Genomic DNA, 199,710 nt, shown 5'->3' with positions numbered 1-199,710 from the left:
GCGGGGTGGGTGGCAGGTGCGGGAGTTCCGAGCAGCGCGGGTGGGCTCAGCGCAGCGCCGAGAGGACCTCTCGACCGAGCAGTTCCACGGTCCGCAGCGCCGCGTCGTGGGACAGGCCGTTCACGTCCACGCGCACGAGCACCCGATCCAGCTCCAACGTCTCGCGCATGGGCCCGCAGCTTGGTGACGACGTCGCTCACACCGCCCACGAGCAGCGCACCCTCCGGCCCGCACTGTTCGCGGAACTCCTCCGGTGTCCACGCGGGTTCGTCGGCGCTTGCGGCGCCGAAGGTTCTCGTGCTGGCGGCGAAGTGGGGATAGGCGAGGGTGAGGGCGTCGGGGGAGCGGGCGTCGTCGTCGTCGGACACCACGAGGCCCGGCAGCAGCAGGCCCACCGCGCCGCGCGTGGAGTGCCTGAAGCCGCGCAACGCCTCCCGGTACGCCTTGACGTACGGCACGAGCTGGTCCCAGCGGCCTTCCATGACGTTGAGCATCACGCCGATCCCGTGTCCCGCGGCCCGCAGCTGCAACGGATCCGGGTTGACGTGCTCCGCCCCGTGGCCCTCACCGACGGCCACGATGTCCAGGCCCACCCGGTCCGCGGTGCGGGCCAACTCGGTGAGCTGCAGGAACCCCTCCCGCGGACTGGGAAGCTCACCCGTGTCGGGGTGGGGAGCGCGTTCCCCCCACGTGGCGATACCGAGTCTGAAGGTCACGGGTGGCTCCTCACGGGTGATTCCTGGGAATGCCGACGGCGCGGCGCCCAGGGCGTTCCTTGTGCCCGCAGTGAACGTTCTGGAGCCCGGCGGAACGGAGTCCTACGCTGGTTTCATGGCTACTGTAGACATCACCCAGGACACCCTGGGCCAGACCATTTCTGACAACGACATCGTGTTGCTGGACTGGTGGGCGGACTGGTGCGGACCGTGCAAGCAGTTCGCACCCACCTACGAGGCCGCCTCCGAGAACAACCCCGAGATCGTATTCGGCAAGGTGGACACCGAGGCCGAGCAGGGCCTGGCTGCCGCCGCCCAGATCTCCTCGATCCCCACGCTCATGGCGTTCCGCGAGGGCATCATGGTGTTCTCGCAGCCCGGCGCGCTTCCCGCATCCTCCCTCGAGCAGGTCATCGACGCCGTCAAGAACCTGGACATGAACGAGGTCCGCGCGGAGGTCGAGAAGCAGGCCGCCGAGGCGGAGACCGGCGCCGCGGGGGATCAGCAGAACTGATCCTGAGTTCCACGGCGTATGTAGACCCGGTAGTGGCGCGCACTTCTCGTCATACACAGATGATGTGATCCCCGCGCCACACGGCACACGCCCATGAAACACGGAGGGCGGCTCCCGAAGGAGTCGCCCTCTCCGTATATCCGGTCTGAATGCCCGGGCCGCTTGTCCGGCGGGATGTGGGACCCCCGCCGCCCGTCAGTCGTTCTTCATGCGGCCCGTCACGCCGCGGAAACCCCCAGCAGGGAACCGATGAGGAAGGTCGCACCCAGGGCCAGCGCACCGCCCACCACCACGCGGGTCGCGGCACGGGCCACGTGCGGGGTGTCACCCAACCGGGCACCGAGCGTCCCTGTGAGCGCGAGCGCCACGAGCACGGCCACGAACGTGACGGGGATCCGCCATGGGGCGGGCGGGAGCAGGATGGCCAGCAGCGGCAACAATGAACCCAGCAGGAACGCCACCGCGGAGGAGATCGCGGCACCCCACGGGCTGGGAATGTCATCCGGGTCAATCCCGAGTTCGGCATCCAGGTGGGCACGCAACACGTCCTTCTCGGACAGTTCCACCGCGACCTGTCGGGCCGTGGTCTCGCTCAACCCGCGATCCCGGTAGATCTGCGTGAGTTCGTCGAGCTCGGCCTCCGGCATGGCCTGTAGCTCCCACTTCTCCTTCTCGATGAGAGCTTCCTGCGAATCCTTCTGACTCGACACGGACACGTACTCGCCCAGCGCCATGGACAGTGCGCCGCCGATCACGGCGGCCGAACCGGCCACGAGCACGGGCGTCGTGGCCGCGGTGGCCCCGGCCACGCCGACGACGGTCGCGGCCACGGACACGATGCCGTCGTTCGCGCCCAGGACCCCGGCGCGCAGCTTGTTCATTTTCTCCCCGGACTTGGTCGCGTGCGGTTCCACCGCGGTGTGCTGTGCCATGCAGATAGTTTGCGTCGCACATGGAAACCCCGCCAGGCAGGCAAGCCAAACCTCAGTCGGGCTGTCATCCGCGGGAGAGCAGCACGCGTGGCACGCGACATCATGCCCCGCCCGCTCTTTGGGGCGACGCCGCTCTGGAGTAGCCCGTTCGCCGCGGCGGCGCCGATCCAGGGGCGGGCCCATCAAACCCCGTCAGTGGTGACGATGATCCTGGGGTGTGAGGCGGGGTCCGAACGCGGGTTTGCGGTGCCCACTGGCCTTGATGAGCCGCACGACCCGCTGCCGGTGACCTCGCCACGGTTCGAGCAGTTCGAGCATGCGCTCGTCCGATCCGGGGGCGCCGTCGAAGAACCAGCACACGTAGTCGGCCAGGTGGAAGTCCCGCACGCTCACGCCGTCCGGGTCTGCGTGGGTGCACTGGGTAATCTCCGCGGCCGTCCACACACCGATCCCGCTGATCGATTGCACTGCGGCCCGCACCCGCGCCGGATCCGGCTCCCGGCCAAGGCGCTCCAGGGCCGACGCCCGCTGCACCGTGCGCATGACCGTCGCGGAACGGGCGGGGTCCACGCCCGCCCGGTGCCACTGCCAGGACGGCACCCTGCGCCACTGCTCGGCCGTGGGCGGCACCCGCATCCCGCGCGGAGCGGGCCCGGGTGCCTCCTCACCGATCCAGCGCAGCAGCGCCCGGTACGCCCGCACGGCCTCGATCGCCGTGACACGCTGTTCCAGGATGGAGACGACGGCGCGGTCCAGGACGGTGCCCGTGGCCGGCAAGCGCATCCCCGGGTGGTCGTGGCGCGCCCTGACGAGCCGGTGCGGCAACTGCGCAAAACCCGCCGAGGATTCGAACTCCTCCCACGAATCGTCGTGGCCCACCCACCGGGGCGCGGACGGCAACCACTGCTGCGCGCCCGGACCCCACGCGTCCACGACGACGTCCCGGTCTAGGGGGTTCTCACCCGCGACGCGAGGTGGGCGGGAGAACCGCGCGCTCACCGGCAACCCGCTCGAGCGCGTGGTGATCCACACGCAGTCCTCGTTCAGGATGCGCACCGTGGGATCGTCCGCACCGCGCCCGAGCACCCGCAGGGTCTGGCCCAGGTGCACGGGCCCGGGTGGCGTCCAGCGCAACCGGGCGGGGGAGTCCCCCGAACCGGTGACTCGCGCTGTCCGCACCGTGGTGGTCATGCGCAGATGATGCCACGGGTCTCCGACACCCTCGCGCGCACCCGGCTGGCATACTGGGTCCGACAACCCCGCCGCCCGGCACAGGCACCCCGGAGGGAGGACCGTGGCCCGTTCCCCCGCATCGGCCGACCCCGGGCGGACTCGTCCCGCATGGTTGCTACCCGTCCTCGTGGGAGCGTTCACGACCGCGGTGTACTGCGCGTTCTCCTGGAGCCAGTGGATCCGCTGGGACGTCCCCTCGTGGGACAACGCGATCTTCACGCAACTGCTCTCCGCGTACGCCTCCGGACACGCACCGATCGTGGACATCAAGGGCCACGGGTTCAATCTCCTGGGGGATCACTTCCACCCGCTGCTGATCGTCCTGGCACCGATTTACGCCGTGTTCCCCTCCGCGCTCACCCTCATGATCCTGCAGGACGTCCTCTTCGGGAGCTCCGCCGCCGTCGTCACGCGGTGTGCCCTGCATGTCCTGCGCCCCGCCCCGGCCGTCGCGATCGGCGTGGCGTACGCGGCGAGCTTCGGACTGCAGAACGCGGTCGCGGTGCAGTTCCACGAGATCGCGCTCGCCGTGCCGCTGCTCGCGCTCGGTTTGTGCGCACTGCGGGAACGGCGGTGGCGCGCGGCCGCCCTGTGGAGCGCGCCCGTGGCCCTCGTCAAAGAAGACCTGGGGGTCACGGTCGCGGCGATCGGGGCGCTCATGCTCGGTCACGCGCTGGTCCCGTTCGCGCGTGGGTGGAGCCGCGCGGTACGACGCCGCTGGGCCGAGTTCCGCGCCTACACCCACCGCGGCGCAGGGCGCAGTGCCGCGCACGTGCACGGCACTGAGGATCGTGTCACCGCGGATGCCCGCCACGATGGGGACCGCGGCGCCGGACAGACATCGGCGGATCCCGCGAGAGCGGTCCTGCGGGATCCGGCCGCGCGGTGGGGCGCAACACTCATGGTGTGGGGCGTCCTGGCCTCCGCGCTCGCGGTGGGGGTGATCCTGCCCGCGCTCAACCCCGCGGGGGAGTTCGCGTACTCGGACAAGATCGACCTGGCACTCCTGCTGCGCGATCCCGCCTCCGTGGTCGTGCTGCAGGTCGTCCCGGTTGAGAAGCTCGTCACGTGGCTGCTCCTGCTGCTGATCGGCGCCGTGGTGGCGGTGCGCTCACCCCTCGCGCTGGTGGCGCTGCCCACGCTCGCGTGGCGCATGCTGTCCCCCAACCACGGCTACTGGGGGCCGGGGTGGCACTACAGCGCGGTGTTGATGCCCGTGGTCTTCGTGGCGCTCGTGGACGCCATCGATCGGCTCCGCAACGATGCGGATCGCGCGCGGAAGGCGGGGAGCGACGTCACCGTCCGAGACGGCCCGGCGCGCCGAGGAACCGCGGGGGATCATGCCGGGAGCGGGGCCTCGAACGGACGCCTCACCCGTGACCGCTTACCGTTCCTCCCCGGCGAGGGTGCGGTGCTGCGCACCATGGCGCGCGCGGCCCCGTGGGCGGCGCTGGTCGTCGCGCTCGCGGTGGGCACCCAGCAACCGCTCGCGCAACTGGCCACCGCCGAGGCATGGCAACCCGATCCGCGTCACAACGCCAAGGCCGCCGCGGTGGAGCGCATCCCGCACGGGGCGAGCGTGGCCACGGACCTCTCGCTCATGAACGGGCTCGTGAGCACCACCCGCGTGCACTGGATCGGCAACGGGGACGATCCCGCCCCCGAGTACGTGGTCGTGGACCGGCTCGGCGGGACGTGGAGCGGCGAGCCACCGGCGGACGTCACGGGCTACGCGCGGGACATGTACGGCGCGGGCTACACGGTCGTGAGTGACGAGGCGAACATCGTGGTGGCCCGCAGATCGGCCTGACATGGCCCGGCCGTGCGGTAGGCTAGTGGTTTATCATCCCGGTTTCTTGTCTGTCGTAACCGTTTCGCCGTAGCGGGCATGTCGGTCCAGGACTTCAGCGGTAGTACCGCGCGCACCGGTGACAATCACTCCATTCCACCGAAGCGAGGTTCTTCCGTGTCCACTGACTCCCTGTCCCAGAACGAAAATCCCCACAACGAGACCCCCGAGCACGACGCCGCTCCCGCCGTGACCGACGCCCCCGACAACCACGACGTCGTCGTCGACGCGCAGCGCACCGACAGCGGCGAGGCAACCGAGCCCGCCGACCAGCCTTCCGAGACCGAGCAGACCGCCCGGGACGACGACGCCGCCGAGCCGGCGGAGCAGCCCGTCGAGAACGACTCTGCCGAGAAGCGCGCCGAGAACAGCTCCGCGGAGAAGCCCGCCGACGCCGAGAAGTCCGAACCGAACCCGCCCACGTTCGCCGAACTGGGCGTGGACGCGCGCGTACTGGCGGCACTGGACGAGGTGGGCTACGAGTACCCCTCGCCCATCCAGGCCGCGACGATCCCCGCGCTGCTGAGCGGCCGCGACGTCGTCGGGCTCGCGCAGACCGGTACGGGCAAGACCGCCGCGTTCGCGGTGCCCGCACTGTCCAAGCTCGCGGAGCTGTCCGACCTGCACGGCCCGCAGCGCAGCACGCGCGTGCTGGTGCTCGCGCCGACCCGCGAACTCGCGCTGCAGGTCGCCGAGGCCTTCGGCTCCTACGCGACCCACCTGGACGACTTCACCGTGCTGCCCGTGTACGGCGGCTCCTCGTACGGTCCGCAGCTCGCGGGCCTCAAGCGCGGCGCGCAGGTGGTCGTGGGAACCCCGGGGCGCGTGATCGACCACCTGGCCAAGGGCTCGCTCAACCTGGACGACATCGCGTACGTGGTGTTGGACGAGGCGGACGAGATGCTGCGCATGGGCTTCTCCGAGGACGTCGAGAAGATCCTGGCGCAGACCCCCACGGAGAAGCAGGTGGCTCTGTTCTCCGCCACTATGCCCAAGGCCATCCGCCGGATCGCGCAGCAGTACCTGCACGACCCCCAGGAGATCACGGTCAAGGCCAAAACCACCACGGGCAGCAACACCCGGCAGCGGTACATGCAGGTCATGGGCCCGCACAAGCTGGACGCCATGACCCGCGTGCTCGAGGTCGAGGACTACGACGGCGTGATCGTCTTCGTGCGTACCAAGGCCGCCACGGAGGAGATCGCGGACAAGCTCAAGGCCCGCGGCTACACCGCCGCCGCGATCAACGGTGACATCCCGCAGAACCTGCGCGAGCGCACCGTGGACTCGCTGCGCGACGGCAAGATCGACATCCTCGTGGCCACGGACGTTGCAGCCCGCGGTCTGGACGTCGAGCGGATCTCTTTGGTGGTCAACTACGACATCCCCCACGACACCGAGTCCTACGTGCACCGCATCGGCCGCACCGGCCGCGCGGGGCGTAAGGGTGAGGCCATCTTGTTCATGACCCCGCGCGAGAAGTACCTGCTGCGCGCGATCGAGAAGGCCACCCGCCAGCCTGTCGAACAGATGCGCGTGCCCTCCACGGACGAGGTCAACCAGACCCGCAAGGAGAACTTCGCGCAGCAGATCGAGGAGACCATCGACTCCGAGGACCTCTCGCTGTTCCGTGAGCTCGTGAAGCAATACGAGTCCGAGCACGACGTCGACGCCGTCGAGGTCGCCGCTGCGCTCGCCGTGATCGCCCAGAACGGCCGTCCGTTCCTCCTGGAGGACCTGCCCGAGCTGCCGCAGCGCAAGCGGGACCGCGAGCGCCGTGACGGCGACGGCCCCCGCAATCGCCGTTCCCCGGGGGACGAGGCCGGGATGAAGACCTACAAGCTGGCCGTGGGGCACCGCGATCGCGTAGTCCCCGGCGCCGTGGTGGGTGCCCTCACGCACGAGGGCGGTCTCAACGGTTCGCAGATCGGTGCGATCGACATCCGCCCCACGTTCACGCTTGTGGGTCTGCCCGAGAACCTCCCCGCGGGAACCCTCGACAAGCTGGCCAACACCCAGATCAACGGTTCGCCCATCCGGATCCAGGAGGATCGCGGACCCGGTGGCGCGCGCGGGGGCAAGCCCTTCCGCGGCGGTGACCGTGACCGTGGACCCCGCAACGACCGGGGCGGGTACCGCGGGGATCGGGGCCCGCGCAACGACCGCGGGGGATACCGTGAGGACCGGGGCGGTTACCAGGATCGCGGTGGGTACCGCGAGGATCGTGGCGGTTACCGCGACGATCGCGGCGGCGGCCGTTCCCGTGGCGGGTCCTACCAGCAGGACCGGCCGCGTCGGAAGAACCGCCCGGACAACGGCGGCTACTCGGGTCGCTGATTAGTCGGTTCACTGCCTCACCGTGAGCCGCTGACTCGCGGATTCGCCGGTTCGCTGCGAGCCACTGAGCCGGCCGACTGAGCAGGGCCTGCTCAGCCGGGACGGTCGCTAACGTGGTCGGTCATCGGCGTGGCCGGTGAGTGACAGCACAAAGGGCCGTGGCCGGGACGATCGTCCCGGCCACGGCCCTTTTCTGCTTCTCATGTTCCCGTGAGGTGTGAGGTGCGCTGACGCGTGCGGCTCAGGCCACCGTGATGATCTGCAGGTCCTGCCCCACGGTCACCGCGCCGTCGTAGCGGCGGCACGCCAGCCGGTGCCACTCCACGGGATCGATGGTGCCGCCCGTGTTCTCGATGTGCGAGAGCACCAGGTGGTCCACATGGGAGGCCTGCACCACGGGTCCCATGTCCTCAACCATCACGTGGGCGGAGTGCGGGGGCATGATCTCGTTGACGGCCACGAGGGAGTCGTAGTCCCGGACGTCCTCGTCCCGCATGAAGATGTTGTTCGTGTAGGCGAACGCCCGCAGCAGGTGCGCGGTCATGGACTTGGTGCCCGGTGTGGGTTCCTCCGGGCTCGCGATCCCCACCGGCCGACCCCCGAACGGTTCCGGCAGACCGCCCGCGGGCCCGGGACCGTACACCGCGAGCTGGCCGGGGATAACGTCCCCGTTCTTTCGGCCCGTCGTGGACGCCATCATGAAGTCGTTGAAGTAGTCGGCCACGGGATCGGCATGCAGATGGGTCAGGAAGATCCCCCGCAGGGACGCGAAGCTCAGCCCCGCCTTGTGGAACTGGGTCACGCAGGCGCGTCCGCAATCGACCAGGTACGTGTGCCCGTCCACGATCGGTGCGGACGAGATCCCGGCGCGGTCCGCAGCCATGGGCGGGCCCGCCTTGGTCCCCACTTCTCGGGGTCACTCGTGACGCGGTGCGCGAGCTCCGCCTCGGTGATGCTGCAGTGGTGGTTCTCGTGCCTCAGCCGAAGAGCTACAGCCCCAGGGTCGGGCTCATGACCAACAGTCCCAGGGCCATGATCAGGCTCCTTCCGTGAGCAGTTCGCCCCGGGCGGGGGCGTTCTGGGCGTAGGGTGCATCCCTTGCGGGGGTGCCCAGGATGCTGTGCAGCGCGGCGCGCAGTTCGGCGGTGGGATCCGCGAGGTCCTGTCCCGCACCTATGCCGTGGACGGCGATCTGCAGACCCAGTTCCTCGCCGACGACGCGAACGGCCTCGCGCCACGGCGCCCCGCCAATCCCGGTCAGCAGGGTGAACCGCCCGCGGCCCACCAGACCGATCGTGGAGACCCGGCGGCCGTCCTGGGTCAGTTCGAGCAGTTCGGTGCCGAACCGGATGCTCGCCCCGTGGCGCTCGCCGGCGGCCGCAGGATGGGCTCCAGATCGTGCTGGCCGATGTTGCACATGGACGAAGGGCTCGCGGTGTTGTACTCGACCCGCAGGTCGTCGCGCCCGCCCCACGCCTTGCGGCGCGCGATCTCGGTGCCCGGGAAGGACCTGGCCCACACGTTGTTGGCCATGAGCTCGTGGGAGGCCCCGGACCCGGTGGCCTTCGTGCGCTCCAACTAGCAGTTGCACGCGAGGATCGCCCGGATCAGTCCCAACGAACTGCTGCGTTCCATCTACCTGAGCCTGTTGGACGTCGTGGAGGTGCGCACCGCCTCGGTGCAGTCATCCCTGGAGATGCCCCCTGGACGAGTACATCCGTTTCCGCCTGGACCTGCACAGGGACCTCGTGGAAGCGGTCGGTCGGGCGGACGCCCCCGAGGCCCGCTGGCTCATCAAGGAGCACACCATGGAGGGTGAATCGGCGCGGCTTGTGGGGTGAGGTGCTCGTTTTTGCGATCCGCTCATCTCCTGTTAGAGTATTCCGCGTTGCCCCGATAGCTCAGTGGTAGAGCGCCATCTTGGTAAGATGGAGGTCCCGGGATCGATTCCCGGTCGGGGCTCTCATGATGAGAACCTGCGGCTCTTTGCGAACCGTGGGTTTCATCCATGATGTGGCGGTGTAGCTCAGCTGGTTAGAGCGCACGACTCATAATCGTGAGGTCGACGGATCGAGCCCGTCCACCGCTACCGTTCAGGCGCCGTTCCCCTCGGGGAGCGGCGCCTCCGTCGTCCCCGGGCACAATTGGTCCGGGACAGCCGGTCCCGCACCACCCGCTGCTGAGCAGTCCGGGAACGGGCGACCTCCTCGCCGATCGCTGAGCCACCCGTCCGTCAGGTCGACTCGCGGACGAGCCCGATTCACCTCGCGGCCGCTTGGCCCTGTTCCACTCGAGGAACAGGGCGCCGCACTCCGGAGCAGCCTCCGGGGCGGGCGGGCACAATCGGACGTCGGAGGGGCGAGGCACCATGTCGGGTAGCGGATCAACGCTGGCACAGCGACCCACCGAGAAGGACGCGCAGTCGGGTCCCGAGAAGGACGAGCAGACACCCAACATCTTGGCGCGGCTGCCGGTCTCCGAGCGCACGCGCAACGTCCTCGAGTGGTTCCTGGTGACGTTCGGCATCTATGTCCTAATCACCGCGGTGGGGTGGATTGGTGACGGTTTCAGCGCCGCCACGGGTGGGCGCGCGGAGGAGCTGTTCAGTGTCGCCGAGAACCCGTTCGTTGGTCTGGCCATCGGCATCCTGGCCACCGTGCTCACGCAGTCCTCGTCCACGACCGCCTCGATCGTGGTGGGCATGGTCGCGGGTGGCCTGCCGCTGGGCACGGCCATCCTCATCCTGATGGGCGCCAACGTGGGTACAACCGTGACCTCTACACTGGTCTCCCTGGGTGCGGCCGGTGACCGGGAACAGTTCCGGCGCGGTTTCTCCGCGGCGTCCGTGCACGACATGTACAACCTGCTGGCCCTGGTGATCTTCCTGGCGATCGAGATGATGTTCGGCACGTTCGGGACGTGGTCTCCACGATCACGGATCCCGGCGCGGACCTGATCGGCGGCGCCCTGACGTCCTTCTTCCCCGAGGTCTGGGCGGGGATCGGCATGATCCTCGTGGGCGTGGCACTGATCCTGCTGGTGATCCGCATGATCTCCAAACTGCTCAAGCTGCTGCTGGTCGGTCACGCCGAGAAGATCTTCCCCTCCGCGCTCGGCCGAGGCCCGGTCTCCGGCATCCTGGCGGGCCTGCTGGTCACGGTCTTGGTGCAGTCGTCCTCCACCACGACGTCGCTCGCTGTGCCGCTCGCGGCGTCCGGCACGTTCTCACTGCGCCAGATCTTCCCGTTCACGGTGGGCGCCAACATCGGCACGACCATGACGGCGATCATCGCGGCGTTCGGTTTTTCCGGGATCGAGCGCACGGCCGGGATGACGGCGGCAACCGTGCACCTGCTCTACAACGTCTTCGCGATGGCCGTGATCATGGGGATCCTTTTCCTGCGGCCCATCCCCGTCAAAGCCGCCGCGTGGCTCGGGAACCTGGGCGCCGAGAACACGCTCTACGTGGTGATCTGGGTGCTCGGTGTGTTCGTCGCCATCCCGGGCGTGATGATCCTGCTGACCTCCGTCTTCTGATCGCGAGCCACATCGAGCGCCGAGGAGAGCGACCGCATGAACCCCGGACACCCGTCCACCTCGACGGACGAACGAGAACTGCTGCAACTGATCGTCGACGCCGAGGAACGGGTGGCCCGGCTGCGAGAGGAGCTGGAGCGGCGCCGGCAATGGCGCGAGACGTCCCAGGAACTGGAGGCCCAGCACCGCGAGATCGACAGGTTGGCCACGTTGCTCGAGGAGGCCCGGATCGACTGGCGGGCGGTGGGCGCGTTCGTACGCGGCGCGGTGCGTGAACAGCGTGCCGGCAGGCCGTGGGACGAGCGGGCGGACGACGCCGCGGACGGGGGTGCCGCGAGCACCGACCGGGAAGCGGGGGAGAAGCGATGGCCGTGCGGGAATCGGGCACGAACGCGCAGATCTCGTCCGAGGGCAGCAACAACGGGTTCGAGAAGTTCTGCGCGGGTGAATCGGACATCAACAACGCCTCGACCCCCATCCCGGGCCCCGAGGACCCCGTGGACTTCCGCGCGGCGTGCGCGGACAACGGCGTGGAGTACGTGGAACTGCCCATTGCCCTGGACGCGATCGTGCTGATCGCCAACGAGCAGAACGAGGCCGTCCGGGACATCATGATGGCGGAGCTGCGGCGGATCTGGGAACCGGGATCCTCGGTGGACACGTGGTCGGACCTGCGGGAAGGCTGGCCCCACGAGCCCATGGACCTGTTCGGTCGCAACCAGGGGTCCGGGAGGTTCCTCGATTTCACCCAGAAGGTCAACGGGGAACCCGGGGCCATCCGCGAGGACTACGAGCACAGTGCGGACCTCGCGCAGGTCGCGCACTGGGCCGCCGAGGCACCGTACTCCCTGGCCTTCATGGGGGTCGACAACTACCTCGCGGCACCCGAGGAGGTCGCAACCGGATCACCACGCTGTCTGTGGACGGCGTGGCATCGGACCGGGAGTCCGTGGTCTCCGGGCGCTACCCGCTCGGCCGTGAACTCTACGTCTACGTCTACGTCTCGCGCACCGCGCTCGATGAGAACCCCGCGGTGGAGGACTACGTCCGTCACCTGCTGGACCACGGCCCCTCGATCGTGCCGCGGGCGTTCTTCTACCCGCTGTCCGAGGACGCCTACGCGCAGGCCCGGGCGCGGCTGGACGAGCGCGTGCACGGCCCCGGTAGTTCGTGCGGGCCCGCTCGCCCAGTACTCTGGGAGAAATTCTTCCCAGCGATCGAGGAGAGTCATGGCCATATCCGCCGACGTAGTGGGCAGGACCTACCCGTCCATCCCCCCGTACCTCGTGGGCCGCGAGAAGATCCGCGAGTTCGCGAGCGCCGTCCACGCCACGGATGCCGCCCACCATGACGTCGCCGCGGCGCGCGCTGCCGGGTACGCGGACCTCGTGGCCCCGCCCACCTTCGCGATCATTGTGTCCCAGCGGGCCGACGCCGCCCTGGTCAACGATCCCGAGGCCGGGATCGACTTCTCGCGCGTAGTGCACGCGGACCAGCGGTTCACGCATCACCGCCCCGTGGTCGCCGGGGACGAGCTGACCGCCGCGGTCACGGTGGACAACGTGCGTCCCCTGGGATCCGGGGCCATGGTGACCTCTCGCGTGGAGATCACCACGGTGTCGGGGGAGAAGGTGGCGACCACCGTGTCGTCGTTGTTGGTACGCGGGGAGGACCAGTGAACATCACGTTCGACGAGCTCGAGAAGGGTCAGTCCATCGGGGAGCGCCGCGTGGAGGTCTCGCGCGCGGACCTGGTGCGTTATGCGGGCGCGTCTGGTGACTTCAACCCGATCCACTGGAACCAGGATTTCGCGCAGGGCGTGGGCTTGCCCAACGTGATCGCCCACGGGATGTTCACCATGGGTGCGGCCGTGGCGCTGGTGACCGAGTGGGCTGGCGATCCCGGCGCCGTGGTGGACTACCAGACCCGGTTCAGCAAGCCCGTGGTGGTCCCCAACGCGTTCGAGGACCGCGTGGTCCCGGGCACCGCGCTGACCGTGAGCGGGGTGATCGGAGTCGTGGATCCCGAGGCGCGTACGGTGCGCGTGGACCTCACCGTGACCGCTCCGGACCTCTCCGAACCGGACACGGATCCGGCCGAGGCCAAGGAGCTCAAGGTGCTCGTCAAGGCTCAGGCGGTTGTGCAGTTCCCGCACTAGAGTGGTGCCTCATGAACGCAGCACGCCTGTCCCACCTCACGACCACGGCCGTGGGGGGCCCCGCCGAGAAGGTCGTGGAGGTGACCACGGAAGTGGAACTCGTCGACGCGGTCTCCCACGCCGACGACGCCGGTGAGCGCGTGTTGATCGTGGGCGGCGGCTCCAACATCCTCGCCTCCGATCAGCCGTTCGCAGGAACCGTGGTGCACGTGGCCACGCGCGGGATCACGGTCACGGACGAGGACGGCTCGGCCGACCGCGACTCGGAGACGGCGCTCGTGGACGTCGCCGCGGGAGAGCCGTGGGAGGACACCGTTCGGGAGACGGTGCAGCGCGGGCTTGCCGGTCTGGAGACCCTGGCCGGGATCCCGGGCACCACGGGTGCCACGCCGGTGCAGAACGTGGGCGCGTACGGCGCGGAGGTCTCCCAGTGCATCGTGCGGGTGCGGGTGTGGGACCGGGAAGCCCGGAAGGAGCTCACGTTCGGTTTCGCGGACCTGGAATTCTCCTACCGTGACTCCCTGCTCAAACGCAGCATGACTCACGGTTCACCGCGCTACGTGGTGTTGTCCGTGACGTTCCGCCTGCGCAGGCAGGAGCAGTCGATGCCCGTGCGCTACGCCCAGTTGGCCGCCGCTCTCGGGGTCGAGACGGGCCAGAGCGCACCGCTCGCGACCGTGAGGGACACCGTGCTGCGACTGCGAGCGGGTAAGGGCATGGTCCTGGACCCCGAGGACAGGGACACGTTCAGCACTGGGTCCTTCTTCACCAATCCGGTGGTCCCGGAGGACGAACTCACGGATCGGATCCCCGCGGACGCCCCCCGCTACCCGGTCCTGGACGCCACGGGACAGGAGGTTCCCGGTGCGGTGAAATTCTCCGCGGCGTGGTTGATCGACCACGCCGGTTTCGGCAAGGGATTCGGGCTGCTGGGCACCCGAAACGAGCTGTTGGACCTGGACGGCGGGGAGGTCGCCGGAGGACGCGCGGCGCTGTCCGGCAAGCACACGCTGGCCATGACGAACCGGGGCACCGCTTCCGGGGAGGACGTCGCCGCCGTCGCGAGCACGGTACAGCGCGGCGTGGAACAGGTCTTCGGCGTACGACTGGCCCCCGAGCCCGTGCTGATCGGGCTGTCGCTCTGACGAGCGCGACCCATGGGACGAACGGAGCAGTCGTGATGATCGGGGCGAGCGGCGCCGGCGCGTCGCACCACCTGAGTGGGACGCGCGCATGAGTTCCGAGCTGCACGAGGAGATCGAGCGCGGCGAACGCGGGGGCCGGGTGCACCGGGCGGTGCTGCGGCTGCGCGCGTGGTCCGAGCGCCACCCCGTGCTGCGGGTCCTGCACAAGGCCACCGTGATCGTGCTCGGCGGGGTGTTCGTGCTCGCGGGGATCGTGATGCTCGTGACGCCCGGGCCCGGGTGGCTTGCGATCTTCCTGGGGCTGGGGATCTGGAGCACCGAGTTCGAATGGGCCCACCGGCTGAATCAGCGGATCAAGCAAGTCGCGCTGCGTGCGTGGCGGTGGTGGGCCAACATCATGGCGCAGTGGCGCTACCGGCGTGCCCGGGACAAGCCCCACACCATGGTGCAGGGGCCGCGGCACATGCGGGCCACGACCCCTGATGATCCTCGCTAGGTCCGGGAACCCCACCAAACGCGCGGATCAACGCGCGCACCGAAACGCCCGGATCAGAACCTCATGATCAGAGGGTTCCCGTGGCGATCTTGAGCATGCGCCGCACGGGCTCCGCCGCGCCCCACAGCAACTGGTCGCCCACGGTGAACGCGGAGATGTACTGCGGACCCATGGACATGGTGCGGATACGACCCACCGGGATCTGCAGGGACCCGGAGGCGGCCACCGGCGTGAGGTCCCGCATGGAGTCCTCCTTGGTGTTGGGCACCACGGTGGCCCATTCGTTGTCCGCGTCCAGCAAGCGCTCGATCTCCGCGACGGGGACCTCCTCGCGCAGCTTGACGGTCAGCGCCTGGGAGTGGGAACGCATCGCGGCGATCCGCACGCACAACCCGTCCACCGGGATGGTCCGGTCCCCGGAGCGGCCCAGGATCTTGTTGGTCTCCGCCTCGGCCTTCCACTCCTCGCGGGACTGGCCGTTACCCAGATCGGCGTCGATCCAGGGGATCAGGGACCCGGACAGCGGGACCCCGAACTGGGTGGTGTCCAGCTCACCGCCGCGCTGCTTGGCGAGCACGGCGCGGTCGATCTCCAGGATTGCGGAGGCGGGATCCGCCAACGGGTCGGCGACGCTCGCGTGGATGTCCCCGAACTGCTGGATGACCTCGCGCATGTGGCGCGCACCGCCGCCGGAAGCGGCCTGGTACGTCATGGACGTGGCCCATTCCACGAGCTCGTTGCGGAACAGCCCGCCCAGCCCCATGAGCATGCACGAGACGGTGCAGTTGCCTCCCACGAAGTCCTTGACGCCGCGGTCCAGGGCGGCGTCGATGACGTCCCGGTTGACGGGGTCCAGCACGATCACGGCGTCGTCGTTCATGCGCAGCGTGGAGGCGGCGTCGATCCAGATGCCGTCCCAGCCGTTCTTGCGCAGCTCACTGTGCACGGCCTTGGTGTAGTCCCCGCCCTGGGTCGTGACCAGGATGGGCAACTTGGAGAGTGCCTCGAGATCGTGGGCGTCCTGCAGCACACCAGGATCCCCGGCGCTCCCGACCGAGGGGGCCGGACCCCCCGCATTGGAGGTGGAGAAGAACACGGGATCGAGCTGGGCGAAATCGTTCTCGGCGCGCAGGCGGTCCATGAGCACGGAGCCCACCATGCCGCGCCATCCGATGAAACCTACGGCGGCGGGTTGTGAAGTCATGCCCCCCAGTCTAGCGAGGCACCGTGTTCAGCCCCGAGTCCGCGGGTCCGGGGTGGTGGCCAGCAGCTCCCGGTAGGACGGGAAGCGACGCATGTAGTCCTGGATGTAACTGCACGTGACCCGGACCTTGAGGCCGCGCTGCCGGTAGTCGTCCAGCACGCGCGTGACCAGTGTCCGCGCGTATCCGCGGCGGCCGAAGGCCTCCGAGATGATCGTGTGCTGCAGGTCCACGGTGCCGTCCTCGAGCACCTCCACGCCCAGGAACCCGATGTACTGCTCCCCGTCCCACAATTCGTAACGTGAAGCGTCGTGGTTGGGGACGACCTTCAGGTCTGGGCTGTTGTTGATCTGCGGTGTGGGTTCAGTCGTCACGGTGGGGACCTCCATCTCGAGCTGTGTGTCCCATCACGCTATCCCATCGCCCCTGGTCACGGTCCCGGTCGCGGCACCGCGCGTGTATTCGTCGATCCGGTAACGGACCCCCTTGGCGGACTCGGCCCAGCCCGCGACCTCGCGCCGCGCCCACTCGTCGTCGAGGTGTGGGGCGTGGGTGTCGCCGGTGACGTCCAGCTCGATGGTGGTCACGAGCGCCCGGGTCAGGGGCAGCGGAGCGTACGCGGCGGCCTCGCGCCACACCCCCGGGCCGCCGATCACCCAGATCTCGCGCGCGGTCCCCGGCACGAGGGATGGCCCGTCCGAGGAGGCAGCGTCGGTGCGCGACGAGGTCCCGGCGGGCGCGGCATCATCGGCGCCGGGGGCCGGGGGCAGCAGGCGCAGCGCGAGGGCCACGGCGGCGTCGTACGAGTCCACGGCCCACACCCGCGAACCGTCCGCGGGCACCGAGTCCGGACGGGAGGTGATCACGATGTTGGGCCGCCCCGGCAGGGGCCGGAAACGCTCCGGGAAGGACTCCCACGTGCGCCGACCCATGATCACCGGGTGCCCCACGGTGGTGCGGAAGAAGAACCTCAGGTCCTCGGGCACGTGCCACGGGATGCTGCCGTCCGCCCCGATCACGCCGTCCGGGGACTGCGCCCAGATCCCGCCCACGGCGACGTTGCTCCCGCCGTTCGGGCGCCGCTCACCCTTTGCGGGAGCCACGATCGCGGCGAGTGCGTCCGAGCCTCGCCCGTTCACGACGTCCCCGTTCATACCGCCACCGGGGCCTTGATACCGGGGTGGTGCTGGTAGTCGAGCACCTCGAAGTCCTCGAACTCGTAGTCGAAGATCGACTCCGGGTGCCGGCGCAACTGCAACCGGGGGTACGGGTAGGGCTCACGCGCGAGCTGGGTGCGCACCTGCTCCAAATGGTTGGAGTAGATGTGGCAGTCACCCCCGGTCCACACGAACTCACCCGGGACCAGATCGCACTGCTGCGCGATCATCACGGTGAGCAGCGCGTAGGACGCGATGTTGAACGGCACGCCCAGGAACAGGTCCGCCGAACGCTGGTACAGCTGGCAGCTCAGGGCGTCCGGACCGTCCTCGCGCGGCTGCACGTAGAACTGGAATAGCGCGTGGCACGGGGGTAGCGCCATCCGGTCCACCTCCGCGGGGTTCCACGCGGTGACCATGTGCCGGCGCGAGTCCGGAGTGGTGCGGATGGACTCGACCACGCGGGCAATCTGGTCGATCGTCTCCCCGTGCCCGGCGGGCCAGCTGCGCCACTGCACGCCGTAGACGGGCCCCAGGTCCCCGTTCTCATCCGCCCACTCGTCCCAGATGCTCACCCCGCGCTCCTGCAGCCAGCGCACGTTGGAGGAGCCAGAGAGGAACCACAGCAGTTCGAGCGCCACCGAGCGGAAGTGCACGCGCTTGGTGGTCAGCAGGGGGAAGGAGCTGCCCAGGTCGTAGCGGATCTGGCGTCCGAACACCGACAGCGTCCCCGTGCCGGTGCGGTCCGTCTTGGGGGTCCCGTTCTCAAGCACGTCCCGCAGGAGGTCCTCGTAGGGAGTGGGGATGGGCATGGGTCTCCTCTCACGACGCCGCTGCGGTGGCCTCCGCGCGGCGCGCACCTCACGAACGGTCGGGGCGCGCCCGGGTGGGGACAGCGGCGTCGGCGTGGGCATGAACGCGGGCCGGGGGCCCGGCGGTCGGGGTGGTGTCAGTCGTCGAACGGGGAAATGATCTCGAAGCCCACGGCGCGGGCGCTCTGCGAGGCCCGGGGCATGTGCAGCACGATCATCTGACCGGGGCTCAGGTACGGGTCCGCGTCCGGCAGTTGCGCTGCGAGCGCGGGCGGCAGGTGCTTGGCGAGCACCTTCAACACGGTGGGCAGCACGGGGCGGTGGGTGCACAGCACCACGGGACGCTCGGTGTCGAAGAGCTGCTCGGTGACCTGGGCCGCGCGCTTGGGATGGCGCTTGTGGGCGGCCTCCGTCAGCTGTGAGCGCTCCTTGACCTTGATCCCGTACTTCTTGGCGTAGGGCACCACGGTGGAGATGCAGCGCAACCACGGGGACGTCACCACGCGCTTCGGTTGCCACGCGGCGAGCAACCGGGTCACGGCGAGCGCCTGACGCTTGCCCGTGGCGGCGAGCGGGCGGTCCCCCTCGGCGCGCTGCCAGGAGGAACGCGGCTTGGCCTTGGCGTGGCGGATCACGATCACGGGGCGGGTGGCCAGGGAGGCCCGCGCGTACAGGCGGGCGAGTTCGTCCAGGGGAGCGGTGTCGTCCTCGTTGGTCAGGATCGAGCGGGCCCGGGCCACGGGCAACCAGCTCATCCGGTCCACCTCGTCGTCCTCCGGGGACGTGTGGGCGAACGGGGAGACCTCCGCGGCCCAGTAGCGCACGAGCTTGTCATGACCGCGGACGGTGTACTCGGTGTCCGCGAGGTGGACTCCCAGGGTGATGTGCAACCCCGTCTCCTCGCGCAGCTCGCGCACGGCCGTCTCCGGCAGCGTCTCGCCGTCGTCCTGCTTGCCCTTGGGCCAGGACCAGTCGTCGTAGCGGGGGCGGTGGATGACCAACACCTGGAGTTCGCCGTCCACCACCCGCCAGCACACACAGCCGGCGGCGAGGATGTCGTACTTGCTCAGGGTCTTGTTCTTCGCCATGACCTGCTCTCCGTAGTCGGACGCTCGACTCGACCGCGCGGCGCGGGCGGGGTTCGGTAACGATCGTAGCCGTCGTCAGCTGCGGTACATGACGTCCACGTGCCAGCGCTCGAAGCCCAGGGATTCGTACAGCGCCATGGCCGCGGGGTTGTCCGCGTCCACGTACAGCATGACCTCGTCCAGCCCCTGTTCGGCCAGGTGGTTGATGCCCGCCGCGGTCAGGGCGCGGCCGAGTCCGTGGCCCTGGTGGTCCGGGGCGATCCCCACGGCGTAGACCTCACCGATGGCCGCGGCGTCCCCCGAGGCCGGGTGCACCTTGGTCCAGTGGAAGCCCGCGACGTCGTCCGGGTCGTCCGCGGCGACCGCGAGCAGGAAACCCCGGGGATCGAACCACGACTCGTTCTCGCGTTCCTGCAGATCGGCGAGCGTCATGCGGCCCTGTTCGGGGTGCTCGGCGAACGCCGCGGCGTTGACCCGCAACCACGACTGCTCGTCCCGGCCCACCTCGAACGCCCGGATCTCGAGATGTTCCGGTAGGTCCACGGGCAGGGGGACGTCCTCGGCGCTGGCCACGGCGCGCTTGAGCTGGTAGAGGTCCCGCACGGCCTCGAGGCCGTGGAGCTCGGCGAGGCGTTGCGCGGCCACGTGGTTGCCGTGGGCCCAGGCCTCAACGGTGCCGTCCAGCTGAGCGCGCAGCTGCCCCGCGATCGCCGTGGCCACACCCCGGTTGCGGTGCTCGGGGTCCACCACGAGCTCCACCGTGTACGTGGACGCGCGATCCGGCTGCGGCACGACCACCGCGGCACCCACGAGGCGCTCGCCGTCGGTGGCCGCGACGCACGTGACCCCCGCACGGCCGGAGCGCACGTCCACGAGGGTCTGGTCGGAGAACGGCGGTTCGCCGTCCGCGGCGTGGGCGCGCTCGGCGAGCGCCACGAGGTCGTCGGGGAACGGGATGTCGCCGTGGGCGGTCACGGTCACGGACATGGGATGCCTCCTCGGTGGGTCATGGCGCGCGATCAGGGCGTCTGGTCCCTGCCCGCGGTGTAGCTGTACCCCACGTTACGCACCGTGGTGATCAGGTGCTCGTGATCCGCACCCAGTTTGGCTCGCAGCCGACGGATGTGGACGTCCACCGTGCGCGTCCCGCCGTAGTAGTCGTAGCCCCACACCTCGGAGAGCAACTGGTGGCGCGTGAACACCCTGCCCGCGTGCTGGGCCAGGAACTTCAACAGCTCGAATTCCTTGAACGTGAGGTTCAGGGCCCGCCCGCCCAGTTTCACGGTGTAGGAGTTCTCATCGATCACCACGGCCCCGGCGCGGATCACGGCGTCGTCGTTCTCGAGCGCGTTCGTCCCGGCGTCTGCGAGCGCGAGGCGCAACCGCGCCTCGATCTCGGCGGGTCCCGCGGTGTGCAGCAGGACGTCGCTCACGCACCATGACGGCGCCACGGCCGCCATCCCGCCTTCGGTCACCGTCACGAGCACGGGCAGCGGGCGTTCGAGCCCCGACAGGGAGACGGCCGTGTTGCGCGCCGTCACGAGGTTGCGGGTGCCGTCCACGATCACCACGTCCGGGCGCGCGGACCCGGTCAGTGCACTGCTCTCGTCCGGGGCGTGCACCCGCACCCGGTGCGGCAGCAGCTCGAGCGCGGGCAGCGCGGACTCCACGGCAGGGGAGGCGGTGCTGAGCAGGGCGATGTGGGTCACTGTGGGATCCGCTCGGATGCGAGGTGACCGCTCCCGCGCGGGCACGGCCGATGACCGGGCCAGTATAGGCGGGCCCCGTGGACGTGCGGGGGTACACGTGACCCGCCGCGAGGCCCGCGCCGGTTACGCTGAAACGGGTACGCACCACACCGCCCGCCCTCGGCCCCGAAGGAACCCCGCCATGAAGTACGCGCGCATCATCGTCGCCGCCGTGGTGGCGCTCGTCCTCGCGCTCACGGCGGGCGTGATCGGCTCGTGGGCGCCGCTGCTCGTGTCCGTGGCCATGGCCGTGACGATCGGTGTGGGGTGGCCCGCCGCCGCGGGGATCCAGGCGCGGCGCCGGCACAACGTACTCATCGCGGTGGCCGGCACCCTCGCGTGCCTGCTCGTACAACTCGTCCCGTCCCAGCGCCTCGTGTGGTTGCCCGCGATCATCGGTGTGTCCTTCATGGCCGTGTGCGTGGCCGAACTCGTGCGGGGGGAGGGTGCCAAGTACCGTCTGGAATCCGCGCTGGCCTCCGCGACGGGGGTCCTGGCCGCGGTTGCCGCCTCGGGGTGGATTGCGTTCTCCCGCGTGGCCCACGACCAGGGACTGAGCAGGTGGCTCACCGTCGCGGGCGTGGGCGCCCCGCTGACCATCATCCTGGTGGTCGCCGGTGCCCGCGTGATCTCCGCGGCCCCCGAGAACCTGCGCCGCAGGGGCATGATCACGCTCGGTGTCACACCCGTGGCACTGTTCGGTATGGTGGCCGTTTTCGCGACCCAGCTACTGGCCGCCGTGGTAGCGTGAAGCCATGCTTGCTCTCGAAATCTTCTACCTCGTTCTGCTCGGCCTCGCGGGCCTGTGCATCCTCGGAATCTCCTTGAAGGTCGTGTTCAGCCTCTTCAAGGGCCAGCTGTAACTCGTGCCCGTCGAGATCCCCACGGACCTGACCCCCGAACTCGTTCCCTTCGCATGGCTGTTGGGCACGTGGGAGGGCAACGGCTTCATGGGATACGGCGACGCCGAACAGCGTGCCTTCCGGCAACGCGTCACGTTCGCACAGACCGGCTTACCGTTCATGATCTACCGCGCGCAGACCACGCTGCTCAACGAAGAGGGCGAACCCCAGCGCGAGGCCACGTACGAACAAGGGTTCTGGGAGCTCGCCCGTCCTCGTGAGGACGGCGACATCGGACCCGGGATGCTCCCGCCGGACCCCGTGCCCGTGCTCAAGTCCGCACAGGACGTCGAGGACCTGCGCAACGCGGACGGCGGCTTCGACATCTCCGTGACGATCGCCCAGCCCGGCGGCGTCGCCGAGCTGTACCTGGGCCAGATCAAGGGCCCGCGCGTGGACCTCAGCACGGACGCCGTGATCCGCGCCCGCGGTGCCAAGGAGTACGTCTCCGGGACCCGGCTCTACGGGCTCGTCAACAACCACCTCATGTGGGCGTGGGACATGGCCGCGCAGGGCCACGAACTCGCTACGCACGCTTCCGCCGAACTGAGCAAGGTCGAACCCCAGAAGTGACTGACACCGCACCCTCATACTCCTCCGTCCTGTTGCACCGCCACGGTGCCGTGACCGCGGAAGCGCTGGACGAGGGGGTCGCGGCGCACTACGGCGCCCCCGTGCACGAACAGCGCGCCCTGGCCCGGGGGAGGGCCGTGGTGGACCAGTCCCAGCGCGGCGTCGTGACCGTGAGTGGCCCCGATCGACTGAGCTGGCTCACCACCTTGTCGTCGCAGGTGCTCACCGGACTGACCCCGGGAGTCAGTACCGAAACCCTCTTCCTGAGCATCCAGGGCCGCGTGGAATTCGCTCCGCACGTGGTTGACGATGGCGGGACCACGTGGTTGATCACCGAGGCCCGGGAGGCCGCAGGGCTCGCCGACTGGCTGACCACCATGCGCTTCGCCCTGCGGGTGGAGATCGAGGACGTCAGTGACCGCTGGGCGGTGCTCGTCGCCACGCGGGACCTTCGTGAGCTGCTTTCCGCCCAGACCAACCCCGTGCTGGTGTGGCATGACCCGTGGCCGGGCGTCGGCGCGGGCGGTCACGCCTACGCCGTGACCGAGGACCACCCGGGTGCCGCGCGCTCGTGGTACGAACACCTGATTCCGCTCGCGTCGTTGGAGACCGCGGTCGCGGCTCTCGAGGAACAGGGGTACTCGCTCGCCGGTTCGTGGGCCGCGGAGGCCCTGCGGATCGAGGCCTGGCGGCCGCGCTGGGGCGCGGACACGGACGAGAAGACCATTCCGCACGAACTGGACTGGATGCGCACCGCCGTGCACCTGGCCAAGGGCTGCTACAAGGGCCAGGAGACCGTGGCCCGCGTGCACAACCTGGGCCACCCGCCGCGCCGGCTCACGTTCCTGGACCTGGACGGTTCCCAGCACACGCTCCCGGGCCCCGGGGCCACGGTCGAGCTGAACGGCAAGGTCGTGGGTCGCGTGACCGCGGCCCAGTTGCACCACGAGGCCGGCCCCATCGCGCTCGCCGTGCTCAAACGCTCGGTCGCCCCGGACGCGGTGCTCACCGTGCGGGACACCGTCGTGCAGGGCTCGGGGGAGGCCGCATCGAACGGCAACGGCGCGTCCGACGACGCCGCGGGCGGCACGTCCGCGGACGCACCCGCCGAACAGTGGGCCGCCGCCCAGACCGTGGTGGTCCCCCCGGATGCCGGGTCCGTGGTGGGCCGGGCCCAGGGGCTCATGCGCGGTCCGCGCGGCGGTGGAATGCGGCTCTGACCTAACACGACTGACTCGTGGTGACGCCCCGTTCCCCTCCGAGGGGAACGGGGCGTCACCACGAGTCGGGGCTCAGCGACCGAACAGCACCTTGGCCTCGTCGTAGCGGTCCTGCGGTACCACCTTGAGCCCGTCGAGCGCCTCGGAGAAGTCCACGCGCACCACGTCCGTGCCGCGCAGCGCGCACATCTTGCCCCACTGCTTCTCGGTGGCCATCCCCACGGCGGCGATCCCCAGTCGCGTGGCCAGGACACGATCGAAGCCGGTGGGCGCGCCACCGCGCTGGATGTGACCCAGGATCGTGTTGCGGGTCTCGATGCCGGTGTTCTCCTCGATCTCCCGCGTCACGAAGTCCCCGATGCCCCCCAGCCGCGGGCGCCCGGACGCCTCGGTGCCCTTGCCCGCGATGGCCTCCTCGCGGTCGTCGGGGATGAAGCCCTCCGCCACGACAACGAGCGGTGAGCGGCCACGCTCGTGGACCTCACGGACCCACTCGGAAACCTGCTCCATGGACTCCCGGAATTCGGGGATCAGGATGGCGTGCGCGCCGGCGGCCATGCCGGAGTGCAGCGCGATCCAGCCCACGTGGCGGCCCATGACCTCCGCGACCATGCACCGGTGATGCGATTCGCCGGTGGTGCGCAGCCGGTCCATCGCATCCGTTGCGATCGAGACCGCGGTGTCGAAACCGAACGTGAAGTCGGTGGCCTGCAGGTCGTTGTCGATGGTCTTGGGCACGCCCACCACGGGCAGCCCCGCATCCGCGAGCCGCTTGGCGCCGGCCAGGGTGCCTTCGCCGCCGATCGCGACCACGGCGTCGATCCCGTGACGCTCCAGGACCTTGGCGATGTTCTCGGGACCGCCCTGGGGGCCGTCGAAGGGGTTGGTGCGCGAGGTGCCCAGGATGGTCCCGCCCTGGCGCGCGAGGCCGCGTACACTCTGCCGCGGCAGGTCGATGATGTCCCCTTCGACGACGCCGCGCCAGCCGTCCCGGAAGCCCACGAACTCGTGATCGAAGGATTTGATGCCGTGCAACACCGCGCCGCGGATCACCGCGTTGAGTCCGGGGCAGTCCCCGCCGCTGGTCATGAGCCCGATTCGCATGTGTGCCTCAGTTCCCCTCTGTCGTGTCGTGTCGTTGTTCCCCTTCCATCCTAGTGACGCGCGCTCGGCGTTGCCCGGGACACCGGATGAACGGACGCGCGGCACATGGTGGGTCCCGTCCACCCGTGGTTAATGTGGACAACTAAGATCGGGGGAGGATCCGTGAACACGCCGTTCGCGATGTCAGGCCACCAGGAGGACGTTATGACCGCCCAGCAAGAACCGGCCCGGGAGAACCTGCGCGAGTTCATCGACAAGCTCGTGGACCAGGGGTACACCGTGCGGGACGGGCAGTCCCCGGACCCCGATCTGATCGACCCGGGTGGAAGCGCGGTGGAGACGTGGCGTGAGGGGTACCCGTACGACGAGCGGATGTCCCGCGAGGACTATGAGCTCGAGAAGTACCAGTTGCAGATCGAACTGTTGAAGTTCCAGTACTGGGGTCAGGACAACGACCTCAAACACGTGATCGTGTTCGAGGGCCGGGACGCCGCGGGCAAGGGCGGGACCATCAAGCGTTTCACCGAGCACCTCAACCCCCGCGCCGCCCGCGTGGTGGCCCTGAACAAGCCCTCGGACCGCGAGCAGGGCCAGTGGTACTTCCAGCGCTACATCCAGCACCTGCCCACCAACGGTGAGATCGTGCTGTTCGACCGCTCGTGGTACAACCGCGGCAACGTGGAGCGCGTGATGGGCTTCTGCACGGACGAGCAGTACGAGAGCTTCATGCTGCAGGCGCCCGTGTTCGAGAAGATGCTCGTGGACTCGGGGATCCACCTGACCAAGTTCTGGTTCTCGGTGACGCAGCACGAGCAGCGCACGCGCTTTGCGATCCGCCAGATCGACCCGGTGCGCCGCTGGAAGCTCTCGCCCATGGACCTCGCGTCCCTGGACCGCTGGGAGGACTACACCGTGGCCAAGGAGGAGACCTTCCGCCGCACGGACACGGACCACGCCCCGTGGATCACCATCAAGTCCAACGACAAGAAGCGCGCCCGCCTCAACGCCATGCGCTTCTTCCTCAACCAGTTCGACTACGAGGACAAGGACACCTCCGTGGTGTACCCGCCAGACCCGCTGATCGTGCGCCGTGGCCGCGACGCCGTGGACGACTGATACCCGGCTCCTCCCACCGTCCCCCGGAAGCGTCCATGGTTGGTTCCACCCCCGTGAGCCGCCCGGCCTGATTGATTCGTGGCTGGGCGGCCGCTGGCGTATCCACCCTGTGCGAGGCCACGTCCCACTACGCGGTGGACCCGAACCCGCCGAACATGGCCCTCCTGACGTTGACCCTCTCGATCGCGGGGCTCGTGTGCGTGCTTCTCGCCGGGCGGCGTCTCGGCGCCGTACGAACCGCGTGTGCCGTGGCGCTGAGCCAGGTGCCCTTCCACGCGCCGTTCTCGCTGGGCGGTCATGCCGCGGGGCCGTCCTCCCACGTGATCGGGACGGCCTACGCCCAGGGTCACGCCCTGCGCCCCGTCCCCCTGCCCCCGCGCGCGTGGTCACCCGTGCGCATCATCTCCCCACGCGGACCGCCGGCTCTCTCCGTCTGAGCCGCTTTCCTTTCGAGCACACCCCGGGCATTCGCCTGCGGGGTGTCCTCACCACATGCCGTCGAGAGGTACGTCATCATGTCCGCAACACGGAACGCACCGTCGTCCGAACGTGCCTGCGAGGGTGCGCGCCCCTCCCACGCCTGGTTCATGGCCCTGCTGCAAAGACTGCACTCTGCCGCTGCGCACCACGATCGACCGGTTGCGCCGGGACCTGCTGGTGGGTGAGCCCGGGCGGCTCTACAGCGAACTCGCGGCCTCGTGGCTGGGTGTCATGGCCGTGAGCAGGATCGTGCTCATGGTGCTGCACCGACGCCGCGTGGGGCGGGGCCGCTGCGCCCGGGTCACCCTGGTCCCGCGCCCGGGGGAGGCCAATGCGTATCGCCGGACTCGGTCGTGCCACACGGCCACGGGCGTGTGGCTGGCCCTAGATTTCCTGTTTCTCGCGTCGTCGGGACTCACGTGGTCCGCGCACGCGGGGGGGGGGTGCCTCTATGGTTTTCGTCAAGCAGCCAGGGCCACTGATGACGCGGTCTGAGGGTCGGTGGGGTCTTGGTAGAGGGTGCCGTCACGCAGCATCGCGAACAGGACGTCGGTCCGCCGGCGGGCCAGGGCGATGATTGCCTGGTTGTGGCGTTTGCCCTGGGCGCGTTTCCGGTCGTAGTAGGCCCGCGACGGGGCGTGGTGGATCTCGCGGTCGCCGTCGTCGCAAACGCCGCTCGGCCCGGGAATCCGCGCACTGATCATCCGTGCGGACGGCGCTCCCCGAACGGGCCGTACGGCCTGAACGGGCCGCGCCGTCTGAACGGATGTCGCTCCCCGCACGAACAGCGCCCCTGAACGAGCAGCACCCCCGACAGCGGTCATCCGCCATCGGGGGTGCGTGCGCTGGGGAGGGTGCGTCCGCGCGGGGGCCTCAGGCGGTCTCGCCCCGGAAGTTGTGCCGGTCCACGAGCGCCCACGACGCCGCGGCGTTGACAGCGGCCACGGTGAACACCGAGGGCCACGCGCCGATCTTCTTGGCCAGCGGGTGGGACAGTCCGAACCCGGCGAGGTACAGTACGCTCAGGCCCGCGGTCGTGGCGGGTCCCGCGGAGCGGTACCACGTGCGCCCGGCGACCACGCCCTTCGCGAGCAGGACCGCGCCGCCCAGGGCGCGCACCCCCGTGAAACGGGCCACCGCGTAACCGCCGATCAGTCCGCCGGCCACCACAGCCGAGCTGGGCAGGGCCACGGCGGAGGGCAGCAATTCGTCCAGCTCGTGCAAGGTCTCTTTGACGCTCATTCGGTGCCTCCCAGGAAGTTCTGCAGACGGGACAGGCCCTCGGCGAGATCGTCGTCGCCCAGGGCGTAGGACAGGCGCAGGTACCCGGACGGGCCGAAGGCCTCACCCGGGACCACTGCCACCTCGGCCTTCTCGAGGATCAGTTCCGCGAGCTCCGCGCTCGTGGTGGGCGTGACGCCCGCGAACTCGCGGCCCAACAGCGCCGTGATGTCTGGGTACGCGTAGAACGCACCGGTGGGGGTGGGGCACACCACGCCGTCGATCGCGTTGAGCCCGTCCACGATCGTGCGACGACGCCGGTCGAAGGCCTCGCGCATGCGCTCCACCTGGTCCATGGGCCCGTTCAGGGCGGCCAAGGCCGCGCGCTGGGCCACGTTGTTCACGTTGGAACTCAGATGCGACTGCAGGTTGGTCGCGGCCTTCACGACGTCTGCGGGACCAACCAGCCAGCCCACACGCCAACCGGTCATCGCGTAGGTCTTGGCCACGCCGTTGAGCAGGATGAGGTTCTCGTGCAGCTCGGGTACGGCGCGGGCCATGGAGGTGAACTCCACGTCGTCGTACGTGAGGTGCTGGTAAATCTCGTCGCTGATTACGAAGATGCCCTTGGCCGCGGCCCATTCACCCACGGCCCGGGTCTCCTCGGCGGTGTAGACCGCACCCGTGGGGTTGGAGGGCGAGCAGAACAACAGGGCCTTGGTGTGCTCCGTGTATGCGGCCTCAAGTTGTTCGGGCGTGACCTTGTACTCCTGGTCCGCACCCGCGAAGACCTCCACGGGGTTGCCGCCGGCCAGTCGGATGGCTTCAGGGTAGGTGGTCCAATATGGGGCGGGCAGCAGGACGTCGTCGCCGTCGTCCACGACCGTCTGGAACGCCTGGTACACGGCCTGCTTGCCGCCGTTGGTCACGAGCACCTGGGAGGGCTCCACGGCCCATCCGCTGTCGCGCTGCGTGGCTTGCGCGATCGCTGAACGCAGCTCGGGCAGTCCCGCGGCGGGGGAGTAGCGGAAGTTCTTGGGGTCCTGGAGGGCCTCGGCGGCGGCATCCACGATGTAGTCGGGGGTCGCGAAGTCCGGTTCACCCGCGCCGAAGCCGATCACCGGCCGCCCCTCGGCCTTGAGGGCCTTGGCCTTGGCGTCCACGGCGAGGGTCGCGGACTCCGCGATCGCCGAGATCCGATGCGAGATGCGCTGCTGCGCTGGTGACATGGTGATCATTTCTCCTGGGCTGACTGGGCTGCCTGGACTGACCGGGTCGTCCCGGCGGGCGGGCCTCTCACTGGCCCGCGCACGGATCCGTACGGGAACCTGACGGGCCCGGGGTCCAACCGGGGACGCGGACATCGCTCCCAGCTTAGGTGGCCGGACCCTTGCTTTGCACGGGACGCGGCGGGCGCGTACCATGGTCTGTTGGTGCCGCCACCAGTTCGGTGCGCTCTGCCCCGGGATGGACTCCCGTCGGCGGGATGATGGGCCGATGATAGGCTCGGGCACCGGATTTCGTGTCGCGCACGGCTGCGGCACGGTGTCGAAGGGCAGTGGCGCAATTGGTAGCGCAGCGGTCTCCAAAACCGCAGGTTGCAGGTTCGAGTCCTGTCTGCCCTGCTTCAGGACCCACAACGGCACGCACACCACCGCCGAGAAGTTGCTTCACGCAGGGGAGAGCCGATGTCGCACACCGTCACAGGACAGACCCCGGGTCAACCTGCCGGTTCCGATCACAAACGTGGGATCTTCGGCCGGATCTGGCTGTTTATCCGTCAGGTCGTGGGAGAACTCAAGAAGGTCGTCGCCCCGTCCCGCCGGGAACTGGTCAACTTCGTCCTGGTCGTGCTGGCGTTCGTGGCGTTCATGATGGTGTTGATCTCCCTGTTGGACCTGGGCTTCGGTCAGGTGGCCATCTGGCTGTTCGGGAACGGCGACCAGGCCCAGTAAGTCCTTCCACCACTTCCAGACGTCCACAGAAAGCAGGAATCCCCGGTGACCGATCACGAGCTCGATAACGACGACACCCAGCCCGCTCAGTTCGACTCCCTGATGGCGGACGCTGCGCGGGACGAGTCGGCGCAGAGCACGTCCGAGACCACCGAGACCACGGATCCGCAGCAGGACTCCGACGAGCGCACCGTGCAGGAAGCCGACCTCGACGCCGCCGAGGGTAACGGCGAGGCCGTGCCCGTCCCCACCGAGGACGCCGCGGCCGCGGCGGAAGCCGCCGAGGACGACGTCGACCCCGCGGTGGAATTTAAGGCCAAGCTGCGCCGCCAAGAGGGCGACTGGTTCGTGATCCACACGTACGCGGGGTACGAGAACCGTGTGAAGACCAACCTCGAGACCCGCATCCAGTCCCTCAACATGGAAGAGGACATCTTCCAGATCGAGGTGCCCATGGAAGAGGTCGTGGAGATCAAGAACTCGCAGCGCAAGACCGTGCGCCGCGTGCGGATCCCCGGGTACGTGCTCGTGCGCATGAACCTCACGGATGCCTCCTGGGGCGCTGTGCGCCACACCCCGGGTGTCACGGGCTTCGTGGGCCAGGACGCCTACAACCCGGTGCCGCTGCGCCTGGACGAGGTCTTCGACATGCTCGCCCCCACGTTCGAGACCCCCGAAAAGGCCAAGGGCCTGGGCGAGACCGCCGGTTCCGGCGCGGGTGCCCAGGGTGGCGCCCAGCAGGTCACCGTGGACTTCGAGGTCGGCGAGTCCGTGATCGTGAAGGAGGGCCCCTTCGAGACCCTCCCGGCCACGATCTCCGAGATCAAGGTGGAATCCCAGCAGCTCGTGGTACTGGTGTCCATCTTCGAACGCGAGACCCCCGTGACCCTCGGTTTCGACCAGGTCACCAAGATCTAGTCCCATCAGGTTTCGGAATCCGGCCTCGGATGTGCTTTGGTCCGGGGTGTTTCCGTTCGGTCGCCGCGCCACGGCGACCACTCGCCGTCGTACGCTCCTGTGCGGCGGTACGCACAGCTAGAAGAAGGACCATCACATGGCTCCCAAGAAGAAGGTCGCAGGCCTGATCAAGCTGCAGATCCAGGCGGGCGCCGCCAACCCGGCTCCCCCGGTGGGTCCCGCGCTGGGTCAGCACGGCGTCAACATCATGGAATTCTGCAAGGCCTATAACGCGGCCACGGAATCCCAGCGCGGCAACATCGTGCCGGTCGAGATTACCGTGTACGAGGACCGCTCGTTCACGTTCGTAACCAAGACCCCGCCGGCCGCGCAGCTGATCAAGAAGGCCGCCGGCGTCGCCAAGGGCTCCGGTGTCCCACACACCAATAAGGTCGGGAAGATCACCATGGACCAGGTCCGTGAGATCGCCGAGACCAAGAAGGAAGACCTCAACGCCAACGACGTCGAGGCCGCCGCGAAGATCATCGCCGGCACCGCCCGTTCCATGGGCATCGAGGTCAACTGAGCTCTTCCGAGCTCGTACCGAAGACAACCATCGTGGCAGGGCCGAGCGCGGCCCGCTGACCACAACTGCACAAGGAGAACAAGCAGATGGCACAGCGCAGCAAGGCATACCGGGCAGCTGCCGAGAAGATCGAGGCGGGCAAGTTCTACGCTCCCGCCGAGGCGGTCGCCCTGGCCAAGGAACTGGCCGAGAACAGCAAGTCCGATTCCACCGTCGAGGTGTCCATGCGCCTCGGTGTGGATCCCCGCAAGGCGGACCAGATGGTCCGCGGCACCGTGAACCTGCCCAACGGCACGGGCAAGACCGCCCGCGTGGTCGTGTTCGCAACCGGTGACAAGGCCGCCGCGGCCGAGGCCGCCGGTGCGGACTTCGTGGGTTCCGACGACCTGATCGCCAAGGTCCAGGGCGGTTGGACCGATTTCGACGCCGCCGTGGCCACCCCGGACATGATGGGCAAGGTGGGCCGCCTGGGCAAGATCCTGGGTCCCCGTAACCTCATGCCGAACCCCAAGACCGGCACCGTGACGATGGACGTGGCCAAGGCCGTGTCCGACATCAAGGGCGGTAAGATCGACTTCCGCGTGGACAAGCACTCCAACCTGCACTTCATCATCGGCAAGGCGTCCTTCGACGCCCAGAAGCTGGCCGAGAACTACGGTGCCGCGCTGGAAGAGGTGCTTCGTCTGAAGCCGGCCGCGTCCAAGGGCCGTTACATCACCAAGGCTACCGTGGCCACCACGTTCGGCCCGGGCATCCCTGTGGACCCGAGCGCCACCGAGGTCACCACCCAGGCGTGATCGCGGGTACGTAACGAGGGAACGCTCGCATTCCCTGCCGTCGAGGGAAGGGTCCGTGCCGTCACCGGCCGGACCCTTCTTTCGTGGGACGATGGAAACACCGTTACGAATTCTTGATGTACTTGAGGCCGGGTTCCGTGGACGGGGCCCGTCGCCCGGGTGCCGTCCCGGCCGGGCGGCGCGGAAGGAGATCACTGTGACGGAGCCGTCACCGGTACGCATCGAATTGTTGTGCATCCCCGACACCTTCGATGACGAGGCGCAGCGGGTCCTGGGGCGCGTGGCCGCGCTCGTGCAGTCCTCCCGGCGACACGTGTGGGGCACCGGTCAGCTCAGCAACGGCGCCCACGACATCTTCCGGGACCTGCACGACCCCTACGAGCGCGTGAACGTCCTGTGCGCGTACTTCGACGACCGTCTCGTGGGGCGCGCCGAGGTGCGGATGCCCCTGATCACGGACACCGACATGGCGCAGATCGCGGTGGACGTGGCCCCGGACGAGACCTCCGAGGGGATCGGGCGCGCTCTTCTGAGTGCTGCGGAGCAACTTGCGCGGGGTGAGTCCCGCCGGTTCATCCGCCTCGTGACCGAGCACCCCGCGTCCGAGGCGCGCGATCCCTCCGGCCCCGGGGACGGCAGCGCGGACGGCACGGCCGACGGCGGTGCGAGCCCCGTGGCTCCCGTCCCATGGCTCGACGCCGCCGATGGTTCCGGGCGCCTGCCCGCGAGCCACCGCCAGACCCGCTTCGCCCAGCACGCCGGGTACACCCTGCGCACGGTCAGCAGTTTCGCGCTCCTGCCCGTGCCGCTGGACGAACAGCGCGCCGCGCGCATCCACGAATCCCTCGAGGCCGTGCCCTTCGCGGACCACTACCGCCTGCACACGTGGGTGGGGGAGGCCCCGGACGAGCTCCTGGCCCCGCTCGCGCAGCTGCACGCCAAGATCCCCACGGACTCGTTCGTGCGCCCGATCGTGGCGGACCCGGACCCGTGGGACAGCGCGCGGGTGCGCCGCACGGAACAGCTGCGTCAGGAGGACGGCGACCGGTCCCTGATGGCCGTGATCCAGGACGTGCGCACGAGCGAGCTCGTGGGGATGACCGAACTGATCCTCGCGCAGCACCGCCCGGCCCTGGCCCTGCAGGACGAGACCCTCGTGGTGCGCACCCACCGCGGGCACCGGTTGGGGATGCGGCTCAAGCTCGCCAACCTCGAGCAGCTCGCGAACGTGGCCCCCGAGGTCCGGACCGTGTACTCGTGGACCCACAGCGGCAACGACCGGATGAACTGGGTCAACGCCCAGCTAGGCTTCCGGGACGCCGGTCAGTCCGCGATCTGGGAGCAGGACTTCAGCATCCACTGACCGCCGGGGCCGGTCACTCACCACGGCAGGGGCAGCACCACGGTCTCCTGTCCGCGGGCCAGCCCGTCCCGGGGCACGGACAGCAGCCCTTGCGCCGCGGCGAGTCCGCGCACCATGTTGGAGCCCACCGCGCGGCACGGCACCCAGCCGTCCTCGTGCCGCCGGGCCGGTAGCAATCGTTCGGAGCGGGCGTCGGCCAGATCCTCCCCGGCAATCGCGGGGGCGAAAGGTTGGGCATCGCGGCCCAGGTGGCCGGCCAGGAACGCCCCACCCAGCAGCAGGAACGCCACCATGGCGCCCAGGGGATTGCCGGGCAGCGCGAGCACGGCGGTGTCCCGCGCGGCTGCGAACAATGTGGGGTGACCGGGCATGAGGTCCAGCTGGTCCACGAGCACGTGGCACTCGTCCTGCACCAGGGGACGCACGAAGTCCGCGTGCGAGCGGGACGTGCCACCCGTGGTGACCACGAGGTCGTGCTCGGCACTCAGTTCGCGGAGCAGGCAACGCAGCGCCGCGGCGTCGTCGGGACCGCGGCTCACCGTGACCGTGCGCCCGCCGAAGGCCTTCACCATGGGCGGCAGGGACATGCTGAACGCATCGCGCACGTACCCGGGAGCCGGGAGCCCGCTGGTGCGCACCTCGGAACCCGTGAGCAGCAGGGCCACGCGCGGGACGGTACACACGGGCACGTCGTCCCGTCCGGCCACGGCCAGGAACGCCGCGTGCGCGGGGGAGAGCACGGCGCCCGCCCGCACCACGGTCTCGCCCTCGGCGCATTCCGTTCCGGCCGGGCGAATGTGCCTGCCCGCGAGTTCCGTGCGCGGGCTGCCGGGGGACAGCTCAAGGAGCTCGCCGCGGCGGGTTGCGAATTCCTCGCGGATGACCGTGGTGGTGCTGTCCGGGATCACGCCGCCCGTGACCACGGGGACGGCCGTGCCGGGCGCAAGCGTGACCGCGGACGCGGCACTCGGCAGCGGCGCGGACGGCGCAGCGCCGTCGGCCAGGTGATCATCCAGTCGCCGTCCGTCGGATGCCCCCGCACGGGAGCCCGGGGCGACGACGCGCCACGGTCCCGGTCCGTGGACCGCGTACCCGTCCATCGCGCTCGAGGCGTAGTGCGGGACGGAACATGCCGCGCGGACGTCGTGGGCCGCGGTGCGACCCGCCGCCTGGTCCAGGGGGACGATCTCGATCGCGCCGCCGGGCCGGGAGTCCGCGAGCACCGAACCGGCCCGGTGTGCGAGGGTCCGGGCGGCGTCACGCGCCGCGTGGTGCAGGGGTTCGAGACCGCTACTCCACGCGGGTGGGGTAGGACCAGGCATCCGATCAGCCCCCCGCGAAGGGCGGGAGGACGTCCACCGTGGCGGCCGGGGCCAGCGGGGACTCCTGGTCCCGGGCGGCCACACCGTCCACGAGCCACGAGCATTGCGGCAACACCTGGGCCAACGTGCGTTCGCCCGGTGGGGCCACGGGGTGGAGGGTGACCAACAGTTGCTGCAGCTCGGAGCGGGTCAGCGCCGTGGTGGTCTCCACGTGCTCTTCCTCTGTCCCGGCCGCGGCAGCGGCCGCCGCGAAATAACGCACGAGCACGGTCTCAGCCCCCGATCGCGCTCATGCTGCGGTCGGGCTGGACGTAGTCCCCGGAGTCGAGGCCCGCGTGGTCCATCCCGTGGGCGCGCGGCTTGACCCACATGGCATCGCGCCAGCGTTGAGCGATGTCCCGGTCGGTTGCGTTCGAGCGCAACAGGTGCATCAGATCCGTCTCGTGGTGGGAGAACAGACACGAGCGCACGTGGCCGTCCGCGGTGATCCGAGTGCGCGTGCAGTCCTCGCAGAACGGTTCCGTGACGGACGCGATGATCCCCACGGTCCCCACCACGGTGTCCTGACCGCGTTCCCGCACGAGGTACTTCTCCGCGGGGGCGCCCGCGCGGGGTGCGGTGTCCGGGGTGATGTCGAAGTCCCGGGACAGGGACTCGCGGATCTCGGTGGCCGTGACCATGTTCTTCCGGGTCCAGCCGTGGTCCGCGTCCAGGGGCATCTGTTCGATGAAGCGCAGGGCGCAGTCGTGGTCCAGGGCCCAGCGCAGCAGCGCGGGCGCCTCGTGGTCGTTGATCCCGCGCATCAGGACGGCATTGAGCTTGACCGGGCTCATGCCCGCGTCCTGGGCGGCAGCCACGCCCTCGAGCGTTTGGGTGAGCCGCCCGCGGCGGGCGAGCTTCTCGTAGGTGTCCGCGCACAGGGTGTCCAGGGAGATGTTCACGCGGGTCATCCCGCCGTCCGCGAGGGCCTGGGCACGCCCGGCGAGTCCGATGCCGTTGCTCGTCATGGACACGGGGATCCCCGGCATGCGCTCGGTCAGGGCGGCCACGAGCTCCTCGAGATCGGGGCGGATGAGCGGTTCCCCGCCCGTGAGTCGGATCTCCCGCACCCCGAAGTCCGAGACGGCGATGGCGGCCAAACGCACGATCTCCGGGACCGTCAGCAACGATTCACGCGGCAGCCACTGCATGCCCTCCGCGGGCATGCAGTACGTGCACCGGAGGTTGCACTTGTCCGTGAGGGAGATGCGCAGGTCCGTGGCGGTACGTCCGAAGCGGTCCGTCAACGGCCCCTGCGTGGGCACCCCGCGAACGGGGAGGACATGGGGATTACCGAGGAAAACGGACATACCGTCCAGTGTAGGTGCTGCCCCCAGCACGGGCGGAACCCCCGGCGGGGTGGCTACCCTGGAGCCATGTCCCGCTGTATCGAAACGCACCAGCGCACGCTGGTCGAGTTGCTCAACTCGGCGTCACACGACGACGCCGCACTCCTGCCCCTCACGCGCGCCGCGGGACGCGTGCTCGCCCGGGACCTCGTGGCGGAGGCGGACCTGCCACCGTTGGCGAACTCGCAGATGGACGGGTTCGCGGTGCGCGTGGCCGATCTGACCCCCTCCGTCCCGCCCCAGCCAGGGGATGTTGAAGGGATCGAACTGCCCGTCGCGGACGTGCGGCCCGCGGGTGCCCAACCGGCGCGGCACACACCCGGTACCGCGACCGCCGTGATGACCGGGGCCGTGCTCCCCGAGGGCGCGGACGCGGTGATCCCCGTGGAACGGGTGCGTCCCCCGCGCTTCGACGTCCCGGCCGTGACGATCAGCCCCGACGTCGCCCGGTCCGTCACCGAGGGCACCTTCGTGCGAGCGGCCGGGAGCGACGTCGCCCGCGGCGCCGTGGCGCTGCCCGCCGGAACGCGGCTGGGGGCTGCGGCGCTCGGTGCGTGCGCCGCGCTCGGACTGGGCCCGGGAACCGAGGTGTCCGTGCGCACCGGACCGCGTGTGGTCGTGGTGAGCGGAGGGGACGAGATCGCGCCCGACGGGCACGCGCCGCGCCCCGGGATGTACCACGACGCCAACGGCCCCTTGCTGGCCGCGTGGTTGTCCGAGGCGGGCGCCGAATCGGTGACCCGGGTCCGTGTGGACGACGACCCGGACGCCTTCGTGCGAGCCCTGGATCACGTTGTCACCGAGGCACGACCCCACCTCGTGATCACGAGCGGCGGGATCAGCGCGGGCGCGTTCGAGGTCGTGCGCCAGGGCCTCGAGCGGGAGGGCCGGGACACGTGGTTCGGCCACGTGGCCATGCAACCGGGAGGCCCCCAGGGACACGGCACGTTCCGTGGCGTGCCCGTGATCTGCCTGCCCGGTAATCCCGTGAGCACGTGGGTCTCGTGCGAGGTCTTCGTGCGTCCCGCGCTCGCGGCCGCGTGGGGGTGTTGCCCGTCGCCGCGGTGGTTCACGGCCGAATTGGGCGAGGCGGTTCGACCGCTGGACACCAGGACCCAGCTGCGCCGCGGGAGTATGGAACACCCGGGGGACGGAACGGTCCCGCGCGTGCGTCTCGTGGGGGGAGCGTCGTCGCACCTGCTGAGCGCCGCCGCCCGTGCGGACGTCCTGGTGCGCATCCCGCCCGGGAAGCACGAACTCGCTGCCGGGACGACCGTGGCGGTACTGCCGGTGGACGGCGGCGTGCTGCCCGCGGACGACGACCCGGTGCCCGCGGGCGCAGCAGACGGAACGGAACGAACAGGAGAGCCAGCGTGAGCGAACGAGAGCCGGAGCCCGGACAACAGCACCTGACACACGTGCGGGAGGACGGCACGGCGCACATGGTGGACGTGAGCGAGAAGACGGTGACCTCGCGCGAGGCCACCGCCCAGGCCGTGCTCATGACCCGCCCGGACGTGATCGACCTGCTGGCCTCGGGGGGGCTACCCAAGGGGGACGCGCTCGCCGTGGCGCGCGTGGCCGGGATCATGGCCGCCAAGCGCACCCCGGACCTCGTGCCCCTGTGCCACCCGCTGCCCCTGAGCAAGGTGACCGTGGACCTCACCCCGGGCGAGGACCGCGTGGTGATCGAGACGACCGTGCGCACCCGCGGTGTGACCGGCGTGGAGATGGAGGCCCTCACTGCGGCGAGCGTGGCCGCGCTGACCCTGTACGACATGATCAAGGCCGTGGACAAGGCCGCCACGATCACCGACACCCGCGTGCTCGCCAAGTCCGGCGGCAAGAGCGGCGATTGGAGCGCCCGATGAGTGAGCACGCGGATCCGGCCCACGGCCGTCCCTCCCGTCGACACGAGGTGGGCGACACCCACCTGGAGGGGCGCGGCGCCGTGGTGGTCGTGGTGTCCAGCTCGGCGGCGTCGGGCACGGCGGAGGACCGCTGCGGGCCGCTACTGCGGGACTGGTTGCGGGGCCGCGGCCTGGACGTGACGCTGCGCGTGATCCCGGACGGGCCCGAGGTCCTCGAGCTGCTGCGCAACCTCACATCGGCGTCCGGGCCTGCCGCCCCGCGGTTCGTGATCACGACCGGGGGCACCGGACTGAACTCGGACGACGTCACGCCCGAGTCCACGGCCCGGGTGCTGGAGCGCGAGTCGCCGGGGATCATGCACGCGCTGTGGAGCGCGGGGCTGCAGAAGACCCCCACGGCCGTGATGAGCCGCGGGGTCGCGGGGCACACCGGCCAGACCTTCATGGTGAACCTCCCGGGCTCGCGCGGGGGCGTCAAGGACGGGATGACCGTGCTGGACCCCCTGCTGGACCACATCAGCGCGCAGCTCGAGGACGTGCACGGTCACGGGGAGGACCGCTCCGTGACGCGCTCCGCGCAGGGGGAGGTCGTCCCCGCGGCGGTCCCGGACTCCCCGGGCCACGCCGAGCGCACGGACGTGCCCGGCCATGACGCCGCCCCCGCCGCGGGCACGGTCGGCGCGCGGGTGCCCGCAGCGGCGGCGTCGTCGTCCGACGACGACGACGCGCCGGGCGCCGAGCCCTCGGCGGGCGAGGTGCTGCTGGCGCTCGTCACGACCGACCCCCTGGATGCGGCCGAGGCGCAGCGTGCGGTCCAGCATCCGCGGTGCGGGGCGGTCGTCGGGTTCAGCGGCGTGATCCGCGACCACGACGGCGGCAAGGACGGTGTCACGGCGCTTGAGTACAGCGCCCACCCCAGCGCGGGCGAGGTCATGCGGGACGTGGTCGGTGAGATCGCGAGCGCCCACCCGGACGTGCGCTTGTGGGCCGCGCACCGGATCGGCGCGCTCGCCGTGGGGGACAGCGCGCTCGAGGTGGCCGTGGCCGCGGGACACCGTCGCGAGGCGTTCGAAGCGTGCGCGCAGCTCGTGGACCTCATCAAGGAACGCGTGCCCATCTGGAAGCGGCAGAGCTTCGAGGACGGGCAGCACAACTGGGTGGGGCTGGACGCCTGAGATGGCCGCTCGGATCATCGTCCCCGCCCGCGTGCGCACGTTCGACGCCCACGGGGAAGTGCGCGCGGGTCCGGACCGGCTCGCGGGGGAGGAACCCCTGGAGATCCGGCTGAACGGGCAACAGTTCACCGTGACCATGCGCACGCCCGGGGACGACTTCGAACTCGTGACGGGGCTGCTGCTGAGCGAGGCCGTGATCACGGAGGTCTCGCACATCGTGAAGATGGACTACCGCTCGGGCGTGGACCAGGACGGGCACCGCACGTACAACGTGGTGGACGTCCGGCTCGCACCGGCGGCCCCGGGGCCGCGCGCGGACGCCCAGCGCCAGGTGTTCACATCCTCGTCGTGCGGGGTGTGTGGCACGCCGTCGTTGGACGGGGTGGTCAAGTCCTCCGCGTACCCCGTGGCGCACCCGCGTCCACTCGTCACCGCGGCGCGGCTCGTGTCCCTGCCGGATGAGTTGCGGGAGCACCAGCGGGTCTTCTCCGCCACGGGCGGGGTGCACGCGGCGGCGCTGTTCCCCGTGGGCCGGGACGAACCCCTCGTGGTCCGGGAGGACGTGGGCCGGCACAACGCCGTGGACAAGGTCATCGGGTGGGCGGTGCAGCGAGGACTGCTGCCGCTGCACGAAGCGGTCCTGCAGGTCTCCGCTCGGGCGTCGTTCGAGCTTGTGAGCAAGGCCGCCATGGCCGGGATCCCCGTGCTCTCCGCGGTCAGCGCACCCTCCGCACTCGCCGTGACCCACGGGCGGGAGCGCGGGGTCACGGTCGTGGGGTTCAACCGCAAGGGCCGGTGCAACGTCTACACCCACCCGGAGCGCATCACGGGGGAGTGAACCGGGCCCTGACGATTTGATGGGCACCCGCGCCCCGCTGATTTGGTGGGCACCGCGCCCTGGGGTACGATGGATGTACCAAAGACCGCCGGTCATCACGCGTGCCCCGGTACGCGCGATCTAAGAGGTTCCCGGAAACGTGAACCGTCCAGCGCAGGTGAACCAGCACGAATCCCGCTCCTCAAAACCGCATCTTCATGCGTGTGATCAGGACGTGGTCTCGAGCCCCGGGCATCTGCGCGGGGCTTTTTTCGTGTCCTCGTACGGGACGCGGGCCGGCACCCACATGTAAGGAAGGAGCACCATGGCGAATCCTGAAAAGGCTGCCGCGGTTGCGGAGTTGAAGGAATTCTTCTCCAACTCGCACGCTGCCGTCCTGACGGAGTACCGCGGTCTCACCGTGGCTCAGCTGAAGACGCTGCGCCGTTCCCTCGGTGAGAACGCCGAATACGCCGTGGTGAAGAACACGCTCACCGCCATCGCGGCTCGCGAGTCCGGTATCGACGCGTTCGAGGGCAAGCTCACGGGCCCCTCGGCCATCGCGTTCGTCTCCGGTGACGCCGTCGAGGCCGCCAAGAGTCTGCGTGACTTCGCCAAGGACAACCCCCAGTTGGTCGTCAAGGGCGGTTACCTGGATGGCGTCGCGATGGACGAGTCCGAGATCAAGAAGCTCGCGGACCTCGAGTCCCGCGAGGTTCTGCTGGCCAAGGTCGCCGGCGCCGCCAAGGCGTCGATGTCCAAGGCTGCTGCGCTGTTCCAGGCCCCGCTGTCCAAGACCGTGCGCACCGCCGAGGCCCTGCGCGCCAAGCTGGACGAACAGGGCGAGAACGCCGCCTGATCCCTTCGGGGACCCGGTTGCGGGGTCCCGGGCGAGCGCCCGGGAAACACCCGTGTTCTTCCCACGCACACCTCGCCGGCGCCACCAGCACCGGCACCACGTACAAGTAAGGAGCCAATACCATGGCTAAGCTGACCACCGAAGAACTCATCGAGGCCTTCAAGGAACTGTCCCTCATCGAGCTGTCCGAGTTCGTGAAGGCGTTCGAGGAGACCTTCGACGTCACCGCTGCCGCCCCCGTGGCCGTGGCCGGTGCCGCTCCCGCCGGCGGCGACGCCGGTGGGGCCGAGGAGGAGAAGACCGAGTTCGACGTCATCCTCGAATCCGCCGGTGACAAGAAGATCCAGGTCATCAAGGAAGTTCGCGGCCTGACCTCCCTGGGCCTGAAGGAAGCCAAGGACCTCGTGGACAGCGCTCCCAAGGCCGTCCTCGAAGGCGCCACCAAGGAAGCCGCTGACAAGGCGAAGGAAGCCCTCGAGGGCGCCGGCGCCTCCGTCACTGTCAAGTGATCCACGGCGCCTCGTGCGCCCGCCGTGTCCCGTGACGTGACCCCCGGGTCCGTCCGGCACGACATCCCCGCGAAACCCCGCACCGATCATCGGTGCGGGGTTTCGCGCATTCCCCGTAGCGGTGTGATGTGCGAAACTGTGTGTGACCATCTGGCCGTCACCGTACGGCGGGAGAGCATGGCGGATCCTCGTGAGCCGGAACCACGTGAACCGGTACCGCGGGCATCGCGCCATCGCCGAAGGAGCAAACCCTCCCCGGGAATCTCTCAGGCACCCGTACCGCCGCACCGGGCCACTCTGAAGAGCTCACCCCTGTCACGGGGAGAGCACCGACGGGGCAGGTCGACGGGCGCGAGTTGCTGCGCCCGCCGGCGAAATCTCTCAGGTTGCGATACAGAGCGGGGAGGACTCACCGGGCCCTCGCGCGCCCACAAGCAGCCCAGGAGACCCTCGTATGTCCTTCCTGTCACGCCACATCGGCCCCGACGCCGATGACATGGCCGTCATGCTCCGCACCGTGGGGGTAGCCAGCCTCGACGAACTGATCGACCGCGCCGTCCCCGAGAGCATCCGTGTCCGGGACGCCCTGGACCTGCCGGAACCCCTCGACGAGCCCGAGGCCCTCGCGGCCCTGCGCTCGATCGCTGCGCGCAACACCGTGATGCGCCAGATGATCGGGCAGGGCTACCACGACACCGTGACGCCCGCCGCGATCCGACGCAACATCCTGGAGAACCCCGGGTTCTACACGTCCTACACGCCGTACCAGCCCGAGATCTCCCAAGGCCGGCTCGAGTTGCTGCTCACGTTCCAGAACGCGGTGATCGACCTCACCGGCCTCGAGGTGGCCAACGCGTCCCTTCTGGACGAGTCCTCTGCCGTGGCCGAGGCCGTGCTCATGATGCGCCGCGCCAACCGCCGATCCAAGAGCCTGCGCGTGCTCGTGGACAGCCGCAGCCTGCCCCAGACCCTCGCCGTGCTCACGGGCCGCACCCGTGCCGCGGGTATCGAGCTTGTCACGGCGGACCTCGGTGATCCCGACGCCGCCGCGCGGGCGGTCTCGGAGGGTGACGTCTTCGGCGTCGTCGTCGCGCAGATCGGTGCGGACGGGGACGTCACGGATCCCACCGCGGTGATCGACGCCGCGCACGAGGCGGGCGCGCTCGTGACCGTGAGCACCGACCTGCTCGCCTTGACCATGCTGCGCAGCCCGGGTGAGCTGGGCGCGGACATCGCGGTCGGCTCGGCCCAGCGCTTCGGGGTGCCCCTGTTCTTCGGGGGCCCGCACGCCGCATTCATGGCGACCCGCAAGGGTACCGAACGCTCCTTGCCGGGGCGCATCGTGGGGGTGTCCACCGATTCCTCGGGCGCACCCGCGTACCGGCTCGCGCTGCAGACACGTGAGCAGCACATCCGACGCGAGAAGGCGACCTCCAACATCTGCACGGCGCAGGCCCTGCTCGCGATCGTGGCCGCGGCCTACGCGGTGCACCACGGTCCCGTCGCACTGCGTGCCCTCGCCGAGCGGCTGCACGGTCTCGCCGCGGAGCTCGCCGCCGGGTTGCGGGAGCGCGGGATCGACGTCGCCCACGAGCGGTTCTTCGACACCGTGACCTTCTCCGCGCCGGGCCGGGCGGACGGCATCGTGGCCGCGGCCGCGGACCGCGGGATCAACCTCCGTCGCATCGACCAGGACACGGTGGGCGTGAGCTTCGGTGAACCCCATACGCAGCGGGACGTCCAGGACGTGCTCACCGCGGTGTCCGAGGCGTGCGGCGCGCGCACCTCGGACTCCGGGGAAGCCGCGAGCGCGGACGCACTGCCGGACGAGTGGCTGCGCACGGACGAGTACATGACCCACCCGGTCTTCCACACGCACCGCTCCGAGACCTCGCTCATGCGGTGGCTGCGCGAACTCTCCGACAGGGACCTGGCGCTGGACCGCACCATGATCCCGCTGGGCTCGTGCACCATGAAGCTCAACGCGGCGGCGGAGATGGAACCCATCTCGTGGCCCGAGTTCGCGAGTATCCACCCGTTGGCCCCTGCGGATCAGACCCGGGGCTGGACCGAACTGATCGAGCAGTTGCAGACATGGCTCGCGGAGATCACCGGCTACGCGGCGGTGTCCGTGCAGCCCAACGCCGGTTCGCAGGGTGAACTCGCGGGTCTGCTGGCCATCCGGCGGTACCAGCTGGCCCGCGGCGAGGGTCAGCGCAAGACGATCCTCATCCCGTCCTCCGCGCACGGGACCAACGCGGCGTCGGCCGTGCTCGCGGACCTCAAGGTCGTGGTCGTGGCGACCGCCGCGGACGGCACGATCGATCAGGCGGACCTCGCGGCCAAGATCGAGGCGGTGGGGGACGAGCTCGCGGGCATCATGGTCACCTACCCCTCGACCCACGGCGTCTACGACACGGACATCACCGAGGTGTGCGCCGCGGTACACGACGCCGGTGGTCAGGTCTACGTGGACGGCGCGAACCTCAACGCGCTCATGGGGCTGGCACGGCCCGGCCGCTTCGGCGGGGACGTCTCCCACCTGAACCTGCACAAGACCTTCTGCATCCCGCACGGCGGCGGCGGGCCCGGTGTGGGTCCCGTGGCCGTGGCCGAACACCTCGTGCCGTACCTGCCGGGCAACCCGGCGGACGCGGACCTGGACGAGCACGGCGCGGGCTTCCCCGTGGCGCAGGCTCCCTACGGTTCCGCGGGGGTTCTGCCCATCACGTGGATGTACATCGCCATGACGGGCGCGCAGGGGCTGACCGAGTCCACGCGCACCGCGGTGCTCGGGGCCAACTACATCTCCCGCGCGCTCGCGGACGTGTTCCCCACGCTGTACACCGGGGACGGCGGGCTCGTGGCCCACGAGTGCATCCTGGACCTGCGGCCCATGACCAAGGCCTCCGGCGTCACGGCCGAGGACGTGTGCAAGCGCCTCGTGGACTTCGGATTCCACGCGCCCACGCTCGCGTTCCCGGTCGCCGGGACCCTGATGGTCGAGCCCACCGAGTCCGAGGGCCTCGAGGAGCAGGACCGGTTCATCGCCGCGATGCGCACGATCCACGCGGAGATGCAGGAGATCGCGGACGGCACCGTGTCCCTCGAGGATTCCGTGATCCGCAACGCCCCGCACACCGCCCAAGTGCTCACCGCGGACGAGTGGCAGCGCGCCTACCCGCGCTCGCAGGCCGCCTACCCGGTCGCGTCCCTGCGCCGGGTCAAGTACTGGCCCCCCGTGGGCCGGATCGACAACGCCGCGGGGGACCGCAACCTCGTGTGCGAGTGCCCGCCCATCGAGGCGTTCGACGCCGCGTACAACACCGCGGCAGTAGCACAGGAGGAGACTCGATGAGCGAGCAGCACACCGCACTGTACGAGGACCACGAGCGGTTGGGGGCGCGGTTCACCGACTTCGGTGGCTGGACCATGCCCGTGCGCTACGCGAGCGACACCGCCGAGCACCACGCGGTGCGCCGCGGCGCCGGGATCTTCGACCTGTCCCACATGGGGGAGGTCTCGGTCTCGGGTCCGCAGGCCGGCGCGTTCCTGGACTACGCCCTCGTGGGTGTGCTCTCCGGGCTCACGGTGGGCCGCGCCAAGTACTCGATCATCGTGGACGAACAGGGCAGGATCCTGGACGACCTCATTACCTACCGTACGGACGAGGACGAGTACCTCGTGGTGCCGAACGCGGGCAACCAGGAGACGGTCGTGCGTGCGCTCCAGGAGCGCGCCCAGGGCTTCGACGTGCGCGTCACGGACAACGGTCCGGCGACGTCGCTGATCGCCGTCCAGGGTCCGCGCGCCCTCGAGGTGCTCGAGGCCACGCGCTTGGAACCGGCCGAGGACGTCGCCGCGCTGAAGTACTACGCGTGCGTGCGCGCACGCTGCGCGGACGTGGCCGTGCTCGTGGCCCGCACCGGGTACACGGGCGAGGACGGTTTCGAACTGTACTGCGACAACCAGGACGCGCCCGTGCTGTGGGACGCGCTCCTGACGACCGCGGCCGAGCTCGGCACGGAGGAGGCCCCCGTGGGAGCGGCGGGTCTCGCGGCGCGCGACTCCCTGCGGCTCGAGGCCGGGATGCCGCTGTACGGTCACGAACTGTCCACGGAGATCACCCCGGTCGAAGCGGGACTCGGCAAGCTCGTGGAGATCGCCCTGCGCAAGAAGGCGGAGGCCGGCACCACCACGGTCGGCGAGGAGGTGCTCGCGGCGATGCTGGAAGGCACGCCCGAACGCACCCTCATCGGTCTGGAGGGCCTGGGTCGCAAACCCGTGCGCGCGGGCTACACCGTGCACGTGGGGGAGCGCACCGTGGGTGAGGTCACGAGCGGGCTGCCCTCGCCCACGCTGGGCAAGCCGGTGGCCATGGCGCTCGTGGCCACGGACGCCGTCGACGGGATCGACGCCGGTGAGGTGAGCGTCCAGGACGCACGCGGGCGCGCCGTGGAGGTCACGCGCACCGCGCTGCCCTTCTACAAGCGGTCCTGAAGGGTGGTGTGGGGAGCGAGCCGCCCGGAGTAGTCTCTAGGCAGGCCCGCTCCGCCGTGCACGTTCCGAGGACCGCGCGGGCCGGTGAGGGTCCCGCCCCGTGTGATCGGGGCGGGACGGACAAGGAGAACGACGTGTTCCTGCGCGACGCCGCCCCCGGGATCCATATGATCCAGAACCACAACGTGAACTGCTATGTCCTGGAGGACTCGGACGGCCTCACGGTCGTGGACGCCGGTCTGCCCAGGGTGTGGAACGAACTCGGGTGGGCCGTGCGCGAACTCGGCCACGCCCCAGAGGACATCAAAGCGCTCGTATTGACCCATGCGCACTTCGACCACGTGGGGGTCGCCGCGAAACTCGTGGACCGGCTCGGGATTCCCGTTTACGCCCACCAGCGGGACAAGCACCTCGCGGCACACCCTTACAGCTACGCGCACGAGAACCCCACGGCCGTCTACCCGCTGCGTCACCCGCGCGCCGTGCCGATCCTCGCGTCCATGATCGCCGGTGGCGCCGCGATGGTGCGGGGCGTGACCGTGACCCGCGAGCTGACCGCGGGGGAGACCGTCCCCGTCCCGGGCCGCCCGCGGGTCGTGTTCACCGCGGGCCACACGTACGGGCACTGCGCGCTGTACGTCCCCACAGCGGACGCCGTGATATCGGGGGACGCGCTCGTGACCCTGGACCCCTACTCGGGTCTCACGGGCCCCCGCATCGTGGCTCGCGCCGCCACCGCGGACAGCGCGATGGCCGTGGAATCCCTCGCCGCACTCGAGGTCACGGGAGCCACCCTGGTGCTGCCCGGACACGGCGACCCGTGGCGTGAAGGTGTGGGACGCGCCGTCGAACTGGCCCGGGAGAACGGGATCGCCTGAGGGTGCGCCGCCCGAGGGGCGGGCATCTTACGGCCCGGACGGGATTTCGTCCAGCACCGGTGTGGACAAACGGGCGCAGTTCGCCTAAACTGGTACTTTGCGTTGTCCCTTATACATGCGTGCCTTCATATAGCGGTGGGCGCCGCAGGGGCGGTTGTCGACGAGCATCGAAAACCGGCCCCTTTTTCTCTCCCCGGGAACCTCGCGTATTCACTGCATGTCTGTGGAAGGATCACATCTTGGTCGCCTCGAGCACCGATACGAACGTCTCCGCCAACCACCCCACGAGTGATAACACTCCTCGCCGCGTTTCCTTCGCGAAGATCCACGAACCGCTGGACGTCCCCAACCTGCTCGCTCTGCAGACCGACAGCTTCGATCGGCTGGTCGGCAACGAGCGCTGGCAGGCACGCGTGGTCGAAGCCCAGGAGACGGGTGACACCAGCGTTCCCACGACCTCCGGTCTGTCCGACATCTTCGAGGAGATCTCCCCGATCGAGGACTTCCAGGGCACCATGTCCCTGTCCTTCTCCGAGCCGGAGTTCTACGACCCCAAGTACACAATGGTCGAGTGCAAGGACCGCGACGCGACCTTCTCGGCCCCGCTGTACGTCAAGGCCGAGTTCATGAACAACAACACGGGCGAGATCAAGCAGCAGACCGTGTTCATGGGCGACTTCCCCCTGATGACCGACAAGGGCACGTTCGTGATCAACGGCTCCGAGCGCGTCGTCGTCTCCCAGCTCGTGCGTTCCCCGGGTGCCTACTTCGAGAAGGGCCAGGACCGCACGTCCGACAAGGACATCTACTCCGCCAAGATCATCCCGTCCCGCGGTGCGTGGTTCGAGCTCGAGATCGACAAGCGCGATCAGGTGGGTGTGCGCCTGGACCGCAAGCGCAAGCAGTCCGTGACCGTGCTGCTCAAGGCGCTGGGCTGGACCGAGTCCAAGATCCTCGAGGAGTTCGGCGAGTTCGACTCCATCCGCGCGACGCTGGAGAAGGACACCACGGAGACCCGTGAGGAGGCGCTGCTGGACATCTACCGCAAGTTGCGCCCGGGGGAGCCGCCCACGGTGGACGCCGCCCAGTCCCTGCTGGACAACATGTACTTCAACCCCAAGCGCTACGACCTCGCCAAGGTGGGCCGCTACAAGCTCAACCGCAAGCTCGGTCTGGACAAGCCGTTCACGGACTCGGACGCCTCGGTGCTGTCCCTCGACGACATCGTCGCCATGATTCGCTACCTCGTGACCCTGCACGACGGCGGCTCCACCATGCCCGGTACGCGTGACGGCGAGGCCCGTGAGATCCACGTGGACGTGGACGACATCGACCACTTCGGCAACCGTCGCATCCGCGCGGTGGGCGAGCTGATCGAGAACCAGATCCGCACGGGTCTGTCCCGCATGGAGCGCGTGGTGCGCGAGCGGATGACCACCCAGGACGTCGAGGCGATCACGCCGCAGACCCTGATCAACATCCGCCCGGTCGTGGCCGCGATCAAGGAGTTCTTCGGGACCTCCCAGCTGTCGCAGTTCATGGACCAGAACAACCCGCTCGCGGGCCTCACGCACAAGCGTCGTCTATCCGCGCTGGGTCCCGGTGGCCTCTCCCGCGATCGCGCGGGCATGGAGGTCCGTGACGTGCACCCCTCGCACTACGGCCGCATGTGCCCGATCGAGACGCCGGAAGGCTCGAACATCGGTCTGATCGGTTCGCTCGCGACCTACGCGCGGATCAACCCGTTCGGTTTCATCGAGACGCCCTACCGCCGCGTCGTGGACGGCACCGTAACCAACGACGTCGTCTACCTCACCGCGGACGACGAGCGCGGGCTCACCATTGCGCAGGCCAACGCTCCGTTGACCGACGACGGTCGCTTCGCCGAGGACACCGTCCTCGCGCGTGCCTCCGACGGCTCGGGTGAAGCGGTGCTCGTGGCCCCCACGGACATCGAGTTCATGGACGTGTCCCCGCGCCAGATGGTGTCGGTGGCCACCGCCCTGATCCCGTACCTCGAGCACGACGACGCCAACCGCGCGCTCATGGGCGCCAACATGCAGCGTCAGGCCGTGCCGCTGCTCACGTCCGAGGCGCCACTCGTGGGCACTGGTATGGAGCGCTACGCGGCCCTGGACGCCGGCGACTCGGTGCTGGCCACCAAGTCCGGCGTGGTCGAGGAAGTCTCCGCGGACCTCGTGACCGTCCTGAACGACGACGGCACCACCAAGCTCTACCCGATCAACAAGTTCGTGCGCTCGAACCCGGGCAACACGTACAACCAGCGCGTGATCGTCTCCGAGGGCGACCGCGTGGAGCCCCGCACCGTGATCGCGGACGGGCCCTCCACCGACCACGGTGAACTCGCACTGGGCAAGAACCTGCTGATCGCGTACATGTCCTGGGAAGGCCTCAACTACGAGGACGCCATCATCCTGTCCCAGCGCATGGTCTCCGAGGACGTCCTGACGTCCATCCACATCGAGGAGCACGAGATCGACGCCCGCGACACCAAGCTCGGTGCCGAGGAGATCACCCGTGACATCCCCAACGTGTCGGAAGAGGTGCTCTCCGCCCTGGACGAGCGAGGCATCATCCACATCGGTGCCGAGGTCCAGGCCGGTGACATCCTCGTGGGTAAGGTCACGCCCAAGGGCGAGACCGAACTGACCCCGGAGGAGCGGCTGCTGCGCGCGATCTTCGGTGAGAAGTCCCGCGAGGTCCGTGACACCTCCCTCAAGGTTCCCCACGGCGAGTCCGGCACCGTGATCGGTGTGCGCGTGTTCGACCGCGACGACGAGGACGACGACCTCCCGGCCGGCGTCAACCAGGTCGTGCGCGTGTACGTGGCGCAGAAGCGCAAGATCACGGACGGCGACAAGCTCGCCGGTCGTCACGGCAACAAGGGCGTCATCTCCAAGATCCTGCCCATCGAGGACATGCCGTTCATGGAGGACGGCACCCCCGTGGACGTGATCCTGAACCCGCTGGGCGTGCCCGGTCGTATGAACCTGGGCCAGGTGCTCGAGGTCCACACCGGCTGGCTCGCCAAGCAGGGCTGGAACATCGAGGGCGACCCCGAGTGGCTGCACGGTCTGAGCAACTTCCCGAAGTCCACCGGTCCCACTAACGTGGCCACCCCGGTGTTCGACGGCGCTCGCGAGGACGAGATCTTCGACCTGCTGGACCACACCAACCCCACGCGGGACGGTGACCGCTTGATCGGGCGTTCCGGCAAGGCCAAGCTCTACGACGGCCGTTCCGGTCAGCCGTTCCCGGACCCCGTGTCCGTGGGCTACCAGTACATCTTGAAGCTCCACCACCTGGTGGACGACAAGATCCACGCGCGCTCCACCGGCCCGTACTCCATGATCACCCAGCAGCCGCTGGGCGGTAAGGCGCAGTTCGGCGGTCAGCGTTTCGGTGAGATGGAGGTGTGGGCGCTCGAGGCGTACGGCGCGGCCTACACCCTGCAGGAACTGCTCACCGTCAAGTCGGACGATGTCCACGGCCGCGTCAAGGTGTACGAGGCGATCGTCAAGGGCGAGAACATCCCTGAACCGGGTGTGCCCGAATCCTTCAAGGTGCTCATCAAGGAAATGCAGTCCCTGTGCCTGAACGTGGAGGTCCTCTCCGCGGACGGTAACGCGGTGGAAATGCGTGATTCCGAGGACGACAGCTTCCGGGCTGCGGACGAACTCGGTATCGACCTCTCCCACTCCGAGCCCAGCTCGGTCGAAGAGGTCTGAGACCCCTTTCGTTCATCGATCAGCCCGAACACACTTCAGGATTTTAGAAAGAGGGACAGGACCTTATGTCCAACGATTCTTCACTGGGCCTCATGCGTATCGGCCTCGCGACCGCGGATCAGATCCGCGGCTGGTCCTACGGCGAGGTCAAGAAGCCCGAGACCATCAACTACCGCACGCTCAAGCCTGAGAAGGACGGCTTGTTCTGCGAGAAGATCTTCGGCCCCACCCGGGACTGGGAGTGCTACTGCGGTAAGTACAAGCGTGTGCGCTACAAGGGCATCATCTGCGAGCGCTGCGGCGTGGAGGTCACGCGCGCCAAGGTGCGTCGTGAGCGGATGGGTCACATCGAGCTCGCCGCTCCCGTGACCCACATCTGGTACTTCAAGGGCGTGCCCTCGCGCTTGGGATACCTGCTGGACCTCGCCCCGAAGGACCTCGAAAAGGTCATCTACTTCGCGGCGTACATGATCACGTCCGTGGACGAGCAGGCCCGTCACGACGACCTGCCCAACCTGCAGGCCGCGATCGACCGTGAGAAGAAGCAGCTCGAGGACACCCGCGACGCGGACATCAACGCGATCGCCCGTGACCTCGAGAACGATCTCGCGCGCGTCGAGGAAGAGGGTGGCAAGGCCGCCGAGAAGCGCAAGCTGCGCGACTCCGCGGACCGCCAGATGGCAAACGTGCGCAAGCGCGCCGATCGCGAGATCGACTACCTCGAGAAGGTCTGGGACCGCTTCAAGAACCTCAAGGTCAACGACCTCGAGGGCGACGAGGCCCTGTACCGCCAGATGGTGGACCGCTACGGCATGTACTTCGAGGGCTCCATGGGCGCCGAGTCCATCAAGAAGCGCCTCGAGACCTTCGACCTCGCTGCCGAGGCCGAGGCCCTGCGCGAGACCATCGCCACGGGCAAGGGCCAGCGCAAGACGCGTGCGCTCAAGCGCCTCAAGGTTGTCAACGCGTTCCTGACCACGGACAACTCGCCGCTCGGCATGGTCCTGGACGCCGTCCCGGTCATCCCGCCGGAACTGCGCCCCATGGTCCAGCTGGACGGCGGCCGCTTCGCGACGTCCGATCTCAACGACCTCTACCGTCGTGTGATCAACCGCAACAACCGCCTCAAGCGGCTGTTGGACCTCGGTGCCCCCGAGATCATCGTGAACAACGAGAAGCGCATGCTCCAGGAGGCCGTGGACTCGCTGTTCGACAACGGCCGCCGCGGTCGCCCGGTCACGGGCCCCGGCAACCGTGCGCTGAAGTCGCTGTCCGACATGCTCAAGGGCAAGCAGGGCCGCTTCCGTCAGAACCTGCTGGGCAAACGCGTGGACTACTCCGGTCGTTCCGTGATCGTGGTGGGCCCGCAGCTCAAGCTGCACCAGTGCGGGCTGCCCAAGCAGATGGCGTTGGAGCTGTTCAAGCCCTTCGTGATGAAGCGCCTCGTGGACCTCAACCACGCGCAGAACATCAAGTCCGCCAAGCGGATGGTGGAGCGCTACCGCCCGCAGGTGTGGGACGTGCTGGAAGAGGTCATCACGGAGCACCCCGTGCTGCTCAACCGCGCACCGACCCTGCACCGTCTGGGCATCCAGGCGTTCGAGCCGCAGCTCGTGGAGGGCAAGGCCATCCAGCTGCACCCGCTCGTGTGCGGCGCGTTCAACGCCGACTTCGACGGTGACCAGATGGCCGTGCACCTGCCGCTGTCTCCGGAGGCGCAGGCCGAGGCGCGTGTGCTGATGCTGTCCTCGAACAACATCCTCAAGCCCTCGGACGGCAAGCCGATCGCCCTGCCCTCGCAGGACATGATCATCGGCCTCTACCACCTCACCACCGTGCGTGAGGGTTGGGCCGGGGAGGGCAACAGCTACTCCTCCGTGGCCGAGGCCATCATGGCCGCGGACTCCGGTGAGCTGCACCTGAACTCGCGCTGCAAGATCGAGCTCGAGGACTTCGTGCCGTACGCCGGGTGGGAAGCGCCCGAGGGCTGGGAGCAAGGTCAGCCCGCCGTCGTGGAGACCACGCTCGGTCGCGTGCTGTTCAACGAGACGCTGCCTGCCGACTACCCGTGGGACGAGAACGTCGCGGACAAGAAGCACCTGTCCGCGCTCGTGAACGACCTCGCAGAGCGTTACCCCATGACCCAGGTGGCCAAGACCTTGGACAACCTCAAGGACGCCGGCTTCCACTGGGCCTCCCGCTCGGGTGTCACCGTGGCCATCTCGGACATCGCCACCCCGCCGGAGAAGCCCGCCATCATGGAGGGCTACGAGGCGCAGGCCGCGCGGATCCAGGGCCAGTACGACAAGGGTCTGATCGACGACGACGAGCGCCGCTCCGAGCTCATCGACATCTGGTCCAAGGCCACCGACGAGGTCGCCGAGGCCATGCGCAACAACCTGACCGCCGGGAACACGATCAACCGGATGGTCTCCTCCGGTGCACGTGGTAACTGGATGCAGGTGCGTCAGATCGCGGGTATCCGTGGTCTGGTGGCAAACCCCAAGGGCGAGATCATGCCCCGACCGATCAAGTCCTCCTACCGTGAGGGCCTGTCCGTGTTGGAGTACTTCATCGCGACCCACGGTGCGCGTAAGGGCCTCGCGGACACCGCTCTGCGTACCGCCAACTCGGGTTACCTGACCCGTCGTCTGGTGGACGTCTCGCAGGACGTGATCGTGCGAGAGTCCGATTGCCAGACGGTGCGCGGGTTGACCCTGCCGCTCGCGGACATCACCGACACCGGTGTGCGCACGCTGCACGAGGACATCGAGAACACGGTGCACGGCCGCGTGCTGGCCAGCGCCGTGGCGGACGAGAACGGCGAAGTGCTTGCCGAGGCGGGCGCGGACATGTCCGACGCCATGATCAACAAGCTCTACAACGCCGGTGTGGACCAGGTGCGCGTGCGCTCGGTCCTCACGTGCGAGTCCGCCGTGGGCGTGTGCGCCGCGTGCTACGGTCGTTCGCTGGCCACCAACCAGTTGGTGGACATCGGCGAGGCCGTGGGCATCGTGGCCGCCCAGTCCATCGGTGAGCCCGGTACCCAGCTGACCATGCGTACGTTCCACACCGGTGGTGTGGCGTCCTCGGACGGTGACATCACGCAGGGTCTGCCCCGTATCCAGGAGCTGTTCGAGGCCCGCACGCCCAAGGGTGTGGCCCCAATCTCCGAGGTGGCTGGCCGAATCCGCATCGAGGACACGGACAAGTCGCTGAAGATCGTGGTGGTCCCGGACAACGGTGACGAGGAGTTCGCCTACCCAGTGCTGCGCCGCGCCAAGCTGCTCGTCGCGGACGGCGATCACGTGGAGGTCGGTCAGCAGCTCGTGACCGGAGCCGTGGACCCCAAGGAGGTACTGCGTATCCGCGGTCCTCGCGAGGCGCAGAAGCACCTCGTGGATGAGGTCCAGGGCGTGTACCGCTCCCAGGGCGTGGGCATCCACGACAAGCACGTGGAGGTCATCGTGCGCCAGATGCTGCGGCGCGTGACCATCATCGAGTCCGGCGACACCTCGTTGCTGCCGGGTGAGCTGGTGGACAACGTGCGCTTCCTCGAGGCCAACCGCGCCGCGGTGGCGGAGGGCAAGCGTCCCGCGGCCGGGCGTCCGGAGCTCATGGGCATCACCAAGGCCTCCCTGGCCACGGACTCGTGGCTGTCCGCCGCGTCCTTCCAGGAGACCACCCGTGTGCTCACGCAGGCCGCCATGGAGGGCAAGTCGGATCCGCTGCTGGGTCTGAAGGAGAACGTGATCATCGGTAAGCTCATCCCCGCCGGTACCGGTCTGGAGCGGTACAACAGCGTGGACGTGGAGCCCACCGAGGAGGCCAAGGCCTCCATGTTCACGGATCCCTCCGCGTTCACCGATTTCAGCTACGCCGAGGAGAACGCCGGGGGGCTCGGTTCCGAGTTCCATGCGATCCCCCTGGACGACTACGATTTCGGCGGTCACTGAGCCGAGTAGGCGTGTGATCTGAGAGCCCGGGTGGGCTTCCCTTCGGGGAGGGCCACCCGGGCTCTCGCGTACCCGGACCCGTTCCGGACGACGGCGCGGTACCCGGCCACCGCGCCCCGGTTGCGACCGACCCGAACGCGTTCGTCCCGGTCGCGGCCACCCTCGCCGCGGCTTCGTGCCGGGAGAGGCACGGCCGCGGGGTCGTAGGCTGAAGCGGGCAAGGATCCCGCGGTTCGGCTTTCGCGGGAGCCATGAACGGAGGCGAAGCATGGCCAACTCGGCGTCCGGTGAATCACTGATCACCCGGTTCGATCGCGTCCTGGACGCGTTCGGCCCCGCACGTCCCGAGCTGACCTTCCGCGAGATCTGCGCGGCCACCGGGTTGCCATCCTCCACGGTGCACCGGATCCTGGGGGACATGAAGCGCGCGAGGTGGCTCGAGTCCGGTTCCGCGCAGACCTACCGGGTGGGGACCCGGTTGTGGGAGCTCGCGTCCCGCGCGGCATCCGCCGAGAACCTCGCAGCGGTCGCGATCCCGTTCATGTCGGACGTGCACGCGGTGCTGCGCCAACACGTGCACGTGGGGGTGATCGAGGGCCACGACGTCCTGTTCGCCGAGCGGATCGCCGCGAGTGACTCGGCGGTCCCACTGCGCTCGATCGTCGCCGGACGCCTTCCACTGCACCGCTCGGCCACGGGTCTCGCCCTGTTGTGCCACTGTTCGGACGAGTTCATCGCGCAGTACCATGACGCCGCCGCGGCGCGGGCGGTCGCGGATGAACCGGGCGGTGCCCTCGTGGGCAGGGAACGCTTCGCGGCGGACCTGCGGGTCTTCGCGCAGCGCGGTTATGCGATCCAGCGCGAACGCATCGACGAGGGCAGTGGGGGAGTGGCGGTCCCGCTCAAGGTCCCCCCGGGGCACCGCGCAGCGGCCCTCGGAGCGGTGCTGCCCCTGAGCGACATGCGAGATCCGGACGTCTCGGCCATCGTGCAAACGTTACGGGTTGCCGGCCACGGGATCTCCCGCGCCCTGGGGGCATTCTGACAACCCCTTGTGGGTGATCTTCGCGGGAAACACCTCCGCCCAAGTCGCAACGGGGAGCCGCGTACCGGCCGCAGCGATGTCGTACCCCGCGTCACAGGCGCGGCCCCCGTCCCATTGAACGGAATCAATGAGATACGCGCCATGTGGCTCCAACATAATGTGACCCACGACGTGCGCAAGGAGGACACATGCTCGAGGAGCGAACGATCATCGACACCCAGGTGGCCATCGTGGGGGCGGGGCCCGCCGGACTGATGCTCTCCCACCTGTTGCACCGGGCCGGGATCGACAACGTGGTCGTGGAGAAACGCAGCCACGACGAGATCGCCAACACCCACCGTGCGGGCATCCTCGAAGCGGGGACCGTGCAGATGCTCGCCGAGACCGGCGTGGACGGGCGCGTGCTGTCGCACGGCCACGAGCACGAGGGCACCGTGCTGCGCTTCGAGGGCGAGAGCCGTCGCATCGACTTCCAAAAGCTCGTGGGTCAGTCCGTGTGGCTGTACCCCCAGAACGAGGTCTTCGTGGATCTTGCGGCGGCGCGCGAGCGCGACGGCGGTGACGTGCGCTGGGAAGTCACGGACACCGAGGTCCGGGACCTGACCACGGAGCAGCCCACGGTGCTGTGCACCACCAAGGAGGGCGAGAAGCTCGAGATCCGTAGCCGCCTGCTCGTGGGCGCGGACGGTTCCAAGGGCATCTGCAAGCGTCAGATCCCGCAGGACGTGCGCACGGACAATTTCATCGAGTACCCGTTCGCGTGGTTCGGGATCCTGTGCGAAGCGCCGCCGTCGGCACCCGAGCTGATCTACGCGAACTCGCAGTACGGTTTCGCGTTGATCTCGCAGCGCAGCGACACCGTGCAGCGCATGTACTTCCAGTGCGACCCCAATGAGAACGTGGACGACTGGGACGACGAGCGGATCTGGACCGAGTTGCAGCGGCGCATCGACGGCCCGGACGGGTTGCAGCTGCAGCGCGGGCCCATCTTCGACAAAACCGTGCTGCCGTTCCGCTCGTACGTGTGCGAGCCCCTGCGCTACGGGAACATGTTCCTGGTGGGGGACGCCGGGCACACCGTGCCGCCCACGGGCGCCAAGGGTCTGAACCTCGCGTTCTGCGACGTGCGGGTGCTCGCGCCGGCGATCATCGAGTTCTTCGGTTCCGGTGACGAGCGCGGGTTGGCCGGGTACTCCGCCAAGGCCCTGGACCGGATCTGGAAGGCCCAGAACTTCTCGTACTGGGTCACCAACCTGATGCATATCCAGCCGGGGGAGAACCCCTTCAACATGAAGCGCCGCCGGGGCGAGTTCGAGACCGTCACGAACTCCACGTACGGCTCGGGCTACTTCGCCGAGTCATACACCGGCTGGCAGGACCGCACCTGAGCACACCGGACCCAGACTCCGATCCACTCACCCAAGGAGATGATCATGACCACCGAGAACGACGACACCTTCGACCCGCCGTACGTCAAGGACGCGGACGACGCCGCCGACACCCAGAACCAGCTCAACGACGAGATGGCCGCCATCAGCAAGCAGTACGAGAAGGCCGGCACGGAGGAGACCCAGCCTCGTCTGGACTACGCCCCGTACCGCAGCTCGATCCTGCGTCACCCCACCAAGGACCCCCGCCACGCGGACCCGGAGACCATCGAGCTCTACGCGCCGGCCTTCGGCCAGCGGGACGTGCACGCGCTGGAGTCGGATCTGACAATCCAGGACGGCGGCGAGCCCATCGGTGAGCGGATCCGGATCTCCGGGCGCATCCTGGACGGCGACGGCCGCCCCGTGCGCAACCAGCTCGTGGAGATCTGGCAGGCCAACGCCGCCGGTCGCTACATCCACAAGCGCGATCAGCACCCGGCCCCGATCGACCCGAACTTCACGGGCGTGGGCCGCTGTCTGACCGGTGACGACGGTTCCTACTCGTTCATCACCATCAAGCCGGGCCCGTACCCGTGGAAGAACCACCTCAACGCGTGGCGCCCCGCGCACGTGCACTTCTCGCTGTTCGGCACGGATTTCACGCAGCGCATGATCACCCAGATGTACTTCCCGGGTGACCCGCTATTCGCGTTGGACCCCATCTACCAGTCGATCGTGGACCCCAAGGCGCGCGAGCGTCTCGTGGCGGACTACGACCACGACATCTCCGAGCACGAATGGCTGCTCGGCTACCGCTGGGACATCGTGCTGAGCGGTTCGAACCGAACCTGGACGGAGGACGACAGCAATGTCTGAGAACACTGAGCGCCTGGTGCCCACCCCGGGCCAGACCATCGGACCCTTCTACGGCTACGCGCTGCCCTACGAGGGCGGGGAGTTCCTCGTGGACCGTTCGCACCCGAACGCCGTGCGCCTGCACGGCACGGTGTATGACGGCCACGGCACGCCGGTTCCGGACTCCATGCTCGAGATCTGGCAGGCGGACGAGAACGGCCAGGTCTCGCAGGAGCCCGGTTCGCTCAAGCGGGACGGCTACACCTTCACCGGTTTCGGCCGCGTGGCGGTGGACAACGTGGGGCACTACGACTTCACCACGGTCAACCCCGGCCCCACCGAGGACGGCAAGGCCCCGTTCATCTGCCTCACGGTGTTCGCGCGCGGTCTGCTGAACCGACTGTTCACCCGCGTGTACCTGCCCGAGGATACGGACGCACTGACCAACGATCCGCTGCTGTCCTCGCTGTCCGAGGCCGAACGCGCCACGATGATCGCAGAGCGTCAGTCGGACGGCTCGTTGCACTTCGACGTGCACCTGCAGGGGGACCGCGAGACCGTGTTCCTGGCCTACCCGGGGATCTGATGATCTTCACCGGTCTTCTCACTCCGGGGAGCCACCGAGCCGCAGAGCTCGCCGACGACCGTGCCGTGGCCCGCGCGATCCTCCGTGTGGAGGACGCGTGGGCCGCGGCCCAGTCGCGGTCCGGGCTCGTTGCGCCCGACGCCGCTCGGGCGGCCCACGCCGCAGCTGAAAGCGTGGCGCTCGACGAAGCGGCCTTGAACGACCTCGCGGTCGCGTCCGAGGGCGGAGGCAATCCCGTGATCCCCCTGCTCGCGGCCTACCGTGCAGCGGTCACCGAGGAGAACGGCGCGCCGATTAGTGCGGTGCACGCCTCGTTGACCAGCCAGGACGTCATGGACACGGCCCTCGCGCTGGTGATGCGTGACGTCCGCTCGAGCATCCTCGCGCACCTCGCCCGCACGGGGGACGCTCTCGCTCGCATCGTGGCTGAGCACCGCGACACCGTGATGGTCGGACGGACCCTCACCCAGCACGCACTCCCCATTTCTTTCGGTCTCAAGGCCGCCTCGTGGCTCGCAGCGGTCGACGACGCCGTGGACGCCGTGCTCGCCGCACGGCTTCCCGTGTCGTACGGCGGGGCGTCCGGGAGCCTGGCCGCCACGATGGCCCGCTGCTCCGACGGCGCAACGTCGGAGCAGACCTTCGGGCGGGTCACCGATTTGCTGGGCCACTGGGCGGACGAGCTCGGCCTGGAGCTGCCGAACGGTGTGTGGCACACCGACCGCGTGCCGGTGCTGCGGGTCGCGAGCGGCTACGCGCAGACCACCGCCGCACTGGCCCGCATGGCCAACGACGTCCTCATGATGTCCCGGCCGGAGGTGGGGGAGCTGCGCGAACCCACCGCGGAGGGACGAGGTGTTTCCTCGGCCATGCCGCAGAAGCAGAACCCCGTGCTGAGCGTGCTGCTCAAGCGCACGGGCATCGCGGCCCCGGGGCTGCTGTCCCAGGTGTTCGCGGGTGCGAGCGCCGCGGACGACGAACGCCCGGACGGCGGCTGGCATGCCGAATGGGCCGCGTTGCGCGAGCTCGCGGTACTGGCGACCGCGGCGTCGTCGCACGCTGCCGAGCTGGCCGGGGGGCTCACGGTGGACACCGAGCGCATGGCGCAGAACCTCGAGCGCGCGGGAACGGGCGTGATGGCGGAACGGCTGAGCGCGGCACTCGCGCCGGTGCTGAGCGAGCGCGAGGTCAAGAACGCGAAGCAGCGCGTGCAGGCCGCGGTGCGCGCCGAGCCGTGGGACGCGGACGCGCTCGCGAGCGCCCTGGCGCGGGAGATCGCGGCGGAAGAGGACCCGACTCTGCCCGAGGGAGTGTCCGTCGGGGATCCGCAGTCCGTGACCCGCTGGGTCCGGAGCCTGCTGGACCCGCGCGGTTACCTGGGCGCGTCGGGCGAACTGTGTGACCGGGCCGTGGCCCGGCACGAGGAAAGGACGACGGCATGACGGTTCCCGCACCGGGACTCGTGGAATTCACCCGACCGCAGGACCTCGCGGAGGGTGCACCCCTCGTGGTGCTCGGCCCCGCACTGGGCACCTCGGTCACCCATCTCTACGCGGCCGTGGCCCCGCTGCTGGCCGAGCGGTTCCACGTGATCGGCTGGGACCTTCCGGGCCACGGGGTCAGCGATCCCGCGCAGGAATTCACGCTCGGAGAACTCGCCCGCGCCGTGGCGGACGCCGTCACCGAGCACACCGGTGCGCGGTCGTGGCACATGGCGGGGACCTCGATCGGGGGAGCGGCGGTGCAGCAATTGCTCGCCCAGGATCCCGAGCGGGTGGCGTCCGCGGCGTTGATCGCCACGAGCAACTACTTCCCGGACCCGCGGATGTGGCGCGAGCGCGCCGAGCTCGTCGCGAGTGCCGGCACACCCACCCAGGTGATCGAGTGTGCCAAGGCGTGGTTCGCCCCCGATTTCCTGGCCGAGCACTCGGAACGCGGGACCCCGTTGCTGCACGACCTGCAGGGGACGGACCGGTTCAGTTACGCCGCGGCCTGCCGTGCGCTGGGTGGTTTCGACCTGCGGGAGCGCACGCGCCCCGCGCCCGTCCCCACCGCAGTCGTGGCCGGTGCGCAGGACGCCATGGTGGGGCCCGACGTCGCCCAGGGTCTCGCGGACGCGCTGCACGCGCGCTGCGAGGTCGTTGACGACGCCGCCCACCTCGTACCTGTGGCCGCACCCGAGCTCGTGGCCCACACGATCGCGGAGCTCGTGGCGGCCGCGCGCTGACGCGGTCCACGCGCGCTCGATCGATCCGCGGCACCCGCGGGGAGCCGCGAGCGCACGAGACACGGATTCACGGGACGCGGCATGACGGGCCACGATCTCGGGAACGACGACACGAACCAGCACGAGACCAGGAACGAGGAACAAACATGAACCCACGCTCGCAACGCACCGAAGCACAGGCCCTGCAGGACGGGATGACCGTGCGCCGGGAGGTGCTCTCGGACGCCCATGTGGACCGCGCGGAGTCCGGCAAGACCGAGTTCACGGAGGACTTCCAGGACTTCATCTCGCGCTACGCGTGGGGTGAGATCTGGACCCGGCCCGGCCTGGACCGCCGGATGCGCAGCGCGTGCGTGTTGACCGCGCTGATCGCCGCCGGTCACTGGGAGGAGTTCGAGATGCACGTCAAGGCGGCGTTGCGCAACGGGCTGAGCACGGACGAGATCAAGGAGATCCTGCTGCAGTCCGCGATCTACCTCTCCGTCCCGTCCGCCAACAACGCGTTCAAGCACGCGCAGAAGGCGCTGTCGGAGTACTCGGGCTGACCGGAATTGTTCGTCATGCGAACAAGTGTTCACATGGCGAGCACCGCGCTCTAGACTGAACATATGCAACGCGGTGACCGGACACCCGAGCCCGGCGCCGCCCCGGCCGCGGCCGGGTGAGCTACCACGGTGAGGATCCCCATGAACCACGCATACGTCTACGACGCCATCCGTACCCCGTTCGGGAAGGTGGGTGGCGCGCTCGCGAGCCACCGTCCCGACGACCTCGCGGCCCTCGTGGTGCGCACGCTCGTGGAACGCGCACCCGAGCTGGACCCCGCCACGATCGACGAGGTCTACTTAGGCAATGCCAACGGCGCCGGTGAGGAGAACCGCAACGTGGCGCGCATGGCCACGCTGCTCGCGGGTCTGCCCGTGTCCGTTCCCGGCTCCACGATCAACCGGTTGTGCGGTTCGTCCCTGGACGCCGCGATGATGGGCTCCCGTCAGATCGAGGTGGGGGAAGGGGACTTGCTGCTCGTGGGCGGCGTCGAGTCCATGTCCCGCGCGCCGTGGGTGCTGCCCAAGACCGAGCGGCCCTACCCCATGCAGAACCTCGAACTCGCCAACACGACCCTGGGCTGGCGCCTCGTGAACCCGGACATGCCGAGCGAGTGGACGGTGTCCCTCGGTGAGGCCACCGAGCAGTTGCGCGAGAAGCACGGCATCTCGCGCGAGGACCAGGACGCGTTCGCGGCCACCTCCCACCAGCTCGCGGCCAAGGCGTGGGACGAGGGCAAGTACGACGACATCACGGTCAGCGTGGCCCCCAACACCAAGAAGGGCGTGGAGCTCACCCGGGACGAAACCGTGCGCGGGGACTCCACCCCGGAGACGCTCGCCGGTCTGCGCACCGTGTTCCGCAGTGGTGACAACGCGACCGTCACCGCCGGTAACTCCTCTCCCATGAACGACGGCGCGTCCGCCGTGTGGCTCGGCAGCGAGCGCGGTGCGCAGCTGCTCGGTCGCGAGCCCATCGCCCGTATCGCCGGCCGCGGTGCCGCCGCCAACGAACCACAGTTCTTCGGTGAGGCGCCCGTGGAGGCGGCCAACATCGCCGTGCGCCGCGCGGGGATCACGTGGGACGACGTCGCCGCCGTGGAACTCAACGAGGCCTTCGCCGCGCAGTCGCTCGCGTGCCTGCGCCAGTGGGGTGTGGACCAGAGCATCGTCAACCAGTGGGGCGGGGCCATCGCGATCGGCCACCCGCTCGGCGCCTCCGGGACCCGCGTGTTGGGGACCCTGGCCCGCCGGTTGCAGGAGAGCGGGCAGCGCTGGGGTGTGGCCAGCCTGTGCATCGGCGTGGGGCAGGGCCTCGCGGTGGTGCTCGAGAACGAGAACGCCCAGGGCTGAGACCCCTCCAACCTTTTCGAGAAAGGCACACCATGCTCAACATTGCAGACAGCGCCGCGGCGGCCGTGGAGCTCATCCACGACGGTGCGTGCGTGATGATCGGCGGCTTCGGTGTGGCCGGTCAGCCCGTGGAACTCATCGACGCCCTGATCGAACACGGCGCCAAGGACCTCACGGTCGTGAACAACAACGCCGGCAACGGGGACGTGGGTCTCGCCAAGCTGATCCAGCTGGGCCGCGTGCAGAAGATCATCTGCTCGTTCCCGCGCCAGTCGGACTCGTGGCACTTCGATGAGAAGTACCGCGCCGGTGAGATCGAGCTCGAGGTCGTCCCGCAGGGCAACCTCGCCGAGCGGATCCGCGCCGCCGGTGCCGGGATCGGGGCGTTCTTCACGCCCACCGGTTACGGCACGCCCCTGGCCGAGGGCAAGGAGGTGCGCGAGCTGGACGGCAAGCACCAGGTGCTCGAGTACCCCATCCACGCGGACTTCTCCCTGACCAAGGCGTACCGGGCGGACAAGGCCGGCAACCTCGTGTACCGCAAGACGGCGCGCAACTTCGGCCCCATCATGGCTGCGGCGGCCACGCACTCCATCGTGCAGGTCAGCGACATCGTGGAGCGCGGGCAGATCGATCCCGAGGTTGTGGTGACCCCTGGGATCTACGTGGACACCGTGGTGCAGATCAACCGGCCCCAGCAGCAGGACCCGCGAGAGGAAGGTGCGGCATGAGCGTTCCGCAGAACAGTGATCACCCGTTGAGCCCGGAGGAACTCGCGGAGGTCGTGGCGCGGGACATCCCCGCCGGGGCGTACGTGAACCTGGGCATCGGCCAGCCCACCCTGGTCTCCAACTACCTCAGCGCCGAGGACGACGTCACCCTGCACACCGAGAACGGGATGCTCGGGATGGGTGCGGAGGCCCACGGGGACGAGGTGGACCCGGACCTGATCAACGCCGGCAAGATCCCCGTGGTCGAGACCGAGGGCTGCTCGTACTTCCACCACGCGGACTCGTTCGCCATGATGCGCGGCGGTCACCTGGACTGCTGCGTGCTGGGTGCGTTCCAGGTGGACCAGCAAGGCAACCTTGCCAACTGGCACACCGGTAAGCCGGACGCGATCCCCGCCGTGGGCGGTGCCATGGACCTCGCCACCGGCGCCAAGCAGACCTTCGTGATGATGACCCTGAAGACCAAGAAGGGTCAGTCGAAGCTCGTGAAGGAGTGCACCATGCCGCTCACGGGCGTGGGCTGCGTGTCCCGGATCTACACGGACCTCGGCGTGTTCCTCCTCGAGGACGGCAAGGTCACGGTGCGCGAGACCTTCGGTGTCGGCTTCGACGAACTCGCCCAGCAGGTGGATGTGGAGCTGACCCCCGCCCAGTGACCCGCGCGGTAGTCTGCCGGGTAGTGTGCCGATGGTGTCGCGCGGACCGTTCGCGGTGCCATCGCCGTGTCGATCAGTGACCCACGCGGCGTCGTGGGGGAGAGAGGGTGGTCACCACGACCGGTAGCAACGACTCCGCCCCCGGGGACGGTTTCGTGCAGTCGCTCGCGCGCGGGCTCGCCGTGATCGGGGCGTTCGACGTCGAACGCCCCGCCATGAGCCTGTCCGAGGTGGCCCGGCAGACCCAGCTGACCCGCGCGACCGCCCGCCGGTTCCTGCTCACGCTCGAGTCCCTGGGTTACGTGCGCTCGGACGGGCGGCGCTTCGAACTCACGCCCAAGGTACTGAGCCTGGGCTACTCCTATCTCTCCGCGCTGTCGCTGCCGCAACTGGCCCAGCCCCACCTGCGTTCGTTGTCGGACGAGCTCGGGGAATCCACGTCCATGTCCGTGCTCGACGGCGCGGAGATCGTCTACGTCGCGCGCGTGGCCACCCAGCGGATCATGAGCGTGAGCATCTCGCTCGGCACGAGGTTCCCGGCGTACGCAACCTCCATGGGCCGGGTCCTGCTCGCGGCACTGCCCCCCGAGGAGCTCGCGGAACTGCTCGAGCGGGCGCAACCGCGCAGCTTGACCCCGCTGACACTCACGGACCACACGCAGCTGCGGGCGCAGATCGCCGCCGTGCGTCGTGCCGGCCACGCCGTGGTGGACCAGGAACTCGAACTCGGGCTGCGCTCCGTGGCCGTGCCGGTGACGGACGGCACGGGAGCGGTGGTGGCCGCGATCAACGTGTCCATGCGCGCGGGCCTCGGATCCGGGGACGTGGAACACCTGGACCGCCGCGTGGTCCCCGCCCTGCAACGGTGCGCCGCCGCCCTGTCGGCGGACGTCGTGACCTCCGGCAAAAGCGATTTCTCCTCCTGAGACGCGAGCTGCTATGCTAAGGAAGAATTGCTCGATTCCGGGCAGTCCTCAGATGGCAAATCGGACACCGTCCTGTGGTACGCACCCTGTACCTAGATGCCATCTTTCGTCATGCTCGGACACGGTTTCGTCGCAGTCACTACTGCTGATCCGTCCCGGCGGGCCCGGGATCAATATTCCGCCATCAACGGGGGCGGCCACCACCGGTCCCGTTCCAACAGGAGGCACTGTGCCAACTATCCAGCAACTGGTCCGCAAGGGCCGGCACTCCAAGGTCGTGAAGACCAAGGCTCCCGCGCTCAAGGGCAACCCCATGAAGCGCGGCGTCTGCACCCGCGTGTTCACCACGACCCCCAAGAAGCCGAATTCGGCGCTGCGCAAGGTGGCCCGTGTGAAGCTCAACGGCGGCGTGGAAGTCACCGCCTACATCCCGGGTGAGGGTCACAACCTTCAGGAACACTCCATCGTGCTCGTGCGCGGTGGTCGTGTGAAGGACCTGCCGGGTGTCCGTTACAAGATCGTGCGCGGCGCGCTCGACACCCAGGGTGTCAAGGGCCGTCAGCAGGCTCGCTCCCGCTACGGCGCGAAGAAGGAGAAGAAGTAATGCCTCGTAAAGGTCCCGCTCCCAAGCGCCCCCTCGTCGTCGATCCCGTCTACGGCTCGCCCGTGGTCACGCAGCTGATCAACAAGGTCCTGCAGGACGGCAAGAAGTCCACCGCCGAGCGCATCGTCTACGGTGCCCTCGAGGGTGTACGCAACAAGACCAACTCCGATCCCGTGGCCACCCTGAAGAAGGCCCTCGACAACGTCAAGCCCGCCCTCGAGGTCCGCTCCCGTCGTGTCGGTGGCGCCACCTACCAGGTGCCGGTCGAGGTCAAGGCAGGCCGCGCCCAGGCACTGTCCCTGCGCTGGCTCGTGGGCTACTCCAAGGCCCGTCGTGAGAACACCATGACCGAGCGTCTGCAGAACGAGATCCTCGACGCCTCCAACGGCCTCGGTGCCGCTGTGAAGCGCCGCGAGGACACCCACAAGATGGCCGAATCCAACAAGGCCTTCGCCCACTACCGCTGGTAAAATTCGGTAGTCCTGTCGGCCCCGCGCTGCGCGGGGCCGACACCAGGGCCCGGCACTACCTTTTACGAAGGGAACCATCGTGGCACTCGACGTGCTTACCGACCTCAAGAAGGTCCGCAATATCGGCATCATGGCTCACATCGATGCCGGTAAGACCACGACCACCGAACGAATCCTGTTCTACACGGGCATCAACCACAAGCTCGGCGAAACGCACGACGGTGCATCCACGATGGACTGGATGGCTCAGGAGCAGGAACGCGGCATCACCATCACGTCCGCCGCGACCTCGTGCTACTGGCACGACTACCAGATCAACATCATCGACACCCCGGGTCACGTGGACTTCACGGTCGAGGTCGAGCGCTCTCTGCGCGTGCTCGACGGCGCCGTGGCCGTCTTCGACGGCAAAGAGGGCGTGGAGCCCCAGTCCGAGACCGTGTGGCGCCAGGCCGATAAGTACGAAGTGCCCCGCATCTGCTTCGTCAACAAGATGGACAAGCTGGGCGCCGACTTCTACTTCACCGTGGACACCATCAAGTCCCGCCTGGGCGCGACCCCGCTCGTGTTGCAGCTGCCGATCGGTGCCGAGAACGACTTCGTGGGCGTCATCGACCTGGTGACCATGAAGGCTCTCGTGTGGGAGGGCGACTCCAAGGGTGACGTCTCCCTGGGCGCCAAGTACGAGACGCGCGATATCCCGGAGGATCTGAAGGACCGCGCGGATGACTACCGCAACCAGCTCGTCGAGGCCGTCGCAGAGGCGGACGACGAGCTCATGGAGAAGTACCTCGGCGGCGAGGAGCTCACCGAGGACGAGATCAAGGCTGGCATCCGCAAGCTGACGATCACTTCCCAGGCCTACCCCGTGCTGTGTGGCTCGGCGTTCAAGAACCGCGGCGTGCAGCCCATGCTCGACGCCGTGGTGGACTACCTGCCCTCCCCGCTCGACGTGGAGGACGTGCAGGGCCACGCCATCAACGACGAGGAAGAGGTCATGACCCGCGCCGCGGACGCCAACGGCCCCTTCGCGGCCCTCGCGTTCAAGGTCGCCTCGCACCCGTTCTACGGCCAGCTCACGTACATCCGCGTGTACTCCGGCAAGGCGAAGGCCGGCGAGCAGGTCATGAACTCCACCAAGGGCAAGCGCGAGCGCATCGGCAAGCTCTTCCAGATGCACTCCAACAAGGAGAACCCGGTGGACGAGATCTCCGCCGGTCACATCTACGCGGCGATCGGTCTGAAGGACACCACCACGGGCGACACCCTGTGCGATTCGAACAACCAGATCGTGCTGGAGTCCATGAGCTTCCCCCAGCCTGTGATCTTCGTGGCCATCGAGCCCAAGACCAAGGGTGACCAGGAGAAGCTGTCCACCGCCATCCAGAAGCTCTCCGCGGAGGACCCCACCTTCACGGTGTCCCTCAACGACGAGACCGGCCAGACCGAGATCGGCGGCATGGGCGAGCTGCACCTGGACATCCTGGTGGACCGCATGAAGCGCGAGTTCAAGGTCGAGGCCAACGTGGGCAAGCCGCAGGTGGCCTACCGCGAGACCATCAAGAAGGCCGTGGACAAGGTCGACTACACCCACAAGAAGCAGACCGGTGGTTCCGGCCAGTTCGCCAAGGTGCAGGTTTCCTTCGAGCCGCTGCCGCTGGACGCGGAGGAGCTGTACGAGTTCGACAATGCCGTGACCGGTGGTCGCGTGCCGCGCGAGTACATCCCCTCGGTGGACCACGGTATCCAGGACGCCATGCAGTTGGGCATCCTCGCGGGCTACCCGGTGGTGGGCGTCAAGGCCACCCTGATCGACGGTGCCTACCACGACGTGGACTCCTCGGAAATGGCGTTCAAGATCGCCGGCTCGATGGTGTTCAAGGAAGGTGCCCGGCGTGCCAACCCGGTCCTGCTCGAGCCGCTCATGGCCGTGGAGGTGCGTACCCCGGAAGAGTACATGGGTGACGTCATCGGTGACCTGAACTCCCGCCGTGGCCAGATCCAGTCCATGGAGGACGTCGCGGGTGTCAAGCTCGTGAAGGCCCTGGTGCCCTTGTCGGAGATGTTCGGCTACATCGGTGACCTGCGGTCCAAGACCCAGGGTCGCGCGGTGTACTCGATGGAGTTCGACAGCTACTCGGAGGTCCCCAAGGCCGTGGCCGAGGAGATCATCCAGAAGAACCGCGGCGAGTGAGCCGGCGGGGCCCACGCCCCGTGATTTCAGTAAATTCGTAATCCAGAAGTAGACTTGCACAGGTTTCGACACGCGCAGCGTCTGAAGCGCTGTGGTCCCACGCTCCGTGGTCCGGAGCAGTCGAGCAAGTCTCACCTCAATGTTCTAGGAGGAACACATCATGGCGAAGGCCAAGTTCGAGCGCACCAAGCCGCACCTCAACATTGGCACCATCGGCCACGTTGACCACGGCAAGACCACGCTCACCGCTGCGATCTCCAAGGTTCTGGCCGACAAGTACCCGGACGTCAACGAGCAGCGTGACTTCGGTGCGATCGACTCCGCCCCGGAGGAGAAGCAGCGCGGCATCACGATCAACATCTCTCACATCGAGTACCAGACCGACAAGCGTCACTACGCCCACGTGGACGCCCCCGGTCACGCCGACTACGTGAAGAACATGATCACCGGTGCCGCTCAGATGGACGGCGCGATCCTCGTGGTCGCCGCGACCGACGGCCCCATGGCCCAGACCCGCGAGCACGTCCTGCTCGCCCGCCAGGTGGGCGTGCCTTACCTGCTGGTGGCGCTGAACAAGTCCGACATGGTCGACGACGAAGAGCTGCTCGACCTCGTCGAGATGGAGGTCCGCGAGCTGCTGTCCGACCAGGGCTTCGACGGCGACAACGCCCCCGTGGTGCGCGTCTCCGCTCTGAAGGCCCTCGAGGGCGACGCAGAGTGGGTCAAGTCTGTCGAGGACCTCATGGAGGCCGTGGACGAGAACGTCCCGGACCCCGTGCGTGACACCGACAAGCCCTTCCTGATGCCCATCGAGGACGTCTTCACGATCACCGGTCGCGGCACCGTGGTGACCGGCCGCGCCGAGCGCGGTACCCTGCCGATCAACTCCGAGGTCGAGATCGTGGGCATCCGCCCCGTGCAGAAGACCACGGTGACCGGTATCGAGATGTTCCACAAGCAGATGGACGAAGCCATGGCCGGCGAGAACTGCGGTCTGCTGCTGCGCGGTCTCAAGCGCGACGACGTCGAGCGTGGCCAGGTCGTGTGCAAGCCGGGTTCCATCACCCCGCACACCGACTTCGAGGCCAACGTCTACATCCTGTCCAAGGAAGAGGGCGGGCGTCACAACCCGTTCTACTCGAACTACCGCCCGCAGTTCTACTTCCGCACCACGGACGTCACCGGCGTCATCACCCTGCCCGAGGGCACCGAGATGGTCATGCCCGGTGACAACACCGAGATGACGGTCGAGCTGATCCAGCCGATCGCCATGGAGGAAGGCCTCGGCTTCGCCATCCGTGAGGGTGGCCGCACCGTGGGCTCCGGTCGTGTGACCAAGATCAACAAGTAAGACCCGTTGATCCGGTGAGGCGCTGAGTCGAACCTTCGAGAACCCCGTGGTCCGTTCAGGACCGCGGGGTTCTCGCATGTTCGGGCGGCGGCGTGCCCGCCGGCCCGAGGGAGTAGGGACGTGGCCGGTTTGCGCGCTCCCCCGGATCTCTGGCAGAATGGTCGCTGTTGTTCGCTCAGCGACGCGGGATTCCCGTGCGCCAGTCGAGCGCGTGGAGTCCATTGCGAGAACCGGGTGCGGAGCAGTCGCGCAACCGAAGCAAACGCAATGCAGCGAACTTCCACGCGGATATCACCGCGGACAACCATTTTTCAACCGGCACCGCATCATTGTGTGGACCGGGCGGCGCGCTCTTCGCGCGACACGCCCGAGTTCGGGTGCCGGGGCCCCGACAGGGTGAGGAACCCGGAAGTTTCCGGATTCAGTCTGTGCGGGGTGGCGAGCACGATCGCCGAGCACAAGGAGTCCGCGGACTCCATACAGGGAAGTACTTGAAGAAAGAGAGTCACGACGCCATGGCGGGACAAAAAATCCGCATCCGGCTGAAGTCCTATGACCACGAGGTCATCGACGTCTCGGCCCGGAAGATCGTTGAGACGGTGACGCGCGCAGGCGCCACGGTGGTGGGACCCGTCCCGCTGCCCACCGAGAAGAATGTGTACTGCGTGATCCGCTCGCCGCACAAGTACAAGGACAGCCGTGAGCATTTCGAGATGCGCACCCACAAGCGGCTGATCGACATCATCGACCCCACGCCCAAGGCCGTCGACTCGCTCATGCGTCTCGACCTGCCCGCTGACGTGAACATCGAAATCAAGCTGTAAAAAGGATCGCACCCCAATGACTACCACTTTCGAACGCCAGGTGAAGGGCCTGCTGGGCACGAAGCTCGGCATGACCCAGGTCTGGGACGAGAACGGGAAGTTCGTGCCGGTGACCGTGGTCAAGGCCGACTCCAACGTCGTGACGCAGCTGCGCAACGAGGACAAGGACGGCTACAACGCCGTGCAGATCGGCTTCGGTGCGATCGATCCCCGCAAGGTGACCAAGCCACTGGCCGGTCACTTCGCCGCTGCAGGCGTGACGCCCCGTCGTCATGTCGTCGAACTTCGTACTTCCGACGCCGCTGAGTACGAGCTGGGACAGGAACTGTCCGTCGAGCTCTTCGAGGCCGGTGCCAAGGTCGACGTCGTCGGCACCACCAAGGGTAAGGGCACCGCGGGTGTCATGAAGCGCCACGGCTTCGCCGGTGTGGGCGCCTCCCACGGTGCACACAAGAACCACCGCAAGCCGGGTTCCATCGGCGGCGCATCGTACCCCGCTCGCGTGTTCAAGGGCATGCGCATGGCCGGCCGGATGGGCAACGCCCGTCACACGACCATGAACCTGACCGTGCACGCTGTCGACGCCGAGAACTCCCTGCTGCTCATCAAGGGCGCCCTGCCGGGCCCCAAGGGATCGGTCGTCCTCGTCCGTTCCACCGTGAAGGGAGCCTGATACTCATGGCAACTGAAACCGTCAACGTCGAGCTGCCCGCTGAGATCTTCGACGCCCAGACCAACGTGGCGCTGCTGCACCAGGTCGTCGTCGCCCAGCTGGCCGCCGCCCGTCAGGGCACGCACAAGACCAAGACCCGCGCGGAGGTCTCCGGCGCCGGTCGCAAGCCGTTCAAGCAGAAGGGCACCGGCCGGGCTCGTCAGGGCTCCATCCGCGCCCCGCACATGACCGGCGGTGGCGTGGTGCACGGCCCCACGCCGCGTGACTACTCCCAGCGCACGCCCAAGAAGATGAAGGCTGCCGCCCTGCGCGGTGCCCTCTCGGACCGGGCCCGTAACGGCCGCATCCACGTGGTCGCGGATCTGGTGAGCGGCGAGCAGCCGTCCACGAAGGCCGCCAAGGAGGCGCTGCGTTCGCTCACCGAGCGCAAGAACCTGCTCGTGGTGCTGAACCGTGGCGAGGACAACGCCGCGCTGTCCGTGCGCAACCTGGTCAACGTGCACGCCGTGTACGCCGATCAGCTCAACACGTACGACGTGCTCGTCTCGGACGACGTGGTCTTCACCAAGGCCGCTTACGACTCGTTCGTCGCAGCCGCGTCCGGTAGCAAGCAGGAGGACGCCAAGTGAGCGTTATCTACAACAAGGACCCGCGCGACGTCATCATCCGTCCCGTGGTCTCCGAGAAGTCCTACGGTCTGATCGACGAGGGCAAGTACACCTTCCAGGTGGCCCCCTCCGCCAACAAGACCGAGATCAAGTACGCGATCGAGCACATCTTCGGTGTCAAGGTCGCGTCCGTGAACACCCTCAACCGTCCCGGTAAGCGTAAGCGCACGCGCTTCGGCTGGGGACAGCGTAAGGCCACCAAGCGTGCCATCGTGTCCCTCCGGGAAGGCTCCATCGACATCTTCGGCGGTCCGCTCTCTTGAGCGGAGACCACTTTAACGAGGAACTCAAAACATGGCTATCCGTAAGCACAAGCCGACAACCCCGGGCCGTCGTGGCTCGTCGGTTGCGGACTTCGTAGAAATCACGCGCACCACGCCCGAGAAGTCCCTGGTGCGTCCGCTGCCCAAGAAGGGCGGTCGTAACAACACCGGCCGCATCACCACCCGTCACAAGGGTGGCGGGCACAAGCGCCAGTACCGCGTGATTGACTTCCGTCGTCACGACAAGGACGGCGTGGACGCGAAGGTCGCCCACATCGAGTACGACCCGAACCGTACGGCTCGGATCGCGCTGCTGCACTACGTGGACGGCACCAAGCGCTACATCATCGCGCCGAACCGCCTGCGTCAGGGCGACGTCGTGGAGTCTGGCCCCAATGCCGACATCAAGCCGGGCAACAACCTGCCGCTGCGCAACATCCCCGTGGGTACCGTGCTGCACGCGGTGGAGCTGCGTCCGGGTGGGGGAGCCAAGCTCGCCCGTTCCGCCGGCGCATCCGTGCAGTTGGTCGCCCGTGAGGGCAAGTACGGTCAGCTGCGCCTGCCCTCCGGTGAAATCCGCAACGTGGACGTGCGCTGCCGCGCGACCGTGGGCGAGGTCGGTAACGCCGAGCAGTCCAACATCAACTGGGGCAAGGCCGGACGTAACCGCTGGAAGGGCATCCGCCCGACCGTCCGCGGTGTGGTCATGAACCCCGTGGACCACCCGCACGGTGGTGGCGAGGGCAAGACCTCCGGTGGTCGTCACCCGGTCAACCCCAACGGTAAGCCCGAGGGACGCACCCGTCGCCCCAACAAGGAAAGCGACAAGCTCATCGTGCGTCGTCGTCGTACCGGCAAGAACAAGCGCTAAGGAGCCTGACTAATGCCACGCAGCCTCAAGAAGGGCCCTTTCGTTGATCAGCACCTCTTCGTGAAGGTCGCCAAGGAGAACGAGAAGGGCACCAAGAACGTCATCAAGACGTGGTCCCGCCGCTCGATGATCGTGCCCGACATGCTCGGACACACGATTGCCGTGCACGACGGACGCAAGCATGTCCCGGTGTTCATCACTGAGTCGATGGTCGGGCACAAGCTCGGCGAATTCGCCCCCACCCGCACGTTCCGCGGCCATGTGAAGGACGACAAGAAGGGCAAGCGTCGCTGACCCCTCGGGGTGAGCACGTTGCACTTCTTCGACAAGACGAGAGAAGGAAAGCAATGGAAGCCAAGGCATCTGCGCGCTACATCCGCGTGACGCCTATGAAGGCCCGGCGCGTCGTCAACCTGATTCGTGGCCAGCAGGCGAATGAGGCGTTGGCGATTCTGAAGTTTGCCCCGCAGGCAGCTTCAGAGCCGGTGTTCAAGGTTCTCGAATCCGCCGTGGCCAACGCCCGGCAGAAGGCCGACCGCGAGGGTCTCGCGTTCAAGCCGGAAGACCTCGTGGTCTCCGCGGCCTTCGTGGACGAGGGACCCACCATGAAGCGGTTCCAGCCGCGTGCCCAGGGCCGTGCGTTCCGCATCAACAAGCGCACGAGCCACGTGACCGTGGTCGTGGCGACCCCGGAGAAGGAGGAGGTCCGCTAAGTGGGACAGAAAATCAACCCCAACGGATTCCGTCTGGGTATCACCACCGACCACGTCTCGCACTGGTACGCGGACTCGAACCAGCCGGGTCAGCGCTACAAGGACTACATCCGCGAGGACGTGAAGATCCGCGAGCTCATGTCCACGGGCATGGAGCGCGCCGGCATCGCCAAGGTCGAGATCGAGCGCACCCGTGACCGCGTCCGCGTGGACATCCACACGGCGCGCCCGGGCATCGTGATCGGCCGCCGCGGCGCCGAGGCGGACCGGATCCGCGGTGAGCTCGAGAAGCTCACCGGCAAGCAGATCCAGCTCAACATCCTCGAGGTCAAGAACCCCGAGACCGATGCCCAGCTCGTCGCTCAGGGTGTCGCCGAGCAGCTGGCCTCCCGTGTCGCGTTCCGTCGCGCCATGAAGAAGGCCATCCAGTCCGCGCAGCGCGCCGGTGCCAAGGGCATCCGGATCCAGTGCGCCGGCCGCCTCGGCGGCGCGGAGATGTCCCGTTCGGAGTTCTACCGCGAAGGCCGTGTGCCCCTGCACACCCTGCGCGCGAACATCGACTACGGCTTCTTCGAGGCCAAGACCACCTTCGGCCGCATCGGCGTGAAGGTCTGGATCTACAAGGGCGACCTCACCGATAAGGAACTCGCCGCCCAGCAGGCCGCTGCTCCGTCCTCGCGCGGACGCAACGACCGTCGCGGCGGTGGCGAGCGGCGTCGTCGCAATGACCGTAACGACCGTGGTGGACGCCGTGAGCGCGACTCCGCCGCAGCCCCGCAGCAGAACACCGCTGCGGAGGCGACCAACGCAGAGGGTGGTAAGTAATGCTCATCCCACGTCGTGTGAAGTTCCGTAAGCAGCACCACCCGCGTCGTCGGGGTCAGGCGAAGGGCGGAACCCAGGTCACGTTCGGCGAGTGGGGCATCCAGGCGCTGAGCCCGGCGTACGTCACGAACCGTCAGATCGAGGCCGCGCGTATCGCCATGACCCGTCACATCAAGCGTGGCGGCAAGGTCTGGATCAACATCTACCCGGATCGTCCCCTGACCAAGAAGCCCGCCGAGACCCGCATGGGTTCCGGTAAGGGTTCCCCCGAGTGGTGGATCGCTAACGTCAAGCCCGGACGCGTGTTGTTCGAGATCTCCGGCGTGAGCGAGGACGTGGCGCGTGAGGCGCTGCGCCTGGCCATCCACAAGCTCCCGATGAAGGCACGCATCGTGCGTCGCGAAGGCGGTGAATGATCAATGGCTATTGGATCCAAGGATCTGAACATGGAGAACCTCGCGGCTCTCGACACCGGTGCCCTCACCGACCAGCTGCGCAAGTCCAAGGAAGAGCTGTTCAACCTGCGCTTCCAGGCCGCGACCGGTCAGCTCGAGAGCAACGGGCGTCTCAAGTCCGTCAAACGCGACATTGCCCGGATCTACACCGTGCTGCGTGAGCGCGAGCTCGGGATCCGCGAGGACGTGGCGCCGGCTGCTGAGAAGACCGAGAAGAAGGCCTCGAAGAAGGCTGCCAAGTCTGAGGATGATGCCAAGTGAGCGAGCAGGTTAACAACGAATCGGCCGCGGCCGAGCGCGGTGACCGCAAGACCCGCCAGGGCTACGTGGTCTCCGACAAGATGGACAAGACCGTGGTCGTCCAGGTCGAGGACCGCGTCAAGCACGCCCTGTACGGCAAGGTGCTGCGCAAGTCCAAGCGTGTGAAGGCCCACGACGAGCAGAACACCTGCGGCGTCGGGGACCTCGTGCGCATCGCCGAGACCCGTCCGCTGTCCGCCACCAAGAACTGGCGGATCGTGGAGATCATCGAGAAGGCCAAGTAAGTCCTCCTCGACAGCGTCAAGGGCCCCCGACCGGTTGCGGTCGGGGGCCCTTGCGCGTGCACGACGGCGCTGCCCGGCGCCGTTCCCGCGTCCACCCGCGCCCCGGCCGCCGGCCTGTACATCGATTGGCGTTACCCGCCGGGGCGCGGTAGAGTAGATCAGTACGCGTGTCGACACACGTGTGCCCACTCTGACTTCGACCCTGCTGAGTCAGAATCCACGTCCGCCCCACGTGCGCTGTGCGCACCGTACCGGGACGGCGGCAAGCCCCACGGTGCGTCCGTGGGCGGCTCCGCGCGTTGCACGCCGCGGTTGCTGCCACAACTTGCTCGTTGATTCTGCATTCAGCCACGAATCCGAGCAGGGCAGCACGGCGAACCCGTTCGCCATCCATGTGTGAGCGATCATCGCGTACGAACTCCGCGCACGCCCCGGACCCCTCCTACGGTCACGGGGAACACCGTGGCGTGGAGCGTTCACACGACCACCGTTCCGCAAGGCTCGGCATTCAGCACCATCGGATGAGAACCAGCGCGACGACAGGAGTAAATCAGTGATTCAGCAGGAATCGCGGCTGAGGGTCGCCGACAACACGGGTGCGAAGGAAATTCTCACCATCCGTGTGCTCGGTGGATCCGGACGCCGTTACGCAGGCATTGGCGACATCATCGTCGCCACCGTCAAGGACGCCATCCCCGGCGGCAACGTCAAGAAGGGTGACGTCGTCAAGGCGGTTGTGGTCCGTACCAAGAAGCAGAGGCGCCGTCCCGACGGTTCCTACATCCGTTTCGACGAGAACGCCGCAGTGATCTTGAAGAACGACGGGGACCCCCGCGGCACGCGCATCTTCGGCCCCGTGGGCCGCGAGCTGCGCGACAAGAAGTTCATGAAGATCGTCTCGCTGGCCCCGGAGGTGCTCTGACATGGCGAAATTCAAGATCAAGACCGGCGACCTGGTTCAGGTCATCACCGGTAAGAACAAGGGCGAGCAGGGCAAGGTCCTGCGCGTGATCACCGAGACCTCCCGCGTGGTGGTCGAGGGCGTCAACGTCGTGACCAAGCACAAGCGCGCCAACGCCCAGGGCGAAGCCGGCGGCCTCGTCAAGTCCGAGGCTCCGATCCACATCTCCAACGTGATGCTCGTGGACCCGGAGACCGGCAAGCCGACCCGTGTGGGCTACCGCACCGAGACCGTGGAGCGCAACGGCAAGCAGAAGACCGTCCGCGTTCGCGTGTCCAAGAGCACCGGCAAGGATCTGTGATGAGCGAAACCACCGAAACCAAGTTCACCCCCCGGTTCAAGACCAAGTACCAGGAGACCGTCGTCCCGGCCCTGCAGGAGCAGTTCGGCTACGCGAACGTCATGCAGATGCCGCGCGTGGTCAAGGTCGTGGTCAACATGGGTCTGGGCGAGGCGGCCAAGGACTCCAAGCTGGTGGACAACGCCATCAAGGACCTCACCGCCATCACCGGTCAGAAGCCCGTGGTCAACCGGGCCAAGAAGTCCATTGCGCAGTTCAAGCTGCGTGAGGGAATGCCCATCGGCGCGCACGTCACCATGCGTGGCGAGCGGATGTGGGAATTCCTGGACCGTCTCGTCACGCTCGCGCTGCCGCGTATCCGTGACTTCCGTGGTCTGTCCGACCGTCACTTCGACGGCAACGGCAACTACACCTTCGGTCTGACGGAACAGTCCATGTTCCACGAGATCGATCAGGACAAGATCGATCGCGTGCGCGGTATGGACATCACCGTGGTCACCTCCGCCAAGACCGACGACGAGGGTCGCGCGCTGCTCAAGGCGCTCGGTTTCCCGTTCAAGACCAACTGATTCCATCGACGTCAGAAGGTCCCTGCGGGCTGCAACCGGCAGGGAAACCCTGACGAGGAAGGGCTGAAGCCCACATGACAATGACAGATCCCGTCGCAGACATGCTGACGCGGCTGCGCAACGCGAACTCGGCCTACCACGACACCGTGAGCATGCCGTACTCCAAGCTCAAGGCTCGGATCGCGGACATCCTCAAGGCCGAGGGCTACATCGCCGACTGGTCCGAAGAACCCGCCCGGGTGGGCAAGACCCTGACCCTGTCGCTGAAGTTCGGTTCCAACCGTGAGCGCTCGATCGCCGGTGTCCGCCGCATCTCCAAGCCGGGCCTGCGCGTGTACGCGAAGTCCACCGAGCTGCCCCGCGTGTTCGGCGGCCTCGGCATCGCGATCCTCTCCACGTCCTCCGGACTGCTGACCGACAAGCAGGCCGGCAAGAAGGGCGTGGGCGGGGAAGTCCTCGCGTACGTCTGGTAACCGGTAGCACAGAAGAAGAAAGGAAGAAGACATGTCACGTATTGGACGTCTCCCGATCTCTGTGCCCGCCGGTGTGGAGGTCTCCGTGGACGGTTCCGTGGTGCAGGTCAAGGGCCCCAAGGGCGAACTGACCCACACCGTGCCCGCGCCCATCACCGTGGTCGTCGAGGACGGCACCGTGCAGGTGTCCCGCCCCAACGACGAGCGCGAATCCCGTTCCTTGCACGGCCTCACGCGCACCCTGATCTCCAACATGATCCAGGGTGTCTCGCAGGGCTACGCCAAGCAGCTGGAGATCGTGGGCACGGGTTACCGTGTCCAGGCCAGGGGTGCCAACCTGGAGTTCGCTCTGGGTTACAGCCACCCGGTGCCCTTCAACGCTCCGGACGGCATCACGCTGTCCGTCGAGGGCGCCAACAAGGTCACCGTTTCCGGTATCGACAAGCAGCAGGTTGGCCAGGTCGCCGCGAAGATCCGCTCCCTGCGTCTGCCCGATCCCTACAAGGGCAAGGGCGTGCGCTACGCCGGCGAGCAGATCCGCCGCAAGGCCGGAAAGGCTGGTAAGTAATCATGGCTCTCGTAATCAAGGGAAAGTCGAAGGCTGCTCAGCGGGCACGGCGTCACCGCCGCGTGCGCAAGCACATCGCCGGAACCGCGCTGCGCCCCCGTCTGGTGGTCACGCGTTCCACCCGCCACATGGTCGCCCAGGTGATCGACGACGACAAGGGTTTCACCCTGGTCTCGGCGTCCACCATGGAAAGCGATCTGCGTGCGTCGTCCGACGACAAGACCGCCAAGGCCAAGCGCATCGGTGAGCTGATCGCCGAGCGTGCCAAGGCTGCGGGGATCGAGACCGTCGTGTTCGACCGCGGCGGCAACAAGTACCACGGCCGCGTGGCCGCGGTGGCCGAGGGTGCCCGTGAAGGAGGTCTGGCGCTGTGAGCGAGCAGAAGAACGAGAAGGAAACTCAGGTGAGCGAAGCCACCAACGGTTCCAACACGACGACCGAGGCGAACACCTCGGAGCGCCAGGGGACCGACGAGAACCGCGGTGGCCGCGGCGGTCGTAACGACCGTGGCGGTCGCAACGAGCGCGGTGGCCGCAACGACCGTGGTGGTCGTGGGGGCCGCGGCGGGCGCGACGACGACAAGGACAAGTTCCTCGAGCGCGTCGTGACCATCAACCGTGTGTCCAAGGTCGTCAAGGGTGGTCGTCGCTTCAGCTTCACCGCTCTCGTGGTCGTCGGTGACGGCAACGGCATGGTCGGCGTGGGCTACGGCAAGGCCAAGGAAGTTCCCGCCGCGATCTCCAAGGGCGTGGAGGAGGCCAAGAAGAACTTCTTCCGGGTCCCCCGCGTGGAGAACCGCACCATCCCGCACCGTGTGCAGGGTGAGGCCGCGGCTGGCGTCGTCATGCTGCGCCCGGCGACCCCGGGTACCGGTGTGATCGCCGGTGGTCCGGTGCGTGCGGTGCTCGAGTGCGCCGGTATCCACGACGTGCTGTCCAAGTCCCTGGGCTCGTCCAACCAGATCAACATCGTGCACGCGACCATCCAGGCGCTGCGTGAGCTCGAGGAGCCCGCCTCCGTGGCGGCCCGCCGTGGCCTGCCCATGGACGAGGTCGTTCCCGCGCCGTTGCTGCGTGACATCCAGAAGGCAGGTGCCTGATGAACGGAAAGCGCATTCAGGCCACCGGCGCGTCCCTGCGCGTGAAGCAGGTCCGCTCCGTGGTCGGTCAGAAGCAGAACATGCGCGACACGCTGCGTTCGCTCGGTCTCAAGCGTCCGGGCCAGGTCGTGGAGCGCAAGGCCGATGCCGCCACCGTGGGCATGATCAACACGGTGTCGCATCTCGTAGAGGTTGAGGAGGCCTGAGCATGGCTGAAAACACCGAGAGCAAGCGCCACGCTCTGAAGGTCCACCACCTGCGTCCCGCCCCCGGCTCGCACCAGGCCAAGACGCGTCTTGGCCGTGGCGAGGCCTCGAAGGGTAAGACCGCGGGCCGTGGTACCAAGGGCACCAAGGCGCGTTACCAGGTCAAGGCCGGTTTCGCGGGCGGTCAGCTGCCGCTGCACATGCGCCTGCCCAAGCTGCGCGGGTTCAAGAACCCGTTCCGCGTGGAGTACCAGGTCGTGAACTTGGACCGCCTGGGCGAGCTGTTCCCCGAGGGTGGCACGGTCACCGTCGCGGACCTGGTCGCCAAGGGTGCGGTGCGCAAGAACCAGCCCGTGAAGGTGCTCGGTAGCGGGGAGATCTCCGTGGCACTGAACATCACCGCGGACAAGTTCTCCGCGTCCGCGTCGGAGAAGATCGCCGCGGCTGGTGGGTCCACGCAGAACGCATGAACCGATCCCAGTGTTCGGTTGTAGGGTGAATCCCTGAACTGGAACGGGCCCCGCGCCGGATTGCCGGCGCGGGGCCCGTTGCGTTACCCCCACGACGACGCCCGGACCGCGTCGCCCGAATCGCTTTACCAGGATGTCGCAAGACCGACCGCCGGGGTCGCGGCGGATCCTTCGCTAGACTTGCCCGGGGTCGGAACCCACCGGGCCACCACGTTTTTGGAGGAGGACCTGTGCTCAGTGCTTTCGCACGGGCGTTTACCACGCCGGAGCTGCGCAACAAGCTGCTGTTCACACTGGGGATCATTGTGATCTACCGGTTGGGGACGTTCATCCCCGCACCGGGTGTGGACTACGGCAACGTGCAGCAGTGTCTCGCCCTGGGCAACACCACGGGTGGCGCGTACGACCTGGTCAACCTGTTCAGCGGTGGGGCCCTGTTGCAGCTGTCCATCTTCGCGCTGGGCGTGATGCCCTACATCACCGCGAGCATCATCGTGCAGTTGCTGCGCGTGGTGATCCCGCGGTTCCAGGAACTGCACGAGGAGGGTGCGCAGGGGCAGACCAAGCTCACGCAGTACACCCGCTACCTCACGATCGGGCTGGCCGCGTTGAACGCGACCACCGTGATCTCCCTGGCGCGTTCGGGCAACCTGCTCGGCAACTGCCCCCTGCCCGTCATTCCGGACGACTCCCTCTTGGTGCTCGTGATCATGATCCTCACGATGACCGCGGGCACCACCGTGATCATGTGGCTCGGTGAGCGCATCACGGACCGCGGCGTGGGTAACGGCATGTCCCTGCTGATCTTCACCTCCATTGCGGCCACGTTCCCGTCCGCGCTCGGTGACATCCTGCGCACCCGCGGTTGGGGCCTGTTCCTGGGCGTGTGTGCCGTGGGACTGGTGGTCATCACATGCGTGGTGTTCGTGGAGCAGTCGCAGCGCCGGATCCCGGTGCAGTACGCCAAGCGCATGGTGGGCCGCCGCACCATCGGCGGGACCAGCACCTACATCCCGCTCAAGGTCAACATGGCCGGCGTGATCCCCATCATCTTCGCGTCCTCCATGCTCATGCTGCCCACGATGATCGCGCAGTTCGCGATGCCCGACGACGGCAGCCCCGTTCCGGGGTGGGTCAACTGGGTCAACACGTACCTGGCTCGCGGTGACCACCCGATCTATATGACGGTCTACTTCCTGCTGATCGTGGCCTTCACGTACTTCTACGTGTCCATCACGTTCAACCCCGAAGAGGTCTCCGACAACATGAAGCGCTACGGCGGCTTCATCCCGGGGATCCGCGCGGGCCGTCCCACCGAGAACTACCTGCGCTACGTGCTCTCCCGGATTACGCTGCCCGGTGCGCTGTACCTGGGCATCGTGTCCATGATCCCGCTCGTGGCGCTCGTGCTCTTCGACGCGAACCAGAACTTCCCCTTCGGCGGCCCGTCGCTGCTGATCATGGTGGGCGTGGGTCTGGACACCGTCAAGCAGATCGACGCCCAGTTGCAACAGCGCCACTACGAGGGTCTGCTGCGCACCTGAGCCCGTGCACGGCCACGGCAGGCTGGTCCACCGCCCGGTAGAGTGGGGGAGAACCTGACGTTGACGCAAGGAGAGAACATGACCCGCATGTTGATCATTGGACCGCCGGGCGCGGGCAAGGGCACCCAGGCCGCGCGGATCTGCGAGCGACTAGGCGTTCCCGCCATCTCGACCGGTGACATCTTTCGCGCCAACATCAAGGAACAGACCGAACTCGGCAAGGAAGCCCAGCGCTACACGGACGCCGGGAACCTGGTCCCGGATTCCGTGACCAACAACATGGTGCGTGACCGGTTGTCGCACGACGACGTCCGCGACGGCTTCCTGCTGGACGGGTACCCGCGCACCGTGGCCCAGGTCCGTGAACTGGACCGGATCCTCGAGGCCAACGGGGTCTCCCTGGACGTGGTGCTGCTGCTTACCGCGGACAACGAGGAACTCGTCTCCCGGTTGTTGGGCCGCGCCCAGGACCAGGGCCGCACGGACGACACCGAGGACGTCATCCGGCACCGTCTGGACGTCTACGACGAGCAGACCGCACCGGTCGTGGAGCTGTACGAGGACCGGGGCATCGTCACGCGCGTGGACGGACTCGGCGGCATCGACGAGGTCACCGAGCGCATCCTGGCGGCATTGCCCGCCTGAGCCGCAATCCACACGAACGGCGCCGCTCGGCCGCGGCCGGGGGCGCGCCGTCGAACACCAGAACCATCACGAGCCCCCAGACCGGCGCGAAGAGTCGGTCTGGGGGCTCGCCCGTCAGACGAACATCAACCATCAGGGGAGGTCCCGAGCACCGTGTTCGGACGCCGCAAGATCCAATTGAAGTCGGACGCCGAGTTGGCGGCCATGTCCCGGGCGGGCGTGGTCACGTCACTCGCGCTCGACGCCGCGGTCGCGGCCGCCGTCCCCGGGGCCACCACCGCGGACCTCGACCGTGCATTCCGCGAGGTCCTGGACGAGTACGACGCGCAGTCCAACTTCCTGGGCTACTACGGCTACCCGGCCACGGTGTGCACCTCCGTCAACGACGAGGTCGTGCACGGAATCCCCGGGCAGCGCGTCTTGGCGGACGGTGACATCGTATCGATCGACGGCGGTGCGATCGTGGCCGGTTGGCACGGGGACTCCGCGCGCACCGTGCTCGTGGGGACCACCCACGACCCCGCCGACCAGGAACTGTCGGACGTCACGCGTGCGGCCATGTGGCGCGGCATCGCCGCGATGGCCACCGGTACCCACGTGGGGGACATCGGCCGCGCGGTCGAGGACCACGTGCGGGACACCGTGGGCGGGCGTCTCGGGATCCTCGAGGACTACGTGGGCCACGGCATCGGCACCGAGATGCACATGGCCCCGGACGTCCCCAACTACGCGGTCAGCAATCGCGGGCCCAAACTCGTCACGGGCATGGCGCTGGCCATCGAACCGATGCTCGTGCGCGGCGGGATCGAGACCCGCGTGCTCGAGGACGAATGGACGGTCGTGACCACCGACGGCTCGCGCGCGAGCCAGTGGGAGCACACCGTGTGCCGCCACAGCCAGGGCGTGTGGGTGCTCACCGCGGAGGACGGTGGCCGCTCCGAACTCGAACCCTTGGGGGTCCGCCCGGTCCCGATCCCCGCCGCCTGACGGCCTGCCGCCGCAGGTCCGATCGTCACAGCTCGTCCCGCAACGTCCACCCGACCCCTGACACCACAGAACCACCCCGAGAACAGGGAGAGGATTCCCATGACGGCACAACCCGTTGAGATCACCCCGAAACCCAAGACCGGCCAGCTCGTGTTCAAGCCCGCGCGGCGCGGCAAGCCCCCGCTGCACCTCGCGGACTTCGACATGGCCGGGCGCAAGCAGTTCCTACAGGACGCGGGCTACCCCGCGTTCCGGGCGTCGCAGCTGTCCAAGCACTACTTCGAGCGCTTCGAGGCGGACCCCGCGGCCATGACGGATCTGCCCGCCGCCCAGCGGGACGAGCTCGCGGCCAAGGCCCTGCCGCCGCTGTTGACCACCGTGCGGCAATTGCGCGCGGACCAGGGGATGACCGTCAAGTCCGTCCACCGGTTGTTCGACGGCGCTATGGTCGAGTCGGTACTCATGCGCTACGACAAGCGCGTGACCATGTGCATTTCGTCCCAGGCGGGGTGCGGGATGAACTGCCCGTTCTGTGCGACCGGCCAGTCCGGCCTCACACGCAACCTCTCCGCTGCCGAGATCGCCGATCAAGTGGTCCAGGGTGTGCGGGCGCTGCGCGACGGCGTGGTGGGGGACCCGGAGGACGTGCCCCAGCGGGTGTCCAACATCGTGTTCATGGGCATGGGGGAGGCCCTGGCCAACTACAAGGCCACCATGGGCGCCGTACATCGGATCATCGACCCCTCCCCGGAAGGACTCGGGATCTCCGCGCGCGGGCTCACCATGTCCACCGTGGGTCTGGTTCCCGGGATCCGCAAGTTCACCCTCGAGAAGCTGCCCATCACGCTGGCGCTGTCCCTGCACGCCCCGGACGACGAACTGCGCGACGAACTGATCCCCATCAACACCCGCTGGAAGGTGGACGAGGCGCTCGACGCCGCGCGCGACTACTACGACGCCACCGGCCGGCGCGTGTCGATCGAGTACGCGCTGATCCGTGACATCAACGACCAGGGCTGGCGGGCGGACCTGCTGGGGGAGAAGCTCAACAAGCGTGGTGCCGGGTGGGTACACGTGAACCCCATCCCGCTCAACCCCACCCCCGGCTCCAAGTGGACGGCCTCGCGCCGTGGCGTGGAGCAGAACTTCGTGGAGCGCTTGCGCGCCCACGGCATCCCCACCACGGTGCGGGACACTCGCGGTTCCGACATCGACGGCGCGTGCGGCCAGTTGGCCACGGACGTCTGAGCCGGCGCGGGGTCACCCGCGTCGTGAGGGGTGGGCCCAGCGAACGGGCGGCCCGGTGTCGGCCGACGGGACCAGGCTCACGGACTAGCGGGACCACACTCACGGAAGAGCACGACGGCGGTGCGGGGGGCTGACGGCGGGGCAGCGCGGCGGCGCCGTGGCGCTGCCCTCCAGCTTGCGAAGACGGGCGAAACAGCGTAGTGTCGTGCGTTGGTTGTTTGTGCTCGCAGACCGAGCCGCGCCCACCCATCCCATGACCCCCACTGCGAATCGTAGTGCGGGGTTGTTCGTCTGGGGGGACTACCGGTCCGGGCACCGCCGTCCGGTAGGACAACCGGACCCCTCGAGAAGTTAGCGGAGGATATGGCCAAGAAAGACGGAGTCATCGAGATCGAAGGCACTGTGGTCGAGGCACTGCCCAATGCGTCGTTCCGTGTTGAGCTGACCAACGGTCACAAGGTGCTCGCCCACATCTCTGGCAAGATGCGCCAGCACTACATCCGGATCCTCCCTGAGGACCGCGTCGTGGTGGAGCTCAGCCCCTATGACCTTTCCCGAGGCCGGATCGTCTACCGCTACAAGTAAGACCCAGAACCACCGTGCACGGCCGGTACCCCCGGCCCGGGCGCGGTGTCTCCGGTGCACACGCCATTACTAGTACGCGAAGGAATGCGATGAAGGTCCAACCGAGCGTCAAGCAGATCTGCGACAAGTGCAAGGTGATTCGCCGTAACGGGCGGGTCATGGTGATCTGCGAGAACCCCCGGCACAAGCAGCGCCAGGGCTGACGGGAACGCCCCCACGCAAGTGGATTGACAGAACGGGCACTGCAGCCGGCACCCACGGGTGCGGCAACCCCCGGCACGGAGGCCGGAGACCGGATGTGACGAAACATCCGGGACGCAGTGTTCAAGACCTCCGGACAGTACAAGGAGAACCGCCGATATGGCTCGTCTCGCAGGCGTCGACCTCCCCCGCGAAAAGCGGCTGGAAATCGCGCTGACCTACATCTACGGCGTGGGACGCACGCGCGCTCTCGCAACCCTGGATGCCACCGGCATCTCGGGCGACGTGCGCGTCAAGGATCTCACCGACGCCCAGCTCGTGGAGCTGCGCGACTACATCGAAGGCAACTACAAGGTCGAAGGCGATCTGCGCCGCGAGGTTGCCGCCGACATCCGCCGCAAGGTCGAGATCGGCAGCTACCAGGGACTGCGTCACCGCCGTGGCCTCCCGGTCCACGGCCAGCGCACGAAGACCAACGCTCGCACCCGCAAGGGTCCCAAGCGCACGGTCGCCGGCAAGAAGAAGTAATCGTGGTCGCCACCGCCGCCGGTGGCTGATCTACGTCGAAGATCTTTGTAGGAGAATTCATGGCTCAGAAGACTCGCGCGACGGCTGCTCGCAAGCCGCGTCGCAAGGTTAACAAGAACGTGACGCAGGGCCAGGCCCACATCAAGTCCACGTTCAACAACACCATCGTTTCCATCACCGACCCCTCGGGTGCGGTCCTGTCGTGGGCCTCGGCCGGCGGCATGGGCTTCAAGGGTTCGCGGAAGTCCACCCCGTTCGCCGCGCAGCAGGCCGCCGAGGCCGCTGCCAAGGGCGCGCAGGAGCACGGCATGCGCAAGGTGGACGTGTTCGTCAAGGGCCCCGGTTCGGGCCGCGAGACCGCGATCCGCGCACTGCAGGCCACCGGGTTGGAGGTCGGGTCCATCCAGGACGTCACCCCGTCCGCGCACAACGGCTGCCGGCCCCCCAAGCGCCGCCGCGTCTGACACGTCCCGCGTGGTCGCCCGTGCCCCCTGGGTGCGGGTGACCACGCTTCGACGCGGTGTTTCACGCCTGCTCACCGCGGCACCCACCCATTTTGTTTTCCACCACCTGCGTGCGTCATATGGCGGAGGCACGCTGAAAGGAAACATCAGTGCTCATCGCACAGCGCCCCACCCTCACGGAAGAGGCTGTGGCCGAGAACCGTTCCCGGTTCGTGATCGAACCGCTGGAACCGGGTTTCGGTTACACCCTCGGTAACTCCCTGCGCCGTACGCTCCTGTCCTCCATCCCCGGGGCCTCCGTGACCAGCATCCGCATCGACGGTGTGCTGCACGAGTTCTCCACCGTGGAGGGTGTCAAAGAGGACGTCACCGAGCTCATCCTCAACATCAAGAAACTCTCCCTGTCCTCCGAGGAGGACGAGCCCGTCACCGCGTGGCTGCGCAAGCAGGGTCCGGGCGAGGTCACCGCGGCGGACATCTCCGCCCCGGCCGGTGTCGAGGTCCACAACCCCGATCTGCATATCGCGACCTTGAACTCCAAGGGCCAGCTCGAGATCGAGCTGACCATCGAGCGCGGGCGCGGTTACGTATCGGCGTCGCAGAACAAGTCGGGTGACGCGGAAGTCGGTCGGATCCCCGTGGATTCCATCTACTCCCCCGTCCTGAAGGTGACCTTCCGCGTGGAGGCCACCCGTGTGGAACAGCGCACCGACTTCGACAAGCTCATCCTGGACGTCGAGACCAAGGAAGCCATCTCCCCGCGTGACGCGGTGGCTTCGGCGGGCACCACGCTGGTCGAGCTGTTCGGCCTGGCGCGCGAGCTGAACTCGGCTGCCGAGGGCATCGAGATCGGGCCTTCGCCCACGGACGCCGCGGCTGCCGCGGACATGGCGCTGCCCATCGAGGACCTCGAGCTGTCCGTGCGTTCGTACAACTGCCTCAAGCGCGAGGGCATCCACAGCGTGGGTGAACTCGTGGGCCGCTCCGAAGCGGACCTCATGGACATCCGCAACTTCGGTGCCAAGTCCATCGATGAAGTCAAGGAGAAGCTCGGTGAGCTCGGTCTGGCCCTGAAGGATTCCCCTCCGGGTTACGACCTCGCCGCCCACGCGGCGTCGCTCGAGGACGAGGACGAGAACAACAACCCGTTCGACGTCGATCTCGACTGACGCCCACACCACTTTCCGTGCCCCGCGGCCGCTGAGCGGACCGCACGGGCCCGATCATCAGGAGACCTACTATGCCTACCCCTACCAAGGGACCCCGTCTCGGCGCCGGGCCGACCCACCAGCGCATGATCCTCTCGAACCTGTCGCAGCAGCTGTTCGAGCACAAGCGCATCACCACCACCGTGACCAAGGCCAAGCGCCTGCGTCCCGTGGCCGAGCGCCTGATCACGTTCGCCAAGCGCGGTGACCTCGCGGCCCGCCGTCGCGTCATGCGTCAGCTGACCGACAAGTCCGTGGTGCACGAGCTGTTCACCAGCATCGCGCCCGCCATGGAAGGCCGCGACGGCGGGTACACCCGCATCACCAAGATCGGCAACCGCAAGGGCGACAACGCCCCCATGGCCGTGATCGAGCTCGTCATGGAGCCCGTGGCCAAGCGGGAGACCGTGGCCGAGGCCGAGCGCGCCACGACCAAGGCCGCCGCCGAGCCCGCCGCTCCCGTGGACACCCCCGCCGGTTCTACCGCCGAGGACGTCAAGAAGAACGAGATCCCCGCCGAAGAGCAGGCTCCGGCCATTGGCTCCGAGGAGGCCGCCGAGGTCGCCGAGGAGAACCAGGACGCCGAGTTCGCCGGTTCCCATGCGCCGCTCGAGTCCGGCGAGGCCCCCGAGGGCTTCACCGTCAAGGGCAACCGCAACTCCATGAAGTACCACGTGCCCGGTTCGCGCTGGTACTCCGGCACGACCGCCGAGATCTGGTTCGACTCCCCGGCCAATGCCGAGGCAGCCGGCTTCCAGCCCGCCGGCGGTGCCGCCGCCCAGAAGATCTCCGAGTGATCGGGACTTCTGAGTAGCACGACCGTCACGACGCCGCCGCAGGTTCCTGCGGCGGCGTCGTCGTCCTCGGGAGGAACGCACAGATGACGGGGGAGACCCTCAGACTGCGGGTGGAACTGGGCTACGACGGCGCCCCGTTCAAGGGCTGGGCCCGGCAACCCGGGCTGCCGAGCGTGCAGGGCGCGCTCGAGGACGCGCTCGAGCTGATCTTCCGCGCGCCGTGCGCCACGGTCGTGGCCGGGCGCACGGACACGGGTGTGCATGCGCGTCGGCAGACCGTCCACGTGGACGTTCCCGCGCCGTTGTGGGCCCGGTTCGCGTGCTCGCGTCCCCGCGGGCCCCTGGCAAGTGATGCCGACACCGGCGATCTCAGCGCAGGCGGTCCCGCCGACGTGCAGGACGTCGCGGCCCGCGATGCCGCCGCCGCGGGGCTCACGCGCAAGCTCAACGGCGCCCTCAACCGGGTCCTGGGTAAGGACCGTGCGGCCCACGGCTGGGACCCCGCCGTGGGTGCGATCGTGGTGCGCGACGTCGCCGTGGCCCCCGAGGGCTTCGACGCCCGGTTCTCCGCGCTCTCCCGCGGCTACACGTACCGCGTGGCGGACGCCGTGACCGGCCACGACCCCCTGACGCGCACGTTCTCGTGGTGGGTCCCCTGGCACCTCGACGTGCCCGCGATGGACCGGGCCGTGCGCGAACTGCTGGGGCTGCACGACTTCCTGAGCTTCTGCAAACCCCGCGAGGGCGCCACCACGATCCGCGACCTGCAGCGCGCGGGCGTGCACCGCGACGAGAGCGGCATGATCATAATCGCCCTGCAGGCGGATGCCTTCTGCCACCACATGGTGCGCTGCATTGTGGGCGCGGTGGTCCGCGTGGGGGAGGGGCGGTACGACGCCGCGTGGCCGGGTCAGCGGCTGCGCGCCCGGGTCCGGGACGCGAACGTCCTCATGGCACCCGCGCACGGTCTCGTCCTTGATGCCGTGCGCTATCCCGACCAGTCCCAGCTCGCCGAACGCGCCCGGCTCACGCGCGCTCGGCGCCCCGCCCAACACGACGAATAGCGCCCCACGACTGGCGGGGCGGGCGGTGATCCGGTAATATGGAATGCTGTTGTGCGTGTTCTGCCCCGGTTCACGTGTACCCGCATCGGTCGCTCATGTTGCAGAGCGCAGGGCCGTGCGGTGCACCGGGTTGTGGACGCACGGATGCCGCCCGGATCTCACCCGGGCCCCGAAGCACAGCGGAACCATCGGACACGAGCATTCGTGTCATCAGCAGACAAACGAAGGCAGATCAACGTGCGTACGTACACTCCGAAGCCCGGTGACGTCCAGCGTCAGTGGCACGTCATCGACGCCACCGACGTCGTCCTGGGTCGTCTTGCCAGCCAGACCGCAACACTGCTGCGCGGGAAGCACAAGCCGACCTTCGCTCCCCACGTGGACACCGGCGATTTCGTCATCATCATCAACGCGGAAAAGGTCGCCCTCACGGGTGCCAAGCTCGAGAAGAAGCGCGCCTACCGTCACTCCGGCTACCCGGGTGGGCTCAAGTCCACCAGCTACGCCGAGTTGCTCGAGAAGAACCCCACGCGCGCCGTGGAGAAGGCCGTCAAGGGCATGCTGCCCAAGAACAAGCTGGCCGCTCAGCAACTGTCCAAGCTGAAGGTCTACGCCGGTGCGGAGCACCCGCACCAGGCTCAGCAGCCCAAGCCCTACGAATTCACCCAGGTCGCCCAGTAATTCGGGCCAACGAATAACACATAAGGAGAATCGTGGCTCAGAACACTGAAGAGCAGATCACCGAGGACGTGGAGCTGACCAGCTACACCTCCGAGTCCACCGAGCCCGTCGCTGGTGCCGCACTGTCCGACCGCCCCGCCCTGACCGTCTCCGGCCAGGCCGTGGGCCGCCGCAAGCAGGCCATCGCCCGCGTGCGCGTGGTCCCCGGTTCCGGGCAGTGGACCGTCAACGGTCGCAGCCTCGAGGAGTACTTCCCCAACAAGCTGCACCAGCAGGAGGTCAACGACCCCTTCCGCCTGCTCGAACTGCAGGGCGCGTACGACGTCATCGCCCGCATCAGCGGCGGCGGCCCCTCCGGCCAGGCCGGTGCGCTGCGCCTCGGCGTGGCCCGCGCGCTCAACGAGATCGACGCCGAGCACAACCGCCCCGCCCTCAAGAAGGCCGGCTTCCTGACTCGTGACGCCCGCGTCATCGAGCGCAAGAAGGCAGGCCTCAAGAAGGCCCGCAAGGCTCCCCAGTACTCCAAGCGCTAAAACGAGGCAGCCCAAGCCTCGGCCGGGCGTTTTCGTGCAGGGTCCCGTTCCTCGGTTTCGGCCGGGGAACGGGACCCTGTTTCGTTGCCCGGGCGTTGCCATGCGGCCACCTGCCGCGGTGACGGACGTAACATGAAGGTGTGGAGCGAGGTCGCTCCCGCCGTACCGTCGAGAGAGGGCCCGTATGAGCAAGCAGTCGGAGCAGAAGTCGGGGAACGCCGTCGTCGAGGAGCAGCAGGCCGAGACGGAACAGCGCACAGAGCAGCGGGTGGCGGTGGACGAGGCCCTCAAGAAGGAACAGCACCGGGTCTCCGTGGTGGAGGACTACGCGGCCGAACTCGACGAGATCGCGGAGCTCGGGAAGAAACTCAGCGACGCGAGCGGGGCGGAACCGTCCACCGCGTGGAAACTGGGCTACCCGTACGACGAGAAGCTGCCTCGCAAGGACTACGAGCGCACCAAGCGGGCCCTGCAGATCGAACTGCTCAAGCTGCAGTTGTGGATCAAGGAGACCGGCCAGAAGCTGCTCATCATCTTCGAGGGCCGGGACGCCGCGGGCAAGGGCGGGGCGATCAAGCGGTTCACGGAGCACCTGAACCCCCGTGGTGCGCGGGTCGTGGCGCTCGAGAAGCCCACGGACATCGAGCAGACGCAATGGTACTTCCAGCGCTACGTCAAGCACCTGCCGTCCGGTGGGGAGATCGTGCTGATGGACCGCTCGTGGTACAACCGGGCGGGTGTGGAACGGGTCATGGGCTACTGCACGTCCCAGCAGTACTACGAGTTCATGCGTCAGGCGCCGGAGTTCGAACGGATGCTCGTGAACTCGGACACGCACCTGATCAAGTTCTGGTTCTCCGTGACGCGCGCGGAGCAGCTCGCGCGGTTCCAGTCCCGCCGGACGGACCCGGTGCGGCAGTGGAAGCTCTCGCCCACGGACGTGGCATCCCTGGACAAGTGGGACGACTACACGGAGGCCAAGGAGGCCATGTTCTTCTACACGGACACGGGGGACGCCCCGTGGACCGTGATCAAGTCCAATGACAAGAAACGCGCGCGGCTCGAGGCCATGCGCTACGTCCTCACGCAGTTCGACTACCCCAACAAGGACCACTCCGTGGTGGGCACGCCGGACACCAAAATCGTGGGTGGGGCGGCGGATCTCACGGAGGACAGCAACGAGAACCCGGACGGTTTCCCGGTGGTCCGGCCTGGGAAGGGCTGAGTCGAATGCGCAGGGTTTGCGCGGGCGTTGGTCGTAAGATGACTCTCGATGTCTAGAATCTTTGGAACGGACGGCGTTCGCGGTCTCGCGAACGGCCTCCTCACAGCAGAACTTGCCATGGAACTGTCCCAGGCGGCGGCGATCGTCCTGGGCCACGGCCACGCGGAGGCCGGGAAGCGACCCACCGCCGTCGTGGCACGGGACGGGCGCGCGAGCGGGGAGTTCCTCGGCGCGGCCGTGATCGCGGGTCTCGCGAGCTCCGGCGTGGACGTCTACGACGCCGGGATGCTGCCCACGCCGGCAGCCGCCTACCTGGTGGGGGACATCGACGCCGATTTCGGCGTGATGATCTCCGCGTCCCACAACCCCGCGCCGGACAACGGCATTAAGTTCCTGGCGCACGGGGGCAAGAAACTGCCGGACGCGATCGAGGACACTATCCAGGAGGTCTACGAGGCCAAGGATTTCCGCCGCCCCACGGGTGCGGGAGTGGGCCGCGTGACCCGCTTGTCGGACGCCGAGGACCGCTACATCCTGCACCTGGTCGGTGCCATCCCGCACCGTTTGGACGGGCTGTCGATCGTGCTCGACTGCGCGAACGGCGCGGCGTCCGGCGCCTCACCGGACGCGTTCCGCGGTGCCGGTGCCAAGGTGCACGTGATCGGTGCGGAACCGGACGGGCTGAACATCAACGACGGCGTGGGCTCCACCCACCTGGGTCCGCTCAAGCAGGCCGTGCGTGAGCTGGGCGCGGATCTGGGCATCGCACACGACGGCGACGCAGATCGCTGCCTGGCCGTGGACCACACCGGCACGGAGGTGGACGGCGACCAGATCATGTGCATCCTTGCCATGGCCATGAAGGACGCGGGCAGGCTCAACCAGAACACGCTCGTGGCCACGGTCATGAGCAACCTGGGTCTGCAACTGGCACTGGACGAGGCCGGGATCCAGCTCGTGCGCGCCTCCGTGGGGGACCGCTACGTCCTGGAATCCATGGTGGCCAACGGCTACAACCTGGGTGGCGAACAGTCGGGGCACGTGATCATGGCGGATTACGCGACCACCGGTGACGGTCTGCTCACGGGTCTGATGCTCGCCTCACGGGTGGCTCAGACGGGCATGCCGTTGCAAGAGCTCGCCAAGTCCATGACGCGCATGCCCCAGGTGATGATCAACGTCAAGGGCGTGGACAAGGCGGCGGCCAAAACGAGCGAACCGGTGCTCGACGCCGTCGCCCGCACGGAGGAGCGGCTCGGCAGCGAGGGCCGGGTGCTGTTACGCCCCTCCGGCACCGAACCCGTGGTACGGGTCATGGTGGAGGCGGCTTCGCAGGACATCGCCCAGCTCGAGGCGGAAGAGCTCGTGTCCGTGGTGGAACAGCACCTCAGCCTGTAGCGTCACCGAACGGACCAACGGCGAGGCCCCGCACCGGAAGTGGTGCGGGGCCTCGCCGTTTCCTGACGTCGAAGGGGTGGTGGGGGTCAGCGGATCGTTCCTCCGGTGGTACCGGGCTGTCCCGAGAGGCCGGTCTGCGTGCCGTCCGTGCGCAGCGCGTCGGCGTTGTGCCCGGTGAGCGCGTCGCGGATCTCGGTGAGCAGCACGGTGTTGGGATCGGCCGGCTCCTCGGTGGGCTCGATGCCCAGCCGGCGGTTGCGGCGTTCGATCATCTTGTTCATGGGCAGCACGATGCAGAAGTACACGGCGGCGGCGATGAGCAGGAAGTTCACGATCGCGGTCAGCAGCACACCGAACTTGACCTGGTTGCCGTTGAACGTGACGGCGGCGAAATTGTCGAAGTTGGGCGAACCGACGAGTCCCGAGATGGCGGGCATGAGGACGTTCTCGACGAGAGCATTGACGATCTTGGAGAAGGCGGCGCCGATGATCACGGCAACGGCCAGATCCATCACGTTTCCCTTCATGATGAATTCTTTGAAACCACTGAGCATGGCGCTCATCGTACAGTGAAAACGGGCCTGAAAATATCAGTTCTTTCGCAGCAGCACCCTGCGGATCTTGTGATCGTGGTCTTTGGAGAGGATCAGCCGGGCGCGGCCGCGTGTGGGGCGCACGTTCTGCTCCAGGTTAGGTTCGTTGATCCGCCGCCAGATGTCCGTGGCCACGTCCTGTGCCTGCTCGTCCGTGAGGTCCGCGTAGCGGTGGAAGTAGGACTCGGGGTCCGAGAACGCGGAGGAGCGCAGGGCCTGGAAGCGCTCCACGTACCAGCGTTCGATGTCCTGGGTGCGGGCGTCCACATAGATGCTGAAGTCGAAGAAATCGCTCAGCGCGAGCGCGGTGCGTTTGCCGCTCTCCAGCTTCGCGGGCGCGAGCACGTTCAGGCCTTCCACGATCACGACGTCGGGGCGGGTCACTACCACTTCCTCGTCCGGGAGGATGTCGTAGGTGACGTGGGAGTACTTGGGGGCACGCACCTCGGGTGCGCCGGACTTGATCTCGGAGACGAAGCGCAGCAGCCCGCGCCGGTCGTAGGACTCGGGGAAGCCTTTGCGGTCCATGAGTCCACGCCGTCGTAGTTCGGCGTTGGGGTAGAGGAAACCGTCTGTGGTCACGAGCTGCACGTTCGGGGTGGACGGCCAGCGGGCCAGCATCTCGCGCAGCAAGCGGGCCGTGGTGGACTTACCCGCCGCCACGGACCCGGCGATCCCGATCACGAACGGGGTGCGCGCGTGATGCTCGCCCAGGAACGAGTTGGTGGCGGCATTGAGCTGCGTGGAGGACATGTCGTACAGCGTGAGCAACCGCGAAAGGGGCAGATAGACCTCGCGGACCTCGTCCACGTCCAACCGGTCACCGAGACCGCGCAGGTTCTCGATCTCCTGCGCGGTGAGCGGGACGTCGATCTCGTGCGAAAGCCTGGACCAGGTCTGACGATCCAACTCCACGAAAGGGGAGACGCGGTGGGTTATGGGCTGTGTGCTCATGCTCGGACCAGTGTAGGCCCGGGCCCCCTCCCGCAAGGCATTAGGGCGCGTAGCGTTTCCGGTACAGTATTTTTCATGTGTGGAATTGTGGGATATGTGGGCTCGAACCGTGCTGACGGGCGACAGCACGGTGCGCTCGAGGTGATCCTCGAGGGGCTTCGTCGACTGGAATACCGCGGGTACGATTCCGCGGGCGTCGCAGTGATCGCCGACGGTGCGGTGGAGTACCGCAAGAAGGCCGGGAAGCTGAGCAACCTGATCGGTGAGCTCGAAGCGCACCCCCTGCCGGAATCGAACATCGGGATCGGCCACACCCGCTGGGCCACCCACGGAGGCCCCTCCGACGTCAACGCGCACCCCCACGTGGTCGACGGCGGCAAGCTGGCCATGATCCACAACGGGATCATCGAGAACTTCAGCGAGATCAAGCGCGAACTCAGCGCCCAGGGCGAGAGTTTCACGTCCGAGACGGACACCGAGGTCGCCGCGGTGCTGCTGGCCCGCACGTACAACGCGCAGGGCGCGGACGAGAAGGACCTCACCGTGGCCATGCAGGACACGTGTCGCCGCCTCGAGGGCGCGTTCACGCTGCTGGCCGTGCACGCGGACCACCCGGACCGCGTGGTCGCTGCGCGCCGCAACTCGCCGCTCGTGATCGGGCTGGGCGACGGCGAGAACTTCCTGGGCTCGGACGTCTCCGGTTTCATCGACTACACCAAGCGGGCCGTGGAGATGGGCCAGGACCAGATCGTGACCATCACCGCGGACGACTACACGATCGTGGACTTCCACGGCAACGCCGCCGAGGGCAAGCCCTTCGACATCGAGTGGGACGCCGCCGCCGCGGAGAAGGACGGCTACCCGTCCTTCATGGAGAAGGAGATCCACGACCAGCCCGCCGCCGTGGGCGACACCCTGCTGGGCCGCCTGGACGAGAACGGCCGGCTCACGCTGGACGAGATCAAGATCGACGAGACCGTGCTGCGCTCGATCGACAAGATCGTGGTGATCGCATGCGGTACCGCAGCATACGCCGGGCAGGTCGCGCGCTACGCGATCGAGCACTGGTGCCGGATCCCCACCGAGGTGGAGCTCGCGCACGAGTTCCGCTACCGCGATCCGATCGTGAACGAGAAGACCCTGGTGGTCGCGGTCTCCCAGTCCGGCGAGACCATGGACACCCTCATGGCCGTGCGTCACGCGCAGGAACAGGGCGCCAAGGTCGTGGCGATCTGCAACACGAACGGTTCCACAATCCCGCGCGAGGCGGACGCCGTGCTCTACACGCACGCGGGTCCCGAGATCGCGGTGGCCTCCACCAAGGCGTTCCTCGCCCAGATCACCGCGGCGTACCTGCTGGGCCTGTACCTGGCCCAGTTGCGCGGCAACAAGTTCAAGGACGAGATCTCCACCATGTTGGCCGAGCTTGAGGCCATGCCCGCCAAGATCCAGCGCGTGCTGGACGAGGTGGAGCCGCAGGTCAAGGAACTCGCGACCGGGATGAAGGACGCCGGATCCGTGCTGTTCCTGGGTCGTCACGTGGGCTTCCCCGTGGCCATGGAGGGCGCCCTGAAGCTCAAGGAGATCGCGTACATCCACGCGGAGGGCTTCGCCGCCGGTGAGCTAAAGCACGGGCCGATCGCGCTGATCGACCAGGGCCAGCCCGTGTTCGTGATCGTCCCCTCGCCCAATGGCCGGGACTCGCTGCACGCCAAGGTGGTCTCCAACATCCAGGAGATCCGCGCTCGTGGTGCCGAGACCATCGTGATCGCTGAGGAGGGCGACGACGCTGTGCGCGAGTTCGCCAACCACGTCTTCTACGTCCCCGAGGCGCCCACGCTGCTGCAGCCGTTGCTGGCCACGGTGCCGCTGCAGATCTTCGCGTGCGAACTCGCCGGGGCCAAGGGCTACGACGTGGACCAGCCGCGCAACCTGGCCAAGTCCGTGACCGTGGAGTAATCATCCGGTTCGTCCATCCGACGGCGGGTGACGCTTCCCACGGGAGCGTCACCCGCCGTCGTCGTACCCGGGCATGCCGCGACGCCCATGGGGCCCGGGCCGTGCCGCGGCGCCCGTGAGGGGGCCGGGCGGCGCCGGTAGGCTGGCGACATGATTGTGGGCACCGGCGTGGACATCGTGGACATCGCGCGTTTCGAACGACAGCTGGAGCGCACGCCGCGATTGCGGGAACGCCTGTTCGTTCCGCACGAACGGGAACTGCACCCGCGCTCGCTGGCCGCGCGCTTCGCGGTCAAGGAGGCCGCGGCCAAGGCGCTGCTGGCCCCGCCGGGGATGATCTGGCAGGACTGCTGGATCAGCAACGACGCCCACGGCGCTCCCCGTCTGCACACCGCGGGCACCGTGGCCGAGCAGGCGCGGCGCAGGGGCGTGGAAACATGGCACGTAACGATCTCCCACGACGGCGGCATGGCCGTGGCGTTCGTCGTGGCCGAGGGACAGGGAGGACACCGCGATGATTGAGGCGTACTCGGGCGAGAGCATCCGCGCCGCGGAACAGCCGCTGCTGGACGAGGGCTACGGGGACGTGCTGATGCGTCGTGCGGCCCTGGGACTGGCCCGCGGCTGCGAAGCGCAGTTGCGCCTGACCAACCGGAGAGGGTTGTTGGGTGGCACCACGGCGGTGCTGCTCGTGGGCTCGGGCAACAACGGCGGGGACGGACTGTGGGCGGGCGCATTCCTGCGCCGCAGCGGCGTGAAGGTCGTGGCCATCCTGACCGGCACGCGCGTGCACGAACAGGGCCTGCGGGCGCTGCTCGCTCGCGGCGGCACCGCGCTGCGGCTCACCGACCAGGACGGCGAGGAGCGCGAACCCTCGGACGCCGTGGCCGCCGCGCACCCGGTGGAGGTGTCCCGCGCGGTCTCCCTCATGGCCGACGCCCACCTGATCGTGGACGCCGTGCTCGGCACCGGTGCGCAGGGCGGGCTGCGGGGTACGGCCGCTGAGCTCGTGCGGGCGTTCACCGAACGGCAGCGGGATCCCGCCGCCGCGCGTGAACGGCGCTTCCCACGGATCGTGGCGTGCGACCTCGTCTCCGGCGTCAGCGCGGACACCGGCGAGGCTCCCGAGCCGGTCCTGCATGCCCACGCGACCATCACGTTCGGCGGGGCCAAGACGGGCCACGTGGTGTCCCCGGGGGAGCAGGCCACGGGGGCGCTCACGGTGGTGCCCATCGGGATCGAGGACCGGCTGAGCGACCCCGCCGTGCACCGGCTCGAACCGCGTGACGTGCTCGCCGCGTGGCCGCGTCCCGGCGCGACCGACACTAAGTACACCCGAGGTGTACTGGGCGTCGTGGCCGGCGCGTCGAGCTATCCGGGCGCGGCGATCATGTGCACCCAGGCGGCGGTCAACGCTGGCGCGGGGATGGTCCGCTTCCTGGGGGATTCGACCACGCGCGGCATGGTGCTCGCGCGCAGTCCGGAGGTCGTGTGCTCGGACGACCAGCCGTGGGACGTCCACGTCCAGGCGTGGCTCGCGGGCCCCGGCGTGGTGGGGGACGAGTCCCAGGCCGCGCGCGTGCAGGCAATCATCGAGGCCCAGGAGCCGGCTGTGCTGGACGCAGGTGCGCTCGACGCCGCCGCGCGATCCGTGGTCGACGCCGCTCTGGGCCCCCATAAGATCCTCACGCCCCACGCGGGGGAGCTGTCCCAGGTCTTCGAGTGGCTCCACGGTTTCGGGGTGTGCGATTCCACGGTGGAGCGCTCCGAGATCGAGGCCAACCCCGTGCACTGGGCCGGTGAAGCCGCGCGCCTCACGGGCGCCACGGTGTTGCTCAAGGGCGCGTCGACCGTGATCGCGTCCCCCGTGGGACGGAACGGGGACGCATGCGAGGACGGGAACGCTTCCGGGCGCGACGAATGCCTGTGCCTGAGCATCGGCCACGCGAGCCCCTGGCTGGCCACGGCGGGTTCGGGGGACACCCTCGCCGGAATCCTGGGCACGGTCGTGGCCCACGTGGCCGAGCACCCGGACGCGCTCGCGGTCCTGGGCGACTGGGCCCGCGGGGACGGTCGCTGGGCGGCCGCCGCGGCCCTCGGGGCCGGTCTGCACGCGGTGGCCTCACGGGCAAATGGGGAGGGCCCCGTCCCGCCGTCGGTGCTCGCGGAGAACGTGCGCGCGGTGCTGACCCGTCCGTGAGCCGCGACCCGAACGACTATTGTTAGTGACTGGCTGTGAGCGGGGATCCGCTCACAGCCCCACGACACGCTGAGGAGAAGTACATGGAAGTTTGGCCAGGACAACCGTACCCGTTGGGCGCCACGTTCGACGGCACGGGGACCAATTTCGCGCTCTTCTCCGAGGTCGCGGACCGCGTGGAACTGTGCCTGTTCGAGGAGGACGGCACGGAGACGCGCGTGGAGGTCACCGCCGTGGACAGCTACGTGTGGCACTGCTACCTCCCCCAGGTGCAGCCCGGTCAGCGCTACGGGTACCGGGTGCACGGGCCGTGGGATCCGTCCCAGGGGTTGCGGTGCAACCCGGACAAGTTACTCCTGGACCCCTACGCCAAGGCCGTGGAGGGCGGGATCGACTGGGACGAGTCCCTGTTCTCCTACAACTTCGGCGACGAGGACTCCGAGAACCACCAGGACTCCGCGGAACACATGATGAAGGGCGTGGTGATCAACCCGTTCTTCGACTGGGAGGGTGACCGCACCCCGCGCACCCCGTACCACAAGTCCGTGATCTACGAGGCCCACGTCAAGGGCCTCACCATGCAGCACCCGGAGGTCCCGGAGGAACAGCGCGGCACGTACGCCGGTGTGTCCCACCCCGCGGTCATCGAACACCTGCGGAAGCTGGGTGTCACCGCGATCGAACTGATGCCCGTGCACCAGTTCGTCCAGGACTCCACGCTGCTCGAGAAGGGGCTGCGCAACTACTGGGGGTACAACACCATCGCGTTCTTCGCGCCCCACAACGAGTACAGCGCGGCCTCCCACCTGGGCAGCCAGGTCCAGGAGTTCAAGGCCATGGTGCGCGCACTGCACCAAGCGGACATCGAGGTCATCCTGGACGTGGTGTACAACCACACGGCCGAGGGCAACCACATGGGCCCCACACTGTCCATGAAGGGCATCGACAACACCGCGTACTACCGCACCGTGGACGACGACCAGAAGTTCTACATGGACTACACGGGTACCGGTAACTCCCTGAACGTGCGTCACCCCCACTCGCTGCAGCTGATCATGGACTCGCTGCGCTACTGGGTCACCGAGATGCACGTGGACGGTTTCCGTTTCGACCTCGCCGCCACGCTGGCCCGTGAGTTCTACGACGTGGACAAGCTCTCCACGTTCTTCGAACTCGTCCAGCAGGACCCTATCGTCTCGCAGGTCAAGCTGATCGCCGAGCCCTGGGACATCGGTCCCGGTGGCTACCAGGTGGGCAACTTCCCGCCGCAGTGGACCGAGTGGAACGGCAAGTACCGGGACACCGTGCGTGATTTCTGGCGCGGGGAGCCCTCGACCCTGGGGGAGTTCGCGTCCCGTGTCACCGGTTCTGCGGACCTCTACGAGAACAGCGGCCGGCGCCCCTTCGCCTCGGTGAACTTCGTGACCGCCCACGACGGCTTCACACTGCGGGACCTCGTGTCCTACAACGAGAAGCACAACGAGGAGAACGGCGAGGACAACAACGACGGCGAGTCCCACAACCGCTCGTGGAACTGCGGTGAGGAGGGGCCCACGGACGATCCCGAGGTGCTCGCGATGCGTGCGCGTCAGCAGCGCAACTTCATCGCCACGCTCATGCTGTCCCAGGGCACGCCCATGCTGTTGCACGGTGACGAGGCGGGGCGCACCCAGAAGGGCAACAACAACACGTACTGCCAGGACAACGAGCTCACGTGGATCAACTGGGAGAAGGTGGACACCCCGCTCGTGGAGTTCACCTCCGTGATCACCCACCTGCGCCACGAACACCCCACGTTCCGCCGCTCGCAGTTCTTCGACGGGCGTCCCGTGGACATGGGCGAGCGTGCCGAGGGCGATCCCATGCCGGACATTGCCTGGCTCAACACGGACGGCACGCCCATGGTGCCCGCCGACTGGGACGAGCCCCTGGCTCGTGCCGTGGGCATGTGGCTCAACGGTCAGGGCATCACGGGAGTGGATATGCGCGGTCGCCGGATCACGGACGTGAACTTCATCGTGTACTTCAACTCCAACCCCGAGCCCGTGGACGTCACACTACCCCCGGCCAGCTACGGCATGAAGTGGGAGGAGATCGTGGACACCGCCGGCGAGCACGCGGACGGTGCCGTGCGCGGGCACTCCTCCACGTTGCGGATGGCAGGCAAGTCCACGGTGCTGTTGCGCGCGTGGGAGGCCCCCGAGGAAGAGCCGGACGCCTCCGTGGCCGCGTCCGTCGCGGCAGCGGTGTACGCGGCGTCGTCCGACGACGCCTGAGCGCCCCGCGGTGCGTGACCGGGCAGATCGCCCGCAGCCCGCGCCGCGCTGAACACGACTGCGGACGCGTCACCCCACACGGGTGGCGCGTCCGCCGTTTACGTCACGGTGCTCGTTGAGCGCGGGGTGACTGGCCCGAGCGCGCGCATTCGGCAAGACTGTAAGGGTGCTGACACCCACTTCAACGTACCGGTTGCAAATCACGACCCAGCAGGACCTGCATCGCGCGGCGGAACTGGTCCCCTACATCAAGCGTCTGGGGGCGGGGTGGGTGTACCTCTCGCCCATCCTGCGGGCCACGAGCGGCTCGGACCACGGGTACGACGTCGTAGATCCCACCGAGGTGGATCCCGAACGCGGGGGATCGGAGGGGCTGAAGGCACTGTCCGATGCCGCGCACGAGGCCGGACTGGGCGTCGTCGTGGACATCGTGCCCAACCACCAGGGCGTGGCCGCCCCGCAGGAGAACCCGTGGTGGTGGTCGCTGCTCGAGAAGGGGCAGGACAGCCCCTACGCGGACGCGTTCGACGTGGACTGGCAGGCCGGCGGCGGCAAGATCTTGATCCCGGTGCTCGGCGACGGTGACGAGGACCTCTCCGCGCTCACCGTCCAGGACGGGACGCTGCGCTACTACGACAACGTCTACCCCCTGGCCGAGGGCACGTACCGCGAGGGCGACGATCCCGCCGAGGTGCACGGGCGGCAGCACTACGAACTGATCAACTGGCGCCGCGGTGACTCCGAGCTGAACTACCGCCGGTTCTTCACCGTGGCCACGCTCGCCGGGGTGCGGGTCGAGGACGCCCGTGTCTTCGAGGAATCCCACGCGGAGGTCGCGCGCTGGTTCCGCGAGGGACTCGTGGACGGGCTGCGCATCGACCACCCGGACGGGGTGCGGGACCCGCAGGACTACCTCGGGAAGCTGGCCGGGCTCACGGACGGCGCGTGGACCGTCGTCGAGAAGATCTTGGAACCGGGGGAGTACCTGCCCGAACAGTGGCGCACGGCCGGGACCACGGGCTACGACTCGCTGGGCTGGATCGACCGGGTGCTCACGGACGCACGCGGGCACTACGAGCTCGCCTCACTGGACACCAAGCTGCGCGGTGGTCAGCCCGTGCGCTGGGACCCGCTGATCCACGAGACCAAGCGCCGGATGGCGGACGCTGGCCTGGCCGCGGAGGTGCACCGCCTGGTGCGCGAACTGCCGGCCGACTTCCCGCACGGGGCCGCGGCGTCGTACGACGGTCTCGCCGAGATCCTCGCCAACTTCCCGGTGTACCGCACGTACCTGCCCGAGGGTGCGCAGTACCTGCGCGACGCGGTCGCCGCCGCGCGGCGGTGGCGCCCCGAGCTCGCGGACGTGCTCGACGACCTCGCGCGTGAACTCGGCGGGGACGTGAACGGCACCCTGAGCGGAGTGGCGCAGCGTTTCCAGCAGACCTCGGGCATGGTCATGGCCAAGGGCGTGGAAGACACCGCGTTCTACCGATACCCCAAGCTCTCCTCCCTCACCGAGGTGGGCGGTGACCCCTCGGTCTTCTCGCTCACGCCCGAGCAGTTCCACGCGGAGGCGGCGCGGCGGCAGCGTGAATCGCCCTCGACCATGAACGCACTGACCACCCACGACACCAAGCGCTCGGCATCGGTGCGTGCGCGGATCACGGTGCTCTCGGAGCAGCCCAGGGCCTGGTCCGAGACCGTGGCCACGCTCGTCAATCGCGCCAAGGACGCGCAGATCGAGCTGGCGGACGGACCCGCCGTGAACCTCGTCCTGCAGGCCGTGGTGGGTGCGTGGCCGCTCGAGCGCAATCGTGCCGTGGACTACGCGATGAAGGCCGTGCGCGAGGCGTCCGTGTCCACCGCGTGGGTGGACGGGGACGAGCACTTCGAGGCGGAGCTGACCCGGTTCATCGACTTCCTCTTCAGCAACCCGCGCGCCCGCGGCATCGTGGAGGGGTGCGTGGAGCGCGTGAGCGCACCGGGGTTCAGCAACGCCCTGGCGGCCACCGCGCTGCAGCTGACCCTGCCGGGCGTCCCGGACGTCTACCAGGGGCAGGAGTTGTGGGAACCGTCGCTCGTGGACCCCGACAACCGTCGGCCCGTGGACTTCGCGGCGCGCGAGCAGATGTTGGCACGGCTCGACGCCGCTCGGCCGGGTTCCGCGGACGCCACCCCGCCCGTGGACGGCACGGGGGCGGCGCGCATGCTGTTGACCTCGCGCGCCCTGCGGCTGCGCGGCGAGCACCCCGAGCTGTTCACGGAGTACATACCGCTGGAGTTCCGGGGCGCGCTCGCCGAGCACGCCCTGGGCTTCGACCGCGGCGGCGTGGCCACCGTGGTCACCCGCTTCCCCGCGACCCTCGCCCCCGAGGGCGGCTTCACGGACGAGACCGTGGTCCTCGCGCCGGGGACGTGGCAGGACGTCCTCACGCACCGCGAGTACACCACGGACCAGGACGGCGCCGTGCGCCTGGCCGACCTCCTCTTCACCTACCCCGTGGCGATTCTGCGCCGGAAGGACGGCTGAGACATGACCCAGGACCATCGTTTCGACGTGTGGGCACCCCACGCCCGCAAGGTCACCGTCCGCATCGACGGTGTGGACCACCCCATGCAGGGCCTGGCCGATCGCCCCGGCTGGTGGACGCTGCCCGACGACGCCGACGTCCCCCGGGGCACCGTGCGCTACGGCTACCTGCTGACCAAGGTCTTCGACGAGGGCACGGACAAAGAACGCACTTCGGTGTCCGAGGTGCTTCCAGACCCGCGCTCACGCCGCCAGCCGCAAGGTGTGCACGATTTGTCCTGCACGTTCGACCCGGACGCCTTCGAATGGCACGACGCCGCGTGGCGGCCGCGTCCGCTGCGGGACTCGGTGCTCTATGAACTGCACCCCGGGACGTTCACCCCGGAGGGCACGCTCGACGCGGCGATCAGCAAGTTGGACCACCTCGTGGACCTTGGCGTGGACGCCGTGGAACTGTTGCCCGTCAACGGGTTCAACGGGGACCACAACTGGGGCTACGACGGCGTCGCCTGGTACACCGTGGATGAGTCCTACGGTGGGCCCGAGGCCTATCAGCGGTTCGTGGACGCGTGCCACACCAAGGGCATCGCCGTGATCCAGGACGTGGTCTACAACCACCTGGGACCCAGCGGGAACTACCTGCCGCTCTTCGCGGAGTACTTCAAGCCCGGGGCCTCCAGCTGGGGGGACCTGATCAACCTGGACGGGTGGGGTTCGGACGGGGTGCGCGAGTACATCCTGGACAACATCACCATGTGGCTGCGCGACTACCACGTGGACGGGTTCCGCCTAGATGCCGTGCATGCGCTCGCCGATTCCCGCGCCACGCACATCCTGGAGCAGATCGCCCAGCGCATCGCGGCGGAGTCCGAGCGCACGGGCAAGGAGCTCGTGGCCATCGCGGAATCCGACCTCAACGATCCCCGCATGATCGCGGGTACGGAGGGGCACGGTCTGGGCATGGACGCGCAGTGGCTCGACGACGTCCACCACGCCGCGCACGTGGCGTTCACCGGGGAGACCCACGGGTACTACGGGGACTTCGCATCCCTGCATGCCCTGGAGAAGACCATGCACACGGCGTACTTCCACAACGGGACGTACTCCACGTTCCGTGGCCGCTCGCACGGCCGCGAGATCGATCCTGCCGAGCAGCGGCCGTGGCAGTTCGTGACGTTCCTGCAGAACCACGACCAGGTGGGCAACCGCGCGGCCGGGGACCGGATGAACCACGGCATGAGTGTGGACCGGGCGATCGCGGCCGCCACGTGGCTGCTCACCCAGCCCTACACGCCCATGCTGTTCATGGGCGAGGAGTTCGGGGCCAGCACGCCGTGGCAGTTCTTCACGGCCCACCCCGAACCCGAACTGGGGGAGGCCGTGGCCACGGGCCGCAAGGCGGAATTCGCCGCGATGGCCTGGGATCACGCGACCGTCCCGGATCCCCAGGACCCGCAGACGTTCGAACGTTCCAAGCTCGACTGGGGCGAGGTGCACGAGGGTGAGCACCAGCGCATCCTGGACGCCTACCGAGAGCTGATCGCGCTGCGTCACGACACCCCGGAGCTCACCGATCAGAACTGGGCCACCGTGGCCACCCAGGCGAGCGACTCCGAGCAGTGGTTCGTGCTCAAGCGGATGAGCGAGCCGGAGTCCGAACACGGCGTGGTCGTGGCCGTGAACCTCTCGGACTCCGAACGCGAGCTGCCGCTCATGGGCGGTGACGCCCCGCGGGTGCTCTTCGCGAGTGGCACGGACCCTGACATTACGACGACGCCGGGCGCGGTGCGGCTCGCGCCGGAGACGGCGGTGGTGCTGCGCGTGTAGCTATGCGTGTGGCGTCGTTCTGCGCGGCGTCGGTGTGTGCGGCGAGATTCCATGGGGGGCCCGCGCGGGCCCCGCCGCGGCGTCGTCGTGCGGGCTGCTGCACCGGGCCCGGGACGTGACCGCTACCTGCTTCGAGTCAGCCCCACCCGCAAGGTGGCACACTGGACCCCATGCTGACTTTTGGTGAGAACACCGTGTGGACCGCGGCCGAGGACCGCTACGAGACCATGCCGTACCGGCGGGTGGGCAACTCCGGGCTGAAGCTGCCCGCGCTGTCCCTGGGGTTGTGGCATAACTTCGGCGATGACACCCCGCTCGCGACCATGCGGGCCACGCTGCGCCGGGCGTTCGACCTGGGGATCACGCACTTCGACCTGGCCAACAACTACGGCCCGCCCGCGGGCTCCGCAGAGCTGAACTTCGGGCGCATCCTACGGGAGGACTTCGCCCGGTACCGCCAGGAACTCGTGATCTCCACGAAGGCCGGGTGGCAGATGTGGCCCGGCCCGTACGGCGGTGTGGGCGGTTCACGCAAGTACCTGCTCGATTCCATCGACCAGTCGCTCGAACGCATGGGCCTGGACCGCGTGGACATCTTCTACCACCACCGCCCGGACCCGGACACTCCCCTCGAGGAGACCATGGGTGCCCTGCACCATATCGTGCGCTCGGGCCGCGCGAGCTACGTGGGGATCTCGTCCTACAGCGCGGACCTCACGCTCGCCGCGCAGGGGATCATGCGGGAGCTGGGCACTCCGCTGCTCATCCACCAGCCCTCGTACTCCATGCTCAACCGCTGGATCGAGCAGCCGGACGAGCACGCGGACGGGAAGAACCTGCTGGGCGCGCTCACGGAAGCGGGCATGGGCTCTATCAGCTTCTCCCCGCTGGCCCAGGGCATGCTCACCGACAAGTACCTGAACGGTGTACCCGAGCACTCCCGCGCGGCCGCTGGGAAGTCACTCAACCCGGACTGGTTGAGTGAGAACACCCTGGATCAGATTCGGGAACTGAACGCGATGGCCCGGGACCGCGGGCAGACGTTGGCCCAGATGGCGATCGCGTGGGTGTTGCGTCCGCAGGCGGAGGGACAGGTCACGACGGCGCTCGTGGGCGCGTCCTCGCCCGAGCAGATCGCCGATTCCGCCCGCGCCGTGCAGAACCTGGACTTCTCCGACGATGAACTGCAGCGGATCGACGAGCTGGTCTCGGACGCGGACATCAACATCTGGGGGGCGGCCACCGAGTCCAAGCACGTATGACCGCGGCGCAGTACGCCGCGCTGCTGGGACTGTGGATCGCGGGGATCATCTCCCCGGGTCCGGACGTCCTGGTGATTCTGCGCAATGCGTTCCTCACCACACGTGGCAAGGCCATGCTCACGGCGGCGGGGGTGATGGTCGGCAACCTCATGTGGATCACGCTCTCGCTCACGGGCGTGACGCTGGTGATCAACAGCAATCACGTGCTCAAACTCGTGATCCAGATCGCTGGTGCCCTGTTCCTGGCGCGCATGGGCTACGGATCCCTGCGCGCCGGGCTGGCCACGCGCGCGCTGAATCGCGGTGGAACGGGTCACGCGGAGACCTCGGATCCCGATGCACGAGCGGGCCTCGCCGCACGGGTCTGCACCGACGGGCAGGACGGCCCCGGCGGTTCGGCCGGATTCAGCGGACCAGTGGACCCCGACGTCGCCGCGAGCCCCGCCGCACCCACGGGCACAATCGGGGGTCCCGCGTTCTCCAAGGCCGGAGGTCTGCTCGGGACCCGCCACCTCACATCGGGCAAGGCCCTGCTCCAGGGGACGATCACCAACCTGGCCAACGCCAAGGCGATCGTCTTCTTCATCGCCCTGTTCGCGACCGTTGTCCCCGCGGACATCCTGTGGTGGGAGGGATTGATCACCCTGGCGCTCCTCATGGCCGTGGGCCTGGCATGGTTCCTGGCCGTCGCGTGGTTCGGTTCCGTCCCCGCGCTGGCGCGGCGGTTCCAAGCGCGTTCGGCCGAGGTCGAGATCGCGGCCGGGGTCGTGTTCCTGCTGGTCGCGGTGTTGTTGCTCGTGGAGGTCGTCCTGGCCGGGTGACCGTGCAGCGTGAGGGCGGCAGCGGCGTCGTCGTCACGGCGGTGCCCGGGCGAGGCACGTCCGAGCGCGTGGCTAGACTGTGGAGTCGGTTGCGTGCGGCGTGGCACGGCAGGATGCGGTGCCCACGCACGAACGCGCGAGGTGCGCGTGGCCGTCATCACCCGAGCTGAGGAGAACCGTGTCCGAAAATCCCATCCGAGTGGCCATTGCCGGTGTGGGCAACTGCGCCACATCGCTCATCCAGGGCGTCCACTTCTACCGGGACGCAGACCCCTCCGAGACCGTGCCCGGGCTCATGCACGTGCGCTTCGGTGACTACCACGTGGGGGACGTGCAGTTCGTGGCCGCGTTCGACGTGGACGCCGCCAAGGTGGGCTTGGACCTCTCCCAGGCGATCCTGGCCTCCGAGAACAACACCATGGAGATCGCAAAGGTCCCCAACCTGGACGTGAACGTGCAGCGCGGACCCACCCTGGACGGGCTGGGCCAGTACTACCGCGAGACCATCACGGAATCGGACGCCGAGCCCGTGGACGTCGCGCAGGTGCTGCGCGAACGCGAGGTGGACGTGCTCGTCTCCTACCTCCCGGTGGGTTCCGAGGAGGCCGACCGCTACTACGCGCAGGCCGCGATCGACGCCGGTGTGGCGTTCGTCAACGCCCTGCCCGTGTTCATTGCCGGGACCGACGAGTGGGCGCAGAAGTTCACGGACGCCGGCGTGCCGATCGTGGGCGACGACATCAAGTCCCAGGTGGGCGCGACCATCACCCACCGCGTGCTGGCCAAGCTGCTCGAGGACCGCGGCTACGTCCTGGACCGCACGTACCAGCTCAACGTGGGCGGGAATATGGACTTCAAGAACATGCTCGAGCGCTCGCGGCTCGAGTCCAAGAAGATCTCCAAGACCCAGGCCGTGACGTCCAACGTGCCGCACGAGATGCGGGCCAAGGACGTGCACATCGGCCCCTCGGATTACGTGGGGTGGCTTGACGACCGCAAGTTCGCCTTCGTCCGCCTCGAGGGCCACGGTTTTGGTAACGCCCCGATCTCGCTCGAGTACAAGCTCGAGGTGTGGGACTCGCCCAACTCCGCCGGTGTGATCATCGACGCGATCCGCGCTGCGAAGATCGGCCTGGACCGCGGCATCGGGGGACCGCTGACCTCGGCGTCCTCCTACTTCATGAAGTCCCCGCCCGAGCAGTTCGACGACGACACCGCCCGCGAGAACGTGGAGAAGTTCATCCGCGGCGAGGTCGAGCGCTGATCGTCTCGTAGCACCGCACGACGACGCCGCGAGGGCCGTCCGGCACGTACCGGGCGGCCCTCGGTTGCGTCCGGGGGCGCGCGTCCTGCCGCTGGCCCGGGCCCGCGGGTGCGGCGGCCCGGGTCCCTGGGGGGGGTGCGGCCCGGCCCTCGCGCGGTTCAGCGAAAGATCGCCCAGCCCCCGGCGGACGCGCGCGCCAGGTCCGCGACCGCCCGGACCCGCCGGGGCACGGTCACACCCCGCGGCCAGGCCAACACGACCGATTCCCGTTCGTTCCCCGGGGACACCGGGCGGCACACCACGGGTAGTTCCTCCCGACTCAGCTCCGTCCCCACGCCCAGGAAGTGCATCCCGTAGCCCGCACCGCGGCCCACGAGGGAGCGCATGAGTTCGACGTCCTCCGTGCGGGGCACGATGCGCGGGGTGATCCCACGCCGGCGCAGGATGTTGAGGGTGTTCTCCCCGCTCGGTGCCTCGTCGAGCAGCTCGGGTGGCAAGTTGACCGCGTAGGTGATGATCGCGTCCACGCGGGACACCGTGCTCCAGGGCGTGCACCTGCCCGCGGGCTCCAAGCTCGGTGTGTGCCTGCTCTCGGCCAACCGGGACGAGAACGAGTGGCCGCACCCCGAGCGCTTCGACCTCACGCGCCGCGACCAGGGCGCACACCGCGCGGAGCTCACGCTTGACCAGCTGCGCGAGGCCTTCGACGCCGTGGTGCTCGCGACCGGGCTGCACACGGACGAGGATCCGGGCGTGCCGGGCGGGGACCTCCCGGGTGTGCTCGGCGCGGGCGGCGCGACCCGGTGGCTCAACGGCGACCCCGGGGAGTGTGCGGGCCGCACCGATTCCGGAACCCTGCTCGGTGGCAGCACCGCGGTGATCGGGATGGGCAACGTGGCCATGGACGTTGATCCGCTTGCTCGCCAAGCGCGCCACCGATCTCGCGGGCTGGGTCATCACGGCCGTGGGATTCACGGAGGGCCCCGACGCTTTGCTCCCGCAGAGCGCACTCGACGCCGGATGCCGGGACACCAGACGCGTGGGGGACGGGCTGTACGCCGCGGGATGGCTGCGCAGGACTCCGGCGGTTCCGGTGACGGTTCGGGCGGTGTGGGGACGGCTCCCCTCACGATCCTCTTCGGCACGGAATCCGGTAATGCGGAACTCGTGGCGCAGTCACTGGCCGCTCACGTGCGGGACCGGTTCGCGGTCACGGTCCAGGACCTCGCGGACACGGATCCCGCCGCGCTGGACACCTCCCACCCGCACGTCATGGTGTGTTCCACGTACGGGGACGGCGAGCTGCCCACGTCCGCGCGGGCCTTCGCGACGGCGGTGGCCGAAGGAGCCGCGGATCTGAGCAGCGTGCGCTACGCGGCGTTCAGCCTCGGGGACCGCACGTACGGGGAGACGTTCTCGCGCGGCGTCGTCGTGCTGGACGAGACCCTCGCGGCAGCGGGCGCGTCCCGGTTCGGGGACGCGGGTCGGCACGACGCCGCCGAGGGCCGACCGCCCGCGCGGCAGGCGTGCGAGTGGCCGGACGGGATCGCCGAACTCAGCCGCGTTCCTGCCCCGCGAGCCCCGCACGGGAAATGATGTAGTCCACCACGGGGTCGTAGAGGTGCGGGGGGACGTTGTCGTCCAGCGGGACCACGACCTCCACCTGCCCCTGGGCCTCAGCGACGAAGATCCCGGGGTCGTTGCAGTCACCCATCGCGATGGTGGACAGCCCCGCCCGCGAGCCCGCGTACCCGGCCATCCCGTGATCGGCGATCACGAGGTCCGGCGCCTCGCGGCCCTGGTCCCGCAGGTGATCGAGGACCAGCTGCATGGGCTCGGGGAAGTGGGTGTGGCGCAGGCCGCCGTACTGCTCGACCATCACGACGTCCTCGATCTGGCGGACGTCCCCGTCCTCGAACGGCAGGGCCTCGTCGAAGCGCAGCACGCGCGCCCCGGACTTGCGGGCCACCCGCGCGAGGCGGGCGTAGACGGGCGCGAGGCCGGAGGGATGACCGGTCGCGAACAACAACCGCTTGCGGCCCTGCACCGCGCGGCTGAACAGCTCGGCGTAGCGGTCGAGTCCGGCCACGCACAGCTGCGCGGAAATGGAGTCCTGGCCCTCGGCGTACTCGGGGTCGTCGTTGATCCCCACGCGGTCGCGCATGAGCTCGAAGACGGAGTCGAAATCCCAGTCCCTGATGCGCTCGACCCCCATGTGCTGGTGCTGGTCCCCGTCCAGGAAACCCTGGATGTTGCGGAGGTTGGCTTCACGGGGGGTCGCGACGGCCCCGGTGATCCGGGAGCGGTCCAGGTAACGGGCAAGGGAATCACGGCTCAGGTACGCGGTGGTCACACGGGAAAGTTTAGGCGTCGTGCTCGCGCGCCGCACAGGCGAGGTAGGCCGCAGTGTGCTGCGCGGCGACGTCGTCCCACGTCAGCTCGCGCGCTCGCAGCCGAGCGGCGTGTGACATTGCTCGCCACGCGCCCGGGTCCCGGGCCGCGCGGTACAGGGCGTCCGCCCAGCTCGCGGGCTCGCGGTCCGGGACGAGCCGGCCGGTCTCACCGTCGCGCACGGCGTAGCGCAATCCGTCCACGTCCGTGGCCAGGACGGGCGTCCCGCACGCCTGGGCCTCGACCGCCACGAGCCCGAACGTCTCCGACGACGACGCCACGGCCACCGCGTCTACCCGGCCCATGAGTCGGGCGAGGTCCTCGCGGGGCAGGGAGCCGCGGAAGTCGACGGCGCTCGCCACGCCCCCCGCGTCCGCCAGCTCGCGTAGGTGGGCCAGGAAATCGGGGGAGCCCACACCGGCCAGGATCAAGCGAACGGGAACGTCAGGGTGACTGCGGTGCAACTCTCCGAGCGCGCGGACCAGGATCTGCTGTCCCTTGAGGGGTTGCATGCGTCCCGCGGACAGGACGGTGAAGGGCCCGTTCCGTAACTTGTCCCGTTCGTCCGGGACCGGCGGGTGGAAGACCTCGGGGTCCACCCCGGGCGGGATCACGACCACGCTCGCCGGATCCGCGCCGTACAGCTCCACGACCTGCCGCTGTTCCGCGGGGGTGTTCACCACGGTGCGGCAGGCGTGGGCGATCAGTTCTCGTTCGGCGGCCTCCCGCTCGGCCGGTTCGGGGGACTCGTCCGATCCGGCGCGCAGGTTCTTGGCGGCGGCGGAGGTGTGGAGGGTCAGGACGAGGGGAGCCCGGAGGAAGCTGGCCACGTGGAGCCCGGCCACGCCGGAGAGCCAGTAGTGGGCGTGCACGACGGGCGCGGCGTCGTCGGCGTAATGCTGTGCGAGGGCCTCGCCGAAGGCATAAGCGAACCGGGGCAGGCCCTCCTTGGGGACCTCTGCGGCGCCCGCGAGCGCCACGGTGAGCAGCCGCACGCCCGGGGCGAGGTCCGTCGTGCGAATGCCGGGGGAATGGGACGGATCGCGATCGAGGGTGGCCATGTCCACGGCCCAGCCCGCGTGGGCGAGCGCGTGGGCTAGGTGCCACACGTACACGTTCATGCCACCGGCGTCCCCGGTCCCGGGCTGGTCCACGGGGGACGTGTGCATGCTCAGCAGCAGGACACGGGGCCGATCGGGAGAGGACACGCGACCAGCCTACTGGGGCGGCGTACCGGGACCGCCCGCCCGGGAACGAGTGCGCGTGACTCGGGCGGGGCCGGGCGTGCCGACGGCGCAGGGCACAATGGAATGGTGAGTGCGATGACAGACCGACAGCCCCGGCAACCCAGCGAACGCAGCGCGGTGGTGGACCTCTCCGCCGTGCAGCACAACGTGCGGCGCCTCGCGGAACTCGCCCGGGGGCGCACGCTGATCGCCGTGGTCAAGGCAGATGCGTACGGCCACGGGGCGGTTCCGGTGGCGCGCGCGGTGCTCGCCGCCGGCGCCCATATGCTCGGCACGGCGCACGCGTCCGAGGCGGTGGCCCTGCGCGACGCGGGCATCACCGCCCCCGTGCTCGCGTGGCTGCACACCCCTGCCACGGACTTCGAACAGGCGCTGCGACGCGACGTCCGCCTGGGTCTCAACGGGTGGGAGCTCGACGCCGTTCTGGCCGCCGCCCGCGACACGGGCACCCCGGCCACGGTGCACCTGAAACTCGATTCCGGGCTCGGCCGCAACGGTGCCACGGTGGAGGAGTGGCCCGGGTTCGTCGAGCGCGTGGTGGCCGCTCAGAACGCCGGTCTGCTGAGCGTGGAAGGGATCTTCACGCACCTCGCCGTCGCGGACGAACCGCAGCGCGAGGCCGAGACCGTTGCGCAATTACACGCACTCAGCGATGCGGTGCGGATCGCGCGCGACGCGGGCCTGGACCCCACCCTGATCCACGCGGCCAACACCCCCGGATTATTCGGGGCACAGGACATGGCGGACCCCGATCTCGTGCTCCGCGACGCCGTGCGGGTGGGGCTGGGCCTGTACGGGCTGAGCCCGTTCGCGGATCGCACCCCCGAGGACTTCGGCCTGCGCCCGGTCATGACCCTGCGGACCCGTGTGGCCAACGTCAAAGCCGTGCCCGCGGGCCACGGGGTCTCGTACGGTTTCGCGTACCGCACCACCGGGCCAACGCACCTTGCGCTGATCCCGCTGGGCTACGCCGACGGCGTTCCCCGGGTAGCCACGGGCGCCCCCGTGCGGATCGGGGACCGGGTGTACCCCGTGGTGGGGCGGATCGCGATGGACCAGTGCGTCGTGGACCTGTCGCGGGGCGGGGAGCCCGCGGCGTCGTCGTCCGGATCGGAACCGCCCGGAGTGGACTCGTCCGCGGCGGAACCGCCCGTGCGCGTGGGGGACGAGGCCGTGCTGTTCGGGGCGGGGGAGGACCCGTCCGCTACGCGGTGGGCGGATGCCGCGGGGACGATCAACTACGAGATCGTCACGAGGATCTCGCCGCGCGTACCCCGGGAGTACGTGAACGCTCCCGATGCCGACGGCGTCGGAACAGCCGGGAGCGCGGCGGACGGTGCCGCCTGGACCGTGACTCGGCATCCCGACACCGCTCATGACACCCGGGTGCTCGCCGAGCGGGTGGCCGAGCACCTGCGGGCCGGGGACCTGGTCATGCTCAACGGTGACCTCGGCGCCGGGAAGACCACGTTCACCCAGGGGCTCGGCCGGGGCCTCGGCGTGCGCGACGGGATCATATCCCCCACGTTCGTGTTGAGCCGCGTGCACCCCAACGATCCGGACGGGCCCCGCCCGGGCGGACCCGATCTCGTGCACGTGGACGCCTATCGCTTGGACTCCGCGGCGGACGTGGACGACATCGACCTCGAGGACACCGTGGACACGTGCGTGACCGTCGTGGAGTGGGGGACCGGCAAGGTGGAACACCTCAGCGATTCCCGGTTGGTGATCGACATCGTCCGGGCGCGGGGTACGCAGGACGGGCCCGGCTCGGCGGATCCGGTGTCGGACGCGACGGGTGCGGAGTCCACCGTGGGGACCACGGACGGTGAGGACCCCGCGGATCTCAGTGGGGCGGTGCTCTCCGGCGGATCAGGTTCCGACGGAGAGGGCGATTCCCCCTCCGCGGCGGACGTGATCCGCGCCCTCAACGACGAGTGGGAATCCGCGGAGCAACTCAGCGATGAACCGCGCGCGGTGATCGTGCGCGGCTACGGACCCCGTTGGGCGGACCCCCTCCAGTTGTGACCTCGCCACGCAGTGCCGGGGCGAGGGGCGGCCGGAGCCCGGAGTGATGGCGGCGGGCGGTCGCCGGGGCCCGGAGCGGTTGCGGGGCCGGGCTTAGACTGTTCGGGTGCTTGTGCTGAGTCTGGATTCCTCGTCGATCGCGTCCGTGGCACTGTCCCGGGACGGTGAGGTCTTGAGCAGGTTCGACACCGTCGACACCCGATCCCACGCCGAGGCCCTGGCTCCCGCCGTGCACGACCTCATGGCGGAGGCGGGCCTCACCGGCACCGACCTGGACGCCGTTCTCGTGGGCACCGGTCCCGGACCGTTCACGGGTCTGCGCGCGGGACTTGTGACCGGTCGCACCTTGGGCTTTGCATGGGCCCTGCCTGTCCATGGGGTGTGTTCCCTGGACGCGGCGGCGTTCCACGTGGCCCCGGAGGCGCTCGCCGCGGGTCATGCGGAGTTCGTGGTGGTCACCGATGCGCGCCGCAAGGAGCTCTACCGCCGCGACTACCGGGTGCACGAGGACGAGCTCGGACCCGTGATCACCCCGCTGGGCGATCCCCGGGTTGGCTCCCCGGAGGACGTTCCCGCGCTGCCGTGCTACGGCTCCGGTGCGGGGCTCTACCCCGATCGGTTGTCGCACGCGGTCCCGGGATTCTCGGACCTGCACCCCTCCGCCGCAGATCTCGCCCGGGCGGCGTGGGCGATCACGAGCCGCGGTCAGGAACTGAGCACCGACACGTCCCCCCTGTACCTGCGCGATTCCGACGCCAAGGTGCCCGCATCCCCCAAGCGGGCCACACGATGACGGGCCACCCCATGACGGGAGGGCACGCGGCTGCGGTGGGAGCGGCGTCGTCGTTACCGGCGGGCTACGCGCTGCGCCCCATGCAACCTGGGGACCTCGAGGACGTGTACGCGCTGGAGACCGTCCTGTTCCCCGAGGACGCCTGGCCCCGGCACATGTTCCACGAGGAACTGACCCACCCCACACGGCAGTACTGGGTGCTCACCCGGGACCGGGAGATCGTGGGCTACGCGGGGATGATGAGCATCCCGCCGGTCGCGGATGTGCAGACCATCGCGGTCGCGAAGGACCACGAGGGCAAGGGCCTGGGCAGTGCCCTGCTGCGCGTGCTGCACGAGGCCGCGATTCGCAGCGGCGCCACCGAGATGATGCTCGAGGTGCGGGCGGACAATCCGCGGGCACAAGAGCTGTACCGCCACTTCGGCTATCACCACATCCACACCCGGGCGCACTACTACGGGCCCGGCCACGACGCGCTGATCATGCGCTGCGAACTAGTCCCCGCGAAGGAGCCCACCCGCAGCGCGGACGGAAGGACCATTCATGAACACCGCTGAACCGCTCGTCATGGGCATCGAGTCCTCGTGCGACGAGACGGGTATCGGGATCGTGCGGGGCACCGAGCTGCTCACCAACACGGTGTCCTCGTCCATGGCCGAACACGTGCGCTTCGGCGGGGTGATCCCCGAGATCGCCTCGCGCGCGCACCTCGAGGCGTTCGTCCCCGCGGTGCGTGCTGCGCTCGACGACGCCGGTGTGACCCTGGACCAGCTCGACGCGATCGCCGTGACCTCCGGGCCCGGGCTCGCCGGGGCGCTCATGGTAGGGGTCGCGGCGGCCAAGGCACTCGCGGTGGCCACGGGCAAACCCCTGTACGCGATCAACCACCTCGTGGCCCACGTGGGGGTGGGTCTGCTCGACGACCGCGGTGAGCTGCCCGACGGCCTGGGCGCGCTGCTCGTCTCCGGGGGCCACACCGAGATCCTGGCCGTCCCCGACATCACGAGTGACGTGCGGCTACTGGGCGCCACGATCGACGACGCCGCCGGCGAGGCCTACGACAAGGTCGCCCGCCTGCTCGGACTCTCCTACCCCGGTGGACCGGCGATCGACAAGGCCGCGAAGGACGGCGACCCGACGGCTTTCGCGTTCCCCCGGGGGCTGACGGCGGGCAAGTACATGGGGTCGGCCGAGAATCCCGGTCCGCACCGTTACGACATGTCCTTCTCCGGCTTGAAGACGGCCGTGGCCCGCGTGGTCGAGGCGTTCGACGCCGCCGGTCAACCCGTCCCCGTGGCGGACGTGGCCGCAAGCTTCCAGGAGTCGGTCGTGGACGTGATCGCGCGCAAGACCGTGCTGGCGTGCACCGAACACGGGATCACCACCCTTCTCATGGGCGGGGGCGTGGCCGCCAATTCCCGGTTGCGGGAGGTCGTGACCGCGCGGTGCGGTGAGCACGGGATTCCCGTGGTGATCCCGCCGCTGTCCCTGTGCACCGACAACGGCGCGATGGTGGCCGCCCTGGGCTCCCGGCTGGTGGCGCAGGGCCGTCAGCCCACCGGGATCTCGTTCACCGCGGACCCCGGCCTGCCGGTGTCCACGGTGTCGATGCCCGCGGCGTAGTCCTGCCGGGCCGTATCCGGATCAGCGTTCCGAGCGGTTGCGCTCCACGATGTCCATGACCACGGCGCGCAGGTCCCCGCCGTTCTCCCGGGCCACGCGCCGTTGGCGCTGATAGCCCACAGCCCCGCTCATCATGGTCTCCACGTGCGCGAGCTCGCGGGCGCAGCCGAGCTCGTCCGCGAGGGGTTCCAGATCGGTGAGCAGATCCGCGAGGTCCTCCGTGACCAGGCGCTCGCGGTTGCGGGTGTCCCGGATCACCACGGCCTCGAGACCGTAGCGCGCGGCGCGCCACTTGTTCTCCTGGTGGTGCCACGGGGGCATCACGGGGATCGTCCCGCCGTCGTTGAGGGAACGGGAGAAGGACTCCACCAGGCACTGCGTCAGTGCGGCGATCGCGCCCACCTCCCGCAGGGTCGAGGGACCGTCGCACACGCGCATCTCCACGGTCCCGAAGCGGGGGACGGGGCGGATGTCCCAGCGGTTCTCGGAGATCTCCTCGATCACGCCGGTCTCGATGAGGTCGTTGACGTAGGACTCGTACTCGCCCCACGTGTCGAAGTGGAAGGGCAGCCCCGCCGTGGACAGCTGCTGGAAGATCAGTGCCCGGTGGGACGCGTACCCCGTGTCCTGGCCGCACCAGTACGGCGAGTTCGCGGACAACGCGAGCAGGTGGGGGTAGTAGTTGAGCAGGCCCTCCAGGACGGGCAGGGCCTTGTCCCGGTGGTCGATGCCCACGTGCACGTGGGCCCCGAAGATCACCATCTGCCGGCCCCAGTACTGCGCCCGGTCCAGGACCTTGAAGTAGCGTTCCTTGTCCACCACGGGCTGGTCCGCCCACTGGGAGAACGGGTGGGTCCCCGCGCCGAAGATCTCGAGGGACCGAGGATCCGTGATTTCCCGGATCCGGTCCTGGGTGTCCGCGAGCTGGTCCACGGCCTCGCCCACGGTGTCGCACACACCGGTCACCATCTCCACGGTGTTCTGCAGGAACTCGCCCGTGACATGGGGGTGGTCCCCCTCCTCACCGAACTGCGGGTGCTGCGCCACGAGGGCATCGAGGACCTCCTGGCCGCGCGGGGCGAGCTCGCCGCTCTCGCGCTCGACCAGGGCGACCTCCCACTCCACACCCAGGGTGGAACGTTCGGAGCTGTGGAAATCAATCTGCACGGCGTGGTCCTCTCATGGGTGCACCGGGATCGGCGGTCGTGACCTGAACCGGGACGTCGTTGCCGACCACCGGGGTGTCGCGCGCGGTCCGAACACAGGGGTATCAGTGTACGAGGTTTACGGCGAGCACCACGCGCCGTTCCTTCCCCGCCTGCTCGAGTCGCGTCATGACCAGGGTCGCTCGCTGTGTGCCCCGGGGTGCAAGTTGCTTACGCAATTGCTCGGGGGTCACGTCCGTGCCGCGTTTCTTGATCTCCAGCGTTCCCACGTCCTGCTCCCGCACCCACTTCTTGAGGGTCTTCACGGTGTGGGGCAGCACCTCGCGCACCTCGTACGCGGTGGCCAGCGGGGTGTGCACGAGCGTGTCCGAGCTCAGGTACGCGATCGCGGGATGGATCAGCCGCGCTCCGATGCGCTGCGCGAGATCGGTCACGAGCCCCGCGCGGATCACCGCGCCGTCGGGCTCGTAGAAGTACTGCCCCACCGCGCCCAGCAGATCCCCTTCCGCCGCGGGCGACTCCCACGTCGCGGAGGTCAGTTCGGCCGCCGACGACGCCGCGGCACCGTCCCGGGATGCGTCACCGCTCCGGCCGTCCCCGGCACCCGGCGCGTCCTCACCCGGCACGAGCGTGTCGTCGGCGGCGCCGGGAAGGCGGGGCGCGCCGTCGTGCCCGAGGACCAGGGCGGCGCGTGCGACGTCCGGGCGGCGCACGGCGTTGAACCACAGCGCGGCCTCCACCACGTCACCGTGCTGCGAGATCCACTGGGCCTCCGCGGCGCGCGGGACGTGCTCGTGGGGGATGCCGGGACCGAGCTTGGCACCCACGGCGAGCCCCCGGTCCGCGAGGTCCGTGACGAAGGACAGGGGAGGGGAGAAGGCCTCGGGGTCGAACAACCGCCGCATGCGGCCGTGACCCGAGACCCGGCGCGCGGGGTCCAACCACACGCCCTGCGCGGGACCGGACTCAAGGGCGTCCAGGTCCAGGGACTGGGCGTCCGCGCACACCACCCGGGCGCGCGGCCAGCCCGTGAGGTTGACGGTCGCCACGGCCGCGGTGACCGGGTCCCGCTCGACCGCGGTGACCGTGCGCTCGAGCGCGGCCAGGGCCAGCGAGTCCGCGCCGATCCCACATCCCAGGTCCACCACGTGCTCGATCCCCGCTTGCGCGAACCGCTGGGCGTGCAGGGCGGCCACCGACCACCGGGTGGCCTGCTCCACACCGTCGCGCGTGAACACCATGTGACGGGCGAAGTCCCCGAACTTGGCGTGGGCCTTGGCGCGCAACCGGGACTGGGTGAGGACCGCGGCCACGAGCTCCGGGTCGTGGCCCTGTGCTCGCAGGGACTGGGAGAGCGCGAGCGTGGCCTCCGGGTCGTAGGGGCCCAGCGAATCCAGCAGCCGCATCCCCTGCGGGGTCAGCAGCTGGGCGAGGCTGCGGGTCTCGGCGTCGTCGGGAGCGGTGGAGGCGTTCACGCGTCCATCACATCACGGCGCGGGGAAGCCGCGGCGAACGCGCGGGCCGCGACGCCCGTCACAGAGCCATTTACATTACGATCCGCATCCCTAATTAGGTTAGGCTCACCTAGTGGCTGGCCGCCCGTAACAGACGACCCCGCGAGATTGCGAGAAGATCCATGTCCATGAACCGATTGATCCCCGGTGTGGCGCTGAGTGCCGTGGCGGCACTGGCCCTCGTGGGATGCGGTGCCAACGCCCAGAACGCCTCCGACACCCAGGCGTCCTCGGCCACCGTGACCGTCACGGACAACAAGGGCGAGCAGACCGTTCCCGCACCGCCGCAGTCCGTGGTGGCCACCGACAACCGGGTGTTCGAGACGCTCGCGGACTGGGGCGTACAGCTCAAGGCCGCCCCCAAGCAGCTGATCCCGAACGGCATCTCCTATGCGAACGACGACGCCGTGGTGGACCTGGGTTCGCACCGCGAACCGAATCTCGAGGCGATCGCCGGGGTGGACCCGGACCTCGTGATCAACGGGCAGCGCTTCGCGCAGTACTACGACGACATCAAAAAGCTCGTCCCGGACGCCGCCATGCTGGAACTGGATCCGCGCGACGATCAGCCGCTGGACGAGGAACTCAAGCGCCAGACCACGGCCCTGGGCGAGGTCTTCGGCAAGCAGGAGGAAGCCCGCCGACTCACCGACGGGCTCGACCAGGCCGCCCAGCGCGCCAAGGACGCCTACGACGGCCAGTCCACGATGGGCGTGATCGTCTCCGGTGGTGACATCGGGTACGTGGCACCGAGCAAGGGACGCACGATCGGCCCGCTGTTCGACATGGTGGGGCTGCAGCCCGCGCTGAAGGTCGAGGGCTCCGACAACCACCAGGGGGACGACATCTCCGTGGAGGCCATCGCCCAGTCCCGCCCGGAACTGCTCATCGTGCTGGACCGTGACGCGGGCGTGAAGACCTCCGAGGGTGCCAGCCCGGCGTCCGAGGTGATCGAGAAGTCCGAGGCCCTCAAGGACGTCCCCGCGGTGAAGAACGGCAACGTGGTCTACCTGCCCGCGGACACCTACACGAACGAGGGGATCCAGACCTACACCGAGATCCTCGACGACATCGCGGAGAAACTGGGAGGCCGGAGCAACTGATCCCTCCCACCCCGCACGACCACCGACGCCCCGCGGGAGCCTCCCGCGGGGCTTCGGCATGATCCAGGAAGCACACGTGATGGTCTCCACTGCACAACGTCCGACCCGCACGGGGGTGGCCCGGGACTGGAAGTTCTGGCTCGCCCTGCTGGTGGTCCTGGGACTGCTCTGGCTGTCCCTGGTCACGGGGGTCGCGGACCTTTCGGACGCCCAGGGTGAGCAGTTCCTGGGTCTGACCCGGATTCCCCGCACGGTGGCCCTGGTCCTGGCCGGTGCCGCGATGGCCATGTCCGGGCTGGTCATGCAGTTGCTCACCCAGAACCGGTTCGTGGAACCCACGACCACGGGCACCACCGAGTGGGCCGGGCTGGGGTTGTTGCTCATGATGATCCTGGCCCCGGACGCCGGGTTGAGCGCGCGGATGATCGGCGCGATCGTGGCCGCGTTCGTGGGGACCATGGTGTTCTTCGCGTTCCTGCGCCGGGTTACGCTGCGTTCCTCCCTGATCGTGCCGATCGTGGGGATCATGCTCGGGGCCGTGGTGGGGTCGATCTCCACCTACCTGGCGCTCGTCACGGACCGGTTGCAGAACCTGGGCGTGTGGTTCGCCGGCAGTTTCACGTCCGTGCTGCGCGGCCAGTACGAGACCCTCTGGGTCGTGGCACTCGTGGCGGTGCTCGTGGTCATCACCGCGGACCGGCTCACCATGGCGGGACTCGGCGAGGACATCGCGACCAACGTGGGATTGAACTACAACCGGATCATCCTGATCGGCACCGGACTCGTGGCCGCGGCCACCGGCGTGGTCACGGTGGTCGTGGGCAACCTGCCGTTCCTGGGGTTGATCGTGCCCAACGTGGTGTCCCTGTTCCGGGGCGACGACCTGCGCTCCAACCTGCCGTGGGTGTGCCTGCTCGGGATCGGCCTGGTCACGGTGTGTGACCTGATCGGGCGCACGATCATCGCGCCGTTCGAGGTCCCCGTGTCCCTGATCCTGGGCGTCGTGGGCGCTGCGGTGTTCATCGCCCTGTTGCTGCGAAGCCGGCGCCATGTCTGAGGTGACCGCGCTGCGCCACGACCGGGCGCGCACTGGATCGGGGGCCTTCGTCTCCCCAGCCCACCGCCACCGCTACTGGATCACCGCGCTGTCCTTGTTCGCGGCGGGACTCGTGTTCTGCGCGGGCATCCTCACGTGGGACAACCCCCTGCCGTTCGGCACCCCGGGGTTCTGGCGGATCGCCGAGTCCCGGGCCACGAGCGTGGTGGTGATCCTGATCGTGGCGGTGAGCCAAGCCATGGCCACGGTCGCGTTCCAGACCGCCGCGAACAACCGGATCATCACGCCGTCGATCATGGGTTTCGAGTCCCTGTACGTGCTCATCCAGACCTCGGCGGTCTACTTCCTGGGTGCGGTGGGGGTCAGTGCGGTGCAGGGGCTGCCGCAGTACGCCCTGCAGGTGAGCCTCATGATCGTGTTCGCGCTGGGGCTCTACGGCTGGTTGCTCTCGGGCAAGTACGCCAACGTGCAGGTGATGCTGCTGATCGGCATCGTCCTGGGCGGCGGGCTCGGCGCGGTGTCCACCTTCATGCAGCGCTTGCTCTCACCGAGCGAGTTCGACGTGCTCAGCGCCCGCTTGTTCGGCTCGGTGGCCAACGCGGATCCCGGGTACTTCCCGCTGGCCGTGCCGCTGTGCGTGGTGGCCACGGTGGCTCTGTACGTGCACTCCCGCACGCTCAACGTCATGGCCATGGGGCGGGACGTGGCCACGAACCTGGGCATGGACCACCGCCGGGAGCTGCTGCTCACCCTGTTCTGGGTGTCCATCCTGATGGCGGTCTCCACGTCCCTGATCGGGCCCATGACGTTCCTGGGGTTCCTCGTGGCGATCCTGGCGTACCAGTTCGCGGACACCCACGACCACCGCTACGTGTTCCCCATGGCCGCGCTGATCGGTTTCGCGGTGCTGTCCGGGGCCTATTTCGTCCTGAAGAACGTCTTCTACGCGGAGGGCGCTGTGTCCATCATCATCGAGCTGGTGGGTGGCAGTGTCTTCCTCTTCGTGATCCTGAGGAGGGGCAGACTGTGATCCAGTTGACCGGACTGGTCAAGGAGTACGGCACGGACTTGGCGATCGGGCCGGTGGATCTGCAGATCCCCGCCGGTGGCGTGACCGCGCTCGTGGGGCCCAACGGCGCGGGGAAGTCCACGCTGTTGACCATGATGGGTCACCTCTTGGGTCCCGAGGTCGGCACCGTGGAGATCGGCGGTCACGACGTGAGCAGGACGCCGCCGCGCGAACTCGCCAAGGTGGTCTCCACGCTGCGCCAGGAGAACCACTTCACCGCGCGGCTCACCGTGCGCCAGCTCGTGGCGCTGGGTCGCTTCCCCTATACGCGTGGGCGGATCACCCGGGACGACGAGCGGATCATCTCCGAGTCGATCGACTTCTTCGACCTGGGACCCCTGCAGAACCGTTACCTGGACCAGCTCTCGGGCGGTCAGCGCCAGCGCGCCTACGTGGCCATGGTGCTGTGCCAGGACACCGAGTACCTCCTGCTGGACGAGCCCCTGAACAACCTGGACATGCGCCACTCGGTGCACATGATGCATCACTTGCGCCGCGTCGCGGACGAGCTCGGACGCACCGTGCTGATCGTGCTGCACGACATCAACTTCGCGAGCCACTACTCGGACTGGATCTGCGCCGTGAAGGACGGTCGCGTGGTGGAGTTCGGCCCGCCCGAGCAGATCATGACGGACGAGACCCTCACGCGCGTGTTCGACACCCCGGTCACGTGCCACGACGGTCCCCACGGACGGCTCGCGGTCTACTACTGACGCGGCACGGACGGCTCGCGGTCTACTACTGACGCGGCACGGACGGCTCGCCGGCCACTACTGACGCGGCCGCGGGGAGGCTGGGGACAGCGGCGTCGTACCCGTGGATTGCGCCCAGAGGCGAGCGTGGCGGGCGCGCCTTGACCGCGTGCGGCCCGTCTCCCTACAGTGATGATTAGCACTCTCATGGTGAGGGTGCTAAAGGCCAGGCGCTCAATCGGCACCGCGACGACGGTTGGCACGCCAACTGGCCTGTGGCGGACGCGGTCATGGGACCCCATGACACGGCGCGTTCGCACACCGTCTCACACGCCTAGAAGAAAGGGAGAGATCGTGTCGGTCTCCATCAAGCCTCTCGAGGATCGCATCGTGGTTCAGCCGCTGGCCGCTGAACAGACCACCGCTTCCGGTCTGGTCATCCCGGACACCGCCAAGGAGAAGCCGCAGGAAGGCACCGTCCTGGCCGTGGGCCCGGGCCGCGTGGACGACAAGGGCAACCGCATCCCCGTGGACGTCAAGGAGGGTGACGTGGTCATCTTCTCCAAGTACGGCGGGACCGAGGTCAAGTACAACGGCGAGGAGTACCTGGTGCTCCCCGCGCGCGACGTGCTGGCCGTCATCGAGAAGTAATCCCCGCAACGACTTTCGTGCGCGGTGCCCGGACGTTCGCCCGAGAACGGGCCACGCGGGCACCGCGCCGTCATTTCCACACCCTTCTCGTTTCGTAAGGAGCACACATGCCCAAGCAGTTGGTGTTCAACGACGCCGCTCGCAAAGCGCTCGAATCCGGTGTCAACCGACTGGCCGACACCGTCAAGGTCACGCTGGGCCCCCGCGGGCGCAACGTGGTCCTGGACAAGAAGTGGGGCGCACCCACCATCACGAACGACGGCGTGACCATCGCCCGTGAGGTGGAGCTCGAGGATCCGTACGAGAACCTCGGCGCCCAGCTGGCCAAGGAAGTGGCCACCAAGACCAATGACGTCGCCGGTGACGGCACCACCACGGCGACCGTCCTCGCGCAGGCCATCGTCAAGGAGGGTCTGCGCAACGTGGCCGCCGGAGCGGCCCCGGGCGACATCAAGCGCGGCGTGGAAGCTGCCGTGGCCACCGTGGCCCAGCGTCTGCTCGACAACGCCCGCCCCGTGGAGGGCAAGGACGTGGCCCACGTGGCTGCGATCTCCGCGCAGTCCATGGAGATCGGCGAACTGATCGCCCGCGCCTTCGAGACCGTGGGCACGGACGGTGTGATCACCATCGAGGACGGTTCCTCCACCGAGGTGGAGCTGGACGTCACCGAGGGCATGCAGTTCGACAAGGGCTACCTGTCCCCGTCCTTCGTCACGGACCCGGAGCGCCAGGAAGCCGTCCTGGACGACACCTTCGTGCTGCTGTTCCAGGGCAAGATCTCCTCGGTCCAGGACCTCATGCCCGTGCTCGAGAAGGTGCTGCAGGCCAAGAAGCCGCTGACCATCATCGCCGAGGACGTCGAGGGCGAGGCCCTGTCCACCCTGGTGGTCAACAAGCTGCGCGGCACGCTCGACGTCGTGGCCCTGAAGGCCCCCGGTTTCGGTGACCGCCGCAAGGCGATCATGCAGGACCTGGCCGTGCTCACGGATGCGACCGTGATCACCCCCGAGCTCGGCATCTCGCTCGAGGGCGTGGACGTGTCCCAGCTGGGCAACGCCCGCCGGATCACCGTGACCAAGAACCAGACCACGCTCGTGGACGGTGCGGGCTCCTCGGAGGCCGTGGCCGAGCGTGTGGCGGAGATCAAGGCGGAGATCGCTCGCACGGACTCCGAGTGGGACCGTGAGAAGCTCCAGGAGCGCCTCGCGCGCCTGGCCGGTGGCATCTCGGTGATCAAGGTCGGTGCTGCGACCGAGGTCGAGCAGAAGGAACGCAAGCACCGCATCGAGGACGCCGTGTCCTCGACCCGCGCGGCCCTCGAGGAGGGCATCGTGGCCGGCGGCGGTTCCGCGCTGGTCCACGCCTCCAAGGCGCTCGACGGCACGGACCTCGGTCTGACCGGGGACGCGGCTACGGCCGTGACCATCGTGCGGCGCGCCCTGACCCAGCCCCTGCGCTGGATCGCGGAGAACGCGGGCCAGGACGGCAACGTCGTCGCGGCGCGTGTGGCGGACCTCGAGCCCGGCAACGGCTACAACGCCCTGACGGACGAGTACGAGGACCTGCTCGCCGCGGGCATCATCGACCCCGTCAAGGTCACCCGTTCCGCTCTGCAGAACGCGGCGTCCATCGCGGCGCTCGTGCTCACCACCGAGACGCTCGTGGCCGAGCACAAGGGCGAGGACGCCTGACGCGTCCCACCCCGCCCACCTCGGTGGGTGACCGGGAATCGGCGGTTCACTCCTCCCGGGAGTGGGCCGCCTTTTCCCATGTCGTGTCGCGTAAGGACCCGCACCGCGAACGGTTCGCATCCTGCCGCGGCGCCCCCTTGGCTGAATCAATGCCGTCCGCCCCGAAGCGCTCCTCGCACGATCCCGGGTCGAGCGCTGCCGGTTCCGTGACCGGCGCCGCGGTCGCTTCCGCGGACGACGGCGCCCACCCCCGTATCGGACCGGCGGCACCGCAGGACGCGCGCCCCGCCGATGCCGCCGCCCGGGTGGCCCGGTACTGGCTGCACACGTTCAAACGCTTGTTACCCCCTGGCCACGCTCACAATCTTGCTGACCCTCGCCGCGCTGTGGGCGTTCTTCCTGACCACGCAGATCGCCCAGTTCCGTTCGCAGGGTGTGGCATCCGTGATGTACGTGGAGAACTTGGCGCTCGCTGCCGAACAAGTGGATTACTACGCGGCGGGTTGGATCGCGTTGTGGCCGTTGCTGTCGGCGGCGGCGATCATCGTGGCGGGGCAGCCTGGGTCCCGGATCGGTTTCGACCGGTTCCTCTCGTGGGGCCCGATCGTGCGCCTGGGGGATGCAGCGTACGCGCTCTACCTGGTGCACTGGCCGCTGCTGATTACCTACCTGGTGCTCCGTGACCGCCCGGACGCCGGAGCCCTCGCGGGAACCGCCCTCGTGCTGGCCTCGGTTGCGCTCGCCCTCCTTCTCACGCGCTGGTTCGAAGAACCCCTGAAGCGGTGGTCGTGACCGGAGGCCCGGTCGTGGCGAGTCGGACTCGTGATCGCGGTGTGCATGGGGCTCGTGACGGTGACCGCCGGCGCGTGGGAACGGGCGGAGCTGCAACGCAACCATCGACTGGGGGAGAACGCGTCCGCGAACAACCCTGGCGCCGTCGCCCTGCTGCCGGGCTACGAGTTCCACGGCGACCCGACCGCGCCCGCGCTGCCGCGCCCCGAGGAACTGCCCCACAGCGCCGCAAACCTGGGCGGGGGCTGTCCCGAGGACGTCGAGCTGCCCAAGCAGTTCCGGCAGTTCTGCCGCGAGCCGGTGGCCACGGAGGACCCCGCCCGCACCGTGCTGATGATCGGCAACAGCCACATGCAGCACTGGGTCCCCGTGCTCGAACCGCTGGCCCCGCGAACGGGTGGCGCGTGCTCGCCTTCATCCAGCATGGGTGCTCCTACACGGTGGCCGCGGAACTCGAGGACGCCGAGGCGTGCGCGACCTGGTTCGAGGGCAGCGACGAGATGCTCGCCGCCGCGGACCCGGACCTCGTGTTCGTGCAGGGCACCTTCAGCGAGCCGGACGGGGAGACGTGGAAGCCGGGCCTGGAGACCCGCGTGCGCGCCCCCGTGGCGGACGGCATCCAGGTGGTGGGCATCCGGGACACCCCACGGTTCCACGACGCCTCGGCCGAGTGCGCCGCGCTGCGCAGCCTCGAGTCCTCGGAGTGCGAGATCGTGGCCCCCATGCTCGACACCCCCGACCCCCAGCGGGACCTGGGCTCCAAACTGGAGGGTTTCGCGCCCGTGGACATGACCGACGTCGTGTGTCCCGACGGCGCGTGCCGGCCCGCCGTGGGCAACATGATCGTCTACTTCGACGACGACCACCTCACCGGGATGTATGCAGCCTCAGCCTCCCACAGCTTCGCCCAGCGGGTGTCGGACGCCCTGCAGCAGGACGGGATCACGGGGATCGCGTTACCCGAGTAACTCCTTGTCAGACGGGGGAGGTCTACTATGGCCTGCGTGCTTCCCCCCGATCGAACCCCCACTCTCTCGCCCGCCCCCTGTTCACCCAGCGCCGGCACGTGGTCTGCGGTGGAGCGTCACCGCACGGCCCAGCTCGAGGCGCGGGCTGAACTCAACAACCCGGGGGCTCGGGTGCTGGAACCCGGCTACGAGTTCACGGGGGACGAGAACGCGCCAACTCTCCCTCGGCCGGAAGAGCTGGCGGACTATCACGCGGATCTGGGGTCGAAGTGCCCCTCGGACATCGACATCGACTCCTCGGTCCGGAAGTACTGCACGGAGGTCCTGGGCAACGACGACGCCGAGAAGACGGTCTTGGTCTTGGGGAACAGCCACGCCCAGCAGTGGATCCCCGCCATCAAGACCTACGCCCAGGACCACAACTGGCGGGTGATCGCGTACGTGGGGCAGGGATGCTTCTACACGGAGGCGTCGCAGCAGCCGAAGACCCAGCCGCACTGCGCCGGGTGGTTCGAGCACTCGGAGCACCTGCTCACCTCCAACGACTTCGACACAGTCTTCCTGCAGGGCACGTTCGCGAGCGTGGAGTCCGAAAGAGTGAACGAGAACCTCACGTCCGCCATCCGGCGTCTCACCGGGCGCGGAACGACGGTTGTGGGCATACGCGACAACCCTCGGTTCAAGGAGGGTCTCACCCAGTGTGCGTTGGCTCTGGACCGGGACGACCCCCAGTGCACCCAGGTGCCCCCGGCTGTGCGTCAGGACGATCCTCAGAAGGCTCTAGCCGACGGGATCGACGGGTACGTGACGGTGGACATGACGTCGTTCATCTGCCCCGGGGGATCGTGCCACCCGGTCATCGGCAACGTCTACGTGTTCGCGGACACCAACCACCTCTCCGCGCCGTACGGGGAGAGCCTCATCGATGCTTTCGGCGACCAGCTCACCGAGGCACTGAGCTGATCCGACCGCGCGTCCTGGGCGAAGCGGGGTGAACACCCGGCACAGGGCGCTCCTGCGCAGCGCGGCGGCTTTCGAGGAGGCCTGCGGCGCCGCGCAGCGGTTACGATGGCCCGCATGCTTCCCTCCGAACACCGCGACGTGCCCAGTGTGCTTGCAGACGGTGCCGACCGTTCGACCAGCGACACCGGATCACTCGGTTCGTCGACTGCGCAGCGGGTCCAGAAGTACTCGGGGTTCCGCCCCGAGGTGCAGGGGTTGCGGGCGATCGCGGTGCTGCTCGTGGTCGTCTATCACGTGTTCATGGGCCGGGTGTCCGGTGGTGTGGACGTCTTCCTGCTGATCTCGGCGTTCTTCATGACCCTGTCGTTCGTGCGTCGGATCGAGGGCGGGCGGCCTCTGGGGCTGGGCCGGTACTGGCTGCACACGTTCAAACGCCTGCTGCCCCTGGCCACGGTGATCATCCTGTTCACCCTGGCGCTCATCTGGCTCGTGTTCCCGCGCACGGACGTCGCGGAGTTCCGGTCCCAGGGCGTGGCCTCGATCCTGTACCTGGAGAACTGGGCGCTGGCGTCCAACGCGGTGGACTACTACGCGGCGGACCATTCCACGGCCTCGCCGTTCCAGCATTTCTGGTCCCTGTCGGTGCAGGGTCAGGTCTTTCTGACGTGGCCGTTGATCTTCGGGCTGGCCTGGTTGGTGAAGCGTCGGACGGGTCGCAGCAGCGTGCCGGTCCTGGCGGCGTGCTTCGGTGTGGTCTTCGCCGTGTCCCTGGTCTTCTCGGTGGTCACGACGGCCACGCAGCAGCAGTTCGCGTACTTCGACACCCGTGCCCGGTTGTGGGAGTTCGCCCTGGGGTCCTTGGTGGCCCTTGCCATTCCCTACCTGAACCTGCCCCGTGTGGTGCGGCTGGTGCTGGGCTGGCTCGGTTTTGTGAGCATGGTCCTTGTGGGCATTCTCGTGGATGTGCAGGGCGCGTTCCCGGGTTGGATCGCGTTGTGGCCGCTGCTGTCGGCGGCGGCGATCATCGTGGCGGGGCAGACGGGATCGCCGATCGGTTTCGACAGGTTCCTCTCGTGGGGTCCCATCGTGCGACTGGGGGATGCGGCGTACGCGCTCTACCTGGTGCACTGGCCGCTGCTGATCTCCTACCTGGTGGTCCGGGAGCGGCCTGTGGCGGGGCCGCGCTCGGGTGTGGCGCTCGTGGTGGTCTCGATCGTGCTGGCGCTGCTGCTGACGAAGTTCGTGGAGAACCCGTTGAAGCGGTGGAAGTGGCCGGAGGCGAGGAACTGGCGGCTCGCTCTGGTCATTGTGATCTGCATGGGTCTGGTGCTGGCGAGCGCCGGCACGTGGTCTGCGGTGGAGCGTCACCGCACGGCCCAGCTCGAGGCGCGGGCTGAACTCAACAACCCGGGGGCTCGGGTGCTGGAACCCGGCTACGAGTTCACGGGGGACGAGAACGCGCCCGTACTGCCTGCCTCGATGCAGGACCAGTGGGTGGGACTGCCCCGCGCCTGCGAGGGAGAGTACAAGAGTGCAAACCGAACGGCCCAGGGTTTCTGTCGGCAGACGGAGAAGGTGGAGAACCCGACCAAGGTGGTGGCCGTTGTTGGCAACTCCCACATGGAGCAGTACATGGGCGCGGTGATCCCGGTGGCGGAGGAGGAGAACTGGCAGCTGATCTCGGTGCTGCAACCCGGGTGCGGCTTCGGCGTGGAGGGTCAGTCGAGCACGTGCCGCGATGGAAACGAGGCCGTCATGGACTACCTCGAGGTCCTGAAACCGGACGTTGTGATGACCACTTCCACCCGCTCGGAGCTCATGGACGGGGGCGCCGAGCACGTGGTGAGCGGGCTCGAGGAGCTCACCCAGGACCTTACGGAGCAGGGCAGCATAGTGGTGGGATTCCGGGACAACCCCCGGCTGGACTTCGACCCCACCCGCTGCATCGCGGAGAAGGGCCGGGACGACGAATCCTGCCGAGTTGCACGGCAGACCGTTCTCGGGGACACGGATCCCGCCTCGAGCCTAGACAGCATTCCGGGCTTCGTGGGGATCGACCCCACAGACCTGATCTGTCCGGTGGACGTGTGTGCACCCGTGATCGGCAATGTGGCTGTGTGGCTCGACTCGCACCACCTCACGTGGGACTACACGCGCAGCATGGCCCCGCTGTTGCACGACACCCTGGTCCGCGCGGTCCAGGTCACACCGGGGGTGGCCGCGGAGTGAGCCCTCGGCGCGCGCCGTAGACTGGTGGGGACATTCTCGCGTGAAAGGGATTATTCGTGTCTGAACCCGTGCCCACGGCCCTCATGGACGACCCGTTCGGCTTCACCGGACTGACCTACGACGACGTGCTGTTGCTTCCCGGCAACACGGACGTGATCCCGTCGGAGGCCTCCACCAGGACTCGCTTGTCCCGCAGGATCACGCTGGAGGCTCCCGTGCTCTCTGCCGCGATGGACACCGTCACGGAATCGGCCATGGCCATCTCCATGGCCCGCCAGGGCGGGCTCGGCGTGATCCACCGCAACCTGTCCATCCAGGACCAGGCGGATCACGTGGACCGCGTCAAGCGCAGCGAGTCCGGGATGATCACCAACCCGGTCACGGTATCCCCGGAGGCCACGCTCGCGGAACTGGACCGGTTGTGCGGCTACTACAAGGTCTCCGGTCTGCCCGTGGTGGACGAGTCCCAGAAGCTGCTCGGGATCATCACCAACCGGGACACCCGCTACCTGCCCGAGAGCGATTTCGAGACCCGGCTCGTGCGGGACGTGATGACCCCCATGCCGCTCGTCACGGGCAACGTGGGGATGAGCCGAGACGAGGCCCACAAGCTGCTGGCCACGCACAAGATCGAGAAGCTGCCGCTCGTGGACGACCAGGACCGGCTGACCGGGCTGATCACGGTCAAGGACTTCACCAAGGCCGAGCAGTACCCGCTGGCCACCAAGGACGACGAGGGCCGGTTGCGCGTGGGTGCCGCCGTGGGCTTCTTCGGCGACGGCTACGAGCGCGCCATGGCGCTCGTGGAGGCCGGGGTGGACGCCCTGTTCATCGACACCGCCAACGGTCACTCCCAGGGCGTGCTGGACATGATCGCCCGGCTCAAGAAGGACTCTGCCGCCGCCCACGTGGACATCATCGGTGGGCAGGCCGCGACCCGCGCGGGCGCCCAGGCGATCGTGGACGCCGGCGCGGACGCCGTGAAGGTGGGTGTGGGTCCGGGTTCCATCTGCACGACCCGCGTGATCGCGGGCGTGGGCGTCCCGCAGATCACCGCGATCAACGAGGCCGCCCAGGTCACCATCCCCGCGGGCGTGCCGCTGATCGCCGACGGCGGGCTGCAGTTCTCTGGGGACATCGGCAAGGCCCTCGTGGCCGGTGCGGACTCCGTGATGCTCGGCTCCCTGCTGGCCGGTTGCGACGAGTCCCCCGGGGAACTCGTGTTCGTGGGCGGCAAGCAGTTCAAGGCGTACCGCGGTATGGGCTCGCTCGGGGCCATGCAGTCGCGCGGCAAGAACACGTCCTACTCCAAGGACCGCTACTTCCAGGCGGACGTGGCCGACGACCAGAAGCTCATCCCCGAGGGCATCGAGGGCCAGGTGCCCTATCGCGGGCCACTCGCGTCCGTGCTGCACCAGTTGGACGGTGGGCTGCGCCAGACCATGTTCTACGTGGGCGCGCACAGCATCGAGGAGCTCAAGCACAAGGGGCGGTTCGTGCGGATCACGCCGGCCGGGCTCAAGGAGTCCCACCCGCACGACATCACCATGACGGTGGAAGCCCCCAACTACAAGCGCTGATCGCGCCAGCCCCCGCGCTCTCCGCGCGGTGAAAGGATCCCTCGTGAGTTACGACATCGAAATCGGGCGCTCCAAGCGGGCACGCCGCACGTTCAGCCTGGACGAGATCGCCCTGGTGCCCTCCCGACGCACGCGCGACCCGCAGGACGTGAGCACCTCGTGGCAGATCGACGCCTACAACTTCGACATCCCCGTGGTGGGTGCGCCCATGGACTCCGTGATGTCCCCGGCCACGGCGATCGCCCTGGGCCGCTGCGGCGGTCTGGGCGTGCTGGACCTCGAGGGCCTGTGGACCCGCTACGAGGACCCGCAGCCCGTCCTGGACGAGATCGCGGACCTCAGCTCTGAAAACCTGCCGCAGGCCACACGGCGGATGCAGGAGCTGTACTCCGCCCCGATCCAGCCCGAGTTGATCAAGGCCCGGTTGGCCGAGATCCGCGAGTCCGGGGTGATCGTCTCCGGCTCCCTGTCCCCGCAGCGCGTCGTGGAGCACTACCGCACCGTGCTGGAGGCGGGCGTGGACCTGTTCGTGATCCGCGGCACCACGGTCTCCGCCGAGCACGTCTCGCGCACCCAGGAGCCCCTGGACCTCAAGAAGTTCATCTACGACCTGGACGTTCCCGTGATCGTGGGCGGCGCCGCGGGCTACACCCCGGCCCTGCACCTCATGCGCACGGGTGCGGCGGGCGTGCTCGTGGGCTTCGGGGGCGGCGCGTCCCTGCGCACCGAATCCATCCTGGGCATCCACGCGGCCATGGCCTCGGCCATCTCCGACGTCGCCGCGGCCCGCCGCGACTACCTCGACGAATCGGGCGGTCGGTACGTCCACGTGATCGCCGACGGCGGTCTGGGCACCTCGGGTGACATCGTCAAGGCCATCGCCATGGGCGCCGACGCCGTGATGCTCGGGACCCTGCTGGCCCGCGCGGAGGAGGCCCCGGGTCAGGGCTGGCTGTGGGGTCCCGAGGCCCACAACCCGCACTCACCGCGCGGTGTGCGCACCCACGTGGGGACCGTGGGTCCTCTGGGTGAGCTGCTCAACGGGCCCTCGCGCCACGTGGACGGCTCCTCTAACGTGATCGGTGCCCTGCGCCGGGCCATGTCCACCACCGGCTACTCCGAGCTCAAGGAGTTCCAGCGCGCGGACGTGGTGATCCGCAGCTGATCCCCCCGTGCCGGGCCGCGGGTGCGCCCGCGCTTCCGGCCCGGAAACCGGTGGCCGTTACGGACCCGTGACCCGTGGCCGTCCCGTGATCGGGGCTGACCGTACCCCCGCTGATTTGGGAAACGTCCAGCCCGGAGCACTAGGGTTGAGGGGTGCTCAAGACCGCCCTGCGCCCCCGCTCCCTGGCTTTCCTGGCGGTCGCGCTGATCGTGGCGGCACTGTTCGTAGTGTTGAGCATGTGGCAGTTGAACGCTTCCCTGCAGTCTTCCACGGTGGTGGATCCCGCCAAGGACCGGGTCTCGACCCTGGGAGACGTGGTCTTCCCGGGGGAAGCCACGACCGCTCAGCAAGCCGATCACATGGTATCCGCGGTCGGGCGCTACGTCCCCGATTCCACGGTGCTGGTCCCGGGACGGTTGCAGGACGGCAACCCTGGGTACTGGGTGGTCACCCAACTCGCGATCCCCGATTCGCAACAGCGCTGGGACGCCGCCGATAACGACGTCTCGATCGCGGTGGCCCGGGGCTGGGTCGCTTCCGTCGACCGGGTGCCGCGAGCGCCGTCGGACGAGATCCGGGTGATCGGCAGACTCCTGCCCACGGACTCCCCGCTACCGAGCGAGAACGTGCCGGCCGGGCAGGTCGCGTCCGTGGCGTCCGCGCAGCTGAGCAATCTGTGGGACGTACCCCTGTACTCGGGGTACGTGGCCGCGTTCGCGGAGAACCCCGCGGCGGAACCGGCGCCCGTGACCCGGGAGGGTACGCTCGCGGTGTCGGCCGGGCTCATGGGGGAGGGGCTGGAACCCCTGCAGATCCAGCAGCAACCCGCGGACACCTCCGTGCACGCCCTGAACCTGTTCTACGCGATCGAGTGGGTCGTGTTCGCGGGCTTCGCGTTCTTCATGTGGTGGCGTTTCGTGCGGGACGACTACCTGCGTCGGCAGGACCCCGAGAAGTACTTCTACTTCGACGGCGCCTACTTCTGGGACGAGGCCGAGCAGTCCTACTACTACTGGGACGCCCAGGACCAGTGCTACTACTACTTCGACGACCAACCCGCGGTGCGCACGGAATCGCGCACCCCGCCCACGAGTTCCACCCCGCGATCCCACGGAGCCAGTCATGAGTGATCACACGCCGCAGCCCGATTCCCAGCCCCGCCCGGTGCGCCGCACCGACGGCGTGCGGGTCACCGCGCCCGAGGACGCCAGCCCCGAGCGCGCGACCGTCCCGGACAGCGTGCGCGCCAAGGCCGCCGCGCTGAAACCACGACGGCGCTTCGGCGGGACTGAGGCGCAGATCCGCGGCGCGCTGACCTTCTACAAGGTGTGCGCGTGGATCTCGGGTACCTTCCTGCTGCTGCTCGTCGCGGAGATGATCACCCGCTACGGCTTCGGCTACGACCTGATCGCGGGCGGCACGGACAAGGCCACGGGGCAGAGCGTGGCCCTGGGTTGGCAGGACCTCGAGCTCGAGAACCTGGCCGGGGGCGTGAACATCTCCACGTGGATCCTGATCATCCACGGTTGGTTCTACGTGATCTACCTGCTCTCATGCCTGCGCGTGTGGTCGCTCATGCGCTGGCCGTTCGCGCAGCTGGTCGTGATGGCCCTGGGCGGTGTGGTGCCGTTCCTCTCGTTCATCGTGGAACGCAAGATCCACCGCTCCACGGAGGCCGAACTCGTGGCCAATCCGCGCGCCGCCCGGCGCTACTGAGACCGGGCGAGGGTGTCCGAGCGGTGTTCTAGACTTGTCCGCGTGAGTGAATCCCCTGACACCCTGAGCGAACTGGAGCAACGTCCGGTACTCGTGGTCGACTACGGCGCGCAGTACGCGCAGCTGATCGCCCGCCGGGTACGCGAGGCGAACGTCTACTCCGAGATCGTCCCGCACACCTGGTCCACCGAGAAGATCCTGCAGCGCAACCCCGCCGCGCTGATCCTCTCCGGCGGCCCGGCGTCCGTGTACGCGCCCGGTGCGCCGCAACGGGACGCCGAACTGTTCGAAGCCGGCGTGCCCGTGCTGGGGATCTGCTACGGCTTTCAGATCATGGCCAACGCCCTGGGCGGGACCGTTGAGCGCACGGGTGTGCGCGAGTACGGGGCCACCGCCGCCTCGACCTCCGGGGACGGCGTGGGCACCATCCTGGACGGCACCCCGGACGTGCAGACCGTGTGGATGAGTCACGGTGACTCGGTCACCGCCGCGCCCGAGGGTTTCACGACCCTGGCTACTACGGAGGGCGTCCCGGTGGCGGCCTTCGAGAACCGCGAGCGTAGGCTGTACGGCGTGCAGTGGCACCCCGAGGTCAAGCACTCCGCGTACGGGCAGAAGATCCTGGAGAACTTCCTCTTCGAGGGGGCCCAGCTCACGCCCACGTGGTCCACGGGCAACATCATCGAGGAGCAGGTGGCCGCGATCCGCGCCCAGGTGGGTGACGGCAAGGCCCTGTGCGGGCTCTCCGGCGGTGTGGACTCCGCGGTGGCTGCAGCCCTTGTGCAGCGCGCGATCGGGGACCGTCTCACGTGCGTGCTGGTAGATCACGGTCTGATGCGCCAGGACGAGGTCGCGCAGGTCGAGAAGGACTACGTGGCCGCCACGGGCATCAAGCTCCACGTGGCCCGCGAGCAGGACCGCTTCCTCGCTGCGCTCAAGGGTGTCACCGACCCCGAGACCAAGCGCAAGAACATCGGCCGGGAATTCATTCGCGCGTTCGAGGCCGCCGAGCAAAAGGTGCTCAGCGACGAGGCCCAGGACGGCCAGCCCGTCCGGTTCCTCGTGCAGGGCACGCTGTACCCGGACGTCGTGGAATCCGGCGGCGGTGAGGGTGCCGCCAACATCAAGAGCCATCACAACGTGGGTGGGCTGCCCGAGGACCTGCAGTTCGAACTCGTGGAACCGCTGCGCGCCCTGTTCAAGGACGAGGTTCGCGCCGTGGGCCGCGAACTGGGACTGCCCGAGAACATCGTGGGCCGCCAGCCGTTCCCCGGTCCGGGTCTGGGGATCCGGATCATCGGTGAGGTCACCGAGGAGCGCCTGGACATCCTACGCCGCGCGGACGCGATCGCCCGCGAGGAGCTCACGCGCGCCGGACTCGACGACGACGTGTGGCAGATGCCCGTGGTGCTGCTCGCGGATGTGCACTCGGTGGGCGTCCAGGGGGACGGTCGCACGTACGGCCACCCCGTGGTGCTGCGCCCGGTGAGCTCCGAGGACGCCATGACCGCTGACTGGTCCCGCTTGCCCTCCGAGCTGCTCGCCCGGATGTCCAACCGCATCACCAACGAGGTCGAGGAGATCAACCGGGTGGTCCTGGACGTCACGTCCAAGCCGCCGGGAACCATCGAGTGGGAGTGAACCCCACCGCGTAGAGAGCCATCGTCAGTTGCGGTGCGCCGGTCCGCCCCATCCCCCGTGGTGAGCAGACCGGCGCACTCGTGAGTAGGAGCACCATGTCGACACCCGCCCCGGACCGTTCCCGAACAACCCCCCAGGACACGGGCGCCACGGGCGAGCGCGAACACCCCCGCGTGTCCCTGCGTTCCTGGACCCAACAGATGGACGCCTACACGGGCCCGGACACCCTGCTGGACTTCAACCAGGTGGACAACGTCTGCATCGATCTCACCGAGGCCAACTCCTCGGGGCAGGCACAGTTGCTCATGGGCCGTCCCACCCGGCTGTCCACGATGATCCACCAGGACAGCCCCGCGTACGAGCGCGCCGTGCGCTCGGCCCGGGCGCTGCGCACCAAGGTCCACGAGCTGTCGGTGATGCACGGTCTGGACGCCTCCTACCTGGCCGCGGGCACGGCGTCGTGGCTCGCCGATCCCGTGGCGGACGGGTTGCGCCGGTTCATCGCCCCGGTCCTGCTCGCCCCGGTCACGGTCAAGTTGCGCCCGGACCACAAGGACTTCGAATTGCACATCGTGGGTCCCGCCCACCTCAACCCGGCACTCGTGCGTCGGCTGCGCGAGGACCACGGCGTGGAACTGGCCACGGCGGAGATGTCCCGGCTCGCGTACGGCACCCGCAAGTTGGACCCCGCGCCCGTGCTGGAGACCCTGCGCCAGCTCGCGGCCCATGTCCCGGGCATGCACGTGGAACACGAGTTGCTGGTCTCCACGTTCGCGGATCTGCACGAACGTCCCGCAGACGAGCACGTGGTTGCGCACACCCAGTTGATCGAGGACCTCGCCCGGCTCAAGAACCCCGAGGTCGGCAAACTGCCAGTCGTGCGCCCCCTGACCGATCAGGCACCCGGTCTCGACGAGCGCGACCCCGCCCAGGAGCTGCTGCTCACGGACCTGGACGCCAATCAGCAGGAGATCGTGGACCTCGCCGAACAGGGTGAGAGCTTCGTGGTCGCTACACCCGTGGGCACCGCCGCGGTGGACACCGTGGTCTCCACGGTCGGCGCGCTCGTGCACCGCGGCCGCAGCGTCCTGGTGCTCGGCGAGTCCCGCACCACGCTCGCCGCGTTCAACCGCGCGTGGAACCGCACCGGCCTGGACTCCCTCGTCCTGCCGCTGGGCTCCCACCTGAGTCCGGACGACGTCGCGGAGCGGCTCGTGCGCGCCGTCGCCCGCAACGAACGCGCCGAGCAGCCGCAGCTGGAACAGCACCTGGACGCCCTGCAGCGCAGCCGCGAACAGCTGCGGGTGCACGAGGAATCCCTGCACGCACTGCGTCCCCGCTGGCAGGCCTCGCCCTACGAGGCCATGCAGGCGCTCGCGGAACTGACCGCGCGCACCCCCGGACCGCAGACCGCCGTGCGGTTCCGCCGTTCCGTGCTGGACGCCGTGTCCCACCGCAGCGAGGTGCAGCGTCAGCTCCAGCGCGCCGCGACCCTCGGCGCGTTCGACGCTGCGGCGCTCACGAGCCCGTGGCACGGTGCGCGGCTCGTCAACGACGACGAGGCCCGTGAGGCCCACGACCTCGCCAAGTCCCTGCTGCTCGAACTGACCACCCTCAAGACGGCCATGCGCAACGTCCTGGGGGTCTCGGGGCTGCGCGTGGGCTCGACCATCGGCGAATGGGAGCAACAGCTCGAACTCGTGATCGAGGTCGGGGAGTCGCTCGAGTACCTCACACCGGACATCTACGACCGGCCTGTGACGGACCTGATCGCCGCGACGGCCTCAGCGTCCTGGCGGCGGGACCACGAGATCGAGCTGAGCGGGCTGCAGCGCTCCCGCCTGCGCAAGGCCGCCAAGGAATACCTCCGACCCGGCGTGCACCTCTCGGACCTGCACTCGGCGCTCGTGAAAGTGCAGTCCGAACGGGACAGGTGGCGCCAATGGGCCACCACGCTCGAACAGCCCGCCGTCTCGGACCGCGCCGGGGAGACCCTGCAGATCCATCGCCGGTTCCGAGAGGACCTCGAGGGGCTCGCGATCGCACTCGAGGGCTCCCGCACTGCCGCGCGCCTGGAGACGGCCGGGGTGGACGAACTCCAGGAAATCCTGGACGAACTGATCAACGACGAGGCCCACCTCGCGACCCTGCCCGAACGCACCGTGTTGCTCGACGACCTGCGGGCGCGCGGGCTGGGGGAGTTCCTGCAAGACCTCGAGACCCGCGCGGTACCCGCCGAGCGCGTGGGCGAGGAACTCGACCTCGCGTGGTGGCAGTCCGTGCTCGAGGCCATGATCAGCGGTGATGACTTCGTGGCCATGCCGGACGGTTCCGAGCTGCGCCGCACGGAATCCGTGTTCCGCCGCGCCGATTCCGCCCACATCGCGGCCGCACCGGCGCGACTCGAGTACGCGCTGGCCGAGCGCTGGGCGCGGGACACCAAGCGCAACCCCCGGGAGGCTCGCGCGCTGCGGAACATGCTGCGCAGCGGTCACGTGCGCACCGAGGAGCTGGACCGGGTCCAGCACCTCACGCCGTCGCTCGTGCCCGTGTGGACCGCGAGCCCGCTCGTGCTCACCGCCACGCTGGGGGAGGAGCAGTCCGTGGACACCGTGGTGGTCCTGGACGCCGAGTCCACCCCGCTCGCGGCCACGCTGCCCGCGCTCGTGCGGGCGGATCAGGTCATCGCGTTCGGTGACCGCAACGCCGCGGGTCCTCAGCCCTTCACGGTGGCCCCGCACGTCGCGGTCCGGGACACTCCGCAACCCGTCGCGGACATCGACTCGGCGTACGACGCACTGACCCGCGTGGTGGACTCCCGGTCCCTGACCTCGGTGCGCCGGCCCATGGACCCCCGTTTGTTCGACTACCTCAACGACGCGTTCTACGACGGCACCCTGACCCGCGTGCCGCAGGCCTCGGAACTGACGAGCGTGAGCACGGGGATGTCCGCCGAGTACGTCGTGAACGGCGTGGGCGTGCTCACCGCGGGCAGCGAAGGGGTGCAGGCACCCACCGCAGAGGTCCACCGCACCGTGGACCTGGTCTTCGCCCACGCCGAGCGGCACCCCGAGCGGTCCCTGGCCGTGGTCACCGCGAGTGCGATGCATGCCGCCCGCGTGGCCCAGGCCGTGCAGCGTCGACTGCGGGAGACCGGTGAGTCCGCCGAGTTCTTCGCCCCGGGGCGGGAGTCCTTCCGCGTGGTCGAGTTGCACCGGGCCGCGGGGATCGAGCGGGACACCGTGATCTTCTCGCTCGGCTTCGGGCGCACCACGTCCGGGCGCAGCACCCCGCAGTTGGGTGCACTGTCCGAGCGGGACGGGCGCCAGGCGTTCGTGCGCGGGATGACCCGCTCGCGTCGCCATACGCACATCGTCACGTCCATCCACCCCAAGGACACCGAGCCGCGGCGGCTGCAGAACGGCGCCAGGGACATGTACCACATGCTCGAGATCCTCTTTGGGGAGGACACCACGTCGGAGCGCGCGGGGGCTCCCGTCGAGGACACCGACGCCGCCCCGGATGCTTTGGTCGCTGATCTCGCCCGACGGCTGCGGGGCGCCGGAGCCACGGTCCACACCGGCTACGCCCACATGATCGACATGGCCGCGTACGCGGAGACCGAGTCCTTGTCCGCGGGGGCTGTCACCCAGCGTGCGGCCACGGGCGAGCCCGTACGCATCCCGGTGGCGCTGCGCTCCGACGGGTCCGAGCGCAGCCGCGCGCTGAGCGTGCGCGAACGCTCGCGGCTCATCCCGCAACAGCTCGAACGCGCGGGGTGGAACTACGTGAGCCTGTGGTCCGTGGAGGTCTTCACCGACCCGCAGACCGTGGCCGGTCTCGTCCAGCGCTACCTCGGCCTGGGGCCCGATGCGGGGTCCGACTCGGAGACCGACGCGCGGAGAGCGAGCGGTTCGCGTGACGACTGATCGCCCGGCGAACCGTCCTGAGTCCTCGCGGGACGGCTCGGACGCCGGGGACGGGCGCTCGCGGGACGAGGCGGCGCCGAAGGAGGTGGCTTCGGATCCTGCGCGGGGCCCAAGGCCCACGGATGGCGAGGACGTCCCGAGCGCAGCGGTCACCTCGTCCGAGGGCGCCCCGGATGGCGCCACTTCCGCCCAGCCCGGGGGACGACGCCGCCGCGGCCACCGCCGCGCGACGGGCGGAACCGCCCCGGACGCGGAGTGCGCGCTGCGCGCCACTGAGTGGGGTGCGGGCTCCGACGAGCTGGGCGGCGACGCCCCGGACCCCCGGGAGGCTGCCGCGGAGAGCGGCCACGCGCAGTGGTTGAAACAGCAGCGCCCGCCCCACTGGGGGTGAACCGGCTGCCGGATGGATCCGGTGGTGATTCCACCCGAGTCCGTATGACCTCGACCCGGGGCAGGGTTTTGCATGATCCCGCGTTCCCTCACGACGACACCAGGACGAGGGACACCCGACCCGTCCCGTCGAGCGTGGCCAGTTCCGCGGCGGTCTCACGGGACGCCGCCAGGACCACGAGCCCGGCATCCCCGTCGGTGCCCGACGCGGAGAGCAGGGACGAGGTGTCGGGGGAGCGTGCGGTCGCGGCCCACAGCACGGTGACCGATTGGGCCACGGTGCGACCGCGCCCGTTCGAGGCATCGTCGGTGTGGTGCACCACGTCCACCACGACACCCGGTCGGACATGTCGTAGCACCGCGGGATCGCTCACCCGCACCGTCGCAGCGGTGGTCCCCTGGGGCTGACCCGTGAGCACCCCGGGGCCCAGCACGGTGGACGGTGTCACGGGTTGCCCCGCGGTCAGGGCGATCGTGGTGGTCTGCCCCGCGGCGTCGTCGGGACTGCTGAAGGCTGACGCGGGGGTGAGGGCGGACGGGAACTCTGCGACCGTGAGGTCACCAGGCGCAAGGGACTGGCCCGCGGGGATCTCCCGGGCCGCCGTGACCACGGGTGTGGTCTGCGCGCTCGGCGGGGCGAGTCGCAGGATCACGAGCGTCAGAGCCAGGGCACACAGCGCGGCGGCCACGAGGCGGTGGCGGCGCCGCACCGCGGTGCGGACGCGCAAAGCCAGCGGATAGTGCGGACGGGATCGGGAGCGCATACCCGGACGCTAGGCGGGCGGCGTCGTCGTCCCGGAGCGGCGTGGTGGATCGGTGGAGACCGGGGGTGGGCCCAGCGCCGAACACTCACCCGTGCAGTGCGCTCGCCGCGGCGAGAGTCAGGCATGCGCCGGTCTGTCGACCCGGGTCCCGTCGTGCAGGGACGCCGCGCTGGTCCGGTCAGCAGCGGGCTCGGCGGAAGTGACCGTGGGAGCGACGTCGACTCAGGACGCGGAGGTCAACCCGCTCGCGGTCGAGGCGGAGGATGAGCTCGTGCCGCTGCCGGAGGTGGCGGACGCAGCGGTGCCGGAGTCCTTGCCTGCGCCCTTGTCCGCGGCCGGGGTCGCGGTGGCATCCGCCGATCCCGAGGGGCCGGAGGAACTCCCGCTCGAGGAGGAGTCCGAGCGCGAGTCGTTGCGGTAGAAACCGGAACCCTTGAACACCACGCCCACCGAGTTGAACTTCTTCCGCAACCGGCCGCCGCATTCCGGGCACACCGTCAGGGCGTCGTCGGAGAAGGACTGGCGGATGTCGAAAGCATGGCCGCAATCTTTGCAGGCATAGGCGTAAACGGGCACGGGTGTTCCTTCGAGGGGTGAGGGTGGTTTACCGACCTCACATCCTACTCGCCCGTCCACGGCTGCGATCACTGCCCGGAGGGCCCCAGCGGCACGACGCCGCGTTCCGTGAGAACGCTGCCGAGCGCGGCATCGTGCGCTTCGCGGGGGACGGTCCCCGCCGGCAGTACCTCGTCCGCGTAGCAGCAGGCCATGGCCTCCAGCCGGTGCTGGGTCCCCGTAACGCGCGGCAGGAACCGGTCGTAGTACCCGCCCCCGAAGCCCAGCCGCACACCGGCCTCGTCCACCGCGACCACCGGCACGAGCAACACCCGCACCGCCGTGAACACCTCCGCCCCGTGCCGTTCCCCGGCGGGTTCGAGCAGCCCGGGCAACGCCCCCTGGACCAGAGGGGCATCCGGATGCCACTGCACCCAGCTCAACTGCCGCAGGGGTTCCACCACGGGCAACCAGACCCGGTGGCCGCGGTGATGCGCCTGCGTGAGCGCGGACAGCAGGGGCGGCTCGTCCGGCAGGGGCAGGAACGCAGCCAGGTCACCCGTCCCGGTCCCGGCGAGGACGCGCGCCAGGTGCTCCGCGAACCCCGTCTCCGCCCGGTGCCGTGCGGCCGCCCCACGACGACGCCGCCGCGCCAGGATCCGTGCGCGCAATCGCGCCTTGTCCTCGGGGACCGGGGATGCGTCCGCGGGGGATGCCGTGGGGTCCATGCGTCATCGACCGTCCTTCCCTGTTCACCGTTGGGAGTACATTTCCCGAGAATTCTCGCATTCCCGGTATCACACGGGCGTTGGAACGCGGGCGCTCGCGTGCGGTCGTTTACCCTGATCCCATGAGTCGTGAAGAGACCAAGCGCGTACACAAGGCCGTCATCCCCGCCGCGGGGTTGGGCACCCGATTCCTGCCCGCCACCAAGGCCATGCCCAAGGAAATGCTGCCCGTGGTGGACCGCCCGGCCATCCAGTACGTGGTGCAGGAAGCCGTGGACGCCGGCCTGGACGACGTCCTCATGATCACCGGCCGCTCCAAGCGCGCCCTCGAGGACCACTTCGACCGCGTCCCCGCGCTCGAGGCGCAACTGGATGCGTCCGGCAAGAAGGCCCTGTTGGCCGAGGTCGAGCACGCATCGGACCTGGGCGAGATCCACTACCTGCGGCAACAGGACCCCAAGGGGCTGGGACACGCGGTGTTGCGTGCCAAGACCCACGTGGGCGACGACCCGTTCGCGGTGCTGCTGGGCGACGACCTGATCGACGAGAAGGAAGACCTGCTCGCCCGGATGATCCGCGTGCAGGAGCGCACCGGCGGTTCCGTGGTGGCCCTCATGGAGGTCCCCCGCGAGAACATCAGCGCGTACGGCTGCGCGGACGTCACCGCCGTCGAGGGGGAGGACTACGTCCAGGTCAACGGCCTCGTGGAGAAGCCCGCGCCGGAGGACGCCCCGTCCAACCTCGCGATCATCGGCCGCTACGTGTTGCACCCGGAGATCTTCGAGATCCTTGAGAACACGGCCCCCGGCCGCGGTGACGAGATCCAGCTCACGGATGCCATGCAGACCATCGCGGACCGCGGGGATGCTGCCCACGGCATGTACGGCGTGGTCTTCAAGGGCCGCCGCTTCGACACCGGGGACAAGCTGTCCTACCTCAAGGCGAACATCGAGCTCGCGTGCGAACGCGAGGACCTCGGTCCGGGCCTGCGCGCCTGGATCAAGGACTACGCCCGCGACCTCGAAGGCTGAGGTCCCCACCTTCGTGAACACGGCTGCAGAATGGCCGGTCACCCTTCAGTGGGCGCAGCTCGTGCTGCGCCCACTGGCCATGAGTGACCGCGGTGAATGGGACCGGGTGCGCTACCGCAATAAGCAGTGGCTCGAACCATGGGAAGCGAGCAACCCCGAGGCGGACGGCGCGGCGCCGTCGTTTCGTGGTTTCGTGCGCTCCATGACCAAGCAGGCACGGGAAGGGCAGACCCTGCCGTGGCTGATCACCGAGCAGGACCCCGGGACCCGGGGCCACGAACTCGTGGGGCAACTGACCGTCTCGGGCATCACCCTGGGGTCGTTCCGCTCCGCGACGTTGGGCTACTGGGTGGACGGCGCGCAAGCCGGGCGCGGGATCGCCCCCATGGCGGTGGCCATGGCCACCGACTATTGCTTCGAGCACCTGCGGTTGCACCGGATGGAGATCAACATCCGCCCGGAGAATGCCAAATCACTGCGGGTCGTGGAGAAGCTGGGTTTCCGGGACGAGGGGCTGCGCCCGCGGTTCCTGCACATCGCGGGTGACTGGGCGGACCACCGAAGCTTTGCGCTCACCGCGGAGGAGGTCCCGGAGGGGCTCGTTCGTCGGTTCACGGGCGAGGACCGGGGGATCACCGTCCGGCGCGCGTCTCGCTGACAGTCATGTGAAAAGGCCCCGGACGGCGTCATAACTGCATCGAATTACATTGATGTGAGCAACACGCGTTTGCGTTCCGGGGGATCACGGCGCGGTGTCCTACGCTGAGACGGTGGGATTGTCGTGGGTGAGCAGTTCGGCCGTATTGGCCATTATCATCGTGCTGTGCGTCGTGCGGTTCGCACCGCGCGTGGCTCGGCGCACGAACGCTCCTGTTCGTGCCCAGGTGGAGGCCCCAGATCTGCAGACCGGTGCCGTGATCCACAGGCAGGAGCGCGTGGGCGCGGAGTCCACTACAGTGCACACAGTAGCCTCATCACACGTCCACGAACGGGAGACGAAAGCCATGGAGACAACGGCACCCGCGCCGGGCGCGACCACAGTCCAGCGCGGTTCCCTGGCGGGGCTGCGGATCAAGTGGGACCGCACCATCATCTTCCTCACCGGGGTGTTGCTGCTCCTGGCCGCCGTGGTGAGCGCTCTCGCCGCACCGCTGACCGCCGTGTCCTGGGCCGTACCAGTGGTCCTGTTCCTGCTGGGCGCCGGGTGCGTGGCCGGTCTGCGCTACCTCGCCGTCACCGACCGTGAACAGCGCGCCGCCGCCCGTCCCGTCACCACGGACGTCGCCCCCGTGCAGTACGCGATCTTCGACAACGAGGACGAGGACCGCCAGGAAGCCGCTCAGCACGACCGCGAGCTGCACGCGTCCCTGGATCTGCCCGTGGACGGTGAACAGCCCGCCACCGGAACCGCCGAACGTCCCGCGGAACCCGTCTACACCGTCGCCGAGTTGCGCGCCGAGGCCCTCAAGGTCGCCCGCAGTGCGGCACCGGCCGCGTCGAGCGCCACCACGTGGCAGCCGGTCCCGGTGCCCAAGCCGCTCTACACGCAAGCGCCCGTGGTCGAGCGCAGCGAGCCAAAACCCCTCCGCGTGCCCGAGCGCCCGGCAGCCCGTTCAACGTCCCTCAAGGAAGCCGTGCGCGCCGGTGAGCAGGAGCCTGCGGCGCTGAACCTCGACGACGTGTTGAAGCGACGTCGGGCCTGAGAGCTCTGCAGAACATTCGTTGACAGCAACGCGCCGCGGCACCCGACCAGGGCCGCGGCGCGTTCCACACAGGGAGCACCATGGTCACCCAACAGGTCGAGATCGAACGCAAGTACGATGTTGCGGGGCAGCGCACCCCCAGGCTCAAGCTGCACAAGCTCAAGAACTTCACCGTGGGTGATCCCGTGGAGCACGAGATGAGCGCCACGTACTACGACACCGCCGATCTCGCGCTCGCGCACGCGAAGGTGGCCGTGCGGCGTCGTACGGGCGGCAGCGACGACGGCTGGCACGTCAAGTACCAGGCTGGGCAGGTGCGCGGGGAACTGCACTACGAGCCGCTGAAGACCTCGGCGCAGCGGATCCCCGCCGCGCTGCGCAAGGTCCTTACCGGCCTGACCCTGGGCGAGGAGCTCACCCCGGTCGCGACCATCAACACCCACCGCACGGTGTACCCGGTGCTCGGGGAGGACGGTCAGTACGCGGAGCTGTGCCTGGACGCGGTCAGCGCGCGCGACGAGCGCGGCCGGGTCACGCGGGAATGGTCCGAGTGCGAGGTCGAGCTCACGCGCGACGACCTCACCCAGAAGCAGGCGCGCACGGTGTTCGAGGCCGTGGAGTCCGTGCTGTACGCGGCGGGGGCGGCGCCGTCGTCCTCGGTCGCGAAGATCGCCCGCGCCCTGGGCCAGGACGGTGGCGACTCGGTGCGGGTCGTCGCCCCGGAGCACGCCGCAGAGGCCGGTGCCTCCGACGACGCCGCCCTCCCGGACCACGCCAGTTCCGGCACCGATGACGCCACGTCCTCGGACGGTGGTGTGAGCGAAACAGATGCCGCGAAGGCGTCGGCGGAATCGGAGCGGGGTTCGGCCACGAAGTCCGAGATGACGGGCGATGCGGAGACGGACAAGGGCTCCGGCAAGAAGCCGGGCAAGAAGGCCAAGGCCGAGAAGACCGGGAAGAAGTCGAAGAAGAAATCAGGGAAGTCCTCGGACAAGGACTCGCAGGCCCCCGCTGCTGCGGAGCCGGAGCCCGAAACGAAGTCCGAGCCGACCGGAGCGGACGTTCTCGCGGCGATGCTCGCCCGCCTGACCGGGGAGCTGCAGCGGTGGGACTTCGCCGTGCGGATCGACGCCCCGGACTCGGTGCACCAGTTGCGGGTGCGCTCGCGGGCGTTGCGGGCCGTACTGCAGGCCGCGCGTGGGTTCGTGACCGAGGACGTCGTCGCGGATCTTGAACAGCGCCTCAAGGGTGTTGCCAGGGTCCTGGGTGATGCCCGCGATCAAGAGGTCGCCCGTCAGCGACTCGACGTGTTGCTCGAGGCCCAGCCCTCCGGCGTGGTGACGGAACAGGCCAAGCAGGAACTGCGTGCCGCGGCCGACCAGCTCGGCGTGGTGGCGGGCCGCACCGTGCGCCGGGAACTCGACGGTGCCGCCTACCTGCAACTCGTGCGGGACCTGCGAGCGCTCGCGGCGGGCCAGGACATCACCGAGGACGCGGCGCAACTTTCGGCCAAGGACTTCGCCAAGACTGTGCTGGGTGCCGCGTTGAACCGTGTGCTCGTCTCCGCCAACGCCAAGGTCCCGGACGCCGATGTCGCGACCGACGTCAGCGACATGGCTGCCGAAGTGGGTCGACGCATCACCCTCCCGGGTCTGGACGCAATGCAGACCGCCGCGGCGTTCGACGTGGTCCACGAGACCCGCAAGGCCGCCAAGTCCGCGCGGTACGTGTCAGAGGCACTGGGGCACGCCCACGCGAAGGCGGGCAAGAAGCGGGTCCGTGCGGCCGTGGTGGCCAAGGACTACCAGGACGATCTGGGCGTGATTACGGACGCCGCCGTCATGGAGGAGTGGTTGGCCCGGGCCAGCCGGTCCTTCCAGCGCACGGACAAGGACCGCTACGCGGTGGGCCTGCTGCACGGGATGGAGTTGTCCGACCTGCGGGACGGGATGCTGGAGGCGCCGGAGATCCTCGCGGATCTGGTGGAGGACCTGTGCGAGGTACTGCCGTCGGAGGACTGACGAGCACCGCCCCGCCCCTGGGGTGGATCCCAGGGGCGGGGCGGTGCTGTCGCGCGGTTGCGGGCCCGTGAGGTCGGGCACTGCATTCGTGGCGGGGCCGTCTCGCCTCAGCGCCCGCCCGGTCAACGCGGAGCGGCTGGTCCCGGGGTGCGAACGGCGTGCATCACTCGGATCCCGGAGCGCTCTTTCAGGCCCGGTGGCGCGGCGCCGGGCGGCCACCGCGTCGGCCTCTGCGCGGCGGGCGGGCCGCGGTCTGCGTGGCTGCCGACGCCTGCGAGGTCTCCCGGGTTCGCGGGAACTCAGAGGCGGCACTGTCCGTCACGGTCCCCGGCTGACGAGGGGATTCTGCGGGGCGGTCCGAGGCGCCCACTGCCGCCTGCGCCTCGGTGGCGGTGGCCTCGACCGTGGAGATCTCGCCCGTGCTCAGGTCCACGCGGGTGGCCAGGGGCTTCTCCTCCACGAACAGCAGCAGCACGAACGCGAGCACCGCGAGCGGGATCATGAACAGGAAGATGGGCAGCAGGGCGTCGTTGTAGGACTGGATCACCGGGTCGCGGAACATGGCCGGCAGCCCGTGCACGCTCTGCGGGGTGAAGGAGTTGGCGTCCATCGCCCCGGCGGACTTGCCCGGGATCTTGGGCAGGTTCTCCGCCAGCAGGTCCTTCAGCCGGGAGATGAACAGCGAGCCCACCACGGCGGAGCCCACGGTGGCTCCCACCTGGCGGAAGAAGTTGCTGGAGGCGGTGGCGGTGCCCACGATCCGGTTGGGCACCGAGTTCTGCACGATGAGCACCAGGATCTGCATGCTCAGCCCGATGCCCGCGCCGAACACGGCGAGGAACACGCACATCCGCACGGTGGAGTCCGAGACTTCCAGGGTGGACAGCAGCCACAGGCCGATGCCCATGATCACCATGCCCACCAGGGGGAACAGCTTGTACCGGCCCGTGCGGGAGACGACCTGGCCCGAGACGATCGAGGTGATCAGCAGGGACGCCATCATGGGGGTCATGAGCAGACCGGCCTGGGTGGCGTCCACGCCCTTGACCATCTGGATGTAGGTGGGCATGTAGCCGATCGCGCCGAACATGGCCACGCCCACCGCGAGCCCGGACACGGTGGTCAGGGTGAAGTTGCGGTCCTTGAACAGGGACAGGGGGATCACGGGGCTGCTCGCGCGGGTCTCGGCGATCACGAAGGCGATGGCCCCGGCCAGGGTGGTGGCGCACAGCAGCAGGATCTGCGGGGAGTTCCAGTCGTACTGGGTCCCGCCCCACGTGCACACCAGGATCAGGCACGTGGTGGCACCAGCCAGCAGGATCATGCCCAAATAGTCGATGCGTTCGCGCTCCTCGCGGGGCCGCCGGGGCAGCTTGAGGAACACGGCCACCGCGATGATGGCCAGGATGCCGAGCGGGATGTTGAAGGAGAACGCCCAGCGCCAGCCGGGACCCTCCGTGATCCAGCCGCCCAGCAGCGGCCCGGCCACCGAGGACACGGCGAACACGGCGCCCATCACGCCCATGTACTTGCCGCGCTCACGGGCGGGGACCACGTCCGCGATGGAGGTCTGGGCGAGGATCATCAGACCACCGCCGCCCAGGCCCTGCACCACGCGGGCGGTGATGAGCCAGCTCATGGTCCCGGCCGCCGCACCCAGGGCGGAGCCCGCGATGAACAGCACGATGGCCGCGATCAGCACGGGCTTGCGGCCGAGGAGATCGGAGATGCGGCCGTAGACCGGCATCATCACGGTGGAAGCCAGGATGAAGCCGGTGATGACCCAGCTCATGTGGTCCACACCGCCCAGGTCTCCCACGATGGTGGGCAGGGCGGTGGAGAGGATGGTCTGGCTGAGGGACGCGAGCAGCATGACGACCATGAGGCTCGCGAACAGCAGTCCGAGGTGGGGTGGTTTCTCGTCCACAGGAGGGCTGGACGCAGCCCGGGTGGCGGTGGCGGTCATGAGATCTCCTTGAGAGCGGTGCGGAAGACGCCGATGGCGTGGTCGAGCGCGCGCTGGATGGCCGCGTCGTCGGGCGTGGTGGCCAGATGGGTGTTGGTACGGAACACGAACTTGATGACCGAGCCGGCCAGCAGGACGAACGCGTGGGTCGTCTCCTCCGAGCGGGGAGGGGTGTCGCGCGCGGAATGCTCGGTGACGGTGGAGACCACGAGGTTCTCCACCGCGGTGATGTGCATCCCGATGCGGCGTTTGAGTTCGGGGTGGGCGCACACCAGTTCACGACGGCGCGTGGCGAGCTCCGGGGGGCCTGTGGCGTCCCGGAGGACGTCTACGAACAGGCGCACGGTGCGAGCGAACTCGTCCCCGGCGTCAGGATCCGTATAGCGCTCGCGAGCGGCCTCGGACAGTCGCGGCGGGGTGAGCCCCAGCATCGCGTCCTCCTTGGACGAGTAGTAGTTGAAGAACGTCCTGCGGGAGACCCCGGCACGTTCGGCAATGGCTTCCACAGCGGTGTCGGCGTAATTCCCCGACGTCGCGAGCTCCAGCGCGGCGCGATGGATCTCCGCGAGGGTGCGAACACGGTGGCGTTCACGCAGGGAGAGATGGGATTCAGGCACGACGAAAATCCTATGCACGAGTGCAAAGTTGCACAAGTGCAACGAGTGCACGGGTGAAGTGAGTTCCGCCACGACGTGCGGGGTGTGACCGGCAGCCAACCCGGGTCCTTTAAGACGCATGCGATGCCCACCCGGGCCCTCTCGGACGCACCCGGTACCCGTGTATAAGAGACAGCCTGGCCGCCGCGGCAGCCGGACTGCACAACACCTGGGGCCCGAAAATGCACGGATTCTCGAATCCACGTATTGTTCCGGGACACAGATGTTGGGGCCGGATGGATGGCCGGGTCGATACAGTGGGGCGGTGACAGTTCCCCTCCTCGCCTGTGTGGGCCCGGCCCAGCACGGTGTCCGTATGCATGCCGAGGCACTCGCGCGGCACACCCCGGAAGCCCGATCGGTGTCCGGCACGGTCGACGAACTCCTGCCCGACCTGCTCCGCGACGACGCCCCCGTGCACCTGCACTTCACCGACCGCGTGTTCGGCGATTCCGCCACGGCCGCCGCGGACACGATCGCCCGGTTGGCTCGGGTCCGGCCCGTCTCGGTGACCCTGCACGACATTCCCCAGCCGTCGGACGGCCACGCCTTCGGGGCACGGCGTGCGGCCTACGAGCTCGTCACGGAACTCGCGCGCACCATTATCGTGAGCAGCGACTCGGAACGTCGCCAGCTCGAGCGGTTCGTCGCAGCCGATGTCACCGCCGTTTTCGTGGACCCGCTGCCCATCGATCCGCCGGAGCCGGGGGAGTGGGCGGCCGCGCGACGTCATCCGGCGAACGGCACTCCGAGCGTGGCGATGCTCGGCTTCCTGTATCCGGGCAAGGGCCACGACCGTGTGGTCGCGGCCCTCGAAGGTGTGCGCACCCCGGTTGACGTCGTGGCACTGGGCCGCCCCTCGGACGGTCACGACGACCTCGTCCCGGCCCTGAACGCCGCGGCCCGCGCGCTCGGGCACTCGTTCAGCGCCACGGGATTCCTGCCCGACGCCGCCCTGACCCGCGCCGCGCAAGAAGTCACGGTCCCGGTGGTCGCACCGTCCCACGTCTCGGCCTCCGGGTCGGTGGGCCGGTGGATCGCGAGCGGACGCAAACCCCTCGTGACGCCCCACCCGTTCTTCGAGGAACTCGCGGCGCGGGCCCCATGGGCGCTTACGCTCACCGATGACCTCCCGACGGCGCTGGCTCGCGCACTCAAGGATCCCGCCGCCACGTGGATCGATCCCGCCGCGTGGGATGCGACTCAGGTCCCCGGCACGGCTGCTGCCGCCGCAATGCAATGGGAGCGGATCACAGGGGATCGACTCACGCCTCGGCGAGGTGCGCTGTGAGCGCGCCGTCGATGAGCGTCGTCGTCCCGTACTTCGAGAACCAGCGCGGCCTGGATCGCCTGCTCGCCGCATTGGCGCAGCAGGACCACCCGGCAGAAGAGTTGGAGGTTGTGGTCGCCGACGACGGCTCCGCAGAGGCCCCCGCGATCCCGCCCGTCCCGTTCACGTGCACCGTGGTGCGCCAGGAGGACCTGGGCTTCCGCGCGGGGGCGGCGCGCAATCTCGGGGCGCGCACTGCGCGGGGTGATGTGCTCGTGTTCCTGGACGGGGACATGATCCCCGAGCCGGGGTTCGTCTCCGCGATGCTCACCGGGCTCACCCGTGCGGATGACGGCCACGGCGCGCTCGCGGTGGGCGCTCGCCATCACGCGGCGCTCGACGGCCTCAACGTGCCCGCCGTGCTGCGCTGGGTCGCGGGCGAGGACGTCCCCGGCGCACGTCGGCTGCAGGATCCCGTGTGGCTCGCGGACGGCTACGCCCGCACGGCGGATCTGGCGGACGCGGGGACCGAGGACTTCCGGCTCGTGATCAGCGCGCTGCTCGCGATGGACCGCGCACTTTTCGAGCGCTGCGGTGGCTTCGACGAGACCCTCGTGGGCTACGGCGGCGAGGACTGGGACCTGGCGTACCGCTGCTGGCAAGCGGGGGCGCGCTTCACCCACGTACCGGGGGCCGGGGCGTGGCACGACGGTCCCGACCTCGCCGGCCGCAGTGCCACGCGCGCGGTCAAGGACGCCGAAACTCTCGCCCTCGCCCGGCGGATCCCACTGCGCAGCACGCGCGGGTCGGGTGTCGCGTTCGGCCAACCGTGGGCGGTCGTGCAAGTGCACGGGCACGACGACGCCGCCGAGGCCTACCTCACCGCCGCCCACGTCCTGCGCGACACGGATGCTGGGGTGTGGTTCGTGGACCGCGCGGAGGTCCCGGACGCGCTCGCCGAGGACCCCCGGATCCGGATCGGTGCACCACCGCAGAACGTGCTCGACCGGGCCGTGGTCCTCGCCGATGTCCACGCGCCCCTCACACTGGACGTACCCCTGCGTCGGTGGAGCGAGCGCGGGGAGACTCATGTGCCGGGGCTGCTCACGGTGCGTTCCGTGCGTGCCGTGAACCGGGCAGAATCGAATCCGGTGGACGTGGACCCGGACGATCCGCAGGTCCCGGTCCACGCCGCGGACACCGCACGACGACTCGAGGACAGGGTGGGACATGACCACTGAACCGACGAACGACGCACACATCGCGGGCCGCCGGGTGCACTACGGGGACTTCTACGGGCTCAACGAGCTCCCCGATGTCCCGCTGTTCGCGGTGTACGGCAACTGTCAGGCCGAGTCCCTGCGCGTCCTGCTCCACGGCGCCCTGGCCGGTGAGTGGCACGGGGTGCGCCTGCCGCCCGTGCACGAGTTGACCGAGCAGGACCTGCCCCACTTGCATACCCTGCTGCCGCGGCTCTCGCTGTTCGTGACCCAGCCCGTGGCGGCCGGATACCGCGGCCTGCCCCTGGGCAACAACGACGTCCTCCCGCGCTTGGCCGACGACGCCCGGATCGTGCGCATCCCGGTGATGCGCTGGACCGCGCTCATGCCCACGCTTGCGATCGTGCGGGCCCCAGGCGTGGGGGACCCTCCCGTGGCCCCGTACCACGACCTGCGGGTGCTGACCGCCGCGGCCCGGGGTGAGTCCACGGTGGAGCTGACCAGCCCGACCCCGGAGGCAGTGTGGGCGGCACGGGAAGAGTCGCTGCGACAGCTGCGGGTGCGGCAGGACGCGCACCATGCCCTCGATGCCGCCTCGATCCTGGATGCCGCCGGCCCCAATGCGGTGCACGTGATCAATCACCCGGGTAACGGGGTGCTCACGGAGGTCGCTGCGGCGATCCTGGCGGAGGCCGGCCTCAGCGCGACCGTCCCCGATCCCGGGCGGGTGCTGCTGGGCGGGATCCGCGCACCGATCTACGCGAGCACGCTCGAAGTCCTCGGTCACGATCCCGACGACTTGATCGGGGGTCCGCACGACGACTGGATCATCCACGGGGAACACATCCCGGAACAGGACATCGCGGCCGAACACCTGCGCTGGTACGCCCAGAACCCTTCCGTGGTCACGGCCGGTCTGGCGCGCCACGAACAACTCATCTCCCGCCTGGGACTGGATGGGGGGCTGCGCCGATGAGCCCGGAAAAGAAGGACGCGGCGACCGCGGCGTCGTCGGGCCCCGAACGCACTGCGGACGGGCACCACATCGTGGTCAACGGGCGCACATGGCGCGCCACGGACCCGTGCATCCCTGAGAAGTTCCGGGAGGAACTCGTCCGCGAACTCATGAGCGCCCGGCGAGCCGTGAAGTCCAAGGACGAACACGCGCGCGAGCGGGTCCAGGACGCGAAGGTCGCGCTGGGGGAGCGAGGTGACCCGTGGTGGGAGACCCCCTCGGAGTCCGGACTGCGGGAACGGCGTGCGGCCACGATCCGTGCGCTGCTGCGGCACCGAGCGGGCACGACGATCTGCCCGTCCGACGTCGCCCGAACCCTGGGCGGGGACGAATGGCGGGACGACATGCCCGGGGTGCGGGCGGTGGCCCGGGAACTGGCGGACGCGGGGGAGATCACGGTGCAGCAAAAAGGTGAGACAGTGGACATCACCACAGCCCGTGGCCCGGTCCGGCTCGCGCCAGGACCGGAACTCACGGGGATGCCGGCGGACGGGGACTGAGACCGCCCGCCCGGACCGAGGAGGCCGCGTGACGTTCCTGGACGACGCGACATCACTGCGGCCCGACCTGCACACCGCTGGTCTCGTGGGCGCGGCCACACTGCTGAGCGCTCGCCGGGACGACCTGTAGGGCCACGTCGTGTTCATGTTCCAGCCCGGCGAGGAGGGACACGGCGGAGCGGCGCCCAGGCCGCGGCCCTCGCCGAACTCGCGTGGGAGCGTCTGGCGCGCGCCTGATGTTCCTGCCGGGGGCCGGGGCGGTGCGCCCCGCTCAGCGCACCCGTTCCCCGGCCTGCCACACCCCGCGGACCCGGCCGCGCAGTTGCGTGACGCCCTCGCGGTGGAGATCACCCTGGAGTAGGACCAGATCCGCCGTGGCGCCACGCTCGAGGTTGCCCAGGCATGGTTCCTCGATGAGCTGCGCGGCCGTGGATGTCGCGGCACGCAACGCGTGCACCGTGGACATCCCGTTGGCCGCCATGAGCTCGATCTCCTCGAGGTTCTCGCCGTGGGCTCCCACGCCCGCATCCGTGCCCATGGCGATCTTCACGCCAGCGTCGTGGGCCTTGGCCACGGACGCGCTGTGGGCTTGCGCCACGCGGCGGGCCTTCTCGACCACGCCCGGGGGCATGGGTACGCCCGCCTCGTGGGCCGTGATCACCGCGAGCGGGGCCTGCAGCGTGGGGACCAGGAAGGCGTCGTTCTCCAGGAGCAGCTCGATGGCCTCGTCGTCCAGGAAGATCCCGTGTTCCACGGATCGTGCTCCGGCGCGCAGGGCGTTCTTGATCCCGGGGGCACCCTGCGCGTGGGACATCACGTAGGCACCCTGTGCGCGGGCCTCGGCCACGATGACCTCGATCTCGTCCGGGCCGAACTGCGAGTGCTGCGGATCGTCGTCGGGGGACAACACACCGCCCGTGGAGCAGATCTTGATCTGGTCTGCACCGGCCCGCAGGATCTCGCGGGCCTTGCGCCGCACGCCGTCGGGACCGTCGGCCACGCCGTCGGGGCGGCCGGTGTGCGGCGCGAGCATGGGTGAGCACGCACCCGAGAGCAACCAGCTGTCCCCGTGGCCCCCGGTCTGGGACATGATGCTCACCGAGAGTTTCACGCGTGGTCCGCGGACCAGCCCGGTGGCCAGGGAATGCTTGAGGCCGGCGTCCGCACCGCCGGCATCGCGCACGGTGGTCACACCGGCGTCGAGCGTGCGGCGCATGTTGTCCACCGAGCGGTAGAACTGCGTGGAGAACGGTTCCGCGAAACCCGCGAGGGACCCCGCGTTGCTCACGGTCAGGTGTACGTGGCAGTCGATGAACCCCGGGGTGAGCGTGTGTCCCGAGCCGTTCACCGTGCGCGTGTCCTGCGAGGCCTGGATCTCACCGCGCGAGGCCACCCGCTCGATGCGTCCCTCGCGCGCCAGGACGTCCCTGGTCCCGGAGTGGAAGTCCGTGCCGTCGAAGACGACGACGTCCGTGAACAGCGTGCTGGTGGGTTCCCTCATGGTGTCCTCCCGGGGTGTGGGCGTTGCGGCGGAGTCAGGCGTGCAAAACCTCGTGGGATTCCGAATCGCGAATGTCCGCCGTTTCGATCTGGAACGTGGAGTGGTGTACCGACACGTCGAAGTGTTCCGCGACACACGTCTTCACGTCCCGGAGCAAGTCTGCCGCATGCCCATCCCGGAAGCATTCGTCCTCCACGACCACGTGCGCGCTGATGGTGGGAAGGCCCGTGGCGACCGTGGAGGCGTGAACGTCGTGCACGTCCACCACGTGGTGCAGGGCCATGATGTGCTCGCGGAACAGGTCCAGATCCAGGCCGCGCGGCGTGAACTCCATGAGCACCGCTGCGGTCTCGCGCATGATCCGCACGGCGCGGGGAAGGATGAGCGCGGCGATGAACAGTGCCGCCACGGTGTCCGCGCGCTGGAACCCGGTGGTCGCGATCACCACGGCGGCCACGATGACGCCCAGCGAGCCCAGGGCGTCGTTGACGACCTCCAGGAACGCGGCACGCATGTTGAAGTTGCTCTCCCGACTCGAGGACAGCACCAGGATGGCCACTACGTTGCACGCCAACCCCGCGGCGCCGAAGACCAACAGCTCCGTGGGCGGTACCTCGCGCGGTTCCACGAGCCGCCGGACACCCTCCACAGCGGCGAAGATCCCCACGCCCAGCAGGAGGGTGGCCTGGCCGAGGGCCGCGATCACCTCCACGCGCCGGAAGCCCCACGTGTGCTTGGAACTGGCCGGGCGCGTCATCAGGTGCGCCGCGACGAGCGCTACGAGCAGCCCGATCGCATCCGTCAAGGCGTGGACGGTGTCGGTCAGCAGGGCCAAGCTCCCCGTGATTACCGCCCCCGCCGCCTGGGCCACGACCATCCCCGCGGTCAACCCGAAGGCCACCCGCAGTCGCCCCGGGTGTCCCGTGGCCCCAGTGTGGGTGTGACCGTGTACGTGTCCGGCGCCCATTACTCGGCCTCCCATCCCGACGACGACGCCGCCCCGCCCCACACTGCAGCGGTTCCGGTGGCGGGTCCCTGCGGGGGATGACGTAAGTGAGCGCACAGCACCGCGTCGGTGCCGGTGGCATGCAGGATGTGTTCCGCGGCAGCGATCAGGGCCGCGAGTTCATGCGAGTGGGTGAGGGAATACCACGTGGCACGCCCCTCCGGCCGCGCCTGGATCAGGTGGCACTCCACGAGGAAGCTCAGGTGTTTGCTCACCGTGGACTGGGCCAGGCCCATGTGCTCCACGAGGTCCCGGACCCGGTGTTCCCCCGAGGCCAGGTGCTGCACCACGGCCAGCCGGGTCGGTTCACTCAGCGCCTGGAACAGGTGCGCGTACGCCGCGGTGGCTCGTGCATTCAACGTGGGGAGCTCACTTACTTCAATCGCCATAGAGCGATGATATCGCTGCACACCGCATGCGGGAAAGCGTGGGACGATGTGTCGCCCTGGCCGCCGGGAACGACGCCCACCTCGCGAGCCTGCCCTGCGTCGTCGAGCTCCAGAATCCTGGCTGAGTCGCGCTCGCTGACCAGGGGAGTGCCCCCGTGGAAGGCAACGGACCACGGCGCGTCCAAGTTTTCGGTCACGGTCCGGGGCTCACCCAACGACGACGCCGCCGCGACCGTTTCGCTCGGGCCGGCTCGGACGTCCGGCCGCCGTTGCACGAGGTCAGAAGGAAAAGGCCGGACACAAGGAACGCGGTGGCTGCGGGACGTGATGTGGAAACCATGCTGAGGTCCTTTCGGGGCCGTGGCGTGGATCCGGCCTACCGGGGCTGTTCAGGCCGGCTGCGATCCTGACTCGAGTGCGACGGCGTGGACAGCGGCCGCCAGTGCATGTGCGAGGTCATCGAAACTCAGCGCTGAATCCGCGGGGGCGTGATCCGGGTCGGTCTCGGCACCGATCCCCGCTGATCCTCTGGACCTGACCGCGGGTACGTGGATGAACGCGGCGGGCAGATCCGTGCGGTGCAGCGCGGTCCAGAAGACGGCGTTGCACAGGAAAGCGCCTGCGTCGTCGGAGACCTCGGCCGGGATGCCCGCGTCCCGGACGGCATGGGCGAGCGCGGAAGGGTCAATGCGGGACTCGAGGCGCTCGGGACCCTCGGCGAGGGGAGCGGCGTCGCGGACCTCGCCGTTGTTGTCCGGGATGCGCCCGTGCCCCAGGTTCCTGGCCCACCGCTCAGGGGTGATGGCCGTTCGGCCGCCCGCTTCACCCACGGCCACGACGGCGTCGGGCCGGTGTTCCTCGACGGCCCGCAGCAGCGCGGGACCCGCGCCGGACCACCTGACGGGGAGGATCGCCGTGGCGATGCGTACGCCGTCGCTCGGCGCGAACTCGCGGAGCATGTCGACGGCGACGCCGCTCGCGTTCTCCGTCTCTCCACCGAAGGGCTCGAAGCCGGTCACGAGGATCTTCATGGGCTCACAGTATCCGCGCGCGGCGGGTCAGCCTCGGAGGATCTTCTCCATGGCAGGGGCGTCGGTGAAGAAGGTCTGGAAATCGACGTCGTTGTCGAGCTGGCTCCGCAGCTGCTCGGGGGAGCATCCGGTGAGCCAGCAGATGATCTGGTCCACCTCGTCCTTGGTGCGGCTCTTCTTCCCCGCCTTGGTCACGTAGTGCGGGTACACGCTGGCGACGCTCGTCGTGTAGCTGCGGTGCTGGGGCATGGGGCCCTTCTGCCGGGGGCAATGGGTGGCGATGCACGTGTGTCCCGAAAAAACATGTCCTTGGCGAATCGCATGTCTTAACGGGGCACAGATGTTCGCGACGGTCCGGGGGTCGCGCTCCCGACTCCATCGATCGGGAGCGCGGACAGCAAAGATCCCGTGCCCTTCCGGACACGGGATCTGAGAAAATGTGGAGCTTAGGGGAATCGAACCCCTGACCTTTTCATTGCGAACGAAACGCTCTACCAACTGAGCTAAAGCCCCGAACAACAGGGAACACTCTAGCCCTCCGCGTCGGTTTTCGCACATCCGCGCGCCACGAAGCCGTACGTATCGCCCGGATGGGCCTGCACGCCCAGCTCGGACAGGCCCGGACATGGCGCACGCACGGGTGCACTTAGGGTGGGAGCATGACCGCAGCGGACACCCCGACACCCCCCTCTGAGCCCGCGGAGCCGGGCGCGTTCACCGTGGGGTACGTCCCCGGTGTCATGCCCGGCAAGTGGTTCGGCCGGTGGCGCGAGCGCAGGATGCACCCCGAGCTGCGGGACGTCCTGGTCCCGGCCGCGGAATGGCGCTCGGCGCTCCACGACGCCGCCGTCATTGCGTGCTTCGTCCGGCTCGGCTGGGCGCCGGGGGATCCCTCGCTCGAGGACCTGCGGGTCACCCACAACGCGGTGCACCTATACGACGAGCTGCAGGTGGCGGTGCTGAGCACCGACGACCTCCTGACCGTCCTCGACTCCCTCACCCTGGCGCAGCTCACCGAGGAGTCCACCCCGCAAGCGCACGGCGATATCGACGACGCCGCCATGGCCGTCGAACTCGCCGCCGCCGGCGTGGGTCCCGTGGTGCTGCCGATGTCCGTGGCGCGCCTGCATGCCCGCAAGGATGTGACCTTTAGAGAACTCACGGACGCCCCCACCGTTCCCGTGGTCCTCGTGTGGCCTCGCGGCCTGGATGACGAGGGCGAGGACACGGTGCAGCGGTTCGTGGGGATCGTGCGTGGCCGTAAGGAGTCCAGTGGCAGGGAAGCGCCGCGAGACGGCGGCCGCACCAAGGATGGGGCCCGTGACAGGGACAGGCGAGCGGCGTCATCGGCGGGGAAGCGTAGCGCAGCGAAGCCGGGACGCGGGCGGCCTTCCCGGGGTGGGGGAGTCCGCCGGAAGCGGAGCTGACGGCCCGCGCTCAGCCGTCCCCGCGGCGTTCCGCGGACGTGGTTCCCTCGCCGGACTCGTCGCGGCTGGGGGTGCGGCCGTCCGGGGTGTGGCTGTCCACGTCCACGGGTTCGGGGCGCACCGGGGTGGTGCGCAGCTTGCCGGTCGTAGGCACACGCGGCACGGGGAAGGACGTGGTGGGTGCTTCTCCCTGTGTCTCGGGCTCGGCCCCCGTGCGCACTGTGACCTGGTTGGTCAGCGGGATGCGCAGCCCGTCCCGGTCGAGCATTTTTTTGATCCGCACCCGCATCACGCGGGCCACGTCCCACTGCTCGAGGGGAGCGGTCTTGACGGCCAACCGGATCGTGATGCTCTCACCCGAGATGTTCTCCACACCCCACACCTCGGGGTCCGCGACGATGCTGGGACCCACGTCCGGATCGTCACGCACGAGCCGGGCTTCGTGTTCGATCATGTCCGCGATCAGGTCGATGTTGGTGTCGTAGGGGACGGGGATGTCCAGGACACAGCGGGCCCAGCCCTGGGACTGATTGCCCACGCGCAGGATCTCGCCATTGCGCACGTGCCACAGGGTGCCCTTCACGTCCCGGACCTGGGTCACGCGCAACCCCACGTTCTCCACGGTGCCCACGGCCTCACCGAGATCCACGGAGTCACCGATGCCCAATTGGTCCTCCGCGACCATGAAGATCCCGGAGAGGTAGTCCTTGACCAGGGACTGCGCACCGAAGGACAGCGCCACGCCCGCGATGCCCGCGGAGGCGAGCACCGGCCCGATGTTGTACCCGAGTTCCGAGATGATCATGAGGATCGCGATCGCCCACACCGCCACGGTGGACACGGACGAGAGCACCGCCCCGATGGTCCTGGCCCGCAGGCTCTGGCGTTCGGATGCCAGCCCCGCGTCCTGCACCCAGCGGGCCTGGCCGTGGTCGAAGCGCTTGATGATCCGCGATTGGGTGCCGCGTGCAATCCCCCGGGTGATCTTGCGGATCAGCAGGCGCACGAGCGCGGAGACCACCACGGCGCCCAGCAACACGAGCACCACGCGGAACGGTTTGTCGAGCCAGAATTCCCAGTTGTCCATCCCCGCCAGGGTAATGGCCCGGGATGCGTGCCCGCTCAACGCGGAGCGGGAGCGGCCTCCGAGAGGGCCGCCGGACGACGTCGCCCGCGGACGTCACCCGCCGACGTCGCCCCCGGACCGTCCCACCGTGCGGCCCGTCCGCGCCCCAGCGAACCGACGCGTTGCGCGCGTCACAACCAGTTCTTGACCTTGAATACCGCGTAGAGCACCACGGCCACGAGCAGCATGAGGCCCAGGGACATGGGGTAACCCAGGCGCCAGTCGAGCTCGGGCATGTGGGTGAAGTTCATGCCGTAGATCGAGCCCACGATGGACGGCGCGAAGAGGATCGCCGCCCACGAGGAGATCTTCTTCATCTGTTCGTTCTGCTGCATGGCGGCCTCGTTCTGCCGCGCCGTGGTGAGGGTGGAATCCACGCTCATGGCATCGGTGAGCGAGGCCCGCATGGATTCGAGCTTCCCGCTGACCTGGATCACGTGATCCAGCACGTCCCGCAACCGGTGCTGCAGTTCCTCGTGCGTACCGTACTTGGTGAAGCCCGTGAAGTAACGCTGCATCACGTGGCTGAGCGGGGCCACCCCGCGGTGGAAGTCGTTGATCTCCCGGGCGAGCTCGTAGATCCGCTGCGAGACGTTCGGCTGCCCGGCGAACAGGGCGTCCTCGATCTCGTCGATGTCGTTCTCGAGACCGTCGAGCACGGGGAAGTAGTCGTCCACGATCTGGTCCAGCAACGCGTACAGCACGCCGTCCGGACCGAAGCACAACAGCTCCCGGTCCTCCTCGACCCGCTTACGAACCCGCCCCACGCCGCTGGACTCGGAGTGACGGATGGTGATCACGAAATGGGGTCCGGTGAAGATGTGGATCTCACCGATCTCCACGGTCTCGGTCGCGTCCTGGTAGACCGCCGGGCGGATCACGGTGAACAGCGTCTCGCCGTAGCGTTCCATCTTGGGGCGCTGGTGCGCCTGGACGGTGTCCTCGACGGCGAGCTCGTGCAGGTGGAAGTGCTCGGCGAGCGAGCGGACCTCGTCCGGTTCGGGCCGGTACAGCCCGATCCACGCCACGACCGCGTCCCCGCTCTCGGACGCGGAGGGCTCCCCGGGATGCTCCAGCATCCGCTGCAGCAGGTCGTACGTCTCCTCGAGGGACCGGGGCGACTCGACCCTGCGCCCGTTGCGGTAAATGGCGTTCTCCACGATGCTCACCCGGACATTATGGGCCCCGCCCGCGCGTCGCACCGACCGCACCCTGCCGTGCCCGCACCGCCCCGGGGAAACCGGTCCGCTGTCAGGGGTCACCCGGAACGCGTCAGTAGACTGGCGCTCATGAGCAAGCCGTTCGATTCCCGCGTGGGCGCCTATGCCCTGATCACCCGCGACGAGCACGTGCTGTTGACGCACTGGAACCCCCGCCACCCGGGGTTCGACGGCGCGTGGACCCTTCCCGGCGGCGGCATGGAACCGGGGGAGCAGCCGGAGCAGACCATGATCCGGGAGGTCTTCGAGGAGACCGGTTTCCACGTGGAATCGGATGGCCTGGTGGGCGTGCACAGCTACTGGATGACCCCCGAGCAGCGCCTGGACGGTCAGCCCCGTGGCAATCACGCGTGCCGCGTCCTGTACACCGCCCACGTCACGGGCGGTGACCTGGCGGTCGAGCAGAATGGTTCGTCCGACGACGCCGCGTGGTTCCCGATCGCACGCATCGACTCCCTCAAGCGCCTGGACCTCGTGGACCAGGGCCTGCGACTCTCCGGGCTCACGAGCGCCGTTGCGGACCCGGACACCCCACCCGAGGACATCCCCGAGCAGGACGTGGCCACCGAGCCCGGCCGGGACCGGTGAGTCACGGGGTGCGGCTGCGCGCCGTCGCCGCGCTCGCGAGCGGCGCCCTCCTGCTGAACGCGTGCGGCGCGGGTGGCGGGACCGGCGGGCCGGACACGGAGACGGCGAGCCAGGCGTCGCCGTCGAACGCCACGGGGGAGCCCACCGTGAAGATTGCGACCGGCGTGGACCTGCAGACCCGCGTGCTGGCGCACCTGTATCAACAGCAGCTGGCCGCGGACGGGATCACCGCGAGCGTGGTGGACGTGGGGACCACGCGCGAACAGATCGTGGACGCCCTGCAGGCCGGCCACGCGACCATGGTCCCCGACTTCACCGGGGATCTGTACGTGTACACGCGGCAGAACGAGCGGCCTGCCTCGCCGCAACCGAGTGTGAGCCCGTCGTCCACGCGTTCCCCCGCCCCGGACACGGGCGCCCCGCGCGGGCTGCTGGACTCGCTCGGGCAGTTGCTCGGCATCACGGGGGAGACCGGGCCGTCCGACGACGACGTGTACCGCGCCCTGCCTGGGGCACTGCCGCGCGGGCTGACCGTGCTCGATTCGTCGTCCGCGCAACGTACGGACCGCGTGGTGGTCACGGCCGCGACGAACGCGCAGTACAACCTGGGGGGCCTGAACACGATCGGGGAGCACTGCCCCGAGATGGCCGTGGGGATGGCCCGTGGCTACGCAGACAGCGCCCAGGGGGAACGCGGGCTGAAGGCGTATTACGACTGTGCGCCCAAGGCCGTGCCGGAGTTCGCTACCACCGGCGAGCTCGTGAATGCGCTGCTGAGCCACGAGGTGCAGGCCGCGGTGCTGCGTTCCTCCGAACCCGCGATCGACGACGACGGGCTCGTGGAACTGGACGACCCGAACCGACTGTTTCGCCCGGAGCGCGCGGTGGTGCTCAGCTCCGAGGGCATGGACGACCGGGCGGTGGCGTCGGCGAACGCGGTCTCGGCAGATCTCACGTCGGAGGACCTGACGACCATCACCCGGCTCGCGGGCGGGTCCGGTCCCGCGATGAGTCCCGAACAGACGGCGACGTTCCTACGCGAGCAGCCGCGCTGACGTGATCCGAGAAGTGCTGACGTGCGACGGGAGGCAGCGAGCGACGTCGTGGGCCCTTGAGCTGCGGAGCACCGCCGCGTGCCGACCGAATCGGGATGGGGGCGCCGAGTATGGTGACCCCATGGCTAAGGTGAAACAGTCCGACAAACTGAAGAACGTCCTCTACGACATCCGCGGGCCCGTGCTCGAGCAGGCGGAGAAGATGGAGGCCGCGGGTCAGCGCATCCTGCGCCTGAACATCGGCAACCCCGCACCCTTCGGCTTCGAGGCACCGGACGCCATCCTGGTGGACATGATCAAGAACCTGCCGAACGCGCAGGGCTACTCGGACTCCCGGGGCATCTACTCCGCACGCACCGCGGTGGTGCAGTACTACCAGACGCGCGGGATCATGAACCTGGACACAGACGACGTCTACCTGGGCAACGGTGTTTCCGAGCTGATCACCATGACCCTGCAGGCACTGTGTAATCCGGGCGACGAGATCCTCATCCCCTCACCGGACTACCCCCTGTGGACGGCGTCGGTGGCGCTGTCCGGCGGCACGCCCGTGCATTACACGTGCGACGAGGAGAACGGGTGGAACCCGGACCTCGAGGACATGGAATCCAAGATCACCTCGCGCACCAAGGGCATCGTGATCATCAACCCCAACAACCCCACGGGTGCGGTCTACTCACGCGAGACCCTGCAGAAGATCGTGGACCTGGCCAAGGAACACGAGCTCATCCTGTTCTCGGACGAGATCTACGAGAAGATCACCTACGACGACGCCGAGATGATCAACACCGCGTCCCTCACCGGTGAGGACGTGCTGTGCCTGACGTTCTCGGGGCTGTCCAAGGCCTACCGGGTGGCCGGCTACCGCTCCGGGTGGCTCGCGATCACCGGGCCGAACTGGCGCGCGGAGTCCTACCTGGAGGGCATCAAGTTGCTCGCCAACATGCGCATGTGCGCGAACGTGCCCGCTCAGCACGCGATCCAGACGGCGCTGGGTGGATACCAGTCGATCAACGACCTCATCCTCCCCGGCGGGCGGCTCAAGGCCCAGCGGGACATCGCCCACCGCAAGCTCAACGAGATCGACGGCGTCACGTGCGAGCAGGCCCGCGGTGCGCTCTACCTCTTCCCCAAGCTGGACGTGGAGAAGTTCGGGATCGTGGACGACGAGCGTTTCGCCCTGGACCTGCTCAAGGAACAGAAGATCCTGCTCAGCCACGGCACCGCGTTCAACTGGGGCAAGCCGGACCACTTCCGTCTGGTCACGCTGCCCGCGGTGGACATGCTGGACACCGCGCTGGATCGACTCGGCGAGTTCCTCTCCGGGTACCACCAGTAGCCGGTTCCTGACCCCGACCGCGGTCCGGGCGACGTCTCACCACGGGGTGACGTGGCCGGGCCGCTCCCGGGGTTTACCGGTGACCGGACTCCACTGCGTCCGTCCGCCGACGGCGCGTCAGTCCTCCGACGCCGCCTGCTCCCGGTTCTCCTCGCGCCGGGCGCGGGCGGCGTCGAGGCGTTCGCGGGCGCCGTCGAGCCACTGCTCGCAGCGGGTGGCCAGTGCCTCGCCCCGTTCCCACAGGTGGAGGGACTCCTCCAGCGTGGTGCCCCCGGCTTCGAGCCGGGCCACGGTCTCCACGAGCTGCTCGCGGGCCTGTTCGTAGCTCAGACCGTCCACGTCCGAGAGATCGGGGCGGGTTCCGGCCGAGCCGCCGAGGCGGGAATCGTCCTGTCCGATGCTGTGCTGCTCGCTGCTGTTCTGCTGTGCCACGGTGTGTCCTTCCGGTGGGGTCGAGGAGATCGAAGGGCGGGGTTCAGTGGTCCCCGGGCTGGCGGTTGGTGCGGGAGGTGACATTCACCCCGAGTTCCCCGGCGGCCAGGCGCACGGTGAGGTCCTGCCCCTCGGAGACGTCGCGCGCATCGGTGAGGACCGAACCGTCCGGGGTCTGCACGACCGCGTAACCGCGATCCAATGTCTGCTGCGGGGACAGAGCACGCACGCGGGCGCGCATCTGGGCCACCGTGTCCTGCGCTCGCACGGTCTGGGCGTTCACCGCGGACCACGCGCGCGAACGCCAGCGATCCAGGTCCTCCTCACGGACCAGGATCATGGAGTCCGGTTGGGCCAGGGAGGGCCGGGACCGCATGGTCTCGAGTCCCTGGTGTTCGCGCTCGATCATGGTGGCCACCGCACGGTCCAGGGCTCCGCGCGCCTGGGCAATGCGAAGGCGTTCCTCGTGCACGTCCGGGACGATGCGTTTGCCCGCGTCCGTGGGGGTGGAGGCGCGCAGGTCCGCGACGTAATCCAGCAGCGGTTGGTCGTTCTCGTGGCCGATCGCGCTGACGACCGGCGTGTGGGCGGCGAACACCGCGCGCAGCACGGATTCGTCACTGAACGATAACAGGTCCTCGAACGCGCCCCCGCCGCGGGCGATCACGATCACGTCCACGGCTTCCATGGCGTCGAGTTCCGCGAGGGCTTGGACCACGGCGCGCGCTGAACCGGCTCCCTGGACCGGAACCTCGCGGATCTCGAATTGCACACCCGGCCACCGGTTGGTGGCGTTGCGCACCACGTCCTTCTCGGCATCGGAATTGCGCCCGGTGATCAACCCGACCCGGTGGGGCAGCACCGGAAGGGGTTTCTTGTGGGCGGGATCGAACAGACCCTCTTCCGCGAGCGCTCGCCGCAATCGTTCGAGGCGTTCCAGGAGGTCCCCCAGACCCACGGGGCGGATGTCCCGCCCGATCATGGACAGCCGCCCGGTCTTGACGTACAGATCCGCCTTGAGGTTAACGATCACCCGGGAGCCCCGTTCGAGGGGGCGCTCCAACCGGGACATCTCCGCCTTGAACATGGTGACGCTGACCGAGACCTCGTCGTGGAGGTCGCGCAGCGTCACGTAGGAGACGCGGGCGCGATGGTTGACCTCGATCACCTGACCCTCGACCCAGGCCGCAGGTGTGCGTTCGATCCACCCATGCAGCCCGTACGACAGCTTGCTGAGCGGCCACGGATTCTCCGGGGTGGTGTCCCGCGCCAACCGCGGCGTCTCGGCGGGGCGTCCCGGTGCGCCGGTGTCTTCGCTCGGGGGCCACGTACTCATGGGACATAAGTATCACCCGACGGGGACACGCACAGCCGGTTCTCCGTACATTGGAGTCGTGAGCTCATCTCCGTCATCCCGTCCCGCGGCGCTGCTGCGCAGCCTGTGCGCCGCCCTGTGCGCGATCCTGGCCGGTGCGGGGTTCGCCGCGTGGCTGGGGCTGACATGGATCCAGGACCATCTGCTCTCGCCCTCGGGGTTCCAGGACACCGCGGCGGCCGTGGTCACCGAGACGACCTTCCAGGACGAACTCGTGCGCACCGTCCTGGACCGCGCGACGTTCACCGCCCTGAGCGACGTCGAGGTCGGGATCGAACCCGTGGACCAGACCATCGAGCGGGTCCGGGAAACGGCGGTCACCGCCGCACAGTCCTGGCTCACCGCCCCCGAGCAACAGGGGACGTGGATCCAGGTCCTGCAGGACACCCACGACGCGAACGTACCCCTGAGCGCCGATTCCGCGGACGCGCCCGAACACCTCGTGGTGGACGCCACCGCGTTGGGCGCCGCCGTGGATCACCAGGTCGAGGACGTCATCGGGATCTCCCCGGGGATCGCCCGCAACGATCTGACCATGACGGTCCCCGGTGCCGAGACCGGTCGCGTGCTGGACGCCCTGGTGTGGCTCGCCCAATGGCGGTATGCGCTGCCGTGGCTCGTGGCGCTGCTCGCAGTGCTCGCCGTGGTGGTCAGCCCGCGGCGGTGGCTCGCGATCGCCGGGGTGGGCCTGGCCGGTGTGCTGTTCACCGGTGTCCTACTCGCCATGGTGCTGTGGGCCGCGAGCTCCGTGGTGGACGCGTCCGGTGTGGAACCCGTGGCGCACCTGGTCACGGAACAGATCATCACTCTGCTGCGAGAATCCTTCGTGGGACGCAGCGTCACGGGCATGATCGGTGCCGCGTGCGTGGCCCTGGTGGGTGTGATCGGCGCCGTGGTGCGCTCCCGTATGGTCACTTACCATTAAGGACATGTCCACTGTGGTTGACCTGTCCATGCCCACCGTTCCCCGGGTTCGTCGCACCCCCCAGGAAATTGCCGACGCCGCTCCGGTCACCGGAGAGCGCAAGGTCCTGTTGGCCGCGCCGCGCGGATACTGCGCGGGCGTGGATCGCGCGGTGATCGCCGTGGAGAAGGCGCTCGAGCACTACGGTGCCCCGGTGTACGTGCGCAAGGAGATCGTGCACAACAAGCACGTGGTCCAGACCCTCGAGGAGCGCGGTGCGATCTTCGTGGAGGAGACGGACGAGGTGCCCGAGGGCTCCCTGCTGGTGTTCTCCGCCCACGGGGTGTCTCCGGCCGTGGTGCAGTCCGCCCACGACCGCAACCTCCACACCATCGACGCCACGTGCCCGCTCGTGACCAAGGTGCACCGCGAGGCCGTGCGCTTCGCCAAGAGCGACTACGAGATCCTGCTCATCGGCCACGTGGGCCACGAAGAGGTCGAGGGCACGTTCGGGGAGGCCCCCGAACACATCCAGATCGTGAACTCCCCGGAGGACGTGGACAGCATCGAGGTCCAGGACCCGGACAAACTCGTGTGGCTGTCCCAGACCACGTTGAGCGTGGACGAGACCATGGAGACCGTGAACCGGTTGCGTGCCCGGTTCCCCAACATGATCGATCCCCCCAGCGACGACATCTGCTACGCGACCTCCAACCGCCAGGCGGCGATCAAGGAGATCGCCCCGCAAGCGGACCTGGTGATCGTGGTGGGCTCGGCCAACTCGTCGAACTCCGTGCGCCTCAAGGAGGTGGCCCTCGAGTACGGGGCCCGGCGCGCCGAACGCGTGGACTTCGCCCATCAGGTGGACGAGTCCTGGTTCGAGGGTGTCGCAACCGTCGGCGTGACCTCCGGTGCTTCGGTTCCCGAGGTCCTCGTGCGCCAGGTCCTGGATCTGCTCGCGGAGTACGGCTACGGGTCCGTGGAGGAAGTGGAGACCGCCCAGGAGGACATCCTGTTCTCCCTGCCCAAGGAACTGCGCGCCAAGCTGGCCCAGGACGGGGACACGTCCCGTCGGCTGGGCGGCCGCGGGGCCAAGCCCACCCGCTGAGCCGCGTCAGTCCTCCACGAATTCCGTGGCCGTCAGCGGCCGGGGGACCGAGTCCACGGGTTTGGTGTCCAGGGCATCGGTTCCCGTGCTCGTGGGATCCAGTTCGGCGATCTTCCGGGCAGAGGGCAGCACCCGTGATTCCAGCGACCCCACGAGTTTGTTGTACCCGTCCACGGAGCGCCGCAGTGACCCGCCCATGTCGGCCAGGTGTTTGCCCACCGCACCCATGCGGTCGTACAGCTCCCGCGACAACCGGTAGAGCTCCCGCGCGTTGTCCGTGAGGGTGGCCTGGCGCCAGCTGAACGCCACGGCCTTGAGGGATGCGAGCAGGGACACCGGGGACACGAGTGCCACGTTGTTGCGCGCGGCGTACTCCAACAGGGACGCATCCGCGTCCAGGGCCGCGGCGAGCGCGGACTCGATGGGCACGAAACACATCACGAGCTCGGGGGAGATCTCCTCCGCGGACCAGTACCTCTTGGTGCCCAGGGTGTTCACGTGGGAGCGCAGTGCTTTGGCGTGGGCCATGAGCAACTGGGCGCGGCGCTGCTCGCTCTCCGCCGCGCCGTCCGACGCGACCGCCTGGGCGTCCAAGTACGAGTTCATGGGGGCCTTGGCATCCACCACCACGGTCTGCGCACCGGGCAGGTTGACCACCATGTCGGGTCGCTGCACGCCGCTGTCCGTGGTACGCACGGACTGCTCGGCGAAATCCACGTGCCGGGTCATGCCGGCGGCCTCTACGACGCGACGCAACTGCATCTCACCCCACGCACCGCGCGCCGTGGTGGAACGCAGCGAGGATTCGAGCGAACCCGTGGCCTGCAGGAGTTGCCGGTCCGTAGTGCGGGCCGCTTCCAACGCCTGGGCGACCGCGCCGAACTGCTGGGCGCGATCCCGTTCCAACTGGTTCACGTGCCGCCCCACGGTGGAGAGTTGATCGTTGAGCGGAGCCAGGGCGCGCATCACGTTCTGGTCCTGCACCGAGCGGGCCTCCAGCGAATCCACCCGTTGTTCGAGTTGTTCGCGGGCGGAACGGTCCGCGGCCGCTTCCTGCAGTGCCGCGAGTCGCTGTTCCTGGGCCTCGTTCAGTTCGGCTTCCAGCACCCTGGCCTTCCGCGAGGCCACGAGGTACCCGAGCACCCCGCCCACCACGAGGGCGAATAACGCCCACAACCACCACACCTGAGACATCACGGAACCGTCCATGGGCTCACGATGACAAGACCGTCCGACACGCACAAGCGCACGGGTGACCGCGGCTCAGATCCACCCGTTGCGCAGGGCCAGGGCCGCGGCCTCCGACCGGTTCTGCACACCCGTCTTGCCGATCGCGGAGGACAGGTGATTGCGCACCGTACCGGGGGAGAGGTGCAGGGCCGCGGCGATCCGCTTGGCGGACGCGCCGTTCGCGGCCTCGCGCAGCACGTCCTGCTCCCGCTGGGTCAGCGGGTTGGCACCGGCCACGAGTGATTCCTCCGCGACCGCGGGGTCGATCGCGCGCAGCCCCGCATGAACGCGCCGGATGGCCTCCGCGAGCTGCTCCGCGGGCGTGTCCTTGACCACGAAGCCGCTCGCCCCGGACTCCAAGGCGCGGCGCAGGTACCCCGGCCGGTCGAATGTGGTCACGATCAGGCACCGCGTTCCCGAGCCGCCAGCTGTGATCTCCCGGGTGGCCTCGAGCCCGTCCAGTACGGGCATCTCGACGTCGAGCAGCGCCACGTCTACGTGCTGTGAGGTCACCGCGGCCACGGCCTCCCTGCCGTCGCCCACCTGGGCCACCACGCGGATGTCCGGTTCCAGGTCCAGCAAAGCTGCGAGCCCGGCCCGGACGAGCGCTTGGTCGTCGGCGATCACCACGCAGATCGGATTCATACCGGCTCCACCACGATCCGCAATCCACCGTCCGTGTCGACCACGGGCGAGGTCAGGGTCAACCGCAATCCGGCGGCCTCGGCCCGCTCCCGCATGCCCCGCAGGCCATTGCCGGGTAGTCCGTTGCCGCGCAGCACGGACGACGACGCTGCTGCCGCCCCGTTCCGCACGTGGCCCGGCCCGGTGCTGTCCCCGATCCGTCCCGACCCGGCGTCGTCGGCCGCCCCACCCGAGCCAGTGCCGGCACGCACGGGGGACATGACGACGTCGTCGACCAATGCGCGCGTGGCCGCGTCGGCGGGTGGGGCGGGTACAGCGTCGTCGTCCGTTCGTGCGAGGCCCACGCCGTCATCGGTGATGGTCAACGTGGTGGGAGTGAGCGTGACCCGGCACGAGGACGCCGCGGAATGACGCACCGTGTTGGTCACGGCCTCACGCAGGATCCAGGCGAACGCGGAACGCCGTGCTGCGTCGATCGAGGGCACGGTGTCGGGCAGGTGCGGCGTGATGCCTGCCGAGCGCAAAGCGGCGCGGGCCTGGACGAGTTGGACGCTCAGCTCCGGTTCGCGCAGTTTGCCCACGGTGGAGCGCACGTCGGTGAGGGAGTCGCGGGTCAGGACCAGGACGTCGTCGAGTTCCTGGGCGGCGCGCTGCGGATCGGTGGTCAGCAGCCGCTGGGCCAGCTGGACCTTCATGGACACCACGGTGAGGGAATGGCCCAGGATGTCGTGGACGTCGCGGCCCACCGCCTCGCGCTGCCGAGCCAGCTCCAGCTCCCGCTTCAGTTCCTCCTGGACCCCGGAGCGTTCCATCATCCACCGGGAGATGAGCAGCAGGAAGACCGCGGGCAGGGTCCCGATCAGCGGCCACCCCCACTCGTGCGGCGGTCGGGCGAGCAGCCACGGGACGCTCGCCGCGAGCACCACCACCGCCGCGGAGATCAGTGAGGCCCGCATACTGAACCGGAAGATGCACACGGCCACGAAGAACGGCGCCACGTACGTGACGGCCAGCCCCGCGGCCGGCACCACGAGAGCCAGCGGCAGTAAGAGAACGAGACACCAGAACAGGGCGTTGGCCCGTTCGCTGCGGCGCGGGAACGGGTACTCGAGCAACCACGAGACCACGTAGAGTGCGGCGAACAGGCCCAGACCGGTCAGGCCCAGCGCCTTCGTGCCGCTCGAGACGGGTGCGGAGAGCACCCCGGAGGCCGGGAAGAAGAGGAAGACCAACCACACGGACGCGTAGAGGACGTCCGGCCACGTCGATGTCCCCGGGGCGGGGTCGCTCGCGCACGCGGTACCCCGGACCGCGGGGTTCTCGGAAGTCCTGGTGGTCATCGGCGGGCCGTTGCTCTCCGGGCCGCGATCAGGGCGATGGCGCCGAAGATCGCGGCCCAGACACCCACGTTGGCCAGTAGCAGCCACACGCTGTCCTGTTCGGCCGTGCCGTCCACGGCGACCACCCAGCCTTCGGTAATCGGATAGCGGGCAAGTCCCACGATCCCATACAAGGGCGTGAAGCGGGCGAAGTCCAGCAATGCACCGGACAGCGGCATGAACACGTTGCCCAGGAATGCGAGCACCACGAGCAGACCGGACGCCGCGCTCACGGCCCCGTCCGAGCGGAACAACAACCCCGCGGCCAGTCCGTAGAGCGCGAAGACCGAGGAGCTGGCCACCACGATCCCGGCGGTCGCGAACCAGCGCCAGAGGTCGTCCAGCATGGAATTGGTGAGCAGGCCGGCCAGATACACGATGATCACCGGTATCACGGCCACGGAGACCGCCACCGTGACCTTGGTCGCGGCGTACCCGCCCGTGCCCATGGGGGTCATGGCCAATTGGCGGCCCCACCCCTGCAGCCTCTCGACCGCCGCACTGCCCGCGATGGACGTGGTGGCGGTGACGGCTCCGTACGCGGCCATGGACACCATGAGGTACGCGGAGACGTTGCCGTGGCCCGAGGATTCCCCGGACCAGCCCTGGGTGACGCCGAACATGACGAACAATGCGGCGGGCAGGACGGCGATGAAGAACATGTTCGCGACGTCCCTGACCTGGCGCCAGAAATCGTGGAGTGTGTAGGTGAGGTTCATGACGGGATCCTTCGTGGGTCGGATGAGGCGGGGACGCTGCGGTTCAGTGCTCGCCAGAGCGGTTCACGCGGGCGGCGAAGGCGTCCTCGAGCCCGCCGCGGGAGATCTCCAGCTCGGTGGCCGGGGTCTCGGTGAGCAGGACGCGGGCCAGCCGGTCCGATTCCCGGGTGTGCGCGGTGACGCGGGTGCCCGCCCGATCGAGGTGCGTGACGCCGGGAAGGTCCGGCAGCGGCGTCGTCCCCGGCCAGGAGAAGGAGACGGTCTGACGGGTGGAGGCGGAACGGAAGCTGTCGAGCGTCCCGTCGTGGTGGACCATGCCGTGGTCCATGAGCACTACGCGCCGCGCAAAATCCTCCGCTTCCTGGAGGTAGTGGGTGGCGAACACGACCGTGAGCCCGCGCTGGGCCTCGACATGCATCGTGTCCCAGAACTCGGCGCGGGACTGCACGTCCATGCCCGCGGTGGGCTCGTCCAGCACGAGCAGTTCGGGGCGGGGGAGCAGGGCGAGCGCGAACCGTACGCGTTGCTGCTGACCGCCCGAGCACCTGGACACCTTGCGGTTCGCGAACTGCGCGGCTCCGGCCCGCTCGAGCACCTCGGCCACCGGCGCGTGGTCGCGGTAGAGCGAGGCGATCATGGTCACGGTCTCGCGCACGGACAGGTCCCCGAGCAGCCCGCCCGCTTGCTGCACCGCGCCGACCTTCCCGTGCGCGACCGCGGCGCGCGGCGTCTCACCGCACACGCGCACCTCGCCCTCGGTGGGGTCGGTCATGCCGAGGACCATGTCCAGCAGGGTCGTCTTCCCGGCGCCGTTGGGACCGAGCAGGGCGACGACGTCGCCGCGCGGGACCCGCAGCGAGACACCCTTCACGGCGCGCACCGTTTCCCGGCGGGTGCGGAAGGACTTGACGGCGTCCGTCACGGTGATCGCGGGGGCTTCCCGGGGTGCTGTGGTGTTCATGACTCCACCCTCCCGCGGGCGGCCCGGGCCCGGAACCGTGGTTTGTCACGACGTGGGGGTGACAAGTGTCAGGGGTGGGCACTTCCGATAGGACCTGCTGACGCGGGGACGGAACGTGCGCGGGCGGGCCCCCGGCGGTCCGAGCACCGGTAGACTGGTCTGCCGTGGCTCTTACTATCGGAATCGTCGGTCTGCCGAACGTCGGAAAATCAACCCTGTTCAACGCGCTCACGCTCAACACGGTGCTCGCCGCGAACTATCCGTTCGCGACCATCGAGCCGAACGTGGGCGTGGTGAACCTGCCGGACGAGCGGCTGGACAAGCTCGCGGAGCTGTTCGACTCGCAGAAGATCGTGCCGGCCACGGTGTCCTTCGTGGACATCGCGGGCATCGTGAAGGGCGCGTCCGAGGGGGAGGGGCTGGGCAACCAGTTCCTGGCCAACATCCGTGAGGCGCACGCGATTGCCCAGGTCATCCGTGTGTTCGACGATCCGGACGTGATCCACGTGGACGGCAAGATCGACCCGGCCTCGGACCGCGAGACCATCAACACCGAGCTGATCCTCGCGGACCTGCAGACGCTGGAGAACGCGATTCCCAAGCTGGAGAAGCAGGTCAAGATCAAGAAGGGCTCGCCCGAGCAGCTCGCGGCGTACCAGGCCGCGGAGAAGGTGCTGGCGGAGGGCCGCACGATCTTCGAGGCCGCCGGGCCCGAGAAGCTCGACACCGACAACCTGCGCGAGCTGAACCTGCTCACCGCCAAGCCGTTCATCTACGTATTCAACGCGGACGAGGGCGTGCTGTCCTCACCCCAGCGCCAGGCCGAGCTGGAGGCGCTGGTGGCGCCCGCGCAGTGCGTGTTCCTGGACGCCAAGCTGGAAGCGGATCTGGTGGAGCTCTCCGAGGAGGAGGCCCGCGAGATGCTGGAGATGGAGGGCCAGGACGAGTCCGGCCTGGACAAGCTGGCCCGCGTGGGCTTCTCCACCCTGGGCCTGCAGACCTACCTCACCGCTGGGCCCAAGGAGGCCCGCGCGTGGACCATCAACCAGGGCGACACGGCCCCCAAGGCCGCCGGGGTGATCCACTCGGACTTCGAGCGGGGCTTCATCAAGGCGGAGATCGTCTCCTACGACGACCTCATGGCAGCCGGGTCCATGGCCGATGCGAAGGCCGCGGGCAAGGTGCGCATGGAGGGCAAGGAGTATGTGATGCAGGATGGGGATGTAGTGGAGTTCCGCTTCAATGTTTAGAACAGGGCTTTTGCCCTGTATCTACGTGGGAGTGGTGCGGGGCTGACCCGAATCTGACCCGGTGTAGTGCCAGCCGGTCCATGGCCCTGCTCACACACCCGTATGTGGCTACCCGGCGTCCCGGTCCAAACTACTCCCGACCGGCGGTTGCAGCCTAGCCGCTCTACGGGTGTGACGTCTGGCCTAAAGGTTTTAGCGCGATTGTCACATCACTCATGAGGTTGTTAGCTGCTTGCCTGGTGCGGTCCTCTGCGGATGGCCACAGGTGGCTGTAGGTATTCAGCGTGGTGGTGGCTCGTGCATGCCCGAGTGCCCGCTGAACAGTCACCACGTCGCATCCTGGAGCGATGAGCCCACTCGTGTAGAAGGGGCTGCCGCACGAACACGTGACAGTTGGGGTGTCAGGCCGCGAGGCTCACGGTCGGGTTCATGATGGTCTCGTATTCGATGGGGGTCAATCGACCGAGGCGGGCCTGTCGGCGACGGCGGTGGTAGGTCCGCTCGATCCAGGTGATGATCGCGATTCGGAGGTCTTCTCGGGTCCGCCAGCGCTTGCGATCCAGGACGTTCTTCTGCAGCAGCGAGAAGAAGGACTCCATCGCGGCGTTGTCCCCGGCAGCACCGACTTTCCCCATCGAGCCCACGAGGTGATGACGGTTCAGAGCGTGCACGAACTTCCGTGACCTGAACTGGGCGGATTCAACTGGTCGCGGGTGCTCCTGTTGCTGTGTGGATCGGAACCTTAGACAAGTCCCATCCTCACTGGTCACAGGAGCATTCGACTGTCAGGACTCACCCACCGCGCCCCTCAACATCGGCGCATCCAGGCTCAGCCCTGCCCCGAGCCCCCGCTCACCCTGGTGAGAAAACCTCGCCCTGCCACATATCTGTGCAGCGGTTTCACATCCGCACAACCCCGGAATCAGCCTTCACTTGTGCAAGTTAAGAAATTTAGGTAGCGCACCAAGCAATCGCCGCCTTAATCATTAGTTTTAGTAAGGCTCCATGCTTTTATCCACATGTTCGAAACATAATAAAACTCTCATTTTCGCAGGAAAATTCTATTCCAAAATCTCAATGATTTTACTAGAGTGCGAGTTACACAAAAACTGACTATTCATGGGACCCCTTATGGAGTGCCGTAACATTGGAAGCCAGCCCATACCGAAAAAGACAGACTAACTTTTTTCGCCCATGTCATCGAATTGCGTAGGGCGCTAGCTGGCGAAAATCCGACATTTAAATAATAATGGATCTTTTCCATAAACGCTACCGTTTCGAAAGTGTCTGGCACCGGATAAATTGAAGCAATAACCTTCCCAGCACCAGCCGACAACAACATTGCTGGAAAGCCTACATGTTCAATAGGGTTACTTTGTGCCGATCCCCCGGCAAAACAGGCAGAAAGCACGTAAGTTGACCCCATACGTACGTGTCTAGAATCGAACGATGAAAGAGGAATTACGCCTTTCACGAGCAAATAGGGGTCGAGGTCCCCTTCGTGATCGATCCAACCATGGCAAGCAAGATGCACCAAACCAGCATTACTAATACGAGAAATTACTTTAGATGGTGAGGTGAAGTGATTAGGAAGGTGCTTAATAACACGCATTCTATCCGATTTTTGAGTGGATGGAATCCAAGGTCCGCGGACCAAAAAATCGGGGTCTTTGAGCCAAACTGAAGAAACTCTCCTTGCCTCTTTTTCGACTAGGGGAATATAATTTTTTCCCTTTGAAGGATCAGCTATGACGACAACAGGAGAATATGGTATGGCGCTACTTAATGCTGGGATGATGCACAAGCCTGGGCTGGGTACAACCGTTACTGTTAAAGAATCTATATCGCCCGCAGCCAACGCTGCCGTTAGTGGCAATCTCAAACATTCTCCAACCGGGACAAAAATCACATTGTCGTTCTTCGCAAGGACGTCACGCATTGGCTCGAAGACAACTTTGGCCACATCTTCTAAAATCGCATTTATCTCCATCCTTGAAGGGCTAGCTTCCATGGCTTGGCATACCCGGGTTACGTACTCTTTTGTCAGCTTTGACAAATCAATACTGAAGGGCTCCTGCGACCAGTCCTGACCGCCGTGGAAGTATATTGCGGCACCACCTGGATTGCTGGCCGCCAGGAATATAACAGGACTGCCTGTGGATGCCGCGAGGAGAGGTGTCTCGGCTAAATAGCCCCGCGAAAGGGCCCATTGACGAAGGATATCATTGGTATTCAATGCAGCTTCCACGCCTATACATATAGACTGCCAGCGAGCCTCCGTTGGCGCCAAAGAGGCGGTAGTGGGCACCGCATTCTCGAAGCCTTCAAGAAAGTATCTGTTTACCTGATCGGTAAAATTTTTTCCAAGGTCTCCGTCGAGGGAGTTTAAAAGACCCATAACCTGAGCTGTTCGAAAATTTGAACCGAACGAAGTTTCAACAGTCTGGGAGATAGCGAGAGGTGTCCGATTTTTATGAAAGGAGTAACATATATCGTCGATATAGTACCGTAAACTTTTCGTATGATTTACAGGATACCGATCTCCGTCACGGGCATGGTCCATTTGGTATAATTGACCGACCGAAACAAGGATCAATCCGGCATGCATTAACCTCTGCCATTGTTCTAGTACCGAAGAGTAGCGGCAACATATCTCGGCAGCAGCTCCTGCAATATAGGCAAGATGAGGATCTGAAATATAAGGAGTTAATTCCTTTATAATTACCCAAGACCGGTCAGAAAAATCTTCTGCGACTTTTACTGAAATAGTAGGCGAGTTGGCGTACATGTCAATGTCAAAAGCCAGTTTCTTTAAACGGTTCACCATTAGTGTTTTATTCATTACTTATCCTGGATTTATAAATAAAATAATTTTGTTGGTTTGCAACTCTTTATGCCTGTGGTTCAGAGACTCGATTTACCGAATTCAAAAATGAGGGAACTAAGAATTCCTAATATAACTGTTTTTAAATTGTCTTTAAACCCGGAGTTGGACGTAGAACGCTCTTTAAATAGGAGCTCTAAGCCATAAGATTCATCCTCAGCATTTTTCTCAATATCAGTGGATATTAATTCCACTATTTCAGCTATGCTAAGTTTCGATGATTTGCATATAGACGATTCTATATCAGCGCTCAAAGTTGACTCCCAATCAAATAGGGGCTCACCCGTGTCGGTAATATAGCAGTTGATTAAAACGATATCCGCATTTCCTGAGTATCTCCATCGAAAATCTGATTTTATCTCGATAAATTTACGTAAAGAGTTGAATGCATTGGCATCAAAACCCCAAGAGGACGTTGAAGCGCTGGCAATCTTGAAAGAACCAGCGGTGTCAATTTGTTCCGATGCATTAAAATAACCCGGAAGGACGAGATCCCACGTTTCTCCTGTTCGAGATTTGAAATACTCTCTTCGTTTTTGTATTAATCTCATGGTTTTTGTGTCGGGGTGGGCAAAAATTAAGCAAAATAACGACGTAAAGTTGTCATTTGTTTTTGCTGGGAGGTTTTCTAAATTATCCCCTGTTTCATTTTCCGACGAATTACTCGAATTTAACCATAAGAGAATATCTCTTTTTCTTTTGCTGGGAGCAGATTCCACTTTAAGAGTTAATCGATTTTGGAAGTTTCCGCGCAAAATACTAAGGATTTTCCCGATATCGTCTAATTCATTAATTTCAAAGGGCTCGCGCATAACTAGTGATCCTATGCTGTTGTGGGCTAATTGCTTGCGATTTGACTTAGATTTCGATTCGCTGAACAAGGTTCACTGCAAGCAACGTGAGACCGATACTAATTGCAATGGTTCACTCTTGGGAAGAGTTATTGGTGCCCGTTAGGTGGCCGCAGCAGCGAGTTCGTGTGTCGGGCGGATCTCAGGGCCAGTTGGGACCTAGAGGCAACCTGGACCGCATGTGCCGAGTCGGGCCCTATAAAACGTTCGCGATGGTGTATGACGGTACTCAAGTGCAGCAGTGAGGTGGTGGGCGAAGCCCTCAGCCGGTGCAGGGTGGGGAGCCGAGAGGAATACGAATGGAGTCTCCAGGTGCAAACCGGAATGGTTTCAGTTGGTCTCATTTTTGGTACACGGTAGCCGGCGCCGTTGTCGCGGGAGTTGTGGTTTGGGCGATAACGGTTGGTCCCATAGGACAAAGGTTATTTCCTCCGGGTCCGGTGGTAAGTCAACCAACACTGGACCCAACCACTTCCAATCCAAGGCCAGGCGATACAACGTCTTCAACGGCACGGCAAACGCCCAGCTCGACGGAGTCGAATAGTGAAGATGTTGCTTCAACGGTGAAACAAAATCCAAGCGTTGGACCTGCAGGCGTTCCATTGCAACAACCCACACTCGAAAATTTCCGTATCAGTTTCAGGTCGAAAGATTATGGCGACCAAGTCGGTCCGGGCCAATTTCAGTTATCTGACCAACACGGCATGGTGCGCGTCATTTATACCTGGAAAGCGGTCATGAGTGACGGAACTGGTAATGACTCAGAAAGATGCCAGATACTGGCCTCTGTATCATGACCCCAACAAGTAGATAGCATGCGGACCAACAAATGTTCATTTCAAAGGGTTAGCACTATTGCGGCCCGGGCGGACAACGTCCAGGACTACACACAACCCGGCGAGTACGCCATTACGGTGAAAGACGAGCTCAGTGGAGCTACGGGGGAGGCTTCATTTATGGTGCGGTAGCACCTTAAGTAAGCACACATTCGCTGAGTAATCGAATCGAAGAACCGTGCTTGCCGCCTAGTTTCGCCGGACCTGACTATTGGCGTGATCTCAAAACCTGGGCAGTTGTTGCTGCCGCATGCGCAGCCCAGGCACGATACACCCATGACGGCGGTAGTACTCGGTCTGCTGGGAGCGGGCTTCTTGCACGTGCTCTACGTGACCATGCGCTCCAAATGGCCAGAGTCGTACACGTCAGTCCGCACTGGGCTAGATAAGGCTCCACGATCAAGTGCGTTGAGGTACCTACTTTTCCGTTGCTTCCCGACCTACGCAGTGGGATGCCTGCTGGCCATCACAGTGGATCGGTTGGGCGGGAACCTGCTGACCGCACTGGTGTGCATGGCAGTCCCATACGCGCTGGCGAATGACGGACGTGCCCTGTGGCGGCTGAGGCATGGGGGAGCCGGCCGAGGTCCAGTCCTGTGGTTCTACTACGTCGGCAACCTGGTTCTGATCGCCGGCATCGTCGCGCTGTCCTACTTCAGTCATGGCTGGTACACGGATTTTGTCCCCGAACCTGATGAGTTGGTCTTCGCTGTGTGGACCGCCGTTTTTGCAGCTGTACTCGCCACAGCTCTCCAGCAACTCCTGCGCTTCCCAAGTCTGAGCACTGAGCAGAAGGTAGAGGCGGCACGGCAGGACATCGGCGAAGATACCTGGGCACACATCGAAGAGGCGGCTCTCGACGCCAACTGTGACCCCATGCTGATGCGCGCCATCATTGCGGCAGAGGCACTTCAGCGCCCACGGTGGATGCGGAACTTAGAACGGGTCAAGGGGCGGATCATTCAGGAAGGCAGCTACGGGGTGGCGCAGATGACCGCGCACCGACCGTTAAGCGATATCCAATCGGTGGATGCTCTTTGCCTAGAGCATGCTGGCTACTATCCAACACGACGTTCTGGGGGCGATGTGCGTGAGGCGTTGCTCGAGGCCCGGATCGAGAAGCACAACTCCAACCCAGAGTTCGTGGCATCGGTCATGGAGTTCTATCGCCATCTGAATCCCTGGGCCATGGACCGGTCAGCAACTGTCAGCTATGACGGCCGATCCCACATCGAGGTCACCGCGGTGAGGAGGGTAGGTGATCAGTTCGAAATCGAAGGAACCGCAGTCATGGCGGATTCCCAACTGTATGTCGGCTTGGTCGAGGACGGTGAGGTGTGCGAACTGGTCCCTGTCCCCATCCACGCTCCTAAAGAGCGTCGGCAGGGGTGGACAGCCCAGATTCCGCTAGAGGCGTCGCAAGTGGCCTTTTATAAATGCTCCGGCGCCGGACTGGACGAGATCGACGACTCCGTGACCGTTGATCTGGAGTACCGGTAATCATCCTTGCCCGCGCCTAGAGGCCTGACGCCCTGCGCAACCAAACGTCCAAGCTCTTTATGGCCGCGCCCCCATGTTGATTAGCTGCAGCATATCTCTATCGTGCTGATTCAGAGCATCAACGATCTCCTTTTTAACGGTCTGCGGGTCAGCACCATTGATCGTGATGTTGAGCGTGGGCGTGTAGTTCACCGGCCGACTCGATCCACCCGTGTCCCGTGACGGGTTCAGTGGAGGCTTGGTAGTGCCGCTCCGGCGGTCGCCGGGGCGGTGTGGTGACGATAGTAGGCGTCTTCGAACTCGATCGGGGGCACGAGCCCGATCTCTCCGTGCAGGCGCCGGTGATTGAACCAGTCGACGTACTCGGCCACCGCGATCTCCAGGTCGTCGATCGACTTCCAGGGGCCCTTGTTGCGGATCAGTTCGGCCTTGAACAGCGAGTTGAACGCCTCAGCGAGGGCATTGTCGTACGAATCGCCGGTGGATCCCACCGAGGCCACCGCCCCCGCCTCGGCCAGGCGCTGGGTGTAGCGCACGGCGACATACTGAACGCCTTTGTCGCTGTGATGGACCACACCGCTGGTGTCATGGCCGTCGTGGGAGCGGGTCCACAACCCCATCTCGAGAGCGTCCAGAGCCAGGTCCGTGCGCAACGAGGTCGACAGCTGCCACCCCACCACCCGCCGGGAGAACACATCGATGACGAAGGCGGCGTAGACCCAGCCGGCGAACGTTCTGCAATACGTGATGTCGGCGACCCACAGCCGGTCCGGGGCAGCGGCGGTGAAAGATCGTTCCACCAGGTCCGGGCGGGTCTCCGGTCCGGTGCCGGCCACCGTGGTGCGCGGGCCCTTGGCGCGAATGATCCCGCGCAGACCCGCCGCCCTCATGAGCCGGTGAACCGTGCACCGGGCCACCCGGTGGCCGTTCCGGCGCAGCGCGGCGTGGACCTTGGTGATCCCGTACACCCCGTAGTTCTCCGCGTGCACCTTGGTGATGACCGCGGTCGTGGCCGCGTCGCTGACCGATCGCGCTGAGGGCGGGCGGGTCTTGGCTGCGTAATAGGTGCTCGGGGCGACCTGCAGAACCTTGCAGATCGGCTCGACCCCGTACTCGCCCTTGTGGGCGTCGATGTAGGCCACTACCTGTTGTGTGGGCGGTCGAGCTCCGCCGCGAAGAAAGCCGAGGCCGACCGCAGGATGGCGTTAGCCCTGCGGAGTTCCCGAACTTCTCTCTCGAGCTCGGCCAGCCGCTGGGCGTCATCAGTGGTGGTTCCTGGTCGATATCCCTCATCGACCTCGGCCTGTCTCACCCAGTTCCGCAGCGTTTCCGGGTTGATCCCCAGCTGCTGACCGATCCGCGCCAGCGCCCCGGCCTTCGTCGCCGGGTCCCGCCGGGCCTCCACCGCCATCCGGGTGGCGCGCTCTCGCAACTCGTCCGGGTACTTCCTCGGTGCCCCCATGACTCTCATCCTTCCGTGGAATGAAAGCCTCCAACAGACCCGTCACGGGACACCCGAAGCACTTGGCGTGAACGAGCGGGTAGCCATGTATGAACCGCGGGACTGCTGCACGGATAGGTGACATCTGATCTGTGGCGTCGAGGGACGCTGCTGGAAAGATGAACACCGTGCCCAAGCCCTACCCCAAAGAGTTCCGTGACGACGTGGTCCGCGTGGCCAGGAATCGTCAGCCGGGTCAGCAGTTGAAGCAGATCGCTGCGGGCTTCGGGATCAGCGAGTCCTGCCTGACCAACTGGCTTAAGCGGGCCGATGTCGAGGACGGGAACGCGCCAGCCAACACGAGCGAGCAGAACGCTGACCTTCGGGATGCGAAGAGAAGCATCCGTTTGCTGGAGCAGGAGAACGAGGTCCTGCGTCGAGCGGCGGCATACCTGTCGCAGGCGAACCTGCCGGGAAAATGATGTTCCCCCGCATACGGGTGGTACCCCCACCGCTCGTCCGTGAGCTGGCCGTCGACGGGATCCCCGTGATGGTGACCTGCCGGGTTCTGAAGTTCACGCGTGCGCCCTACTACCGGTGGCTCGCTCGTCCGGTGACCGAGGCCGAGCTGGCCTGGGCATACCGCGCGAACGCGTTGTTCGATGCGCACCTGACGACCCGGAGTTTGGGTACCGATACCTCGACGACGAAGCCACCGAGGCCGGAGCGGCGATGAGCCAGCGGACCGCTTGGGTGATCTGCTCGTAGCAGGGCTGGTGGTCGACCTTCGGCAAGAGGCGCTCGGCCCGGCCCCGGCCGGGACCGCCGGTGCACGATGACCGCCTCGCGATCCAGGACGAGTCGGGTCGCGTGCGGCACGACTTCACCAGCGCGGCGGCACCGAATCGGGTGTGGTTGACCGACATTCCCGAGCACTGGACCGCTTGGATTCCAGCAGTCGTCGCAACACGTTGATCACGTGGCTTTCAGTAAAGCATCCATCCGTTCGGCCGGGGTATCCCAGTCCAATGACTTTCGGGGGCGTCCGTTGAGTTCCTGAGCTACTGCTGCGAGGTCAGTGATGCTGTGTGCAGCGAGATCGGTGCCCTTGGGGAAGTACTGCCGGAGGAGGCCGTTGGTGTTCTCGTTGCTGCCGCGTTGCCAGGGCGAGCCGGGATCGGCGAAGTAGACCTCGAAGTTCGTCGCGGTGCTGAACGCGCGGTGCTCTGCCATCTCCGCGCCCTGATCCCAGGTCAGGCTGCCTCGCAGCGCCGCAGGCAGATCCCGGACGGTCGTGATGAGAGAGTCGCGGACGGCCTCCGCGGTCCGCTCTCGCCCGAGATACCCGAGCATCACGAAGCGCGTTGACCGCTCGACTAACGTTGCCATCGCAGACCCGCCGAGTGCTCCGATGATGAGGTCTCCCTCCCAATGCCCGGGAACATCACGAGCATCGACCACGGGCGGACGGTTGCTGATGGCGTTCATCGGATCGACGAATCGTGTACGTCGCGCATCGGCCCGTCGGTGTGGTTTCCGTGCAACCCTCCCGCGGCGAAGTTGCTGTCCGAGTGAACGCTTCAGTTCGCCGCGCGCATGGACATAGATCGCCTGGTAAATCGTCTCGGTGCACACCCGCATCTGCGGAGCGGCCGGGAAGTCCTTGACCAGTCGGTGGCTGATCTGCTGCGGAGACCACTTCATCTTCAGTTTCTCCTGAACGTAGGAACGAAGCGCGTCGTGGGCGAGGAGTTTCGGCTGACGCGGCCGGGCTCGCCGCTTGACCGAGAGCCGGTGCTCGGTGTGGGGCATGTATCCCCGGGCGGAGACCGTGTTGCGGCGCAGCTCCCGACTGATCGTCGACGGCGACCGCCCCATCTCCGCCGCGATCTGCCGGAGGGAGAGCCCTGAGCGGCGCAGATCCTGGAGTTGCTCTCGCTCAAGAAGGCTGACGTATCGGCCATCGATGACCTTCTCCACGACATTCAGGTCGACGCTTCCGCCGATCGCACGGGATCTTCGTTCAGGCACCTTCCCATTGTTCTGCTCGGGGTAACGCACGATGCGGCCATCGGGATAGACCCTGCCTCGGTTGATGATTGTGATGCCCTTGTCCCAATCAGCCGCTGAGCGGGCATCCGCGCCTACTCGTGCTCTGGCTTCCGAGCGCGTGAGCCCTGCCGCCCTGAGGCGCAGAAACTCCTCGCGTCGGGGATTAACCCGCCGTGCCTCGCTCGTGGAAATCCCCGCTTTCCGTGCCCACGCGTACGCGGTCGGACGATGAATGCCCAACTCGTGTGCGACGGTCGAGATGATCTGCCGCTCGCGAACGAGCCGCAGGAACTCCTCCTTCAACTCCGGCGGGTAGATGCGCGGAGTCGCCCGATGCATCGTCAACCCCGTCTTGCGCAGCCAGTTGTAACCGGCGTTCTCGTGAACACCGACCGCCCGCGCCGCCGCGCGAACGGTCCCGCCTCGATCAAGAACTCGGAAGAACTCCTCCTTCTGCTCGTCGATGTATCTCTTCTCCGCCACCGCGACACCTCTTCTGTAGGTGTTGCGACGACTGCTGGAATCCAAGCCGGCGAGGGCAAGCTCTACCTGTGCGGGATCAAGGACGCCGGCTCCGGGCGGATCGTGGGCTACAGCATCGACTCACGGATGACGTCGAACTTGGCTGTCACAGCGCTGAACTCGGCCGTCACGCGCCGCGCCGCTGACGGTGTTGATGTGGCTGAGTGCATCGTGCACAGCGACCGAGGCTCGCCATTTCGAAGGCGCCGATACGTCCACCGCCTACGGCACCACCAACTCGTCGGGTCCATGGGCCGGGTCGGCGCCTGCGGCGACAACGCGGCGATGGAGTCCTTCTTCGCGCTCCTGCAGAAAAACGTCCTCAACAGCCGCCGCTGGGACACCCGCGACGAGTTGCGGATCGCGATCGTCACCTGGATCGAGCGGACCTACCACCGCCGACGACGACAACACCGCCTCGGCCGATTGACGCCGATCTAGTACGAGACCACCATGACCACACCAGCCGACCAGGCTGCGTGACTACCCACTGTCACCTATCCGTGCAGCAATCCCCTCGCATCGGCGGGACGCTCGGAAGCACACAGCGGTGTACCGGTGGCGAGGCTGAGCCCAGACTGCTTGGTCGGCCGGGCGGACGTGGTGGATGCCAAAGTGGGCCCCCGAACGCCTCGAACTCGACCACCGCGTCAACAACCCGGCCTCCGGCGTCGTCGCGAGAAGAGCCGGTTTCCTCAAAGAGGGAACCCAGCGCCAGAAATTCCTGGTGGACGGAGAACGCCTCGACGTCGACACCTACGGGCGGTTGAAAACCGACCCGCATCCGGCCTTTGACCCCCTGCCCATGGTCACCCGATGAACGGTGACAGGAATCACCAGACCGGTCGCCTCCACATGACCAGGGAACCGTATTTCCGCTGGCCACGGGCCTAAAATTGAGGGGAGAAGAGTCTCACACCGGAGCGACACTCGGAGGCAGAAATGTCCGGCCATCAGGTTGATTCCACCCACGAATCCAGAACCATGAGTCGGGACACCCTCTCCATGCTCTGGAAGTTCGGACTGATGGTGCTGGTGGGCGCGGTGATCTTCTTCATCCCTGCACCCGAGGGCGTGGATCCCCGCGGCATGCACATGCTCGGCATCTTCGTCGCGACCATCCTGGGGCTCATCCTGCAGCCTCTGCCCACCCCGTCGGTGGCGCTGATCGGTCTGGCCACGGCCATGATCACCGGTGCCATGGATGTCAAGAGTGGGGAGGCGCTGAGCGGATTCTCCAACTCCGCGGTGCTGCTCATCGTCGCGGCGTTCTTCATCGCGGACGGGTTCCTGCTCACCGGGCTGGGACGCCGCGTGGCCCTGATGTTCCTCAGGGTCCTCGGCAAATCGCCCCTGGGCATCGCCTACGGCATGGCCGTCACGGACCTCCTGCTCGCACCGGCCACCCCGTCCAACACGGCCCGTGCGGGTGGTGTGATCTACCCGATCGTCCGCTCCGTCGCGGAGGTACAGGGCTCCACCCCAGACACCGACGGGTCCCGCAGGAAGCTCGGTTCCTACCTCACGTTCACCGCCGCCCACGTCAACGTGATCACCAGCGCCATGTTCATCACGGCCATGGCCGGCAATCCGCTGGCCGTGGCCTCCGCCGAGAAGCTCGGCGTGCACATCTCCTGGGGCCAGTGGGCCCTGGCCGCGCTGATCCCCGGCCTCGTGAGCCTGGCGGTGGTCCCGTGGCTGCTCATGAAGGTCTACCCGCCCACGCTGAAGAGCACGCCGGAAGCACCCACCATGGCGCGCAGCGAGCTGCAGAAGATGGGGTCCATGACCCGCGGTGAGATCGTCATGGCGGCCACGTTCGTGCTGCTCCTGGTGCTGTGGGTCTTCGGCACGGCCATCGGCGTCAACGCCACCACGGCGGCCTTCGTCGGCATTGCGGTGCTGCTCGTGACCAAGGTGCTCACCTGGAACGACATGGCCAAGAACGGCTCCGCCTGGAACACCCTGATCTTCTTTGCGGTCCTGGTGGGCATGGCGGAGAACCTGAACAGCCTGGGCGTCATCACGTGGATCGGCTCGGTGGTTTCCGGTGCCGTCGGCGGCATGTCCTGGCCGGTCGCCTTTGCCATTCTGGCGCTCGTGTACTTCTACGCGCACTACATGTTCGCCTCGAACACCGCGCAGATCGTCGCGATGTACGGCGTCTTCCTGGGTGCGGCCATCACCGCGGGTGCCCCGCCGATGTTCGCGGCCCTCGCCCTCGGCTACATCGGCAACCTGTTCGGCGCCATCTCCCACTACGCCTCCGGCCCGTCCGGGGTAGTCTACGGCTCCGGGTACGTCAAGGTCTCCGAGTGGTTCAAGGTCGCCTTCATCATGTCCGTGGCCATCATCATCATCTGGACCGTGGTGGGCAGCGGCTGGATGTGGATCCTCGGCGACCTCGCCATGTAGTCCGCCCGGCAAACCCTCCCCGCACGACGACGCTCGGTGCCCTCCCAGGAACACCGAGCGTCGTCGTCTGTCGACGGGGGAGCGGGTCAGTCGTCCTTGTTGCGCAGCACCTGCCGCAGCTTCTCCCGGTTGAGCCCGGCGATCGCGGTGAGCGGGATGCCCGCGGGGCACACCTCCGCGCACTCGCCGTACACCGAGCACGGGCCGAACTCCTCCTCGGCGGCACGCGTGATGCCCCTGGCCCGGCGGCTGCGCTCCTTCTGGCTGGAGGGCAGCGTGGCCAGGTGCATGGTCTTGGACCCGGCGAACAGCTGGGCGGAGCCGTTGGGGCACGCGGCCACGCACGCACCGCAGCCGATGCACGCGGCCAGGTCCAGCGCCCACTCCGCGGCCTCGTGCGAGACCGGGATGGCGTCCGCGTCCGGGGCGGTGCCCACGGAGGTGGAGACGAAACCACCGGCCTCGATCACCCGGTCCAGCGCGCTGCGGTCCACCGCGAGGTCCTTGACCACGGGGAACGCGCCGCTGCGGAACGGTTCGAGCTGCACGGTGGCGCCGTCCTCGAAGGAGCGGAGGTGCTGCCGGCAGGACGGCGTCTTCTCCTGAGGGCCGTGGGGTCTGCCGTCCACGGTCACGCCGCACGCCCCGCAGATGCCCTCGCGGCAGTCCGAGTCGAACGCGATCGGCTCCTCGCCACGGGTAACGAGGTCGTCGTTGAGCTTGTCGAGCGCCTCCAGGAGGGAGAACTCGGGTCCGACCTCTTCCAGCAGGTACTCCTCGAAGTGTCCCTCCGCGGCGCCGGACTCCTGACGCCAGACTTTCAACGTGAGTTTCACGAGGATGTTCCTCTCATCGGTAGTCGCGGGTCTCGGGCGGGACGCTGGGGAACTCCAGGGGCTCCTGGTGCCTGATGTAGCGCGGTCCCGTTTCGCCGGTCTCGCCGGAATCAGCACGCTCCCACGCGGACGCGAACAGCCAGTGCTCGTCGTCGCGCTGGGCCTCGCCGCCCTCGGTCTGGTGCTCCTCACGGAAGTGCGCGCCGGCGGACTCGTCCCGGTCCAGCGCGTCCAGGCACATGAGCTCGGCCATGTCCAGGTAGTCGGCCACGCGGCCGGCGCGCTCGAGCTCCTGGTTGAAGCCGTCCGGGCGGCCCTGCACACGCAGGTCGCTCCAAAACTGCCTGCGCAGCTCCTGGATGCCTCGCAGACCCTCGGCCAGCCCCTCGGCGGTGCGCGTCACCCCGCACTTCTCGTACAGCAGGTCGCCCAGCCGGCGGTGGAAGCGCTCCGGGCCCTGCGTGCCGCCGATGTCGACCAGCGCCTGCACGCCCGCCTCGGCCTCGGCTACCGCGGCCCGCACGACGTCGTCGTCCGGCGAGAGCTTCGGCTTGCCCAGCAGCGGTGCCAGGTAGTTGGGCACCGAGTAGGGGAGCGTGAACCACCCGTCCACGCACGCGGAGAGCAGCGAGTTGGCCCCGAGGCGGTTGGCGCCGTGGTAACCCCAGCCGGCTTCGCCGCCCACGAACAGCCCGGGGATCGACGTCATCATGTCGTAGTCGCTCCACAGCCCGCCCATGGCGAAGTGCGCGCCGGGCGCAATGCGCATGGGCTCCTCGTACGGGTCCTCACCGGTGGCGTCCGAGTACATCTCGAAGAGATTGCCGTAGCGCTCCGCGATCACCTTGCGGCCCAGGCGCTCGATGGCGTCCCGGAAGTCCAGGTAGACGGAGTTCTTCAGCGGCCCGACGCCGCGGCCCGCGTCGATCTCGGTCCTCGCCGCCCGGCTGGCGACGTCGCGGGGCGTGAGGTTGCCGAAGGCCGGGTACCGGCGTTCGAGGTAGTAGTCGCGCTCGTCCTCGGGAATCTCGTTCGGGGGCCGGTGGTCCCCGGCCTTCACGGGAACCCAGATTCGGCCGTCGTTGCGCAGGGACTCGCTCATGAGAGTGGTCTTCGACTGCCACTCGCTGGAGACCGGCAGGGCCGTGGGGTGGAACTGGATGAAGCACGGGTTGGCGAACAGCGCGCCGCGCCGATGAGCCCGGAATGCGGCGGTGACGTTCGAGTTCTTAGCCAGCGTGGAGCGGTAGTAGACGTTACCGTAGCCGCCGGTGGCGAGCACCACGGCGTCCCCGGTGACCGCCGAGATCTTCCCGGTCACGAGGTCGCGCACCACGATGCCCTGGGCGCGGCCCTCCACGACGATGAGGTCCAGCATCTCCGTGCGAGTGTGCAGGTTCACCTGCCCCGTGGAGACCTGCCGCAGCAGCGCCTGGGCGGCGGCCACCTGCAGCTGCTGACCGGTCTGCCCGCGCGTGTAGTAGGTCCGGGAGACCTGTACGCCGCCGAACGAGCGGGTGGCCAGCCCGCCCCCGTACTCGCGGGCGAAGGGCGCGCCGATCGCGTTCATGTGGTCGATGACCCGGATGCTCTCCTCGGCCAGCCGCCAGGCATCGGCCTCGCGGCCGCGGAAGTCGCCGCCCTTGACGGTGTCCTTCACGAACCGGGCGATCGAGTCGTTGTCCACCGTGCGGGCGCGTGCGGCATTGATGCCGCCTTGGGCGGCCACCGAGTGTGCGCGGCGCGGGGCGTCGTGGAAGGTGAACGACTCCACGTTGTAGCCGAGTTCGCCCAGGGCCGCCGCCGCACCTGCACCGGCGAGTCCGGTGCCCACGACGACCACGGTGAACTTCCGACGGTTGAGCGGGCCCACCATGCGGTAGTGCAGCCGCCGGTCCGCCCACATCTGGGACGGGGGCACGTCCGAGCCCAGGCCAGGGAGGTCCGAACCCACGGTGCGCAGCTCGTCCAGCAGGGCGTGCGGCTGGGTGGTCGAGGATGCTGTCATCACTGAATCACTCCCAGGAACACCAAGACGGGGATCGAGATGTTGCCCAGGCAGATGGCCATGGCGACCAGCCCCGCCACCCACGCGGCGAGCTGCCGCAGCCGCCTGCCGGTGGCGCCGAGGTCGTTGGCGGCGGTCCACGTCCCGTGGGCCACGTGCACGGTGAGCACCAGCATGGTGAGCATGTAGAAGAGGGCCACGACGGGCCGCTGGAAACTGGCGACCAGATTGGCGTACGCTGATCCGCTCTCGAACGACCCGGATGCGGCCGGCTGGACACCCAGCGTGAGGTCCAGGATGTGGAAGATTACGAACAGCAGGATCACCAGGCCGGTCCCGAGCATCGAGCGCGCCATCAAGGCGTCGCCGCGACGCAGCCCGGTGCGTTTGAACGACCCGCGGGCTCGACGGGCGCGCGTCCACAGCAGGAGCCCGCAGCCCACGTGCAGCACCAGGCTGATCAGCAGTACGACGCGCAGCACCCACAGGACACCCTCGTAGGGCATGAGCGGCATCAGGATCTCGCGCAGCCAGTGTGCGTAGTGGTCGAACTCCTCCTGGCCGCGGAAGATGTGAAGATTGCCGTACATATGCACGAACACAAATCCGACGAAAATGAGACCGGTGACGGCCATGGTGGTTTTCGCGGCGAAGTTCGACACCGGCAGCCGTGTGCGCGGCGGGGCTGACGTGCGTTGTTTTCGCTGAATGGTTGCCGTCATCGTTACCCCTCGTCAGTGGGTGAACTGAGTGCTGAACTCCGGGAGTTCATCGCCCTCAATTCTACGCTGGGAGGGGCATTGCGGGACGTGTTCCGAGGCGTTTCCGGTACTACCGCCAGAAAGGATTGTGGCGGGTGCCGAGGGCATTGAGAATAACTAAGATTTGCCAATCGTAATTTCACAGTGTGGGTCTTTTTACGGTGTCCCGTTCCCACTCGCGGGGTTCCGGACCCCCTGGGCGGCTGTACCGTTCCCCAGGGGGTCCGCAGCCGAGTGTCTCGCCTCGCACCCGTCACTCTCCGCGGAGGGTTCCCGCCCGAATTGCCCGGTTCAGGACTAGCGTTGACCCTGAGATCAAGGCGTCGCTACGGCGCGTGGCAGGTGGTGGTACGAGGGTCCGCTGGCTCCCGGAACCCGCCCCGCTGCGCGACCGGCGGCCGACGACGGCGCGCACCGCGGCGACGTCGCGAGCCCGCCTTGAAGACTGCTCACCCGCCGGACGTCGTGGAGGCTCCAATGTGGACCCAATCTCTTGACACCCTGGGCAGCCTGCCCCTCACCGCGCTCGTGGCCGCGATCCCGATAGTCGTGTTCCTGGCCTGCATGATGCTGTTCAAGCTCACGGGGCTGACATCAGGGCTCATCGCGCTGGTGGTGCAGATCCTGGTGGCACTGCTCGTGTTCCACATGCCCGTCTCCGCAGCGGCCGGTGCAGGTCTGCTGGGGCTGCTGACCGCGCTGTGGCCCATCGCGTACATCATCGTCATGGCGGTGTGGCTGTACCGGCTGAGCGTGCGCTCGGGCCGTTTCGACGTGATCCGCTCCTCGATCGCCGCGGTCTCCGCTGACCAGCGCGTGCAGGTGCTGCTCATTGCGTTCGCGTTCGGCGCGTTCCTGGAGGGCGTGGCAGGCTTCGGTGTGCCCATTGCGATCTGCGCGGCACTGCTCGTGCAGCTGGGGTTCCCGCCCGTGCGCGCCGCAGTGCTGTGCCTCGTGGCCAACGTGGCCGCCGGTGCCTACGGCGCCATTGGCGTGCCCGTGCTCGTGGGCGCGCAGGTCACCGGCATGGAGACGCAGGAACTCTCGCGAGCCCTCGTGCTGCTGCTCCAGCCGCTCACGTTCCTCGTTCCGTTCCTGCTCGTGTGGATGGTCGACGGGGTGCGCGGCCTGCGCGAGGCCTGGCTCCCGGCGCTCGTCTCCTCGGTGGTCTTCTGCGCGGTGCAGGGTGGCCTGCTGTGGTTCATGGGCCCCGAGCTGGCGGATCTCGCGGCCGGCCTGCTGGCCATGGTCGCCCTGTTCGCGGTGTGCCACGTGTGGTCCCCGAAGCGCGTGTCCCGTGCCCCTGAGGTCCCCGAGACCGCCGAGGGGAAACACCCCCTCGGCGAGGTGGTCCGCGCCTGGAGCCCCTTCTACATCCTCACCGCCGTGATCCTGCTGTGGTCCGTCCCCGCCGTGCAGAACCTCTTCACCAAGGGTGCGCTGAGCTTCACGACCTTCAAGGTGCCCATGCCCGGGCTCACCGGTCACGTGACCACCGCCGCCGGAACGGTCGTCAATGCCACCTGGACCTTCTCGATCCTTGGTGCCACCGGAACGGCCATCCTGATCGCGGTGCTCATCACGTTCTTCACCACCCCGCAGCTGCACACCAAAGAACTGGGGGAGGAGCTGGCGGGCGCACTCAAGGCACTGGGCCCGGCCATCCTGCTCATCGCCGTGATCCTGGTGCTCGCGAACATTGCCAACTACTCCGGCGGCTCCACCGCCATGGGCACCGCGCTTGCCGCGGTCGGTCCCATCTTCCCGCTCATCGCCCCGGTGATCGGCTGGATCGGGGTGTTCCTCACGGGATCGGTGGTCAACAACAACACCCTCTTCGCGCCGCTGCAGGTGGCGACGGCGCAGGGCATCGGCGCCGCCCCGTCCCTCCTCGTGGGGACCAACACGACAGGCGGCACCACCGCAAAGGTCATCTCTCCGCAGTCCATCGCGATCGCCGCCGGCGCGGTGGGTCTCAACGGGCGGGAGAGTGAGATCATGCGCGGCTCCATCGCCTACAGCCTGGGCATGCTCGCGGTGGTGTGCGTGTGGACGTTCGTGCTGGCCCTCGTGTCAGCAACCCTCGGGTGAGTGTCTGGGTATGCGTCCTCAGGCGGGCCACGACCTCCTCGCGGGTGGGCCGTTCGGTGCATCGGGTCAGCTGAGAGGTGCCGCAGGAGGAGAGCGACTGCCCCTCGGCGGTTCCGGCCGAGTGAACCCCCGTTGATCCGATATCTTGCACGCAATATGCTGATTATGTTTCGAACAATTCACGGAGGGGACCTGAGAAGCGATGGCGCACCACTCGTTCGAGCGCACCACCCACCACGGCTCCGGGAGTGGAGTCGCCACCCTTACAGAGCTGGTCGGCCGCAGCGAACCCCGTCCGGGCCGCCCCAGTGCTGCCACGGTGGTGGAGGAGGACGGCGTCAAGGTAATCGCCTTCGAGTTCCACGAGGGCGACGAGCTCCACGAGCACGCCGCACCACACCCGGCGCTGATCCAGGTGGTCCGGGGGAGCGTGGACTTCCAGCTCCCGGAGGGTCCCGTGCAGCTGCGGCCGGGCCAGGTACTGCACCTCACGGAGGGGCTGCTGCACGCCGTGAGGGCCCTCGAGCCCACGACGCTGTCCGTCGCACTGCTGCTGCACTGATCCCGCTGCTGCCCGTGCCGTTCGGTCTCATCGCCGTGGTGCTCATGCTGAGCGTGGCGGTCCTCGTGTGGCGCCAGCCGGCGGACAGGCCCATGCCCATGCACCGACCCGTCAAAGCCTGAGCGCGCAAGGCGACGTCGCGGCTGCCCTTCTCCGCCCGGTGAGTGCAGTCCCGGGAAGCCGGGGCCGTTCAGCCCTGGGGTGACGGCGCGGTGAGCCAGGCCACGAGGCCTGGCCACACGGCGTCGGCGGCGGAGCGGCGGAACAGGCCGTGGTGGCCGATGCGCGGAACGCCCAGCTGCTCCGGGGTGAACGTGCGGTGCTCCACCGCGGCGGAGGTGAGCCGCCCGGTCAGGGCCCTCATCTGCGCGGGGCTGGCCCAGGGATCGTCGGAGGCGCCGAGCGCGAGCACGTCCTGGGTGACCGCGGCCGCGCGGGCCGTCGCGTCCATGGACGGGTCGTCGAAGAAGTAGCCGGGACGCCGCGCCCACGACCCCCACTCGACCATCGCGGCTGTGGGCATGTTTTCTCCGATGCCAAGCCGATTGCCGGGCATGTACCCCAGGGTCCGGCTCAACGCCGGGCCCACGACATGCAGCATGGCGGCCACACGCAGCTGCTCCTTCCGCGGGGCGATCGTGCGGGTGTGCGCCAGGTGGGAGGAGACCACCGCGAACCGGTCAAGGCCCTCGAGCCCGTGGCCGAGGACCATGGCGTGCCCGCCGATGCTGTGACCCACGGCGTGCAGTGGAAGCCCGGGGAACCGTGCACGGGTCCAGGCAGCCACGGCGGGGACGTCCCCGCCCATCCAGTCGCGCATGCGCAGGTGCGGGTTCTTCCGGGGCTCGCCGGAGCGGCCCGTGCCGCGGTAGTCATAGGTCACCGCCGCGAGACCGCGGCCCGTCACGTACTCGGCGAACCCGGCGTAGAACCGTTCGGGCGTTGCGGTGGCGGGGTGGATGACGACGGCGCCGCGCGGCTCGCCCTCGGGCAGCCACAGCGTGCCCGCCACGGCGTCCGAGGCGACGGGAATGCTCAGGTTTTCGCGGCGGATGCCGGCTACGGGGGAGTTCCGGTGGTCAGACATAGAAGTTACTCTAGGGTATTTTCAGCGGCTCAGCCCTGGGCCGTCACGGTGACGGTGGCTCCTGTCGCACGCAGGGACGCCACGTCCGTCTCGGGGGCGGGAGAGTCAGTGACAATCGGGTGGAGCTCCGCGCGAGCGCAGCCTGAGGGACGCGCTCGGCACCTCCGCGGGCACCGCGGCCGTCGCCTGCAGTGCCTTCTCCGCAACCATGACGATCGGCCGTCTGCTGGCAGACCGGGTCGTGGAGTGGCTCGGCTCCGGGGCGGTCCTGCGCTACGGGGCGTCCCGCCCCTCGCACCCGGTGAGCAGCGTGACGGCCAGTACGGCCAGGGTCGCTCCTCGGCCCGCGGTCGTGGTGCGTGGCTCAGCGGATTCCTCCCTGAGCTACCGTGGACCGGGTAGGACCTACAAGACCCCCGGCAACTGAAAAGGTGCATATCCCCGTGCGACTCATCCTGGTGCGTCATGGCCAGACCTCGTCCAACGTGGGCCATCACTTGGACACCGCCGCACCCGGCGCGGACCTCACCGACCTGGGACGTGAGCAGGCGCGGGCCCTCGTGCAGGCGCTGGCAGGTGAGCCCATCAGTGCGATCTACGCCTCCAACCTCGTGCGCACCCAGCAGACGGCCGCCCCGCTCGCGGAGGCGCGCGAGTTGTCGACCGAGATCCGTGAGGGTCTGCGTGAGATCGGTGCCGGGGATCTGGAAATGGCCAACGACCACGATTCGATCGAGACCTATCTGGAATCAGCGTTGAGCTGGGCGGATGGCGGCCTCGATTCGAGGATCCCCGGGTCGGACGAGAACGGCCACGACGTCATGGCGCGCTTCGACGCCGTCGTCGAGGAAGCGTCCACTGGTCTGGCACCGGACCGCGTGGCTGTTCTCGTGTCGCACGGCGCCGTCATCCGTGCGTGGTGTGCGCTGCGGTGCGCCAACCTGGACCGCAAGTTCACGGCGACCAACGGATTGTCGAACACGGGCGTCGTCGTGCTCGACGGCGAGCCCGGCGCATGGCGCGTGCTCACCTGGCAGGACCAGGCCGTGGGCGGGCCCGCACTGCAGGATCCGGAGTCCGACGGCGCCGCCGCCGAGGAACTCGATGAGGCAGAAAGCTCCGACAGCTGAGAACACACAGCCTCACGGGGCGCGGTGGGAGACCACAATGAAGCATGACGATCGACTCATTGCGCGCCGTTTACGACCGCACCCGGATGGTTGGCTGGGACTTCTCACGGTTGGAAGGCCGACTGACCGCTACTGAGCCACCGTGGGATGTCGAGGCGGACTGTCTCGCGGCCGTGCGCAGTGCGTCCCGATCAGTGGACCTCGGGACCGGGGGTGGCGAACGGTTGGGAACGCTGCTCGCGGGAACCCGTGTCGGAAGCCGAGGTTGCGCATGGAGGTGAAGAAAGTGTTCATGGCCACAACAGCACGCACAGCCGCCAGGGCAAGAGCGGCAACCGCCCCGCCCCATGTCACTTTCCCCCGAACTCTCCGCGACCTGCCAGACTTTAACTCCGACCACACGAAGGGAAGATCATGGAAGACACGCCTAAAACTCAGCCCAGCAACCCGCAGAAGGGCACCCCGTGGGGGCTCATTCTGATCGTGCTCGCGTTCCTGCTGGCCACCGCCATGGTGATCGGCGTGGGCGTCGTGTCCCTGGACATCGGCTTCGGAGGCTGACGACCTCGTACGTCGCCGCCCTTTCCTCGGCCCCAAGCGGTACATCTGACGACGGCGGACGGCCACCTCGAGCGCGAAGGTGACCGTCCGCCGTCGTCGTACTGCCGTTAGAAATCGGGCAACGCCATCAACGGCGCGGGGGCCCGGGAGTGCGCTGGGAACGGCAGGACTTCTGCAACCGCGACAGCTTCTCGCCGAGCTGTTCCTGTTCCTCGGGCGGCGCGCTGACCCCGCTGGTCCGCTCGGCCTCCTGGTAGAGGTCACCGCTCATCACGTCGACCAGGTGCTTGGCGCACAGGTTGGACTCGTCCACCGCCTGGATGAGGGCATTCGCGTGGCGGGGCGTCCATCGGCGGTTCGGGTCCAGGCGGTAGAGCAGGGCACGGATCAGGTCCCCGCGCAACCCTTCCTCGGCAATGACGGGGCGCGCGCTGACCAGCCACGTGACCAGTAGGACCGCTACGAAGAGGACACCGAGCCAGCCGATCACGGGGAAGACCTTGGTCACGAGCTCGGTGAACGGCAGGAAACTCAGCCCGAACCCGACCAGCGTGACCGCGATGAACACGAGCCGCCCCCACCGGGCATGCCAATGTAGTACACCGGAGTACTGCACCGAGCGGCGTTCGATCACTTCCGGGGGTCCTCCGCGGACAGGGGGGAGGTCAGTTCATCACGGCGGACAATCCGCTCCCGGCCATCCACACCCCCACGATCGCTGCGATCCACAGAAGCGTGACCTTCGCTTCCCGCTCGAGCGTGGGGACGATCCTCTCGAGGCGCGGCCAGATCCGCCGGCCGGCCAATGCTGCAGCCGCGATGAGCACGAGCGCGGGCAGGATCATCACGACGCAGTAGGCGGCGAGCAGGGCCAGTCGCAGCGGCCAGCCGATGTCCATACTCGTGATGATCCCGTTGGCCGCGAGATAGGGGACCATCGTGGCGGCCTCCGTGAGAGCAGCGCCGGCACCGAGGGCGACCATGGCACCGGGATGCAGGGACCTGGGCGGTGCGCGGTGCCCCTCGCGCTTCACGGGGTCCGGTGCGAAGATCCCGTACGCGAGCAGACCCAGCCCGGCGACCACCTTGAACCACTGGGCGGGCTCGCTGTCCCAGATCCTCCCGGCCACGTCGGAGAGGAGGTCGAACCCCAGGGCGATCGCGATCCCCAGGAAGAAGTAGAGGAGCACCACGGTCGCGAAGTAGAAGAACAGCGGGACCGCGTCCACGCGCCGCCGGGAGATCACGAGGACCAGGGGGATCACCAGGGTCCCGAGGCTCATGCTGTCCAGCAGGGCCAATCCGAGCAGTGCGAGAAGGTCACCCATGTGTGCCGCCTTGTCTCGTACGAACGTATGCCATACCGCAACCATACACTTGTATGAGAGGGGGTGGTCAGATGCCACAGGAGAACGAGAGTCGCGGGATGATCCCCGCCCGGGTCATGATCGCGGAAGCGGCGATCCGCGTGATCGCCCAGCAAGGTTTCGACGTGGTGAGCGTGCGCACCGTGGCCCAGGAGTCCGGGATCTCCCCCGGGACCGTTCAATACCACTACAAGACGCGGCGCGATCTGCTGCTCGCCGCCCTCGAGAGGTCCGTGGAGCGACAAACCCAACGGGTCATGGCTGCGCGGGGTCTGAACGGCTATCGGGCATCCCTCGCTCGCACCCTGCGTGAACTCCTGCCGTTGGAGGGCGTGCGGAGGGAGGACGCTGCCGTGTGGGTCAGCTTCGGGGCGGCCGCCTCCACCCGGGACTGGCTCGCGAGCGTGTACTGGCAGAACCTGCAGATCTTCCACGAGGGTGTCCTGAACGTCCTGCGGCGGGCCCAGGAGGACGGGAAGCTACGTGAGGGGCTGACCCCGGACACCGCCGCGCCCCTGGTCACGGCACTCGTGAACGGGTTGGCCCTGGATCACCTCAACGCACCCGAATCCGTTCGGGAGGGCACCGAACAGGCCCTCGATCGGGGGCTGTCGTTGATCCTCACGGACTGAGCCTCCTCAACGCCGTCGCGTCCCAACCCACCGTGTCAGGGCCCGTGCGTAGGGTCGGATGCATGATCCCCCACGACACGAGACTGCGCCGCCATGTCCCCTTGATCGTGCTGGAGGTGCTCCTCGTGGGGACGCTGATCTTCGAGATCGCCCGGGAGAACGGCCCGGCCGTGTTCTTGCTGTCCGCACTCGTCCTCGCGGCGCTCGTCCCGCTCGCCCTGGAGCCGATCGCCCGCGCCAGCATCCCCATGACCCTGCAACTGCTGTACGCGGTGCTGTTGTTCGGCGGGGCGTTCCTGGGAACGTACTTGCACGTCTACGGCGTGTGGACGCTGTGGGACACCGTGGTCCACTTCTTCTCGGGAATCCTGATCGCGCTGGGCGCCGATCACGCGTGGCGCATCCTGTCCCGGCGGCATGGTTTCGTCCTGCCCACGTGGCTGTGGGGGCTCGCGATCGTGTCGTTCAGCGCCTTCATCGCGTTCCTGTGGGAGGTCGCCGAGTTCGTCACCGATCTGGTCTCGGACAGCAACGCTCAGGTGAACAACCTGGACACCATGACCGACATGATCGCGGGCACAACGTCCGCGCTGATCGTCGTGGTCGTCCTGGCGCTCACCCGGGCGGGGGGCCGAACGTCCGTGTGACGAGGACGGGTTACTCGATCACACCGCACGCCAGGCGGCTGCCGGCGTCACCCGTGGAGCGGGTGTCCTCGTCCGGTCCCTCCGGGGCGTAGCGCTCGGGGATGTTCGCGTAGTTGTCCGGGCCGGAGTGGATCATCAGCGCGGAGCCGTTGTCGTCCCGCAGGTTCTCGGCCGTGAGCCGGTCCGTCTCGAACGACATGGCCGCCCGCCCGGATTCCGTCACCAGCAGCGCGGGAAGGTCACCCGCATGCTCCGGATGGCGAGCGTCGTCGCCACCCAGGTGCCCGCCGGCGGACAGGAATGCGCCGGTCTCGGAGGGATCGTCCGGCGCGGAACTCTCCGCCTCGCACACGCCGTTGCCGTGCACGTGCAGGCCGTAGTACCCCGGTTCCAGACCGGAGAACTCGACCGAAACCCGCATCGCATCCTGGTCGGCCTCGGTGAACTGCGCGGTGCCGACCTCCATTCCCTCGGCATGACGCACCGTGGCGGTGGCCAGGGGACCCGGGCTCGACGCCGCCGTCGCGGCCCCCTGCCCACCCGTCGGATCCGCGGTGGTGGCGTCATTGCCCTCGCCGCACGCGGCCAGTGTCAGCATGCCCGCGAGCCCCAGGAAAGCCAGTCCGCCGCGGGCTCGGAAGGGGCGATGGGTGGTGGGGGGC

General features: G+C 68.1%; 194 protein-coding genes, 4 tRNA genes, 6 pseudogenes, 1 riboswitch and 1 other annotated feature. Of the genes and pseudogenes, 144 read left to right on the top strand and 60 right to left on the bottom strand.

From position 1 onward, the window contains the following. Positions 1 to 716 (bottom strand): annotated as a pseudogene (locus J1M36_RS07300) (LLM class flavin-dependent oxidoreductase); the annotation flags it as partial. 115 nt (positions 717 to 831) lie between these two features. Between J1M36_RS07300 and J1M36_RS07295 the strand changes: the two are divergent. Then, complete coding sequence (locus tag J1M36_RS07295) at positions 832 to 1,230, top strand: co-chaperone YbbN (RefSeq protein ID WP_064846723.1); 399 nt, start codon at positions 832 to 834, stop codon at positions 1,228 to 1,230. A 218-nt stretch (positions 1,231 to 1,448) separates the two neighbouring features. Here J1M36_RS07295 and J1M36_RS07290 read toward each other — a convergent pair whose 3' ends face one another. Both J1M36_RS07290 and J1M36_RS07285 read right to left on the bottom strand, forming a co-directional pair. After that, positions 1,449 to 2,162: a VIT family protein gene (locus tag J1M36_RS07290; RefSeq protein ID WP_098055985.1), complete on the bottom strand. Its 714-nt coding sequence runs from the start codon at positions 2,160 to 2,162 to the stop codon at positions 1,449 to 1,451. Positions 2,163 to 2,354: 192 nt separating this feature from the next. After that, complete coding sequence (locus tag J1M36_RS07285) at positions 2,355 to 3,353, bottom strand: DNA-3-methyladenine glycosylase (protein ID WP_144931511.1); 999 nt, start codon at positions 3,351 to 3,353, stop codon at positions 2,355 to 2,357. Between the two features lie 103 nt (positions 3,354 to 3,456). Here J1M36_RS07285 and J1M36_RS07280 point away from each other — a divergent pair, with 103 nt between their 5' ends. Beyond that, a complete protein-coding gene (locus J1M36_RS07280) occupies positions 3,457 to 5,205 on the top strand; it encodes a DUF2079 domain-containing protein (RefSeq protein ID WP_342358307.1) in 1,749 nt (582 codons plus the stop codon). Positions 5,206 to 5,361: 156 nt separating this feature from the next. After that, positions 5,362 to 7,581, top strand: coding sequence for a DEAD/DEAH box helicase (locus tag J1M36_RS07275; RefSeq protein ID WP_342358306.1), 2,220 nt, complete (start codon positions 5,362 to 5,364; stop codon positions 7,579 to 7,581). Positions 7,582 to 7,822: 241 nt separating this feature from the next. Here the strand turns inward: J1M36_RS07275 and J1M36_RS07270 are convergent, their stop codons facing one another. Together J1M36_RS07270 and J1M36_RS07265 are read right to left on the bottom strand one after the other, a co-directional pair. Further along, positions 7,823 to 8,464, bottom strand: coding sequence for a hypothetical protein (locus J1M36_RS07270; RefSeq protein ID WP_143470098.1), 642 nt, complete (start codon positions 8,462 to 8,464; stop codon positions 7,823 to 7,825). A gap of 153 nt (positions 8,465 to 8,617) precedes the next feature. Next, entirely contained in the window at positions 8,618 to 8,998 is a 381-nt protein-coding gene (locus J1M36_RS07265) for a hypothetical protein (RefSeq protein ID WP_179861328.1), read from the bottom strand. Between J1M36_RS07265 and J1M36_RS07260 the strand changes: the two genes are divergently transcribed. The 10 genes and pseudogenes from J1M36_RS07260 to J1M36_RS07225 all read left to right on the top strand — a co-directional run bounded on the left by J1M36_RS07260 (position 8,999) and on the right by J1M36_RS07225 (position 14,917). Further along, positions 8,999 to 9,163, top strand: coding sequence for a hypothetical protein (locus J1M36_RS07260; protein WP_193518915.1), 165 nt, complete (start codon positions 8,999 to 9,001; stop codon positions 9,161 to 9,163). Between the two features lie 308 nt (positions 9,164 to 9,471). Further along, a tRNA-Thr gene (locus tag J1M36_RS07255) sits at positions 9,472 to 9,543 on the top strand. Between the two features lie 53 nt (positions 9,544 to 9,596). Beyond that, positions 9,597 to 9,670, top strand: a tRNA-Met gene (locus J1M36_RS07250). Between the two features lie 279 nt (positions 9,671 to 9,949). After that, positions 9,950 to 10,537: a hypothetical protein gene (locus tag J1M36_RS12770; protein ID WP_241246957.1), complete on the top strand. Its 588-nt coding sequence runs from the start codon at positions 9,950 to 9,952 to the stop codon at positions 10,535 to 10,537. Further along, on the top strand, positions 10,501 to 11,118 hold the full coding sequence (locus tag J1M36_RS12765) for a Na/Pi symporter (protein WP_342358305.1): 618 nt from the start codon (positions 10,501 to 10,503) through the stop codon (positions 11,116 to 11,118). Before J1M36_RS12770 ends, J1M36_RS12765 begins: the two co-directional genes overlap by 37 nt. Before the next feature lie 365 nt (positions 11,119 to 11,483). Continuing rightward, positions 11,484 to 11,963: pseudogene (locus J1M36_RS12760) on the top strand (substrate-binding domain-containing protein); the annotation flags it as partial. Positions 11,964 to 12,347: 384 nt separating this feature from the next. Next, the gene (locus J1M36_RS12755; protein ID WP_064845251.1) at positions 12,348 to 12,797 is read left to right on the top strand and encodes a MaoC family dehydratase N-terminal domain-containing protein; all 450 of its coding nucleotides are present in this window, start codon (positions 12,348 to 12,350) and stop codon (positions 12,795 to 12,797) included. Further along, positions 12,794 to 13,276, top strand: coding sequence for a MaoC family dehydratase (locus J1M36_RS07235; RefSeq protein ID WP_098055971.1), 483 nt, complete (start codon positions 12,794 to 12,796; stop codon positions 13,274 to 13,276). Before J1M36_RS12755 ends, J1M36_RS07235 begins: the two co-directional genes overlap by 4 nt. 11 nt (positions 13,277 to 13,287) lie before the next feature. Then, on the top strand, positions 13,288 to 14,421 hold the full coding sequence (locus J1M36_RS07230; protein WP_206478972.1) for a UDP-N-acetylmuramate dehydrogenase: 1,134 nt from the start codon (positions 13,288 to 13,290) through the stop codon (positions 14,419 to 14,421). 88 nt (positions 14,422 to 14,509) lie between these two features. Continuing rightward, positions 14,510 to 14,917, top strand: coding sequence for a PGPGW domain-containing protein (locus J1M36_RS07225; RefSeq protein WP_064845248.1), 408 nt, complete (start codon positions 14,510 to 14,512; stop codon positions 14,915 to 14,917). Positions 14,918 to 14,984: 67 nt separating this feature from the next. On the opposite strand, the gene asd is transcribed toward J1M36_RS07225, so the two are convergent. From asd to J1M36_RS07190, 7 genes are all read right to left on the bottom strand, one after another. Beyond that, positions 14,985 to 16,121, bottom strand: coding sequence for an aspartate-semialdehyde dehydrogenase (gene asd, locus J1M36_RS07220; RefSeq protein WP_085108425.1), 1,137 nt, complete (start codon positions 16,119 to 16,121; stop codon positions 14,985 to 14,987). A gap of 27 nt (positions 16,122 to 16,148) precedes the next feature. Next, positions 16,149 to 16,493, bottom strand: coding sequence for a GNAT family N-acetyltransferase (locus tag J1M36_RS07215; protein WP_082943131.1), 345 nt, complete (start codon positions 16,491 to 16,493; stop codon positions 16,149 to 16,151). A gap of 33 nt (positions 16,494 to 16,526) precedes the next feature. Beyond that, positions 16,527 to 17,273, bottom strand: a complete 747-nt coding sequence (locus tag J1M36_RS07210; protein WP_206478971.1) for a dihydrofolate reductase — start codon at positions 17,271 to 17,273, stop codon at positions 16,527 to 16,529. Continuing rightward, the gene (locus J1M36_RS07205) at positions 17,270 to 18,088 is read right to left on the bottom strand and encodes a thymidylate synthase (RefSeq protein ID WP_206478970.1); all 819 of its coding nucleotides are present in this window, start codon (positions 18,086 to 18,088) and stop codon (positions 17,270 to 17,272) included. Before J1M36_RS07205 ends, J1M36_RS07210 begins: the two co-directional genes overlap by 4 nt. A 137-nt stretch (positions 18,089 to 18,225) precedes the next feature. Then, the gene (locus tag J1M36_RS07200; RefSeq protein WP_064845244.1) at positions 18,226 to 19,176 is read right to left on the bottom strand and encodes an NUDIX hydrolase; all 951 of its coding nucleotides are present in this window, start codon (positions 19,174 to 19,176) and stop codon (positions 18,226 to 18,228) included. 75 nt (positions 19,177 to 19,251) lie between these two features. Then, positions 19,252 to 20,163, bottom strand: coding sequence for a mycothiol synthase (gene mshD / locus J1M36_RS07195; protein ID WP_064845243.1), 912 nt, complete (start codon positions 20,161 to 20,163; stop codon positions 19,252 to 19,254). A 32-nt stretch (positions 20,164 to 20,195) separates the two neighbouring features. Continuing rightward, positions 20,196 to 20,885 (bottom strand): response regulator transcription factor, encoded by a 690-nt coding sequence (locus J1M36_RS07190; protein ID WP_035960005.1) that lies wholly within the window; start codon positions 20,883 to 20,885, stop codon positions 20,196 to 20,198. 181 nt (positions 20,886 to 21,066) lie between these two features. Here J1M36_RS07190 and J1M36_RS07185 point away from each other — a divergent pair, with 181 nt between their 5' ends. The 3 genes from J1M36_RS07185 to J1M36_RS07175 all read left to right on the top strand — a co-directional run bounded on the left by J1M36_RS07185 (position 21,067) and on the right by J1M36_RS07175 (position 23,619). Continuing rightward, positions 21,067 to 21,675, top strand: a complete 609-nt coding sequence (locus tag J1M36_RS07185; RefSeq protein WP_035959995.1) for a hypothetical protein — start codon at positions 21,067 to 21,069, stop codon at positions 21,673 to 21,675. A 115-nt stretch (positions 21,676 to 21,790) separates the two neighbouring features. Continuing rightward, positions 21,791 to 22,399 carry an FABP family protein gene (locus tag J1M36_RS07180; RefSeq protein WP_206478969.1) on the top strand — a complete coding sequence of 203 codons (609 nt, stop codon included), beginning with the start codon at positions 21,791 to 21,793 and terminating at the stop codon, positions 22,397 to 22,399. Continuing rightward, positions 22,396 to 23,619 carry a folate-binding protein YgfZ gene (locus J1M36_RS07175; RefSeq protein WP_206478968.1) on the top strand — a complete coding sequence of 408 codons (1,224 nt, stop codon included), beginning with the start codon at positions 22,396 to 22,398 and terminating at the stop codon, positions 23,617 to 23,619. The genes J1M36_RS07180 and J1M36_RS07175 overlap by 4 nt, the downstream gene beginning before the upstream one ends. A gap of 72 nt (positions 23,620 to 23,691) precedes the next feature. Here J1M36_RS07175 and J1M36_RS07170 read toward each other — a convergent pair whose 3' ends face one another. After that, entirely contained in the window at positions 23,692 to 24,723 is a 1,032-nt protein-coding gene (locus tag J1M36_RS07170; protein ID WP_085108437.1) for a 6-phosphofructokinase, read from the bottom strand. 204 nt (positions 24,724 to 24,927) lie between these two features. On the opposite strand from J1M36_RS07170, the gene ppk2 (J1M36_RS07165) reads away from it, so the two are divergent. The 3 genes from ppk2 (J1M36_RS07165) to J1M36_RS07155 all read left to right on the top strand — a co-directional run bounded on the left by ppk2 (J1M36_RS07165) (position 24,928) and on the right by J1M36_RS07155 (position 26,814). Continuing rightward, entirely contained in the window at positions 24,928 to 25,839 is a 912-nt protein-coding gene (gene ppk2 / locus J1M36_RS07165) for a polyphosphate kinase 2 (RefSeq protein WP_172644385.1), read from the top strand. A gap of 155 nt (positions 25,840 to 25,994) precedes the next feature. Beyond that, the gene (locus J1M36_RS07160; protein WP_241246956.1) at positions 25,995 to 26,276 is read left to right on the top strand and encodes a hypothetical protein; all 282 of its coding nucleotides are present in this window, start codon (positions 25,995 to 25,997) and stop codon (positions 26,274 to 26,276) included. 55 nt (positions 26,277 to 26,331) lie between these two features. Further along, a complete protein-coding gene (locus J1M36_RS07155) occupies positions 26,332 to 26,814 on the top strand; it encodes a PepSY domain-containing protein (RefSeq protein ID WP_274606034.1) in 483 nt (160 codons plus the stop codon). On the opposite strand, the pseudogene J1M36_RS07150 reads toward J1M36_RS07155, so the two are convergent. The 3 genes and pseudogenes from J1M36_RS07150 to J1M36_RS07140 all read right to left on the bottom strand — a co-directional run. Further along, positions 26,781 to 26,951: pseudogene (locus tag J1M36_RS07150) on the bottom strand (IS110 family transposase); the annotation flags it as partial. The gene J1M36_RS07155 and the pseudogene J1M36_RS07150 sit on opposite strands and share 34 nt — an antisense overlap. A 241-nt stretch (positions 26,952 to 27,192) precedes the next feature. Continuing rightward, the gene (locus J1M36_RS07145) at positions 27,193 to 27,561 is read right to left on the bottom strand and encodes a hypothetical protein (RefSeq protein WP_131332449.1); all 369 of its coding nucleotides are present in this window, start codon (positions 27,559 to 27,561) and stop codon (positions 27,193 to 27,195) included. Further along, the gene (locus J1M36_RS07140) at positions 27,558 to 28,769 is read right to left on the bottom strand and encodes a pyridoxal phosphate-dependent aminotransferase (protein WP_131332450.1); all 1,212 of its coding nucleotides are present in this window, start codon (positions 28,767 to 28,769) and stop codon (positions 27,558 to 27,560) included. Before J1M36_RS07140 ends, J1M36_RS07145 begins: the two co-directional genes overlap by 4 nt. Before the next feature lie 323 nt (positions 28,770 to 29,092). On the opposite strand from J1M36_RS07140, the gene J1M36_RS07135 reads away from it, so the two are divergent. The 6 genes from J1M36_RS07135 (at position 29,093) to J1M36_RS07110 (ending at position 33,138) form a co-directional block, all read left to right on the top strand. Further along, positions 29,093 to 29,165: transfer RNA gene (locus J1M36_RS07135), tRNA-Trp, on the top strand. 63 nt (positions 29,166 to 29,228) lie between these two features. Beyond that, complete coding sequence (gene secE / locus J1M36_RS07130; protein ID WP_064845237.1) at positions 29,229 to 29,495, top strand: preprotein translocase subunit SecE; 267 nt, start codon at positions 29,229 to 29,231, stop codon at positions 29,493 to 29,495. A gap of 45 nt (positions 29,496 to 29,540) precedes the next feature. Next, positions 29,541 to 30,413, top strand: coding sequence for a transcription termination/antitermination protein NusG (gene nusG / locus J1M36_RS07125; protein ID WP_206478967.1), 873 nt, complete (start codon positions 29,541 to 29,543; stop codon positions 30,411 to 30,413). A gap of 136 nt (positions 30,414 to 30,549) precedes the next feature. Then, positions 30,550 to 30,978, top strand: a complete 429-nt coding sequence (gene rplK / locus J1M36_RS07120; protein ID WP_035959909.1) for a 50S ribosomal protein L11 — start codon at positions 30,550 to 30,552, stop codon at positions 30,976 to 30,978. 86 nt (positions 30,979 to 31,064) lie between these two features. Then, positions 31,065 to 31,775: a 50S ribosomal protein L1 gene (gene rplA / locus J1M36_RS07115; protein ID WP_064845235.1), complete on the top strand. Its 711-nt coding sequence runs from the start codon at positions 31,065 to 31,067 to the stop codon at positions 31,773 to 31,775. Positions 31,776 to 31,971: 196 nt separating this feature from the next. Beyond that, positions 31,972 to 33,138 (top strand): GNAT family N-acetyltransferase, encoded by a 1,167-nt coding sequence (locus tag J1M36_RS07110; protein WP_064845234.1) that lies wholly within the window; start codon positions 31,972 to 31,974, stop codon positions 33,136 to 33,138. Between the two features lie 17 nt (positions 33,139 to 33,155). On the opposite strand, the gene J1M36_RS07105 is transcribed toward J1M36_RS07110, so the two are convergent. The 3 genes from J1M36_RS07105 to moaA are packed head-to-tail and all read right to left on the bottom strand — an operon-like array spanning position 33,156 to position 35,809. Next, the gene (locus tag J1M36_RS07105) at positions 33,156 to 34,460 is read right to left on the bottom strand and encodes a molybdopterin molybdotransferase MoeA (protein WP_082943126.1); all 1,305 of its coding nucleotides are present in this window, start codon (positions 34,458 to 34,460) and stop codon (positions 33,156 to 33,158) included. Positions 34,461 to 34,464: 4 nt separating this feature from the next. Further along, positions 34,465 to 34,728 carry a MoaD/ThiS family protein gene (locus J1M36_RS07100; RefSeq protein ID WP_064845233.1) on the bottom strand — a complete coding sequence of 88 codons (264 nt, stop codon included), beginning with the start codon at positions 34,726 to 34,728 and terminating at the stop codon, positions 34,465 to 34,467. Positions 34,729 to 34,732: 4 nt separating this feature from the next. After that, a complete protein-coding gene (gene moaA / locus J1M36_RS07095) occupies positions 34,733 to 35,809 on the bottom strand; it encodes a GTP 3',8-cyclase MoaA (RefSeq protein WP_082943125.1) in 1,077 nt (358 codons plus the stop codon). A 66-nt stretch (positions 35,810 to 35,875) separates the two neighbouring features. Here moaA and glp point away from each other — a divergent pair, with 66 nt between their 5' ends. The 61 genes from glp to glmM all read left to right on the top strand — a co-directional run bounded on the left by glp (position 35,876) and on the right by glmM (position 92,667). Then, complete coding sequence (gene glp, locus J1M36_RS07090) at positions 35,876 to 37,225, top strand: gephyrin-like molybdotransferase Glp (protein ID WP_082943124.1); 1,350 nt, start codon at positions 35,876 to 35,878, stop codon at positions 37,223 to 37,225. After that, positions 37,222 to 37,719: a cyclic pyranopterin monophosphate synthase MoaC gene (moaC, locus tag J1M36_RS07085; RefSeq protein ID WP_064845230.1), complete on the top strand. Its 498-nt coding sequence runs from the start codon at positions 37,222 to 37,224 to the stop codon at positions 37,717 to 37,719. The genes glp and moaC overlap by 4 nt, the downstream gene beginning before the upstream one ends. After that, complete coding sequence (locus tag J1M36_RS07080) at positions 37,716 to 38,894, top strand: molybdenum cofactor biosynthesis protein MoaE (protein WP_206478966.1); 1,179 nt, start codon at positions 37,716 to 37,718, stop codon at positions 38,892 to 38,894. Before moaC ends, J1M36_RS07080 begins: the two co-directional genes overlap by 4 nt. Before the next feature lies 1 nt (position 38,895). Further along, positions 38,896 to 39,732, top strand: coding sequence for a formate dehydrogenase accessory sulfurtransferase FdhD (fdhD, locus tag J1M36_RS07075; protein WP_064845229.1), 837 nt, complete (start codon positions 38,896 to 38,898; stop codon positions 39,730 to 39,732). Positions 39,733 to 40,036: 304 nt separating this feature from the next. Further along, positions 40,037 to 40,570 carry a 50S ribosomal protein L10 gene (gene rplJ / locus J1M36_RS07070; RefSeq protein WP_035959878.1) on the top strand — a complete coding sequence of 178 codons (534 nt, stop codon included), beginning with the start codon at positions 40,037 to 40,039 and terminating at the stop codon, positions 40,568 to 40,570. 122 nt (positions 40,571 to 40,692) lie between these two features. Further along, positions 40,693 to 41,079: a 50S ribosomal protein L7/L12 gene (rplL, locus tag J1M36_RS07065; RefSeq protein ID WP_035959869.1), complete on the top strand. Its 387-nt coding sequence runs from the start codon at positions 40,693 to 40,695 to the stop codon at positions 41,077 to 41,079. Between the two features lie 158 nt (positions 41,080 to 41,237). Further along, positions 41,238 to 41,371, top strand: a riboswitch (glycine riboswitch). A gap of 162 nt (positions 41,372 to 41,533) precedes the next feature. Beyond that, a complete protein-coding gene (gene gcvP / locus J1M36_RS07060; protein WP_064845228.1) occupies positions 41,534 to 44,437 on the top strand; it encodes an aminomethyl-transferring glycine dehydrogenase in 2,904 nt (967 codons plus the stop codon). Further along, the gene (gcvT, locus tag J1M36_RS07055; protein ID WP_064845227.1) at positions 44,434 to 45,579 is read left to right on the top strand and encodes a glycine cleavage system aminomethyltransferase GcvT; all 1,146 of its coding nucleotides are present in this window, start codon (positions 44,434 to 44,436) and stop codon (positions 45,577 to 45,579) included. Before gcvP ends, gcvT begins: the two co-directional genes overlap by 4 nt. A 134-nt stretch (positions 45,580 to 45,713) precedes the next feature. Beyond that, positions 45,714 to 46,457 (top strand): MBL fold metallo-hydrolase, encoded by a 744-nt coding sequence (locus J1M36_RS07050; RefSeq protein ID WP_064845226.1) that lies wholly within the window; start codon positions 45,714 to 45,716, stop codon positions 46,455 to 46,457. Positions 46,458 to 46,696: 239 nt separating this feature from the next. Continuing rightward, positions 46,697 to 50,206, top strand: a complete 3,510-nt coding sequence (rpoB, locus tag J1M36_RS07045; RefSeq protein ID WP_064845225.1) for a DNA-directed RNA polymerase subunit beta — start codon at positions 46,697 to 46,699, stop codon at positions 50,204 to 50,206. 65 nt (positions 50,207 to 50,271) lie between these two features. After that, positions 50,272 to 54,162: a DNA-directed RNA polymerase subunit beta' gene (locus J1M36_RS07040; protein WP_064845224.1), complete on the top strand. Its 3,891-nt coding sequence runs from the start codon at positions 50,272 to 50,274 to the stop codon at positions 54,160 to 54,162. Positions 54,163 to 54,430: 268 nt separating this feature from the next. Further along, positions 54,431 to 55,207: an IclR family transcriptional regulator gene (locus tag J1M36_RS07035; RefSeq protein ID WP_064845223.1), complete on the top strand. Its 777-nt coding sequence runs from the start codon at positions 54,431 to 54,433 to the stop codon at positions 55,205 to 55,207. A gap of 188 nt (positions 55,208 to 55,395) precedes the next feature. Continuing rightward, positions 55,396 to 56,595 carry a 4-hydroxybenzoate 3-monooxygenase gene (locus tag J1M36_RS07030; protein WP_064845222.1) on the top strand — a complete coding sequence of 400 codons (1,200 nt, stop codon included), beginning with the start codon at positions 55,396 to 55,398 and terminating at the stop codon, positions 56,593 to 56,595. Positions 56,596 to 56,640: 45 nt separating this feature from the next. Next, positions 56,641 to 57,453: a protocatechuate 3,4-dioxygenase subunit beta gene (pcaH, locus tag J1M36_RS07025; protein ID WP_064845259.1), complete on the top strand. Its 813-nt coding sequence runs from the start codon at positions 56,641 to 56,643 to the stop codon at positions 57,451 to 57,453. Then, complete coding sequence (gene pcaG, locus J1M36_RS07020) at positions 57,446 to 58,018, top strand: protocatechuate 3,4-dioxygenase subunit alpha (RefSeq protein ID WP_064845221.1); 573 nt, start codon at positions 57,446 to 57,448, stop codon at positions 58,016 to 58,018. Before pcaH ends, pcaG begins: the two co-directional genes overlap by 8 nt. Beyond that, positions 58,018 to 59,460, top strand: coding sequence for a lyase family protein (locus J1M36_RS07015; protein ID WP_206478965.1), 1,443 nt, complete (start codon positions 58,018 to 58,020; stop codon positions 59,458 to 59,460). Before pcaG ends, J1M36_RS07015 begins: the two co-directional genes overlap by 1 nt. After that, entirely contained in the window at positions 59,457 to 60,245 is a 789-nt protein-coding gene (locus J1M36_RS07010; protein ID WP_064845219.1) for an alpha/beta fold hydrolase, read from the top strand. Before J1M36_RS07015 ends, J1M36_RS07010 begins: the two co-directional genes overlap by 4 nt. A 146-nt stretch (positions 60,246 to 60,391) precedes the next feature. After that, on the top strand, positions 60,392 to 60,790 hold the full coding sequence (locus J1M36_RS07005; RefSeq protein ID WP_064845218.1) for a carboxymuconolactone decarboxylase family protein: 399 nt from the start codon (positions 60,392 to 60,394) through the stop codon (positions 60,788 to 60,790). Between the two features lie 141 nt (positions 60,791 to 60,931). Next, positions 60,932 to 62,143, top strand: a complete 1,212-nt coding sequence (locus J1M36_RS07000; protein ID WP_064845217.1) for a thiolase family protein — start codon at positions 60,932 to 60,934, stop codon at positions 62,141 to 62,143. A gap of 32 nt (positions 62,144 to 62,175) precedes the next feature. Further along, a complete protein-coding gene (locus J1M36_RS06995) occupies positions 62,176 to 62,874 on the top strand; it encodes a 3-oxoacid CoA-transferase subunit A (RefSeq protein WP_064845216.1) in 699 nt (232 codons plus the stop codon). Then, a complete protein-coding gene (locus J1M36_RS06990; RefSeq protein WP_064845215.1) occupies positions 62,871 to 63,530 on the top strand; it encodes a 3-oxoacid CoA-transferase subunit B in 660 nt (219 codons plus the stop codon). The genes J1M36_RS06995 and J1M36_RS06990 overlap by 4 nt, the downstream gene beginning before the upstream one ends. A gap of 107 nt (positions 63,531 to 63,637) precedes the next feature. After that, positions 63,638 to 64,456 carry an IclR family transcriptional regulator C-terminal domain-containing protein gene (locus J1M36_RS06985; protein ID WP_064845214.1) on the top strand — a complete coding sequence of 273 codons (819 nt, stop codon included), beginning with the start codon at positions 63,638 to 63,640 and terminating at the stop codon, positions 64,454 to 64,456. 229 nt (positions 64,457 to 64,685) lie between these two features. Further along, positions 64,686 to 65,060, top strand: coding sequence for a 30S ribosomal protein S12 (gene rpsL / locus J1M36_RS06980; RefSeq protein WP_012397684.1), 375 nt, complete (start codon positions 64,686 to 64,688; stop codon positions 65,058 to 65,060). Then, a complete protein-coding gene (gene rpsG, locus J1M36_RS06975) occupies positions 65,060 to 65,530 on the top strand; it encodes a 30S ribosomal protein S7 (RefSeq protein WP_064845213.1) in 471 nt (156 codons plus the stop codon). Before rpsL ends, rpsG begins: the two co-directional genes overlap by 1 nt. A 79-nt stretch (positions 65,531 to 65,609) precedes the next feature. After that, entirely contained in the window at positions 65,610 to 67,724 is a 2,115-nt protein-coding gene (gene fusA, locus J1M36_RS06970; protein WP_098054389.1) for an elongation factor G, read from the top strand. A 160-nt stretch (positions 67,725 to 67,884) separates the two neighbouring features. Further along, positions 67,885 to 69,075, top strand: coding sequence for an elongation factor Tu (gene tuf / locus J1M36_RS06965; RefSeq protein ID WP_064845211.1), 1,191 nt, complete (start codon positions 67,885 to 67,887; stop codon positions 69,073 to 69,075). Between the two features lie 515 nt (positions 69,076 to 69,590). Next, positions 69,591 to 69,899 (top strand): 30S ribosomal protein S10, encoded by a 309-nt coding sequence (gene rpsJ / locus J1M36_RS06960; RefSeq protein ID WP_003803825.1) that lies wholly within the window; start codon positions 69,591 to 69,593, stop codon positions 69,897 to 69,899. A gap of 16 nt (positions 69,900 to 69,915) precedes the next feature. Beyond that, positions 69,916 to 70,572 (top strand): 50S ribosomal protein L3, encoded by a 657-nt coding sequence (rplC, locus tag J1M36_RS06955; protein WP_035959743.1) that lies wholly within the window; start codon positions 69,916 to 69,918, stop codon positions 70,570 to 70,572. A 5-nt stretch (positions 70,573 to 70,577) separates the two neighbouring features. Further along, on the top strand, positions 70,578 to 71,201 hold the full coding sequence (rplD, locus tag J1M36_RS06950; protein ID WP_035959733.1) for a 50S ribosomal protein L4: 624 nt from the start codon (positions 70,578 to 70,580) through the stop codon (positions 71,199 to 71,201). Further along, on the top strand, positions 71,198 to 71,503 hold the full coding sequence (rplW, locus tag J1M36_RS06945) for a 50S ribosomal protein L23 (protein ID WP_035959727.1): 306 nt from the start codon (positions 71,198 to 71,200) through the stop codon (positions 71,501 to 71,503). The genes rplD and rplW overlap by 4 nt, the downstream gene beginning before the upstream one ends. Before the next feature lie 31 nt (positions 71,504 to 71,534). Continuing rightward, on the top strand, positions 71,535 to 72,374 hold the full coding sequence (rplB, locus tag J1M36_RS06940) for a 50S ribosomal protein L2 (RefSeq protein ID WP_035959718.1): 840 nt from the start codon (positions 71,535 to 71,537) through the stop codon (positions 72,372 to 72,374). A 12-nt stretch (positions 72,375 to 72,386) separates the two neighbouring features. Next, complete coding sequence (rpsS, locus tag J1M36_RS06935; RefSeq protein WP_035959716.1) at positions 72,387 to 72,668, top strand: 30S ribosomal protein S19; 282 nt, start codon at positions 72,387 to 72,389, stop codon at positions 72,666 to 72,668. A gap of 53 nt (positions 72,669 to 72,721) precedes the next feature. After that, complete coding sequence (gene rplV, locus J1M36_RS06930; protein WP_012397693.1) at positions 72,722 to 73,087, top strand: 50S ribosomal protein L22; 366 nt, start codon at positions 72,722 to 72,724, stop codon at positions 73,085 to 73,087. Beyond that, positions 73,088 to 73,912 carry a 30S ribosomal protein S3 gene (rpsC, locus tag J1M36_RS06925; protein WP_035959714.1) on the top strand — a complete coding sequence of 275 codons (825 nt, stop codon included), beginning with the start codon at positions 73,088 to 73,090 and terminating at the stop codon, positions 73,910 to 73,912. Then, positions 73,912 to 74,328, top strand: coding sequence for a 50S ribosomal protein L16 (rplP, locus tag J1M36_RS06920; RefSeq protein ID WP_064845210.1), 417 nt, complete (start codon positions 73,912 to 73,914; stop codon positions 74,326 to 74,328). The genes rpsC and rplP overlap by 1 nt, the downstream gene beginning before the upstream one ends. Positions 74,329 to 74,331: 3 nt before the next feature. Then, the gene (gene rpmC / locus J1M36_RS06915; protein WP_035959707.1) at positions 74,332 to 74,628 is read left to right on the top strand and encodes a 50S ribosomal protein L29; all 297 of its coding nucleotides are present in this window, start codon (positions 74,332 to 74,334) and stop codon (positions 74,626 to 74,628) included. Further along, positions 74,625 to 74,912, top strand: a complete 288-nt coding sequence (gene rpsQ / locus J1M36_RS06910) for a 30S ribosomal protein S17 (protein WP_035959699.1) — start codon at positions 74,625 to 74,627, stop codon at positions 74,910 to 74,912. The genes rpmC and rpsQ overlap by 4 nt, the downstream gene beginning before the upstream one ends. Positions 74,913 to 75,465: 553 nt before the next feature. After that, positions 75,466 to 75,834 carry a 50S ribosomal protein L14 gene (rplN, locus tag J1M36_RS06905; RefSeq protein ID WP_035959693.1) on the top strand — a complete coding sequence of 123 codons (369 nt, stop codon included), beginning with the start codon at positions 75,466 to 75,468 and terminating at the stop codon, positions 75,832 to 75,834. A 1-nt stretch (position 75,835) separates the two neighbouring features. Then, entirely contained in the window at positions 75,836 to 76,174 is a 339-nt protein-coding gene (gene rplX / locus J1M36_RS06900) for a 50S ribosomal protein L24 (protein ID WP_035959685.1), read from the top strand. After that, positions 76,174 to 76,743 (top strand): 50S ribosomal protein L5, encoded by a 570-nt coding sequence (gene rplE, locus J1M36_RS06895; protein ID WP_035959679.1) that lies wholly within the window; start codon positions 76,174 to 76,176, stop codon positions 76,741 to 76,743. The genes rplX and rplE overlap by 1 nt, the downstream gene beginning before the upstream one ends. A gap of 74 nt (positions 76,744 to 76,817) precedes the next feature. After that, positions 76,818 to 77,216 carry a 30S ribosomal protein S8 gene (gene rpsH / locus J1M36_RS06890; protein WP_035959672.1) on the top strand — a complete coding sequence of 133 codons (399 nt, stop codon included), beginning with the start codon at positions 76,818 to 76,820 and terminating at the stop codon, positions 77,214 to 77,216. Between the two features lie 31 nt (positions 77,217 to 77,247). Continuing rightward, positions 77,248 to 77,784 carry a 50S ribosomal protein L6 gene (gene rplF / locus J1M36_RS06885; protein ID WP_064845209.1) on the top strand — a complete coding sequence of 179 codons (537 nt, stop codon included), beginning with the start codon at positions 77,248 to 77,250 and terminating at the stop codon, positions 77,782 to 77,784. 2 nt (positions 77,785 to 77,786) lie between these two features. Next, the gene (gene rplR / locus J1M36_RS06880) at positions 77,787 to 78,158 is read left to right on the top strand and encodes a 50S ribosomal protein L18 (RefSeq protein ID WP_035959658.1); all 372 of its coding nucleotides are present in this window, start codon (positions 77,787 to 77,789) and stop codon (positions 78,156 to 78,158) included. Then, entirely contained in the window at positions 78,155 to 78,883 is a 729-nt protein-coding gene (gene rpsE, locus J1M36_RS06875; protein WP_064845208.1) for a 30S ribosomal protein S5, read from the top strand. The genes rplR and rpsE overlap by 4 nt, the downstream gene beginning before the upstream one ends. Continuing rightward, a complete protein-coding gene (rpmD, locus tag J1M36_RS06870) occupies positions 78,883 to 79,089 on the top strand; it encodes a 50S ribosomal protein L30 (protein ID WP_035959642.1) in 207 nt (68 codons plus the stop codon). Before rpsE ends, rpmD begins: the two co-directional genes overlap by 1 nt. Positions 79,090 to 79,091: 2 nt before the next feature. Beyond that, on the top strand, positions 79,092 to 79,559 hold the full coding sequence (gene rplO, locus J1M36_RS06865) for a 50S ribosomal protein L15 (RefSeq protein WP_064845207.1): 468 nt from the start codon (positions 79,092 to 79,094) through the stop codon (positions 79,557 to 79,559). Between the two features lie 230 nt (positions 79,560 to 79,789). Further along, a complete protein-coding gene (gene secY / locus J1M36_RS06860; protein WP_064847281.1) occupies positions 79,790 to 81,103 on the top strand; it encodes a preprotein translocase subunit SecY in 1,314 nt (437 codons plus the stop codon). 78 nt (positions 81,104 to 81,181) lie between these two features. Beyond that, positions 81,182 to 81,748 carry an adenylate kinase gene (locus tag J1M36_RS06855; RefSeq protein WP_064847280.1) on the top strand — a complete coding sequence of 189 codons (567 nt, stop codon included), beginning with the start codon at positions 81,182 to 81,184 and terminating at the stop codon, positions 81,746 to 81,748. Between the two features lie 153 nt (positions 81,749 to 81,901). Next, positions 81,902 to 82,735, top strand: a complete 834-nt coding sequence (map, locus tag J1M36_RS06850) for a type I methionyl aminopeptidase (RefSeq protein ID WP_082943453.1) — start codon at positions 81,902 to 81,904, stop codon at positions 82,733 to 82,735. Between the two features lie 99 nt (positions 82,736 to 82,834). After that, positions 82,835 to 83,983: a 23S rRNA (adenine(2503)-C(2))-methyltransferase RlmN gene (gene rlmN / locus J1M36_RS06845; RefSeq protein WP_064847279.1), complete on the top strand. Its 1,149-nt coding sequence runs from the start codon at positions 82,835 to 82,837 to the stop codon at positions 83,981 to 83,983. A gap of 363 nt (positions 83,984 to 84,346) precedes the next feature. After that, positions 84,347 to 84,568 carry a translation initiation factor IF-1 gene (gene infA / locus J1M36_RS06840; protein ID WP_012397711.1) on the top strand — a complete coding sequence of 74 codons (222 nt, stop codon included), beginning with the start codon at positions 84,347 to 84,349 and terminating at the stop codon, positions 84,566 to 84,568. A gap of 89 nt (positions 84,569 to 84,657) precedes the next feature. Then, positions 84,658 to 84,771, top strand: a complete 114-nt coding sequence (rpmJ, locus tag J1M36_RS06835) for a 50S ribosomal protein L36 (RefSeq protein WP_012397712.1) — start codon at positions 84,658 to 84,660, stop codon at positions 84,769 to 84,771. A 157-nt stretch (positions 84,772 to 84,928) separates the two neighbouring features. Then, entirely contained in the window at positions 84,929 to 85,297 is a 369-nt protein-coding gene (gene rpsM / locus J1M36_RS06830; RefSeq protein ID WP_035959599.1) for a 30S ribosomal protein S13, read from the top strand. A gap of 59 nt (positions 85,298 to 85,356) precedes the next feature. Further along, the gene (gene rpsK, locus J1M36_RS06825; RefSeq protein WP_012397714.1) at positions 85,357 to 85,761 is read left to right on the top strand and encodes a 30S ribosomal protein S11; all 405 of its coding nucleotides are present in this window, start codon (positions 85,357 to 85,359) and stop codon (positions 85,759 to 85,761) included. A gap of 149 nt (positions 85,762 to 85,910) precedes the next feature. Further along, positions 85,911 to 86,930, top strand: a complete 1,020-nt coding sequence (locus J1M36_RS06820; RefSeq protein ID WP_064847278.1) for a DNA-directed RNA polymerase subunit alpha — start codon at positions 85,911 to 85,913, stop codon at positions 86,928 to 86,930. 71 nt (positions 86,931 to 87,001) lie between these two features. Further along, entirely contained in the window at positions 87,002 to 87,766 is a 765-nt protein-coding gene (rplQ, locus tag J1M36_RS06815) for a 50S ribosomal protein L17 (RefSeq protein ID WP_064847277.1), read from the top strand. 83 nt (positions 87,767 to 87,849) lie between these two features. Then, positions 87,850 to 88,830, top strand: a complete 981-nt coding sequence (locus tag J1M36_RS06810; protein ID WP_064847347.1) for a tRNA pseudouridine(38-40) synthase TruA — start codon at positions 87,850 to 87,852, stop codon at positions 88,828 to 88,830. A gap of 237 nt (positions 88,831 to 89,067) precedes the next feature. Then, positions 89,068 to 89,511, top strand: coding sequence for a 50S ribosomal protein L13 (gene rplM, locus J1M36_RS06805; RefSeq protein ID WP_035959569.1), 444 nt, complete (start codon positions 89,068 to 89,070; stop codon positions 89,509 to 89,511). A gap of 32 nt (positions 89,512 to 89,543) precedes the next feature. Then, positions 89,544 to 90,044, top strand: coding sequence for a 30S ribosomal protein S9 (gene rpsI / locus J1M36_RS06800; RefSeq protein ID WP_098054376.1), 501 nt, complete (start codon positions 89,544 to 89,546; stop codon positions 90,042 to 90,044). 184 nt (positions 90,045 to 90,228) lie between these two features. Further along, positions 90,229 to 91,269 carry a polyphosphate kinase 2 gene (gene ppk2, locus J1M36_RS06795; protein WP_064847345.1) on the top strand — a complete coding sequence of 347 codons (1,041 nt, stop codon included), beginning with the start codon at positions 90,229 to 90,231 and terminating at the stop codon, positions 91,267 to 91,269. A gap of 48 nt (positions 91,270 to 91,317) precedes the next feature. Next, a complete protein-coding gene (gene glmM, locus J1M36_RS06790) occupies positions 91,318 to 92,667 on the top strand; it encodes a phosphoglucosamine mutase (RefSeq protein WP_206478964.1) in 1,350 nt (449 codons plus the stop codon). An 86-nt stretch (positions 92,668 to 92,753) separates the two neighbouring features. Here the strand turns inward: glmM and mscL are convergent, their stop codons facing one another. Both mscL and coaA read right to left on the bottom strand, forming a co-directional pair. Then, positions 92,754 to 93,221, bottom strand: coding sequence for a large conductance mechanosensitive channel protein MscL (mscL, locus tag J1M36_RS06785; protein ID WP_064847343.1), 468 nt, complete (start codon positions 93,219 to 93,221; stop codon positions 92,754 to 92,756). Between the two features lie 36 nt (positions 93,222 to 93,257). After that, entirely contained in the window at positions 93,258 to 94,214 is a 957-nt protein-coding gene (gene coaA, locus J1M36_RS06780) for a type I pantothenate kinase (protein WP_084117926.1), read from the bottom strand. 75 nt (positions 94,215 to 94,289) lie between these two features. Between coaA and glmS the strand changes: the two genes are divergently transcribed. From glmS to J1M36_RS06735, 9 genes are all read left to right on the top strand, one after another. Beyond that, positions 94,290 to 96,173, top strand: a complete 1,884-nt coding sequence (gene glmS, locus J1M36_RS06775) for a glutamine--fructose-6-phosphate transaminase (isomerizing) (RefSeq protein WP_098054372.1) — start codon at positions 94,290 to 94,292, stop codon at positions 96,171 to 96,173. A 150-nt stretch (positions 96,174 to 96,323) separates the two neighbouring features. Then, a complete protein-coding gene (locus J1M36_RS06770; RefSeq protein WP_035959524.1) occupies positions 96,324 to 96,695 on the top strand; it encodes a holo-ACP synthase in 372 nt (123 codons plus the stop codon). Further along, positions 96,688 to 98,373 carry a bifunctional ADP-dependent NAD(P)H-hydrate dehydratase/NAD(P)H-hydrate epimerase gene (locus J1M36_RS06765; RefSeq protein ID WP_206478963.1) on the top strand — a complete coding sequence of 562 codons (1,686 nt, stop codon included), beginning with the start codon at positions 96,688 to 96,690 and terminating at the stop codon, positions 98,371 to 98,373. Before J1M36_RS06770 ends, J1M36_RS06765 begins: the two co-directional genes overlap by 8 nt. Positions 98,374 to 98,456: 83 nt before the next feature. After that, positions 98,457 to 100,649 (top strand): glycogen debranching protein GlgX, encoded by a 2,193-nt coding sequence (glgX, locus tag J1M36_RS06760; protein WP_206478962.1) that lies wholly within the window; start codon positions 98,457 to 98,459, stop codon positions 100,647 to 100,649. 166 nt (positions 100,650 to 100,815) lie between these two features. Further along, positions 100,816 to 103,179 (top strand): malto-oligosyltrehalose synthase, encoded by a 2,364-nt coding sequence (treY, locus tag J1M36_RS06755; RefSeq protein ID WP_144998338.1) that lies wholly within the window; start codon positions 100,816 to 100,818, stop codon positions 103,177 to 103,179. Positions 103,180 to 103,182: 3 nt separating this feature from the next. Next, positions 103,183 to 105,006, top strand: a complete 1,824-nt coding sequence (gene treZ / locus J1M36_RS06750; protein WP_206478961.1) for a malto-oligosyltrehalose trehalohydrolase — start codon at positions 103,183 to 103,185, stop codon at positions 105,004 to 105,006. A gap of 170 nt (positions 105,007 to 105,176) precedes the next feature. Beyond that, entirely contained in the window at positions 105,177 to 106,268 is a 1,092-nt protein-coding gene (gene mgrA, locus J1M36_RS06745) for an L-glyceraldehyde 3-phosphate reductase (protein WP_064847336.1), read from the top strand. Continuing rightward, a complete protein-coding gene (locus tag J1M36_RS06740) occupies positions 106,265 to 107,089 on the top strand; it encodes a LysE family translocator (protein WP_193518879.1) in 825 nt (274 codons plus the stop codon). The genes mgrA and J1M36_RS06740 overlap by 4 nt, the downstream gene beginning before the upstream one ends. Positions 107,090 to 107,267: 178 nt before the next feature. Next, positions 107,268 to 108,353, top strand: coding sequence for an inositol-3-phosphate synthase (locus J1M36_RS06735; protein WP_064847334.1), 1,086 nt, complete (start codon positions 107,268 to 107,270; stop codon positions 108,351 to 108,353). A gap of 158 nt (positions 108,354 to 108,511) precedes the next feature. Here the strand turns inward: J1M36_RS06735 and J1M36_RS06730 are convergent, their stop codons facing one another. Beyond that, positions 108,512 to 108,880: a LysR substrate-binding domain-containing protein gene (locus tag J1M36_RS06730; RefSeq protein WP_206478960.1), complete on the bottom strand. Its 369-nt coding sequence runs from the start codon at positions 108,878 to 108,880 to the stop codon at positions 108,512 to 108,514. Here J1M36_RS06730 and J1M36_RS06725 point away from each other — a divergent pair. After that, positions 108,867 to 109,949 carry a cytochrome P450 gene (locus tag J1M36_RS06725; protein ID WP_206478959.1) on the top strand — a complete coding sequence of 361 codons (1,083 nt, stop codon included), beginning with the start codon at positions 108,867 to 108,869 and terminating at the stop codon, positions 109,947 to 109,949. The genes J1M36_RS06730 and J1M36_RS06725 overlap by 14 nt on opposite strands. Here the strand turns inward: J1M36_RS06725 and J1M36_RS06720 are convergent. Further along, positions 109,909 to 110,706 (bottom strand): phosphatase, encoded by a 798-nt coding sequence (locus J1M36_RS06720; RefSeq protein ID WP_131332487.1) that lies wholly within the window; start codon positions 110,704 to 110,706, stop codon positions 109,909 to 109,911. The genes J1M36_RS06725 and J1M36_RS06720 overlap by 41 nt on opposite strands. Before the next feature lie 10 nt (positions 110,707 to 110,716). Then, positions 110,717 to 111,952, bottom strand: a complete 1,236-nt coding sequence (locus J1M36_RS06715) for a glycosyltransferase (RefSeq protein WP_342358304.1) — start codon at positions 111,950 to 111,952, stop codon at positions 110,717 to 110,719. A 114-nt stretch (positions 111,953 to 112,066) separates the two neighbouring features. Here J1M36_RS06715 and alr point away from each other — a divergent pair, with 114 nt between their 5' ends. The 4 genes from alr to tsaD all read left to right on the top strand — a co-directional run bounded on the left by alr (position 112,067) and on the right by tsaD (position 116,435). Further along, a complete protein-coding gene (gene alr / locus J1M36_RS06710) occupies positions 112,067 to 114,019 on the top strand; it encodes an alanine racemase (RefSeq protein ID WP_241246954.1) in 1,953 nt (650 codons plus the stop codon). Between the two features lie 106 nt (positions 114,020 to 114,125). After that, positions 114,126 to 114,812 (top strand): tRNA (adenosine(37)-N6)-threonylcarbamoyltransferase complex dimerization subunit type 1 TsaB, encoded by a 687-nt coding sequence (gene tsaB, locus J1M36_RS06705; protein ID WP_206478957.1) that lies wholly within the window; start codon positions 114,126 to 114,128, stop codon positions 114,810 to 114,812. An 11-nt stretch (positions 114,813 to 114,823) separates the two neighbouring features. Further along, complete coding sequence (gene rimI, locus J1M36_RS06700; RefSeq protein ID WP_098054356.1) at positions 114,824 to 115,369, top strand: ribosomal protein S18-alanine N-acetyltransferase; 546 nt, start codon at positions 114,824 to 114,826, stop codon at positions 115,367 to 115,369. Then, a complete protein-coding gene (gene tsaD, locus J1M36_RS06695; RefSeq protein WP_206478956.1) occupies positions 115,356 to 116,435 on the top strand; it encodes a tRNA (adenosine(37)-N6)-threonylcarbamoyltransferase complex transferase subunit TsaD in 1,080 nt (359 codons plus the stop codon). Before rimI ends, tsaD begins: the two co-directional genes overlap by 14 nt. Before the next feature lie 21 nt (positions 116,436 to 116,456). On the opposite strand, the gene J1M36_RS06690 is transcribed toward tsaD, so the two are convergent. Both J1M36_RS06690 and J1M36_RS06685 read right to left on the bottom strand, forming a co-directional pair. Beyond that, a complete protein-coding gene (locus J1M36_RS06690; protein ID WP_064847327.1) occupies positions 116,457 to 117,602 on the bottom strand; it encodes a glutamate--cysteine ligase in 1,146 nt (381 codons plus the stop codon). A gap of 103 nt (positions 117,603 to 117,705) precedes the next feature. After that, positions 117,706 to 119,076: a class I SAM-dependent methyltransferase gene (locus J1M36_RS06685; RefSeq protein WP_206478955.1), complete on the bottom strand. Its 1,371-nt coding sequence runs from the start codon at positions 119,074 to 119,076 to the stop codon at positions 117,706 to 117,708. A gap of 161 nt (positions 119,077 to 119,237) precedes the next feature. On the opposite strand from J1M36_RS06685, the gene J1M36_RS06680 reads away from it, so the two are divergent. From J1M36_RS06680 to J1M36_RS06600, 17 genes are all read left to right on the top strand, one after another. Beyond that, positions 119,238 to 120,218 (top strand): siderophore ABC transporter substrate-binding protein, encoded by a 981-nt coding sequence (locus J1M36_RS06680; protein WP_064847325.1) that lies wholly within the window; start codon positions 119,238 to 119,240, stop codon positions 120,216 to 120,218. Between the two features lie 79 nt (positions 120,219 to 120,297). Then, positions 120,298 to 121,275, top strand: a complete 978-nt coding sequence (locus J1M36_RS06675; protein ID WP_206479066.1) for an iron chelate uptake ABC transporter family permease subunit — start codon at positions 120,298 to 120,300, stop codon at positions 121,273 to 121,275. Beyond that, on the top strand, positions 121,268 to 122,305 hold the full coding sequence (locus J1M36_RS06670) for an iron chelate uptake ABC transporter family permease subunit (RefSeq protein ID WP_206478954.1): 1,038 nt from the start codon (positions 121,268 to 121,270) through the stop codon (positions 122,303 to 122,305). Before J1M36_RS06675 ends, J1M36_RS06670 begins: the two co-directional genes overlap by 8 nt. Further along, positions 122,302 to 123,057 carry an ABC transporter ATP-binding protein gene (locus J1M36_RS06665; protein WP_206478953.1) on the top strand — a complete coding sequence of 252 codons (756 nt, stop codon included), beginning with the start codon at positions 122,302 to 122,304 and terminating at the stop codon, positions 123,055 to 123,057. Before J1M36_RS06670 ends, J1M36_RS06665 begins: the two co-directional genes overlap by 4 nt. Positions 123,058 to 123,390: 333 nt before the next feature. Continuing rightward, positions 123,391 to 123,687, top strand: a complete 297-nt coding sequence (gene groES, locus J1M36_RS06660; protein WP_035959438.1) for a co-chaperone GroES — start codon at positions 123,391 to 123,393, stop codon at positions 123,685 to 123,687. A gap of 107 nt (positions 123,688 to 123,794) precedes the next feature. After that, entirely contained in the window at positions 123,795 to 125,378 is a 1,584-nt protein-coding gene (gene groL, locus J1M36_RS06655) for a chaperonin GroEL (protein ID WP_035959431.1), read from the top strand. Positions 125,379 to 125,744: 366 nt separating this feature from the next. After that, a complete protein-coding gene (locus J1M36_RS06650; RefSeq protein WP_206478952.1) occupies positions 125,745 to 126,170 on the top strand; it encodes a hypothetical protein in 426 nt (141 codons plus the stop codon). After that, positions 126,161 to 127,138, top strand: a complete 978-nt coding sequence (locus J1M36_RS13105; RefSeq protein WP_342358303.1) for an SGNH hydrolase domain-containing protein — start codon at positions 126,161 to 126,163, stop codon at positions 127,136 to 127,138. Before J1M36_RS06650 ends, J1M36_RS13105 begins: the two co-directional genes overlap by 10 nt. A 108-nt stretch (positions 127,139 to 127,246) precedes the next feature. Beyond that, positions 127,247 to 128,101 (top strand): SGNH hydrolase domain-containing protein, encoded by an 855-nt coding sequence (locus J1M36_RS06640; RefSeq protein WP_206478950.1) that lies wholly within the window; start codon positions 127,247 to 127,249, stop codon positions 128,099 to 128,101. Positions 128,102 to 128,215: 114 nt separating this feature from the next. Continuing rightward, the gene (locus J1M36_RS06635) at positions 128,216 to 130,330 is read left to right on the top strand and encodes an acyltransferase family protein (RefSeq protein WP_206478949.1); all 2,115 of its coding nucleotides are present in this window, start codon (positions 128,216 to 128,218) and stop codon (positions 130,328 to 130,330) included. Positions 130,331 to 130,413: 83 nt separating this feature from the next. Next, positions 130,414 to 131,910 (top strand): IMP dehydrogenase, encoded by a 1,497-nt coding sequence (guaB, locus tag J1M36_RS06630; RefSeq protein WP_206479065.1) that lies wholly within the window; start codon positions 130,414 to 130,416, stop codon positions 131,908 to 131,910. Positions 131,911 to 131,953: 43 nt separating this feature from the next. Then, on the top strand, positions 131,954 to 133,075 hold the full coding sequence (locus J1M36_RS06625) for a GuaB3 family IMP dehydrogenase-related protein (protein WP_144998366.1): 1,122 nt from the start codon (positions 131,954 to 131,956) through the stop codon (positions 133,073 to 133,075). Positions 133,076 to 133,227: 152 nt separating this feature from the next. Continuing rightward, entirely contained in the window at positions 133,228 to 134,205 is a 978-nt protein-coding gene (locus tag J1M36_RS06620; RefSeq protein ID WP_206478948.1) for an SURF1 family protein, read from the top strand. Continuing rightward, positions 134,198 to 134,791 (top strand): DUF3817 domain-containing protein, encoded by a 594-nt coding sequence (locus tag J1M36_RS06615; protein WP_035965872.1) that lies wholly within the window; start codon positions 134,198 to 134,200, stop codon positions 134,789 to 134,791. Before J1M36_RS06620 ends, J1M36_RS06615 begins: the two co-directional genes overlap by 8 nt. Before the next feature lie 42 nt (positions 134,792 to 134,833). After that, on the top strand, positions 134,834 to 136,432 hold the full coding sequence (gene guaA / locus J1M36_RS06610; RefSeq protein ID WP_064847319.1) for a glutamine-hydrolyzing GMP synthase: 1,599 nt from the start codon (positions 134,834 to 134,836) through the stop codon (positions 136,430 to 136,432). Positions 136,433 to 136,527: 95 nt separating this feature from the next. Then, positions 136,528 to 140,361: a hypothetical protein gene (locus J1M36_RS06605; RefSeq protein ID WP_206478947.1), complete on the top strand. Its 3,834-nt coding sequence runs from the start codon at positions 136,528 to 136,530 to the stop codon at positions 140,359 to 140,361. 85 nt (positions 140,362 to 140,446) lie between these two features. Next, on the top strand, positions 140,447 to 140,752 hold the full coding sequence (locus tag J1M36_RS06600) for a hypothetical protein (RefSeq protein WP_206478946.1): 306 nt from the start codon (positions 140,447 to 140,449) through the stop codon (positions 140,750 to 140,752). A gap of 88 nt (positions 140,753 to 140,840) precedes the next feature. Here J1M36_RS06600 and cpaB read toward each other — a convergent pair whose 3' ends face one another. From cpaB to J1M36_RS06585, 3 genes are all read right to left on the bottom strand, one after another. Continuing rightward, complete coding sequence (cpaB, locus tag J1M36_RS06595; protein ID WP_193518867.1) at positions 140,841 to 141,515, bottom strand: Flp pilus assembly protein CpaB; 675 nt, start codon at positions 141,513 to 141,515, stop codon at positions 140,841 to 140,843. Between the two features lie 222 nt (positions 141,516 to 141,737). After that, on the bottom strand, positions 141,738 to 142,091 hold the full coding sequence (locus tag J1M36_RS06590) for an FmdB family zinc ribbon protein (RefSeq protein ID WP_206478945.1): 354 nt from the start codon (positions 142,089 to 142,091) through the stop codon (positions 141,738 to 141,740). A 68-nt stretch (positions 142,092 to 142,159) separates the two neighbouring features. Beyond that, a complete protein-coding gene (locus tag J1M36_RS06585; RefSeq protein WP_206478944.1) occupies positions 142,160 to 142,798 on the bottom strand; it encodes a 5-formyltetrahydrofolate cyclo-ligase in 639 nt (212 codons plus the stop codon). A gap of 122 nt (positions 142,799 to 142,920) precedes the next feature. Here J1M36_RS06585 and galU point away from each other — a divergent pair, with 122 nt between their 5' ends. The 4 genes from galU (at position 142,921) to J1M36_RS06565 (ending at position 147,553) form a co-directional block, all read left to right on the top strand. Next, positions 142,921 to 143,829: a UTP--glucose-1-phosphate uridylyltransferase GalU gene (gene galU, locus J1M36_RS06580; protein ID WP_035965884.1), complete on the top strand. Its 909-nt coding sequence runs from the start codon at positions 142,921 to 142,923 to the stop codon at positions 143,827 to 143,829. Positions 143,830 to 143,842: 13 nt separating this feature from the next. Next, a complete protein-coding gene (locus tag J1M36_RS06575; RefSeq protein WP_144931422.1) occupies positions 143,843 to 144,487 on the top strand; it encodes a GNAT family N-acetyltransferase in 645 nt (214 codons plus the stop codon). Between the two features lie 346 nt (positions 144,488 to 144,833). Beyond that, the gene (locus J1M36_RS06570; RefSeq protein ID WP_206478943.1) at positions 144,834 to 145,532 is read left to right on the top strand and encodes a hypothetical protein; all 699 of its coding nucleotides are present in this window, start codon (positions 144,834 to 144,836) and stop codon (positions 145,530 to 145,532) included. 80 nt (positions 145,533 to 145,612) lie between these two features. Continuing rightward, positions 145,613 to 147,553 carry a CYTH and CHAD domain-containing protein gene (locus J1M36_RS06565; protein ID WP_206478942.1) on the top strand — a complete coding sequence of 647 codons (1,941 nt, stop codon included), beginning with the start codon at positions 145,613 to 145,615 and terminating at the stop codon, positions 147,551 to 147,553. 187 nt (positions 147,554 to 147,740) lie between these two features. Here the strand turns inward: J1M36_RS06565 and J1M36_RS06560 are convergent, their stop codons facing one another. Both J1M36_RS06560 and J1M36_RS06555 read right to left on the bottom strand, forming a co-directional pair. Then, entirely contained in the window at positions 147,741 to 149,519 is a 1,779-nt protein-coding gene (locus tag J1M36_RS06560; RefSeq protein ID WP_206478941.1) for an MDR family MFS transporter, read from the bottom strand. Then, entirely contained in the window at positions 149,516 to 150,136 is a 621-nt protein-coding gene (locus tag J1M36_RS06555; RefSeq protein WP_144931415.1) for a TetR/AcrR family transcriptional regulator, read from the bottom strand. The genes J1M36_RS06560 and J1M36_RS06555 overlap by 4 nt, the downstream gene beginning before the upstream one ends. Positions 150,137 to 150,440: 304 nt before the next feature. Between J1M36_RS06555 and J1M36_RS06550 the strand changes: the two genes are divergently transcribed. Genes J1M36_RS06550 through J1M36_RS06535 form a run of 4 tightly spaced genes read left to right on the top strand, consistent with a single transcriptional unit; the run spans position 150,441 to position 154,180 of the window. Next, positions 150,441 to 151,466 (top strand): hypothetical protein, encoded by a 1,026-nt coding sequence (locus tag J1M36_RS06550; protein ID WP_342358302.1) that lies wholly within the window; start codon positions 150,441 to 150,443, stop codon positions 151,464 to 151,466. After that, entirely contained in the window at positions 151,463 to 152,686 is a 1,224-nt protein-coding gene (locus tag J1M36_RS06545) for a glycosyltransferase (protein WP_342358301.1), read from the top strand. Before J1M36_RS06550 ends, J1M36_RS06545 begins: the two co-directional genes overlap by 4 nt. Then, positions 152,676 to 153,641: a WcbI family polysaccharide biosynthesis putative acetyltransferase gene (locus tag J1M36_RS06540; protein WP_206478939.1), complete on the top strand. Its 966-nt coding sequence runs from the start codon at positions 152,676 to 152,678 to the stop codon at positions 153,639 to 153,641. The genes J1M36_RS06545 and J1M36_RS06540 overlap by 11 nt, the downstream gene beginning before the upstream one ends. Further along, entirely contained in the window at positions 153,638 to 154,180 is a 543-nt protein-coding gene (locus tag J1M36_RS06535) for a DUF3253 domain-containing protein (RefSeq protein ID WP_206478938.1), read from the top strand. The genes J1M36_RS06540 and J1M36_RS06535 overlap by 4 nt, the downstream gene beginning before the upstream one ends. A 271-nt stretch (positions 154,181 to 154,451) precedes the next feature. Here J1M36_RS06535 and J1M36_RS06530 read toward each other — a convergent pair whose 3' ends face one another. The 6 genes from J1M36_RS06530 to J1M36_RS06505 all read right to left on the bottom strand — a co-directional run bounded on the left by J1M36_RS06530 (position 154,452) and on the right by J1M36_RS06505 (position 158,620). Beyond that, positions 154,452 to 155,681: an amidohydrolase family protein gene (locus tag J1M36_RS06530; RefSeq protein ID WP_206478937.1), complete on the bottom strand. Its 1,230-nt coding sequence runs from the start codon at positions 155,679 to 155,681 to the stop codon at positions 154,452 to 154,454. Between the two features lie 34 nt (positions 155,682 to 155,715). Next, the gene (locus tag J1M36_RS06525) at positions 155,716 to 156,648 is read right to left on the bottom strand and encodes a cation diffusion facilitator family transporter (protein ID WP_206478936.1); all 933 of its coding nucleotides are present in this window, start codon (positions 156,646 to 156,648) and stop codon (positions 155,716 to 155,718) included. Next, entirely contained in the window at positions 156,648 to 157,076 is a 429-nt protein-coding gene (locus J1M36_RS06520) for a helix-turn-helix transcriptional regulator (RefSeq protein ID WP_206478935.1), read from the bottom strand. Before J1M36_RS06520 ends, J1M36_RS06525 begins: the two co-directional genes overlap by 1 nt. A 389-nt stretch (positions 157,077 to 157,465) precedes the next feature. Further along, complete coding sequence (locus tag J1M36_RS06515) at positions 157,466 to 158,107, bottom strand: pyroglutamyl-peptidase I (protein WP_206478934.1); 642 nt, start codon at positions 158,105 to 158,107, stop codon at positions 157,466 to 157,468. 27 nt (positions 158,108 to 158,134) lie between these two features. Beyond that, positions 158,135 to 158,356: a DUF2200 family protein gene (locus tag J1M36_RS06510; RefSeq protein WP_206478933.1), complete on the bottom strand. Its 222-nt coding sequence runs from the start codon at positions 158,354 to 158,356 to the stop codon at positions 158,135 to 158,137. Positions 158,357 to 158,547: 191 nt separating this feature from the next. Continuing rightward, positions 158,548 to 158,620 (bottom strand) — tRNA-Ala (locus tag J1M36_RS06505). Positions 158,621 to 158,766: 146 nt separating this feature from the next. On the opposite strand from J1M36_RS06505, the gene J1M36_RS06500 reads away from it, so the two are divergent. After that, complete coding sequence (locus J1M36_RS06500; RefSeq protein ID WP_241246952.1) at positions 158,767 to 159,534, top strand: LysR substrate-binding domain-containing protein; 768 nt, start codon at positions 158,767 to 158,769, stop codon at positions 159,532 to 159,534. A 10-nt stretch (positions 159,535 to 159,544) separates the two neighbouring features. Here the strand turns inward: J1M36_RS06500 and J1M36_RS06495 are convergent, their stop codons facing one another. Both J1M36_RS06495 and corA read right to left on the bottom strand, forming a co-directional pair. After that, positions 159,545 to 160,621 carry a mechanosensitive ion channel family protein gene (locus tag J1M36_RS06495; protein ID WP_085106457.1) on the bottom strand — a complete coding sequence of 359 codons (1,077 nt, stop codon included), beginning with the start codon at positions 160,619 to 160,621 and terminating at the stop codon, positions 159,545 to 159,547. A 170-nt stretch (positions 160,622 to 160,791) separates the two neighbouring features. Further along, on the bottom strand, positions 160,792 to 161,829 hold the full coding sequence (gene corA / locus J1M36_RS06490) for a magnesium/cobalt transporter CorA (protein WP_206478932.1): 1,038 nt from the start codon (positions 161,827 to 161,829) through the stop codon (positions 160,792 to 160,794). A gap of 120 nt (positions 161,830 to 161,949) precedes the next feature. Between corA and J1M36_RS06485 the strand changes: the two genes are divergently transcribed. The 3 genes from J1M36_RS06485 (at position 161,950) to J1M36_RS06475 (ending at position 164,862) form a co-directional block, all read left to right on the top strand. After that, entirely contained in the window at positions 161,950 to 162,468 is a 519-nt protein-coding gene (locus J1M36_RS06485) for an NUDIX hydrolase (RefSeq protein ID WP_206478931.1), read from the top strand. Continuing rightward, entirely contained in the window at positions 162,465 to 163,523 is a 1,059-nt protein-coding gene (locus J1M36_RS06480) for a glycine betaine ABC transporter substrate-binding protein (protein ID WP_206478930.1), read from the top strand. The genes J1M36_RS06485 and J1M36_RS06480 overlap by 4 nt, the downstream gene beginning before the upstream one ends. Positions 163,524 to 163,644: 121 nt before the next feature. Beyond that, a complete protein-coding gene (locus tag J1M36_RS06475) occupies positions 163,645 to 164,862 on the top strand; it encodes a pyridoxal phosphate-dependent aminotransferase (protein ID WP_035965927.1) in 1,218 nt (405 codons plus the stop codon). A 117-nt stretch (positions 164,863 to 164,979) separates the two neighbouring features. On the opposite strand, the gene J1M36_RS12745 is transcribed toward J1M36_RS06475, so the two are convergent. Together J1M36_RS12745 and xseA are read right to left on the bottom strand one after the other, a co-directional pair. After that, on the bottom strand, positions 164,980 to 165,261 hold the full coding sequence (locus J1M36_RS12745) for an exodeoxyribonuclease VII small subunit (protein WP_342358317.1): 282 nt from the start codon (positions 165,259 to 165,261) through the stop codon (positions 164,980 to 164,982). A gap of 76 nt (positions 165,262 to 165,337) precedes the next feature. Beyond that, a complete protein-coding gene (gene xseA, locus J1M36_RS06465) occupies positions 165,338 to 166,630 on the bottom strand; it encodes an exodeoxyribonuclease VII large subunit (protein WP_206478928.1) in 1,293 nt (430 codons plus the stop codon). A 58-nt stretch (positions 166,631 to 166,688) separates the two neighbouring features. On the opposite strand from xseA, the gene J1M36_RS06460 reads away from it, so the two are divergent. Next, positions 166,689 to 167,594, top strand: a complete 906-nt coding sequence (locus J1M36_RS06460) for a hypothetical protein (RefSeq protein ID WP_206478927.1) — start codon at positions 166,689 to 166,691, stop codon at positions 167,592 to 167,594. Positions 167,595 to 167,598: 4 nt separating this feature from the next. Continuing rightward, positions 167,599 to 168,681 carry a 4-hydroxy-3-methylbut-2-enyl diphosphate reductase gene (locus J1M36_RS06455; protein ID WP_064847295.1) on the top strand — a complete coding sequence of 361 codons (1,083 nt, stop codon included), beginning with the start codon at positions 167,599 to 167,601 and terminating at the stop codon, positions 168,679 to 168,681. 6 nt (positions 168,682 to 168,687) lie between these two features. Here the strand turns inward: J1M36_RS06455 and rmuC are convergent, their stop codons facing one another. From rmuC to J1M36_RS06430, 5 genes are read right to left on the bottom strand one after another with little or no spacing between them, the layout of a single operon-like run. After that, positions 168,688 to 169,890, bottom strand: a complete 1,203-nt coding sequence (rmuC, locus tag J1M36_RS06450; protein WP_241246950.1) for a DNA recombination protein RmuC — start codon at positions 169,888 to 169,890, stop codon at positions 168,688 to 168,690. Between the two features lie 54 nt (positions 169,891 to 169,944). After that, positions 169,945 to 170,556: a response regulator transcription factor gene (locus J1M36_RS06445; RefSeq protein WP_206478926.1), complete on the bottom strand. Its 612-nt coding sequence runs from the start codon at positions 170,554 to 170,556 to the stop codon at positions 169,945 to 169,947. Further along, complete coding sequence (locus tag J1M36_RS06440) at positions 170,553 to 171,896, bottom strand: histidine kinase (protein ID WP_206478925.1); 1,344 nt, start codon at positions 171,894 to 171,896, stop codon at positions 170,553 to 170,555. The genes J1M36_RS06445 and J1M36_RS06440 overlap by 4 nt, the downstream gene beginning before the upstream one ends. Beyond that, the gene (locus J1M36_RS06435) at positions 171,893 to 172,654 is read right to left on the bottom strand and encodes an ABC transporter permease (RefSeq protein WP_064847293.1); all 762 of its coding nucleotides are present in this window, start codon (positions 172,652 to 172,654) and stop codon (positions 171,893 to 171,895) included. The genes J1M36_RS06440 and J1M36_RS06435 overlap by 4 nt, the downstream gene beginning before the upstream one ends. 43 nt (positions 172,655 to 172,697) lie before the next feature. Then, the gene (locus tag J1M36_RS06430) at positions 172,698 to 173,615 is read right to left on the bottom strand and encodes an ABC transporter ATP-binding protein (RefSeq protein ID WP_206478924.1); all 918 of its coding nucleotides are present in this window, start codon (positions 173,613 to 173,615) and stop codon (positions 172,698 to 172,700) included. A 164-nt stretch (positions 173,616 to 173,779) separates the two neighbouring features. Here J1M36_RS06430 and ychF point away from each other — a divergent pair, with 164 nt between their 5' ends. Beyond that, positions 173,780 to 174,865, top strand: a complete 1,086-nt coding sequence (gene ychF / locus J1M36_RS06425; protein WP_206478923.1) for a redox-regulated ATPase YchF — start codon at positions 173,780 to 173,782, stop codon at positions 174,863 to 174,865. A 401-nt stretch (positions 174,866 to 175,266) separates the two neighbouring features. Here the strand turns inward: ychF and J1M36_RS06420 are convergent. The 3 genes and pseudogenes from J1M36_RS06420 to J1M36_RS06410 form a co-directional block, all read right to left on the bottom strand. Then, positions 175,267 to 175,560: pseudogene (locus J1M36_RS06420) on the bottom strand (integrase core domain-containing protein); the annotation flags it as partial. 434 nt (positions 175,561 to 175,994) lie between these two features. Continuing rightward, positions 175,995 to 177,707, bottom strand: coding sequence for a CHAT domain-containing protein (locus tag J1M36_RS06415; protein ID WP_206478922.1), 1,713 nt, complete (start codon positions 177,705 to 177,707; stop codon positions 175,995 to 175,997). A 62-nt stretch (positions 177,708 to 177,769) separates the two neighbouring features. Beyond that, positions 177,770 to 178,561, bottom strand: coding sequence for a hypothetical protein (locus J1M36_RS06410; protein ID WP_206478921.1), 792 nt, complete (start codon positions 178,559 to 178,561; stop codon positions 177,770 to 177,772). Positions 178,562 to 179,916: 1,355 nt separating this feature from the next. On the opposite strand from J1M36_RS06410, the gene J1M36_RS06405 reads away from it, so the two are divergent. Then, a complete protein-coding gene (locus J1M36_RS06405) occupies positions 179,917 to 180,936 on the top strand; it encodes a hypothetical protein (RefSeq protein WP_206478920.1) in 1,020 nt (339 codons plus the stop codon). A gap of 57 nt (positions 180,937 to 180,993) precedes the next feature. Here J1M36_RS06405 and J1M36_RS12995 read toward each other — a convergent pair whose 3' ends face one another. Continuing rightward, positions 180,994 to 181,128 (bottom strand): hypothetical protein, encoded by a 135-nt coding sequence (locus J1M36_RS12995; protein ID WP_274606033.1) that lies wholly within the window; start codon positions 181,126 to 181,128, stop codon positions 180,994 to 180,996. Positions 181,129 to 181,163: 35 nt separating this feature from the next. After that, positions 181,164 to 182,398 (bottom strand): IS3 family transposase gene (locus J1M36_RS06400; RefSeq protein ID WP_241246949.1). Its coding sequence is split into 2 segments (ribosomal slippage): positions 181,164 to 182,119 and positions 182,119 to 182,398, totalling 1,236 coding nucleotides; the frame shifts between segments, so codons are not numbered across the junction. Next, positions 182,007 to 182,120: a sequence feature (AL1L pseudoknot), on the bottom strand. It overlaps the preceding gene by 114 nt. 158 nt (positions 182,399 to 182,556) lie before the next feature. Here J1M36_RS06400 and J1M36_RS06395 point away from each other — a divergent pair. After that, positions 182,557 to 182,859 (top strand): transposase, encoded by a 303-nt coding sequence (locus J1M36_RS06395; RefSeq protein WP_206478919.1) that lies wholly within the window; start codon positions 182,557 to 182,559, stop codon positions 182,857 to 182,859. 493 nt (positions 182,860 to 183,352) lie between these two features. Here J1M36_RS06395 and J1M36_RS06390 read toward each other — a convergent pair whose 3' ends face one another. Together J1M36_RS06390 and J1M36_RS12740 are read right to left on the bottom strand one after the other, a co-directional pair. Next, positions 183,353 to 184,384: an IS30 family transposase gene (locus tag J1M36_RS06390; RefSeq protein WP_342358316.1), complete on the bottom strand. Its 1,032-nt coding sequence runs from the start codon at positions 184,382 to 184,384 to the stop codon at positions 183,353 to 183,355. A 186-nt stretch (positions 184,385 to 184,570) separates the two neighbouring features. After that, positions 184,571 to 184,768: pseudogene (locus tag J1M36_RS12740) on the bottom strand (transposase); the annotation flags it as partial. Positions 184,769 to 184,963: 195 nt separating this feature from the next. On the opposite strand from J1M36_RS12740, the pseudogene J1M36_RS06385 reads away from it, so the two are divergent. The 3 genes and pseudogenes from J1M36_RS06385 to J1M36_RS06375 all read left to right on the top strand — a co-directional run. Then, positions 184,964 to 185,392 (top strand): annotated as a pseudogene (locus J1M36_RS06385) (transposase); the annotation flags it as partial. A 166-nt stretch (positions 185,393 to 185,558) separates the two neighbouring features. Further along, positions 185,559 to 185,771 (top strand): GNAT family N-acetyltransferase, encoded by a 213-nt coding sequence (locus J1M36_RS06380; protein ID WP_206478918.1) that lies wholly within the window; start codon positions 185,559 to 185,561, stop codon positions 185,769 to 185,771. Positions 185,772 to 185,935: 164 nt separating this feature from the next. After that, a complete protein-coding gene (locus J1M36_RS06375) occupies positions 185,936 to 187,366 on the top strand; it encodes an anion permease (protein WP_206478917.1) in 1,431 nt (476 codons plus the stop codon). Positions 187,367 to 187,452: 86 nt separating this feature from the next. Here J1M36_RS06375 and J1M36_RS06370 read toward each other — a convergent pair whose 3' ends face one another. The 3 genes from J1M36_RS06370 to J1M36_RS06360 are packed head-to-tail and all read right to left on the bottom strand — an operon-like array spanning position 187,453 to position 190,932. Beyond that, entirely contained in the window at positions 187,453 to 188,202 is a 750-nt protein-coding gene (locus J1M36_RS06370) for a succinate dehydrogenase/fumarate reductase iron-sulfur subunit (RefSeq protein WP_206478916.1), read from the bottom strand. Positions 188,203 to 188,215: 13 nt separating this feature from the next. After that, complete coding sequence (locus J1M36_RS06365; RefSeq protein WP_206478915.1) at positions 188,216 to 190,210, bottom strand: fumarate reductase/succinate dehydrogenase flavoprotein subunit; 1,995 nt, start codon at positions 190,208 to 190,210, stop codon at positions 188,216 to 188,218. After that, on the bottom strand, positions 190,210 to 190,932 hold the full coding sequence (locus tag J1M36_RS06360) for a succinate dehydrogenase cytochrome b subunit (RefSeq protein ID WP_206478914.1): 723 nt from the start codon (positions 190,930 to 190,932) through the stop codon (positions 190,210 to 190,212). Before J1M36_RS06360 ends, J1M36_RS06365 begins: the two co-directional genes overlap by 1 nt. Positions 190,933 to 191,448: 516 nt before the next feature. On the opposite strand from J1M36_RS06360, the gene J1M36_RS06355 reads away from it, so the two are divergent. Together J1M36_RS06355 and J1M36_RS06350 are read left to right on the top strand one after the other, a co-directional pair. After that, positions 191,449 to 193,062 carry an L-lactate permease gene (locus tag J1M36_RS06355; RefSeq protein ID WP_206478913.1) on the top strand — a complete coding sequence of 538 codons (1,614 nt, stop codon included), beginning with the start codon at positions 191,449 to 191,451 and terminating at the stop codon, positions 193,060 to 193,062. Between the two features lie 202 nt (positions 193,063 to 193,264). Continuing rightward, the gene (locus tag J1M36_RS06350) at positions 193,265 to 193,624 is read left to right on the top strand and encodes a hypothetical protein (RefSeq protein WP_206478912.1); all 360 of its coding nucleotides are present in this window, start codon (positions 193,265 to 193,267) and stop codon (positions 193,622 to 193,624) included. A 190-nt stretch (positions 193,625 to 193,814) separates the two neighbouring features. On the opposite strand, the gene J1M36_RS06345 is transcribed toward J1M36_RS06350, so the two are convergent. After that, the gene (locus J1M36_RS06345) at positions 193,815 to 194,711 is read right to left on the bottom strand and encodes an alpha/beta hydrolase (protein ID WP_206478911.1); all 897 of its coding nucleotides are present in this window, start codon (positions 194,709 to 194,711) and stop codon (positions 193,815 to 193,817) included. A gap of 208 nt (positions 194,712 to 194,919) precedes the next feature. On the opposite strand from J1M36_RS06345, the gene J1M36_RS06340 reads away from it, so the two are divergent. From J1M36_RS06340 to J1M36_RS06330, 3 genes are all read left to right on the top strand, one after another. Further along, entirely contained in the window at positions 194,920 to 195,138 is a 219-nt protein-coding gene (locus J1M36_RS06340) for a hypothetical protein (RefSeq protein WP_179861253.1), read from the top strand. A gap of 16 nt (positions 195,139 to 195,154) precedes the next feature. After that, positions 195,155 to 195,841 carry a histidine phosphatase family protein gene (locus tag J1M36_RS06335; protein WP_206478910.1) on the top strand — a complete coding sequence of 229 codons (687 nt, stop codon included), beginning with the start codon at positions 195,155 to 195,157 and terminating at the stop codon, positions 195,839 to 195,841. A gap of 414 nt (positions 195,842 to 196,255) precedes the next feature. Beyond that, on the top strand, positions 196,256 to 196,402 hold the full coding sequence (locus tag J1M36_RS06330) for a hypothetical protein (RefSeq protein ID WP_156523461.1): 147 nt from the start codon (positions 196,256 to 196,258) through the stop codon (positions 196,400 to 196,402). Positions 196,403 to 196,529: 127 nt separating this feature from the next. Here J1M36_RS06330 and J1M36_RS06325 read toward each other — a convergent pair whose 3' ends face one another. Both J1M36_RS06325 and J1M36_RS06320 read right to left on the bottom strand, forming a co-directional pair. Next, complete coding sequence (locus J1M36_RS06325) at positions 196,530 to 197,036, bottom strand: hypothetical protein (RefSeq protein ID WP_193518835.1); 507 nt, start codon at positions 197,034 to 197,036, stop codon at positions 196,530 to 196,532. A 31-nt stretch (positions 197,037 to 197,067) separates the two neighbouring features. Beyond that, the gene (locus J1M36_RS06320; RefSeq protein ID WP_193518834.1) at positions 197,068 to 197,730 is read right to left on the bottom strand and encodes a GAP family protein; all 663 of its coding nucleotides are present in this window, start codon (positions 197,728 to 197,730) and stop codon (positions 197,068 to 197,070) included. 71 nt (positions 197,731 to 197,801) lie between these two features. Here J1M36_RS06320 and J1M36_RS06315 point away from each other — a divergent pair, with 71 nt between their 5' ends. Together J1M36_RS06315 and J1M36_RS06310 are read left to right on the top strand one after the other, a co-directional pair. Continuing rightward, positions 197,802 to 198,401 (top strand): TetR/AcrR family transcriptional regulator, encoded by a 600-nt coding sequence (locus tag J1M36_RS06315; protein ID WP_131332545.1) that lies wholly within the window; start codon positions 197,802 to 197,804, stop codon positions 198,399 to 198,401. A gap of 62 nt (positions 198,402 to 198,463) precedes the next feature. After that, on the top strand, positions 198,464 to 199,048 hold the full coding sequence (locus J1M36_RS06310; protein ID WP_206478909.1) for a hypothetical protein: 585 nt from the start codon (positions 198,464 to 198,466) through the stop codon (positions 199,046 to 199,048). A gap of 10 nt (positions 199,049 to 199,058) precedes the next feature. Here J1M36_RS06310 and J1M36_RS06305 read toward each other — a convergent pair. Continuing rightward, on the bottom strand, positions 199,059 to 199,710 hold a 652-nt coding region (locus J1M36_RS06305; protein ID WP_342358300.1), incomplete at its 5' end, for a superoxide dismutase family protein.

The organism is Kocuria sp. KRD140 (assembly GCF_017168375.1).
In the GTDB taxonomy this organism is placed as follows: domain Bacteria; phylum Actinomycetota; class Actinomycetes; order Actinomycetales; family Micrococcaceae; genus Kocuria; species Kocuria marina.
The sequence above is the reverse complement of the archived record's forward strand: the minus strand, read 5'-3'. Positions and strand labels throughout refer to the sequence as shown.

Bases quoted from the DNA above. Each gene is read 5' to 3' on its own strand.
- J1M36_RS06530 (WP_206478937.1), bottom strand. From the start codon at position 155,681: ATGAGGGAACCCACCAGCACGCTGTTCACGGACGTCGTCGTCTTCGAC.
- J1M36_RS07010 (WP_064845219.1), top strand. From the start codon at position 59,457: ATGACGGTTCCCGCACCGGGACTCGTGGAATTCACCCGACCGCAGGAC.
- rplC (WP_035959743.1), top strand. From the start codon at position 69,916: ATGACTACCACTTTCGAACGCCAGGTGAAGGGCCTGCTGGGCACGAAG.
- J1M36_RS07290 (WP_098055985.1), bottom strand. From the start codon at position 2,162: ATGGCACAGCACACCGCGGTGGAACCGCACGCGACCAAGTCCGGGGAG.
- rpmC (WP_035959707.1), top strand. From the start codon at position 74,332: ATGGCTATTGGATCCAAGGATCTGAACATGGAGAACCTCGCGGCTCTC.
- mgrA (WP_064847336.1), top strand. From the start codon at position 105,177: ATGCTGACTTTTGGTGAGAACACCGTGTGGACCGCGGCCGAGGACCGC.
- J1M36_RS06990 (WP_064845215.1), top strand. From the start codon at position 62,871: ATGAGCGTTCCGCAGAACAGTGATCACCCGTTGAGCCCGGAGGAACTC.
- J1M36_RS06355 (WP_206478913.1), top strand. From the start codon at position 191,449: ATGTGGACCCAATCTCTTGACACCCTGGGCAGCCTGCCCCTCACCGCG.
- J1M36_RS12770 (WP_241246957.1), top strand. From the start codon at position 9,950: ATGTCGGGTAGCGGATCAACGCTGGCACAGCGACCCACCGAGAAGGAC.
- J1M36_RS06315 (WP_131332545.1), top strand. From the start codon at position 197,802: ATGCCACAGGAGAACGAGAGTCGCGGGATGATCCCCGCCCGGGTCATG.
- glmS (WP_098054372.1), top strand. From the start codon at position 94,290: ATGTGTGGAATTGTGGGATATGTGGGCTCGAACCGTGCTGACGGGCGA.
- J1M36_RS06560 (WP_206478941.1), bottom strand. From the start codon at position 149,519: ATGACCGCCACCGCCACCCGGGCTGCGTCCAGCCCTCCTGTGGACGAG.
- rpsJ (WP_003803825.1), top strand. From the start codon at position 69,591: ATGGCGGGACAAAAAATCCGCATCCGGCTGAAGTCCTATGACCACGAG.
- J1M36_RS06740 (WP_193518879.1), top strand. From the start codon at position 106,265: ATGACCGCGGCGCAGTACGCCGCGCTGCTGGGACTGTGGATCGCGGGG.
- mshD (WP_064845243.1), bottom strand. From the start codon at position 20,163: ATGTCCGTGACCGTGACCGCCCACGGCGACATCCCGTTCCCCGACGAC.
- J1M36_RS07155 (WP_274606034.1), top strand. From the start codon at position 26,332: ATGCCGTCGAGAGGTACGTCATCATGTCCGCAACACGGAACGCACCGT.
- J1M36_RS07140 (WP_131332450.1), bottom strand. From the start codon at position 28,769: ATGTCACCAGCGCAGCAGCGCATCTCGCATCGGATCTCGGCGATCGCG.
- J1M36_RS12755 (WP_064845251.1), top strand. From the start codon at position 12,348: ATGGCCATATCCGCCGACGTAGTGGGCAGGACCTACCCGTCCATCCCC.
- J1M36_RS06515 (WP_206478934.1), bottom strand. From the start codon at position 158,107: ATGAAGATCCTCGTGACCGGCTTCGAGCCCTTCGGTGGAGAGACGGAG.
- mscL (WP_064847343.1), bottom strand. From the start codon at position 93,221: ATGCTCAGTGGTTTCAAAGAATTCATCATGAAGGGAAACGTGATGGAT.
- J1M36_RS07260 (WP_193518915.1), top strand. From the start codon at position 8,999: ATGGACGAAGGGCTCGCGGTGTTGTACTCGACCCGCAGGTCGTCGCGC.
- J1M36_RS06415 (WP_206478922.1), bottom strand. From the start codon at position 177,707: ATGAATAAAACACTAATGGTGAACCGTTTAAAGAAACTGGCTTTTGAC.
- guaB (WP_206479065.1), top strand. From the start codon at position 130,414: ATGGACGACCCGTTCGGCTTCACCGGACTGACCTACGACGACGTGCTG.
- J1M36_RS07170 (WP_085108437.1), bottom strand. From the start codon at position 24,723: ATGCGAATCGGGCTCATGACCAGCGGCGGGGACTGCCCCGGACTCAAC.
- J1M36_RS06500 (WP_241246952.1), top strand. From the start codon at position 158,767: ATGACCGCAGCGGACACCCCGACACCCCCCTCTGAGCCCGCGGAGCCG.
- rpsG (WP_064845213.1), top strand. From the start codon at position 65,060: ATGCCTCGTAAAGGTCCCGCTCCCAAGCGCCCCCTCGTCGTCGATCCC.
- tsaD (WP_206478956.1), top strand. From the start codon at position 115,356: ATGAACACCGCTGAACCGCTCGTCATGGGCATCGAGTCCTCGTGCGAC.
- J1M36_RS06615 (WP_035965872.1), top strand. From the start codon at position 134,198: ATGAGTGATCACACGCCGCAGCCCGATTCCCAGCCCCGCCCGGTGCGC.
- coaA (WP_084117926.1), bottom strand. From the start codon at position 94,214: ATGAGCACACAGCCCATAACCCACCGCGTCTCCCCTTTCGTGGAGTTG.
- J1M36_RS06340 (WP_179861253.1), top strand. From the start codon at position 194,920: ATGACGATCGGCCGTCTGCTGGCAGACCGGGTCGTGGAGTGGCTCGGC.
- gcvT (WP_064845227.1), top strand. From the start codon at position 44,434: ATGAGCGAGCAGCACACCGCACTGTACGAGGACCACGAGCGGTTGGGG.
- rplV (WP_012397693.1), top strand. From the start codon at position 72,722: ATGGAAGCCAAGGCATCTGCGCGCTACATCCGCGTGACGCCTATGAAG.
- J1M36_RS07185 (WP_035959995.1), top strand. From the start codon at position 21,067: ATGAAGTACGCGCGCATCATCGTCGCCGCCGTGGTGGCGCTCGTCCTC.
- moaA (WP_082943125.1), bottom strand. From the start codon at position 35,809: ATGTCCGTTTTCCTCGGTAATCCCCATGTCCTCCCCGTTCGCGGGGTG.
- J1M36_RS07270 (WP_143470098.1), bottom strand. From the start codon at position 8,464: ATGGCTGCGGACCGCGCCGGGATCTCGTCCGCACCGATCGTGGACGGG.
- rplL (WP_035959869.1), top strand. From the start codon at position 40,693: ATGGCTAAGCTGACCACCGAAGAACTCATCGAGGCCTTCAAGGAACTG.
- J1M36_RS07005 (WP_064845218.1), top strand. From the start codon at position 60,392: ATGAACCCACGCTCGCAACGCACCGAAGCACAGGCCCTGCAGGACGGG.
- J1M36_RS07225 (WP_064845248.1), top strand. From the start codon at position 14,510: ATGAGTTCCGAGCTGCACGAGGAGATCGAGCGCGGCGAACGCGGGGGC.
- pcaG (WP_064845221.1), top strand. From the start codon at position 57,446: ATGTCTGAGAACACTGAGCGCCTGGTGCCCACCCCGGGCCAGACCATC.
- J1M36_RS06565 (WP_206478942.1), top strand. From the start codon at position 145,613: ATGGTCACCCAACAGGTCGAGATCGAACGCAAGTACGATGTTGCGGGG.
- rplB (WP_035959718.1), top strand. From the start codon at position 71,535: ATGGCTATCCGTAAGCACAAGCCGACAACCCCGGGCCGTCGTGGCTCG.
- rplE (WP_035959679.1), top strand. From the start codon at position 76,174: ATGAGCGAAACCACCGAAACCAAGTTCACCCCCCGGTTCAAGACCAAG.
- rpmD (WP_035959642.1), top strand. From the start codon at position 78,883: ATGAACGGAAAGCGCATTCAGGCCACCGGCGCGTCCCTGCGCGTGAAG.
- J1M36_RS06995 (WP_064845216.1), top strand. From the start codon at position 62,176: ATGCTCAACATTGCAGACAGCGCCGCGGCGGCCGTGGAGCTCATCCAC.
- galU (WP_035965884.1), top strand. From the start codon at position 142,921: ATGAGTCGTGAAGAGACCAAGCGCGTACACAAGGCCGTCATCCCCGCC.
- J1M36_RS06855 (WP_064847280.1), top strand. From the start codon at position 81,182: ATGACCCGCATGTTGATCATTGGACCGCCGGGCGCGGGCAAGGGCACC.
- infA (WP_012397711.1), top strand. From the start codon at position 84,347: ATGGCCAAGAAAGACGGAGTCATCGAGATCGAAGGCACTGTGGTCGAG.
- J1M36_RS06535 (WP_206478938.1), top strand. From the start codon at position 153,638: ATGAGCCCGGAAAAGAAGGACGCGGCGACCGCGGCGTCGTCGGGCCCC.
- J1M36_RS07030 (WP_064845222.1), top strand. From the start codon at position 55,396: ATGCTCGAGGAGCGAACGATCATCGACACCCAGGTGGCCATCGTGGGG.
- J1M36_RS07040 (WP_064845224.1), top strand. From the start codon at position 50,272: ATGTCCAACGATTCTTCACTGGGCCTCATGCGTATCGGCCTCGCGACC.
- groL (WP_035959431.1), top strand. From the start codon at position 123,795: ATGCCCAAGCAGTTGGTGTTCAACGACGCCGCTCGCAAAGCGCTCGAA.
- rplX (WP_035959685.1), top strand. From the start codon at position 75,836: ATGGCGAAATTCAAGATCAAGACCGGCGACCTGGTTCAGGTCATCACC.
- J1M36_RS06585 (WP_206478944.1), bottom strand. From the start codon at position 142,798: ATGGACCCCACGGCATCCCCCGCGGACGCATCCCCGGTCCCCGAGGAC.
- rpsK (WP_012397714.1), top strand. From the start codon at position 85,357: ATGGCTCAGAAGACTCGCGCGACGGCTGCTCGCAAGCCGCGTCGCAAG.
- J1M36_RS06310 (WP_206478909.1), top strand. From the start codon at position 198,464: ATGATCCCCCACGACACGAGACTGCGCCGCCATGTCCCCTTGATCGTG.
- rplO (WP_064845207.1), top strand. From the start codon at position 79,092: ATGGCTGAAAACACCGAGAGCAAGCGCCACGCTCTGAAGGTCCACCAC.
- J1M36_RS07295 (WP_064846723.1), top strand. From the start codon at position 832: ATGGCTACTGTAGACATCACCCAGGACACCCTGGGCCAGACCATTTCT.
- rplR (WP_035959658.1), top strand. From the start codon at position 77,787: ATGGCTCTCGTAATCAAGGGAAAGTCGAAGGCTGCTCAGCGGGCACGG.
- J1M36_RS06670 (WP_206478954.1), top strand. From the start codon at position 121,268: ATGTCTGAGGTGACCGCGCTGCGCCACGACCGGGCGCGCACTGGATCG.
- J1M36_RS06605 (WP_206478947.1), top strand. From the start codon at position 136,528: ATGTCGACACCCGCCCCGGACCGTTCCCGAACAACCCCCCAGGACACG.
- rplF (WP_064845209.1), top strand. From the start codon at position 77,248: ATGTCACGTATTGGACGTCTCCCGATCTCTGTGCCCGCCGGTGTGGAG.
- glmM (WP_206478964.1), top strand. From the start codon at position 91,318: ATGTCTAGAATCTTTGGAACGGACGGCGTTCGCGGTCTCGCGAACGGC.
- treZ (WP_206478961.1), top strand. From the start codon at position 103,183: ATGACCCAGGACCATCGTTTCGACGTGTGGGCACCCCACGCCCGCAAG.
- J1M36_RS06445 (WP_206478926.1), bottom strand. From the start codon at position 170,556: ATGAATCCGATCTGCGTGGTGATCGCCGACGACCAAGCGCTCGTCCGG.
- ppk2 (WP_064847345.1), top strand. From the start codon at position 90,229: ATGAGCAAGCAGTCGGAGCAGAAGTCGGGGAACGCCGTCGTCGAGGAG.
- secE (WP_064845237.1), top strand. From the start codon at position 29,229: ATGTCGCACACCGTCACAGGACAGACCCCGGGTCAACCTGCCGGTTCC.
- J1M36_RS06520 (WP_206478935.1), bottom strand. From the start codon at position 157,076: ATGGCGATTGAAGTAAGTGAGCTCCCCACGTTGAATGCACGAGCCACC.
- J1M36_RS06495 (WP_085106457.1), bottom strand. From the start codon at position 160,621: ATGGACAACTGGGAATTCTGGCTCGACAAACCGTTCCGCGTGGTGCTC.
- J1M36_RS07200 (WP_064845244.1), bottom strand. From the start codon at position 19,176: ATGGCGAAGAACAAGACCCTGAGCAAGTACGACATCCTCGCCGCCGGC.
- rimI (WP_098054356.1), top strand. From the start codon at position 114,824: ATGACGGGAGGGCACGCGGCTGCGGTGGGAGCGGCGTCGTCGTTACCG.
- J1M36_RS07210 (WP_206478971.1), bottom strand. From the start codon at position 17,273: ATGAACGGGGACGTCGTGAACGGGCGAGGCTCGGACGCACTCGCCGCG.
- J1M36_RS06440 (WP_206478925.1), bottom strand. From the start codon at position 171,896: ATGACCACCAGGACTTCCGAGAACCCCGCGGTCCGGGGTACCGCGTGC.
- rpsS (WP_035959716.1), top strand. From the start codon at position 72,387: ATGCCACGCAGCCTCAAGAAGGGCCCTTTCGTTGATCAGCACCTCTTC.
- J1M36_RS07000 (WP_064845217.1), top strand. From the start codon at position 60,932: ATGAACCACGCATACGTCTACGACGCCATCCGTACCCCGTTCGGGAAG.
- J1M36_RS06365 (WP_206478915.1), bottom strand. From the start codon at position 190,210: ATGACAGCATCCTCGACCACCCAGCCGCACGCCCTGCTGGACGAGCTG.
- J1M36_RS06570 (WP_206478943.1), top strand. From the start codon at position 144,834: ATGGAGACAACGGCACCCGCGCCGGGCGCGACCACAGTCCAGCGCGGT.
- J1M36_RS06770 (WP_035959524.1), top strand. From the start codon at position 96,324: ATGATTGTGGGCACCGGCGTGGACATCGTGGACATCGCGCGTTTCGAA.
- rpmJ (WP_012397712.1), top strand. From the start codon at position 84,658: ATGAAGGTCCAACCGAGCGTCAAGCAGATCTGCGACAAGTGCAAGGTG.
- J1M36_RS06485 (WP_206478931.1), top strand. From the start codon at position 161,950: ATGAGCAAGCCGTTCGATTCCCGCGTGGGCGCCTATGCCCTGATCACC.
- J1M36_RS07230 (WP_206478972.1), top strand. From the start codon at position 13,288: ATGAACGCAGCACGCCTGTCCCACCTCACGACCACGGCCGTGGGGGGC.
- rmuC (WP_241246950.1), bottom strand. From the start codon at position 169,890: ATGGACGGTTCCGTGATGTCTCAGGTGTGGTGGTTGTGGGCGTTATTC.
- J1M36_RS06525 (WP_206478936.1), bottom strand. From the start codon at position 156,648: ATGGGCGCCGGACACGTACACGGTCACACCCACACTGGGGCCACGGGA.
- J1M36_RS07145 (WP_131332449.1), bottom strand. From the start codon at position 27,561: ATGAGCGTCAAAGAGACCTTGCACGAGCTGGACGAATTGCTGCCCTCC.
- J1M36_RS07015 (WP_206478965.1), top strand. From the start codon at position 58,018: ATGATCTTCACCGGTCTTCTCACTCCGGGGAGCCACCGAGCCGCAGAG.
- J1M36_RS06455 (WP_064847295.1), top strand. From the start codon at position 167,599: ATGTCCACTGTGGTTGACCTGTCCATGCCCACCGTTCCCCGGGTTCGT.
- rplP (WP_064845210.1), top strand. From the start codon at position 73,912: ATGCTCATCCCACGTCGTGTGAAGTTCCGTAAGCAGCACCACCCGCGT.
- rplK (WP_035959909.1), top strand. From the start codon at position 30,550: ATGGCTCCCAAGAAGAAGGTCGCAGGCCTGATCAAGCTGCAGATCCAG.
- rpsH (WP_035959672.1), top strand. From the start codon at position 76,818: ATGACAATGACAGATCCCGTCGCAGACATGCTGACGCGGCTGCGCAAC.
- J1M36_RS06410 (WP_206478921.1), bottom strand. From the start codon at position 178,561: ATGCGCGAGCCCTTTGAAATTAATGAATTAGACGATATCGGGAAAATC.
- J1M36_RS06510 (WP_206478933.1), bottom strand. From the start codon at position 158,356: ATGCCCCAGCACCGCAGCTACACGACGAGCGTCGCCAGCGTGTACCCG.
- J1M36_RS06435 (WP_064847293.1), bottom strand. From the start codon at position 172,654: ATGAACCTCACCTACACACTCCACGATTTCTGGCGCCAGGTCAGGGAC.
- J1M36_RS06350 (WP_206478912.1), top strand. From the start codon at position 193,265: ATGGCGCACCACTCGTTCGAGCGCACCACCCACCACGGCTCCGGGAGT.
- J1M36_RS06475 (WP_035965927.1), top strand. From the start codon at position 163,645: ATGGCTAAGGTGAAACAGTCCGACAAACTGAAGAACGTCCTCTACGAC.
- rplQ (WP_064847277.1), top strand. From the start codon at position 87,002: ATGCCTACCCCTACCAAGGGACCCCGTCTCGGCGCCGGGCCGACCCAC.
- rpsM (WP_035959599.1), top strand. From the start codon at position 84,929: ATGGCTCGTCTCGCAGGCGTCGACCTCCCCCGCGAAAAGCGGCTGGAA.
- J1M36_RS06540 (WP_206478939.1), top strand. From the start codon at position 152,676: ATGACCACTGAACCGACGAACGACGCACACATCGCGGGCCGCCGGGTG.
- rplJ (WP_035959878.1), top strand. From the start codon at position 40,037: ATGGCGAATCCTGAAAAGGCTGCCGCGGTTGCGGAGTTGAAGGAATTC.
- glp (WP_082943124.1), top strand. From the start codon at position 35,876: ATGTCCCGCTGTATCGAAACGCACCAGCGCACGCTGGTCGAGTTGCTC.
- fdhD (WP_064845229.1), top strand. From the start codon at position 38,896: ATGGCCGCTCGGATCATCGTCCCCGCCCGCGTGCGCACGTTCGACGCC.
- J1M36_RS06380 (WP_206478918.1), top strand. From the start codon at position 185,559: ATGCCAAAGTGGGCCCCCGAACGCCTCGAACTCGACCACCGCGTCAAC.
- J1M36_RS06330 (WP_156523461.1), top strand. From the start codon at position 196,256: ATGGAAGACACGCCTAAAACTCAGCCCAGCAACCCGCAGAAGGGCACC.
- J1M36_RS06725 (WP_206478959.1), top strand. From the start codon at position 108,867: ATGATCGCGTCCACGCGGGACACCGTGCTCCAGGGCGTGCACCTGCCC.
- J1M36_RS06680 (WP_064847325.1), top strand. From the start codon at position 119,238: ATGTCCATGAACCGATTGATCCCCGGTGTGGCGCTGAGTGCCGTGGCG.
- J1M36_RS06675 (WP_206479066.1), top strand. From the start codon at position 120,298: ATGGTCTCCACTGCACAACGTCCGACCCGCACGGGGGTGGCCCGGGAC.
- J1M36_RS07035 (WP_064845223.1), top strand. From the start codon at position 54,431: ATGGCCAACTCGGCGTCCGGTGAATCACTGATCACCCGGTTCGATCGC.
- xseA (WP_206478928.1), bottom strand. From the start codon at position 166,630: ATGAGTACGTGGCCCCCGAGCGAAGACACCGGCGCACCGGGACGCCCC.
- J1M36_RS07080 (WP_206478966.1), top strand. From the start codon at position 37,716: ATGAGTGAGCACGCGGATCCGGCCCACGGCCGTCCCTCCCGTCGACAC.
- J1M36_RS06430 (WP_206478924.1), bottom strand. From the start codon at position 173,615: ATGAACACCACAGCACCCCGGGAAGCCCCCGCGATCACCGTGACGGAC.
- J1M36_RS06360 (WP_206478914.1), bottom strand. From the start codon at position 190,932: ATGACGGCAACCATTCAGCGAAAACAACGCACGTCAGCCCCGCCGCGC.
- tuf (WP_064845211.1), top strand. From the start codon at position 67,885: ATGGCGAAGGCCAAGTTCGAGCGCACCAAGCCGCACCTCAACATTGGC.
- J1M36_RS07160 (WP_241246956.1), top strand. From the start codon at position 25,995: ATGGCCCTCCTGACGTTGACCCTCTCGATCGCGGGGCTCGTGTGCGTG.
- J1M36_RS06810 (WP_064847347.1), top strand. From the start codon at position 87,850: ATGACGGGGGAGACCCTCAGACTGCGGGTGGAACTGGGCTACGACGGC.
- J1M36_RS06635 (WP_206478949.1), top strand. From the start codon at position 128,216: ATGCTTCCCTCCGAACACCGCGACGTGCCCAGTGTGCTTGCAGACGGT.
- J1M36_RS06375 (WP_206478917.1), top strand. From the start codon at position 185,936: ATGAGTCGGGACACCCTCTCCATGCTCTGGAAGTTCGGACTGATGGTG.
- glgX (WP_206478962.1), top strand. From the start codon at position 98,457: ATGGAAGTTTGGCCAGGACAACCGTACCCGTTGGGCGCCACGTTCGAC.
- alr (WP_241246954.1), top strand. From the start codon at position 112,067: ATGACAGACCGACAGCCCCGGCAACCCAGCGAACGCAGCGCGGTGGTG.
- ppk2 (WP_172644385.1), top strand. From the start codon at position 24,928: ATGACCGCCCAGCAAGAACCGGCCCGGGAGAACCTGCGCGAGTTCATC.
- J1M36_RS07205 (WP_206478970.1), bottom strand. From the start codon at position 18,088: ATGCCCATCCCCACTCCCTACGAGGACCTCCTGCGGGACGTGCTTGAG.
- rlmN (WP_064847279.1), top strand. From the start codon at position 82,835: ATGACGGCACAACCCGTTGAGATCACCCCGAAACCCAAGACCGGCCAG.
- J1M36_RS06765 (WP_206478963.1), top strand. From the start codon at position 96,688: ATGATTGAGGCGTACTCGGGCGAGAGCATCCGCGCCGCGGAACAGCCG.
- J1M36_RS07285 (WP_144931511.1), bottom strand. From the start codon at position 3,353: ATGACCACCACGGTGCGGACAGCGCGAGTCACCGGTTCGGGGGACTCC.
- J1M36_RS06395 (WP_206478919.1), top strand. From the start codon at position 182,557: ATGAACACCGTGCCCAAGCCCTACCCCAAAGAGTTCCGTGACGACGTG.
- pcaH (WP_064845259.1), top strand. From the start codon at position 56,641: ATGACCACCGAGAACGACGACACCTTCGACCCGCCGTACGTCAAGGAC.
- J1M36_RS07105 (WP_082943126.1), bottom strand. From the start codon at position 34,460: ATGCCTGGTCCTACCCCACCCGCGTGGAGTAGCGGTCTCGAACCCCTG.
- J1M36_RS06345 (WP_206478911.1), bottom strand. From the start codon at position 194,711: ATGTCTGACCACCGGAACTCCCCCGTAGCCGGCATCCGCCGCGAAAAC.
- rplD (WP_035959733.1), top strand. From the start codon at position 70,578: ATGGCAACTGAAACCGTCAACGTCGAGCTGCCCGCTGAGATCTTCGAC.
- J1M36_RS06320 (WP_193518834.1), bottom strand. From the start codon at position 197,730: ATGGGTGACCTTCTCGCACTGCTCGGATTGGCCCTGCTGGACAGCATG.
- gcvP (WP_064845228.1), top strand. From the start codon at position 41,534: ATGTCCTTCCTGTCACGCCACATCGGCCCCGACGCCGATGACATGGCC.
- asd (WP_085108425.1), bottom strand. From the start codon at position 16,121: ATGACTTCACAACCCGCCGCCGTAGGTTTCATCGGATGGCGCGGCATG.
- rplA (WP_064845235.1), top strand. From the start codon at position 31,065: ATGGCACAGCGCAGCAAGGCATACCGGGCAGCTGCCGAGAAGATCGAG.
- cpaB (WP_193518867.1), bottom strand. From the start codon at position 141,515: ATGCGCTCCCGATCCCGTCCGCACTATCCGCTGGCTTTGCGCGTCCGC.